Consider the following 227,659-nt stretch of genomic DNA (forward strand, 5'->3'; position numbering starts at 1 on the left):
CGCAGAAAACCGCCAGACCACACCCACAGAAACCCCCATAAGCCACTTACCCACAGACTCACCAAACATATCCACACCCCAGAACACCCAAAACCCGTGAATCACACCTAACACCGTCAAACTCAGACGGTCTCAGGAGGACCCGAGGCAAAATCCAGAAGAAGGGATGATGCGCCGCTCGATGACGGTACATGGCCGCGCGGGGTAAGTCCGCCGCGCAGATGAGGGTCGGACATATCGAGCCACCTGGATAGACTTCCCCCTGCCTATCGGTGCCTGCCGCAGCCCGTTCGTCATATGTGTCTACTATATGCGTCATGTGTGTGAGCCACGCAGCCGGGTCGAAAGGCACAGTCCTTGCAGTCCAGCGGAACACGGACAGCACAATATGCTGTCCCCTCAATATGCGCACGCCGCGCCCCCGGCAGGGGACGCGGCGCTTGGCCCAACGGAATTGGGAGCTCTTTCCAATTCGGGCGGGAGGCCTCTGCGAGGCGGCAGGCATAACCCGCCGACAGCATCCGCCGATTATTGCAGTTGAGCCCAGAACAGCTCGAGATGACGTGAAACGATTTCTTGGAAGCGGCCATCCGCCTTGAGCGCCTTCAGCCCCGCATTGATGCGGTACAGATGGGAGGTGCCACGCCAATGGCGTTTCGAGATCACCACATGCAGCCCTTCTTCTGACAGTGGACGCTCCAGCGGGATCACCTGATCGCGCAGCCCTTCGGCAATCAGCGTATTGGCCCCGAGGAACAGGTTCAGCGAGACGGCATCCACCTCGCGCGCCATCAGTTTGCGGAAACAGGCACCAGGATCAGCCGCCTGCACAAGAGTGACCTGACCGCTGCTCAACCACTTGCGGTCGCTGCGTTCCAGATCATGAGTGTAGTAGCCTTCGGGGCGGCAGAGCCTCTTGCCAAGCATGTCGGCGTCGCTGTCGAAGGCAAAGGGTGCATCCGCCCGCACAAAGACCATGATCGGAATGGTCATCAGCGGTTCCGAAAAATGAAAGTTCACACACCGCTTGTCGTCAGGCGTCGCCGAACAATCCGGTTTCAGCCAGGGAAAACCCATGTCGAACTGCTTTTCATCCAGCATCGGGAACAGATGCTTTGACCAGTCCTGCTCCCAGGTGATGGAATAGGAGACCGGTGCCGGGGTCAGCTCCAGCGCCGCGTTCACCAGTTCGGTGACCATGCCCTGTCCGGGCAGCGCCTGATCGGTGAAAGGCGCAAAACCGCCACCGGTCAGAAGCTTCATTTCGGCATCATCCTTACGCAGAGGTGTGGCATCGGGTTCTGAGGCCTGCTGCGCGCAAGGGATATGCAGGGTCTTGCCCGGGATGACGCTGGGTCCTGCGAGCACATGCTGGTTGCTGTAATAAATCAGCGTCCAGCGGCTGCGGTCATTATAGTGGGTTTCGGCAATCGAGAAGAGCGTATCGCCGGGCTGAACCCGGTAATCGACGTTGCAGATGGCATGGGCAGCGCCGGGCGCAAGCCCTGTGGCCATCACCAATGCGACCGCCAGTGTTGAAAGATGTCTCAGCATGGCGCCCTCCCTCAGAAGCCGGCCCAGATCCTGGCCATGTGGTCTTCGATGATGGCCTGATACTGACCATTGCCGCGAATATTGCGCAGGCCTGTGTTGATCATCGACAGCATATCGTCAGCTTGCGGGTGGGTTTTGTGAACCACCACATGGATCCCCAGCACGGACAGGGGCAGCGGCAGCACATCGAACTGGTCTAGCAGGTCATTTTCCTTCATCACGCTGCGCCCGGTGAATTCGTTGATCGCGACGGCGTCGGCCTCTCCCCGGGCGACCATCTCGAAGCAGTCGGCCACCTTATGCGGCTGCTTCAGAGTGATTTTCTTGTCTTCCATCCAGCGGCGACCATAGCCATCCAGATCGAAGGTCAGATAACCAGCCGGGCGGCACAGGGTCTTGCCCTCGATATCGGCGTCACTCTCAAAGGTGAAGGGGCGTGACTTATCCACGAACAGCAGCATCAGTGTTTCGAACATCGGGTCCGAGAACAGGAAGTTCACGCAGCGATAGCTCTCCGGCATGGTATCGCAATCCGGGCGGTACCAGGGAAAGCCGAGGTCCAGCAGCGCGTTCGACAGCAGTGGGTCGAAATGGGACGCCCAGTCATCCACCCAGTGGATCGCAAACCCCTGCGCAGGTGCCGCATCGGTCATCGCTGCATTCACCACCTCGGTGATCAACCCGCCGTTATGTGCCGTCTTGGAGGTAAAAGGCGCATAGTCGTCGCCGGTCAGCAGGTTGATCTTGCTGCGCACGGCGGCGGTACCGGGCTTCACCCTGACCGGCGCCGCGACGACGGGCTGTGCATCCGCCACCGCTTTGCCGCCGGGCAATCCGGTCGGCAGCCCGTTCAGGCAGGCCATGGTCAATTCCATCCCGACGCGGATCGCGTCTGGGCGCGGGCCGATGGCGTCGATATTGCGGCTATGGATTGCGCTCCACATGCCCACATCCTTGTAAAGCCGGTCGGCAATCAGCGACAGGCTATCGCCGGGGCGCACCTTATATGTGCCGCCGCAGGTTTCCGCCGCCACGGGTTTGGCCAGCAGGCCTGCGACGCAACACAGCGCCGCGATCAGGTGTTTTCTCATCTTGTCCCTCTTGGGTTTAACTGGGCGTCCCGCGCCACTGATGGGCGCCGCCTCTTTGTCTCGTGATTTGTGGAAAGCAGGCATCTCTGCAAAGCATCCGTTGCGGCCAATGCAGAAAACCGGGAATCGCGGGCGCCTTGCGCCGGTATTACTGGCCGACGAACAGCGCCAGGATGGTTGCCGTGTCAACGCGCCCATCGGCCCCTATCAAAGCTGCGGGGACCGTGATCGACTGGCTGCGATAGGCATCATTCACCATCTGGTCGATATAGGCGGGCGATTGGCCCTGCCCAACGGCACGCAGTACCATACTATAAAGGGCCGTGTGCGCCTGTGATGCGGCGGGAGCCGGGGCCGCCGGCTGTGCGGCAGCGGCGATCTGGCTGCCACGGCGCAGCGCCGCCAATGTCCCGGCAGTCATCTGCGCAACCAACGCATCCTCGGCGCTGAGGGGGGCAGCCGTTTCAACAGCTGCTGTCAGCAGCTCTTCGGCGGCGGCACGTTCGGCAGATGTCGCAGTGGGATCAAGCCCAGCCAATGCCTGCGGAGTCAGCAGCTGGGCGACACGCGGCTTGGCAGCCGCAGGCTCTGTCACGTCATCAGATCCGAACTGCAACACGGCGAGGCCAACGGCAAAAAGCGCCAGAACAGCCGCAGCGGCGCCAAGTTTCGCAATCGGGGACATCCCGGTGCCAAGCCCTCTTACCTTTGGCTTTGCCGCATGGTTTCCGTGCGTGCCCGGTTTGGCGGTCGAGCTGGCAGCACCGCCTGATCGGGCCTGACCCGTGGCGACCGAGGACACTGCGGCAATATTTGCCGTGTTGCGGGTTTTTCCCGTCTGGGGCGAGCGAAGCGCACTGTTGCTAGAGGTAATCACACCATCAATCCTGACCGTGCGGGCAGACCGATCACCGGCCTCTGCGGCCTCGGAACTTGTTACACTGTCTTTCTTTAAGCTCAACATCGGCTCAAACTACCCCCGGCTGCTCCGAAAATCGCGGTCCAGCCGCGTTTTGTTAACCGATTCTTAACCTTCGAGCGATTCTGCGTCAACATTCTGCGGTAGAATGGTAAACTTCCACAGAACTTGCGATGAACCCGCCCATATAGAGAGTAAAGCGCATCGCTTCCGCTACATGCTGCCCCGAGCGATAGGCAGACCTCTGACCGCAGGAAAGGCGTCGGCGCGGAGGTGTTGCGATGATCGCAGCCTCTCAGATATGCAATCATAAGATGAACGCCCCTGCGGCTTGCGCCTGTCGAAAGCAAACCTGAATGGCTAGGTGCGAACTGCCTGCACTCAATATCCGCAACAATGACTCCTCGGTCAGGGTGGACCTGAGGGTGCAAAGGGCACTCCTGTCGGCGCTGAACCGCGCGGCCCGAGCATCCAGCCTGTCAACAGGAAGATGCCCCGCAGTGACCTGCGGGGCATCAAAGTCCGAAGGATGGAACGCGCGTCGAGGGTAAACCCGCCGCGCTATCGGATCTCTAAATGCGATCAGAAATCCAGGTTTTCCACGCTGAGCGCGTTTTTCTGGATAAATTCGCGGCGAGGTTCCACGACGTCGCCCATCAGCTTGGTAAAGAGATCATCCGCTTCGACCATATCCTCAACCCGCACCTGCAACAGGGTGCGCGCGTCGGGGTCCAGCGTGGTTTCCCACAGCTGATCCGGGTTCATTTCTCCCAGGCCTTTGTAACGCTGTAGCGCCAGACCTTTTTCACCCTCATCGAGGATCGCCTTCAGCAGACCGAGCGGGCCGTGGATGGCCTGGCTGCGGTCACGCCGCACAAGCGTGGCAGTTGAGCCGTAGATCTCTTGCAGGCTGTTGGTAAAGCTCCCTGTTTTCCGAGCCTCACCAGAGCGCAGCATCGGACCGTCCAGTGTCCTGAGCTCTTCGACGCCGCGCAGGATACGCGACAGGCGAATACCGTTATCCTGAGTGATACGGCCACGCCAGCCGCGTTCATATTCCAGCGCAATCAGGTCAAGACGCTGCGCAACCTTGTCGGCGACTCCCTGAAGATCGGCATCAACGGCGCCGGGTACAAAGGCACCGGCGACTGCCGCCTGCTCAAGGATATGGCGCGGATAATGCGTCGGGAAGGCATCCAGAACGCGCTTCAGCTGGCGCGCCTCATCAACCACACGGGCCAGATCCTGACCCACCAGCTCCTCGCCGCTGCCCAGTTTCAGAACCGCGCCGTCGACACCCTGATTGATCAGATATTCATCCAGCGCAGCCTGATCCTTGAGATAGACCTCGGATTTGCCGCGCGACACCTTATAGAGCGGCGGTTGGGCGATATAGAGATACCCGCCCTCGATCAGCTCGGGCATCTGACGATAGAAGAAGGTGAGCAGCAGCGTGCGGATGTGGGCGCCGTCAACGTCAGCATCCGTCATGATGACGATCTTGTGGTAACGCAGTTTCTCGATGTTGAATTCATCGCGCCCGATGCCGGTACCAAGCGCCATAACGAGGTTGCCGATTTCCTGACTGCCCAGCATCCGGTCAAACCGTGCGCGTTCGACGTTCAGGATCTTGCCGCGGAGGGGTAGAATTGCCTGTGTCATCCGGTCCCGGCCAGTCTGGGCGGAACCGCCGGCCGAGTCACCCTCGACCAGGAAGACTTCGCTTTTGGCGGGATCTTTCTCTGAGCAGTCCTTGAGCTTGCCTGCAAGATAATTGACATCCATCGCGGTCTTGCGGCGGGTCAGTTCACGGGCCTTTCGGGCAGCCTCCCGCGCGAGGGCGGCTTCGATGATCTTGCCGACGATCTGCTTGGCCTGATTTGGGTTTTCTTCGAACCATTCGGCAAGCTTCTCATTGACGAGGCTTTCAACCACGGGCCGCACTTCTGAGGAGACCAGCTTGTCCTTGGTCTGGCTGGAGAATTTCGGATCCGGCACCTTGACCGACAAGACGCAGGTCAGCCCTTCGCGGGCATCATCGCCGGTAAAGGAGACCTTTTCCTTTTTGGCGATGCCGGAGGACTGCGCATAGTTGTTGATGGTCCGGGTCAAGGCGCCACGGAAACCCGCAACATGGGTCCCGCCATCGCGCTGTGGAATGTTGTTGGTAAACGGCAGCACGGTTTCGTGGTAGCTGTCGTTCCACCACATGGCGACCTCGACCCCGATATCATCCCGGTCACCGGTGATATAGATCGGCGCCTCCATAACAGGGGATTTTGACCGATCGAGATATTTGACGAATTCCTTGACGCCCCCCTCATAGAACAGCTCCACTTCCAGCCGTTCGGCCGGACGCTCGTCAATCAGGACGATCCGCACGCCAGAGTTCAAGAAGGCCAGTTCGCGCAGGCGCTTTTCCAGCGTTTCAAAGGAGTATTCCAGGTTGGAGAAGGTATCTGTCGAGGCCAGAAAACGGACCTCGGTCCCGGTCTGACCCCCGCAGTCGCCGACCACCTTAAGATGTTCGGCGGTATCGCCACGCTCAAACCGGGCGACATGCTCCTTGCCGTTGCGCCAGATACGCAGCTCCAGCCAATCGGAGAGCGCATTCACCACAGACACGCCCACACCGTGCAAGCCTCCAGACACCTTGTAGGAGTTGCTGTCAAACTTACCACCGGCATGTAGCTGCGTCATGATGACTTCAGCGGCTGAGACGCCTTCCTCGGCATGAATATCGACCGGGATACCGCGCCCGTTGTCGTGCACCGAAACACTGGAATCGGCGTGAATTTTCACAACCACCCGGTCCGCGTGACCGGCCAGGGCTTCATCGATGCCGTTGTCGACGACCTCATACACCATATGGTGCAACCCAGAGCCATCATCGGTGTCCCCGATATACATGCCGGGACGTTTGCGAACCGCCTCCAACCCTTTGAGAACCTTGATGGAATCCGCGCCATATTCTGCGGGGGCCTGCTCGTTTCCGGACATTCACATCTTCCTGTCTTTGCTTCAGGATTTTATACGAAGTCTGGCCGGGAATGTCACGCGCAAGCCCCTTTTTTTCTTGGTTGAATCAAGCCGCTCTGGCGCCCAGGGACGCAACCTTGCGCAGCCAGGAATTTACGGTCCCCTCAGAAGCGTCCGTGGCCGGGGCAAAGGAAGAGAACCGGGTCGGCTTGATGCCCACAAACCCCAGGATCTGACTGCTGATAATCCGCTTGATGGCATTGCCGTAGATCAGCCTCAGCCATAGACCGGGCGTATCCGAAGTGAGCAGCACCCGCGCGGTTTTGCCGGTCAACATCGGAGCAGGTACGCCCATGAAGTTGACGTTTCGCGTGTCAAAGGCCCGCCCTGGCAATAGCGCCCGGTCAAAAACGCCCTTCAGCTTTGCCGGAACGGCCCCCCACCACATCGGGGTCGCCATCACAACGTGATCGGCCCATTCGAGATCGGTCAGAAATGCTGCCAGATCCGGCTCCAGAGGTTTCACATTCTGATACCCCGCCTGGCCATAGTCCATGTCGAAGCGCATCGCGGACAGATCGTGATACCGGACCGCGTGCCCCTCTCCCTCAGCTGCGGCCTGATAGGCCTGGCAGAGCGATTGCGACAGTGAGCTGGGCGCCGGGTGACCATTGAGGATGATGATTTTTCGCGTGGACATGAGAACCTCTGAATCCTAAAACTGACTAAGGTCAATTTATTCAAAAACTGACCGTGGTCAATATATAAAATGACCATGGTCAAATTCTATGAAAGGTCGCCATGTCCCGCCCTCCGCAGCAACGTCGATTGGAAACCCGCGCCCGCCTGTTGGAGGTCGCCGACGCGCAGATCCTCACCGCTGGCTACAGCGGGCTGAGGGTCGAGGATGTCGTGGCTGAGGCCGGCGTTGCAAAGGGCACGCTGTTTTCGCATTTCGGCGACAAGAACGGTCTGCTCGCCGCATTGATCGGCCCGCGCATAATGGCCGTGCTCGACGAAACCGAAGCCCTCCCTACCCCCGACACTCTGGACGCGCTGATTGATCGTCTGTTGCCGGTGGTTCAGTTCGTGGCGCAGGATCGGGTGATTTTCGATCTGCTGCTGCGCTACTCAGGCACCACCGGCACCGAAACCGATGCGGTGATCACCCAGAGTTTCTTCCGCCAGATCTCTTTGTGGTCGGGATGGGTGGCAGAGCTGCAAGCCAGCGGCGCCCTGCGCCAGGATCAGCCCGCAAATGTCCTGGCCGAGGGGATGCAGGCGTTCCTCAACCATGTGCTCGCCCTGTCATTCTGTGCAGCGCATGATACGCCCAGCAGCTTCCGCGAGGATCTGCTGCTGTATCTCACACCCTGGCTGGCCCCACAGCAGTGAGCAACGCAGGGCGGAACTGATCAGACAAAGGGAATAAGACAGCCGACACCGATCAGCAGGCAGCCCGACACGATATTGATCCGGCGCAGCGTCGGCGGGGATGTGATGTGCCAGCGCACCCGGTGCACCAGAGCGGCCACACATAGATTCCCCACCAATGGCACCAGAAACGACAGCACCACAATGGCAAGGATATCGAGCCATGTCACAGCGCGCAGGTCAAAGAACCCCGGCAGGACACCCATGTAGAACAGGATCGCCTTTGGGTTGCCCAGAATGACGGCGATGCCGGCGATAAATCCGGCCCAGAGCCCCGGACGGGTCAGGGCGCTGTCGCTTTCGATCCGGGCATCTGCATGTCGCAACAACATACCCCCCATAACCAGAAACATCGCGCTTGCGACCCAGCGCAGCAGCTCCATCAGCCCGGCAATCTCAGACACAATCCATGACACGCCCGCCACCGCAACCAGCGGCCACAGAATATCGCCGCAGGCCACGCCTAGGGCCAGCGGCCAGACCGCCTGGAACCCGCCCGACATGGCCCGTGCAATCACTGCCAGCCAAACCGGACCCGGCGTCAGGAACAGAACGAATAGCCCACCCGCATAAAGCATCAGATCCCAGACAGAGATGCTCATCCCGCCACCACCTCGGAGCCCATGGCGCCCTCCTCTACGGCAAGCATCTGCGCCTTCCCCTCAAATTCTTCAAACAATTCAGGGCCGGTGCCAGTCATCCAGGCCTGCGCCCCGAGCAGGACGATTTCCTGATAGAGCGCCGCGCGGCGTCCCACATCCAGATGCGCCGAAACCTCATCCAGCAGCAGAATAGGAGGCGCGCCGCCTTCCGCAATAAGCGCGCGTGCGTTGGCGAGGATCAGCGATACCAGCAACGCCTTCTGCTCGCCCGTCGAACATTCGCGCGCGGGCAGCGCCTTCGCCTCATAGGTGCCCAGCAGATCGGTGCGATGAGGTCCGAGCAAGGTCCGCCCCGCTGCCAGATCACGGAACCGCCCTTCCTCAAACGCCTCGCGCAGATCCGACGCATTGTCCGGCAAACCGCCGTCGGACTGGATCAACTCCAGTTCCGCCGCAGGAAAAGCCGTCTCTGCAGCCTGTTGCGCCATACGTAGCCGATCGACCGCCGCGGTACGCGCTGCATGTATGCGATGCCCGCTCTCAGCCATCTGCGTTTCCAGAACCCGGTACCAGGCGGGGTCGCGGATCTGTTCCTTCAGCAAGCGGTTGCGTTCACGCATCGCCTTTTCATAGAGCAGCGTCGCCTCGGCGTGGCCGGGATCAAAGCTGAGCACGATCCGGTCCAGAAACCGGCGGCGCCCTTCGGCGGCCTCGATCCACAACCGGTCCATCGCAGGAATCAGCCAGACCACCCGGCAGATCTGGCCGAGGTCAATCTGGCTTGCGGATTTGTTGTCGATCTTGACCTGTCGCGCCTTCCCGCCCTCGGACCAGGTCTCGACCTCGTAGCTCCGGCGCGCAACGGTCAGCTGCCCTTTCAGCTTCCATCCCAGCTCCTCCGGCCGCCGCGCCATATCGGCGGCACTGGCCCGCCGCAGGCCCCGTCCCGGCGAAAACAGCGAGACAGCCTCAAGAATATTGGTCTTACCGGCACCATTGGCACCATGGATGGCAACCGGGCGCCCGTCCAAATGCAAATCCGCCCGCAGATGCGAGCGGAAGTGCGACAGTGTCAGCTCAGTCAGCGCCAGCATGGGGCGGGATCCGATGTCATCTTTCCAAAAATACTCAAATCGCCCGTTGCGGCGGGCGGCTCAGCCGCCAGGAAAGCAGGCCGTGCCATCGGCCACGTCAAACACGCATCGGCATCACGACATAAACGGCGCTTTCGTCGCTGCCTTCGCGCATCAGGGTCGGATCGCCGGAGGAGTTGAACATGAACACCGCATTTTCACGATCAACCTGATTGGCGATCTCCAGCAGGTATTTGGCGTTGAACCCGATTTCCAGCCGTTCATCGCGATAGGCCACGGCCAGTTCTTCCTCGGCAGCGCCGCTGTCCGGTGCGTTGACGGACAGGATCAGCCGATCCTCATCCAGTTGCAGCTTCACCGCACGCGACCGCTCGGAGGAAACCGTGGCAACCCGGTCAACAGCGCGGGCAAATTCCGCCGCGTCCACTTCCAGACGGCGCGTATTGCCTGCCGGAATGACGCGTGTGTAATCGGGGAAAGTTCCGTCGATCACCTTTGATGTCAGGGTAATGCTGGGCGTGGCAAACCGGACCTTGGTCTCGGACACCGAAACCGCGATATCCATTTCGTCGTCATCCAGCAGCTTGCGCAGCTCGCCCACCGTCTTGCGCGGTACGATCACGCCGGGCATATCCTCTGCCCCCATCGGCAGATTGGCGTCGATACGCGCCAGGCGGTGGCCATCGGTAGCCACACAGCGCAGCGCCTTGCCGCCTTCGACCCCATCCGCCACATGCATATAGACGCCGTTCAGATAATAGCGGGTTTCCTCGGTGGAGATGGCGAATTTCGACTTGTCGAACAGCCGACGCAACACTGCGGCGTTGGCCGTGAAATTGGAATGATATTCCGAAGAAGCCATGACCGGGAAATCTTCACGCGGCAGCGTCGCCAGCGAGAAATTTGATCGGCCTGCCTCAACCGTGAGACGGCCGCTTGCGGCATCGGCTGTGAGTGTGACCAGAGCCCCATCCGGTAGTTTGCGCACGATTTCATGCAGCGTGGTGGCGGCCACGGTGGTGGCGCCTGCCCGCTCGACCTGGGCCGGGGCCTTGTCGACCACCTCGATATCCAGATCGGTCGCACGGAACTGAACGATGTCCCCTTCCGCTTCAATCAGCACATTTGCCAGGATCGGAATGGTATTGCGACGCTCAACCACAGACTGGGCCTGAGCCACAGCTTTCAACAGGGTGCCGCGTTCGATGCTGATCTTCATGTCCCTAAGTCCTCTAACGTCTGGCCGGGAGAAGCAACGTAACGCTTTACCCCTTCGGCACAAGGCTTTTTATGGATTTGTCCAAGGGATTGCCCGCAGCGTCAAGGGCGGATGACCGCAGGCTCGATTTATCCCCGATAAACGTGGCGCTCTGGCATGGTTTGCCGGTTTCACCCGCCGCCGCGCGCGCCCAGCTGTCCTGACCCGGAGGGCAAAAGACCCCGGACGGGCCGGGGTCATTGCGGGACTATTGGGTTTACCGCCTGGGGCGATGATCAACGCGCGATCTGCCAGAACAACAGGAGTGTCTTACGCCTCCAGAGAGCGGCGCAGCATTTCGACATCTTCGGCGATCTGGCCGTCGATTGTCTTCAGCTCTTCGATGCGGCGCACACCGTGCATGACCGTGGTGTGATCGCGACCACCAAAGCGCCGACCGATTTCCGGCAGGCTGCGACTGGTCAGCTGCTTGCACAGATACATCGCCACCTGACGCGGGCGCGCATAGGAACGCAGACGCTTGGGGCCGATGATATCGGACATGCGGATGTTGTAATACTCGGAGACCTTGCGCTGGATCTCTTCGACCGTGATTTTGCGCTCGGAGGCGCGCAGAACATCGGCCAGACAATCCTGGGTGAGCTCCATGTCGATCTCGCGACCGACGAGGGAGGCAAAAGCGAAAAGACGTGTCAGCGCACCTTCGAGAACACGCACGTTGGTCGAGATACGATGCGCCAGGAACTCCAGCACGCCGTCCGCGATGCGCAGATCCGGATAGGTCTGCATCTGCTGCGCCACTTTGGACTGCAGAATGCCCAGACGCAGCTCGTAGTCGGTCGGATGCAGGTCAACGACCAGACCACATTGCAGACGCGACCGGACACGATCCTCAAGATCCTTGATCTCACCCGGGGCGCGGTCGGCGGAAATGATGATTTGCTTGTTCTGGTCAACCAGCGCGTTGAACGTGTGGAAGAATTCTTCCTGCGTGCTGTCCTTGCCGGCGATGAACTGGACGTCATCGACCATCAGCACGTCCACCGAGCGGAACAGATGTTTAAAGTCCATCATCTTGCGTTCGCGCAGGGCCTGCACGAAACGATACATGAACTGTTCTGCCGACAAATAGAGCACATTCAACTCTGGATTTCGCGCTGTCAGCTCCCATGCAATCGCGTGCATCAGGTGCGTCTTACCCAGACCAACGCCACCATAAAGCACCAGCGGGTTGAACGTAACAGGACCGCCATCGGCGACGCGGCGAGCGGCGGCATGGGCCAGCTCGTTCGGCTTGCCGACGACAAAGCTGTCGAAGGTAAAGCGCGGATCCAAAGGCGCAGCCTGCAGCGTGTCGCCCTGATCCTTGGCAGCGTAACCTGTGGCAGCACGGGCGCGCGGCAGTTCGGTCAGCGCCTCGTCATCCAGGTCCAGCGGCAGATCATCGGCAGCGCCCTTGGTCGCAGTGGCAGCCGGTCGCGCCGTCGTATTGGCCGCAACCTTGAAAGCCAGGCGCTGGACCGGTTCACCCGACATATTCAGCTCATGCAGAATCAGGTCAGCAAAGTTCTGGCTGACGTAGTTGCCCATGAAGTTCGTCGGCACGTTGAAGATGGCAACGCCATTATCAACACGGGTAAACTCCAGAGGTTCGATCCAAGTTGTAAAGTTGTTTTGCCCCACGGTTTTCAACAAACGCTGTCTCAACCGTCCCCAGTTATCTTCCGTCATTCTGCGCCTCACGCGTCCCAATAGCATCGGCCCTTATTTGGCCTCTTGTTTCATCCCCAGTCTGGCCCAATCCCAGACGACGTTCACGCACAACGGATGTGTGTACTGACCCATAGTTTGGGCAGCACTGCCTTGCAGAAGGCAAAGTTCAGGATCGCGTCTAAATCAACCGGCAAGTCGCTTTGCAGCGGTCGAATGGTCGAACCAAATACATACACAATTGGAACAGGCCCGCCGTCTGGATAGATCCAGAAACACAGCAGGAGCGTGGTGCACGGTGTATCGAAATACCTGTGTACCAGCACAATCAGCCTCCTTGAGTCCCATCAAGGATACCGCGAGCAGCCTGTCCCCCCAGCGAGTGAATCGCTGTAACAGTGGTAGCAATTCGGGAGGGGTGGCAGCAACGAAACTATGATGTTGACTCAGGGATTGGGGACAAAGAATCCCCTGCGCCCACAACCACCGCACCAGCTGTGACCAAAATGCAAAAGGCGCCGCTGAACGCGACGCCTTTGTGTTTTTTCCGGCTTGTCGAGGGGCAGCTGAACGCGGGTGCGATGGAATCAGCAGGCGCCTACGAAAGACCCGATTAGCCCAGCGCTTTGACGCGCGCTGTCAGGCGGGAGATTTTCCGCGCTGCTGTGTTCTTGTGGTAGACGCCTTTGGTCACGCCACGCATCAGCTCGGGCTGAGCTGCGCGCACGGCTGCGGCGGCTGCCTCTTTGTCGCCGGATGCGATAGCTTCTTCAGCTTTGCGAAGGAAGGTACGGATGCGCGAACGACGGGCTTTGTTGACAGCAAAGCGTTTCTCGTTCTGACGGGCGCGCTTTTTTGCCTGAGGCGAATTTGCCATGGTGTAGGACCTAACTTTGGTTTCGTGTTTTCAATAGGCGCAATGCCAGCCGAACCCGGATCCGATCCACCGGTGTGATTCTAGCCAAGCGGGCTGCACGCGCATGTATGGCGGCGGGTAGTAGCGTCAAAACCGACGGAATGCAAGCCACCTCGTCCGCGCTGGTGAGTGGCTGTCGGAATATCCGCATCTGCACGGACACGCGCAGTCATTCTGCATAAGGTTAAGCAAGAAAAAGGCAGGCCCAGGGCCTGCCGTTTTCATTCATTCGATGCTGTCGGTCACTTGTCGCGGAACTGGGCTTCGCGTTTTTCAAGAAAGGCAGCCATGCCCTCTTTCTGATCTTCGGTGGCAAACATCGAGTGGAACACACGACGTTCGAACAGCAGGCCTTCGTTCAGCGGCAGCTCGTAGCTGCGGTTCACCGCTTCTTTCACGGCCATCGCCGTCAGCAGGGATTTCTCCGCAATCTTGTGGGCAGCGGCCGTCGCCTCATCCAGCAGTTTCTTGGCGGGCACCACGCGAGAGACAAGCCCGGCGCGCTCTGCCTCCTCGGCGGTCATGAAACGACCGGTCAGGTTCATATCCATGGATTTGGATTTGCCCACAAAACGAGTCAGGCGCTGGGTGCCACCAATGCCGGCGATCACGCCCAGATTGATCTCGGGCTGACCGAATTTGGCAGTATCTGCCGCAATGATGAAATCGCAGAGCATGGCCAGCTCACAGCCGCCGCCCAGTGCGTAGCCGGCCACAGCTGCGATGATCGGCTTGCGGATCGCGCTGATACGGTCGTTCACATCGGCAAACAGATTGTTCGAGAAAACCTCGGTAAAGCTCTGTTCCGACATCTCCTTGATATCGGCGCCGGCGGCAAAGGCCTTTTCCGACCCGGTCAGGATAATGCAGCGCACCTTGTCGCTGGCATCGGCCTCTTCCAGGGCGGTGCAAAGTTCACTCAAAAGCTCGGAGTTGAGCGCGTTCAACGCTTCGGGCCGGTTCAGTTTAATTTGGCAAACGTGGTCCTGCACTTCGACGTTGATCGTCTCATAGGCCATGGTATTCGCTTTCGATTGTTCCGTTCAGGGAAGAGTCATTATCACGCGACACCTCGCGATCAAGCTATCTTTGGCATTTGCCGCAGTAGAAGGATGATCGCCCGGACTGGACTAGCCGCGCAATGCTCCCGTCACATCCGGCGCGTCGGCAGGGCTCTCCCTCGCGGCCGTATACATCAAAGCTGTGCTGAAAATATCCAAGTTCTCCATCAGCTTGTCGGAAATCCTTGAGCGATGATCCGCCCGCTTTGATGGCGTCTGCCAGGACCTCCTTGATGATCGGGACCAGGGTGGCAACCCGCTGCGCGGCGATCTGCCCGGCCTTGCGCCGCGGCGATATTCCCGCGCGGAAAAGCGCCTCGCAGACATAGATATTGCCGAGACCCGCGATGATTCCCTGATCCAGCAGCGCCGATTTCACCGGCGTATTGCGCCCCCTGAAGGCAGAAATCAGGTGATCCTCGTGAAAGGCATTGCCCAGCGGTTCCGGTCCCAGAACTGCCAGCAGCTTGTGCTCATCCGCCGTGGCCGTATCCAGCAGGTCCATGGCGCCAAACCGGCGCGGATCGTTGAAGGTGATGCGCGCCCCATTATCCATATCGAAGACCACATGATCATGTTTCTGCGCCTGCGGATGATCATGAAAAAACTGTCCCAAGGGATCCCCAGATACCGTCATGCGGCCCGACATGCCCAGATGCACCAGCAATGTCTCGCCACTGTCGAGGTCGGCCAGGATGTATTTTGACCGCCGCCGAAGCGCATTGACGCGGCGGCCTGTCAGCCGTTCCGCCATACGCTCCGGGAAGGGCCAGCGCAGATCCGGGCGATTTACAGTGGCCTTTTCGATCAGCGCGCCCTCCATCGCGGGGGACAATCCGCGGCGCACCGTCTCGACCTCGGGCAATTCTGGCATTACATCCCTCCTGACACATTGCACCAACATGGGGCCGAAGGGCCGCATTGTACCGCCCTTCCAGCGCCCTATAACTGGGGCGACACACAACAAACGGCAAGCCGCATGACTCAGAGATCTGAAGATACCACCCATTTCGGGTTCGAAACCGTGCCCGAGTCGGAGAAGGCAGGGCGCGTGCAGGGCGTGTTCAACTCGGTCGCCTCAAAATATGACGTTATGAACGATATCATGAGCATGGGAATTCATCGTATCTGGAAAGATGCGATGATGGACTGGCTGTCGCCGCGCCCCGGCCAGCGACTGCTGGATGTTGCCGGCGGGACCGGTGACATTTCCTTCCGGTTTCTGAAGCGCGCAGGCTATGGCCACTCTACGGTGCTCGATCTGACAGCCCCGATGCTGGAAGAGGGACGCAAACGCGCTGAAGCCGCGCAGATGGCCGATAGCCTGGATTGGGTCACCGGCGATGCCATGGCGCTGCCGTTCAAGGACAATAGCTTTGATGTCTACACCATCTCCTTTGGCATTCGGAACGTCACCCGCCCTCAGGAAGCCCTGAATGAAGCCTACCGTGTCTTGAAGCCGGGAGGGCGCCTGATGGTGCTTGAGTTCAGCCAGCTGCCGAACCCGGCCATGCAAAAGGCCTATGACCTCTATTCCTTCAACGTGATTCCCCGCATGGGGCAGATGATCGCGAACGATTATGACAGCTACCAGTATCTGGTCGAATCGATCCGCAACTTCCCCGATCAGGAGACCTTTCTGTCGATGGTGCGCGCGGCTGGTTTTGCCAATGCCAAATACCGCAACCTGTCGTTGGGAATCGCTGCGCTGCACTCCGGCTGGAAGATCTGATCCATGCGTGGACCCCACAATATTATCCGCCTGATCCGCACAGGCGCCACTTTTGAGCGCACTGGCGCCATGAACGTGGTGCTTGATGCTTTCGAGGCGCCGAAACCGCTGCGTATTCTGGCCCGCACCCTTGGCTGGCCGTTCAAATGGCTCGGCTACAAGGGCGATCCCTCGATGCCGCCCGCCACCCGAGCGCTGACCGCGCTGGGGCCTGCCTACATTAAGTTCGGTCAGGTGCTATCGACCCGACCCGATGTGGTCGGTGACGATCTGGCGCTACAGCTGCGCGTTCTACAGGACAAGCTGCCGCCGTTTTCCCGCGCCGAAGCCATGGCACAGGTCGAACACGAGTTGGGCCAGCCGGTCGAGCATATCTATTCCGAATTCAGCGAACCGATTGCGGCTGCCTCCATCGCGCAGGTCCATCGCGCAAGGCTCGTCGAGAGCGGTCGCGAAGTGGCGGTGAAGGTTCTGCGCCCCGGCATCGAACGCGCCTTCCGCAAGGATGTGGACGCATTCTATTTTGCCGCACGGATCGCCGATTTGTTTGCGCCCGGCGCGCGGCGGCTCAAGCCGATGGATGTGATCAAGCATTTCGACGGCGTGGTGCAGGGTGAGCTGGACCTGCGACTGGAAAGCGCGGCAGCCTCGGAGTTTGCCGCCAATACCAAGGATGACGACGGATTTCAGCTGCCGGGAATCCTGTGGAATCACTCGGCCCGCCGCGTCATGACACTGGGCTGGGCCGATGGGCTCCCACTTGGCGACAATGCCGCGCTGGATGCCGCTGGCCACGATCGCCGGGTGTTGGCGGAGCGCGTGCTATCGCTGTTTCTGCGCCATGCGTTGCGCGACGGCTATTTCCATGCCGACATGCACCAGGGCAACCTGAAGGTCGCCGCCAATGGCGATATCATCGCCTATGATTTTGGCATCATGGGTCACATCGACGAATACACCCGCCGCGTCTACGCCGAGATCCTCTTTGGCTTCATCAAGCGTGATTACAAGCGGGTGGCCGAGGTGCATTTCGAGGCCGGTTATGTACCGGCCGACCGCGATGTCGATGAGTTTGCCCGTGCGTTGCGCGCCGTGGGCGAGCCGATTTTTGGCATGGATGCCACCCATATCTCAATGGGTCGCTTGCTCAACTACCTGTTTGAGGTGACCGAACGTTTTGGCATGGAGACCCGCACCGAGCTGATTCTGCTGCAACGCACCATGGTGGTGGTGGAAGGCGTGGCGCGGTCGCTGGATCCGCATATCAATATCTGGAATTCAGCGCGCCCCGTGGTTGAGGATTACATCAAAAAATCCATCGGCCCGCGCGCGGTGGTCGGCGATCTGATGAGCACCGCCAAGGTGATGGCGCGCTTCGGCCCCCGCCTGCCCGCGCTGGTCGAACAGGCGCTGATCGCGCAGACCCATGAAAACGACGACCGAAGCCGACGCCGCCAAGGGGCGTCCGGCTGGGTTGTGCCCGGTCTTTGCGGATTGGGGCTGGGACTGGCCATTGCCTTTGCTACGGCTGCGCTCGGCTAGGGCCGTCAGCGCAGCCGATTCAATACCGTGAGCGAGGGGTGACCATCGGGTGTCAGACCCATCGCCAGTTGATAGGCGCGCAGGGCGGCGCGGGTTTTTGGCCCGATCCGCCCGTCCGCGCCGCCGGTGCCATATCCCGCCCCTGTCAGCCGCTGCTGGAGTTCGCGCCGCTCCTTGTAGGTCAGGGGGCGGCTGTCCTGCGGCCAGCTGGCCAGAATCGGACCACCGCCCCGCAGCCGGTCGCTCAGATGACCCACGCCGATAACATAGGCATCGGCTGCATTGTAACGTTCGATGGCCGCGAAATTTCGATAGACCATGAAGGCTGCGCCCTGCGCGCCTGCGGGCAGCAGCAGCGCTCCCTCGCCATGGTCGGGCAAGGGGCTGCCATCTGCAAGGGTAACGCCCAGCCTGCGCCAGCTCTCTGCGGATTTGGCGATCTTCCGATCCGCCTGCGCATAGTCGAAACCGACTGGCAGTCGGACCTCCAGCCCCCATGGCTGACCTTTTACCCAGCCAAACCGCTTGAGATAGGCTGCGGTTGAGGCCAGCGCGTCTGTGGGATCATCCGACCAGATATCGCGTTTGCCATCCCCGGTGAAATCCACGGCATAGGCCAGATAAGATGTCGGCATGAACTGCGTATGCCCCATGGCCCCTGCCCAGCTGCCCGTCATGGCACGCGGGGAGACATCGCCAGCCTGAAGAATCTTCAAGGCGGCGATCAGCTGGCTCTCAAAGAAGGCCCCGCGCCGCCCGTCAAAAGCCAATGTGGCGAGCGAACGGATGATTTCACGCTCCCCACGAAACCGGCCATAGTTGCTTTCCATGCCCCAAACAGCCGTAACGACTTCCTTGTCGACGCCATAGCGGGCCTCGATTCGTGCCAGCGTCTGCGCATGGTCGCGCAGCGCCGCCTTGCCGTTGTCGATCCGCGCCTCGGAAACCGCGCGCTCAAGGTAGGTCCAGATAGGAGTGACAAACTCTGACTGATTGCCATCCCGCTGCACAATATCCGGGTCAAAACTCACATCAGCAAACGCACGGTCCAAAGTGGCCTGTGACAGCCCCTCGGCCCGTGCCCGGGGATGAAAGGCCGTTATCCAGCCCTGAAAAGCGCGCTGCTTGGCGGCCGAAACGCTGGGCTGTTCCGCTGCCGTTGTCTGCTGTAGCGGGCGCGTCCGAGGTCGCAATCGCGGCTCCGTCACAGCCGAAACAGCCACCGGGCGGGCAATCGGTCGTAGGGAGACCTGCGGCGGCTGCGACGTCGCCCCCTCCACCACCTGTCGTCCGGTTGCAGCCGGCGGGCTGGATTGGGCGCCAACAGCGGTCATCATCAATGCCGCAACCATCGCCGTTTTCAGGAGTATCTGCCTTCGGGCGCCAAGATCGTATCGCATCTTACACCTCATTTTTTTCTGCTCGCTGCCAGTCTACCCGCATCGCAGGTTCCCACAAAGCGCCGCTGAAGGGATGTGCGGAGGTTTGCCGATCTGCCGGGATCAAGCCTCGGGCGGATCCGGGGCTGCGGTTTGGACTGGCCCGCAGGGGACACGATCGGCCCGCATCTGGGCCAGCGCATCCCGCAGCATCGGGACGCGTTGCGGGCGAAAGCTGATGTTTGTCGCCTCGAACCCGGCAATCCGATCCACCCGAAACACCCGCACATCATCGCGCAGCCCGCACCAGGCGATCAGCACCGTGGAGCGATCGAAATAGACCAGACCGAGCGGTTTCACCTGCCGCTTGGTGACCGCGCCTTTGGCATCGCAGTAGTCCAGCAGGACCTCGACCTCGTCCCATGTGGCACGGCGCAGATCCGCCAGCGCAATACCCGGCGGCTCCGGTCTCTGAAAGCGATAGGCTGACAGGACAGCATGGCGCAGCCTGTGGGCCTGCCGGTCCGGCAATCTGGCCTGCAACTTTCGCAAGGCCTCGGCGGCGGCATCCGCCAGTTCCGGATCGCCGATCTGCTGAACTTCGCGCAGTCCCAGAACCAGCGCTTCCAATTCAGTGTCGCGAAACCCCATGGGCGGCAATGCGTTGTCTTCGATCAGGGTGAAGCCATAGCCTGCCTCTCCGTCGATAATCGCCCCCATCTCGCGCAGGGTTGCGATGTCCCGGTGCACGCTGCGGGCCGAAATTCCCAGATCCTGCGCCAGTCCGGCGGCGGTATGAGGACCGGCACCCTGGCGCAGCAACTGCATAAGCTGAAAGAGACGATGAGATCGAGACATGTCTCATACTCTCTAACTCTAATGACAGTTTCTGTCATCACGCGCCGCTAAAACCGAGAGACCATTCATCAAGGAGCCAAACGGATATGATACGCCCCTTTGCCAGCGCCGAAGTTGCTGCCGTCTTTGATCAAGCCCCCCCGGACGCGCGCGAAGGCCTGTTGCGTCTGCGGGAGCTGATCTTTGAGGTTGCAGAGAATGCCCCGGAGGTCGGGGCGGTGGCCGAGACATTGAAATGGGGTCAACCGTCATATGCGGCTGCGCGCTCCGGGCTTGGAACACCGCTGCGGCTGGGACCATCGAAGCACGCGCGATTCGCCCTGCTCGTTCACTGCCAGAGCAGAGTGATCGACAATTTTGCCAGTCGCTATCCAGCCTGGGACAAATTCGACGGGACCCGCGGCGTATTGTTCGACCGGGTCGAAGATGTGGAGCCATTGCGCCACGGCTGGTTGATCCGTCACGCCCTGACCTATCATGCCTCCACGACCGCAGCCGGTGAGACCCGGGTTGACCCGGACCGTTTCAACTAGAGCCCAACAAGGGGCGCGCCGCTGTCAGCTGCGGCGCTTTCTCTCCACCTTGCGCTTGATCTTGCTGCGCTTGGCCTTTGCTTTGGCGGATTTGCGTTTCACCGAGCGCCCGGCCGGGCTGCGGCGTCCGCTGCCGCCCCCCGCAGGCATCGGCTTGTCGTCGATAGACAGAAGTTCAAGCTCCAACCCACCGGTCACCGGGGTCGCCTGTGCCAATCGCACCTTCACCCGCTGGCCGATGGCGATGATCAACCCGGTATCGGAGCCCATCAAGGTTCCCGCCTCGGCATCAAAGTGAAAGAACTCCCGGCCGATGGACCGGACGGGCACCAGGCCATCAGCCCCGGTTTCGTCCAGTTTCACAAAAGCGCCAAAGCGCGCGATGCCGCTGATCCGGCCTTCGAATTCATTGCCGACCCGTTCGGCCAGATAGGCCGCCAGATAACGATCGGTGGTGTCCCGTTCCGCCATCATCGACCGCCGCTCAGTCTCGGAGATATGGGTGGCGATCTGCTCCAGCCGCTCAATTTCGGAGGTCGCCAAACCGTCGTCGCCCCAGCCATGGGCTGAAATCAGCGCCCGGTGCACGATAAGGTCGGCGTAACGGCGGATCGGTGAGGTAAAATGCGCATAGTTGCGCAGGGCGAGGCCGAAATGCCCAAAGTTCTCAGGCGCATAATAGGCCTGCTGCATGGAGCGAAGAGTCGAGATGTTGATCAACTCAGCGTCATCGGTCCCCGCAGCCCCATGCAGCAGTGCATTCAGATGACGGGTCTGCAACACCTGCCCTTTGGCCAGCGAAAGCCCGGCCGCGCGGGCGGTTTCGCGGAGCGCTTCCAGCTTCTCTGGTGCCGGCTCCTCATGCACGCGGAACAACAGCGGGGTGCGCTTCTTGATCAGGGTCTCGGCGGCCGCCACATTGGCAAGCACCATGAACTCCTCAATCAGCTTGTGCGCATCCAGCCGGTCGCGGAAATTAACCGAGACGACCGTGCCCTTCTCGTCCAGAACAATCTTGCGTTCGGGTAGATCGAGATCAAGCGGCTGACGGTCTGCGCGCGCTTTGACCAAGGCTGCGTAGGCAGCATAAAGCGGCTTGATAACAGGCTCTAAGAAGGGGCCCGTGCGATCATTCGGCGTCCCATCCATGGCCTCCTGCACTTCCCCGTAGTGCAGCGATGCCGCAGACCGCATCAACCCGCGCACAAAGCGATGGCCGATCTTGTTTCCATGCGCATCAATCTGCATCCGAACGGCGATACAGGCGCGCGGCACCCCTTCGTGGAGGCTGCAGAGATCGCCGGACAGACGGTCAGGCAACATCGGCACGACCCGATCCGGGAAATAGCTGGAATTGCCGCGTTTACGGGCCTCGCGATCCAGCATCGACTCGGGGCGCACATAGGCCGCGACATCGGCAATCGCGACCCAGATGACATGGCCACCGGGATTCTTCGGGTCGTCATCCGCATGGGCATAGCAGGCGTCGTCATGGTCCCGTGCATCCGCCGGGTCGATGGTGATCAACGGCAGATCGCGCAGATCCTCGCGCCCCTTCAGCCCCATGGGTTTGGCCGCATCGGCCTCCGCAATTACCTCATCGGGGAAATGGTCGGGGATGCCGTGCTGATGGATGGCGATCAACGAGACCGCCTTGGGCGCTGACGGATCACCAAGACGGTCGACAACGCGGGCCCGCGGCAGGCCAAGACGCGATTTCGGTCCGGCCTGCTCAGCTTCAACCAGTTCGCCGTCGCGCGCACCATGGGTGGCGCTTTCCGCGACCGCCCATTCCGTCGATGCCGATTTGTCGATAGGCACGATACGACCGCCTTCATCACCCTTGCGGAAGATCCCGATGACCCGGCGCGGGTTCGTGCCAATACGGCGGATCAGCCGTGCCTCATAGTGATATTCGGCGTCCTGAACCAGGGTTAGCCGTGCCAGGATCCGATCCCCCTCGCCCAGCGCAGGGTCGGACGCGCGCGGCATCACCAGCACGATGGGTTCTACGCCTTCGCCGTGCCATTCCAGCGGACGCGCAAAAAGATCGCCATCGCTGTCCGGTGCCTTAACCTGAAGGACACTGACCGGCGGCAGGCGCTCCGGGTCGCGGTAGGTTTTCTTGCGCTTCTCCAGATGGCCTTCTGCCTCGAGCTCCTTGAGGATCCTTTTCAGGTCGATCCTGTCGGAGCCTTTGATGCCGAAAGCCTTGGCGATGTCGCGTTTGGAGTTATGGGTCGGATGGGCTGAGATCCACTCGAGGATTTCTGCCTTGGAAGGAATACGGGTCATAGGTCTGAGCTACCACGCCCGCTCTCCAAGGTCATCGTGAAAAGCGCGCGCCGGATGTCATTGTCCGACGCGCGCGCTCTTCATGTGCCAGATCACCTGCCGGTCACTTCCCGGCGAAGTAATCCCGCAGGATACGGCCATAAATCGATTTCAACTGATGGATCTGGGCGATCTCCACACGTTCATCAACCTGGTGCATCGTCTTGCCAACCAGCCCGATCTCGACAACCGGGCAATGGTGTTTCACAAAACGTGCATCAGAGGTGCCGCCCGTCGTGGACAGCTCTGGTCTGCGCCCGGTCTCGGCCTCAACCGCTGTGCTCACCAGATCCGACAGCGGGCCGGGCGGAGTGATGAAGCTCTCGCCCGAAATCTTGATCTCCAAACCGATCTCAACACCGAACTCCTCCGCGATGCGATCCGCTTCTGCCCGCAGCCAGTCGCTGAGACCGGCACCGGAATGGGCGTCGTTGAACCGGATGTTCACCGTCGAACGGGCCGTTGCCGGAATCACATTGGTCGCAGGATTACCGGTATCGATCGTGACCACGGCGAGGGTGGAGGCGTCGAAATGTTCGGTTCCCTGATCCAGCTCATGACTGGCAAGACGATCCATAAGGCGCGCCATTGCACTCAACGGGTTTTTGGCACGATGCGGATAGGCCGAATGCCCCTGCACACCGGTCACCGTGAACCACGCTGACAGCGAGCCGCGACGACCGATCTTGATCATTTCGCCCATTTCATTAGGGCAGGTCGGCTCCCCCACGAGGCAAACCGACATCTGCTCACCCGCCCGGCCCATGTAATCCAGCAACGCGGTGGTGCCATCGACTGCGTCACCCTCTTCATCGCCGGTGATGGTCAGGACAATGGCTCCCTCGGGTGGCGCGGTCTGAACCAGATCGACGGCAGCCGCTACAAATGCCGCCACACCAGACTTCATGTCGGTCGCCCCCCGCCCGTACATGAAACCATCTTTCTCCTCTGCGCCAAAGGGATCGACGGTCCAGGCGGCGGTATCGCCAACCGGCACCACATCAGTATGGCCGTTGAAGCCAATGGTGCGCGGGTGCCCCTTTTGCCCCCAGCGGGCAAACAGATTGCTGACCTCGCCGCGATCAACCCGGCTGCAGGAAAACCCCGCTGCAGTCAGGATTTTCTCGAGAAGGACAAGCGCGCCGCCCTCCTCCGGTGTCACCGAGGCACAGCGGATCAGGTCAGCGGTGAGCTGTTGCGGGTCAAGCGGCGAATGCGCGGGCGGCTGCGTCATTTGGGTCCTCCGGTTCTCGGGCCGGACATGGCTGGCCCCCTTCCATGACCTCTGGCTACCTCGGTTCTGTCGGCGGTGCAAATCTCCTGCTGCCGGAGAGGGAGAAGACTGCGGATCCACGTCCCCTGCCACACAGCGGCTAAATCCAAACGCCGGTTTGTGGCGCAAATGCCGCGCAGATCAGCATTATTTCCAACGCCCGTCTGCGCCAACCGGACAAGCGGGAGGTGAGAGTGTTAATAAATCCTTAAAATACGACTCGAGGCAGAGCATCAATCGCCGTGGATCCACCGTAACAGCGGGGCCACAGAGCAGATCGGACATCGCGTCGCCCTTTGGCGGCGCAGGGGCACCCCTTGCAAAGGTGTCATGTTCCAGACCATGCGCTGCCTCATCGTGAAGAGGTGGGACAAGACAATGGTTGCAGCATCCGAGCTGACATATGACATAAACGCCACTGCGGTGCAGATGGCCGAAACCATCTTTGGCGATGGCGTGCAAGTGATCAGCGCAAGCTACACCGGTGACACCCGCGCGTCGGCTATTTATTCCAACGGTGACTCTATTGCGCCCGGTGCGACGCCGTCGGACACCGGAATCATCCTCTCCACCGGGCAGGCCAGCGCCTATACCAACTCAACCGGAGAGGCCAACCAGTCCACCAATCAGACCACCGCAAGCGACGGCCCCAACGGAGATCCCACGTTCAATGCCGCCGCTGGCACGCAGACCTTCGACGCCTCCTATCTGGATGTGACATTTGTGCCCGATGGCTCGGTGATGACGATTCAATTTGTCTTCGCCTCAGAGGAATACCCGGAATACCAGGATTCTGTCTTTCAGGATTTTGTGGGCGTCTGGGTCAACGGCGAGATGGTCAACCTGGAGTTCGGTAACGGCGATACCGATCCCGGCAACGTGAACTCCAATACGAACTCCAATATCTATCTCGACAACGCCAACGACGACTACAACACCGAAATGGATGGTCTGACCGTCACGATGACGCTGACCATGCAGGTTGATCCGGGCGTGGAAAACACCATCCGGATCGGCATCGCCGATGTGTCGGATGGCAGCTACGACAGCAATCTTCTGATCGCTGCCGATTCGGCACAAACCGATGTGATCGCGCAGACCGATTTCGCCCGTGTTGATGCCAATGGATCCCGGGTGGTCAATGTGCTGGCCAATGACACCAACACCTCCACAAGCACGCTGACGATCACCCATATCAATGGGGTCGCGGTTGTCGCCGGGGACGTTGTTACCCTTGGCACCGGCCAGCAGGTTCAGCTGAATGCAAACGGCACGCTGACCCTGATCGGCGATGGTGACGTCGAGGACTTCGCCTTTACCTATACAGCCAGCAACGGCACCAACAGTGACGTTGGCTATGTCGAGGCCACCAGCATCCCCTGCTTTGTGACCGGCAGTCGCCTGCTGACCGACAAAGGGCTGCAACCTGTCGAGACCCTGCGGCCCGGCGATCTGGTCATGACGCGCGACAACGGCTTGCAGCCGCTACGTTGGATCGGCTCAAGGCAGGTTCAGGCCGAGGGGCGGTTTGCTCCGATCTGTATCAAGGCGGGTGCGCTTGGAGATCATGAAGAACTCTGGGTTTCGCCACAGCACCGCATCTTGCTCAGCGACGGGATGGCAGAGATGCTCTTTGGCGCCCATGAGGTACTGATCGCAGCAAAAGATCTGATCAACGATCAGTCGATTACCCGCCGCCCGGGAGGTCGGGTGACCTATGTGCATGTGATGTTCGATGAGCATCAGCTGGTCATCAGTGAAGGCCTGTTGACCGAGAGTTTCCTGCCGGGACCACAGACCAGCCGACATTTCGACGCTGACGTTCTGGCCGAGTTGCAAGCGCTGTTCCCGGAGCTGGATCCGCTCACCGGAAAAGGGTACGGCCCCGCGGCGCGTCCCAGCCTGCGCAGCTATGAAGCGCGGCTTCTGCGTGCCACGCTTGCAGCGCGCTGATCGGATGAGCTGGCTGGCAACACGCAGCATCGAACGGGCGTCCATCGCGGTTGCGGTGACTGAACGCGAGACCTGCCTCAACGCTCCCGACGACGTTTTGATGACACGGGGCAGCCTGTGTCTGGATCTGTCGCTGGACGAGGCCAGGCCGAGCGGCGACCTGCTGCTGCTGGACCGTTCAGTGGATGATTGCGAAGGTTGGCCGCTGCTGTTGCGGCTCAGACGCAACCTGGGCCGCGGCGTCACCCTGACGCTCAGCCAGCCCGGCTGCCATCTGGACCAACGCATCCTCGCCCCGAACCCTTCGGGCAGCGAAAGCAACGCGGCACGTCTGATCTATTCCTGGGATAGTCTGGCACGCTGGGGGCGACTTGCGCTGATGACCGCCTCGGGGAGCACTATCGCAACGGCCGACCTGCAGGCGCCGCCACCGCTGCGCATCGGCGATGCAAGAACGCTTCTCGCAGCGCTGCCCGCCTCAGCCGAGGCCTGCGGCCTGCTTTCCGCCTCTCTCAGCAGCGAAATCGTACAGATGGCACCACTGGGCGGGCTGGAGCCACACACCAAGGTTGCCACGCCGGACGGCAATATACCCTTGGGGCAGCTGCAACGCGGAGATCTGGTTCTGACACCCGAAGGAGAAGCTGTTCCGGTCCTGCATCGGCTAGATCGCCGCGTCCCCGCGATTGGCCATGATACGCCCCTGCGACTGCGCGCACCGTTCTTCGGGCTGACAGATGACCTGCTGCTGGCGCCGCAGCAGCCACTGGTGGTCTCGGGAACCGATGTCGACTACCTTTTTGGTCGTCCAGACGTCCGTCTGACTGCGGCGATGATGCTGGGGACTGCGCTGGTAACGCAAGCTGATACCGATCCTACCGATGACCCTCAGGCTCCCTGCCCGCTGGTCGATCTGGCGCAGCTCATCCTGCCACGCCATGAGCGTTTCATAGCGGCAGGCACCGCGGTCGAGAGCCTTTATCTGGGGCGTTTGCGCCGCAACCGCGCCGCCTATGACGCCAGCGCACTGGCGCATCTGGACCGCAATACGATTCCCGAACATGCGGCGGACCCGGCCCCGTTACTGCGCAGCTTTGATGCCGCAGTTCTGGCAGAACGACGCATCGCCTGACCACGACGCTTGCCTGAGCCTGTGGGACATTCTAAGGACAAAACGAATGATGTCTCATAGGGTCCTATCGTTCAGTTGCGCCGTTTTCTTGCTCCATTTTTCCTGATCTATCTGCTGTGGGGGCTGGCAGCGGCCGCCGAGACTCTGACTGTCAGCACGGTCACGCGCCCGCCGTTTTCGATGACAGAGGGTGATCGCGACACCGGGTTTTCCATTGATCTGGTGCGCAGCCTGAGCGACCGGCTGGGCTGGGATTATCAGCTGGTTCGGACAGATACATTCGGCGAAATGCTGGATCTGGTGCGCAGCGGCCAGGTGGATATGGCAGCGGCCAATATTTCGATCACCTCGGCACGCGAAACCGAAATGGACTTCAGCCACCCGATCTTCGAAAGCGGTCTGCGGATCATGGTAGCGGCCGCCGATGTCCGTGCGCCCTCATTGATCCGGGTGCTGTTTTCCGCCGACCTGATGATTGCAATTGCAGTCGCTGTGGTCCTGCTGATGGGGGGCGGGATGCTGATGTGGGGCCTGGAGCGACGTGCCCAGCCCTATTTCGACCGCCCACTGAAAGAGGCCTGGTTCCCCTCCTTCTGGTGGGCGCTGAACCTCGTGGTCAACGGCGGCTTTGAGGAACGCGTCCCACGCACCCCGATTGGGCGCATATTTGGCGTTATCCTCGTCGTCTCATCCCTGTTCGTAGTGTCGCTTTTCGTGGCCAAGATCACAGCTGTCATGACGGTCGAGGCGATCAGCGGGTCGATCAACTCAGTGAATGACCTCTATGACAAGGACGTCGGCACACTCGACGGCTCTACGGCGGCGCGGTTTCTCGAACGCCGTGACATCAGCTATCGCGGATATTCGGATCTGGCGTCCTTGCTGAAGGATTTCGAAAGCGGTGAGACCAGGGTTGTCGTCTTCGACGCCCCGGTTCTGGACCACTACATGGAAGGCGAAGGTCGTCTGCATGGCCGCGCCGTCGGACAGGTATTCCTGCGCGAGGACTACGGCCTGCTGCTCCCCGATAGCTCCGAGCATCTGGAAGATATCAACCGCGCGCTGCTGGCCCTACGCGAAAACGGCGAATACGACGATATCTATCGAAAGTGGTTCGGCAAGGCGCCCTGACCTGACAGCCTGGCACCCCGTCGCCGTTTAGGCGGCAGTCTGGTCGGCTGACGCGAGGCCTGCGTGCTAGTGCAGGGTTGCAGGCCCGTCGTCAAAAAAGGGCGTCATCTGCGCAACGATCACCGAATTCTCATCCAGTGCACGTTGCATCAGCTCACGTTCCTCATCCGAGATGTCGTGATCCTCGGCCTCGCGATCGGCCAATGTGCCATAGCCGGTGACATCCAGCGGCGCGGTATCGGCCTGCTTCAGAATTGCAACGGTTTCACGCACGGCTTCAGCCTCATCCACGCCAGAGGCATAGATCATCAGGGCGGCACCAGTGGCCCCTTCGGGCAGACCATCACCTTCCTTGCGACCGATCTGAACCACAAGCGTGTAGACCTGCTGACGGGAGATTTTCTTTTTTTCCATGCGCTCGCCATATCCCTGCGGCATGGGTTTGGTCAATACGGATCGCCGCTTGGTCGGCCGATCTAATAGCGGCTGCGCATCTGGTAGCCGGGATGGAAACTCATCCGAACAAAGGTGACCGGCTGGGCCTGAAACCAGGTCGACCGCTCCATCTGGAACAGTGGCGCGCCAACCGGACAGGCAAGATACTCGGCCAATTCAGCATCCGCAGCAATGGCACCAAAGCTCAGCTCGGCGGTGGAAAACGGCACCTCGGCGAGCAGCCATTCATTTGGTCCGACCGCACTAAAATCGGCCTCTGTCACCTTTGGCACCGCGGCGATATTGATCCAGCGATCTTCATATTGGAACGGCTGGTTGTCGCCATAGTGCATGGCGCGCACGTGCAAAACGGGCGACGCTGGTGCCAGTTGCAATTGCGATGCCAGCCAGCCCGGCGCCGGACCCTCTCTCCGGTGGACCAATGCGTAACGGTAGGTGGCATTTCGGTCCTCGACCAGCTGCCGCGTTAGCGTGATCTCCAGCTTGGCTTGTTTCACGGGTAACATTGCCACCCGCGTTCCGCTTTTACGCTTGCGGTCGATGATACCTCGCTCCGCCAGCTCACGCAGCGCACGGTTCACAGTGGCGCGGGCACATCCGAACTCCTCAGCCAGTTCCTGCTCTGTCGGCAACAGGTCGCCCTGCGCCCAGACCCGGTCCTGAATGCGTTTCAGCACGTTGTCACGGACATCCTGAAAACCCATTTTTGTCCGTTCTACCATACCTGTCCCCCAGTCTGCTCGACCACTACTCCAGCAGCCAGCGCGCAGCAGTGTCTTCTGTTAAAGCGCGTCAAGGAGCGCAGCAACCGCTGAGGCATAAGCCGCGATGATCTGATCCCGCTTTGCATGGCGCCCGCCGCTGACGACATGACGCCCTGCAGACCAGACATCGCTGACCACGGAATCATCGGAAGCAAAGCAAAGACCATCAAGGAACTGGTCCGGGCGCAGCGCACATAGTGAGACATGCGTCGTATCAAAAGCCATCAGATCCGCCAGAGCACCGACTTCCAGACGACCGGCCTCGCGGCCAAGCGCCTGCGCACCACCCTCGGCCGCACCCAGATATAGGGTCGTTCCGACGGACCCCTCTTGCGGTACCATCACATTACGCGCCAGATCCCGCAGCCGCTGCGAATATTCAAGCATGCGCAGCTCTTCCGACAGGGAAATCCGCACGTTGGAATCTGATCCGACACCGAAATGCCCTCGGTGGCTCAGAAACGCCGCACCGTTGAAGGGACCGTCGCCCAGGTTGGCTTCGGTAATCGGGCAGAGGCCGGCCACGGCACCGCTCTGCGCCAGATCGCGGGTTTCCTGCGCTGTCATATGGGTCGCATGGATAAGGCACCAATCTGCGCCGACACCGCAATTCTCCAGCAACCACTCTACCGGTCTCGCTCCCAGCCAAGTGCTGATATCGGTCACTTCCTGCGGTTGCTCTGCAATATGTATATGCACCGGCGCGCCCGACCGCAGCGACAGGACCTCTTTCAGATCCTGTGGTGCGGTTGCCCGCAGCGAATGCGGCGCAATGCCGACACGCGCATCTGACGGCAGGCTCTTCGTCACCATCGAACGACAATCGGACAGAAGGTCCGCATAGCGCGCCACATCATTGCCAAACCGCTGCTGACCCCCGGAAAGAGGCACCTGCCCTGCCCCGCCATAGCTGTATAAAACCGGCAGATGGGTCAGTCCGATCCCGGTCAGGTCCGCCGCCGCAAAGACGCGATTGCTCAACTCGCCCAGCGCGGCATAGGGCCGTCCCCCGGATTGGTGGTGCACATAGTGGAACTCCCCAACCGAGGCATAACCCGCCTCCAGCATTTCCATGAAGACCAGTCCAGCAATCGCCTCATAGTGTTCGGGTGTCAGGTGATCGACAAATTGATACATCAGCTTGCGCCATGACCAGAAACTCTCTTTCCCCGAGACGCGCGTTTCGGTCATGCCCGCCATGGCCCGCTGGAAACTGTGAGAATGCAGATTGGCGAGGGCCGGGACCAGCGCCATGACACAATGATCCTGAGGCTGTGCAACCGCGCCGGGTTCAAGCATGACGATCCGGCCATCCGCAACCGTAAATCGCAGATCAGTGACCCACCCCTGAGGCAGGCGCGCGTGGTGTGCAAATATTGACTGCATTTGCCCCTCTTATGTATAGACATAATAATGTTATATACATACATTCATATCATCAAGCTTTTTGCGAGGATGCCATGAACAGCCCCCGTTCCTATCTGATCTGCGACGCTACGCTAGCCACGATGGCCGATAGGGACGCCCCCTACGGTCTGATCAGAGACGGTATCGTCGCAGTGAAAGACGGCAGCATCCAGTGGGTCGGCCCAGAGGATCAGCTGCCAGAAGACTATGAAAACTGGGACCGTGTCTCGATGGGCGGGCGCCTGATCACACCGGGTCTGGTCGACTGTCACACCCATATCGTCTTTGGCGGCAACCGGGCGCTGGAGTTTGAAATGCGCCTAAATGGGGCCTCTTATGAAGAGGTCGCACGCGCTGGGGGTGGCATCGTTTCGACCGTTTCAGCCACCCGCGAGGCGTCGCTGGAGCAGCTGGTACAGGGCGCGCTTCCGCGTCTGAATACGCTGATTGCTGAGGGTGTCACGGTGGTGGAGGTGAAATCCGGCTACGGGCTGGACCTGACCACCGAACTCAATATGCTGCGCGCCGCCCGCCGTCTGGGCGAACTGCGGGATGTGACGGTGAAAACCACCTTCCTCGGTGCCCATGCCACCCCGGGCGAGTACAAGGGCCGCGATGACGACTACATCGATCAGGTCTGCATCCCCGCCCTGCGCGCCGCCCATGCGGAGGGGCTGGTGGATGCGGTTGACGGCTTCTGCGAAAACATCGCGTTTTCTCCTGCGCAGATCGAACGCGTGTTCAAGGTCGCGCAGGAGCTGGGGCTGCCGGTAAAATTGCACGCCGAACAACTGAGCCATCAGGGCGGCACCGCGCTGGCCGCGCGCTACGGCGCGTTGTCAGTCGATCACGTGGAATACGCCACCGAGGACGATGCCAAGGCGATGGCCGCCGCGGGCTCCGTCGCGGTGATCCTGCCGGGCGCGTTCTATACCATCCGCGAAACCCAAGCGCCGCCGATTGAACATTTCCGCACCCACGGCGTGCCGATGGCGCTGGCGACCGACTGCAACCCCGGCTCCTCGCCGCTGACCTCGCTCCTGCTGACGATGAACATGGGCTGCACCCTGTTCCGGATGACCCCGGAGGAGGCGCTGGCAGGCGTCACCCGCAACGCCGCCCGCGCGCTGGGGCTCACGGATCGCGGCCAGATTACCGCTGGTATGCGCGCCGATCTGGCGGTCTGGGACGTGGAGACGCCCGCAGAGCTGGCCTACCGCATCGGCTTCAACCCGCTTTACACCCGTATCTATGAGGGCACCCTATGATCGAGATGATTCAGATGGTTCCGGGCACAGTGACCCTGGCCACGCTGGAAGATATCTACCGCAACCTGACCCCGGCCAAGCTGGATGCCTCCGCCCGCGAACCGGTGGAGGCTGCCGCGAAAATGGTGGCAGACGCCGCAGCGGGGGAGGAGGCCGTCTATGGCATCAACACCGGTTTCGGCAAGCTCGCCTCGACCAAGATCGCACCGGCCGATACCGCCACCCTGCAGCGCAACCTGATCCTCAGCCATTGCTGCGGGGTAGGGGAGGCGCTGCCGGAGGACAAGACCCGGCTGATGATGACGCTGAAACTGCTGTCCATGGGCCGTGGTGCGTCTGGCGTGCGCTGGCTGGTGATCGAGCAGATCGAGCAGATGCTGGAACGCGGCGTGGTGCCGGTGATCCCGTCGCAGGGCTCCGTCGGCGCCTCCGGCGACCTGGCCCCGCTGGCGCATATGGCGGCGGCGATGATCGGGGCAGGGGAGGCCACATTTGAGGGCACCCGCATGTCCAGCGCGGAAGCGCTGAAAAAGGCCAGGTTAGAGCCTATTGTGCTCGGCCCCAAGGAAGGCCTGGGGCTGATCAACGGCACCCAGTTCTCCACCGCCTGCGCGCTGGCCGGGCTGTTTGACGCCTGGCGCATGGCTGAGGCCTCGATGGCGATTGCATCACTGACCACCGACGCCATCATGGGCTCCACCGCGCCGCTGGTGGCCGACATTCACACCCTGCGCGGCCATGCCGGGCAGATCGACGTGGCCCGCGAAATGCGCGCGATCATGGACGGATCGGAAATCCGCGAAAGCCACCGCGAGGATGACACCCGGGTGCAGGATCCCTATTGCATCCGCTGCCAGCCGCAGGTGGTGGGCGCGGCGCTGGACGTGCTGCGGATGGCCGCCAAGACGCTGGAGATCGAAGCCAACGCGGTCACCGACAACCCGCTGGTTCTGGTGAATGAGGGGCGGATCGTTTCGGGCGGCAACTTCCATGCGGAATACGTGGGCTTTGCGGCTGACCAGATCGCGCTGGCGGTGGCGGAAATCGGCGCCATCGCGCAGCGCCGGGTGGCCTTGATGGTGGACCCGACGCTGAGCCACGACCTGCCGCCGTTCCTGACGCCGGACCCGGGTCTCAACTCCGGCTTCATGATTGCCGAAGTGACCACCGCCGCGCTGATGAGCGAGAACAAGCACCTGGCCAACCCCTGCGTGACCGACTCGACGCCCACATCGGCCAACCAGGAGGACCACGTGTCGATGGCGGCCCATGGCGCGCTGCGTCTGGGACGGATGAACGCCAACCTGTCGGTGATCCTGGGCGTCGAAATGCTCTGTGCTGCGCAAGGGGTGGAGGCGCGTGCGCCGCTGCAGACCTCCGCACGGTTGCAGGACGTGCTGGCGATGCTGCGGGCCGATATCCCCGCGCTGGCAGAGGACCGCTATCTGGCGCCGGATATTGAATCCGCCAGCGCCATGGTCCGCGCAGGCCGGGTTGCTGAGGCCGCTGGCGTGAAGGTGGCGGCATGATCGACGTGACCCAAGGCAGCTCGCCGCTGGTACTAGGCTTGCCCCACACCGGCACCGATGTGCCAGCGGAAATCTGGGAGTGTCTGAACGAGACGGGCAAGGCGCTAGCGGACACAGACTGGCATATCCATGACCTCTATTCCGGGCTGGCAGAGGACATCACAACCGTCCGTACGCCAAGCCACCGCTATGTGATCGACGTGAACCGCGATCCGGGTGGTATCAGTCTCTATCCCTGGCAAAACACCACCACTCTGGTGCCGCTCACGGATTTTGACGGGCTGCCGATCTGGCGCGAGGGCAAGGCGCCGGGTGAGGCGGAAATCGCGCGCCGCCGCGATGCCTACCACGCCCCCTATCACGCGGCGCTGATGGCGGAGCTGGAGCGGGTGAAGGCGAGCCACGATTTTGCGATCCTTTATGACTGCCACTCGATCCGCGGCGACATCCCGTTCCTGTTCGAGGGCCGCCTGCCGGATTTCAACGTGGGCTCCAACATGGGACAGACCTGCGACCCTGAAATCGAGGCGCTGACCGTGGCCCATTGCGTGGCGGCGGAGGGTTATACCTCCACCCTCAACGGGCGCTTCAAAGGCGGCTGGACCACCCGCCATTACGGGCGGCCCGCGGACGGGCTGCACGCGATCCAGATGGAACTGGCGCAGGCCACATACTGCCAAGAAAGCCCGCCCTGGACCTATCTGCCGGAGCGCGCGGAACAGCTGCGCGCCCATCTCACCCGAATTCTGACTGATCTCAAAAACTGGAGGCCCTCGGCATGAGCGATCCCCGCAAGAACACCCGCGACATCTTCCCGCCCACCGGCCCGGAAATCACCGCCAAGTCCTGGATGACCGAGGCGCCGATGCGGATGATGATGAACAACCTGCACCCCGACGTCGCCGAAAACCCGCATGAGCTGGTGGTTTACGGCGGCATCGGCCGCGCCGCGCGCACCTGGAAGGATTTCGACCTGATCGTCGAGACCCTGAAGAACCTGGAAGAAGACCAGACCCTGATGGTGCAGTCTGGCAAGCCGGTTGGCGTGTTCCAGACCCACAAGGATGCGCCGCGGGTGCTGATCGCCAACTCCAACCTGGTGCCGCATTGGGCCAATTGGGACCACTTCAACGAGCTCGATAAGAAGGGCCTGATGATGTACGGCCAGATGACCGCTGGTTCGTGGATCTATATCGGCACGCAAGGGATCGTGCAGGGCACCTATGAAACCTTTGCCGAGGCCGGCCGCCAGCATTATGGCGGCGACCTCAAGGGCAAATGGATCCTGACCGGCGGCCTGGGCGGCATGGGCGGCGCGCAGCCGCTGGCAGCCGTGTTTGCCGGTGCCTGCTGCCTGGCGGTGGAGTGCAACCCCGACAGCATCGACTTCCGCCTGCGCACCAAATACCTGGACGAGAAGGCCGAAACCCTGGACGAAGCGCTGGAGATGATCGAGCGCTGGACCGCGGCGGGCGAAGCGAAATCCGTGGGCCTTCTGGGCAACGCGGCAGAGATCTTCCCCGAACTGGTCGAGCGCGCCAAGGCGGGCGGCATCCGCCCCGATATCGTGACCGACCAGACCTCTGCCCATGACCCGGTCAACGGCTACCTGCCGCTGGGCTGGACCATGGGCGAGTGGAAGGAGCGCCGGGTATCGGAGCCGAAAGCGGTGGAAATGGCCGCCCGTGCCAGCATGCGCGTGCAGGTGAAGGCGATGTGCGATTTCCACGCGATGGGCGTGCCGACGGTGGATTACGGCAACAACATCCGCCAGATGGCGCTGGAGGAGGGGCTGGAGAACGCCTTTGACTTCCCCGGCTTCGTGCCCGCCTACATCCGCCCGCTGTTCTGCAAGGGCATCGGCCCGTTCCGCTGGTGCGCGCTGTCGGGCGATCCGGAGGACATCCGCAAGACAGACGCCAAGATGAAGGAGCTGTTCCCGGAGAACGAGGGCCTGCACCGCTGGCTCGATATGGCGCAGGAACGCATCGCGTTCCAGGGGCTGCCGGCGCGGATCTGCTGGATCGGCCTCGGCGACCGCCACAAGGCGGGCCTTGCCTTCAACGAGATGGTCCGCAACGGCGAGCTGAAGGCGCCGGTGGTCATTGGCCGCGACCATCTGGATTCGGGTTCCGTGGCCTCCCCGAACCGCGAGACCGAGGCGATGATGGACGGCTCCGACGCGGTGTCCGACTGGCCGCTCTTGAACGCTCTGTTGAACACCGCCTCCGGCGCCACCTGGGTGTCGCTGCACCACGGCGGCGGCGTTGGCATGGGCTTCTCGCAGCATTCCGGCGTGGTGATCTGCTGCGACGGCACCGAGGACGCCGACCGCCGCATCGGCCGCGTGCTGTGGAACGACCCGGCCACCGGCGTCATGCGCCATGCGGATGCAGGCTATGACATTGCCAAGGACTGCGCGCGCGAACACGGGCTGAACCTGCCCGGTATCCTCTAACGCCAATGGGGCTCTGCCCCTCGGCCTAACGGCCTCACCCCGGAGTATTTGGAGAAAAGTGACAGCTCGGCCTACCTGTCATCTTTCCAAAAATACTCTGGGATCCGAGCCAAGGCCCCGGCGATTAGCACAAATAAAAACGCGCCCTGTGGGGCGCGTTCCATGAGCTCGAACTGCAGGGATGGGATCAGTCGCGCAGCAGCTCGTTGATCCCGGTCTTGGATCGGGTTCTTTCGTCTACGCGTTTCACGATCACTGCACAGTAGAGGTTGACGCCATTTTTTGAGGGCATGGAGCCCGCGACCACCACCGAATAAGGCGGCACTTCGCCATACATGACTTCACCGGTCTCGCGGTCCACGATCTTGGTTGATTGGCCGATGAACACACCCATTCCAAGGACAGATCCTTCACGCACGATGCAGCCTTCAACCACTTCGGAGCGCGCGCCAATAAAGCAATTGTCTTCAATGATGGTCGGGCCTGCCTGCATCGGCTCCAAGACACCGCCAATACCGACACCACCGGAAAGATGAACATTCTTGCCGATCTGAGCGCAGGAGCCAACGGTTGCCCAAGTGTCGACCATCGTGCCTTCGTCGACATAGGCACCAAGGTTCACGAAGGATGGCATCAGGACCACGCCGGGGGCGATATAGGCCGATTTGCGAACAACGCAGTTGGGAACGGCCCGGAATCCCGCCTCTTTCCATTCGGATGCGCGCCACCCTTTGAACTTGCTATCGACCTTGTCCCACCACCCAGAACCCTGGGGGCCGCCGGATTGCTCTTCCATATCCTTGATGCGGAAGCCCAGAAGAACGGCTTTCTTGGCCCATTGATTGACATGCCAATCCCCGTTGTCCTGGCGCTCGGCCACGCGCAGTTTACCCGAATCCAGGGCGTTCAACGTGTCTTCGATAGCCTCGCGCTGCTCACCTGTGGTGGCGGATGTGATGGTGTCACGGGCCTCCCAAGCGGCCTCGATTGCGGTTTCCAGCTGGGCGTTGGACATCTGGGGTTTCTCCGGCGTGTGGTTGGTTTCGCCGCTACATAACCTCATTTTACTCCGGGGTCATGTGCGGATTGCGTCAATATCCCCACCCGCAGCGGCCAATCGTGGCGGCAGCGGCGTGGTTCTAGCGGACCCGCCGCAGATGGCGGCGTAGAATATCGCAGGCGGTGGTTACATCCCGACGTCGCATGGCCTGCACGATCAGCGCATGATCGGTGTCGACACGTTGGCTCCAGCGGTGTTTCCAATTGGCAAAAAGATGACGAGCCGAGGCAATATGCAGGTCGTCAATTGTCGCCAACAAACGCGGCATTGCACAGGGCGACAAGATGACCCGGTGAAAGGCGCGGTTCTTTTGCTCCCAATCGGCCATGTCTGTTGCGGCATCGCAGGCGAGTCTTGCGGCGTCTGCCGCTTCCAGCTCCGAGGGTCCCAGATGGGCAAAGGCGTTTTGCAAGGCCAGCAGCTCGAGCGAGACGCGCATTTCGATGACTTCGCGTATTTCCGAAGGGTCCAATGCTGTCACCCGCATGCCACGCCGTGGAATCGACTGGGCAAGTCCGTGCGCCTCCAGTCGCAACAGGGCCTCGCGCACCGGAACGTGGCTGGCGTTGAACTCGCGTGCAATATGGTCCTGACGCAGCTTTTCGCCGGCAGGCAGAGCGCCGGTCACGATCCGTTCGCTCAGCGCGTGGTAAATTCGGTCGGAGATCGTAGCGCTCATGCAGCGTCGCTCCGACGTCGGGGCTCGATCACAGATCCCGGCCCAGCGCTATGCAGGATCATGAGGTGCCTCCAACTGGATCATTGGCGATATTGCCACCGCAGAGCAGCACCGCAACCCGCTCACCTGCTGCCGGCTGGTAGATGCCGCTGGTCAGAGCAGCCAATGCGGTTGCCCCTGCCGGCTCCACCAGCAGGCGGCGTTCCTGCCACAGCGCCGTCTGGGCCGCGGTGATTGCATCGTCGGGCACCGTCACCGAGGTCACCGCATGTGATTGAGTCTCAGCCAGCTCGTAGCAGATATTGCCGATCCGCCGCGCGCCGAGAGCGTTTGCAGCCACGCCTGAAACCTCAACATCGACGGGCTTGCCTGCGGCAAGCGCGCTATTTAAGGCCGAACTGGTTTCCGGCTCAACCGCCACGATCTTCTTCGATCCGCCGTACCAGGCCATGGCGCCCGCTATCAGCCCGCCTCCGCCCACCGCAATCAATAGCGTGTCAGCCACGAGCCCCTGTGCGTCCCATTCCGCAAAGCAGGTACCCTGCCCGATAACCGTTGCCGGTGCGTCATAGGCATGGACCTGCATTGCACCAGTCCGCTGCTCGTAGGCCTGCGCTTTCTCAAGGGCATTGGCATAGGCGCCCGGAACAACCTCGAGATCCGCGCCGCAGGCTCTGATCAATGCGATCTTTGCCGGGCCAGCCATTTCCGGAACATATACACGCGCGCGAAAGCCGAGCCTCTTGGCAGCGTAGGCGACCGCCGCGCCATGATTGCCGCCGGATGCAGCCACCAGCCCAGCCTCCGGCACCGATCCGCCCAAAAGCGTGTTGAAGGCACCACGCGCCTTGAAGCTGCCGGTGTGCTGCATATGCTCCAGCTTCATCATGATCGGATGGTCGAAGCCGAAGCCGACGGTTTCCAATATCGGTGTGCGCTGAATATAAGGGCGGATCCGCGTTTCAGCGGCGCCAATATCTTGTGTCCAATGCATGAGCAGTCCTCTTGTCCCGTCGGCGCGCTGACCGTAAGCCCTGTGCCAGCTTGTGCAAGCCCTCCTTGCATCTTCGATGGGCTTCACCCCGGATCACCTTCATATCAAGGCGATGGATCCGGGCTAGCGTCACGCCCGCCAAAGCGGTAGAAATAGAACTCCGTATTTTTTGAAATAACATAGCAGGTTTGCAATGAATGACGATCGCCATAGCCGATTCCGGGATGCACATTCTGACAGGGATCGCGCCGAGCATATGCCATCGACACCGCAGACCGAATCTCCGGCATACCGGCTGGCCTTTGCAGACGAAGATTTTCTCTGTCGCGAGGAGCTGCGCCCGGTTCGGTTGCAGCTTGAGCTGCTGAAACCGCAGTTGATGCTGGATGAGCATGGTATCGAAAGCACCATCGTCATGTTCGGCGGTGCACGTATCCCGGCGCCAAAAGACAAGGCGCAAGCGCGCACGCAGACGCTTCGGGACCTGTCCCATTTCTATGATGAAGCTCGCAAGTTCGCCAAGCTCATGACCGAGAAATCAATGACCACAGGTGGCAGGAAAGATGTCATCGTGACCGGCGGCGGACCTGGGGTGATGGAAGCAGGCAATCGCGGCGCAGTTGACGCCGGCGGCGCCTCTGTCGGGCTGAATATCGTGCTGCCCCATGAGCAGGCACCAAATGAATTCGTCACGCCGGAACTCTGCTTTAACTTCCACTATTTTGCAATCCGGAAGATGCATTTCCTGATGCGCGCCCGGGCCATTACCGTGTTTCCCGGCGGCTTTGGCACGCTGGACGAGATGTTCGAAAGCCTGACGCTGATCCAGACCGGCCGTATGGAACGCGTACCGTTCCTGCTGTTTGGCCGTGAGTTCTGGGAAAAAATCATCAACTGGGACGCTCTGGCGGATGCCGGAACCATCTCGGAGGAAGATCTTGACCTGTTCCGGTTCGTGGAAACCGCCGAGGAGGCGATTCACATCATCGACAATTGGGAGCCGGCACCGCCCCGTGACAGCTTGCCCGGTCGTAACGGCTGATCACCCAGGAATCCCCGTCGCGCCGCCAAGCGCGCGTGGCGGGGCCTGCCGAAGGGAACCGTCCCTTGAAAGGGATGGCTCAGGCGAATTCAGGCGGCAGAACACCCAGAGGCTTGCCGTGGGGCAGACGTGTCAGAACTTGCGCGCCTTCTATATCCTTGATCGCATAACCATAGCCACGCAGGCGAAACTTCCATTCACGCGGGCTCAACGCCTTGCCACGTTCCTCGCGAACCAGATCCAATACGGTGGGCTCAATCGGCGCAGCGGCCGCTGTATGACTTGCCATGATCTCTTTCCCTTCCATCGACTGTCTACAATCTGGAAACTGTTCTGTTGGAATGGCGGAAATGTACCCGGATTGTGGAAATTTCTGGGCAGCACCGCTATTCTTGATGCGCGCAGCAGTAAATACGCGCCGACAACGCAAGATCAGACCAGCTGGCGACGATGCAATCGATGACCGCTCCTGTTCCCCGGTCGCGACAGTTCTCAATCATCAGAATCGGTCAAATTTAATGCTATTGTTCACAATGTGAGGCTTTGGCGCCGAAACGCCATTTTTCGCAGCCCCGAGGAGCGACATCCGAGAGGGAGCCAGGGCGATCAGGTTAAGCCTCTGAATAAACAGAAATATCAAGCGCATCACAGAACTGAAACTTGGGGTACCGACCGGCCCAGTTCGTGCCCTTTCTATCTGTAGCGGCGTCGAGCGCCCCAAAAATTCCCCAAGAATCGGCCCATCAGCGCCACATTCATTGACCAGATTGACGACAACCCAAGTGGAGTTGTCGCATGCCCCGAGTTTCGGATTATTCAGCCCTTCTATACTACCTCGACGGCGACCACTTCCGTTGGAATGCCCCGGCGGATCTGGGAACGCAGGCCATCATCACCTACAGCTTTACCGAAACAGGTAGCCTCGCGGATCCGGCTGAGAGCGACCCCTATGGCGCGACCGAATATTGGGCCTTTGATGACGATCAACGCGATCTGTTTCGCGAAAGCCTGTCTCAATACGAAGATATTTCGGGGGTGCGTTTCATCGAAGTCGAAGGCCGAGGCATGATCAATGCCTTTGGCTCAACCGGTAGCACGGCGGGCGGCTGGGCCAATATTGCGATGTCCGGGGATGGCTTCACCGGTCGCGGTGACCTGACCATCGACACAGCCATCATGACCAAGGGTACCTATGGTTATGTTACGCTTTTGCATGAGGTCGGCCATGCCCTTGGCCTGCAGCATTCGCATGATGGCGGGCTGACGCTGGACCACCACGCCGACACGCCTGAAAACACGGTAATGACATACAATCACAGCCCTACATATGTAACGGAGCTGGGTTCGTTCGACATTCAGGCGATGCAGCACGTTTATGGAAGCAGCGACAGCTTCGCAGGTTGGCAGATCCTCGGCGGTGGCAGTGATCCCATTATCATCCGAAGCACAAACGCGGCGGAAACGGTGATCGGCACCGACCAGAACACCACGATCAACGCCAGAGGTGGTAATGACCATGTTCAGGGGCGCGAGGCAGATGATACCCTGCGCGGTGCCGGTGGTAGCGATACTATAATCGGGGGCTTGGGCGAAGACCGGCTGTTCGGCGGCAGTGGTGCAGATCTCTTGATAGGCGGCACCACTGATGATGCCTATTCCGGCGGTAGCGATAGCGACATCCTCCACGGCAAGCGTGGGCACGACCTGCTCCATGGCGGATCCGGCGACGATCAACTGCTGGGCGGGGTCGGGCGTGACACGCTGGTCGGCGGCGATGGCAGCGATACGCTGACCGGCGGCTCCGGTGCGGATACTTTTGTCTTTGATCAGGCAGATGCCTATGACGTCAACCGGATCACCGACTTTGGCCGTGGCGCAGATGTGATTGACGTGTCTGGCCTCTGGATCGGCAGTCTCGACCAGCTCGACATCGTCGAAGATAACGGCAGCACCACCATCTCCTATTCCAATTGGTTCGAAGTGGAATTGACCAACTACACCGACACCCTCACGGGAGCGGATTTCATATTCAGTTGAGGCAGCCGGGGACCTGCCTGGAGGTCGAGGTCAGGGGTTTAGCCCCGCCTCGGCCTCAATCTGTTTACGGCTCTTGCGCGCACGCTCGGTAGCCGATTTCAACTGACCACAGGCCGCCAGAATGTCCTCACCCCGTGGTGTACGGATCGGAGAGGCATAGCCGGCCTGATAAATGATGTTGGCAAAGGCGTGAATCCGGTTGTTTGACGAACGCGTATAGGGCGAACCTGGCCATTCATTGAACGGGATCAGATTGACCTTCGCCGGGATCCCATCAATCAGCTCAACCAGACGATGGGCGTCTTCGTCGCTGTCATTCACGCCGTTCAACATCACATATTCAAAAGTGATCCGCTCCGAATTGGTCAGGCGCGGATAGGCGCGGAGCGCGTCCAGAAGTGCTTCGATATTCCAGCGTTTGTTGATCGGTACCAGTTTGTCGCGCACCTCATCGGTGGTCGCATGAAAGGACACAGCCAGCAGGCAGCCGATTTCCTCGGCCGTGCGCGCGATTTCTGGCACCACACCGGAAGTTGACAGGGTAATGCGACGCCGCGACAGGCTGATCCCCTCGGGGTCCATCGCGATCTTCATCGCGTCGCGCACGTTGTCAAAGTTGTAGAGCGGCTCTCCCATCCCCATCAGCACGATATTCGACAGCAAGCGTGTCTCATCCTTGGGCGCACCGGGAACTGGCCATTCGTCCAGATCGTCACGCGCCATCATGATTTGGCCAACGATCTCGGCCGCCGTCAGGTTACGGACCAGTTTTTGCGTGCCGGTATGGCAGAACGAACAGGTCAGGGTGCAGCCCACCTGCGAGGAAATACACAGTGTACCGCGCCCTTCCTCAGGGATGTAGACCACCTCGACCTCATGGCCGCCAGCGATACGCACCAGATACTTGCGCGTGCCATCGGTAGAGACCTGTTTGCTCACCACCTCAGGAATCGCGATTTCAAAATGCTCGTCCAGCTGCGCGCGATAAGCCTTTGCGAGATTCGTCATCTCCGCAAAGTCGCGCTTGCCCCATTGATAGATCCACTGCCAGATCTGCCCGACCCGCATTTTGGCCTGCTTTTCCGACGTACCATGTGCGATCAGTGTTTCCCGCAACTGGTCGCGGGTCAGACCTACTAGATTGATCTTGCCGCCCTCAGGCATCTTGCGAGGCAGGGTCAGGACGTCCTGGGTGATCGGCGCATTGGCGGTCATGGCAAAAAGACTCGGTCTGTTTGGGTGGATGCGGCTCTATATAGGATTCTTGCCAAAGATCAAAAGGAATCCTCCCGATTTTCCTTCGGCACTCTCTTACCGGGCGTAATCCATCAGCGCGTCGACCCGATCCCGTGTCAGGCCAATACGACAGGATAGAACCGCGATACCGGTTCCCGAACCGCCGGCAAAGGTCTCCCCGACAAACGCGCAATGATCGTCACGGAATGTCTCCCAGGATGCCTGCCCCGCCTCCAGTGCAGGGATTGCGGCAGGTCGTCCGGTGGTATCATCAAGTTCGGCCATCGTATTGCGGGCATAATCAAACGCCTGTGAAAGAGCCATATTGGCGCGGTTTTCATCCGCCTCAAGGCAGCTGCGCAGGTCAACCTGAGAAACAGCACCGCTGCATTCCATTGCAGGATCCGCCAGAACCGGCAACGGCAATGCCAGGGCGAGTGTGACGATGTGGCGCCGCATGATGTGGAACTCCTAGGGTGTCATGACAGATGTTATCGGGCCGGGCAAAACACCTCCGACCCGTTCGACAGCTCAAAACCCGGATGCAGGCCGGGTCTCCTCGCACGTGCGCGACGCTCTGGGGGCGACCGCCGAGCGCAATCAGTTACAGCGTTTTTCGGCGTCCTCGACCGCGGCGGTAAAGCCAAGGAGCGAGAACGTGTCCTTGGTCTGTGTCCCACGTGCGGACCGGGCTGTCAGAACAGCCTGCGCGCCACGTTTCATCGCGGTGATGATCTTGGCGTCATCCGCAGCCGTTGCAGGCCAGGCCCACTCACCCTCTGTGAACAGCTCAAATTCGGTATCGCCCACTGCGAGATTCACGGTTGAGCCCGGCGCAAAGGGATAGCCGCCGGTGAAAGTCACCTGCCCCTTGTCGCCGGTTTCTGGCCGATAGAAAACGAACAGTTGGATCTTGCCACGACGCACGGCTTTCACGCGGCCGTCACGGGTGTTTACGGTCTCTTTCGGAGCGGAGACACCCCAGCATTCCTTGGGACTTTCGCCTTGAAACACGCTCCAGTCGACATTGCTCGCGACGCGATTGTCAGATTCTGCCTGCTGTGCGGATGCGCTGGTGGCCATTGCGGCCAGACACAGGCCCGCGACGCAGCGGACGAGTTTTGATGCCATTTTTCCCAACTCCAAAGACTGTCGTTACCTCAAATAAGCCAGGGTACATGCGGCGTTACCTTCGCCGTCTGGTCCCGATCCCCTCGCTTGTGTACTCATACACACTATCGTAACTATCGCCACGTGTGAAAGCCCGTTTTGGCGGGAAATTGCCAACAGGAAAGGCGTTTTGTGATGACCAAACCCGTACCGATGACTGAAGTGTGGCGCGGTCCGCTCTTGGAAAGCCTGCATCTGGGCCATGCCGTTGTCTGTAACGCCAAGGGAGAGATCGTGCGCAGCTGGGGCGATCCCGACGCGATTATTTACCCGCGCAGTTCCGCCAAGATGATCCAGGCGCTGCCTCTGATCACATCGGGCGCAGCGGCAAAATACGGGCTGACCTCTGAGCAGCTCGCCCTCGCCTGTGCTTCGCACAATGGCGCCGAGATCCACACCAGCCGCGTCAACGCCTGGCTGGATCAGCTGTCGATGACCGATCATGATTTCCGCTGTGGCCCGCAGCTGCCAGACGATATTCCGGCGCGAAACGCGCTGATCAAAACCGATACAAGCCCGTGTCAGGTTCACAATAACTGCTCCGGCAAGCATGCAGGCTTTCTGACGCTGTCCCAGCACCTGGGGGCCGGACCCGAATATGTAGAGATTGACCATCCGGTACAGCAGGCCTGCCGCAGCGCCTTTGAGCAGGTGACCGACGAATCCAGCCCTGGCTATGGCATTGACGGGTGTTCAGCGCCGAATTTCGCAACCTCCGTGAAGGGTCTGGCACGGGCGATGGCCTGGTTTGCCTCCGCCTCTGACCGTTCGGACCGCGATGCCGATGCCGCGCAGCAGCTGGTGGCCGCGATGACAGCGCATCCCGAACTGGTCGCTGGCGAAACCCGCGCCTGCACCAACCTTATGCGTGCGATGGGTGGCAAGGTCGCGATCAAAACCGGCGCTGAAGCCGTCTTCATCGCCATCCTGCCCGAACAGAAACTGGGTGTGGCGCTGAAGATCACCGACGGTGCCACCCGCGCCAGCGAATGCGCAATTGCAAGTATTCTGGTGGGGCTGGGCGTTCTGGATGCCGACCATCCGGCAACACTGAAATATCGCAACGCCCCCCTGATCAATCGCCGAGGCATCGACTGTGGTTCGATCCGGCCCTCAGCTGAAATGCAGTTCTGACCAAAGATTGCCCCGGCACGCAGAACGCGGACCGGGGCAATCAAAAGGCGTGTTCCAAGACAGCTATATGTGGTCACATTTCGATGATTTCGGCGACCTCAACAGAACCATCACCGCTGGTCACCATCGGGCAGCCATTGGCCATTTTACAGGCGGCATCTATGTCGACCGCTTCGACCACGGAATAGCCGGAGAGCGGATTGGCACCACCGTTGTCCGCGACGCCAGACTTCTGAACCGTCTTTGACATGCCGACAGGATTCCCCGGCACGACAAGCGCGTCTCCCATCCCGCCCATCCAGGTTTTCCAGGCATCCATGACCTTGGCGCCCTCTTCCGGTGTCTCCGGTGTCTTGCCGCCGTGATATGCAAAAATGAACTGTGGCATTGGGTACTCCTCCCCTGTTTAGGTCTTGGTTAAAACAGCTTCTCATTGTCGCAAGCCCGCAATCACGGGAGCTTGGACACCAGTTTTCGCAGAGACGATTCCCATCCGACCCGGTGGTTTTCGGCCATCTCCGAGCTGTCCAGATCCCGATGATCAACAATCAGCCGAGCACCCGTCTCAATAGCTTCAACGGTGAGGGTGACATGGCTTTCGTGCCCGCGCGCGCCTGCTTCGTCGTGCCACGCCCAGGTAAATCCGATCGACTGCGGCGGACGCACATGGGTGACCACACCTGAGACATGATAACGGTCTCCATCGGCATTCATCATGACCGTGGACCACGGCCCCTCCTGATGGAAATTCAGCGTATGCTCAGGCACGGTCAGCCCCTCTGGTCCCCACCATTGCAGGAGCTTCTCGGTATCGCTGATCCAGGCAAACAGCCGGTCCGGCGACACCTGGAATTCGCGTTCCAAGCGCAAATCCGTCATTCCATTTCCTCCCTTAGTGCTGCTTCCAGCCGATCGAGGCTGCTTTGCCAGAACGATTGCCGCGACAGGGTCCAGTCTGCGATCAGCTTCAGTCCCTCAGGCCGCGCTGAATACAATCGGCGTGTCCCATCGGCGCGCTGCGCCACCAATCCAGCCTCACGCAATACCTTGAGATGGCGCGAGATCGCCGGCGCAGTGATGCCCGATCCCCGCACCAGATCGCCGGCTGGCAGTTCTCCGTGTTCCATCAGCTGTTCGATGATGGCCATACGCGTGCCGTCAGAGAGGGCGGAGAATGATTTGAGTAATGGAGTCATACCCAATATTAACACATGGGTTAATTAATGGATAGGTTAAATTTTATCGCAGCAGTGTTGTGATCCGTCTTGCCGCGTTGACGCCGACGTCCAGAAGATCACAGCATGTCCCACAGCAGCCGCAGCGCCAGAACAACTGAGGTCAGAACCAGCAATGGCTTGATCATGCGAGCGCCCTGCTTCTGCGCCAACCCGGCACCGACCCGGGCACCGGCGATCTGCGCGATACCCATCGCCAATCCAACGCCCCACCATGGCGTCGCAACAAAAGCAAAGGCCAGCAGTGCTCCGGCATTGGACGCGAAATTCAGTAGTTTCGTATGTGCCGTCGCACGCAGGATGCCAAGCCCGGCCAGAGACACAAAACCAAGCATGTAGAAGCTGCCAGCACCCGGCCCCAGCAACCCGTCGTAGAAACCGCAGAGCGGCACGATGATGGCAGCAAATATCGCTGGCGACAGGCGCCGCGCCCGATCGCTGTCATCAAGCCCCTTCTTGGTGGCAAAGAACACGGCAATTCCGATCAGCAACAGCGGTAGGATCCACCGGATCCACGTCGTCGGCAGCACCGAAATCAACAGCGCGCCGCAGATTGACGCAATACCTGCAATCAGCGCAGATCCAGCCTGCCCGCGCAAATCGACGTGACCGCCGCGCGCATAGCTGAGGGCAGCGGTGGCCGCCCCGAACAATCCCTGAATCTTGTTGGTGGCAAGGGCGGTGATTGGGTTGGCCCCAGCCAAGAGCAAAACTGGCACCGTGATCAACCCGCCGCCACCGGCTATTGCATCAATGAACCCAGCCGCAAACCCTGCTGCAAGCAACAGCAGCAGGACTTCAAACCCTACCTCGAACATAATGTCAGCCTTTGAAATCGCTCAGGGCATAGCCCTGAATATAAAGAAGCGCCGTCAGGTCACCGTGGTTGATACGAATGTCGCATTCTGCGGCAACCGATGGTTTGGCATGGAGTGCTACACCTGCACCGGCGCGCCCCAACATGCCAAGATCATTCGCACCATCGCCAACCGCCATGACATCCGCCTCGGTCAATCCCAGACGCGCAGTGATCTGCTCTAGCGCGTCGACCTTGGCGGCCCGCCCTAGGATCGGCATACCGACCTCACCGCTGAGGACGCCATCCGCCACAAGCAGCGTGTTTGCCCGGTTCTCATCAAACCCCAACCGATCCGAAACGCATTCGGTAAAGGCGGTAAAACCACCAGACACCAGGGCGGCATAGGCTCCATCGGCTTTCATCGTTGCCAGCAGCGTGGGGCCGCCCGGCATCAGCGTGATACGGCGATCCAGAACCTGATCAATCACCGCGACGGGCAAACCTTTCAGCAGCGCGACACGCTCCCGCAGGGCACCGTCGAAATCCAGCTCACCGTTCATGGCCCGCGCCGTGATCTCCTTCACCTGCGCACCCACACCGGCCTCTTCGGCCAGTTCGTCAATGCACTCCTGCTGGATCATGGTGGAGTCCATATCCGCCAGCAGCATTTTCTTCCGGCGCCCCGCTGTCGGCTGGATCACCAGATCCACGCCGAGATCCTGCAGATCCGCCCAAACGTCCCAGTGATTATCCGGCCGCACCTGCAGAGAGAATTCAGCCGCAATATCCGGTGCCAGCCACTGCACATCACCTCCCCCCCAGGCATTGCGCAGCGATTCGGTTAGCGCGGGTGCAAGGCAGGGGGTTTGCGGATTGCAAAGCAGGGTGGCGACAAACATGGCAAGCTCCATCGGGCAAGGATGCGCCCGTCATACGCCCGCAAGCCATCCATCGCCAAGCCCCCGATTCCACCCTGCCCTCACAACTGTGCCGCAGGTGTCTCACATTGCCATCGCCCGCCGCCCAGCGTGCCATCTGTTTCCGAAAGGCGTCAGATTGCGTCGCTATTGATTCCGATATAGCCGCTATTTGTCATTTTCCCTGTTGCCCAGCCGGATTTCAGCCAGTAGCCCTATCAGCGGGACACCTCTCCCCAACGAGAGGCGCTTATCTGGAAGGATAGCATTATGGCTATTGAAGAACCGGCGTTGCACGCAACCGTGCACGAACCTACCGCGCGACCTGCCAATCCGCGTTTCTCCTCCGGCCCCTGTGCCAAACCCCCCGCATTTGATCTGACCAAGCTTGCTGGCGCTCCTCTGGGACGCAGCCACCGTGCCGCTGTCGGCAAGGACAAGCTGCTGGCCGCGATCGAAGGCACGCGCGAAATTCTCGGCGTACCGGCGGATTATAAGATCGGGATCGTTCCTGCTTCTGACACCGGTGCGGTCGAGATGGCAATGTGGAACCTGCTGGGTGCCCGCGGAACCGAAATGCTGGCCTGGGAGAGCTTTGGCGCAGGATGGGTGACCGATGTGGTGAAACAGCTGAAGCTGGACGCCACCGTCAAGACCGCTGACTATGGTGAGCTGGTTGATCTGGCCACAGTCGATTTCACCAAGGACGTCGTTTTCACCTGGAATGGCACCACCTCCGGTGTGCGCGTACCAAACGGCGACTGGATCCCCGCTGATCGCGAGGGCCTCACAATCTGTGACGCCACCTCCGCCGCCTTCGCGCAGGATCTGCCTTGGGACAAACTGGATGTGACAACCTTCTCCTGGCAGAAGGTGCTGGGCGGCGAAGCGGCGCACGGCATGATCATCCTCAGCCCCCGCGCGGTTGAACGACTGGAAAGCTACACTCCCGCCTGGCCTCTGCCGAAGATTTTCCGCCTGACCAAGGGCGGCAAGCTGATTGACGGTATTTTCAAAGGCGCGACCATCAACACTCCCTCGATGCTCGCCGTTGAGGATTATCTTCTCGCGCTAGACTGGGCGCGGTCCGTCGGCGGCCTTGACGGGCTAAAGGCCCGCGCAAACGCCAATGCACAGGCAATCTTCAATTTCTGCGCCGCCAAGCCATGGCTTGCGAATCTGGCAGCCGACCCTGCCACCCGCTCCAATACATCGGTTTGCCTGAAGTTCACCGATGCGCGCATTGCAGATGGTGCTGCCTTCGCCAAGGCTGTTGCCAAACGTCTCGAAGCCGAAGATGTCGCCTTGGACATAGGCGCCTATCGGGATGCCCCTGCCGGTCTGCGCATCTGGTGCGGCGGCACCGTCGAAACCTCTGATATCGAGGCCATGCTGCCCTGGCTTGAATGGGCGTTTGAGGCTGAAATCGCGGCTCAATCCGCCGCAGCCTGACCCCCAAGCGCCTGCCCCGCACCAGCTGGGCAGGCATCAGACGACTTGCCGCCGACACAGGCGTTTCACCCAGACATTCGGCCCGACCGGCCCCCGCATGAAGGACCCCACTCATGGCTCCCAAAGTTCTCATCTCCGACAAACTCTCTGAAGCTGCCGTTCAGATCTTTCGTGATCGCGGCATCGATGTTGATTTTCAGCCGGACCTTGGCAAAGACAAGGACAAGCTGGCCGCGATCATCGGCGATTACGACGGTCTCGCGATCCGCTCCGCGACGAAAGTCACCCAGAAAATCCTCGACAATGCCACCAATCTCAAGGTGATCGCACGCGCTGGCATCGGGACGGACAATATTGACAAGGATGCCGCCTCTCAGAAGGGCGTGATCGTGATGAACACGCCCTTTGGCAACATGATCACCACCGCGGAGCACGCCATCGCAATGATGTTCGCCGTCGCCCGGCAGATCCCCGAGGCCTCGGCCTCCACGCATGCCGGCAAATGGGAAAAATCCAAATTCATGGGCGTTGAGCTGACCAACAAGACCCTCGGCGTGATCGGGGCCGGCAACATCGGCGGTATCGTCTGCGACCGCGCCCGCGGCCTGAAGATGAAAGTGGTCGCCTATGATCCGTTTCTCAGCCAGGAGAAAGCTGACAAGATGGGTGTTGAGAAGGTTGACCTGGACGAGCTGCTCGCCCGCGCCGATTTCATCACCCTGCACGTGCCGCTGACCGACCAGACCCGGAATATCCTGTCCAAGGAGAACCTGGCCAAAACCAAGAAAGGCGTGCGTATCATCAACTGCGCCCGTGGCGGTCTGGTGGATGAAGCGGCGCTGGCGGAGCTGCTGACCTCAGGCCATGTCGCCGGTGCTGCTTTTGATGTCTTCTCCGAAGAACCGGCCATGACCAACCCGTTGTTTGGCCTGCCAAATGTAGTCTGTACCCCCCATCTCGGTGCAGCCACCAGCGAAGCCCAGGAAAACGTTGCCCTTCAGGTTGCCGAACAGATGTCGAATTACCTGCTCGACGGCGCGGTTGAGAACGCATTGAACATGCCTTCGATGACCGCCAAGGAGGCGCGCGTGATGGGCCCATGGGTCGCGCTTTCCGGGCATCTCGGTGGCTTCATCGGTCAGATGACGGATGAACCCATTCAGGCCATCAACATCCTCTATGATGGCGTGGCCGCCGAAATGAACCTAGCGGCACTGAACTGCTCGGTGGTCGCGGGCATCATGAAGAAGCTCAATCCCGATGTGAACATGGTCTCCGCGCCCGTGGTGGCCCGCGAACGTGGCATTCAGATTTCCACCACCAATCAGGACAAATCCGGCGCCTTCGACGGCTATATCAAGGTCACGGTTGTGACCAGCAAGCGTGAGCGTTCGGTGGCCGGGACGGTGTTCTCGGATGGCAAACCTCGTTTCATCCAGATCAAGGGCATCAATATCGACGCAGAGGTGGGCGCGCATATGCTCTATACCACCAACGAGGATGTGCCCGGGATCATCGGTACCCTCGGTCGCATTCTGGGCGATATGGGCGTGAATATCGCCAACTTCACGCTTGGCCGTTCGCAGGCCGGCGGTGAGGCGATCGCACTGCTCTACGTTGATGAACCGGTACCGGCTGCGGCTCGCGCGGCCTTGGCGGAAACCGAGTTTTTCAACCAGATCAAGCCGCTGCAGTTTGATGTCAGCTGATCCCTAGCCTATCAGAGATTTCAATGAATGCGCCGCCGAGCTATGAAGGCGGCGCATTTCTCGTTTGGCACCATGAATATCCCGCAGGAGAGTCCCATGACCGCCCCAATATATGCAATCGGCGATATCCACGGCCAGCTTGGGATGCTGGAAGAGGCTCTGGACCTGATCGAGGCAGATGGCGGGCGCGATGCGTCGGTGGTCTTCCTGGGCGACTTCATTGATCGCGGCCCCGACAGCCGGGGGGTGATCGATCACCTGATCACCGGGCAAAAGGACGGTCGCAACTGGATAACCCTATTGGGCAATCACGACCGCATGTTCGCCTGGTTCATGGAGGATACGCCGCGCCACGACCCGCATATGCTGGTGGGCTATCACTGGTTGCACGACCGTATCGGTGGTCTCGAAACGCTCGAAAGCTACGGAGTGACCTTCCCAGAGCGAACCCGTCTTGCCGACGTCCATGCCGAGGCGAGAGCCGCGGTCCCCGACAGCCATGTCGCCTTTCTGAAACGTTTGACGACCATGCATCAAACCAGCGATCTCGCTTTCGTCCACGCAGGAATCCGGCCTGGCGTTGCGCTGGAAAACCAGATCGAAAATGATCTGGTCTGGATACGCCAGTCCTTTCATCAGGAACGCGCCCCCCACCCCAAGCTTATCGTTCACGGTCACACTCCGGTGGAGCGCGCTACACATTATGGCAATCGCGTGAACCTCGACAGCGGCGCCGGTTTCGGCAAACCGCTCAGCACAGCCGTTTTCGAATCCGGCCTGGTCTGGTTGCTCACCAGCAAAGGCCGACAGGCCCTCACCCCATAAGCCCATCTTCTGGCTTCAAATATCCTGGGGGTGAGCGCCAGGGGCGCGAGGGGGCAAAGCCCCCTCTTCCCGACATCACGTCCAGTCCAGCACCACCTTGCCGCTGGAGCCGGATTTCATTGCCGCAAAGCCGTCGGCGAAATCATCGACGCCGAACCGGTGGGTGATGACCCGGCTCACATCCAGCCCGTTCTGTAGCATTGCGATCATCTTGTACCAGGTCTCGAACATCTCGCGCCCGTAGACGCCTTTGATGGTGATCGCCTTGAACACGATCCGTGACCAGTCGACCGGCGATTTGCCCGGCGGAATGCCCAGGAGTGCAATCTTGCCGCCCATTACCAGCGCCTCCACCATTTGGTCGAGTGCCGCCTGGCTGCCGGACATCTCCAGCCCAACGTCGAACCCCTGTTTCAACCCCAGCTCCCGCACCACGTCGTGCAGGTCTTCCTGTGCCACGTTCACCGCGCGCACGGTCGGCACCACATGTTCTGCCAGCGCCAGCCGGTCCGGGTTGATATCGGTGATCACCACATGCCGCGCGCCGGCATGTTTCGCCACCGCCGCCGCCATGATGCCGATGGGGCCCGCACCGGTAATCAGCACATCCTCCCCCAAGAGGTCAAAGCTCAGCGCGGTATGCACCGCATTCCCGAGCGGATCGAGAATGGCGCCGATCTCATCCGGGATGCCCTCCGGCAGCGGCACCACGTTAAAGGCCGGCAGCTTCAGATACTGCGCAAAGGCCCCCTGCTCGTTCACTCCGATGCCGCGGGTGCCCGGGTCCAGGTGAAACTTGCCGGCCCGGCTCTGGCGCGAGTCGGTCTTGATCAGATGTCCCTCGCCGGAGCAGCGCTGCCCCACCGTCAGATCGGTGACATTGCGGCCGATCTCGACAATCTCGCCCGCGAACTCATGGCCGGTGATCATCGGCACCGGCACGGTGTGCGCGGCCCATTCATCCCAGTTCCAGATGTGGATGTCGGTGCCGCAGATGCCGGTCTTCTTCACCTTGATCAGCACCTCGTCCGGGCCGATCTCGGGCACCGGCGCCTGCACCATCCACAGACCCTCCTGCGGATGGCTCTTTTCCAGCGCCTTCATCGTGTTCGGACGGCTCATGACAGGATCCCCAATTCCTTGCCCACCTTGCCAAAGGCGGCCAATGCACGGTCCAGCTCATCCCGTGTCAGCGCCGCATTCATCTGAGTGCGGATCCGCGCCTGGCCGCGCGGCACCACAGGGAAGAAGAAGCCGGAGACATAGACGCCCTCGTCAAACAGCCTTGCCGCCATGTCCTGCGCCAGCTGCGCCTCGCCCAGCATCACCGGGATGATCGGATGCTCACCCGGCAGCAGGTCAAAGCCCAGTTTCTCCAGCCCCGCGCGCCAGTATTTCGCATTCTCGAACAGCTGCGCCCGCAGCCCGTCCCCTTCCTCCACCAGCCGGATCGCTTCCAGCCCGGCAGCAACAATTGATGGCGGCAGCGAATTGGAGAACAGATAGGGCCGCGCCCGCTGCCGCAGCAGGTCGATCACTGGCTGCGGCCCGGCGATGTAACCGCCGATGGCCCCCCCAAGTGCTTTGCCCAATGTCCCGGTGACGATATCCACGTCCACTCCGAAATGCTCCGGCGTGCCGGCGCCTGTTGCGCCCATAAAGCCGGTGGCATGGCAGTCATCGACCATCACGATGGCATCGTATTTGTTCGCCAGCGCCCGGATCTCCGGCAGCTTCGCCAGATAACCGTCCATTGAGAACACGCCGTCGGTGGCGATCATGATATGCCGCGCGCCGTCCTCCCGGGCCTGTTTCAGCCAGGCCTCCAGATCGTTCATATCGCTGTTCAGGTAGCGGTAGCGCTTGGCCTTGCACAGCCGGATACCGTCGATGATCGAGGCATGGTTCAGGCTGTCGGAAATGATCGCATCCTCCGGCCCCAAGAGCGGCTCGAACAGCCCGCCATTGGCGTCGAAACAGGCAGCAAACAGGATTGCATCATCTTTCCCGAGGAACTTCGCAAGCCGCTGCTCCAGCTCCCGGTGAATGTCCTGGGTGCCGCAGATGAAGCGGACAGAAGCCATGCCGAACCCTTTGTCATCCATTGCGCCGCGCGCAGCAGCGATGAGGTCGGGGTGATCTGCAAGGCCAAGGTAATTGTTGGCACACAGGTTGATGACCGCCGCATCCCCAACCCTGATCTCGCCCCCCTGAGGGGAGGTGATCATTCGTTCCCGCTTGTAAAGACCATCAGCTTTGATCTCTTCCAGGGTCTTGGAGATGTCGGTCAGAAAATCAGTAGACATGCGGAAACTCCTTCTCGTTCGAGTCGGAGTTCTAGCATAGCGGAAAAATTTCCGGAATAGGGGATTTCAAGATAGTGGACAAAAATCCGTCAAAATGGAAGGCACGCCTATTCTGGCCAATCACGCATTCTTCACGATCAGGAACAGACGTGCCGGACCGTCCTGTGCAGCGATGGAATGCGTCACATCTGCAGCATAGCGGGCGGTATCCCCTGCGTGCAGCCGTTCGGTCGCACTGCCCGAACAGAGCGCAACAGTCCCGTCGAGAACCGTCAGGTGTTCGACCGTTCCGCGCCCATGAGGCTGGCTGTTCAATGCGCCCCCTTCTTTGAGCCGGATATCGTAGACCTCGTGGCCGCCGGCGTCTTCAGGTGGAGAAAGAATGCGGATCAGACAGCCCTCCCCCATGTTTTCAATGGAAGGGACATCGCCATCGCGCAGGACTTCGATCCGGTCCTGTGCCTCTTGACTGTCCAGCAGCCCCGCAAAATCCACCTGTAACGCACGCGTCAGGTTCCACAGGGTCGCAATCGTTGGTGAGCTCTCGCCGCGTTCAATCTGGCTCACCATGGAGCGGCTGACACCGGAGAGATTGGCCACAGCCTCCAGGCTGAGGCCCTGGGCACGACGCGCCTCTTTCAGGCGGGCGGGCAGAAGCGTCAGGATATCGTCTACATTTTCCGTCATGGCGGAATCTCTGCGCCTTTGAAATCCATTTGTCAAACAGGAGCGGCATCAGGGCTAAACTATTATGACGGCACGTTTCGCAGGACAGGCCATGCTGCATCTGCATAATCGGCGCGAAACTCATGAGGAGAGAGACCATGACCGATATCGTGATCCTGGATGGCGCCCGTACCGCCATCGGCACCTTTGGTGGATCGCTGGCGGGCACCACCCCAATTGATCTGGCAACCGTGGCATCCAAAGCCGCTATGGAACGTTCCGGCGTTGAGCCGGGGCAGATCGGCAATGTGGTCTTTGGCCATGTGATCAATACCGAACCGCGCGACATGTACCTGAGCCGTGTCGCTGCGATGCAGGCCGGCATTCCGAACGGTACGCCTGCGATGAACGTGAACCGCCTCTGCGGCTCAGGCGCACAGGCGATTGTCTCCGGCATCCAGTCGCTGATGCTGGGCGACGCGGAATTTGCCCTCACCGGTGGCGCCGAAAACATGTCGCGCAGCCCCTTCATCGTACCAAGCGCCCGCTGGGGGCAGAAAATGGGCGATGCCCGCGCGCTCGACATGATGCTGGGCGCCTTGAACTGCCCCTTTGGGACCGGTCACATGGGGGTGACCGCAGAAAACGTCGCGGATGAGCATGACATCACGCGCGCCCAGATGGATGAGTTTGCGCTGACCAGCCAGACGCGCGCCGCTGCGGCAATCGAGGCCGGGCATTTTGCCAGCCAGATCACGCCGGTCGAGGTCAAGGTGAAGCGTGACATGGTGGCCTTTGAGGTGGATGAACACCCCAAGGCCAGCACAATGGAAACACTTGGCGGCCTGAAACCGGTGTTCAAGAAGGACGGCCGTGTCACTGCTGGCAACGCAAGCGGCATCAACGATGGTGCCGCCGCAATCGTCATGGCCACAGCTGAGGTTGCCCAGAAAGCTGGCCTGAAGCCCAAGGCCCGTATTCTGGGCTACGCCCATGCAGGTGTCCGCCCTGAAGTGATGGGAATCGGTCCGGTGCCTGCTGTGCAGAACCTGCTGAAGAAAACCGGGCTCTCCGCCAGCGACTTTGACGTGATCGAATCGAACGAAGCCTTTGCCGCGCAGGCGCTGGCCGTGAACAAGGAATTGGGACTGGATCCGGCCAAGGTAAACCCGAATGGCGGCGCGATTGCGCTTGGCCATCCGGTGGGCGCAACTGGCGCGATCATCACGCTGAAGACACTTTACGAGCTGGAGCGGATCGGCGGCTCCAAGGGGCTCATCACCATGTGCATTGGTGGCGGCCAAGGTATCGCCCTCGCAATCGAACGCCTCTGATCCCCGCATCCGCTGAAAAGCAAAAGGCCCCGGTTCTCACCGGGGCCTTTTTGTTGGATGACGCGGATATCAGCTCGGGCTCATGCCGCGCAGACGCTCCGACCGGCGACGCAGCATCTCGACCACCGTCAGCAGGCAGATCGACACCACGACCAGAATGGTCGCAACCGCCAGAATGGTCGGCGAAATCTGTTCGCGCAGGCCGGTGAACATCTGCCAGGGCAGGGTTTTCTGCCCGGCAGACCCGACAAAGAGCACAACGACAACTTCATCAAAGGAGGTGATGAAGGCAAACAGACCACCAGAAATCACGCCGGGCAGGATCAGCGGCATCTGCACGCGGAAGAAGGTGGTGACCGGACCGGCCCCCATATTTGCAGCCGCACGCGTCAGAGACCGGTCGAAACCAACCAGAGTGGCGGTCACGGTAATGATCACAAACGGAATACCAAGGGCTGCATGCGCCAGAACCACACCGAAGTATGTCCCCTGCAGACCAATCCGGCTGTAGAAGAAATACATCCCGGCAGCCGAGATGATCAGCGGCACGATCATCGGCGAAATCAGGATCGCCATAATGGCCCGACGGAAGGGCACATGCGGCTGGCTGAGGCCAATGGCGGCCAGCGTACCGAAACCCACCGACAGAATGGTCGCCATCGGCGCGATCTTGATGGAGTTCCACATCGCCTGCTGCCAGTCGGCATTGGTAAAGAAGTCACGATAGTGCTTCAGCGAATAGCCTTCGGGATCGAATTGCAGCATCTCCGGCGTGAAGGTGAAGAAATCCTGAGCGTTGAACGACAGTGGCATCACCACAAGGATCGGCGTGATCAGAAAAACGAAGACCGCCCCGCAGATCACCCGAAACGTATAGTGCCAAAGCACCTGGCCAGGTGTGAGATATGGCGCCAGATGCACACGGTAGCGTGACGTCGAGAGCCAGAAGATGAACCAGCCGACAAAGGCACCGAACAGTATACCGATGACGGCCGAGGGCAGCCCGCCCATCACAAAGCCTGCGATGGCAAAGGCTGCGATCAGGATCCATCGGATCAGCCGCTCCTGATCGCGAAGCCCCGCCAAGACAAAGCCCAGCCCGCCAACAAGAGCAGCGCCGATCAGTACCCCCAGAAGGCCAGAGCCCTGCGCAGTGCCGACAAACAGGCCGAAGAAGGCGCCGGCCGCCGCAGCGACCATCGCCACGAAACCAGGAGTTTGGTTTTCAACAGGTGTCAAAGCCATGTGTCTTATCCCAGTTTCACGTTGTCGATACCGACAATCTTGTCATAGGCCCAGTAGAGCGCGAGCACGACGACCAGCAGAATAGTGCCAAGCGCGGCCGCAAGGCCCCAGTTGAGCGACTGCGAGATGTGGAAGGCGATCCGGTTCGAGATGAAGACACCTTTGGTGCCGCCGACCAGCTCCGGCGTGATGTAGTAGCCAATCGCCAGAATGAAGACGAGGATCGAACCCGCACCGATACCCGGCACAGACTGCGGGAAGTAGACCCGCCAGAACGCCGTCCAGTTGGTGGCGCCAAGAGACTTGGCAGCGCGCAGATAGGACGGATTGATCGTCTGCATCACCGAATACATCGGCAGGATCATGAACGGCAGCAGAATGTGGGTCATCGCCACGATCGTGCCGAACTGGTTATTGATCATCACAAGGCGCGCATCATCTGCGACCAGTCCCAGCCAGACCAGCGTGTCATTGATGACGCCCTGCTGCTGCAGCATGACCTTCCAGGCCGATGTTCGTACCAGAAGCGACGTCCAGAACGGCAGCAACACCAGGATCATCAGCAGGTTTGCGGATCTGGACGGCAAATTCGCCAGGATCCAGGCCACCGGATATCCAAGTATGATGCAGCTCACCGTAATCGCCAACGACATGATCAGTGTCCGCAGGAACAATGTTCCATAGATCCGCTCGTTCTCGGGTCGCAGCTCTGCCCCTTCTGCGCCTTTCTGGAAATCGGCCGCATTCAGAAAATAACCGTTGGTGTAGGCCCCAGAGTAGGTCTGGATAGTGCGCCAGACCTCCGGGTCGGTCCAGTCCTTGTCAATCTTGAAGAACTGCTCCTTGAACGGACCATCCTGAGCCAGATCCCAACGCTTGACCTTGCGCCCGGCCTTGCGGAACAGCGAGGAAATGCCGGGGTTTTCGTAGTTCAGGCGCGAGCCGACGCGCGTATGGGTCTTCTCTTCGGCGGCGACCTGAAGGTCGGCAGCCAATGCGGCAAACACGGCCTCATCCGGGGCCTGCCCGGAGTTTGCATCCCAATCCTGAAGCGCGACAACGGTCTTGGGCAGGGTGTCAGAGACGATCCTATTCTCAACCGAGCGGAACAGCATGTCGGCAATCGGGAGAATGAAGGTCAGAAGAACAAACAGCAGAAGCGGCGCGATCAGCATCAGGGCGCGAATTTTCTGCATCCGGAGAGCTCGGGCCAGGCTACGCTTCAGCGGCGTGCCATCGGCGGCCAAGACCGGTCCGGTGTGGGTGGTATCGCTCATGGGTAGGAGCCCCCGTCGGAATTTTTTGTTGGTGGAGAAAGGGCTGCGCGCCAGGCACACAGCCCCTTCCCGATAATGTCAGTATCTGTTCGCGGACAGATTACTTGGCGAGCCACGCCTGGAATTTAGCGTCCAGATCGTCGCGGTTGTCTGCCCACCATTCGTAGTCATAGACATGAACGTTGCCGGAGTTCGCCGGATCGGTCGGCATATGCGGTGCCATGTCGATACCCAGAATGGCGTGTTTGCCAACCAGCGGCGCAGAGGAGGCGCGCGCCGGACCATAGGAGATGAACTTGGCCTGATCTGCCAGACGCTGGGTGTCGGTTGCGAACTTCAGGAAGTCCATCACGCGAGCCTTGCGGTCTTCGGGCAGGTCAGCCGGAACGATCCAGCCATCCAGGTCGAAAGACTGCATATCCCAGAGCATTTCGATCGGCTGGTTCTGCTCAGCAATTGCCGAGAACAGACGACCGTTAAAGGTCGAGCCCATCACCACTTCGCCATCTGCCAGAAGCTGCGGCGTTTCCGCACCAGCAGTCCACCAGACGACCTGATCCTTGATTGTGTCGAGCTTGGCCAGGGCACGCTCCACACCTTCGTCGGTGCTCAGCACGTCGTAGATCTCATCCTTGGCAACGCCGTCGCAGTAGAGGGCCCACTCGACGTTGTCGATCGGACGCTTCTGAAGGGCGCGCTTGCCCGGATATTTCGCAGTGTCGAAGACATCGCAGATGGAGCTCGGCGGCGTGTCACCAACCTTGTCCATGCGGTACCCGAAGGTGGTCGAATAAACGATCTGCGGCACGAAGCAGTCGCTGACGATCAGATCGCCGAAGTCTTCGGTTGCGGGTGTGCCATCGGGCGCCGCAGCCAAATCTTCGTCGTGGTTCAGCTCGGCGGCGAGACCTTCGTCACACATACGCATCGCATCAGAAGCAACAACGTCGACCAGATCCCAGGTGACATTGCCCGCTTCGGTCATGGCGCGCATTTTTGCGGTCGCCTCGGCCGAGCTTTCATCCCAGATCACTTTCAGATCGGGGTGCATTTCCTGATAAGGAACCACATAGGCCTTCAGCTGGCTTTCCTGATAGGCGCCGCCCCAGGACACGATGGTCATCTCGTTGGCCATATCAGCAGCCATCGCCATCGGCGCACACAGTGCCGTGGTGGCTGCCAGGGCAGTCAGTTTGGTGAGTTTCATAGACACTCTACTCCTTGTTGAAATCGTTATTTATCTGGATTGTCCGCCGGTCGTTCGCTGCCGGAGGTTCGGGCGCGCGCGGACGTCAGGCGTCCAGCGCGCGGCAATCTTCAGGCAACCAGCCGATTTCGATCTGCTGGCCGGGCTTCAACCGTACCTGATCGGGTGCGTTGCGGGTCTTGATGATGAACTCATCATTTCCGGCGACGCGCAGACGGGTGCGGAAGATGTCGCCCATGTAGATAAACTCAAGCACTTCAGCCTTGAGCGTATGGGCGCCTTCCTGCATCCGGTCCTTGTTGTATTCAACACGTTCGGGCCGGATCGACACGCGGGTCCGCTCACCGGGTTTGGAAACGTTGATCGGCTTGCAGTCAATCAATTCGCCATCGTCCAGTTGTACCAGCGCGATGCCATTGTTGACCTCTTTGACCGTGCCTTCCAGCGTGTTGTTCTCACCAATGAACTGGGCAACGAAACTGTTGGCCGGCTCTTCGTACAGCTCATCCGGCGGCGCCAGCTGCTGAATACGACCATCGTTGAACACTGCCACGCGATCCGACATGGTCAGCGCTTCGGTCTGGTCGTGGGTCACGTAAACGGTGGTGATGCCCAACTGATGTGCAAGATGGGTGATCTCGAACTGCATCTTCTCGCGCAGCTGCTTGTCCAGCGCGCCCAGAGGTTCGTCCATCAGCACCAGTTCGGGTTCAAACACAAGCGCACGCGCCAAGGCAACACGCTGCTGCTGACCACCGGACAACTGGGCCGGACGGCGACCGCCAAAGGCGCCCATCTCGACCATGTCAAGCGCGCGCTTCACCTTCTGCTCACGCTCGGACTTGCCCATGTTGCGGACTTCCAGCGGGAAGCTCAGATTTTCGGCAATGGTCATGTGAGGGAACAGCGCGTAGTTCTGGAATACCATTCCGATGCCGCGTTTATGAGGCGGAATGTTGTTGATCGAGACGCCGCCAAGCCGAATATCACCATGGGTCGCTGTCTCAAAACCCGCCAACATCATCAAGCAGGTCGTTTTGCCCGAACCGGACGGGCCCAACATGGTCAGAAATTCGCCTTTCGGCATGGTGAGGTTCAGATCTTTGACAACGAGGTTCTCGCCGTCATAACTCTTCTGCACGCGTTCGAATTCAACGAACGCGCTCGTGTTTGACGCATCAGCCAAGTGAGGCTCCCTGGTTTGGTTCGGCAGATTAGCTCTGCACTTCTGTCGTGATGTAAGCACACACGAGTGTTGGTGTGCAACCGGATCGTCCGGATCATCTCTGTAGTTTACCTTAGGGCCGATAACGTCGACAACGGTACGTATTGCGACGAACAAGGATCGAAAAGCGACAGGATTTCGATTGCCAATCAGATAAAAACTCTATGTGTACACGCCTTGATTGATCGCAAACGTCCGTTACCGGAAACACTCAAATAACCGAATTTGACCGAGCAGCTTTTACCGAGCCACAAAGATTCGCGGAAATAGCAAAGGCGCCGACTCCCGACAGGAACCGACGCCTTGGTCAAACAGCTTCAGCCCGCGTCACGCGCTGTGCAGCAAGTCTCGCTCTTTCAGCGCTGCATAACATTCATCGAGCGACTGGCGCGCCCGCGCGATGAGCGTATCAATCTCTTCGGGTGTGATGATCAGCGGCGGCGAGATGATCATCCGATCACCAACGTGGCGCATCACCAGATTATTGGCAAAGCACCGCTCCCGGCAGATGTAGCCGACAGTTCCGGTTTCAGCGGCAAAGGCCGCGCGCGTCGCCTTGTTCGGGGTCAGTGCAATCGATCCCATCATGCCGACAATCTTGGCTTCGCCCACCAGCGGATGATCGACGAGCGCCTCCCATTGCTCCTTGAGATAAGGCGCCACAACATCACGCACATTGTCGATGATGTTCTCCTCCTCGAGAATGCGCAGGTTCTCCAGGGCCACCGCGGCGGCAACCGGATGGCCCGAATAGGTGTAGCCGTGATTGAATTCACCGGATCCAATCACCGCTGCAATCTCGTCGCTGACAATAGATCCGCCAATCGGCGCATAGCCGGACGATAGCCCCTTGGCGATGGTCATGATATCGGGGCGAATGCCCATGGTCTGGCTTCCGAACCAATTGCCGGTACGCCCGAAGCCGCAGATCACCTCATCAGCGATCAGCAGGATTTCATATTTGTCGCAGATCCGCTGGATCTCGGGCCAGTAGGTTGCAGGCGGAACAATGACACCGCCGGCGCCCTGAACCGGTTCGGCAATAAAGGCCGCAACCCGGTCTTCGCCCAACTCAAGAATCGCCTGTTCCAGCTCCTGAGCGCGCGCGAGACCAAACTCCTCTACCGCCATATCGCCGCCTTCGGCCCACCAGTTGGGCTGATTGATATGATGGATATCCGGGATCGGCAGGCCGCCCTGTTCGTGCATCGCAGTCATACCGCCCAGGCTGCCGCTGCCAACGGAGGAGCCATGATACCCGTTCTTGCGGCTGATGATCACCGATTTTGTCGGCTTGCCCTTCATCGCCCAATAATGGCGGACCATGCGAATATTGGTGTCATTGGCTTCTGAACCGGACCCGGCGAAGAACACATGGTTCAGCCCCTCGGGCGCCAGTTCGGCGATTTTCGCCGCCAGCGCGATCGCGGGCGTGTGTGTGGTCTGAAAGAATGTGTTGTAATACGGCAGCTCGCGCATCTGGCGGGCGGCGACATCTGCCAATTCGTCCCGTCCATAGCCAATGTTGACACACCACAGGCCGGCCATGGCATCCAGTATCTGGTTGCCCTCGCTGTCTGTCAGCGTGACGCCGGTGGCGCGCGTGATGATCCGCGCGCCTTTTTCCGCCAGCTCACCGTTTGCGGTGAAGGGGTGCATGTGATGGGCCGCATCCAGAGCCTGAAGCTCGGCCGTGGGCAGGTGATTTGTAATCGCAGTCATGGGGCAGACTCCTGAAGGAAGAGATTGCGCCCAGAATATGATCAAATTCTAGCGTGTCAATCGAATCAGCTCGACTGATTCAGCCCCTGACTTACCTGATCCATCCCCTGAGCGACGTCCCGCTCCATGGCCAGCGCCGCCAGATCTGCGTCCTTGCGATGCAGGGCCTCGAGGATGTCCTTGTGTCGGTCGGGAAAGCTCTGCGTACCAAGCCGTCCACAGACCACGCGCAAGGATGGACCGAAGCGCAGCCAAAGCCGATCCGCCAGATCTGTCAGGATAGGCGCATCGGCATACGCATAAAGCCGCGTGTGGAACCGGTAGTTCTGCACCAGATAGCCAGTGACGTCTCCTGCCGAAATAGCCTGATCCAGAGCTGTGTCGATGGCCTCCAGCGCGGTGATATCATCCGCCGATACACGCGTGGTTGCCAACCGAGCAAGTTGACACTCTATTGTTTTTCTTGCATAAATCAGCTCATTCAGGTCACTTTCACGTAACATCGGCACAGACACACGGCGATTTCCCTGAAACACCAGCGCGCCATCAGAGATCAGTCGGCGGATGGCTTCACGTACCGGGGTCATCCCGGCCCCCAACGACTCGACCAGACCCTGGATGGTGACCGCCTGCCCCGGCGCCAGATCGCCAAACAGAATTTGCCCGCGCAAGGTCTGGTAGACGGTTTCATGGGCGGGCAGTTTGGCAGTGGGCTGACTGCCGGATGATGCGGCTGGTTGGCTCAGGTTCACCTTCTGAATTCCTCCTAAATTTTGGGCAGCTTGCACCAAGTTTCCCCAAGTGAAAACATAAACAGTATTGCCGAATGAGGCAAAACTTGATCAAATCCTTATCAGCCGGGCACGGAAACCGGCACGCACAGGGAGATACTCATGACACTCAAGACGATGACATTGACAGCCATCGTGGCGCTGAGCAGTGCGGCCGCCGTCGCCGAAGAAGTTCGCGTTTACAACTGGTCCGACTATATTGACGAAGCCTTGCTTGAGAAATTCGAAGCCGAGACCGGCATCGAACTGATCTACGACGTCTTCGACAGCAACGAGTTGCTGGAAACCAAGATGCTGGCCGGCGGCTCCGGTTACGATGTAGTCGTTCCGACCGGCTCGTTCCTGGCGCGTCAGATTCAGGCTGGCGCGTTCCAGAAACTGGATACCGACAAGCTGTCGAACGCAGGCAACATGTGGGACGTGATCAAGGAGCGTACAGCACGCTATGATCCGGACAACCTCTATTCCATCAACTACATGTGGGGCACGACTGGGATCGGTGCAAACACCGCAAAGGTCGAAGAGGCTCTGGGCGCGGATGCACCGATCGACTCGCTCGATCTGGTGTTCAACCCTGCCAACATGGAAAAGCTGGCCGAATGTGGCGTGTACATTCTGGATGCCCCGGACGAGATGATCCCGGCCGCCCTGCAATATATCGGTGAAGATCCCAATAGCATGGACCCCGATGTGGTTGCCAAGGCCGAACCCGTGCTGATGGCGATCCGCCCCTATGTGAAGAAATTCCACAGCTCAGAGTACATCAACGCACTGGCAAATGGTGACATCTGCGTGGCCTTTGGCTGGTCCGGCGATATCCTGCAGGCGCGCGATCGTGCCGACGAGGCCGAAAACGGTGTCGAAATCGTCTTCAACGCGCCCAAGGAAGGCGCACTGATGTGGTTCGACCAGATGGCGATCCCGGTGGACGCCCCTAACCCCGACGGGGCCCACAAGTTCCTGAACTTCATTATGGAAGCCGAGAACATGGCTGCGGCATCCAACTACGTCTATTATGCCAATGGCAACAAGGCGAGCCAGGAGTTCCTCGAAGAGGATGTGATCAACGACCCCGCGATCTATCCGAACGATGACACCCTGAAAAACCTCTACATCAAAGAAGCCTATCCGCCCAAATTGCAGCGTACGGCGACGCGTATGTGGACCAAGATCAAATCTGGGACCTGACCCGAGATTGATTGACGCGCGGGGCATCGGATATGCCCCGCGCTTTTTCCTGCGGGAACGTCGGCAGCTGTTCCATGCCCGTTCCGCCACTTGCGTCATACATTGGGGGCCAGCGTGACTATTCCTGTTTTTGAACCCTGGAACGATCCAGAGGCTAAGCCCCTGATCCAATTCCAGAATGTTACCAAGCGCTTTGGTGAGTTCACCGCGATCGACGATCTGACGCTTGGGATCTACGAGAAAGAGTTCTTTGCCTTGCTTGGCCCCTCGGGCTGCGGCAAGACCACGATGATGCGGATGCTGGCAGGGTTTGAAACGCCAACCGAAGGCAAAATTTTCCTGTCGGGTCAGGATATTGCACCGGTCCCGCCGAACAAGCGTCTGGTCAACATGATGTTCCAGTCCTATGCGCTATTCCCGCATCTGAGCGTCTGGGACAATATCGCCTTTGGACTGAAGCGCGAGAACAAGCCCAAACATGATATCGCCGAGCGGGTACAGGAAATGCTGCGCCTGACCCGGCTGGAGAAATTCGCGCGCCGCAAGCCGCACCAGATCTCCGGCGGTCAACGGCAGCGGGTGGCCTTGGCAAGATCGCTGGCCAAAGCACCCAAACTTCTCTTGCTGGATGAACCTCTCGGCGCGCTCGACAAGAAGCTGCGCCAGGACACCCAGTTCGAACTGATGGACATTCAGGAAAAGACTGGCACCACCTTTGTTATTGTCACCCACGATCAGGAAGAGGCGATGACGGTCGCCTCCCGCGTTGCGGTGATGGACAATGGCCAGATAGTCCAGGTTGCCACTCCTGATCGTATCTACGAAACGCCAAATTCGCTTTACGTGGCTGATTTCATTGGCGATGTGAACATCATCGACGGCACCGCTTCGCCCACGGGCCCCGATGAATATGCGGTCAGCTGGAAAGATGGCGCCGCCCCGCTGACGGTGAAAAGCCAGGCGACATTCTCTGATGGCCAAGCCTGCCATCTGGCGATCCGCCCGGAGAAGGTCACGATCAGTGCGGATCGTCCCGCCGAGGCCGACAATAGCGTGCAGGGCCGTATTCTCGATATAGCATATCTCGGCAATATCTCGACATACCATGTCGAACTGCCATCTGGTGCGGTGATCAAAGCTCAGACCGCAAATACCCGCCGTATCGCCCGGCGCGCCTTTACCTGGGAAGACCCGGTCTGGCTGTCCTGGACAGCCACTGCCGGTGTCCTACTGGCAAACTGATGCGCCGCTTTATCCTGATTGCCATCCCTTACGCCTGGCTTCTGGCGCTGTTCCTTGTGCCCTTTGCCATCGTGTTCAAGATCGCCCTGTCGGACGCCGCCGTGGCGCGCCCGCCTTATATGCCGCAGTTCGACTGGGTCACTGGTATCGGCGCCTTTATTGCGGATCTGGATTTTGAGAATTTCGTCTGGCTGACAGAGGACGACCTCTATTGGAAAGCCTATCTCAGCTCGCTTCGGATCGCTGTGATCTCAACTCTGCTGACCCTGCTGGTCGGCTACCCCATGGCCTATGGCATGGCCCGCGCCCCCTCTGAATGGCGTCCGACGCTGATGATGTTGGTGATCCTGCCCTTCTGGACCAGCTTCCTGATCCGCGTTTATGCCTGGATGGGCATCCTGTCGAATGAGGGGCTGTTGAACCAGTTTCTGATCTGGCTTGGGATCATCGACACGCCGCTCACCATTTTGAACACCAATACCGCGGTCTATATCGGCATCGTCTACACCTACCTGCCGTTCATGATTTTGCCGATATACTCGGCACTGGAGCGGCTGGACGGATCGCTCATCGAGGCTGCCGAGGATCTGGGCTGCTCACGTACGCAGGCCTTCTGGTTGGTCACCATCCCGCTGTCGCGCGCCGGCATCATTGCGGGCTGCTTCCTCGTCTTTATTCCGACGCTAGGCGAATTCGTGATCCCGTCACTGCTGGGGGGGTCGGACACGCTGATGATCGGCAAGGTTCTGTGGGAAGAGTTCTTCTCCAACCGTGACTGGCCAGTGGCCTCTGCGGTGGCAGTTGTGCTGCTATTGATCCTGATCGTGCCGATCGTGCTGTTCCAGCGTAACCAGCAGAAACAACAGGAGGCGGAACAATGACCCGAATGAGCTGGTTCAACACCGTTTCGCTGACGCTGGGATTTGCGTTTCTGTATATCCCGATGGTCATCCTGATCGCCTACAGCTTCAACGAAAGCAAGCTGGTTACCGTCTGGGCCGGGTTCTCTGTCAAATGGTATGGTGAACTGCTGCACAACGAGGCATTCCTCAGTGCGGCATTGGTCACGCTGAAGGTAGCCGTTATCTCCTCCAGCATCGCGACGGTCCTTGGCACCATGGCCGCCTACGTGCTGGTGCGCGGCGGGCGGTTCCTGGGGCGTACGCTGTTTTCCGGCATGATCTACGCGCCATTGGTGATGCCAGAGGTAATCACAGGCCTTTCGCTGCTGCTCCTGTTCATCGGGATCGGGCTGGATCGCGGGATTATGACCATCGTGCTCGCGCATACGACCTTTGCCATGTGCTATGTCTCGGTCGTGGTCTCTTCGCGGTTGGTAACCTTTGATCGATCGCTGGAGGAAGCCGCGCTGGATCTGGGCTGTTCGCAGGCAGAGGCGTTCCGCCTAGTGACGTTACCGATCATCGCGCCCGCAGTGATTTCAGGCTGGCTTCTGGCCTTTACCCTGTCGCTGGACGACCTGGTGATTGCCTCCTTCACCGCAGGCCCTGCGGCAACAACCCTGCCCATCAAGATCTTCTCTGCGGTGCGGCTCGGTGTCAGCCCGGAGATCAACGCGCTCTCGACGATCATGATCGGCATTGTCACCGTCGGCGTTGTCACAGCCTCGCTGGTCACCAAACATCAGTTGGTACGCCAGCGTCGTGACGAGCAGAACGCCGAACGCAGCTAAGCCGCGGCTCAGTCCGCGTCCCAATCAGGGGCGCGGGCCAGCCCCAATGCCTCCAACTGATCCGGTCCCTGATATCGGATCGCGTCGCTGTGCCAGAGATCCGGTGCCGCAGCCAATTGGTTGTAATAGCCGTCGAACAATTCCGGCGCGCTGAAATGCTGGCCACGCCGCTTTTCGATCTCTGCCTTCTTGGTGATTTCGGGCAAGAATTTGCTGTGCAGCAGAACCCCGGACGGACCTGCCCCACCTGGCCCATCGTATAGTGCATTCAACCGCCTGGGCAGCATTGCATGGGTAGAATTCGTATAGGCGAAGCTGCGGTGCCATTTGACCAGCGGCACCTTGTTCAGCGTAGGTCCCCGCTGCGGCTCATCAGGAAAAAACACCCGCTCCCTGAGGCCGCCCTGTACCCACAGGTTGCCGCGCGGCGCCTGTCGAACCCGGCGATATGGCCCGGTATCAAACCACGGCAATACTCGGCGGGGATCATCACCTGGGACGTAACTCACCTCTCCCACTGACCCCTTCGGAAAAAGATCCAGCATCAAGGCACCGAAGCCAGCCCTGCCATGACGGTCCAGCCAATCTGTCAATCCGCGCAGACCGTGCCGGGCATCACCGCCAAACACCAGCAATTCATCTGCATCAACACTAAGACACCAGCGCCGGTGACCATAACGGATCTGAAGCCATGTCGCCCAGTCGAGACCAAACCGAGCATCGCGATAGCTGGCGCCTGTATGCCAGAGCGAGACATCAGGCTGACCGGCAAGATAGGCGGCGCTGCCATCATCGCTGCCATTGTCGACGATCAGAAAATGGTCGACACCCAGATCGCGATAAAAGGCCAGGAAAAACGGAAGCCGGGTCGCTTCATTGCGCAGCACTGTGATGGCAAGAATTGCATCCCGTTGCAAAATGCGAGTGCGGTCCGTCAGCGTCGTCAGCTGATGCCGGGACCGGAAAGAGCGCCAAAGCAGCCGACGTCGCTGCCACCTCAGCCGATAGGCCGCCGCCAGGGAGATTTCCGGCAGCGGTACAGTACCTGGAGCCCGCTCTGGCCCCGTCACCCTAGCGCTCGTAAGCGCCGGCTTTGTGCCAGCCCCAGGCATCCGCGATCATAGTTTCAAGATCCGATCGCTTCGGTTCCCACCCAAGCAGGGTAGCCGCCCGCACCGAACCCGACACCAGCTTGGTGCAATCGCCGGCACGACGAGGACCAATTGAGTGAGGCACCGATTGACCGGTTGTCGCCTCCGCCTTGTCCATGACTTCCCGTACGGAGAACCCGGTGCCGGTCCCCAGGTTGAAGACCTGGCTCCCTTTGCCGTCTTTCAGCCATTTCAGGCCCAGCACATGGGCGTCGACCAGATCGCAGACGTGAACATAGTCACGCACGCAGGTGCCATCCGGGGTGTCATAGTCGGTTCCAAAAATGGTCAGCGCGTCACGTTTGCCCTCAATCGCATCCAGCACAAGCGGCACCAGATGAGTCTCAGGGCGGTGGAACTCGCCCACCTCGGCCTCGGGGTCGGCACCCGCCACGTTGAAGTAACGGAAGATCACCGACCGCAGCCCATGCGAGGCGCCAAAATCGCGCAGGATGTCTTCTACCGCCCGTTTGGACGCGCCATAGGCATTAAGGGGAAGCTGCGGCGTGCTTTCGTCCAGCACCACATTGTCATGCTCCCCATAGGTGGCGCAGGTTGATGAGAAAACGAAATCAAGGCAGCCGGCTGCCACCGCGGCTTCAATCAGCGTGAGAGACCCGCCGACATTGTTGGCCCAGTAGCGCCCGGGTTCGCTCATGGCTTCACCAACCTGGCTCAACGCGGCGAAGTGCATCACGGCGGCCGGTTGATATTTGGCAAAAACCTCGTCCAGTCGCAGACGATCAGCCAGATCCCCCTTTTCAAAGGGTCCGAACTTCACGGCGTCCTGCCAGCCAGTCACCAGATTATCGTAGGTTACGGGGGTAAAACCGGCAGCCTTTAGTGCCTTGCAGGCATGAGAGCCAATATAACCCGCTCCACCAGTCACCAGAATATATGTCAAAGCAGCGTCTTCCTGATCAAAAGGCCGGACAGTGCTGTCCGGCCACCCAATTTCCAGATGTTCACAATCTCCGCCACTCTCGGCGAAGTGATCGGCTTACTGCGCCGCCTTGTCGACCTGCGCAATCTCATTGATGTAGCACATCAGATCATCGCGCAGCTCTTCACGTGCCAGCGCAAAGGCGACGGTTGCCTGCAGGAAACCAGCCTTGGATCCGCAATCAAAGCGCTGACCACGGAAACGATAGCCGTAGACCGGTACATCGTCGGCGATATCTTCGGCAATGGCATCGGTCAGCTGGATCTCACCACCGGCGCCCTGTTTCTTTTTATTGAGATTGCGCAAGACCGACGGCGCCAGGATATAGCGACCAATTACCGCCAGATTAGACGGGGCATCTTCGGCTTTGGGCTTTTCAACCATGCCATTTACCGACACCACCGAGCCCATGTCGTCGCGCACATCCAGCACACCGTAGGACGATGTCTGTTCTGGCGGAACCTCCATGGCCGCGACCATATTGCCGCCGGTTTCCTCGTATGCTTCCACCATCTGCTTCAGGCAGGGGGTTTCCGCCGCGATGACATCATCAGGCAGGATCACCGCAAAGGGTTCATTGGCGATCAGGCGACGCGCGCACCAGACCGCGTGACCAAGGCCCAGCGCCTGATGCTGGCGAATATAGGCAATCGCGCCCGAGTCCATATTGGTCGCTTTCAGGATTTCCAGCAGATCATCCTTACCCTTCTTGCGCAGCTCCTGCTCGAGCATGGGCGAATGGTCGAAATAATCCTCTAGCGCTCCTTTGCCGCGCGAGGTGACAAAGATGAACTCCTTGATGCCGGCCTCTCGGGCCTCATCAATGGCATATTGGACCAGCGGGCGGTCAACCAGCGTCATGATTTCTTTGGGAACCGATTTGGTTGCCGGCAGGAATCTGGTTCCAAGCCCGGCCACCGGAAAAATTGCCTTCGTTACTTTTCTACGCATCTCGCACTCTCGTTTCTATTTCTCAAACCGTTCTGATGCGGTTCGTCAGTGGGGCCGTTTAGGTGGCAAAACCTGCCTCGAAAGGCCGGTCAGAGTATTCCGTAGGCAATTCAGAAAATATACCCCCAGTCACATTTCGCTCACGGCATCCCGTATCATGTTTCATATTATCGACAATTCAGGCCTATTTGTGACCCATTTTTTTCATCATCGCCTCAATCCGGGGAACATCCTCGGGATTGTTCAGCTCCCAGAACTCGCGTCCACGTGCTTCAACCTCCACGCAGAGAATCTTGCGCCCGTTCTCAAGAAAGCGCAGCTGCTCCAGCCCTTCGAGGGTTTCCAATGGCCCGACAGGCCAGCCAGGATAGGCGCTCAGCGCATCCGGGCGATAGGCATAGACACCGACGTGGTGAAACACCGGCGTCTCCTGATCTGAACCATAGGTTTCGGACGTAAAGGGCACCACCTCCTTGGAGAAGTAGAGCGCATTATGGTCGCTACCGAACACCGCCGTGGTGCCGCCAACACGACCGGCCTTACGGTCTGCCAGCAGACTGTTCAGCGTCGCGCCGTCGCAGCGCAGCACCGGCGTTGCCAACCCTTTGTCAGGCGCGCCGCGCAGGCCGACAATCAGATCCTCGATAAACCAATGCGGCGTCAGCGGCGCGTCCCCTTGCAGGTTCACCACGATATCATAACCGCCGCCAAGTTTATCCAGCGCTTCGGCGCAACGCTCCGTCCCGTTGGCGCAGCTTTCGGAGGTCATAACAACCTCGGCACCAAACCCGGTGGCAGCATCGCGAATTCGGTCGTCGTCGGTTGCGACAACCACACGATCTACGCCATTGACGGCCATGGCCGCACGCCAGGAGCGTTCGATCAGCGTTTGGCTCTCGCCGCTGGCCCCGGTCAAAGCAACAAGCGGCTTACCTGGATAGCGGGTCGAAGCATAGCGGGCGGGAATGACGATAAGGACGGACATCAGGCTTTCTTAAGCTCCACACCCGGCGCATAGGCTATAAAGAAAGGATTCGCATAGCCTTCCTTGCCGTAGGTCAGTGGCGAATGATCATCAAAACGTACCACTTGACCACCGGCACCGCAGAGGACCGCATGACCAGCGGCGGTATCCCATTCCATGGTCCGCCCCACCCGCGGATATAGATCGGCTTCGCCTGTTGCGACCAGACAGAACTTCAGCGAAGACCCCGCGCTCTTGCTGTCCTTCACGGCGTATTTGTTGATGTAATCATCGGTGGCCTGATCACGGTGCGATTTCGACGCAACCACCATCAGCGCATCATTATCACTGTCTGCAACACGAATGGGTTTGATCTCTCCCATGGCTGAGGGATCAAAAGCGCCGGTTTCCTCAACCGCTGATCCGTCCGCCAAGGTGAAGAACATCCGAGACCGCGCCGGCGCATAGACAACGCCGCGCGTCGGCACACCGTTTTCGACCAATGCGATATTGACGGTAAAATCACCGCGGCGGTGGATGAACTCCTTGGTTCCGTCCAGCGGATCCACAATCAGAAAGGTGTGCCCGCTCTTGCTGTGCGATTCCGCCTGTTCCTCGGTCACCAGCATCACGTCGGGAAAGGCTGCGCGCAACCCGGCAGAAATCAACGCATCGGCGGCCTCGTCAGCGGCGGTTACCGGGCTTTCATCCGATTTCACCTTCACCTCGAATTCATCCGAATTATAGATCTCCATGATCTTCTCTCCGGCTTCGATCGCCAATCGGCGGATTACCGGAATAAGCTCATCATATGTCACAAACACTCTCCCTGACCGGGTTTGGTTGATTACAGCAGTTGTCCCCCTTATGGTCGGGGTGAAACGGAACAGCAAGATTTCCGTGGTAACGATAAGCAGAGTTTCACCTAAAGCAGGTCCGGCTAAGCGACATCATGTTCGAGCAACGCCACAAACGGTCACGTCTCAGCAGCCTCATCGCCATGGGTGAGGTTGTCTTTCATTCCGTGGCCCGCAGCGTTCGCTCCAAACATAATAATGCTTTCATGGCTCTGGCGACCAATCTCACGCAGGCGGTGATGTTTGTCATCGTGTTCTACGTGATGTTTTCCCTGCTCGGCCTGCGCGGTTCGGCCATTCGCGGCGATTTCCTGCTCTATGTGATGTCGGGTGTGTTTTTGTTCCTGACCCACACCAAGGCCGTTTCCGCTGTCGCCGGAGCAGAGGGGCCAAGCAGCCCTATGATGCAGCACGCCCCGATGAACACGATCGTCGCCATTCTGTCGGCGGCACTGGGATCACTGTATATTCAGGTGCTGTCGATGCTGATCATCCTGTTCGTCTATCACGTGGCGTTCACCCCGATTGAAATAGAGGAACCGATTGCGGCCTTTGGCATGGTGCTGCTCTCCTGGATAACCGGTGCTGCGGTAGGTTTGATCCTGCTGGTCATGAAACCTTGGTCGCCCGGGACTGTTGGCATCATCTCCACGATCTACCAAAGGGCCAATATGATCGCCTCGGGCAAGATGTTCCTGGCGAACACTCTGCCCAGCTTCATGCTGTCGATGTTCGACTGGAACCCGCTGTTTCATTGCATAGATCAGGCGCGTGGGTTTGTGTTCATCAACTACAACCCCCATTTCAGCAACTGGCAATACGCAGGTTGGGTGGCGCTCGTCCTGATCATGATCGGACTAATGGGGGAGTTTTACACCCGTCGCCGTGCCTCGATCAGTTGGGGTGCCAAACGCTGATCGACGGATTGACGCAATGGCTCAGGTCACCACGCGAAGTGTCAGGTTTATGCGACCACCCTTTGGCAGCAAACGCGAGGATTTGAAGCGGATGCGGTCAACCCCATGATAGGTCAGCCGCGCCTCGCCCCCCATCACGACGACATCGCCTGAGTTCAGCCAGACGGTCTCCGTCTTACCGCCACGGAATTGATTGCCGATCCGCAGAAGGCCGTCATCGCCCAGAGAGACGGACACCACCGGGTAAGAGAAATCCGCCTCATCCTTGTCCTGATGCAGACCCATGCGGGCGCCCTCGCCATAGTAGTTGATCAAACAACAGTCCGGTTGTCGCTCCAGCCCTGTGCTGGCCCGCCAGATATCCAGGATTTCTGCCGGGATTTTCGGCCAGCCCTGGCCGGAGGGATGCCGATCCTGATAACGATACCCGCCCCTGTCACTCACCCAGCCGCATACCCCGGCCGAGGTCATTCGCACCGACATCTTGCCGCCACCGGGCACCTCGGGCGAGAACAGAGGAGCGGCGCGCAGAACGGGACGCAGACAGTCAATCAGCTGTCGCTGCCGTTCCGTATCCAACAGGGGTTTTGTCAGCTCAAATCCCCGCAACCGCAACTTCATCATCACCGTTAGCCTGTTCTTAACCGCTCCCCTGTCAAAAACCGCAGTAATTCGCGAAACAGGACACGATCTGGCGGTTGCAGGGGGCATTTGCGCTCCCTATATACGCCGGGAAGCGGGGAGGTGCAGACCAAACCGCAACTGAATCGGGGCCGGAATGCCAAAATGGGTTCAGACCTCGGGTAATCGCCTTAGAAAGTGAAAAGGGATCGAAAATGAGCAAAGTTATCGGAATCGACCTCGGGACCACCAACTCCTGTGTGGCCATCATGGACGGATCGCAGCCTCGCGTTATCGAAAACGCTGAGGGCGCCCGTACCACGCCGTCGATCGTAGCCTTCACCGACGATGAGCGTCTGGTGGGCCAGCCTGCCAAACGTCAGGCCGTCACCAACCCGGACAACACCGTATTCGGCGTAAAGCGCCTGATTGGTCGCCGGTTCGATGACAGCGATCTGGCCAAAGACAAGAAAAACCTGCCTTTCGCTGTAATCAACGGCGGCAATGGTGACGCATGGGTCGAAGCCAAGGGTGAGAAATACTCCCCGTCGCAGATCTCTGCTTTCATCCTGGGCAAGATGAAAGAAACCGCCGAGTCCTACCTCGGTGAAGAAGTGACCCAGGCCGTCATCACCGTGCCTGCGTATTTCAACGACGCCCAGCGTCAGGCCACCAAAGACGCCGGCAAGATTGCCGGTCTCGAAGTGCTGCGCATCATCAACGAACCAACAGCAGCGGCCCTGGCCTATGGTCTGGACAAGGAAGAAACCCAAACCATCGCGGTCTATGACCTTGGTGGCGGTACCTTCGACGTGACCATTCTTGAAATCGACGACGGCCTGTTTGAGGTGAAATCCACCAATGGCGACACGTTCCTTGGTGGTGAAGACTTTGACATGCGCATCGTCAACTACCTGGCAGACCAATTCAAGAAAGAGCACGGCGTCGACCTGACCAAGGACAAAATGGCTCTGCAGCGTCTGAAAGAAGCCGCTGAAAAAGCCAAGATTGAGCTGTCCTCCTCCAGCCAGACCGAAATCAACCAGCCGTTCATCTCGATGGATCCGTCCTCGGGCCAGCCGCTGCACCTAGTCATGAAACTGACCCGTGCCAAGCTGGAGAGCCTGGTTGGCGATCTGATCAAGGCGTCGATGAAGCCCTGCGCCGCTGCGCTGAAAGATGCCGGTCTCTCGGCATCTGACGTCGACGAAGTTGTTCTGGTCGGCGGTATGACCCGCATGCCCAAGGTGATCGAGGAAGTCAGCAAATTCTTCGGCAAAGACCCCCACAAGGGTGTGAACCCGGATGAGGTTGTTGCGATGGGCGCCGCCATTCAGGCCGGTGTTCTGCAAGGCGACGTGAAAGACGTTGTTCTGCTCGACGTGACACCGCTGTCCCTGGGTATCGAAACCCTCGGTGGCGTCTTCACCCGACTGATCGACCGCAACACCACCATCCCGACCAAGAAGAGCCAAGTGTTCTCTACCGCCGAAGACAACCAGAACGCCGTGACCATTCGTGTGTTCCAGGGTGAGCGCGAGATGGCGGCCGACAACAAGATGCTCGGCCAGTTCAACCTTGAGGACATCCCGCCCGCACCGCGCGGCATGCCGCAGATCGAAGTGACCTTCGACATCGACGCAAACGGCATCGTGTCCGTTGGCGCCAAGGATAAGGCGACTGGTAAAGAGCAGAATATCACCATCCAGGCCTCCGGTGGTCTGTCCGATGAGGATATCGAAAAAATGGTCAAGGATGCCGAGGACAATGCCGAGGCAGACAAGGAACGTCGCGAGCTGATCGAAGCGAAGAACCAGGCCGAAAGCCTGATTCACTCCACCGAGAAATCGATGGAAGAGCATGCGGACAAGGTGGACCCGACCACCATCGAAGCAATCGAACTGGCCATTGCCGCGCTGAAGGATGACCTCGAAAACGAGAAATCCACCGCCGACAAGATCAAGTCTGGCGTTCAGAACGTCACCGAAGCCGCCATGAAGCTAGGCGAAGCGATCTACAAGTCGAGCCAGGAAGAGGCCGCGGATGAACCCGCCGCCGCGGATGAGGCTTCAGGCCCCGGTGATGATGACATTGTCGATGCCGAATTCGAAGATCTGGACGACAACAAGCGTTAAGGTCTGATTTTGGCCAAAGCGGGCCGGTCCGAACCCCGGGCCGGCCCGCTTTCGTTGCGGCAAGAAGGGTATTCCGATGTCCAAACGAGATTACTATGACGTTCTCGGGGTGTCCAAAGGGGCCACCGCCGATGAAATCAAGAAAGGCTTTCGCAAGAAGGCCAAAGAGCTGCACCCCGACCGGAACAAGGACAATCCCGAAGCCGAGGGGAAGTTCAAGGAGGCCAATGAGGCCTACGATGTCCTGAAGGACCCTGAGAAGAAGGCCGCTTATGATCGTTACGGTCACGCCGCCTTTGAAAACGGCATGGGCGGCGGCCAACGCGGCGGTCAAGGCGGCCAGGGCTTTGGCGGCGGCGACTTTTCGTCTGCCTTCTCAGATGTCTTCGACGATCTGTTCGGCGACTTCATGGGTGGACGCGGCGGCCAGGGTGGCGGACGGCAACGAGCCGCGCGCGGCTCGGATCTGCGCTACAACCTGCGCATCTCGCTTGAGGATGCTTTTGCGGGGATGCACAAAACGATCAACGTACCGACCGCTGTCGCCTGTGGATCCTGCGAAGGCACTGGCGCTGAGGGCGGAGTGGAACCAACGACATGCCCGACCTGTTCCGGTATGGGCAAGGTTCGCGCGCAGCAGGGTTTCTTCACGGTGGAGCGCACCTGCCCCACCTGCTCCGGCCTTGGCCAGATCATCAAGAACCCCTGCAAATCCTGCCAGGGCCATGGTCGTGTAGAGAAAGATCGCTCCCTGTCGGTGAACATCCCGGCAGGCGTGGAAACCGGCACCCGCATTCGCCTTGCCGGCGAGGGTGAGGCCGGTATGCGCGGTGGTCCTCCCGGTGATCTCTATATTTTTGTTGAAGTCTCCGCACATGACCTGTTTGAGCGGGATGGAAACAACCTATACTGCCGGGTACCGGTATCCATGGCAAAGGCCGCATTGGGCGGCGCCATAGAAGTTCCGACCATTGATGGTGGCCGTGGCCGTGTGCAGATCCCGGAAGGCAGCCAGTCCGGCCGCCAGATGCGCCTGCGTGGCAAGGGCATGCCTGCCCTGCGCGGCGGTGCAACCGGTGACATGTTCATAGAACTGGCGGTGGAAACCCCGGTGAACCTCACCGCCCGGCAGAAGGAACTGCTGCGTGAATTCGAGGATCTTTCCGAGGACAACACCAACCCGGAAAGCCGGAGTTTCTTCTCCTCCGTGAAAAGTTTCTGGGACGGGATGAAGGGCTGACCCCCTCCCCATTCTAAACCAATATTAAGCGCCCCAATGGGGCGCTTTTTTCGTTGGTTTTGCGGCTGGCCGCATGGTGATCCATTTGCATTAACCCTTCCTCAACCACGATGGCCACAGCATAGCCTATGGCCAAGGATCCCGCGTTTCAGGATGTCTCTCTCCCGCTGTTCCCCAACAGCGCAGAGATGGGGCCTGCCTCCCCGCCAGAGCGGCGCCTGCCCTCCTATATCAGGGATCACCGCGCGCGGTTGCGCGAGCGTTTTATGGACGGGGGCGCGGCTGCGATGCCGGACTATGAGTTGCTGGAACTTCTGCTCTTTCGATCCATTCCGCGCCGCGATGTCAAACCTCTGGCCCGGCTCCTGCTTGAGACCTTCGGAGATTTCAACCGGGTTATCACCGCGCCCCCTGAACGTCTCTCGAAGGTGAATGGCATCGGCGAGGCTGTCGTCGCGGATCTTAAGATCCTGGAGGCTGCCGCCCATCGAATGGCCCGCGCCAAAATCATGCAGCGACCGGTCTTGTCCTCTTGGGACGCGCTTCTGGACTATTGCCATACCGTCATGGCCCATCGTGAGACCGAACAGTTCCGTGTCCTCTACCTGGATCGCAAGAACACTCTGGTCGCGGATGAGGAGCAGGCCAGGGGCACCGTCGATCATGTGCCGGTCTACCCGCGAGAGATCGCCAAGCGGGCCCTTGAAATAAGCGCCAGCGCCCTGATCCTGGTACATAATCACCCGTCGGGCGACCCGACCCCATCGCAGAGCGACATCGAGATGACCGACCGGGTTGCGCGGGCACTCGCCACTCTGGATATCATTCTGCATGATCATCTGATCATCGGAAAATCTCGCGAACTGAGCTTTCGCTCCGAAGGATATCTCTAGCGGTCTAAAGCTCTTTTATCGAACCCAGACTTCGACCCGTCGATTGACCTGTCGGCCCCATCGCTGGTCTTCACAGGCCATCGGCAGCGCCTCACCAAAGGCCTCCACCGCTATTTCGGTCCGCTCGAGATTCGCGGTTTCAGCTGCCGCGATGACCGCATCTCGCACCGCCTCCGCTCGTTTCAACGCAATGGATTTATTACCGCTCGCCGGGCCATCGCCATCTGAGAAGCCGACAAAAACCAGCTCCCGCGCATCATAGGCCCCAGCCTCCAGGGACCGGGCGAGCTGATTGATATTGCTTCGCGATTGCGCATCGGGGCGGGTCGATCCCGGTTCAAAGCGAAACGACGTGGTCAACCGCTGCAGACCGTCCAGGCGACTGACCAATCTCTGCAACTCCGCAAGGGAGACCTCCGGCCCGGCTGCGCTGATGGCATTGGCCAGACGGTCGCCCTGAACATTCATCGAAATTCTCTCTGGTGCCTGATCAACGAACCCGGCTCTGCGGATCACAATCTGCGCCGCGGGGCCGCGAACATAACTCAGAAAATCCCGCGCAAGCTTGGGCAACCGTCGTGACGGGAGATATAGAAACATCGGCGCAGTCAGCGGATAGTCTTCTGTCTTGATTGACCGGCGATTGGCCCGCAGCGAGAAGCCACACGCGCCGCGCAGGGTCAGGACGCGTGCGGTCGATGTTTCGGCAAAGTTCGCCAGCCCAAGGGCAAAGGGATCTGTCGCAACGACTCGCACCAAGGTGCTGCCACGGTCGTGGCGCCGCAGACGACTGCCAAGCGCCGCAATATTTGGCGGCTCAAGCCGGTCAGAAATCGCCTGAGCCAAGCCAGAGCCCGCGACGGGCAAATGAAGAGAGATCGGCGCGTCAGCCCCACCCAGCTCAGACCAGTTTTTCAGATCCCCGGATAGAACGCGCGCGAGATTCGACACCGAAATCGAGCGCACAGGGTTCCCCGGTGCCACCACCGGAACCATGGCGTCCAGCGCCAGAACGCGACTGCGTTGTGACCCTGTCATATCCCCCATTCCAGCCTCACGCGCGCGCTCACGCTCCGCGCTGCGGATTTCGCGCAGGGCCATCACGATATCGGCTTCATTGGCCAGAAGATCGGCAAACCCTTCGTCGGTATTGCTGACAAAAAAGCTGAACCTGGCGGCGACTCGACCTGTGTCGCGCAGTAACACATAGTCAAAGTTATTGTCGGGCATCGGATCTCGCCGGGTCTGGAAACCGTTTCTGAGTGCGAACCCTTCGATCAGCGCCGGTAACAGAACCTCTGCCATGGTGGAAGAACCCGACAGGGTAATCTCCGCAACATAATCAGACAGGCTCGGGCAGCCGGGCCCCTCACAGCTGACGCCAGACCCATCAACCGTCAGTTCACCGAACTTCGTATCAACGCGATAGAATTCACCATCAAAACCCAGAATATTCCCGGTGATCTCAACGGCGCCGTCAGGTGAGGAAAGGGTCACATCCTGCGCATTGAGCGGCAAGATTCCAGCGACAAGAAAGAGTGCGGCGCCTACCGCCGCACGAAGCAAAGCCATGAGAAATCCTGAATAAACCGCTAGTTAATTTGCGGCGATTTTCAGTGTTTCTAGCAAATTATTCAACACAAGAAAATCACCCGTAGCGGCACAATCAGGCATCGCCAGTGTCAGATCACGGGTGCGCAGGTTTCCATCGCGCAGTTCAAGCGTCTGCGCCGAAACGTCACGACCGCAATTGATCGCGGTCACCTCGGCCTCGACTGTCAGGTCGATCACACCACTACGGTCGCCGCCAAGCCGTGGAACGCTGTAGATCTCTGCCAAACGCGGCGCCAGCTGCGAGGCATCGCCAAGCTGCACGACCGACCCCCGGCCAGCTGTAAGATCAGCACCGCGCCAGACATGACCAGCGCTGCCGTACCCCGCGCCAAACTCGCGCGCGTGCAGTTCAAAACCGCTATTGCCAGCCCATTGCAGGACCACCCGGCTGACCAGATTTAGATCAGGCACCGAAGTTGTCGCCACTGCACCACGGCCTGTTTTCGGCTCGACGATAAAAACTGCGGTAGAAGAAAGTGCCGGCACCTGAACGGTCAGCGCGCCGGTATCGTCCAGGCGGCTGGAGAACATCATTCCATTGTGATGAATGGTCAACCGCTCTCCGGGACGGCAAAGGGACAAGATCGTCAAACGCACCTCTGCCATCGGGCTGGCGACGGCTTCTGCTGTCATATCGCAGGTGGTCTCTGGGTCATGACGCCCGGCCTGACGGGCTTCGCCCTCGCCGCCGGAAGCAGGTGTGGCCGCAGTGAGGCTGATCGCCTCAATCTGAAGGGCACCATCGGTCGAGAGGTCTGGCAGGTTGTCTACGGCCGCAACCGCAAGCCCCTTCGCAGGAACCGCGGCTTCTGCAGTCGCCTGCGGACCGCCATCGGCATGTTGCATAACAAGACCGATCGCGAGTGCGCTACAGAGGGTGGCCGCGCTCATCAAGGCTGTACGTTTGCTGATCATTACCGACTCCTTACCCAAAAAGGTTAAGGAACCGTGACGCAGAAAGGCGACCAATTGATGGCCGCCCCTTGCTGAGAATCTGGCGAAAGCATGCAATTTTCACTGTTTTCGCCAGACTATGTCACCTGTCCGGCGCCTCAGCTGAGGCTGCCATGGCAGTGTTTGAACTTCTTGCCAGACCCACAAGGGCATTTGTCATTGCGAGATGGATTGCCCCATGTCGAGGGATCGTCTTCAACAAACCCATCGGCTGGTGCCTCCGGCAACGCAGCGCCAGCAGCGGCCCTTTGCAGTTCCGCCTGCTGGGCGGCCAGCTGCATCATCATCTGGCGCTGCTCTTCTTCGCTGATGGGGCGCACATGTGCGAGCTGCTGAGTGACGGTTTCACGCAGCGTATCGAGCATGGTTTCAAACAGCTGGAAACTCTCATTCTTATATTCATTGAGCGGATCACGCTGCGCGTAGCCACGGAAGCCCACCACAGAACGCAGATGTTCCAGCGTCAGAAGATGTTCGCGCCATTTTGCGTCGATGGTCTGAAGCAGAACCTGCTTTTCGATATTGCGCATGGTTTCAGCACCAAACGCTTCGGTCTTTTCTGCCATCTTGGCATCGCTGGCGGCGACCAGACGTTCGCGGATCTGCTCGTCATCGACGCCTTCTTCGGCAGCCCAGTCGACCACGGGGACATCAAGCCCGAGTTTCTCGCGGACCTGCGCCTGCAGGCCCTCGCTGTCCCATTGGTCGGCATAGGTCTTGGCCGGCATATGCACATCGAGAAGATCGTCGATCACCTCATGACGCATATCACCGACAATTTCGGACAGATCTTCAGCAGCCATGATTTCGCGGCGCTGGTTAAAGATTACCTTGCGCTGATCATTCATCACGTCGTCGAATTTCAGAACGTTCTTACGCATGTCAAAGTTGCGGCCTTCGACCTTTGCCTGGGCGCGTTCCAGCGACTTGTTCACCCAAGGGTGAATGATCGCCTCGCCCTCTTTCATGCCAAGGGTCGACAACAGCTTGTCCAGCCGCTCTGACCCGAAGATGCGCATCAGATCATCTTCAAGGCTGAGGTAGAACACGGTGCGACCCGGATCGCCCTGGCGACCGGAGCGACCGCGCAGCTGGTTGTCGATCCGGCGGCTCTCGTGGCGTTCGGAAGCCATCACGAACAGGCCACCTGCGTCCAGAACACTCTGCTTTTCCGCGGCATGTTTGGCCTCTTCCTCGGTGCGCAGGGCAACCGGGTCGGCATCGGGCTGGGCGTCCAGCGCATCCAGCACCTTCAGCTCCACATTACCGCCCAACTGAATGTCAGTACCGCGGCCGGCCATGTTGGTAGCGATGGTCACAGCGCCCAGACGACCGGCCTCCGCCACGATCTTGGCTTCCTGTTCGTGGTGACGAGCGTTCAGCACGTTGTGCTTGATGCCCTCTTTCTCCAGCATCTGGCTGAGCAGCTCGGATTTTTCGATCGAGGTCGTGCCCAAAAGAACAGGCTGGCCCTTTTCATGGGCCTTCTTGGTCTCTTCAATCATCGCACGGTATTTCTCGACAGCCGTGCGGTAGACCTGATCGTCCTCATCCTTACGAGCGATTGGTCGGTTGGTTGGAACCTCGACCACACCCAGACCGTAGATCTCGGCAAATTCCTCGGCCTCGGTCATCGCTGTGCCGGTCATCCCGGACAGCTTGCTGTAGAGGCGGAAGTAGTTCTGAAAGGTCACGGAGGCCAGCGTTGTGTTCTCGGGCTGAATCTTAACCTCTTCCTTGGCTTCGATGGCCTGATGCAGACCCTCGGAAAGGCGGCGACCGGCCATCATCCGACCGGTGAATTCATCGATCAGCACCACCTCGCCATCGCGCACGATGTAGTCCTTGTCGCGCTGGAACAGCTTATGCGCCCGCAGCGCCTGGTTGACGTGATGTACTACCGTAGTGCTCTCAGGATCATACAGTGACGCTCCCTCTTCCAGCAGGCCATGGGCGATCAACTGCTGCTCGAGGTATTCGTTGCCATCCTCGGTGAAGGTCACGCCGCGGGTTTTTTCGTCCAGCTCATAGTGATCATCACTCAGGAGCGGGATCATCTTGTCGATGGTCGAGTAGAGTTCCGAGCGATCTTCCGCCGGACCTGAGATGATCAGCGGCGTACGCGCCTCGTCGATCAGGATCGAGTCGACCTCATCCACAATCGCGAAATTATGGTGTTTCTGGAAAACCTGATCGAGGCTCGGCTTCATGTTGTCGCGCAGGTAGTCAAAGCCCAGCTCGTTGTTGGTCGCATAAGTGACATCGCTCTGATAGGCAGCCATCTTCTCTGCATCAGGCTGGCCGGACCAGATCACGCCGGTGGTCATGCCGAGTTGCGCAAAGACCTTGCCCATCCACTCGCTGTCGCGCTTGGCGAGGTATTCGTTCACCGTCACCACATGCACGCCCTTGCCGGTCAGCGCATTGAGATAGGCCGGGAAGGTCGCAACGAGGGTTTTACCCTCACCGGTCTTCATCTCGGAAATATTGCCCTGGTGCAGAAAGATGCCACCCATGAGCTGCGTATCAAAGGCCCGCAGCCCCAGCGCACGCCGCGCCGCCTCGCGTACGTTGGCAAAAGCCTCGGGCAGAAGGTCATCCAGGCTCTCTCCGTCACCGGCGCGCTTGCGCAGCTCGGCGGTTTTGTCCTGCAACTCCTGATCGCTGAGTTTCTCGAACTCGGGCTCCAGCGCGTTGATCTTGGCAATCAGCGGCCGTGTCGCCTTGATTTTGCGGTCATTCGGCGTGCCGAAAACCTTTTTGGCGAGTGTTCCGATACCCAGCATGTGTTCTCCAACCGTCCTGTCATTGGCCCCTGGCGTTGGCAGGCTTGCCCGCCCCGCTTGCAACTCATAAACAATGATGGAACAGCGGTCCTGTCAAAGGCCTCATGGCGATGTAAGGTCCCGCAAATACGGTGTCAACGCTACGCCCAGCCGTGGCCAGAGAATAGGAAGAATTCAATGCGCAAAGGTCTCACTTATTTGTCGGGGCTGGCCCTGACGGCCGCCTTGACACTGCCCATACCCGCTGTGGCCGAACCACATGCCAATACAGTGGTTGCAAAGGTGAATGGCGAAGAGATCACGATTGGTCACATGATCATCGCCCGCGCGACGCTGCCGCAGCAGTATCAGCAGCTGCCGGATGATGTTCTCTATGACGCAATTCTGGACCAGCTGATTCAGCAAACCAGCCTGAAACAGGAACTGAATGGCGAGGTTCCGAAATACGTCGAACTCTCCCTCGAGAACGAAGCCCGTTCGCTGCTGGCCGCTGATGTCATCGAAAAGGTGATGGAGGGTGCCGCCTCCGAACAGGACCTTCGCGCCGCCTACGACGAGAAATACACCGACGGAACCGGCGGTGATGAATTCAACGCCTCGCATATTCTGGTCGAGAGCAAGGAGGATGCAGCCGAAATTCGCGCCGAGCTGGAGGCTGGTGCTGATTTTGCCACTCTAGCGCGCGAACGGTCGACCGGTCCCTCCGGCCCGAACGGTGGGGAGCTCGGCTGGTTTGGCAAGGGGCGCATGGTCCCGGAATTTGAAGAAGCCGTCCTCGCGATGCGTACCGGTGACGTCTCCGAACCGGTTCAAACCCAGTTCGGCTGGCATGTGATCAAGCTCAACGAACGGCGCACCTCTGCTGCGCCTACCTTTGACGAGGTCCGCGAAGAGCTTGCAGCGCAGATGCGCCAGGACGCGGTAGAAGAGCGCGTACTCTCCCTGACCACCTCGGCAACGATTGAACGCCCTGAGATCGAAGATCTAGACCCCGCAATCCTGAAAAACCTTGACCTGGTTAGGAACTGAAAATGGCACTGCCCCGCTCTCCGCTTGCACCAGACCATTTCCCCGAGCTGCCGGAAATCACCGGTGTTAGATTCGCATCGGCAGCCGCCGGCGTGAGATACAAGGATCGTACGGACGTTATGCTCGCGGTGATGGCACCCGGAACGGCCGTCGCCGGCGTCTTTACCCGCTCCGCGACCCGCTCCGCCCCCGTTCTGGACTGTCAGGCAAAACTTGCTTCGGCAGAAAACGACACCGCGCACGGCGCGGCAATCCTCGTGAACTCCGGCAATTCAAACGCCTTTACCGGGCACTATGGTCAAACCTCGGTTGCCGAGATCACCCGCAGTGTAGCAGAATGCACGGGAGTTCCGGCTGCACGGGTGTTCACCGCATCAACCGGAGTCATCGGCGAACCACTGCCGCACGACCGCATCGTCGCCCAGATCGCGGCGCTGAAGGATGGGTTGGACGCCACCGCCATCGAAGCTGCTGCCGGCGCGATCATGACAACGGACACCTTTGCCAAAGGGGCCAGCGCGAAAATCGAGATCGACGGAAAAACAGTCTCTATCGCGGGGATTGCCAAGGGGTCAGGTATGATCGCCCCCGACATGGCGACCATGCTTGTCTATATCTTCACAGATGCGAAGATGCCGCAGTCGGCGTTGCAGGAGCTTCTGTCGCAAACCTGTGACCGGACCTTCAACTGCATCACGGTGGACAGCGACACATCGACCTCGGACAGTCTGATGCTCTGTGCCACTGGCGCCTCTGGCGTTGATGTAACCGGACATTCTGAATTCGCCGAGGCGCTGGAATCAGTCATGCTGGACCTGTCGCATCAAGTTGTGCGCGATGGTGAGGGCGCGACCAAATTCGTCGAGATCCAGGTGACCGGCGCGATGAATGACCACGACGCCAAGGTTCATGGCCTGTCGATTGCCAATTCGCCGCTGGTCAAAACGGCCATTGCCGGGGAGGATCCAAACTGGGGCCGCGTCGTGATGGCAATCGGCAAATCCGGGGCAGCCGCCGATCGGGACAAGCTGTCCATCTCCTTTGGCGATGTACTGGTCGCCGAAAAAGGCTGGGTGTCGCCAAGCTATCGCGAAGCAGCCGGCGCCACCGAAATGAAGAAGTCGGAGATCGTCATCAAGGTTGATCTGGGATTGGCAGAGGGGCAGAGCACTGTTTGGACCTGTGACCTTACGCACCAATATATCACCATTAACGCGGACTACCGGTCATGAAGACCGTACTGGTATCTGCGGTTGCGTTGATTGATATCGAGGGGCGCGTGCTGCTTGCTCAGCGCCCCGAGGGAAAGTCGATGGCGGGTCTGTGGGAATTTCCCGGCGGCAAGGTCGAGCCCGGTGAAACGCCCGAGGCGGCGCTGATCCGCGAACTGGAAGAGGAGCTCGGCATCAACACCTGGGCGTCCTGTCTGGCACCGCTGACCTTTGCAAGCCACAGCTATGAAGATTTTCACCTGCTGATGCCGCTATTTGCCTGTCGTAAATGGGAGGGTATCCCGCAGGCGAAAGAAGGGCAGACACTGAAATGGGTCCGCGCGCAGAACCTGCGTGATTACCCCATGCCGGCGGCCGATGTGCCGCTGATCCCGATCCTGCGGGACTGGCTCTAGTTCCGGTCTGCCCGGTTTCCCGCACAGAACGGCTTAGCCGCCGCCGCGTCCTGCGGCGGTATCCTTTACGTGCATCAATCAATCATTAACTTTTTTCGTTAACCCTGAGAGCCAACAGGCAGCGTAATGTCGGTATTTCTGACGGCAAGAGGCGGTAGCGATCATGATCAGAACGATTAAGCAGGGTGCATTTATCTTCATCCAAGGCACATTCGTGCGCAGCTTGCCCGATGGCAAGATTTCGGTGCGCGTCGGTAGCAAAACCTACGAAGGTGAACCGGTCGGCCGCGCCGCCTGATCCCCCACACTCTCCTTAGCAGACTGGTTTCTCCTCCCTGAACCAGCCACGAAAAAACCCCGACCTGGTTTGGCCGGGGTTTTTTTATTCATGCTATGATCGTGGATCAGTCGAGTGTGCGGGTCACTTCTTCACGTTCGAAGATCTCGATCACATCACCCTTGCGGACATCATCGTAATTCTCAAACGCCATGCCGCATTCCTGACCGGACTGAACCTCTGCCACTTCATCCTTGAAGCGTTTGAGAGTTTTCAGCGTACCTTCGTGAATCACAACGTTGTCACGCAGCAGGCGGACGCCAGCGGAGCGGCGTGCCACACCTTCGGTCACGAGACAGCCCGCAACCTTGCCAACGTTGGATACCTTGAAGACATCCTTGATCTCTGCATAGCCGATGAAGTTCTCGCGGATCTCAGCTGACAGCAGGCCGGACGCCGCCGCCTTCACATCGTCGACGAGGTCATAGATGACCGAGTAGTAGCGGATCTCGACGCCCTTCTGGTTTGCCGAGTTCCGTGCCGATGTGTTGGCACGCACGTTGAAGCCCATGACAGGAGCACCAGAGGCCTCTGCCAGACCGATATCGCTCTCGGTGATGGCGCCAACGCCGGAGTGCAGCACGCGAACACGCACTTCGTCATTGCCGATCTTCTCCATCGCCTGAACGATGGCTTCGGCAGAGCCTTGCACGTCAGCTTTAACCAGGATCGGCAGCTCGGAGACATTTTCGTCCTCCTTGGCCTTCTGCATCAGCTGTTCCAGCGTGGTCGCGGCACCGGCCGCTGCGCGCTTGTCCTTGGCGGCCTGGGCGCGGTACTCGGCGATCTCGCGGGCCTGCGCTTCGGTTTCGGTGACGTTCAGAACGTCGCCTGCTTCGGGTGTACCATTGAGACCCAGCACTTCGACCGGAACCGAGGGGCCAGCTTCCTGAACCCGCTCACCCTTGTCGTTGATCAGCGCACGGACCTTACCGTACTGCTCACCGACAACAAAGATATCACCCTGACGCAGGGTGCCGTTCTGAACCAGCACCGTGGCCACAGGTCCGCGACCCACGTCCAGCTGTGCCTCGATCACGGCACCTTGAGCCGCGCGATCCGGATTGGCCTTCAGTTCGAGGATTTCCGCCTGCAGCGCAATGGCTTCCAGCAGCTCGTCCAGACCCTGACCAGTTACGGCAGAGACTTCCACATCCTGTACTTCACCAGACATCGCTTCCACGACAACTTCATGCTGCAGCAGATCGGTGCGGACTTTCATCGGGTCTGCGGCCGGCTTGTCGATCTTGTTGATCGCCACGATCATGGGAACACCCGCCGCCTTGGCGTGGTTGATTGCTTCGACGGTCTGCGGCATCACAGCGTCATCTGCAGCCACAACAAGGACCACGATATCCGTGACCTGCGCACCGCGCGAACGCATAGAGGTAAAGGCCGCGTGGCCCGGCGTGTCGAGGAAGCTCAACACAGCCCCGCCTTCGGTTTTCACCTGATAGGCACCGATGTGCTGGGTAATGCCACCCGCCTCGCCTGCAACAACCCGCGCGTCGCGGATCGCATCCAGCAGAGACGTCTTACCGTGGTCAACGTGACCCATGATGGTGATCACAGGAGGACGCGGCTGAAGGTCATCTTCCTTGTCCTTGACCTCTTTGATGACGTCTTCAACATCCGAATCAGAAACACGCACCACGTTGTGGCCGAATTCTTCGATGATCAGCTCGGCAGTATCCGCGTCGATGGTCTGGTTCTGAGTGACCATCATGCCCATGTTCATCAGCGATTTGACAACCTCGCCGACGCGCTCGGCCATCCGGTTTGCCAGCTCCGAGACGACAATCGCCTCGGGCAGCTGGACGTCACGAATAACCTTTTCACGCTCGACCGAGCCCATGGCCTTCTGGCGTGCGCGCTCTTGCTTACGCTTCATCGACGCCATGGAGCGCTGACGACCACCTTCACCACCGGTCGCCTGACCAAGTGTCAGCTTACCGGAGCGACGGCCACCGCCTTCGTTGCGGCCTTTGGCATTGCGGTTCTGCCGGTCATCACGTTCGCGATCCCCCTTACGAGGCTGCGAAGATGGGCCCGGCTCGGGACGGGCCGCAGCCGGTTCCGACTTTTTCTTTTCGGCATCAGTAGCCGCACGCTGCGCAGCAGCCTCAGCTTCGACACGCTTGCGCTCTTCTTCTTCAGCCTTCTGGCGGGCACGCTCTTCAGCTTCGCGCTGTTCACGTTCCTTGGCTTCCTGTTCAGCCCGGCGGCGCTCACGCTCTTCGGCACGGGCCTTTTCCTCGGCTTCGCGCTGCTGCGCTTCTTCTACTTCGCGGGCCTTGGCGGCCTGCAACGCCTTCAGGCGGCGCGCCATCTCTGCATCGCTGATGCCAGCCGGACGCCGCGATGCGTCACCGGACGGCGTCGCACCTGAGCCCCCCTTGGCCGCGGTCGGCTTGGGGACCACAACGCGTTTGCGCTTGGTTTCCACCACGACATTCTTGGTCCGACCGTGGCTGAAGCTCTGTTTCACATTCCCGGGCCGGGACCCACCACGAAGACCCAACGTCTTTTTGCCGTCACTATCGCTCATAAAGCTCTTTATCCTTCCGTGCGGCCCTTGCCGCCCACCGTTTCGCGCAAACCTTGTAGTCGTTGCGCTTCCTCTACAACACGTTTGCCGAGTCCACCAGAGGCCAGCGCCGCATGTATCACAGTTTGGCGCCCAAAGGCCATGCCCAGCTCATCCGCAGTGAGGCATCCGATGAATTTCCCACGGTGCGGCGTGCTCAATTTTGATTTGCCCCGTCCTGATCCATCCGAAGCCTGGATCAATACGCGGGCGTGTTCCTTGGCCAGCCAGTCTTTAACCTTCTCATAGCCAGAGACCGCATCACCCGACTTGCGCGCCAGGCTGATCAGCTCGATCAGGCGCCGCAGCACCTGACCTTTGATTTCATCCACCAGCCCTTCAGGCACCGTCACCGGCGCCTTGAAACCGCGGGCAAAGAGTTTCTTCTTTACCGCAGTTTGGAGCGCTGCCTCGGTCGAGGTCACATAGACCCCGCGCCCCGGCAGCTTTCCCATCACATCAGGAACAACCTGACCTTCGGGGCCAACAACAAAGCGGATCAGCCCTTCTTTGGGCTGGATCTCGCCTGTTGCCAGACATTTTCGCTCCGGTCCGTCGGACCGGTCTTTGTCACTGCCACCGCGTGTCATTGCTATCCTCGCTGCGAGGCCTGAGTTCAGGCCTCGCCCTCTTCTGCTTCGCCGTCTTCGATGTCGGCATCGTCTTCAGCATCCGCTTCCAGTTCGGTGGGATCCACCCAACCCAGCAGAACGCGGGCGGTCATGACAAGAGTCTGAGCATCTTCCAGCGACACATCAAATGGTTCCAGAATGCCGTCATCCTTGACGCGCTCACCCTTGTTGGTGGTCCAACCGCCGGCCAGCTCCCAGTCAGCGCAGGTAGCAAAATCTTCAAGCGTCTTGATGCCATCCTTGGCCAGTGCCTCAATCATTTGGGGCGTCAGACCATCAAAGTCAATCAGGCTGTCCTCGGCACCCAATGCGCGGGCTGCATCAATCGCCGCTTTCGCCTGCGCTTCCAGGTAGTCAGCCGCACGCGCCTGAAGCTCCTGAGCGGTGCCCTCATCGACACCGTCAATAACCAGCAGTTCATCCAGCTCGACATAGGCAACTTCTTCGAGGTTGGTAAAGCCTTCGGAGACCAGCAGCTGGGCAAAGAATTCGTCCAGATCCAGGGTTTCCATGAACAGCTTGGTGCGCGCCTCGAATTCCTTCTGGCGGCGGGCCGATTCCTCTTCCTCGGTCATGATGTCGATATCAAGCGCGGTCAGCTGCGATGCCAGACGCACGTTCTGACCACGACGGCCGATTGCCAGCGACAGCTGCTCTTCGGGGACCACGACCTCGATCTTGCCCGCTTCTTCGTCCAGAACAACCTTGGACACTTCCGCAGGCTGCAGCGCGTTCACGAGGAAGGTCGGCTGATCTTCGTTCCACGGGATGATGTCGATCTTTTCACCCTGCAGTTCGTTGACCACGGCCTGAACGCGCGAACCGCGCATACCGACACAGGCGCCAACCGGATCGATGGAGCCATCATAGCTGATCACAGCAATCTTTGCGCGCGAACCCGGATCACGGGCAACCGCCTTGATCTCAATAACGCCATCATAGATTTCAGGCACTTCCATCTTGAACAGCTCAGCCATGAACTCCGGCGCGGTCCGCGACAGGAAGATTTGAGGGCCACGCGGCTCGCGGCGCACATCCTTGATATAGCAGCGAATCCGGTCATTCGGGCGGTAGCTCTCGCGGCCGATTTTCTCGTTCCGGCGCAGGATCGCCTCACCCGCACCCACGTCAACGATGACGTTGCCGTATTCTTCACGTTTGACCAGGCCGTTGATGATGGTGCCGGCACGATCCTTGAACTCTTCGTACTGACGATCACGCTCAGCTTCGCGCACCTTCTGCAGGATCACCTGCTTGGCGGACTGGGCAGCGATCCGGCCCATCTCGACAGGAGGCACTTCCTCGACGAAGACATCGCCAACCGAAGGATCGGCCATATACTGCTTGGCCTGCTCAACAGTCATTTCCGCCTGGTAGTTTTCCAGCGCGTCATCTTCGACCACGGTCCGCACGCGGGTAAAGGTCGCACGGCCAGTCTTGCGGTCAATGGACACACGAATGTCCATCTCGCTGCCGTAGCGGCTCTTGGCAGCCCGCGCCAGGCTCTCTTCCATCGCATCGACAACCAAGCCGGGGTCGATCATCTTTTCGCGCGCCACGGCTTCTGCGGTCTGCAGAAGCTCCAACTGGTTTGCTGATGTGATAGCCATTACTTTTTCTCCTCTTCGGACCCATCGGCCTCGATTTCGTCGAATGCGTCTTCGTTCAGGGTGCCGGCAGCCTTGCGCTGACGCAGCATTTCTTTGATCAGATCATCGGTAAGAACCAGTTTGGCATCGCTCAACCAGTCGAATTTCAAGCCGATGGTAACAGTCTCGCCATGTTCTTCGATATTGATCAGAACCTCGTCATCCTCAACACCGGCCAGCTCGCCCTTGAAACGGCGGCGGCCGTCGATCAGCTCGCTGGTCTCGATCTTGGCCTCATAGCCCTCGAACATATCGAAGTCTTTGAGACGGGTCAGCGGCCGGTCGATACCGGGGCTGGAGACCTCAAGCGCGTAGCTGTCAAGGATCGGATCCTCCACGTCCAGCGTCGCACTGACCGCGTTGGAGATCTCAGCGCAGCCATCCACCTCGATGCCGCCTTCAGGCTTGTCGGCCATGATCTGCAGGGTGGTCGTCTTGCCAGACATCAGCCGAATACGCACCAGCTCAAAACCGAGATCTTCAATCACCGGGGTGATGATCTCGGCAAGCCGACGGTCGATGGCTGCCTTGGCTATCAGGTCATTGGTCATACGAATTCCAGATCTGTGATTCGGGCACAAAAAAACGGGCGCGCGGCCCGTTGAACTTTCCGGTGGAGCTGAGGGTCAAACCCGACGCGCCGCTGTTACGAAAGGCATATACGCCGGATCAGGCCAAACTGCAAGAGGCAGTTCCCCTGACCCATGTTCTGTGCGGACCCAGGCTTGCAAATCGTGCAGATCAGAGGCGCCACCAGCGTTCCGCAATTCGACCATCGTCCAAAGCCGACCGAGTGCCTATCGTCCGAGGCATACCAACATCCCGCCGGGCTGCCAGCGCCATGTCATCAACGGATGGATGGTAGTGAAAACTGCCGCGCGACACGAGACCTTCGGGTGCTGGCAGGGCTGCGACATCGACATATCCATCCCGCAGCGCCTCAGCCCGCACGGCGGCATCGGGAATCACGATCAACTCAACCGTATCGACCCAACCGGCCTGACCGGATTTGTAGTGCCCCCGCACCCGCGCCGCGCGGAAGTCGCGCCCTGAGCGCGCGCGCTCCACCCTGTAGCACCCGGTCCCGTTTGCCGCTGAGAGGTCGCCTGAGTTTTCCCCGCCGGCGGCAATCGCAAACCGGCCATCGGCCAATAAATAAGGGAGATGCGGATTGGATGCGCCCAGCACAATCTGGATGCTACCGGGCGAGAGTATGTCGATTTGAGCAGCGCCATCGCCGATATCGCTGCCCAGCAGGCTTGCCGCCACATCCGCCGCCCGCACCGGTGTTCCATCGTGAAACGTCACATCAGCGCGAATATCGAACTGCCAGACCCGCGCATCGGGGCTGCTGCTCCAGCGACTGGCCAGCTCAGGCCGCAAGGAGCCGTCAGGGCCAATTTCCATCAAGGTGTCAAACACGGCCCCACGAGCAACCTGATCCATCAGCCCACCGTCTCGCGGTACCGCGAGACGAAGGATCCCGCCCTGCCGCGGCGTATCAGCCAGCGCGGCCCCGGTTGCAGCCAGCAGGGCAGCCGCGGCGCCAGATGTGAACAGCGCACGCCTGTCGATCCGTGTCATGGCTCCTGCTCCTCTGCAATCTGGTCCATTGCGCGCACCAGCTCGGCGCTGATTCCCGGTTCGGACAGAGCATGGCCCGCATTGCGCACCATCTTCAACTCGGCATTTGGCCACAGCTCTTTCAATCGCCAGGCGGAGGTCGGCGGACAAATCATATCATACCGCCCCTGCACGATGATGCCGGGAATATGCGATATGCGCCCCATATTGGCAAAGATCTGACCATCGTAGTCGAGAAACCCGCCATTGATGAAATAGTGATTCTCCAGTCGTGCAAAGGCGCGCGCGTAGTCGCCCGGGCTTTCGCCCGATGTGCCGTTGGAATGGATCGAGGCCAACGCGTTCTCCCATGCCGACCAAGCCCGGCCGAACAGGATCTCCTCAGCCATATCGCCGGAAAACAGCCGTCTGTTATAGGCGGCGATCAGATCGCCCCGCTCACCATCGGGGATCATCGAGACAAAACGCGACCAGGTCTCCGGCCAGAAACGGCCAGCACCACCACCGTAGAACCAGTCCAGCTCTGACTTGGTCATCAGGAAGACGCCGCGCAGGATCAGATGGCGCACCCGCTCGGGATGGGTCTGGGCATAGATCAGCGACAAAGTTGCCCCCCAGCTCCCGCCGAACACCATCCACCGCGACAGCCCCAGAAGTCGGCGGATGATTTCCATATCCGCGACCAGATGCCAGGTAGTATTGTCAGCGCAGGAGGCATGCGGCCGCGACCGTCCGCAACCGCGCTGATCGAATAATACAATCCGGTAGTGGTCAGGGTCGAAATACCGCCGCATGGCCGGGCTGCTCCCGCCACCCGGGCCTCCGTGACAGACCACCACAGGGATACCGTCCGGATTACCGCTCTGCTCCATATAGATATGGTGGCCCTGCCCCACATCGACCATCCGCTGATCAAAGGGTTCAATGGGCGGGTACAAATACTGCACTGCGCGCTTTTGATACGGGTATTTGTCCATTACTGACCTAACTTAGTCCTGAATGATAAAAGAACACACGGAGACAGGAATGCAAGCGCCTCAATCCACGGTAGACCCGTCCGAGATCGCAAAATTTGAGGCCATGGCCGCCGAATGGTGGGATCCCACTGGAAAATTCAAACCATTGCACATGCTGAACCCCTGTCGGCTGGACTACATCACCAGGCAAATTGCTGGTGAATTTGATCGCAACCTATCCGATCAGGCGCCCTTTTCCGGACTGCGCATTCTGGACATCGGCTGCGGTGGCGGGCTTCTCAGCGAACCAATGGCCCGTCTGGGTGCCGATGTCGTCGGCGCCGACGCCGCAGCGGGCAATATTCCGGTCGCTCAGGTTCACGCCCAGCAATCCGGTCTGGACATCGACTATCGCCACACCACGGCCGAGGCGCTGGCAGAGGCGGGCGAGCAGTTCGACGTGGTTCTCAACATGGAGGTGGTCGAACATGTTGCCGATCCGCTCAGCTATCTAACTGCCACGCGGCAGCTGCTCAGGCCCGGTGGTCTGCAAATCTGTTCAACCATCAACCGCAATCCCAAAAGCTACGCGATGGCCATTTTAGGCGCCGAGGTTGTCATGCGATGGCTGCCGCGCGGGACACATGAATGGTCGAAGTTCATTACACCAGACGAGCTGTTCGAGCTGCTCTCAAAGGCGGGGCTGACGCCTGTCGATCGGAAGGGTTTTGTGTTCAATCCGATCTTCTGGAGCTGGTCGCTCTCGGACCGTGATTTGAGCGTAAATTACGTGACAGCCAGCACAAAGCCTCGCTAAGCGCGGAGGCAAAAGCCCTGCCCCTATACTTTAGGATAGGCAATCATCCTTCTGCGTCGTTGGGCCGCTACCTTCTACGTGGTAGACCATGGATAGGGTCAGATGTTGCTGACCTGTCACCGAGTGAATGCACAGAGGCCCTTGTTCCGGGCCGCCCTGTCGTTAAGCCTACCACTCACGGACCAGCCTGACGGGGGGCACCAAGGACGTCTGTTCGCAGACGTCCTTTTCCGTTTTGCAGGATTGGGGCCCTGCGCCCGTAGTCGCCAATCAGTCGCGACTTCCCAGCTTAATGCGGAACTCTCGCAGGATCGGCAGCGCGGATTTGACCCGGTCACCCCCCAGTTCCTCAACCACTTCTCGGATCATCGGAACAATGCTGGCCAATGCGGCGTCGCGCGCCTGTCGTCCCGCCGGGCTGATGGCGACCATTTTGCGTCGCGCATCATCCCAGTCTGGGCGGATATGAACGTAGCCCGCCGCTTCCAGCTTGCTCAATGTATTGGTCATCGCCCCACGGGTCACGTGAAACGCCTTGGCCAGCTGAGCGGGCGACCGCTCAACTCCGGTACGTGCGAGATGGTTCAATACCGAGAAATGCGACAGTTCCATTCCCTTAGGCAGCACTTGTCCCAGCCGGGTCCGCGCCAGCTGATCTGCCATCAGAATTTCGCTGAACAGCGAAACCGCAAGGGAATTGGTATCGTCCATCAGGGGCCGTCGAATTCTCGGTCATGAAACAGGGAAGGAACCTGTCGACGCGCTTGTGCCACTTTTTCAAGGTCAAGATCAATGTAGGTTACCCCTGGCTCAACGCCGCCATCGGCCAGAATTTCCCCCCAGGGTGACACCACCAGAGAATGGCCATAGGTGCGTCGCGACTTTCCCTTGGTTGCCGGATGGGTGCCCGTCTGAGCAGCCGCAAGCACATAGCAGCCCGTCTCGATTGCACGCGCCTGAAGCAATGCGTGCCAATGGGCCGAACCGGTAACAGGCGAAAAGGCAGCTGGCGCCAGCAGCACCTGAGCCCCTGCTTTGGCCAGACGCCGATGCAGATAGGGGAAGCGTACGTCGTAACAGATGGTCATTCCCAGGGCTGCAAATGGAGTCTGTGCAACCACAGCCTGACGGCCCGGGCGGTATCCATCCGACTCGCGGTAAGTTTCTTCAGGCGTGACATCCACATCGAACATGTGGATCTTGTCATAGCGCGCAACAATCTCACCGGCTGGATCGATCAGAAACTGGCGATTGGCAAACCGTCCATCGGCATCCGTCGTCTTCAACGCGAGGGATCCGAGAGACAGCCAGAGACCACGCTCCTCGGCAGTTCTGCGCAGGGCCGCCAACGTCGGATCATCCGCTTCATGATGGAGGACCGACGTCTGGTGGCTGCGACTTCCAGAAAGGCAGTTTGTCACTTCTGGTGTCAGTACAAAACCGGCGCCAGCGGCAGCGGCCTCGGCAATCATCTCCTGCACCATCACCAGATTTTCAGCTGGCTGGTCGCTTGATGTCAGTTGAAGCAAGGCCGCACGCATCTCTTATACCCTCCGATGGTCACCGATCTTAATCACCGCGCCTCAGGTTGCCAGCAGCGGATCCAGCTTGCCGGACCGATCCAGTGCATAAAGATCATCGCATCCACCGACATGGGTCTCGCCGACAAAAATCTGTGGAACGGTACGCCCACCATTGGCACGCTCGATCATTTCGGCCTTGCGATCAGGATTAGCCAAGACGTCGATTTCGTCGAAGCTTACGCCTTTCTGGGTCAGCAGGCGTTTTGCGGCATGGCAAAACCCGCAGAGCGGGGAAGTGTAGATTTCGACCGGTTTCATTCGGGTCTCCGTTTGAAAATATTCAGTGGCTTGGCCCTGAACTTGGGCAGTCCATGATAGAATTGCCAGCCCCAGCGCGTTCAGATCACGACTGCGTGACCCTTGCAAGCACGGCGATACGGACCGCGCTTGCGCCTGCATCAAGGCAAGCCTCGCTACAGGCCGCAAGCGTGGCACCACTGGTCATCACATCATCGACCAGCAGGACGATACGCCCGTCAATCTGTGCGGCATGTTTCGGATGCGCCGAAATCGACCGCGCCAACGTTGCGTAGCGCTCGCAGCGGCCCTGCCCTTCAAGCGAAGGCGTACGGCGAACGCGCCGCAACAGGTCCGGGCAGTAGTCCAAGCCAGCGTCTCGGGACATTTGTCGGGCTAGCAGATCAGATTGATTATAGCGGCGGCGCAGAAACCGCGACCAGTGTAGCGGCACTGGCGCCACCAAGGGATCATCCACAAGCAAACTGGCAGCCGCCCGCCCCAACCAGCGCCCTGCAGGCCGGGCGATTTCAGTTCGATCCCCGTGTTTCAGGGCCAGTACCAGCCGCCGGGCCGTGCCCTCATAGGTCAGCGCGGCGCGTCCTTCCTGCCAGGGCCATGGGTGATCCATACACTCATCACATTCGAGGCGAAACCCATCCTCCTCCCCGATCAAAGGGACTCCACATCCATGGCAACAAGTTCCATGTATGAACGGTGTCTCGCGCCAGCAGGGGCCACAAAGTCCGAAATCGCTGTCGACCCACTCACCGCAGGCCAGACAGCGCGGCGGGTAGATCAGCGAAACAGCCGTTTGTATCCGCGCCTTCAACATCCTAAATAGCCCTCATGACCAAAGCCACGACGCCCCGCCCGCAGCTCTTTGACCGCAGCGCACTCGCCGCCCATCGCAGCCGCCTGACCCCCGAAGCCCTGTTCCTGCACGACATCGCACGCGATGAGATTGAGGATCGGCTCTCTATGGTTAACAGGAGCTTTACGCGCCCAGCGCTGGTGGCGCCTTTTGCGCAAGGCTGGGACAGTTGTCTGCCCGATGCCAAACATGTCGCGGATGACGAAACATTGGATCTGGCGGTTGGTGCCCATGATCTTGTGGTCCATGCCATGTCACTGCACTGGGCCAATGATCCGGTCGGACAATTGATCCAATGTCACCGGGCCCTGACCGAAGACGGCTTGCTGCTGGTCGTGATGCTGGGCGGCCAGACCCTGCATGAATTGCGCAGCGCCCTGGCCACCGCCGAAACCCGCCTTTCCGGCGGGCTGTCGCCCCGCGTGGCCCCGATGGGCGAAGTGCGCGATCTGGGTGCGCTGTTGCAACGGGCCGGATTTGCGCTTCCGGTGGCGGATGTTGTGCCGCTGACCGCAAAGTACCGCGACCTGTGGCACCTGATGCACGAACTGCGCGGCATGGGCGAAACCAATGCCATGACACAGAGGCAAAAGACCGCAACCACGCGCAAATTGTTCGCTGACACTGCGGATATCTACCGGTCCACCTACGCAACGGAGGACGGTCTTTTGCCTGCAACCTTTGAACTGATTTGCCTGACCGGCTGGTCCCCGTCCGACACCCAGCAAAAACCGCTGCGCCCCGGATCGGCAAAGGCGCGACTGGCGGATGCGCTGAAGGTGCCGGAAACACCGCTGCCAAAGTAGACAGAACCAGCCATAGGTCTATCCTATGGCTCTGGTGGAATGATCCAATTGGTCATTTCCGCCGTATCTTCATATAGCTAGGGCGGACCAACGATCCGCTGACCGTTTACCGCACAGGACCCTGATAGATGCTGGACGCCACTGCCCCCGCCACCTGCCCCGCTCATGCGCCGGCAGACCACCCCAAGATCGCCCCGGCGAAGGTCGGCGTACTGTTGGCCAATCTGGGCACCCCCGATGACTACAGCTACTGGCCGATGCGCCGGTATCTGAGCGAGTTTCTCTCGGACAAGCGTGTGATCGACTATCCTGCCTGGAAATGGCAGCCGCTGTTGCAACTGATCATTTTGGCCAAACGGCCGTTTTCCTCGGGAGCGGCGTATAAGTCCATCTGGAACCATGACAAGGGCGAAAGCCCCCTGATGACCATCACCAAGGAGCAGACCGCCGCGATGTCGGAAGCGCTGCAGGAGCGGTATGGCAAAGAGGTCATGGTGGATTTCTGTATGCGCTACGGCAATCCCTCAACTAAATCCAAAGTGCGGGCAATGGTTGAGGCCGGCTGTCAGAAAATCCTCTTCGTCCCGCTTTATCCGCAATATGCCGGGGCCACCTCGGCCACCGCCAACGACCAGTTTTTCCGCGCCCTGATGGAAGAAACCTGGCAGCCCGCCGCACGCACCGTCGCACCCTATTTTGACGATCCGGCATATATCGACGCCCTCGCGCGTTCGGTGGAGAAAGCTTATGCCACCGCCGAGAAAAAACCCGAAATTCTGGTTGTATCCTATCACGGGATGCCCAAGCGCTATCTGATGCAGGGCGATCCCTACCATTGTCAGTGCCAGAAAACGACGCGCCTCCTGAAAGAACGTCTGGGGTGGACCGATACCGAAATCACCACCACGTTTCAGTCGGTGTTTGGCCCCGAAGAATGGCTGAAGCCCTATACCGTGGATCACGTCGCCACCCTCGCCAAAGAAGGCAAGAAAAACATCGCGGTGATCGCCCCCGCCTTCTCGGCAGACTGCATTGAGACGCTTGAGGAAATCAACGAGGAAATTCGCGAAAGCTTTGAGCACGCGGGCGGAGAAGATTTTCTCTATATCCCTTGCCTGAACGATGACGCCGAGCACATTGACGCGCTGTCCGGCGTTATCCAACGCAATCTGAAAGGGTGGCTGGACTAATCGCCACTCCCCGGTCCAAATAGCCAAAACGCCCCGACCAACGGGGCTGAGGATATTTGAACAGGGACCTCTCATGACCGCATTGAACCTGGCCGAATTGCATTGGGCCGATGCCCTGAATAATCACTGGGGCATCACCGCTGACCTGTCACGGTTGGACGGGGAATATGACCTGAACTTTCGTGCAATCGCCGAGGATGGGCAGGGCTATATTTTAAAGGTCATGCGCCCCGGTTGCGCCCCTGATCTCGTCGAGATGCAAATCGCTGCGCTGGCGCATCTCCATCAAACTGACCCGGATCTGCCATGTCCACGCGCCGTGGCAGCCGCCGATGGTGCGCTCTGCCTCGATCTTGCAGACGAAACCGGGGTTGAGCGCCTGGTCTGGCTGCAAACTCAGCTGCCGGGCCGCTGCTATGCCAAAAGCGCGCCGAAATCATCCGTTCTCATCAGGGAAATCGGTGCCGCGCTTGGAAGCATCACCCGCGCGCTCAAAACCTTTGACCATCCCGCGCTGCTACGTGATTTCAAATGGGATCTGATGTCTGCCGACTGGGTGGCAAGCGATCTCGACTGCATCGCAGACAGCAAACGCCGGAGCCTGATTGCTGCGATCTGCGCCGATTTCATAGAGCTGAAGCCGGTGCTTGGCTCCCTTCCGAAACAGGCGATTCATAATGACGCCAATGACTACAACATTCTCGTTACTGGCACGCTATGCCAACCACGCCATGTCGGCGGTCTGATCGACCTTGGCGACATGTGTGCTGCGCCGCGAATCTGTGATCTGGCCATTGCAGCTGCGTATATCGTGCTGGATAATCCCCGACCGCAGGCTGCCCTGTCCGCGCTGATAGAAGGCTACCACGCCGTCAATCCGTTGACCGAGACCGAACTAGATCTTCTCTGGCCTCTGCTGCGGATGCGTCTGGCCGTCAGCGTCGTCAATTCCACACTGGTGGCCAAAGACAATCCCGATGACCCCTATGTGACCATATCGCAGGGTCCTGCATGGCGTTTTCTGGAGCAGCCAAGTGAGCATCCGGCCCTGATTTCGTCCCGGCTGAGAGCGACCTGCGGCCTTTCGGTGGTCGATGGTGCCGACCGGGTTATTGCCTATCTAGAGAAATATTCCGGTGAGTTCGCTCCTCTGATGGGACGCGATTTGACGGGTCTGCCGATGGGGTCTCTCTCGGTCGAGACATCAACCTGGCCGCAGAACCCTTTTGATATGCCGCTGGCCGAGGCTGCCGAAGTCGGGCGAGAGTTTTCCGGCGAAAACGGTGCCGACTGGTGGCTTGGATATTACAACGAACCACGGCTGATCTATACTGCCCCAGCCTTCCGCAAAGGCGCGTATAAAGCCAGCGACCGGCGTACCGTCCATCTCGCAGTGGATGTTTTTGCCCCGGCCGGTCAGACGCTCTACGCCCCCCTGGAGGGTGAGGTCGTGGCGGTGGAGAACCGCGATGCTCATCTGGACTACGGCGGTGTTGTCATCCTGAAACACCATACCGACACCGGAGAAGAATTTTATACGCTCTACGGTCATCTTGACCCTGACTGCTGTACTCAGCTTTCGGTTGGCGACCGGGTCGCCAAGGGCGCGCCGTTCTGCCAGCTCGGCGATGCAACTGAAAACGGCGGCTGGGCTCCACATGTGCATTTCCAACTGGCGCTATCGACCAAGGGAATTGAGGCAGACTGGCCCGGAGTGGCGGATCCTGACGACCTCTTGCTGTGGAACGCACTTTGCCCAAACCCTGCACCGTTACTGAACCTGCCTGCGGAGAAAACCGGATATGAACCGACTGACAAGCGCCGGGTTTTGGCGGATCGAAAGGCACATTTCGGCAGCAATCTCAGCCTGACCTACAGCGATCCGGTCATGCTGCTGCGTGGGTGGAAACATCATCTGTTTGACGAAATGGGCCGCCCCTATCTCGATGCCTATAACAACGTGCCGCATGTAGGCCACGCGCATCCCCGCGTTCAGGCGGTTGCTGCCGATCAGTTGAAACGCATGAACTCCAACACCCGGTATCTGCACCCGGCACAAACCGCCTTTGCAGAAAAGGTGCTATCAAAGATGCCCGACCATCTGGAGGTCTGCTTCTTCGTCAATTCCGGCACCGAAGCGAATGAGCTGGCCCTGCGCCTCGCACGGGCGCACACAGGTGCCAAGGGGATGGTAACGCCCGATCATGGCTATCACGGCAACACCACTGGCGTGATTGACGTTTCCGCCTATAAGTTCAATGCAAAGGGTGGCGTGGGCCCGTCTGACTGGGTGCAGTTGGTCGAAGTTGCCGATGACTATCGCGGATCTTACCGGCGTGATGACGCAGACCGCGCGCAGAAATACGCGGACCTAGTGGATCCGGCCATCGAAAAGCTGCGTGCTAGCGGTCATGGGGTGGCCGGCTTCATTGCCGAGACCTTCCCTTCTGTCGGCGGTCAGATCATTCCGCCAAAGGGCTATCTGCCCGCCGTCTATGACAAGATCCGCGCCGCAGGTGGCATCTGTATCGCCGATGAGGTTCAAACCGGTCTAGGACGCCTTGGTGACTACTACTTTGGCTTTGAACACCAAGAGGCCAGCCCCGATATCGTGGTACTCGGTAAACCAATCGGCAACGGCCATCCCCTGGGTGTGCTGGTAACAACCCGCGCCATCGCGGACAGCTTTGCACAGGGGCCTGAGTTCTTCTCGACCTTTGGCGGTTCCACCCTGTCGTGCCGCATCGGTACCGAAGTGCTGAATATCGTCGATGAGGAAGGGTTACAGGAGAATGCGCGGGTGCGTGGGGCCGAACTGATCGAAGGCCTGCGCGAACTGAAATCCCGTTATCAGTCGATCGGGGATGTGCGCGGCATGGGATTATTTATCGGTGTCGAACTGATCCGCAACGACGGATCAGAAGCGACGGATATCTGCGCCTATGTGAAGAACCGCATGCGCGATCATCGCATCCTGATCGGTAGCGAAGGGCCAAAGGACAACATTCTGAAAATCCGCCCCCCGCTGACGATTGATGCAGAGGGAATCGAGATGATTCTCGCATCGATGAACAGCATTCTGTCCGAAGTTCACGACGGTTGAGCCGCCCTGAACCAAAATTGCATTCCCCGGCCCATGTCAGGTCGGGAGACATGAAAAAAGGCGGTGGAAAATCCACCGCCTTTCTTACCGTTCTGAGACAAGCAATTAGTTGCTTGCAACAGCTGCGCCAACCAGAACCAGCAGCAGCAGCGGCAGAAGGATGCCGCTGGAGGAGCTTTCGGTCTGCTCAACAATAACCGGCGCCTCAACAATCGGCTCAGCCAGGTTGCCCGCGGAAGCGGTCGAAGCAGCAGCAGTCAGAGCAGCAGCGATAACGAGTTTTTTCATGTTAACCTCCAAAAATATGCGCAGTTCAGTCCACCCGAACCACGCGCCCAAGACTTACCTCGTGATATTTTTCTAATCAGCAAAATCGCGACATTGCAATTGCTTGTTGCATGATTCGGCCTCTGGAATGGGCCGATGTCGTCAAATTAGCAACACTTGAGTGCCCACTTTCGTTAGCGCAAACAGCTGCGAAATATGCTCGTTATAAAGGCCGATACAGCCGTTTGAAGACCTGCGCCCGATCTTGCGCGTGTCATGCGTGCCGTGGATTCGGTAATACTTCCAGCTGAGATACAAAGCATGGGTTCCAAGCGGATTGTCCGGCCCCGGCGGGATATAGGCAGGCCACTCAGGATTGCGCTTGCGCATGTTCGGAGTCGGCGCCCAGCCAGGCCCATCGACCTTGCGGATAATCTGGGTCCGGCCGCGGCGCGTCAGATCATCGGAGAGCGGCACGGACGAGGGATATAGCTTGTAGGTGCTCTGGTCTTCCGACCAGAAATGCAGGGCGCGGCTGTCGATATCCACCAGCACGGCTCCGTTGCGCAGATTGTCGAAATAGGGCCGCCAGTCCTTGGACCGGAACGCCGAGATGTTACGCTGAACCGGCGCCTCCGGCTCCGGCGGCGGGCGCAGCGGGTCAAAACCCTCCGCGGTCGTGTCCGTGGCATCCTGTGCCCAGACGTCGCTGGCAAGACCGCCGCCAACCAGCGATGCGCCGACAGAAACGGAACCGGCGAGAAATTGCCGTCTAGAGAAGGATTCGAAGGGGCTGCGGGTCATGACTTTTCCAAACTGCGGAGATATGCATTCGTTATGCCGTATCTTATGGCGCGAATGCCTCAGTCGCAAATCAAACAATCCCGCGACGGTCAATTCACCGCTGACATGTTTGCGCCTATGTCACAGCCGGGCTATTGCAGCCCCAGTCAACGAAGCAAGGTGTAGTATGACACGTGTATTTCTGATCCTTATCGCCGGGCTGATGACCCTTGTCGCAGCCTGTGCCCCTGCACCTGATGGCAGCACAGGCGGCAGCGTGTACCGGATCCGTAACGCCGACAAAGTACAGCTGCGGATGCTCGACTCGGTCAACGCCCTTCGCGAAGCGGCAGGCAAGCCGATTGTCCAGCTGAACCCCCAGCTGACCGCTGCGGCCGCAACCCATTCGCGCGACATGTCGGTCCAGAACCGTCCGTGGCATTTTGGCTCCGACGGCTCTTCCCCGCTCGACCGCGTTGCCCGCACTGGTTTCACCGGCACAATGATCGGCGAGACGATTTCGGAAACATATGAGACCGAGTTGCAGACGCTTACAGCCTGGATGGAACAACCGGCCACCCGTTCGGTCATCATGGACGCCAAAGCGCGCACCATGGGCTTCTCCTGGTTCCAGGAATCCAATGGCAAGATCTGGTGGACCCTGGTCATGGGTAGCTAAGCGCGCCGATCCAATCTTTACCTGAACGAAGAAGGCCCGATCGCTGCATGGCAATTGGGCCTTTTCTATCACGAGACGATCAGCGCTGGCACGGTTACAGTGCAGACGATCAGGGACGCAGGGTAATCAACGTACCGTCGCGCACCATCGCATAGATCTCTTCGATCTCATCGTTGCTGACCGCAATGCAGCCCGCAGTCCAGTCATCCACCCGCGCAGCGCGTTTGCGTTCCTTGGGGTTATTTGGCTCACCGTGAATGAAAATCTCGCCACCCGGTTTCTTGCCCATCGCGGCCGCCTTTGCCCGGTCCTGTGCGTTGGGGTAAGAGATCCCGATGGAGAGGTGATAACGACTGTTGGGATTGCGCCGGTCGATCAGATAGGTGCCTTCGGGAGTTTTGCCATCGCCCTCGATCTGCTTGTGGCCCTGCGGTGCGAAACCCAGCTCCATTTCATATTCGCGCAGAATATCCTCATTGTGCAGAAGATAGACCTTGCGGGCGCCTTTATTGACAACAACCGAGGTTACCTCGGGGCCATTGTAACTGCGGAATTTGCTGGGGCCGGAGCTGCAGCCCGCCAGCCCAAGGGTCGCCGCGGCGCCCAATCCGAATGTACGTCTATCCATTATTCTAGGTCTCTGCCTGATTTGCCTCATTTTCCAACTACTATCTTCGGTGGAAAATTCAAAATCACTTCTTCTCGTGCGGCGGTTGCAGCGTCGCGATTTGCTGCTCGATTGCCTCCAGCCGAGCCAGAACCAGATCCCGATAAGCGTCCGTGCGTTCGCCCTCTTCCTCGTGATGGGCATCCTGCATCGAATTCACGATCAGGCCGACCAAGAGGTTCACAACCGCAAAGGTGGTGACCATGATAAACGGCACAAAGAACGCCCAGGCATAGGGGTAGATCTCCATGACAGGGCGTACGATGCCCATGGACCAGCTTTCCAAAGTCATGATCTGGAACAGGGAATATGCGCTCAGCGCGAGATTACCGAACCATTCCGGGAAACTGTCCGCGAAGAGTTTCGTCGCGATGACGGAGCCGATGTAGAAGATGATAGCCATCAGCAGGAAGACTGAGCCCATGCCCGGTAGCGCAGTAATGAAACCCTCAACCACCCGTCGCAGCCGCGGCGCAACGGAGATGACGCGCAACACCCGCAATATGCGCAGCGCCCGCAGGACGGACATCCCCTGCGCCCCAGGAAGAAAGGCGATGCTGACGATCACAAAGTCAAAGATGTTCCAGCCGCGCAGGAAAAACCGCAGCCGCTGTACCCAGAGTTTTGCCAGCAGTTCAACGACAAAAATCCCCAGGCACAGCTGATCGACAAACAGAACGATCGTCCCGAATCGGGACATGATCGTATCAGATGTCTCCATTCCCAGCGTCACGGCATTGATCAGAATCACCACAGTGATGAAGTTGCCAAAACGATCACTGGCGATAAGATCGCCCAGCCGCTGGTTCAGGGTTTGTTTTGCACTGATGCTCACCGGTTCTACCCCACGTAGGAAAAGCTGGCCGCGAGTTCCGTATGCGAGGACCAGCGGAATTGATCGACCACCTGTACCCAATCCAGCCGATAGCCGCCATCGGTCAAAATCTTCGCATCACGGGCAAAGGTGACTGGATTGCAGGAAACATAGGCAACCCGTTTCGTACGTGCTGCAACCAGCTGAGTGGCCTGGGCCTCAGCACCAGCGCGCGGCGGGTCAATCACTGCAGCGTCAAACTCCGTTCCAAACGGATTCAGATCCTCCGGCAGCAACGGGTTGCGAAACAGATCGCGGGTCTCGGTGGTGACTTTCTTCAAGCCTTTGGCCTGCCGCCAACCGGCATCCAATGCGCGCAACATGGCGCTTTCACCCTCGACAGCGTGGACCTCAGCGTTTTTCGCCAGTGGCAGCGAAAAAGTCCCGCAGCCGGCAAATAGGTCGACGAGACGTTTTGCCCCCGCGACAACCTCCTCGACCGCCGCGAGCAGGGCCGCCTCGCCATCACGGGTAGCCTGTAGAAAGGCACCTGGCGGCGGGCAGACATGTGCCGGACCAAAGGGTTGAGTTGGCGGCTGTTCCATACCGATCAGCTCATCCTCCCAGGTCAGCCTTGCAATACGATGCGCGTCGACCACCTGCGCCAACGCGATCCGAAGCGCGCCATCCAGCGGCTTGCCGTTGGTCACCAGTACATCAACGCCAACCTCCGAGAGGGTCACCGTCACCGAAAGCGGTGCCTTGCGGCTGGCGCCAGCCATGGCCAGTGCCTCCGCCATCGGCACAGCAGCCAGAAGCTGTGGTGCCAGCAACTGGCAATCGGGTATCTCTGTAATTACCCCGGACGCGCGGCCATGGAATCCAGCCATCGCCCCTTTCTTGGTGCGGCGCACTGACAGGGTGGCGCGACGGCGAGATTGTGGCGGTGAGGTGTGGATCGGGCGAAACGCCGTCTCAATCCCCTGGGCAGCCAGCGCATTGCGCACAATATCGACCTTCCAGCCCGCGACAAAATCATCTGTCGCATGTTGCAGCTGACAGCCACCACAGGATTTATAATGCCGACAAGGCGCCTGGACGCGTGCCTCTGACGGGTTCTCGATGCGGATATCCGTGAGCTGGTGCCCGTCGCGAATACCGCTGACGGTCTCTCCGGGCAGGGTGCGTGGCGCAAAAAGCGGGCCCTCGGCGACTCCGTCCCCCTGATGGCCAAGACGAATGATTGTGGCTGTGGTTCTAGCTGCATGTGTCATGGGCGCTGCATACCCTGCGACTGGCCCGCGCAAAAGAAAAATGCGCAGTCTCCGTGTGAACGACCTTTGTGCGGGCGCCCAGTACTTCCTATTCCGCCGCATCCCACGATCGTCGAGTGATCGGATCGACCTCATCATCATCGCCTTCGGTCCGAATGAAGCCGCCGGATTGCCGCGACCAGAACTTCGCGTAAAGACCGCCTTGCTTCAGCAGTGCATCATGGGTGCCCACCTCCGCAATCCGACCTTGATCCATGACGATGATCCGATCCATTTCACTCAGCGTCGACAGGCGGTGTGCGATGGCCAGAACCGTCTTGCCCTGCATGACCCGCTCCAGCGCCGACTGAATCGCCGCCTCCACCTCGGAGTCGAGCGCCGAGGTCGCCTCATCCAGAACCAGAATGGGTGCATCCTTCAGGATGGCTCGGGCCAGCGCGATCCGCTGACGTTGGCCGCCGGACAGTTTCACACCCCGTTCGCCGAGATGGGCATCATAGCCGCTGCGGCCCTGTGCATCCTCCAGGTCAAGAATGAATTCATGAGCCTCCGCCTTTTTTGCGGCGGCAATAAGCTCCAGTTCGCTGGCCTCCGGCCGACCGTAAAGGATATTGTCGCGCGCCGAGCGATTGAACATTGCGGTTTCCTGCGTGACCATGCCGATCTGGCTGCGCAGCGAGTTCTGCGTCACCTCTGAAACGTTTGTCCCATCGATCAGGATTTGGCCTTTTTCCCCATCGTAGAGCCGCAACAGAAGCGACACGAGCGTGGATTTCCCCGCGCCGGAAGCCCCGACAATCCCCAGTTTTTCACCCGGTTCAATTGTCAGGGAAACATCCTGAATACCGCCGACATCGCGCCCATAGGCAAAGCCGACATTTCGGAATTCAATGCGTCCACCTTTGGTCCGCAGCGTCTTGGCGGTGTCTTGATCCTCAACCCGGTCAGGACGCGTTAGCGTCTTCATGCCGTTTTCGATTTCGCCAATGTTGGAGTAGATCGCCATCAGCGTAAAGCTGACCCAGCCCGTCATCTGCGCGATCCTCACCGACACCGCGCCCGCCGCAACGATATCACCTTCGGTCGCCATCCCGTCCCGCCACAACACAAGCGTAGCACCAATCAGCAGGACAGGCAGCACTCCTGCCAGAGTCATCAGACAGAACCGGAAGGTCGCCGACAGATAGCCGAAATGAAGCGCCTTGTTACGGAAATCGGCCATCGAATCCTGTGCCGTCCGTTCTTCAAAATCGGCATGGGCGAACAACTTCACCGTTTTGATGTTGGTGATCGTATCGACCACCTGCCCGGTAACCATAGCCCGCGCGCCAGCCCGCGCCGCAGACCGCTTTCTGATGCGCGGCAGAAACCAACGGATTGTGGCAAAATACCCGACCAGCCAAACCACGAACAATCCAGTGATCCGCCAGTCAATCGCCCCTAGCAATGCCAGCGCGCCAAGCAGTGATGCCAGCGCGAAGGCGACGACATTGATCACCTCAACCGCCACCGACGTCACCGCATTAGCAGTCTGCATCTGCTTCTGTGCGATGCGACCTGCAAAATCATCATCGAAGAAACGCACCGATTGCCCCATTGTCCAACGATTGAGACGGGACAGCACCAGCGGATTGACGTTCGGCTGCACAATAATTGCGTTGGACGCCGCAGAGAGGCCAAAAAGGATCGGCCGCAACAACAGGAAGAAACCCAACGCACCGGCAAGTATCACCAGATTACCTGCCGAGAAGAACCGGTCCGGCCCGCTGGCTATCGCCGTATCTATCACCAGACCCAGAATATAAGCCGTGACCGCCTCCATTCCACCGGCGAGCGCCGAAAAGACCGCAGCCACCGTGAGCATTGGCCAGGCGCCGGACAGACACCATCGCAAAAAGCGCCCCAACTGATCTGGTGGGGCGCCGTCGGCCGGTTGAAATGCGTCGATCAAATTGCCCAGTTTCATTCTGCTGCCTCAATGTTCAGGAAGCCGCCGGATTGCCGCGCCCAGAACTGGGCATATAGGCCCTCTGACCGCAAAAGCACGCCATGGGTGCCCTCCTCGACGATACGACCGTCATCCATAACCAGAATACGGTCCATCTGGGCGATGGTGGACAGACGGTGGGCAATCGCTATCACCGTCTTGCCTTGCATCATCCCGTATAGCGTTTGCTGGATTTCGGCCTCAACCTCTGAGTCCAGCGCCGATGTCGCCTCATCCAGAATCAAGATAGGTGCATCCTTCAGGATTACCCGAGCCAGTGTCACTCGCTGACGTTGCCCGCCTGAGAGCTTCACGCCCCGTTCACCGACATGCGCATCGTAGCCCCTGCGGCCTTCGGGATCCTCTAGGTCAAGGATGAACTCATGCGCCCGCGCTTGCTTTGCGGCCTCGATCATCTCGGCCTCGCTGGCGTCAGGCCGACCATAGAGCAGGTTGTCTCGCACCGATCGGTGCAATAGGGCACTGTCCTGCTGCACCATCCCAATCTGGGCGCGCAGACTGTCCTGTGTGACGGTACGGATATCTTGCCCGTCGATCAGGATCTGCCCGCCCTCGGGATCGTAGAACCGCAACAGCAGTTTCACCAAGGTCGATTTCCCGGCACCAGACCGCCCGATCAGGCCGATTTTCTCTCCTGGACGAATGGTCAGACTGACCTGATCCAGACCGCCAGAGCCGCGCCCGTAATGATGGGACAGCTGCCGGAGCTCCATCTCCCCATCGCGTAAATCAAGCGGCTTGGCATCAGCTGCATCCACCAGTTCAATCGGCTGGGCAATGGTTTCCATCCCCTCGGCCACGACACCAAGCTGCCGGAAAAACGTGGTCAGCGCCCACATGATCCACCCGGTCATAGCATTGAGACGCAGGGTCAGCGCCGTAGCAGAGGCGACAACCCCGACCGAAGCCTGCCCCTGCATCCACAGCAGGATCGCCCAACCGACCACCCCAACGATCAGCAGGCCATTCAGCGTCACCAATGCGGCATCCATGATTGTATAGAGCCGCATCTCCGCCTGGAACGTCTTGCGCGTACGCTCAATCGCCTCTTTGGCATAGGTCAGTTCGGTATCGTGATGGGCGAACATCTTGACCGAATGAATGTTGGAATAGCTGTCAACAACCCGACCGGTCACCGTGGATCGGGCGTCGGAGGCGGCTTGGCTGGCTGGCCCGACCCGGCGCACTGTCCAGCGGATCAGCATCGCATAAAGCGCAAACCACACCAACAGTGGCATCATCAGCCGCATGTCCGCCAACCACAGCAACAGAGCCGCGCCAGCCAGATAGGCCAATGCGAATGTGATCGCATCAAAGACCTGAAACACCACCTCACCAGCGGCAGGCGGTGTCTGCATTATCCGGTTTGCGATCCGCCCGGCAAAATCATTCTCAAACCAGCCAACCGATTGCCGCAATACATGCTTATGTGAACGCCAGCGGATCAAAGTCCCGAAGTTTGGAAGGATAGCGTTATTCAGCAACAGCACATCCAGTAGCTGCAGCAGCGGCCGAATGGTCAGGATAAATACAGCCAGCAGGATCAACTCTGTCCCGTGAGCCTGCCAGACATCGGCCGGTTCACCGGACAACAGGTCCACAACCCGTCCCATGTAATGGATCAGACCGATTTCAACGGCTGCGACGATGACCGACATAAACGCGGTGGCCGCAAAGACCTTTTTGAAGGGCTGCGAATAATCTTTCAGGAACGGCCACAGTCGCCGTGGCGGAGTGTCGGTTTCCGGGTAATCACAATAGGGGTCGATAAGGTTTTCGAAGAAACGAAACATGCGGGTGCTCCAATAATTGAGCATATGGAATAGTCATGCGAACAAAGGCCATCGCCGTGGCCCCTCCGACAGACGTCGGACAGGTCAGGCGTTAATTGCGCCAGATCCCGTGATACATGCGTATTCCTCCCGTCATAAGATGGTCCCATATGGGTAGGAAAAAAATTCCACTCTGTCACCCCTTTTGACGCGGTGGGCGACGCACGACAATCAGCACGTGCGCTTCAGGCCAGTCCCAGCAGCTCTTTCCGCGTCAGGGCAAACCCGGATCTGATCCATTTATCACGCAAGGAGTTGAGCTCCGCGCCAAGAGCAGGCCCCTGGAGTTCAGGCATCAGATCCTGCGCCGACACGGGGAATACGGCGGACGCGCCAAGATTGATTTCAGTCTCTAAGTCAGGCGAAATCGGCATCTCAAGCAGTGCAGATCGCAACAGGATCACGCTGCGGGCGATGGCCGCCCCATGATAATAGGCAAGGGCAGCCGGACTTTGGCTTCCTTCAACCTCTTTGCGAAGCAAGCGTATCTCGGCGGCCTGAGATTTGCTCAACCTCAGAACCTCGCCCGGAGCGCTACCGCCGAGCGCTGCAAGACGGCGAATGGGATCGGGGGCGGACCCCTCTTCCAGATGGATCAACGGTGCCAGGGCGCGATCATCGCTGCCCGGCAGAATCAATGCGAGCAATCCGATTTGCCGCATAATCGCAATCGCCGGCGCCGGATCGGGGGCTGCAAGAAGCTTCAGGATCTCACTCCCGACGCGCTCACGCGATAGGGTTGCGATGCCATTCAGGTTGCTCGCGATCGCCGACAGTGCGTCCGGATCAAACCCAGCATCCAAATCTCCGTACCAGGCGTGGAATCTGAAATACCGAAGCGAGCGCAGATAGTCCTCGCGAATGCGGTGTTCGGCAATGCCGATGAACCGCACAATCCCCGCGCGCAGATCCGGAAGACCGTTCAGGGGATCAACCAGTTCCCCATCCGGGCGAGCGTAAAGCGCATTCATGGTAAAGTCGCGTCGCGCCGCATCCTCCTCGATACGATCCGCAAATGCGACGACAGCGCGACGCCCGTCGGTAGCAACGTCACGACGAAAGGTGGTGATCTCATAGGGCGTGCCGCGATGCACCAGTGTTACAGTGCCGTGATCAATGCCTGTTGGTATGGCTTTGATGCCGGCCTTGTCGGCCAGTTCGATAACCTGTTGCGGCAGCGCGTTGGTGGACAGGTCGAGATCTGAAACCGGCGCGCCCAATAGCGCATTACGCACACATCCTCCGACGAAATAGACCTCCGCACCGCCCTCGGTCAGCACCTCGCAGACGCGCTGGACAGCCGGATCATCGAGCCAGGGCGCGGTCAGATATCTCATGACTGCATCCGGTCGGCGAGGCCGCGCAGCATTCGCGCGGTTGCGCCCCAAATGTAATAGGGACCGTATGGAACAGCGAAGTAGTTCCGCCGCACCCCACGCCAGCGACGCGACTGGATCTGATAGCGAGACGGATCGCTGAGATGTGAGAGTGGGACACTGAAAACCTCGGCAACCTCGCCAGCTTCGGCCTTGATATCAAAGGTCTGATCAATCAGGGCCACCACCGGCGTCACCATGAACCCGGTCACAGTTTCATGCGCAGGTAGCTGACCGACAATTTGCGGAAGATCACGCGGCAGCCCGATCTCTTCCCATGCTTCACGCAGGGCGGCATCGGTCACGTTTGCATCACCTGCGTCCTGCTTCCCACCGGCAAAAGCGATCTGGCCGGGATGATGTTTCAACGCCGATGAGCGTTTTGTCAGGATGACCTGCGGCACGCCCTCAGCGATGCTGATCGCCACCAGAACGCCTGCCGGTCGCAATTTACGATCAACAGGTAGAACGACGTCGGGGTTCAGATCAAAATCGGATGACCCTCCCCCCTCAGCGCCCAGCGCAGCGGTCAGCTTTTCTCGCAGATCAGGCACTATCGCCCTCTGCCTCATCCGTTTTATCGGCCTCAAACCCCAGCGTCGCCGGATCAAGATCATAATGGGCGCCACAGAACTGGCAATCGGCTGTCACGCGGCCTTCGTCAGTGGTCATCGTTGCGATGTCCTTGGCGGAGTAGATCGACAGGCTTGCGCGTACCCGCTCGGTGGAACAGGTACATCCGAATTTGACTTGTTGGGCATCGAAAACCCGCGGTTGTTCCTCGTGAAACAATCGCAGGAGCAGATCTGTCGGCGTTACCGATGGGCCGATCAGCTCCATGTCTTCGACGGTCGCAAGCAGGTGCATCACACGGTTCCAGTTCTCGCCCTCTTCGCCGTTCACCAGATCTTCAGCCACCAGCGTATCGCCAGAGCCGGTACCGTCAGCAACAAAGGGAGACGCCTTTGGCATCTGCTGCAGCATAATCCCCCCGGCCCGCCAGTGCTCCGGCACACCCGGCTCGGCGGAACGGCCAAAGCTAAGCGAGAACCGCGTTGGCAGCTGCTCGGACTGGGCGAAATAGGCTTCGGCACAGGTGGCCAGCGATCCGCCCGCCAGAGGGGTGATCCCCTGATAGGGTTTCATCCCTTCACCCTGATCGACAAGAATCGCAAAATACCCTTCTCCCACCTGATCAAAGGGGGCGCCATCCGTCAGCCGTGTTTCATCATAGCTGGCATAGGCGCGGATACGGGCCGGCTCGCCTTCTGCCTGGGGGGCATAGTAGTCGGTCGCGATCATCCTCACCGCACCTTTGGACTGCACCTGCAAGGACAGTTTCCATTGCAATTTGACTGTCTGACCAATCAAAGCCGTCAGCAATGCCATCTCGGCCACCAGCGCCTCGACGACAGGTGGGTAATTATGCTGCTTCAGAATACCATCCAACACACCGTCCAGCCGCGCAACGCGGCCGCGCATGTCCGATACGTCAAGCTGGAAGGGCAGGACGGTATCGTCCCACGCGATTTTCGATACAAGTGTCATGGGGTTTCCTTACGCGCCGTGGATTGGCATATCGGGCCTATATAGGGTTTACACCATCAGAGTGAAGAGGTCAGCGCCGTGATCAGACGTTTTGGCGATACGCCGGATAAATCGAAAAGATACCGGCGCAGGCCCGGCGTCTACGCTCTCTTGCCGCGAAATGGCAAGCTTCTGGTGACTTGTCAGCAGGATCCAGGCCCGGATATTCAGCTGCCCGGAGGAGGCATAGATCCGGGCGAATCACCTATTCTTGCATTGCACCGGGAGGTGATGGAGGAGACCGGCTGGACCATTTCCTCCCCCCGCAAGCTGGGGGCATTCCGCCGATTTGCCTATATGCCGGAGTATGGTCTATGGGCTGAGAAACTCTGCCATATCTATATTGCGCGCCCGGCCCGGCAGATCTCAGACCCGAGCGAACCACTGCATGAAGCGCTCTGGATGCGAGCGGATGTCGCGCAGGAGATGCTCGGCAATGCCGGTGATCGCCACTTTGCCAGATATATCGCGCGATGGATGGGACAAAGCTAGAAATCGGCCGAAGATTGGCGAGCGACCCGGTGAAGGCTCAGCTTACGGGCCTTCATATTCGAATAGGGTGGCGGATACATCATCCTCCAAACCGTATTGCGACGACATCACCTGTGTCAGGTTCCAGTAGAGATCGTCGAGGAATTCTTGGCCGGTCTGATCCGAGTTGCACTTGCCGATCAGATCCACCAATCCCTCGGCCTCGAGCATCTCGCCATTCTCCAAACGCGCCTCAGTAAAACCGTCCGAATACAGCAGCAGCCTGTCGCCCTTCTCCATCACCACATCTTCTTGGGAATAGGTGATATCTGGCACCAGCCCCACAGGAACGCCGCCCTTCCCGATGAACTCTGTGCTGCCATCCTTGCGGATCAGCAATGGGTGCGGATGGCCGGCCTGCACCATCTTCAACACGCCGCTGCGCAGATCGACGATGCAATAGGCCATAGTAAAATACTCTTCGATCCCGGTGTCGGCGATCAGCCGGGCATTCAGCAGGCTTGCAACTTCTTCAGGTTGGCGAAGGGCGTAAAAGCGGTTGAATCGCTTCTCCATGCCGACGTTCTGATCGAAATAGGTCGACGACAAATAGCCGCCAAGTCGCGCCGTCATCATTGCGGACGTAATGCCATGACCGGAGACATCGACCGAGTAAAAGCCGATCCGGTTCACCCCGGGTGAAAACATGCCAACCAGATCACCACCGATATGACCGCAGGGTTTCAAGAGCAGGCTGACAGTGGATGACCCGAATTTTCGCGACAGTTCTGGAACCAGCGATTCCTGAATTTTGCGCGCCTGAATCAGATCCTTGTCGATAGCATCATAGACCCGCTGCAATTCATCAAGCGTATCCGAGACGATCCGGTTCTTCTCTGAGAGTTCTCGCTGCATCCGCAGGATACGCTCACCCGCAGAGATTCTGGCGCGCAGTTCGTCCGAACTGACAGGTTTGGTCAGAAAATCATCCGCGCCGGCATCCAGCCCCTGCGCCACCTCGTTCTTTTCACTCTTGGAGGTCAGCAGGATGAAATAGCTGTAGTTATCCTGCGATTTGGCCCGGAACGCCCGGCAGAACTCCAGCCCATTCATTCCCGGCATCATCCAGTCGCTGAGGATCAGATCTGGCGGATCACTCTCGCAGATCTCCATCGCGACCTCGCCGCTTTCAGCTTCGACGACGTCGAATCCCCATTTCTTCAGTGATGCCACCAGGATTCGTCGCTGCAGACGGCTGTCATCGACCACCAGGACACGGCGGATCGAATTGGTCGTAACCTCTTGGTTTATTTCGATCGAACTGTCTGGCAACACCGAGTGAACCCCACAAAAAACGGCGCAAGATACCTTAAACGCAAGTCACTATCGCGCTCTTCGCTTAACAGGAAGTGAAGTTTGCGAAATATGGATCTAGCCTCGCGTTAAACGGTGATTTACGAGTTTATAAGTAAAGCAATCGTAAAATGCGATATCAAAACAAGGATTGCAAAGATGATTGATTGGTCACGCGCGAAGGAGCTGCACGAGGAAGTCGGCGCTGAGGACTTCTCTGAAGTTGTCGAGATCTTCCTCGAAGAGGTCGAAGGCGTCATCGAAAAGCTGAGATCCCCGGATCTGACCACCTTGGAACAGGACTTGCACTTCCTGAAAGGCAGCGCCCTTAATTTGGGCTTCTCTCAATTCTCCCGCCTCTGTCAGGAAGGCGAGCGCCGTTCGGCACAGGGCGAGGCAAAGGATGTGGACACAGCCACGATCATCGCCAGCTATGAGGCGTCAAAAGAAGAGTTCCTGCGCGACATGAGCAGCAAGCTCTGAGCCAGCACCTGCTCAGATCACGAATTGCGCCAGGGTTTCATCGCTAGTGATGTCGGTATAGGCAAAGCCGGCAGCATCCAACCGGACGTAGAGATCAGCGAAATTCTCAGGTCGCTTGGTTTCTATACCAATCAAAACAGAACCGAAGTTGCGCGCTGATTTCTTCATATATTCGAACCGGGCGATATCATCCTCTGGCCCCAGAATACCCAGGAACTCCTTCAGTGCCCCGGGTCGCTGTGGCAAGCGCAGAAGGAAATACTTTTTCAATCCCATATAGCGCTGCGCTCGTTCCTTCACTTCTGGCAACCGCTCGAAGTCAAAGTTGCCGCCCGACGTGAGACAGACCACCGTCTTGCCACGGATCCAGGAGCGTACATCGCGCAAGGCTTCGATCGCCAGCGCGCCAGCCGGTTCCAGAACCACACCTTCGACGTTCAACATCTCAAGGATGGTCGTGCAGATCCGATCTTCGGCAATCGACAGGACGTCCGGCAGGGGCACATGTTTCAGCACCTCGAACGGCCGCTCACCGATGCGGCCAACTGCGGCGCCATCGACGAATGTGTCGACATGGTCCAGTGCTACGGGGTGTCCAGCAGTTAGCGCCGCCCTCAGACATGCGCCGCCAGAGGGTTCTGCAAAAAGACAATGCACCTTGTCGCCGAACCAGCGGGCCACGCCCGACGACATGCCACCACCGCCCACCGGCAGGATCACATGATCGGGAACGGCGCCCAGCTGAGCCTCGATTTCGACCGCGATGGAGCTCTGGCCTTCGATGACATCATCATCATCAAATGGTGACAGAAAATGCCCGCCTTCCGTTGCACACCAAGTCTGAGCTGCCGACAGTGTGTCGTCAAAATAGTCGCCAACCAGATGGATTTCGACGTTGTCGCCGCCAAACATGCGGGTCTTCTGGATCTTCTGCTGAGGGGTGGTCACCGGCATAAAGATCACCCCGCGCTTGTCCAGCTCGCGGCACATAAAGGCAACGCCCTGCGCATGATTTCCAGCTGACGCACAGACAAACAGCGACTGGTCCAGCTGCTTACGCATTGCATTAAACGCACCGCGGATCTTGTAGGACCGCACCGGGCTCAGATCTTCTCGTTTCAGGTAGATATCCGCATCGAACCGTTCCGACAGCAGCGTGCTGCGCTGCAGCGGCGTGGCAGGGAAAATCGCGCGCATGGCCTGTTCGGCGGCCCGGGCCTGGGTCTGAAAATCACTCATGTCACTTGAGTGACCCAACCCCGCCCCCATGACAAGGGGGCAGGATCAAAGCATACTGAAGAATACCGCAGATCAGATCGCACGTTTCTCGACGTAGTAGCCGTATAGTGTAGTGAGAGCACTGATATTCAATACTGCAAGTCCAACCGAGAATATCAGCTGCAGAACAATAGCAATCAACACGGCATCGGCCAGCAGATACAGGATCAGTTCGGACAGCAATTGCAGACCAAAAAGGCAAAGCGCGAGGACAAACAGCGTTCCAAAAGCTCCTACCGTCAACTCAAACGACTCACCTATCCCAAGTGGTTTGCCCAGCGCTGCCGCAGGTAGGATCAGAACAATCCGATACATGAAGACGGCAATCAATATGGCGATGACGAGCAGGAAAGCGAGGCCAACCATCCCCATTCCGCTAATCAGGGCAATGCCGATAAACATCATCACGCCAATGACAACGGTACCGATAACGATCAGCTTGATCAGACCAATGATGTAGTTGCCGACCTCAGCTTTGTAGAAAGATGGCAGCCAGCCGTTGGGGTGTTCCTCCAACAAGACATAGCGATGCCAGACGACCGCGGTCCATGCCCCGATCACACCAACCACTATCCACATCCCTACAATGCGCCACAGAACTGCAAATAATTGCGGGCCCTCCCCCCTCTGCTCCTGCATCCAGCCGCCACCAAAAAGACCGCCAAGAAGCAAATAGGCAATCCCCATGGCAATCAGCGAGGGAACAAGGAAGATCTTCAGAAGCTGCGGCAAATTCCGCTGCACCATGCTTACCGAGTGTAGAAATAGCTTCCAGCCAATCATTTATTCAGACTCCAATACTGCTCAATCGTCGCACGCGACCACTATGCGGACACTCCGGTTCCGATATGGGGAAAACCTTGCTCTTCTGTCAAAAACCGGATAGGCCGCTGGCGTTCTGATCAAGAGGAAATCCCATGTCCGCGCCCAAGAAAGTTGTCCTCGCCTACTCCGGCGGCCTTGATACGTCAATCATTCTGAAATGGCTGCAGACCGAATACGGTTGTGAGGTTGTGACCTTCACCGCCGATCTCGGCCAGGGTGAGGAACTGGAACCTGCCCGCCAGAAGGCAGAGCTGCTGGGCATCAAACCAGAGAACATCTATATCGAAGACGTGCGGGAAGAATTCGTGCGGGACTTCGTCTTCCCGATGTTCCGCGCCAATGCCGTCTATGAAGGCCTCTACCTGCTGGGCACCTCCATCGCGCGTCCGCTGATCTCCAAGCGTCTGGTCGAGATCGCCGAGGCAACCGGCGCCGATGCGGTTGCTCATGGCGCCACCGGCAAGGGCAACGATCAGGTCCGGTTCGAACTGGCGGCCTATGCGCTGAACCCCGATATCAAGGTGATCGCCCCCTGGCGCGAATGGGATCTGACCTCGCGCACCCGTCTGCTCGAATTCGCAGAGGCGCACCAGATCCCTGTGGCCAAGGACAAACGTGGCGAAGCCCCCTTCTCCGTGGATGCGAACCTTCTGCACACCTCCTCCGAAGGCAAGGTGCTGGAAGACCCCGCCGTTGCAGCGCCTGACTATGTCTATCAGCGCACCGTCCACCCGGAGGATGCTCCGAATGAAGCTGAATTCATCGAGATCGGCTTTGAAAAAGGTGACGCCGTCAGCATCAACGGCGAGGCAATGTCACCCGCGACCATTCTCACCAAACTGAACGAATACGGCGGCAAGCACGGCATCGGTCGTCTCGATCTGGTCGAAGGCCGGTTTGTTGGCATGAAATCCCGCGGCATCTATGAGACTCCGGGCGGCACCATCCTCCTCGAAGCCCACCGCGGCATTGAATCCATCACGATGGACCGGGGCGCAATGCACCTGAAAGACCAGCTGATGCCGCAATATGCCGAGCTGATCTATAATGGTTTCTGGTACTCGCCCGAGCGCGAAATGCTGCAAGCCGCCATCGACCGCAGCCAGGAACATGTCACCGGCACCGTACGTGTTAAACTGTACAAAGGTTCCGTATCCACCGTAGGCCGCTGGTCAGATCACTCGCTCTACTCCGAAGCACATGTCACCTTCGAGGAAGACGCAGGTGCCTATGATCAGAAGGACGCAGCGGGCTTCATCCAGCTCAACGCGCTGCGGCTGAAACTTCTCGCCGCTCGCGAGCGCCGGTTGAAGAAATGAGCGACCGCGTCGATATCGAAGATGATATAGACGACGATCTGACCGAAGAGATGGAGATGTTCGTCGAGGCGCAGGACACCGTTTGGAACGATGTCCGCGCCGAACTCTCCGCCGGTAAAAAGACGAGCCACTGGATGTGGTTCGTCTTTCCCCAGCTTGCTGACCTTGGCCAGTCCCATATGGCGCAGCTCTACGGGATCGAGGATCTGACGGAGGCCACCGCGTATCTGGCCCATCCGGTCCTGAACGCGCGGTTGACCGAGGCGAGCGAGCTGCTGCTCACCCACAAAGACCGCAGCGCCGCGTCCATCCTCGGCGAAACTGACGCCAGGAAACTCTGCTCATCAATGACGCTCTTTGCTGCCGTTCCTGGCGCACCAGATGTGTTTTCACAAGTATTAGAGACGTTTTTCGACGGAACCCCCTGCCCGGTCACCCGTAGCAGCCTGTCTTGAAAGCTGACGTAACCTCCCCTTTGGTCACCCTTGCCTGCTGACAGACGGATGCCTAACCCTTAGCGCAAAGATACCGAGGGGGAGACGATGGCACTTCAACCGCTGGCGGATGGTATCCGCGCCGGGCTGACCGGGAAAAACTTTGACGGTTCGTTGAAATTCGATTGCGGCGACGATGGCGTCATCGTTCTCGCAGATGGCGATGCCACGACAGAAAACCGTGACACCGACTGCACCATCCGCATCAGTACCGAAAACCTGAAGAAGCTGCTCACCGGAAAACTGAACCCGATGACTGGCGTGATGATGGGCAAACTGAAGATTTCAGGTGATATGGGGGTGGCAATGAAACTGGGCAAGCTGATCGGCTGATCACGGCGCAGCCCTGCGGCCTGTCATCTTTCCAAAAAATACTCCGGGGGTGAAGCGCCGCAGGCGCGAGGGGGCAGCGCCCCCCTGGTTCCCTTCCGTCAGATCTTTGTCGTTTGCAGCTGCTCGTAATAGGGCAATGCCGCTTGCAGAACCGGTTGCAGTTCATCCGGAACCTCGGGCAACGGTCCTTCTGGTCCTGCGAATTTCGTCGACTGCCAGACAGATCCATACCAATGTGCTGCCCAGATGCCGTCGTCCTTGTGTCCGCCCATGGGCCATGACAGCATCTTCGGGGAAAACGGCATCTCGATCCTGTCACAGAGCCGTTCCAGCATCTGCGCGGGATCTCTGCGAATATCGTTGCTGTCCAGAACCACCGGACTCTGACCCCAACTCTGGACCAGATCGAGCAATTCCGCCTGCTGGCGAAACCCTATGTCATCCAACGTCGGATTTTCCCGTTTCTCCGCGTAGGAGGCAATGACCCGCGCCGGATGGCGGATCAGAAACACATTTGTGACCTCACGCATCCAGTCACGGGGTATGCCCTCGATCATATGCTGCGTCATGTGCTTCTGATAGAAAAACGGTTTTGCAGCCGGGACCGGCCCCAGCAACAAATCCACGACCGCTGCCGGCTCCTGTGGCTGGCTCTCCAGGATCTCGGCGCGCATTGGGTGCTCCAGTCCCGTTTTCGCCAGATACGCCGCATAAAAAGGTTCATCCACCACAGCGCAATCGCCGCGATTGCCAAAGGCATACATCATTGCCGTCGACAGATTGCGCGGCCCTGACCACATCGCGATCCGCATCAGGCGCACTCCCGCGCGATGAGATCCTTGTAGAGCGAGCGGATCCGCTCGGTCACAGGCCCCATGGCACCCTCACCGATCTGGCGACCATCAATCTCGCCCACGGGCGTCTGCGCACCAAAGGTTCCGGTCAGGAAAGCCTCATCCGCGCCGTAGGTATCCACCAGTGAATAGTTGCGCTCAAAGACAGGGATGTCGTTGGCGCGACACAGGTCGATCACTTTCTGTCGGGTGATCCCGTTCATGCAGTAGTCACCGGTCGAGGTCCAAACTTCACCTTTGCGCACGATAAAGAAATTGCAGGCGTTCGTCGTGTTCACAAAGCCGTTCACGTCCAGCATCAGCCCTTCGTCGGCGCCCGCCTTCTCGGCTGCGATACAGGCCAAGATGCAGTTGAGCTTGGAATGCGAATTCAGCTTCGGATCCTGCGTCATCGGCAGTCCGCGCAGATGTGGCACGGTTGCCAGCCGGATCGGGCGCGGCAGGTGAGGGCGCGAATGCTCCATGATGATGGTGAAGGTCGGTCCCTGCTGCGACAGCGAGGGATGTTGAAAAGGCCGAGTTTTCACGCCGCGTGTCACCATCAGCCGCGCATGGGCATCTGTGGTCATACCATTGGCTTTCTGCGTGTCCAGCACGACCTGTTTGACCTGATCAGGGGACATGCCGATATCCAGATCAATCGCCTTTGCGGCCTCGAACAGGCGGTCCAGATGCTCATCTATGAAGGCCCAGGTCCCATCATAGAGGCGCAGCCCCTCCCAAACGCCGTCACCCAGCATGAAACCGCTATCATAGACGCTGACCTTGGCGTCAGCTTTCGGAACAATCTCGCCGTTCAGATAGATCAGGATCTCTTCGTTGCGCTGATCTTCTTCCGCTTGGTGCGTACTCATTTTCTTGGTCATCTGCTCCTCCTGCGAGGCGCACGCTAGAAGCATTGGATCCCATTTCCAAGCGGTAACTTCCCGTCACCAAGCCGTGACAAACCATGTCATGTGATTGAGCCCGAAAGAGCCCCGAGCCACAGTAGAGCAACGATGGAGGCCATGATGCGTTCGACCAAATCCCTTAGACCAATCGTACTGACCTTGTTCATGGTGCTGGCCGTGGCCTTGAAAGGTCATCAGGCCCATGCCCAGAACGTCGAAACCCTGACCGTGGCGGGTGGCTGCTTCTGGTGCGTGGAAAGCGATTTTGAAAGCGTTCCAGGTGTTCTCTCGGCAGTATCCGGCTTCACGGGCGGCAGCGTGCCATCACCTACGTACAAACAGGTCACCGCCGGCGGCACCGGTCACTACGAAGCGGTTCAAATCCGGTTTGACCCCCAAAAAGTTACGCGCCAGCAGTTGCTGTCCATGTTCCTGAGGTCAGTTGATCCGACAGATGCCGGTGGTCAGTTCTGCGACCGCGGCGACAGCTACAGAACGGCCATATTCGTCTCTGGATCGGATCAGAAATCTGCCGCAGAGGCTGCCAAGGCCAAGGCGCAAGCAGAACTCGGTCAGGCCATCGTCACACCGATCCTTCCCGCAACGGCATTCTATCCCGCCGATGCCTACCATCAGGATTATTACAAAGGGAACCGGCTGGTGCTCACGCGATTTGGTCCCAAACGTCAATCGGAGGCGTATAAGCGATATCGGCAGGCCTGTGGTCGCGATGCAAGGGTCTTGCAGCTATGGGGGGCCGCAGCGCCTTTTGCCAAGCAGCACTAGGTGCGGCACCATGGATAACTGCACGAAAAAGGCGCGGTGGAACCCGCGCCTTTTTCATGTTGACTGATTACTGTCGTCAGAAACTTGCGTCTTGCACCTCTTTCAGGTCGGGGATCACATCGGCGGTGCCTTTGCGGGTGACCATCAATGCAGCTGCGCGACTGGCCTGCGCCAAGGCCTGCGCCATCGGCATGCCACGGTCCAATCCCGAGAGCACATACCCCGTGAAGGTATCTCCGGCACCCGTTGTGTCGACCGGAACAACCGAATGCGCTGCAACATCGTGGGTTTCACCACTCTCGCACGCATAATGGCGCGCGCCCTTGGACCCCAGAGTAACGATAACATCTGACACGCCCAGCGCTTCGGGCGTCTTGCCGGTCGCTTCACGCAGCTGTTCAGCTTCGACCTCGTTCAGGAACAGATAGTCGAGATACGGCAGGACCGCCTGGACTGCCTCTGCATCAAAAGGCGCGGCGGCATAGGCAACCTTCAGGCCAAGATCGCGACCCATTCGTGCAGCCTCGGCCTGCATGTTGGTCTCGTTCTGCATCACCAAAATGTCGCCCGCACTCGCCTCTGACAACGCAGAGCCGACCTGATCTTCGCCGATCTGACGGTTGGCCCCGGGAAACAGGATAATCTGGTTCTCGCCCGACGGATCAACCGCGATGATTGCATGGCCGGTCGGCACCTCCAGCTGCGCAATATGGCGCGTGTCGACGCCATATTCCAACAACCGCGTGACGGCCCAGGCCCCGTCCGGTCCGACCGCGCCAAGATGGCAGACATGACTGCCTGCGCGCGCGGCGGCCACAGACATATTTGCTCCCTTTCCGCCCAGGAACTGCTCCAGCCCCTCCGCCGCAAGAGTTTCCCCCGCAGCTGGCATGTGAGGCAGCGCATAGATCATGTCGGCGTTGATTGAGCCCAAATTCCAGATCGCCATGAAATCACCCGATGTTGCAGGCAGCCAGAACCGCCATGTTCAGAATGTCGTTTGCAGTCGACGTGGTGGAGCAGATCTGGATCGGTTTATCAACACCGGACAGGATTGGACCAACAACTGTAGCGCCCCCCATTTCCTGCATCAACTTGACCGAGATCGACGCAGAGTGCCGCGCAGGCACGATCAGGATATTGGCCGGACCAGTGAGACGCTGGAACGGATATGCCTCCTGTGCCTTGGCGTTCAGCGCCACGTCGACCGTCATTTCGCCTTCGTACTCAAAATCAACGCCGCGCTTGTCCAGAACTGCCGGCGCGATGTGCATTTTCTCGGCCCGTTCGGAGACCGGATAGCCAAAGGTCGAGAAGCTCACAAACGCAACCCGTGGCTCCAGGCCCATATGACGGGCCACCCCGGCCGCATGTTCGGCGATATTGGCGAGATCATTCTCATCCGGCCATTCATGCACCAATGTATCACCGATCAGAACGATACGACCCTTGTGCAGCAGTGCGGTCACACCAGCCGATCCATTTGTCGCATCCGCATCAAACACATGGTTGATCTGGTCCAGCACATGCGCCGACTTCCGCGTCGCCCCGGTGACCAAGCCGTCACCATGCCCATGCGCAAGCATCAGGGCCGAGAACACATGGCGATCACGGCCAACCAGCCGGTGAACATCCTTACGGTCAAATCCCTTGCGATTCAGCCGCTCATAAAGAAAGTCCTTATAGGTTTCGAAATGCTGAGTATTGGCCGCGTTCACGATTTCCAACTCACGAACCGCATCCCCCAGCCCGGCTGTTTCCAGCTTGCTACGCACATCATCGGGGCGTCCAACAACCAGCGCCTTACCAAAGCCGGAGCGTTGATACATCACCGCCGCACGCAAGACGCGGGGATCGTCACCTTCGGCAAAGATCATCCGCGATTGCGCTGCGCGTGCACGCGCGTTCAATCCGCGAAGGATCGACTGAGTCGGATCCATCCGACCACGCAGGCCGTGCTCATAGGCATCCATATCTATGATCGGCCGACGCGCGACACCAGTGTCCATACCAGCCTTGGCAACTGCTGGCGGAATGCGATGGATCAAACGCGGATCAAAGGGAGTCGGGATGATGTAGTCACGGCCAAAGGACAGCGATTTCCCATAGGCCAGCGCCACCTCATCCGGCACATCCTCACGCGCAAGACCTGCCAGAGCATGGGCGCAGGCAATTTTCATCTCGTCGTTGATGGCGCGCGCATGAATATCCAGTGCGCCGCGGAACAGATATGGGAACCCCAGCACGTTGTTCACCTGATTGGGGTAGTCTGATCGGCCTGTGGCGACGATAGCATCAACGCGCACTTCATGGGCTTCTTCCGGTGTAATCTCCGGATCCGGGTTTGCCATCGCAAAAATCACCGGATTGTCGGCCATGGATTTTACCATGTCCTGTGTCACCGCCCCTTTGACAGAAACGCCAAGGAACACATCCGCGTCCTTCATGGCCTCTTCCAGGGAGCGCAGTTCCGTCTTGACGGCGTGGGCTGACTTCCACTGGTTCATACCTTCGGTGCGCCCCTGATAAATCACGCCCTTGGTATCACAGACGATACAGTTCTCATGCCGCGCGCCCATAGCTTTCAGGAGCTCGATACAGGCAATGCCGGCAGCTCCGGCACCATTGAGGACGATCTTCACATCCTCGATTTTCTTGCCAGAGATATGCAGTGCATTGATCAGGCCGGCCGCGCAGATCACAGCGGTGCCGTGCTGATCATCATGGAAGACCGGGATATCCATCTCTTCCTTGAGCTTCTGCTCGATAATGAAACACTCCGGCGCCTTGATATCCTCAAGATTGATCCCGCCAAACGTCGGCCCCATCAGGCGCACCGCCTTGATGAACTCATCCGGATCCTCGGTGTCCAACTCGATGTCGATGGAATTCACATCCGCAAATCGTTTGAACAGGACCGACTTGCCCTCCATTACCGGTTTGGATCCAAGCGCACCCAGATTTCCCAAACCCAGCACCGCGGTCCCGTTGGAGATCACGGCCACAAGGTTGCCCTTGTTCGTATAATCATAAGCCGTCTCCGGGTTCGCCGCGATCGCCTCGCAGGGCACAGCTACACCGGGCGAGTAAGCCAGCGACAAATCGCGCTGCGTGGTCATCGGGACAGTTGCGTTGATCTCCCATTTTCCGGGTGTCGGTTCCAGATGGAAGGCAAGCGCCTCTTCGTTGGTAATCTTGGCTTTGGGCATTGGCTTTGGGTGTCCTCTCACTGTCCCAAGCGTCATAGCTCAGCACGCGCATCATCTCAACGAAGTTGCGTTTTCACCTTTCGTCGCAGTCGCCTGATTTGTAAGGTCGCGCCAACCAAATCCCCCATTTTATGGAGCCGAACTTTGTCCACAGTCACGCCGATGATGGCCCAATACCTCGACATCAAGGCGCAGTACCCGGATGCCCTCCTGTTCTACCGCATGGGTGATTTCTACGAGATGTTCTTCGACGATGCCGTAAACGCTGCCGAAGCGCTCGACATTGCGCTGACCAAACGCGGTAAACACGAAGGCGAGGATATCCCGATGTGCGGCGTGCCCGTCCATGCGGCGGAGGGATACCTGTTGACGCTGATCCGCAAAGGCTTTCGCGTGGCGGTCGGTGAACAGCTCGAAAGCCCCGCAGAGGCCAAGAAACGCGGGTCCAAATCCGTTGTGAAACGCGATGTGGTGCGACTGGTCACACCCGGCACCATCACCGAGGATTCCCTGCTGGAGGCGCGTCGTCATAACTTTCTGACCGCCTATTGCGAATTGCGCGACCAGGCGGCGCTTGCCTGGGCCGATATCTCGACGGGTGCATTTCACGTGATGCCGGTCGCGGCCGTGCGACTATCGCCCGAACTGGCGCGTCTGGCCCCTTCCGAACTGATTGTGGCTGATGGCCCAGCGCTGGATCATCTGCGTCCCATAGCTGACGACCACCAGATCCCCGTGACCCCATTGGCCAAGTCCAGCTTCGACAGCAGCGCCGCTGAGAAACGTATCTGTGATCTGTTCAAGGTCTCGACGCTCGAGGCATACGGCACCTTCAGCCGCGCCGAGATTTCGGCGATGGGCGCGGTGATCGACTATCTTGATATCACCCAGAAGGGCAAATTGCCCCTCCTTCAGCCACCGGTACAGGAAGCCGAAGACCGCGTCGTGCAGATTGACGCCGCAACCCGCCGCAGCCTGGAACTCACCCGCTCGATGACCGGGGGGCGAAGCGGCTCGTTGCTTTCAGTGGTTGATCGCACGGTGACGCCCGCCGGTGGGCGTCTGCTCGAACAACGGCTGTCCAGCCCCTCCCGCAATCTCGATGTGATCAGAGCGCGGTTGGCGTCTCTGGACTTCATCGTCGAGCAAACGCAGCTGGCCCAATCTCTGAGGGCCACCCTGCGCAAGACACCTGATCTTGATCGGGCACTCTCCCGCCTTGCGCTTGAGCGTGGCGGCCCCCGAGACCTCGCCGCCGTACGCAATACGCTGATCCAGGCGGAGGCGATTTCCAATCTCTGCGCGACGATGGAGATGCCTGAGCTGTTGCAGCACGCACTCGCTGGCCTGACCGGGTTTGATGATCTCCTCCCCCTCCTTGACGCAGCGCTGATCGCAGAACCGCCACTTTTGGCGCGCGACGGCGGTTTCATTGCCGAAGGCTACGACAGCGATCTGGACGAAGCCCGCACGCTGCGCGACGAAGGGCGCTCCGTCATTGCGGCCATGCAAAAGAAATACTCGGACCACACCGGTATCACCTCGTTGAAGATCAAGCACAATAATGTGCTGGGCTACTTCATTGAAACCACGGCAACCCATGCCGAGAAAATGCTCTCTGCCGCATTGTCAGAGACATATATTCATCGCCAGACCACCGCCAATCAGGTGCGTTTCACCACTGTCGAACTCAGTGAGATCGAAACACGCATCCTGAACGCGGGCAACCTCGCCTTGGAAATAGAGAAACGGCTCTATACAAGGCTTTCCTGCGCTATTCTCGACCATGCCGCGAGATTGAATGCTGCCGCGCGCGGGTTGGCGGAACTGGATCTTGTTACAGCGCTTGCCGATCTGGCCCTAGGTGAGAACTGGCAACGACCATCGGTTGATAACTCCCGAGCCTTTGACATCACCGGTGGACGGCACCCAGTTGTGGAACAGGCCCTGCGCCAGCAGGGTGGGACTTCATTTGTGGCAAATGACTGTGCACTCACGGCCAACGGTGGTGCCGCGATCTGGTTGCTGACCGGCCCGAATATGGCCGGCAAATCAACCTTTCTGCGCCAGAATGCCTTGATCGCCATACTCGCGCAAATCGGCAGCTATGTACCCGCCGACAGCGCTCATATCGGACTGATCAGCCAATTGTTCAGCCGTGTCGGTGCCTCAGACGATCTCGCACGGGGCCGGTCAACCTTTATGGTGGAAATGGTCGAAACCGCAGCAATCCTCAATCAGGCGGATGACCGGGCGCTGGTGATCCTCGATGAAATCGGACGCGGCACCGCAACCTATGACGGCCTCTCGATTGCCTGGGCAACACTGGAACACCTGCATGAGGTCAACCGAGCCCGGGCGCTGTTTGCCACCCATTATCACGAGCTGACCCAGCTCGCCGGCAAATTGCCTGGCGTCGAGAATGCCACGGTTTCAGTCAAGGAATGGGAAGGCGATGTAATCTTCCTTCACGAAGTGAAGAAAGGCGCAGCAGATCGCTCCTACGGGGTACAGGTGGCCCAGCTCGCAGGGCTCCCGGCAAGCGTTGTCACCCGGGCCCGCGATGTGCTCGACATGCTGGAGGAAGGCAGCCGCAGTGGCGCCGGCAAAATTCAGATCGACGATTTGCCGCTGTTTGCAGCCGCCCCGCCTCCGCAACCGAAAGCTCCGGCAGGCCCGTCACAATTGGAACAGCTCCTGGGTGACATCCACCCCGACGATCTCTCACCAAGAGAGGCGCTGGAGGCACTCTACCGCCTGAAGGAGGCCGCGAGCTGACATCGAAAAGCGGCCAGCTTGGATCACCAAGGGCCGCTTGTCATCTTTCCAAAAATACTCGCGCCGCAGGCACGGGCCATAGGCCCGCCTACGACCGCCGGTATCAACCTGCCGGTGTCGAAGACACGCCAACCTGCGCGGGGCGCAGAAGACGGTCGTGCAACATGAACCCTTCGGCAGATACCTGAATGATATCGCCGGCTTTGGTTCCCGGAACCGGAGCTTCGAACATGGCTTCATGCACCTGCGGGTCAAATCTATCGCCCACTTCCGGCGCGATCACCTGCATACCATGTTTTTCAAACACGCCGAGCAGCGCCCGCATGGTGAGTTCGACGCCTTCGATCAGCGCTGCAGAAACTTCACGCTGCTCATCGGTCGCCGCTTCAATCGCGCGTTTCATGTTATCGTATACCGGCAGCATGTCACGTGCCAGTTTGGACCCACCGTATTGCTCAGCTTCGCGACGCGCCTTGTCGCCGCGCTTGCGGGCGTTTTCCGCATCCGCCAGCGCGCGCATGAAACGGTCTTTCAGTTCATCCCGTTCGGCACGCAGGCTGTCCAATTCCAGTGCAGCATCATCATATTCTTCAGTCTGCGCAGAGAGCTCTTCCGCTTCGGCTTCTGTGATGTCGTCCAAAAAATCGTCGTTCTTGGGCTCTGCCATATTTCACCTCTAAGTCCGGTCGGAAAGAAGCTTCCCGACCAGTTGCGCCGTATAGTCCACAATCGGCACGATCCGGCCGTAATTCAGGCGGGTCGGGCCAATGACACCCACCGCACCAATGATCTTTCGATCCGCGTTCATATAGGGAGACACCACCAAAGAGGAACCCGAAAGTGAAAAAAGTTTGTTCTCCGAACCGATAAAAATGCGCACACCTTCGCCATCCTCGGTCAGCTGGAGAAACTCCTCGATATCGCGCTTCCGTTCGAGGTCATCAAACAGGTTTCGGATCCGGTCCAGCTCCTCAGCCGCCCCCCCTTCCGACAGCAGATTCGCCCGGCCGCGCACAATCAGTCGCGCCGTATCGCTGCCCTCATCCTCCCAGGCCGCCAGACCGCTTTCGATCATTTCACGGGCCAGAACGTCGATCTGCTGCTGACGGGCCTTGATCTCTTCCTGTATCGCACCGCGCACATCGCCCAATGTGCGCCCTTCGATCAAAGCGTTCAGAAAATTCGCCGCCTCCCGCATCGAACTTGGCGTTTGCCCCGGCGGTGGCGTGAACAGACGATTTTCCACGTGGCCGTCTGAGAACACCAGCACGACCAGAGCGCGATCATGGGCCAGGGTGACGAATTCGATGTGCCGGATCTCCGCCTCGTGCTTGGGCGTCAGCACTAGAGATGCTCCCCGTGTCACGCCTGACAGCGCGGAGCCTACACGATCCAACATACCTGCAAGGCCTGCGGACCCGGTCCCGGAATTCGTGCCCATGGTTTCATCAATTTTTTGACGATCCTGATTATTGAGATCACCGACCTCCAACAGACCATCAACAAACATCCGCAAACCGACCTGTGTTGGCACCCGCCCGGCACTGGTGTGCGGACTGTTCAGCAACCCCAGATGCTCCAGATCCTGCATCACGTTACGCACCGTGGCGGCGCTTACCTTCTCGTTCAGGGAGCGCGTCAGGGTACGGCTGCCAACCGGATCTCCCGTCTCAAGATAGGATTCCACAACAGCGCGGAACACGTCCCGCGACCGGTCGTTCATATCCTTCAGAATGTCACTACTGCTGTTCATCGCACTCTATGTGTGGTCGCTGCCGTTTCTGCGCAAGGCTTTGCCCGCCCCTACCCTTGTCATTAAAGAGCGCAGCATCAAAAGGTCAATCATGCTTGCATCGTCAACCCTGCGGGCGCTATCCCGATTGGTAAGCAAACAAAGGATGACCCATGCGACCCTCTGGACGAGACTTGAACCAAATGCGCGCCGTTTCCATCGAAACAGGCTTCACCAAACACGCCGAAGGGTCCTGCCTGATCAAAATGGGCGACACCCATGTGCTGTGTACCGCAACCATCGAGGACCGCGTTCCGCCCTTTATCAAAGGCACCGGGTTGGGCTGGGTCACCGCAGAATATGGGATGCTGCCCCGCGCCACGAACACCCGTATGCGCCGTGAAGCCGCAATGGGCAAACAGGGTGGCCGCACTGTCGAAATCCAGCGCCTCATCGGTCGTGCACTGCGCGCAGGTGTTGACCGCGTCGCGCTTGGCGAACGGCAGATCAGCATCGACTGCGATGTCCTCCAGGCAGACGGCGGCACGCGCTGTGCGTCGATCACCGGTGGTTGGGTGGCATTGCGGCTTGCAGTGAACAAACTGATGAAGACAGGTGAGGTCAAGATAGACCCGCTTGTTGATCCCGTCGCGGCCGTTTCCTGCGGTATCTATGCAGGCCAGCCTGTCCTGGATCTCGACTACCCGGAGGATTCCGAAGCCGGCGTCGATGGCAATTTCATCATGACTGGATCGGGCCAGTTGATCGAAGTCCAGATGTCCGCCGAAGGATCAATGTTCAGCCGTGAGCAATTGAACACCCTGATGGATTTGGCGACCAAAGGCACCGCTGAACTGGCCGAGATGCAAAAGGCAGCCTGCGCATGACACGCAAGTTTGCCGGCGACCGCCTGCTTGTCGCCACACACAACAAAGGCAAGCTGGAGGAGATGAAGCATCTCCTCCAGCCGTTTGGCGTCACGGTAATTGGTGCCGGCGAAATGGACCTGCCCGAGCCGGCCGAGACAGAAGATACCTTTGTCGGAAATGCGCGGATCAAGGCCCATGCCGCCGCAAAGGCGACCGGCCTACCCGCCCTGTCCGATGACTCGGGTATCACCATTGATGCGCTCGACGGCGCCCCCGGAGTGTATACTGCCGACTGGGCAGAAACCGGTGACGGACGCGATTTCATGATGGCAATGACGCGTGCCCATAACGAACTGGAATCGAAACAAGCCCCCCACCCGCGGCTCGCCCAATTCCGCTGCACTTTGGTTCTGGCCTGGCCAGATGGTCATGATGAGGTATTCGAAGGTGTGATGCCCGGACAACTCGTCTGGCCCATTCGGGGCAAGGACGGCTTTGGCTACGACCCAATGTTCCAACCTGATGGTCATGATCAGACCTGCGCCGAAATGGATCGCTGGGCAAAGAACAAGATCAGCCACCGCGGCCAGGCCGTTGCTAAATTCGTCGAGGCTTGTTTCGGTGGATGATTGGCGCAACGGGGGTTTTGGGCTTTATATCCACTGGCCGTTCTGCCAGGCCAAATGCCCCTACTGCGATTTCAACAGCCATGTCACGGCGCAGATTGACCAAACCAGATGGGCCGCCGCCTATCGCGCAGAGATGCTGCGCGCTGCTCCAGAGCTTTCTGGTCGTGTCTTGAACACTATCTTCTTCGGAGGCGGTACGCCGTCGCTGATGCATCCGGATACTGTCGCCTCCATCATCGAAACGGCGCGTGAAATATGGCCGTTTTCCAATGACATAGAGATATCGCTTGAAGCAAATCCGACCTCGGTCGAAGCCGGTCGCTTTGCTGGCTACCGAGATGCCGGGGTCAATCGGATTTCTATGGGTATTCAGTCACTTAACGACGATGACCTACGCCGCTTGGGGCGTTTGCACAACGTCGCCGAGGCGCAGAAGGCGTTTGATGTGGCTCGAAACTGCTTTGACAGAGTCAGTTTCGATCTGATCTATGCCCGACAGGGCCAAACGCTCACCGACTGGCGACAGGAGCTTGATCAGGCCCTGTCGATGGCCATTGATCATCTTTCCCTGTACCAGCTGACAATTGAGGAAGGTACCGCCTTTGGGGATCGCTATGCCAAGGGCAAGCTGCGGGATCTTCCCAGTGATGACAACGCAGCAGACATGTATCTAGCGACACAAGATATCTGCGACAGTCATGGCTTGCCCGCTTATGAAATCTCCAATCATGCACGCCCCGGTGCGGAGTCCCGACACAATCTGATCTATTGGCGGTATGGTGATTACCTTGGTATTGGTCCGGGCGCCCATGGACGCCTCACCATTGGAGGTCAGCGATATGCTACTGAAACCTATCTTCAACCCGGTGCCTGGCTCAATGCCGCCGAACGCACAACTGGTGAGACCAGCCGCACGCAATTGACATCAGAAGAGTCTAGCGCCGAATACATGATGATGGGCATGCGGCTTGTCGAGGGGCTAGATAGTGATCGTTTTCAGGAAATCTCCGGCCGATCACTTCCTGCTGAACGTATCTCAGACTTGGCAGATATCGGTATGATCGAGATTTCGGGCAACCGTCTGCGGGCAACCGATTCCGGTCGTGCAGTCTTGAATGCGGTCCTCCGCGAACTGTTGGTGGAGTGATCGAATGAGGGTTCTATACGCCACGCTCGGAATGCTCTGTGTTGGCCTGGCGCTACTGGGTGTTGCCCTCCCACTTCTGCCCACAGTCCCCTTCCTTCTTCTTGCAAGCTTCTTCTTTGCCAACTCTTCCGAGCGCCTGCATGACTGGATCATCAGTCACCGCTTATTCGGCCCCATGATTCAGGACTGGCACGAAAGAGGAGCGATTCGCCCGGCCGCAAAAAAAGCGGCAACCCTATCGGTTGCCGCCGTTTTCAGCCTATCCATTCTGCTGTCTGCCCCTTCACATGTCCTGATCATCCAGGCCATTGTCCTAAGCGCAGTGATGGTCTTTATTTGGACGCGCCCTAACGGCTGAGACGTCCGCAAAGATCATCCAACTCATCCAGAGACGCGTAGCTGATAGACACAACCCCGCTCTCGCCACCAGTACGATGGTCAATCGACACCTTCATACGCAAGGCAGCTGATAGATCAGCTTCCAACGCACGGGTATCGGCATCCTTCTCTGCAGACTTCTTCGCCGAGCGAGAGGTCGCAGCCTGAAGACCCGCTGCATCCTTCTTCACCAGAGCCTCAGTTGCGCGAACCGACAGACCGCCCTTGACGATTTTCTTGGCGAGCTCTGACGCGTTGTCTGAGGTGATCAGAGCACGAGCATGACCGGCCGACAGGCGGCGCTCCTGAACCAAGGTCTGAACATCATCCGGCAAATGCAACAGCCGGACGAGATTTGCAATGTGACTACGGCTCTTCCCTAATGCCTCGGCCATTTTCTCCTGGGTATGGCCAAATTTATCCATAAGCTGTTTATAGCTCTGCGCCTCTTCCATCGCATTTAGGTCGGACCGCTGAATGTTTTCGATAATGGCGACTTCCATCATCTCGACATCCGAGTAATCCCGAATAATAACTGGGACCTCGTGCAGCTGAGCGCCTTGCGCGGCACGCCAACGACGTTCGCCGGCAACAATCTCGTATTGACTGCCTGGGCGCGGGCGCACGATCAGCGGCTGCAGTACGCCCTTTTCCCTGATTGACGCCGTCAGATCGTCCAAATCCTCCTGCAGGAACTGGCGACGCGGCTGATCCGGGTTCGCGATTACTTTTTCGATCGGCACCATGACTTCGGTGCTTCTGACTGCCTGTTTTTCTGTGCTAACAGGTTCCGGGTTCACATCCGCCATTAGAGCTGACAAGCCTCTTCCCAATCCTCTGGGTTTGTTTTTCTTTTCTGACATTACTGCGCCTCCAGCTGTGGTCAGGCTGCGAGTTTCTGATGTCTCGCAATCAGTTCTTCTGCAAGGGCGCGATACGCATTCGCCCCAAGCGAGTTTGTGTCGTAGTTCAGCACCGGCAGCGCATAAGACGGCGCCTCACTGACACGTACGTTACGAGGGATCTTCGTTTCGAATACCAACTCCCCCAAATGACCGCGAGCGTCTTGCTCAACCTGCTGAGACAGATTATTCCGGCGATCAAACATGGTAAGGACAATTCCCTCAATACGAAGATTGGGATTGGCGGTTTGACGCACCTCACGGATGGTCAACATCAGCTGAGACACCCCTTCCAGAGCAAAGAACTCACTCTGCAAAGGAACGAGAACCGAATCCGAAGCCACCATAGCATTGACCGTCAATAGGTTCAGCGATGGTGGGCAGTCGATCAGGATATAATCCCAGTCGTATTCATCCATTGCCGGCTGACGAAGTGCATCGTGCAGCAGGAAGCTGCGCTTCTCATTGGTGAAAAGCTCGATATCAGCCGAACTCAGATCGACGGTAGCAGGAATAATGCAAAGATCTTCGATCTCAGTCTCTCGAATGACATCGCTCAATGCGACATCATCAACGAGAAGATCATATGTCGTATGGGTTCGGTCGGCTGCTTCGATACCTAAACCTGTAGACGCGTTTCCTTGCGGATCAAGATCGACCACCAAAACCCTGTAGCCGGTTTCTACCAAGGCCGCCGCCAAATTGATTGCTGTCGTGGTTTTTCCAACTCCGCCCTTTTGGTTGGCGACTGCAATAATACGAGGCCCAGCCGGCCGGGACAAATCAGACACGCGTCACTCCCCTGATTTCTAGTATAACCGCCTCGGGTTCAGTCCAACTACTAGTAGATTTCAGGTCGAATTGCCATTGGCTCCTCGCGTTATCCACTTCTTTTTTCCATTGCACTCCTTTGGAAAGCAAAGCAATTCCACCGGGATGAAGATGATGTTCGGCAAAACCAAGAAGAGTCGTCAGATCAGCCAGAGCGCGGGCAGACATGACATCGGCGCCGATTGAGGGAACCTTTTCAATTCTCTCAGAAACCACTTTTGCCGTCGCGCCGCATTCCCTAATAGCCGTGCGTAGAAAGGCGCATTTCCTTTGATCGCTTTCAATCAGCGTGATCGAACAATCAGGCGCCCGCTCCGCTGCAATGATCGCCACAACCACCCCAGGAAAGCCGCCGCCGCTGCCGATATCGACCCAGGTCTTCGGAAACTCAGTCAGCTCACAAATCTGGATAGAGTCGACGATATGCCTGTCCCAAACACTGTCCAGAGTGGATTTTGCTACGAGATTGATCTTGGGAGACCACTTCTTTACCAAACTTTCATAATGCTTAAGGCGATCATATGTTTCACGTGAAACATATGACTTTCCAATTTGCATTTCAGTCATCTCAGGCGGTCCTACCCTGGGTCACAGTACTGCCACGCCGGAGCCTGGCAAGGATCAAAGCGAGCGCAGCTGGTGTCATACCATCCACACGACCAGCTTGCGCGAGGGTTTCAGGTCTTGATCGCTCCAACTTTCCGCGCAACTCGTTCGAAAGCCCTTCGAAATCATAGGTAAAGTCAGCGGGAATAAGATATCCTTCATCTCGCTTCATCGCCTCGATCTCTCGCTTCTGACGGAGGATATAATTCGCATAGAGAGCGTCCCGCTCGATCTGTCGGCGAATAGGCTCCTCGCACTGCTCCAACTCGGGAAGCAAGCGCAGGATATCTTCAAAAACGACATTCGGGAACGCCAGCACATCCGTGGCAGTTCGCCGGTTCCCGTCCTGGTTCACAGTTACGCCGGCCTCGTTGATCTCCTTTGGCGTGAATTGACGGCTATCCATCACATCCCGCGCAGCCTCAAGCTTCTCCATTTTTTTGGAGAAGGCAGCGTGACGGCGTTCTCCCACGCAACCCAACTCGATGCCAATACCTGTCAGCCGTTGATCAGCATTATCGGCGCGAAGTGAAAGACGAAACTCAGCCCGCGATGTGAACATGCGATAGGGCTCAGTTACGCCATTGGTTGTCAGATCATCGATCATCACGCCTATATAGCTTTCAGAGCGACTGAATGTGACCGGATCGTTTCCTTTTGCATAGCGCGCCGCGTTCAGACCAGCCACTAACCCTTGAGCTGCAGCTTCCTCATAACCCGTCGTGCCATTGATCTGGCCGGCTAGATACAAGCCTTGATGCGATTTCAGCGCCAGATCCAACCCAAGCGCGCGAGGATCGACATAGTCATACTCAATTGCATATCCTGGCTGGAGTATTTCGGTTTCTTCCAATCCGACTATCGAGCGCACGTAGCGCTCTTGGACATCCACCGGCAGGCTCGTTGAGATGCCGTTTGGATAAACGGTATGATCATCCGCACCTTCCGGCTCAAGAAAGATCTGATGGCTTGTCTTATCGGCAAAGCGCACAATTTTATCTTCGATGGATGGGCAATATCTGGGCCCTACCCCTTCAATATGCCCACCATACATCGCAGATCTGGCAAGATTATCCCGGATGATATCATGTGTGTTTTCATTGGTGTGTGTGATCCCACACACCACTTGAGGCGCTGAAATTGACTTACTCAGGAAGCTGAACAGAGTGGGATCTTCATCTCCAGGTTGGCCTTCAAGTCTATCCCAAGCGATTGTCCGACCATCCAGTCGCGGCGGAGTGCCGGTTTTCAATCTTCCCAGGCGAAGATCAAAACTGTCCAGCCGCTCTGCAAGCCGCACTGAGGGCTTATCACCCATTCGGCCGCCGGGCCTGGAGACGTCCCCGATATGAATGACGCCTCTTAAAAACGTGCCTGAAGTCAGGATCACGGCCTGGCTGAATATTTCACTATCATCGGCGAGACGCACACCCTGAATGCGGTCACCGGTCATAAGAAAGTCGATAACTTCACCGATGACGATATCCAGATTGGACTGTGCCTGAGTTTCGGCGAGCATTTGCAGGCGGTAGATTTTACGATCGGATTGCGCTCTCGGCCCCTGAACCGCAGGGCCTTTACGTCTGTTCAGCAGTCGAAACTGGATACCTGCCTTATCCGCAACGCGCCCCATGACGCCATCAAGGGCGTCTATCTCGCGGACAAGATGCCCCTTCCCCAATCCGCCGATGGCGGGATTACAGGACATCACACCGATGCCGTCCTCGGTCAGGGTCACGAGTGCGGTCCTCACACCCATGCGGGCTGCTGCATGTGCAGCCTCCGTGCCGGCATGACCACCGCCAACAACAATCACATCATAATCTGGATGTTTCACGTGAAACACTCCTCATTTCCCCAAGCAGAAACTTGAGAATATTTCGTCCAGTAGGTTCTCAACACCCACCCGTCCCACAAGCATCTCCAAAGCACGGATAGCAGACCGGATATCCTCCGCTGCGACATCATAGTATTCAGGTCCACCAGCTAAGATCATCTGCGCCGAGTTTAGACGATCAGATGCGGTTCGCATCGCTTCCTTGTGACGCGCACGCGTTGCAATGCCAGCTTTTCCGGCCCTGCTCTGTAGGATATCGGTGATAGCCACTATCAAAGCCTCGACGCCCTGCCCGGTTTTTCCAGATATCGCCAGCATATCCTGATGTTCTTCGGCCAGGTCGGCTTTTGGAACCACCACAATATCGTCAGGCTCGATGTCGATATCAATAGCAGCAGGATCGTCGGTCAGAAATACGCGAAGGTCTGCTTCTTGAGCGCGCTTCTTTGCAAGTTTGATACCGATCCCTTCAACATGGTCGTCAGTCTCCCGTAAGCCGGCGGTGTCGAGTAGCGTCACAGGGAGACCCGCCAGATCCATCCGGACCTCGATCACATCACGCGTCGTACCCGCATATTCAGAAGTAATAGCCGCCTCACGGCCGGCGAGCGCATTGAGCAAAGTCGATTTTCCGACATTCGGCGCGCCGACAATAGCAACTTCGAATCCATTCCGAATACGTTCAGCAATCTGAACACCTGAAATCTGCGGCTGCAAATCAGCAGCTACACCGGCGAGCAGCCCCGCAACCTCGGCGGTTACATCGACAGGGACATCTTCATCAGCGAAATCAATGGTCACTTCAATAAGTGAGGCCGCGCGAATGAGATCCTTGCGCCACCGCTCGGCCAGGTCTGCCAAGCCGCCGGCGAGAACGGCTTGCGCCTGGACACGCTGAGCATCCGTCTCAGCCTCGATAAGATCCGCCAGCGCTTCAACTTGAGAAAGGTCCAGCTTACCATTTTCGAGCGCACGCCGAGTGAATTCGCCCGGATCCGCAAGGCGCACATCATCGAACCTACCCAGAAGCTCAAGCATCGCGGTTACAACAGCTGTACTTCCATGAACCTGGAATTCAACCGTATCCTCACCGGTAAAGCTGTTGGGGCCGGCAAATGTCAGGATCAATGCCTCATCAATCCGAGCGCCAGCCTGATCGGAAATCACCCGCAGACTACGCCCAGGACACGGCAAAGCACCGCCACTGATAACAGAAGCGGTGTTGATCGCCTGAGGACCTGACAATCGAATAACCGAAACGCCGGCCTTCCCCTGAGCGGAGGCCAGCGCAAAGATCGTGTCCATCGGAACCTTCCTTTCGTGCCGGCCCGGGTATTAGGTGTTCATTGAGTCGAAGAATTCAGAATTTGTCTTTGTTTGCTTCAACTTAGACAACAGAAACTCGATTGCGTCAGTGGTCCCCATCGGGTTGAGGATACGGCGAAGGACAAATGTCTTGGCCAGGTCACCCTTATCAACGAGGAGGTCTTCTTTCCGAGTACCCGACTTGAGAATATCAATTGCCGGGAAGACGCGTTTGTCCGCAATCTTACGATCAAGGACGATTTCCGAGTTACCGGTACCTTTGAATTCTTCAAAGATCACCTCGTCCATACGGCTGCCGGTGTCAATCAATGCGGTGGCGATGATGGTAAGCGAACCGCCTTCTTCGATATTCCGCGCCGCACCAAAGAATCGTTTCGGGCGCTGCAGGGCGTTTGCATCGACACCACCTGTCAGAACCTTACCAGACGATGGCACCACAGTGTTAAAGGCCCTACCAAGTCTTGTGATGGAGTCGAGAAGAATCACAACATCTCGTTTATGCTCAACAAGACGCTTCGCTTTTTCAATCACCATCTCGGATACGGCAACATGCCGGGTCGCTGGTTCGTCGAAGGTTGAGGAGACAACCTCACCTTTCACCGACCGCTGCATATCTGTGACTTCTTCCGGACGTTCGTCGATCAGCAGAACTATCAGGTAACACTCAGGATGATTCTTCGCGATGGAATGCGCGATGTTCTGCAGGATCACCGTTTTACCGGTCCGCGGCGGTGCCACGATAAGAGAACGCTGACCTTTACCGATCGGCGAAACCAGATCGATCACACGGGCAGACCGGTCCTTGATGGTTGGGTCTTCGATCTCCATCTTCAGCCGTTCATCAGGATAGAGCGGCGTCAGGTTGTCAAAGGCGATCTTGTGGCGCGCTTTTTCGGGATCTTCAAAGTTGATCTTGGTAACATTTGTCAGCGCAAAATAGCGCTCGTTTTCCAGCGGCGACTTAATCTGACCCTCAACGGTATCGCCCGTCCGCAACGCATACTGACGGATCATGTCAGGCGAGACATAAATGTCATCAGGACCCGGCAGGTAATTCGCTTCAGGAGAGCGCAGAAAACCAAAGCCGTCTTGCAGTACCTCAAGCACGCCATCGCCGGCGATTTCCCAGCCTTCATCTGCGCGTTCACGCAGGATCTGGAACATCATCTCGCCCTTGCGCATCGTGGAGGCGTTTTCGATCTCAAGCTCTTCAGCCATGGACAGAAGATCCTTGGGGCTTTTTGCCTTCAGATCGGAAAGGTTCAGGGATTGAACGGTCATATATATACGGCCTTTATTCTCCCCCTGTTAACTGGGGAGCGGTGTCATAGGTATAAGGAAGACACGAGTGCCCGGACGGGCCCGTTAGGGCGCATACATAAGGGGTGTTCCCGTTTGAGTCAAACCCCCGCTCAGAACTTGAAAATGACTGATATGACGATGACCACCATCAGCAGCGTCGGGACCTCATTCATCATTCTATAGCTGCGACCGGTTCGGGTGTTCTGCCCGTTTGCGAAGTCCCGGTGACGGAACAACAGCCAGTGATGGAACCAGGTCATCCCCAGAACGCTCAGGCCCTTGCTCCAGGGCCAGATAGCGTTCCAGTCCACCAACCCCGGCGTAAACACCATTACGAGGCCTGCTGCCCAGCTGACGTACATGGCGGGCCGCATGATGATACGAAGCAGCTTCTCCTCCATCATGACAAAAATCGGAAGGCTCTCTGGCACCTTCTCCGCCTGTTCCACGTGATAGACAAAAAGACGCGGTAGATAGAAGAGACCAGCCATCCAGCTGATCACGGCCATGATGTGCAGCGATTTGGCGTAGGGGTAAATTTCAAACAGTAGATCGCTCAGATCCATGGTCGGCCTCTCGGTTCCCTCTCTCCCCTTAAAATATAAGTATTTTAAAAGGATGATGTTTTAGTAGTGCACCTGAAATACGGTGGATAACTGACTCATCCACTGGCTTATCCCTGCTCTGGATAACTTACCAGCTTTACCCCCAGCGACATGATGACTCTTGCCGGCAGGCCATAAAAACAACAGGAATACTGTGCCGGTAAGCTAAGTTTGACGTGGGGATAAGCTTGGGGTGAAACCGGAGCAACTGAGATATCCACGATTTGGAAGTTATCCCTATCCTCTCAGGGCGAATCTGCCGGCAAGCAAATGGGGATTTTGAGGTTCTCCACGGCTTGCGAAATGGCCGAAATTTCATACAAACCGTCCAAGGCCCACCACACTCTTGCCCACGGGGTTTTCCACATGTCTACCCACATCGTTCTGGCCTCTGGGTCACAAATTCGCGCCCAGCTCCTGCGACAGGCCGGCGTTCCTTTCGAGGTTGCCGCCGCCCGCATCGACGAGGAGGCCATCAAATCCGCGCTCCTGGCCGAGGAGGCCAAGCCGCGGGACATCGCCGATACGCTGGCAGAAGCGAAGGCGCGCAAAGTCAGTGCCAAGTATCCCGGGGCCCTTGTATTGGGCTGTGATCAGGTGCTCGAGTTTGATGGAAAATTGTTATCAAAACCAAAAGATTCGGATGAAGCTTTTGCGCAGCTGAAAATAATGCGGGGTCAGCGACATATGTTACTGTCCGCTGCGGTCATCTACCGCGATGGTCAACCGATGTGGCGGCATGTTGGGCAGGTGCGATTGCGGATGCGGTCCAGCTCGGATGCCTATCTTCGCGGTTATGTGGCGCGTAACTGGGACAGTATCCGCCATGCTGTTGGCGGATATAAACTTGAGGAAGAAGGGGTGCGGTTGTTCAGCACGATCGAAGGGGACTACTTCAATGTTCTTGGGTTACCCCTCCTCGAGCTGCTCAACTATTTGGCCCTGCAGGGAGTGATAGAACAATGAGCGACGCACGCATCCCTCTGGCTGGTGTGATTGGCAATCCAGTGGCGCATTCGCGGTCGCCACTGGTCCATGGCCATTGGCTTAGAACGCATGGCATTGCCGGTCACTATGTTCCGCTGCATGTTGAAGCCGATCAGCTGGAAACTGTTGTGCGCAGCCTGCCAATGATGGGATTTGTTGGGGCCAACGTCACAATTCCTCATAAAGAGAAGATCATGGATATCGCCGATCAGGTGACGGATCGTGCGACATTGATCGGCGCGGCCAATACGTTGATCTTCCGACCTGATGGGTCAATCCTGGCAGATAATACAGACGGATATGGCTTCATTACCAATCTGCATCAATCCGCTCCTGACTGGGATCCAGCATCAGGTCCGGCGGTCGTCTTTGGCGCTGGCGGCGCCAGCCGTGCCGTGATTGCCTCCCTGTTGGAAGCTGGCGTCCCCGAGATCCTGCTCAGCAATCGAACGCGGGAGCGGGCAGACCAGTTTCGCAGTGAGTTCGGATCGCGGATCCAGGTGGTGGATTGGGTGCAGGTTGGCAACGTCGTCGAACAGGCCGCGCTGCTCGTGAATACGACCTCACTGGGAATGATCGGAAAGCCGCGCCTGCGAGTGCCGCTGGATGGCCTGCGCCCCGGCACGGTTGTGACCGATCTGGTCTATACTCCGCTGAAGACGGAAATGCTGAAATGGGCTGAGGATATCGGCTGTACCACGGTAGATGGTTTGGGGATGCTGTTGCATCAGGCTGTACCAGGGTTCGAACGGTGGTTTGGCAAACGACCGGAGGTCGATGAAGCCACACGTGAGGCCGCGTTGGCATGAGCTTTGCACTGGGGCTAACCGGATCCATCGGAATGGGAAAGAGCGCAACCGCGCAGATTTTTGCCGATGAAGGATGTGCGGTCTGGGATGCCGACGCAGCCGTTCATCGCCTATACGATGCAGATGGAGTTGCGGTTGCGCCGATTGGCGCGCTGTTCCCGACGGCCATCACCGGCGGGCGGGTCGACCGGGCACGTCTGCGTGAGATCATCGCCGGCGATGCAAGCGCCCTGCCCCGCATCGAAGCAATCGTGCATCCGCTTGTCGCCGCTGACCGCGAGGCTTTCAGAGCATCGTCGTCGCATGATGTTCTGGTCTTCGATATTCCCCTGCTGTTTGAAACCGGGGGTGACGCAGGTATGGATGCGGTGGCCTGCGTGTGGATCGACGCTCAGACGCAGCGCAGCCGGGTCATGGAGCGCGGCACAATGTCGGTTGAGCAATTTGAACAGATCCTTCAGAAACAAATGCCGATAGAGGAAAAGAAAGCGCGGTCGGATTTTCTGATCCAGACCGATACGCCCGACCATGCGCGCGATCAGGTGCGCGCCATCCTCGCCCAGATCAGAAAGCAGGTTGCAGATGCGTGAAATCGTCCTTGATACCGAGACAACAGGATTTGATCCGTTTTCTGGCGACCGCATCGTCGAGATCGGTGCGGTTGAGTTGCTCAATCACATGCCAACGGGCGAAACCTTTCATGTCTATATCAACCCCGAACGTTCCATGCCGCAGGACGCGTTCAAGGTGCACGGCATCGGGCCGGATCTTCTTGAACCGCCACAACAACCCGGCCCCGGTGCGGTGACATTGCGCGACAAACCGGTATTTTCGAAAGTCGGGCAGAAATTTCTGGATTTCGTGCGGGATTCCAAAATGGTCATCCACAACGCCGCATTCGACATGAAATTCCTGAATGCCGAGCTGGACTGGATGGGCCTGCCAAAACTGCCGATGGATCAGGCAATTGACACGCTTGCCATAGCGCGCAAGCGCTTTCCTGGGTCGCCGGCGACACTGGATGCGCTCTGCCGTCGGTTCAATATCGACAACAGCAATCGTACGTTGCATGGCGCGCTGCTCGACTCCGAGATTCTGGCAGATGTCTATCTTGAACTGATTGGTGGTCGGCAGCCCGATTTCGGCCTTTCAGCATCAAGCGATAAGGCGCGCAGCGGGACTGTGATAACAGAGGACTGGCGCCCTACGGCAAGGCCGACACCCCTGCCCGCACGACTTACCGCAGAAGAACAGGAGGCGCATGACGCGTTTGTTGCGAAGATGGGTGACGGAGCACTGTGGAACAGCTCCGGCAGCTGACCCCCCGCGCCCGCGCGACTGCCAGCCAAAAAACGCCGCGGTTTCCCAGCGGCGTTTTTTGTCAGCGGGCCAAGGACGCCGCTGTATGATGCTTACTGCGGTTTGTCGGCGGCAGCTGCGTCGGCCTGACGACGTGCCAACTCGTTGCGATAGATCGCGACGAAGTCGATATTGTCGAGGTTCAGCGGCGGGAAACCACCGTCGCGGGTCACGTCAGAGACGATGCGGCGCAGAAACGGGAACAACATGCGGGGGCATTCGATCAGCAGGAACGGATGCAGCTGGTCTTCCGGCACGCCGACAATGTTGAAGATGCCGACATATTCCAGTTCCAGAACGAACAGGACAGCATTGCCCTCCTTGTCCTTGGATTCGATGTTCAGCTTGGTCATGACTTCATACTGATTTTCGGCCTGACGCTTCTTTGCATCAAGCGCAACCTGTACGCTCACATCGGGCTTAGCGTCGGCGCCGACGCCTTTTTGCGCCATGACGTTTTCAAACGACATATCGCGGATGAATTGACCCAGGATATTCATCTGGACTTGCGGCTGCTGCACGCCTTCTGTTGCGCCGTTTTCGGCCATGAAGCTACTCCTAAACTATGTTTCGCCTGTGCTTAGCAGCTTGGCGCACGTATCTCAACGGGGTGTCACGCGAGCCGCTTACCTCTTGTCATCGACCCAACCGGACGGGCCATTGCGCGGTCTATCCCGAGTGACGTCCTCGTAGTCGCCGTCAATGATATCGCCGGGCCTACCGGAGGAGTGACCGCCGGGGTAATCGCGCCCCTGCATGCTCCCAGGACCCATTTGGAACCGTGCAACCGTCACTTTGGAACGCAGGTATCGGTAGACGGCCATACGGATCTGCGGGACAAGCAATGCAAAGCCGACTGCATCAGTGAAAAATCCAGGTGTCAGCAACAGCGCGCCGGCAACGAGGATCATCGCACCATGCGCGAGAGGTTCCGTGGGGTCATTCAACCGTTCAAAAGACGTGCGCAATTGGCCCAATGCCAGCCTACCCTGCGTTCGCACCAGCCAGGTTCCCAAAACCGCTGTCAGGACCACAATGGCCAGCGTGGGCCACAGGCCAATCGCGCCACCGACCTGAATAAAAAGTGCGATTTCGATGATCGGAACCATCAGGAAGGCCAGAAAAAGATACATGCGGGGTTTCCTCAGAACTTGCGCGGGACGGTGGACTTGCGCCGACCCGTCACCTACATAAGGTTGGAACGCTTTAGTTTCAAACGAAGCATGAACATCTACCGTAGAGGTTGTTATGGAGTCGCCCGTGATTCAGCTGTTGGTTTTGGCCGGTATTGCCGTGTTTTTGATCCTGCGCCTGAAGAGCGTTCTTGGCACCCGTGAAGGGTTCGAAAAGCCGGCCCTGCCTCAATCAGATCGCCAGAGCCGCCGTCCTGAGCTCGAGGTAATCGAAGGTGGGCCGGACCATGACATCATTGACTATGTCCCTGAGGATAGTTCGCAGGCCAAAGACCTTGCCGCAATGAAGAAAGCCGAACCCTCCTTTGAGGTACGGGATTTTGTGCAGGGCGCTCGCGGTGCCTACGAGATGATCCTGATGGCGTTTGAACGAGGGGATCTGGACGAAATCGAACCGTTCCTCGCGCCCGATGTCTTTGAGAGCTTTGTCACCGCTGTTTCGCACCGCGAAGATCAGGGGCTGACCATCGAGGCGGAATTTGTCGGCGTGCGTGAAACGACCTTGACCGATACCAGCTTTGATCCGGCTACAGGCAATGCAGAAATCACCATGAGGTTTGTCGCGGAACTGACCTCCGTCGTGCGGGACCGTGGCGGTGATATCGTCGAGGGCGATCCCAAGGCGCTGAAACGCCAGAAGGACACCTGGGTCTTTGGCCGCACCATGGGCAGTGCGGATCCGAACTGGCATCTGGTCGCCACGGACGCATGATGCACGGGCTCCGGCGGGCACTCTGTGCGCTGGCCCTTGGGGCTGGCGCATATTTGTTCCCGCAGGGCGGGCAGGCAGAAACGACCTATACAATGTTGTCCTTTGCTCAGCTTGAAGGCTGGGCGGAGGACGATCATGAGGAGGCGCTCGGCGCCTTCCTGCAGACCTGCCGCGATTTGGACGATCCGGATTGGCGCGCGCTTTGTGCGCTTGCGCGTGAACAGGATCCGCAATCTGCGCGCGGGTTCTTCCAGCTGCTTTTCCGCCCTGTCCTGATCGAGGATGGCACGCCGGCGTTGTTTACCGGTTACTTCGAACCTGAGCTGTCAGGCGCGCGCAGGCCCAGCTCCCGGTATCGGTATCCGGTCTACCGGCAGCCGCCGGAGGCGCGCAACTCCAGCCAATGGCTGACACGGCGCGAACTTCTGACAAGCGGCATCATGGAAGGGCGCGGGCTGGAGATCGCCTGGGTCGATGATCCGGTCGAGCTGTTTTTTCTTCAAATCCAAGGATCCGGCCGAATTCGCCTGTCGGATGGCTCCTCGATCCGGGTTGGCTATGGCGGCGCCAATGGTCATGAATATCGATCCATTGGCACCGAATTGGTTCGCCGTGGGATTTATAATATCCATCAGGTCAGCGCTGCGGTGATCAAACGCTGGGTGCGGCGCAATCCGCTCGCCGGCGAGGATTTGCTGATGCACAACCCCTCCTATGTGTTCTTCCGTGAGGTGAGCCGTATTCCAGCCTCTGCCGGCCCGCTGGGCGCGATGAACCGGTCGGTGACCACATTGCGCAGCCTGGCTGTTGATCCGAAATATACGCCACTGGGGGCACCGGTCTGGCTGGAAAAGGATGGTGCTAAACCTATGCGGCGCTTGATGATTGCGCAGGACACCGGCTCCGCCATAAAGGGCGCGCAGCGGGCCGATGTGTTCTTTGGCAGCGGAGATGAGGCGGGGATCGAAGCTGGCAAGCTACGTGATCCCGGTCGCATGGTGGTGCTGCTTCCGATCCAGCGAGCCTATGCGCTATTGCCGGGGGATTTCTGATGAGCCGCCGCAAACTGACCTCCGAAGAAATAGACCTCTGGCACCGGGTGGCGCGTCAGGCCGAGCGGCTGCACCCTAAAACACGTACTGCGCCAGCCACCGCTCCCCTGCCCAAGCCCAGGCCGAGCAAATCGCCTCTGCCACCGCAGGAGAGGTTCACGCCAGAGCTGTTTGAACTGGGTTCCAAAGCCATATCCCAGCCGACCAGACATGATCTTAAGCCCAGTGTGACAAGGGGGCTGATTTCTGCGCCGATGCAGATGGATGGCAAAGCCTACCGCAAGATGAAACGTGGCAAGCTGAAACCGGAGGGGAAGCTGGACTTGCATGGAATGCGGGTCGATGCAGCCCACCCTGCGCTGGTTCGGTTTGTCTTGTCAGCCCATTCTGCGGGCAAGCGGCTGGTTCTGGTGATCACCGGAAAAGGCAAAGATCGAGATGAACCCGGACCGATGCCTGTTCCGCGTGGCGTCCTGCGTCATCAGGTACCGCAGTGGCTGTCACTGCCGCCACTGTCGCAGGTCGTACTTCAGGTGACCCCGGCCCATGTCAGCCATGGTGGTGGCGGTGCCTATTACATCTATCTTCGGCGACATCGCTGATTGGTGGACTGCCTCAGCGATCTTCACCGCGATACACATTGGCCTGATAGTTTTCCGAAAGCGTGATTTCGACCGCGTTGTCTTCCTTTTCGACAACCAAACGACCGGGGAACAGCCGCTGAATCGACACGGCGTCACGGTCAAAGGCTGCTGCGGTCTGGCGGGCTGAATTCAAGATCGACAGCACTGCCGGCGAGGTCGCGGCTACGAAATGCCCGGATTCCGCCGTATCGGCATAGGCGGTGGTGTCGACCACTTCGATCGGCAACTCAGAGACATCGTCCAGTGATTTCAGATTGCCAAGCCGACCGCGGTTATGTGTTCCGCGCAGTCGCTGCGACAGGTTCAATACGTTATCCTTGCGCGAAACCATGACGACGAAGGGCTGTGGAACCGGGTCAATGCGGCGCATCTGACTGCGGAAAACCTCAACGTCGAGATCCGGGGACATCAGGATCACCGCGCCGAGGTTCTTGCTGCTCCAGCCTGGTGTTTTAATTTCCATCTGGCGCATGGTTTCCATCACCAGCTGCGATCCCATGGAATGGGCGACCAGAACGACGCGGTTTGACGCGCCAGGCTCCAGATTGCGCAGGAGCTGCTCCAACCCGTCACGTGCAAACAATACGCTATCGCCATCATAGGCGTAGCCCAGCGGGTTTCCTTGGCTGGGCCAGGAATAGATGATCGTGGCGCCGGGGATATTGATATCGTTGCTCAGCTGAGCAGCCCGGAACGCCGTTTCAGCCTGGGTGGAGTTGAACCCATGCACAAATACGGTGATATCACGCTCCCCAACCGGGTAGTTATCCAGCTCCCGCGCGACGCGATTGTTCAGTTCCGCCATATCGGCAACCTCTTCCCGGCCCGCCATGGTGAATTGCGTTTCGGGATCGGGTTCAGCATAGGCAAAATCCAGCTGTCCCGGTGAATGGTTCGGTGGGATTGAGACCGTCAGTTCCAGTAGGCGCAGCGTATCGGATCGCTCCGCGCCATAGGTTCCATTTGGAAGGGGCCGACGTGTCGTTGCGCCAAAAATGGTCTTGGCTTTGCCGATTTCCAAGGCTTCCGGCACAGTTGGGGTAAAGGATCTGTCGGTGCAGCCTGCTGCCACGATCAGAACCATGCTGATGCTGAACAGGACTCGTGAAAAATTCATGCGAGGGGCCATCTATTAACAATAGCGGCAGGCTACTGGCGGCCTGCCGCTATGTCCACAGATCGGGCAGATGCCCTGACGACCGTTAAAGCACATAGCGGCTGACATCAGCCGATTTGGTCAATTCACCGAGGTTCTTGCGGACAAAAGCAGCATCTACAACGACCGTTTCACCCGACCGATCCGGCGCGCTGAAAGACAGCTCCTCAAAGACACGTTCGATCACGGTATAGAGTCGCCGCGCCCCGATGTTCTCGACCGTCTGATTCACCTCGGCCGCGATCTTGGCGAGTGATGCGATGCCATCGTCGGTGAAGCTCACGTTGACATCCTCTGTCCCCAGAAGCGCCGTATATTGCAGAGTGAGCGCATTGTCGGTTTCGGTCAGAATGCGGACGAAGTCTTTCTCGCTCAGGGCACGCAGGTTCACGCGGATTGGCAGTCGGCCCTGCAATTCTGGCAGCAGGTCGGAGGGTTTCGCGATGTGAAACGCACCGGAGGCAATGAACAGGATATGGTCGGTCTTCACCGGGCCATGTTTGGTCGAAACGGTCGTTCCCTCGATCAGCGGCAGCAGGTCACGTTGCACACCTTCTCGGCTGACATCGCCGCCCCTCGCATCCTGACGTGCGCAGACCTTGTCGATCTCATCCAGGAAGACGATCCCGTTCTGTTCAACGGACTCCAGCGCCGCCTTGGTGAGGGTTTCGTCGTCAAGCAGCTTGTCCGCTTCCTCACCAATCAGGATGTCGTAGCTGTCTGCGACGGTCATTTTCTTGCGGGTCGTCCGACCACCCATAGCTTTGCCGAACAGATCGCCAAGGTTCATCATCCCCATGTTGCCACCGGGCTGACCGGGTATTTCGAACATGGAACCCATCGGGTTCGAGCTGTCGGCGACATCCAGTTCGATGACAGTATCGTCCAGCTCGCCGGCTTTAAGCTTTTTACGGAACATCTCGCGGGTGGCGTCGCGGGCATCCTCGCCGGCGATGGCCTGGATGACTCGCTCCTCCGCCGCTTGGCGGGCCTTGGCCTTGACGTCCTCACGCATGTGTTCGCGGGTCTGAACAATGGCGATATCCACCAGATCACGGATGATCTGCTCTACGTCGCGGCCGACGTAACCGACCTCGGTGAACTTTGTCGCCTCGACCTTGATAAACGGCGCGCGGGCCAGTTTGGCCAGACGACGGGAAATCTCTGTTTTGCCGACGCCGGTGGGCCCGATCATCAGGATGTTCTTGGGATAGACTTCATCCCGAAGATCATCGCCCAGCTGCTTGCGACGCCAGCGATTGCGCAGCGCGACGGCAACGGCACGCTTTGCATCGGTCTGGCCGATGATAAAGCGATCAAGTTCGGAAACGATTTCGCGAGGGGTGAGATCAGTCATGAGGGGTCCGTTTCAGTGGGCGGGCGGCAGCCGGTCAAGCGGCAGCACCCGTGAGAGGGGGGAAATCAGCAGGGCCCGGATCCGCGCCCAGAACGCGCCGAGGATCACCAGGAACAGGCCCAGCACGAGAATGGTGGTCGCAGCGCCATCGCCGTCAAACACTGTCGCCGCGAGGGTGACGCTATAGCCGATGGCCGCAATCAGAAATGAGCGCCGGTCAATGATGATCGCGACCACGGCAAATGCAAACAGCACTGCCATCAGCGCCAGATTGGCCTCGGAGGTGCCGCTGTTAAGCAGGCTGAGCGCGATCGTATTAACCAGCGCCGGCGCCGCAACAACATGCAGCCAGAAGCCCTGCGCAGAGCGTCGTGTGACCCGATGCGGGTCGCTCAGGTCAAACATCATTGCGACGGCAAACACAGCGAGACCAACCAGCAATGTCACCCAGGCAAACGGGCCCGACGCAGAAAGCAGGAAGAGATCGCCAATGCCCGTCAGGCTGCCCGACTGATTTGCGGCCAGCATCAGGGCCAGCGCAAAGACACCAAGAGCGATCAGAGCCATGGCAAAAGGGACCCGAAAGCGCAGCCAGTAGACCGCGATGGCAACCGTTGTCAGCCCGAGGGGCAAGGGCAGGCTGCCATAGTCACCTTGCATGACCATGAACACCTGCGAAAATTCAGCCGTAAGTCCGACGCCTGCATTCAGCGTCCAGAGGATCGACAGTGCAATCGCCGGCGCCACCATGCGACGACGACGGATGAAATATTCGCTCAGCAGCCAAAGCACGACCGCGCCGATGATGGAGGACATGGTGGCTTTCTCAACCAGCCCGCCCAACCCTTCGGCCATGGAAATACCGGTAGCAGCGGCCCAGCCCGTCGACAGAATGATCAAACCGATCACGATGAAGATCTCATTGAACCCTTTGAACAGCTCAAACGGCTCATCACCCGGTGCCAGATTTTCACGCGCACCGCGTCTGCTGTGGGCCAGCGCCATAAGCGAGGCGGCCTGCGCCTCGCTCAGAAGGCCGGCACCAACCGCAGCCCGAATGTCGTTTTGATCGATATGGCTCATATCAGTCCTTCTGGCTGATCCGTTCGACTGTCAGACGTCCATTGGTGTAAACGCAGATATCAGCCGCGATGGCCATTGCGTCACGGGCCACGGCTTCGGCGTTGCGGTCACTGTCCATCATGCCGCGGGCAGCGGCCAGCGCGAAATTTCCACCCGATCCGATGGCGGCAACATCATGTTCTGGCTCCAGCACATCCCCGGCGCCGGTGATCACAAACATATCTGTCCCGTCGGTCACGATCAGCATCGCTTCCAGTTTCTGGAGATATTTGTCGGTGCGCCAGTCCTTGGCCAATTCCACGCTGGCACGTGCGAGTTGACCGGGGGTGGCCTCAAGCTTGGCTTCAAGCCGCTCAAGCAAGGTGAAGGCATCGGCAGTGGAGCCGGCAAAACCCGCGACGACATCGAAACCTCCGGGCGACAGGCGGCGGACCTTGCGCGCCGTTCCCTTGATCACGGTCTGCCCAAGGGAAACTTGCCCGTCGCCGGCAATGACGACCTCGCCATCCTTCTTCACGCCGATGATTGTCGTACCGTGCCAGCCCGGGAATTGATCGTCTGCCATCGTGTTCTCCTTGTTTCCAGGCCTATATGGGCACTGGTCTTTTGTACCTCAACCGGGTGCTATCCGCTGCGGGTGCCGGGGATCAAGCGAATAGGCGCCCTGCCCACGCCCTGGCTATGATCTTCTTGCAACGACCGACCGGACGGTTTTCACAAGTGGTCATCTGATGATCATCGCAGAGCCGACAATTTGCGCCCTGATGCGGGTATTCTGTTCAGGTGAAATGGAACAGGTGTTCGTCACGACTGGAACGCGCTGGGAGAGTTGCCTTTATCTGGGCAAAGTGCCCGAAATTCATGCTATGCAAAAACTGCAATTCGGAGCTGTCGAACCGGCAATTGTGGGACTCGGCAGGCCACCCTACATGAGGCTCACAACCGACATGGTGTCGGCTGGTTCTCATAAGGAATGCGCAAATGGCTACCACCGCAAACATCCATGCGCCGCTCGGAGCAGTCACCGTACTCCGCCTGGTGGACGCAGTCTACAACGCCAAGTCTTCGATCGTGGCTTGGAAAGAAGCACGTGACACCCGCAAGGCTCTGTCCGCGCTGACCGATACGCAGCTGGAAGACATCGGTCTGACCCGCGCGGATATCGCAAAGATCTGAGGACGCTCATCCTCAGTCACAAAGATGATTTGGCCGCTCCTTCCAAGGCGGCTTTTTCTTTTGCGTAGGATCACTAGGCCATCAGGAGCGTAGCCGGTAGCGCCCTGCCTGATCCGGGAGCCAAGCCTCAATAGCGGCGGTTGCAATAACATGTTTGCCGCCATCGGCATCATCAACCACATCCAGCCCTCCGTGTACGGCGCGCACTGTCGCACGCCCGCGGGGCAGATCGCCTGCCACCAGATCGCAATCTACCTTATCCGGTTCCTGAACGCCGATGGTAACCTCGACACGCATTTCGGCATGATCAATGCCCAATTTAGCAAATAGCGTGATTGATGAGTGGTGCAGCGCGTCCTGCACGGCGCGCCGGGCGGCTTTGGTGTAGTCCTGCCCGTAGAGATCGTTGCCGGTTCCCATCTCCAGAATAATGCGTTTCTCAGTCATGCAATCGGCTCCATATCAAATGAAACGATGATGGCGGCGTTGGCGATGACGGTCTTGCCGCCGCCCGGCTTGTCAATATCAAGCCCTCCCTCGCTCACGTGGATGTCTGGTGTACCATAAGGAAAGATCTCACAAAGCGCCGCCCGATCTACGGCCTCAGGGTTCTGCACGCCGATTTCAGCGCGGATTCGCATTGCTTCCTTGGGGAAATCGAATAGCTCCGCAACATTGACGGAGTTATGCCAGAGCGCGTCTCTGATTGCTCGTTTGGCGGCCTCGGTATAGTCATTTCGCCGCAGCGACGTGCCCATGCCAAATTCGACCAGTACCCGTGTTTCAGCCATGATGCGGCTCCTGTCCATTGGGTTGAAACCTAACCATAAAAAAGGCGCCCCGATGGGACGCCTCTGATCTCTTCGGCCTACCGGCGGTCTTAGATCGACTCGTCGATCCAGCTCTGCAAAGCAGCCTTGGGGGCCGCACCTGAGCGGTTGGACACGACCTGACCGTCCTTGAAGATGAACAGCGCAGGAATACCGCGCACGCCCATGGCCGCTGCGGAGTTCGGGTTGCTGTCTACATCGACCTTGGCGATCTTCACCTTGTCGCCATACTCAGCGGCCAGCTCTTCCAGAGCGGGGCCGATTTGTTTGCAGGGACCGCACCATTCGGCCCAGAAATCCACCACAACGGGGACTTCGGAATTTTTCACTTCGGCGTCAAAAGTGGCATCGGTTACGGCGACGGTGGACATGGGCATGTCTCCCTAAGAGTGTGGCAGTTCGGCTGTGAACCTATGAACGGCTTAACGGATCGTCAAGGTATCTCGCGGCGCTTAAGGGCGGATGACACAATATCGTGTGGCAAGGCCATCAGCGACGCAGTGCGGGTCCAGAGCAAAGCCGTCTCGATCTGCCGATCCGGATAGAGCGTGGCCAGAGCATGGGCGTAGGCCCCCATCTGCCGCAACAGCCCCTCCGGGCAGGTCTCAGGACGGCTCGGCACAGTGGCATTCGATTTGAAATCAATTGCCAGCACACGTTTTGGGGTGACAATCAGCCGATCAATCACGCCGTGGATCCTGCGACCATCCAGATCCGCTGATACGGCGACCTCTGCCAGGGTATCCGGGGCAAAGATCTCCTGCAATTCCGGTGTGGTCAGGACCCGCGTCGCCTCAGCCAATAGTTCAGCGGTGTCTTCGTGACCTGCCAGCAGCGTCTCAGCCAGTTGCGGCCACATCTCCTTGCCGGTGCCGGGCAGATGTTCCAGCAATCTGTGGAGTCGGCTGCCGCGCGCCTTGGCCGCTTCTTCATCCTGGCCCAGATCGCCCGGTAAGGCCTTCGCTCCGCCGAGATCCGATGGGCTTAGCGTTGGCACGGGCGGCGTGTAGGGGGGTGGTGCATGTCGGAACACATCCGGCAGCTGCGGCTGGAGAGGGACGACCGGCGCTGCAGAATGAAACGGCAGCCCGTCCCAATCGCCGTGTTGCAGGCGCAGCCCCTCACCATAGCTGGTCTGGTAAGGGCTGGCACCTGCTTCTCTCAACGCGCGCTCAACCATCTGGTACCAGCTGTCACCGTCTTTGGACAGCTCGCCGGCAGCGGCGACGATCAGCCATTTTTCGGCCCGTGTCAGCGCCACATAGAGCAGTCGCAGCCGTTCGTTTCTGGCCTTGTCCTGCGCCGCTTCACGGGCGCCGTGCATCACTTGCGGCATCAGGGCGCTGGGCAGTTTCCACATCGGCCCGGCCTCGGCGCGCATGATTTCATCGTCGCGTGGCGGCTTGCGTTTGGCTGTGTCGGGCAGGATCACGATCGGCGCTTCCAGCCCCTTGGATCCATGCACTGACATCACCCGGATCATATTGCCCGCCGCCCCCATCTGGCGTTTGATTTCCAGATCATCGGCCTGCATCCAAACCAGAAACCCGGTGAGGCTCGGGATATCGGTGCGCTCGTAGGCGAGCGCCTGGCTGAGCAGGGCGTTGATGCCATCCTCCGCCGCGGGCCCCAATCGGCCGAGCAGGCGCTGACGACCACCGTGGCGCGTCAGGATACGTTCGATCAGGTCATAAGGGCGCAGAAAATCGGTCTGGCCGCGCAGGTCGTCCAAAATTGCCATCGTGTCTGGATATTCCGCCGCCCGGTCGCGCAGAGCGGTCCAGAGGTAGCTGCCGCCCTCACGACGGTGAGCCAGATCGAACAGGGCCTGTTCGTTCCAACCAAACAAAGGTGATTTGAGGGCGGCGGCCAGTGACAGCGAATCCTCTGGCGTGGCGAGAAATGACAGCAAAGCGGCCAGATCCTTTACCGCCAGCTCGGCCCCGATTTTCAGTCGGTCCGCACCGGCAATAGGCAGTTCAGCCTTTTTGCAGGCACGGATGATCTCCGAAAATAATTCGGACCGGCGCTGCACCAGAATGAGAAAGTCACCTGCTTGTACCGGGCGGCGCTGAAAGCTGCCGCGCTCAGGGCCATCCTCGGGTAGCGTGACCTTGTTGTCGATCATCTCCTTGATGGTATTGGCGATCTGCTCGGCCAGAATGACCGTGTGGTGGCGGGCGCCGGGGCGATCTACCGGATCGGTCCAGTCACGCTCTTCTTCTGTGTCGATCTTGTCGACGACGGGCCAGAGGTCGACCCGTCCTGGCAGTTCTGATTTGAACGCGCGGTGCAGCGCGTCACGGTGAAAACCTGCGCCAGGGCTGTCCTTGAACACCAGATCGACCAGCCCCAGGATCGCTGCGGAGGAGCGAAAGGAGAACTCCAGCGCTGCATTCTGCAATGCGCTGCCTGTTTCCGCTAGCCGGTCGGCAAACTCAGCCTGCATTCGGTCGAAGGCGTCAGGATCGGCCCCCTGGAATGAGTAGATTGATTGTTTCTTGTCACCGACAACAAAAATGGTTCGCTCGACGTCGGATCGTGCGCCCTCGCCGGCGGTGAACTCTTGGGCCAGTTTTTCGATGACATCCCATTGCACCGGGCTGGTGTCCTGAGCCTCATCGACGAGGATGTGGTCAATCCCGCCGTCCAATCGGTAAAGAACCCAGGCCGCAACAGCCGGATCATTCAACAGCTGCCGGGCCTTCAGGATCAGATCGTCAAAATCCAGCCAGCCGCGCAGCTGTTTGCGGCGATCATATTCAGGCAGGAATACCGCAGCAAAATCGTGCAAAACCAGCGATTTATCGACCGCAGCCAAGGCAAGACGCTGGGCGCGTGCGGCCTCGACACGTCGCATCAGCGGTTCCAGCTGGTCCATCAGCGCAACGTTGTTTTCGCGCAGCTTCTTAGTGGGAAAGGCGTCGATCTTGGCACTGAAGGGTGCTTTGGCTGCCGCCCCCGTCAGAAAAACTGACTCAAGAATCGGCAGGTCCGCACAGGTTGGCTCCGTTATCTTGCGCAGCTTGGCTGCTGCCTTGATATCCGTGCTGCTGCCTTGCTCCAGCATGGTGCAGGTTCGCGCCAGAAGATCCCCTTCACCCCCGAGAAACACGCCGTCTTCCAACGCACCAGTGTCAAATCCTTCAGGCAGATCAAACAGCGTCAAAAGCCCTGCTCGATCGAGTGGCGCATCAAAATCAGACCGGCGTTGACATATGGCAGCGGTCAGAGTCTCGAAATCGCTGTCTGTCACTTGCCGGGCCAGCTTACCAATCAGATCAGCCTCAAACCGATCGGCGCTTTCTGCGATCGCCTCCACAACCTCGGCCCGCAGCAGTACTGCCGCGCGGTCATCCATCTCTGAAAACTGCGGACTGACGCCTGCCTCCAGCGGAAAACGCCGCAGCAATGAGGCGCAGAAGGAGTGGATTGTCTGGATCTTCAGTCCACCGGGTGTCTCGATTGCGCGCGCGAACAGGGTGCGGGCCTGCGCCATTCCCTCCGCAGAGATTACATCCTGCGCACCCAGCTCCGTAAGCGCCGTGGTCAACGCCTCATCGCCGAGCATGGCCCATTCACCAAGCCGCTTGAACAGCCGGTTCTGCATCTCGCTGGCGGCGGCTTTGGTATAGGTCAGACAGAGGATATGCTGGGGTTGCACGCCGCGCAGCAACAGGCGCGCCACCCGGTCGGTCAGCACCTTGGTCTTGCCTGACCCGGCGTTTGCAGCCAGCCAGGTTGAGGCGTCCGGGCGGGCGGCCCGGAACTGCGCTTCGGAGGCGGCATCGCGGGCGGTCATGTCAGAATCTCCGGTTCCGGCGTTGCGCTTCGGTCCCATTCGCCGTAGCGCGCCAGATGGTCATAATCGCCGGTCTGAGTGTCCTGAAACACCATGCGACGGCTGCTATATCCTTGATCAGGCTCAAAATATGCACCGATCAACTTGCTCAGTTCCTCCCAAACCTTGCCGGGAGGCTCGTCCAGAAGCGGGGCTGCGACCTCTTTCAGAGGGCTTTTGAGACCAAGGAATATGGCGCGCTCCACCCTGCCCTCACCATAGCGATCAAAGGCGCCGCGTTCCGCCATCGCAGCTTCAATCAGCAGCTGTTTCTCGAACGCTTTCTGTTGGTTCTCGGATGGTGGATCGCCGGTCTTATAGTCAAAAAGATGCAGGCCTCCACGTTCATCCACATCAATCCGATCTGCTGTGCCAGCAATTTCAAAATCAAACGGTGCCACCCGTACCGCACCAGAGACCTCGAACCCGGAGGGGCGTGCGTTGGCCTGCCGCTGGCGCTCACCATTAATGAAATCGTCAGCGATACGTTCCAGCCGGGCCAGCCAGAGGCTGCGCGCGATGGCCCAGGGCACCTTGGCTTCCAGATGAGAGGCGGCGATTGCGAGAAAATTTGGCACCGTCAGCTGGCTTGGGTCGGCAACAGTGGCCTTGATGAAATCTTCCAGGATCTTGTGCAGAACGATGCCGCGCAGCAGGGCGTCGGGTTCCTGTACCAATTGATCGAGTGGGCGCAGCTTCAGCACATGCTTGGCATATATCGCGTATGGATCGCGGATCAGCCGAGGGATTTCAGTGATGGTCAGGCGCCGCGGGCGGGCAGCAACGGGTGGGCGCGGTGCTGGACGTTTTGCGGGATCTGTCGGTACCGGTGCCTCAAGCGCGTCGGCCCAGCCGAGCCATTCCTGACCGCGTGCCCGCATCTCCGCCAGTGCCGCCGGGCCGCCCTGCCCCGGCAGCCCGGACAACAGATTGGTCATTCGGTTGAGCCAGCGCGACGGCACCGTATCCGCCTCATCCGACCGTTCGGCGCGGGTCATCCAGACCTGAGGGGCGGCGACCGCCTGTTGAAAATCATGGGCTGACAGTCCGATACGCCGCTCAGGAAGCAGCAGGCCCGCCTGATGGCGAAGCTGGCGGTTGAGCCAAGGATCGGGGGTGGCTGCCTCTGGCCAGCTGCCTTCATTGAGGCCACCGAGGATCACCAGATCGGCGCCCTGCACCCGTGCCTCCAGCGTGCCCCAGATCAGGATGGAGCCATAGGGTGCATCCCGGTCGCGGACCTCACCTTGCGACAGCAGCGCCCGCAGGAGATCGGCAAAGTCCCGAGCTGTCATTTCGCCGCCATATCCAGCCTCGGCGCGCAGGTTGTCCATGATTTCCAGCGCCTTGCGGCCGGCTTTCTTGTCCCACAGGCCACCGCTTGCAGCGTCCTGACTGCCCAGACTTATCGCCTCTGCCAGCTGCCGCAGGGTATCGACCCACCGGGACAGTGGCTGCGTTCCGCTGATGGGTTTGTCGGCAAAGCACTGGGACAGCCAACCGGTCCATCCCGGCATCAGGTCGCGCCCGACTTCAAATGCGGCAAAGCTGTCGGCATCCGGGAAGGGAGGTCCGTAGCGGCGCAAGCGCAGTTCCAACTCGCGGGTGTGGCGCAGGTGATCGCCGCGCCCTGCCCCATCGTGGCAGAGAGGATGCTTCAGCAGGGTCAGCAGCGCATCGCAGGTAAGCGGTTTACAGAACAGCTCGGCAATATGGCGCAGAAAACGGCCCGGCGGTGACAGTTGCAAGGGCTGACCGGCGGAATCATCCGGCAGAATATCCCAGCGATCCAGCGCTGCGGCCACCTGTCTAGTCAACATACGATCCGGTGTGATGAGGGCGGCGGTCTGACCATCCTCGGCGGCTTGGCGCAGGCGCAGCGCGATCGCCAGTGCCTCCGCACGCGGGTTGGGCGCTTCGACCAGGGTCATCTCGGCGGTGGCCCGGTCGATGTCGCGCAGTTCCGGTCCTTCGCGCATCCAGGCATCGGTGACCGGCGCTGGGCGCAACGCCAAGGATACCAATCTGTTACGGGCAACGGCGGCTGGTGATGTTGCAACCCATGGGAGAACGTCATCCGCAGTCATGTCCAGATCGCGCATGATCTTGAAGGACCGATATTGCGGATGATCCTCGGACATCAGCGGGTCATCAAGATGCTCCCAGACATGCCGGGGCTGCTGGTCATCAAATCCTGGCAGGATCACGGCGCCCTGCGGCAGCCGCGCAATGGCCTCCATCAGCATCAGTGTGGTGCCGCGCGATCCGGTGGAACCTGCGAGGATGACAGGGTGTTCGGGCGGCTGCTCCTGCCAGTCTTCGATCAGATCCAGCACAACCTGCCGCTGGCGGGCCTGCGCGTCCATCGCGTTTGCATGGGTTTCTGCGAATTCATCTGCGATAGCGATGAACTGCTGCGCACGCGCCCAATGGCCCGACATATCGGAGACATCGAGTGATCGAATGGTGTCAGGGCTGACCCCTTCGCCCTGCATTTCGTCGAACAGTGCTGCCAGACTGTCGGAGAGATCGTAAAGCGAGGATCGCGCAGCCAGATCCGGCTGGGCATCCAGCAATTTGGCGATGAGCTGCGACAGCTCAAGTCGCCGCCGCAGCGGCGGCAATGCTGGCGGCAGACCACGCAGCGTCGCGCGCATATCAAGATCCGTGAGCAGAGAAATCTTGGGCAGCAACAGCGCTGGCCCTTGGTCAAACAGATCCCGCACCCGGCGCGCCATACGGGAGGTGTTGACGATCAGCTCCACCTTCGCCAGCGCTTCCGGTGGTGCGGCTCGGCTGCGTGTGATTAGCCCCTCAACAAGGGCGCGCGGGAAATCGACGCCGCAGGGAACGGCAAAGAGGCGTGGCGTGTCTTGCGGCTCAAATCTCATCTTGGGCTATCAGTTCCTCGGCCAGGGGGATCCCCTCGGGGGTGCCGACATCGCACCAATGACCGGGATATTCCAGCGCAAACAGGCGGTCCTCCTGTGCCATCAGATCCCAAAGTGTGTTCAGTGAGAAGACGGTTTCTTCGATCTCTGCCAATCGGTTGGTGCGCAGAAGTTGTACGCCGCCATAGACCAGATCGCCGCCCCGCTGCAGGCGCCCGTCACCATCGGTATGAAAGTCGCCACCACCGCTGCGCCCTATGGTACGAGCAATGGGAATACAGGCCAGCAGCGCGTCCATGCGTTCCGGATCCCAGGCAGCTCTTAGCAGGCGCAACGGGTTTGGCCCGCGCCAGACCACATCGGGATTCACGGTATAGACCGGCCCGTCTGGTGCGCCGAGCAGCGGCAAGGCCTGTCGCAGTCCACCCCCGGTATCAAGGATTTGTGGCTGTTCGGGGCTGATCACCACTTCACTGTCGGCAAGGTGGCGGGCCAGAATGTCGCCCTTATAGTGGCTGTTGGCCACTATCACAGTCGGTGCAACCTCTCGTGCCATGTCCAGAGCGCGATCGATCAAAGGACGGCCAGCGACCGGGATCATCGGTTTTGGCTGATCTGCGGTCAGATGGCGCATCCGGGTGCCAAAGCCCGCGGCGAAGATCATGACGGGATATCTGGGGTCTGCCATCAGCCGCGCAACCGGTCGAGGACCTCAGGGGTGGGCACCGGCATTTCACGATGCAGGAACTCCGCAAGCGGTGCCATTGCCGGGTGGTCGAGGCCCCGATGAAAATGATCCCACACACGCGGGATCAGATCGACGTATTGCGGTTTGCCATAATCCCTGCCCAAACGCGCAAAAACACCCAGAATGCGCATATTTCGCTGCACACCCAGCACGGTATACGCCGCGCGAAAGCTGCCTTCGTCGACACCGGTCGCGGTGACGTAGCGATCCATCATCTGCATCTCGATGGCGGCAGGCACATCCCTGCGGGCGTCCTGTAACAGAGACACGAGATCATAGGCCCGATGACCCGCACGGGCGGCCTGGAAATCCAGCAATCCGACTTTTGCGACGCCGGTGCGCTCGGGCAGCCAGATCAGGTTTTCCGCGTGATAGTCCCGCTGAACCAAAACAACGTCACCTTTGATCGTGCGGCGCAGGATATCCTCGAACTGGTCGGTGAAGCGGGCAAGATGCTCAGCCGACGTCTCCTCACGGATCACATCCCAGTATTTTTCAAATGCGAGGCCGGATAGTTCTGCCATCAGTCTGGGTCCCAGCGGCTCCAGCTCTGGCATCGGGGCGTCATGCAGGGCGATCAGAACATCGGTAGCGGCCTCATATAGCGCGCGTTCCTGTGCCGGATCATCGCGCATCACACGCGCAAAGAGAGCATCGCCCAGATCTTCGATGATCAGGAACCCGTTTGTGCGGTCTTCGGCCAGAATCTCCGGTGCGCTCAGTCCCTGGTCGCGCAGGTAGGTCGCAATCTCCACAAATGGAGCAACATCCTCGCCCTGATCAGGCGGGGCATCCATCAGCACAACAGAGGTGCCATCGTGATGGCGCAGCCGTTCATAGCGCCGGTTGGACGCGTCGCCGGCCAGCGGCTCGCGCGTCCAGTCTTGCCAGGGGGTATCACTCAGAAAGGTTGAGATGAGATGGTTTCGGTCGGTCATGTGGAAATCTGCTTCATCAGGGTGTCCCAGCGCGGATCGCTCCATCGCAGGGTGGCGGTGCGGGCATCGTCATGGTCTGGGTCCAGCGCCAACGAGACATGCAGCGCGTCGCTTGGCGTGAGTTCCTCTAGGCGGTCCGGCCATTCAATCAGGCAAATAGCTGTTTCAAAAGCCGCAATGAGACCCAGCTCTTCGATTTCATCGAGGGCTGACAGACGGTAGAGATCGGCATGCCACAGCTCTCCGCCGGGCAGCTCATAGGTCTGAACCAGAGTGAATGTGGGCGAGGGGACATCCTCGGGCACGGTCATCTGAGATTGGATCAGGCTGCGGGCAAAATGGGTTTTACCGGCGCCGATGACGCCTTCCAGCAGCAGGCAATCGCCACCCTGCAGCTGGGCACCAATACGGGCGGCAAGCACGGCGGTGTGGTCGGGTGAGGGGAGAGGGATTACGAGCGTCTGGGTTGTCATGGGGCGACAATGCCGCCACGCGCGCAAGGCTGCAAGCCGGATCGAAAAAGCCCGGTATCGAACCGGGCTTTCCTGCTGATCGAACGGCTGCCTACAGCGCTATTTTTCCTGCTTGGTAATCGCAAACCGCTGTTGGTCCACCGGCGCCGGCGCCGGGTCGGGGGAGCGGAAGCTGACCATGGTTGCCCCGTTCTGGATGGCGGTCACCTTGCAGATCAGCGGGGTGCCGTTGCGCAGCTGCACGTTTGCCCACCAGGGGGTGCGGCTGTCGCTACCTGCAACGAAATCGCGAACTTCTCCCCAGGCCGGTGTTGCGGCGCACATGTCCTGCCATACCCGACTGGAGTCCATGATGGTGATTTTGGCAAAGCTGCCGTCGGGATCCATCTGCCACAGATCGTGATAGGCGGCGTTGGAGAAGGTCATGGTACCGTCATTTGCAAAAACGGCGATGGCTTCGTCCATCTGGTCCATGATCGACTGACCCATTTCAAGCTCGGAACGGAACTGGCGGGTCAGGGTGATCTCGGCGGTGATATCCTCAAACAGGAAGGCAATCGCCCCATCCGGGTGCGGGCGGCCAGAGACGGAGTAGACTGACCCCGATGGCAGCGACCATGTTTCCTGATAGCGGCCCTCGGCTGCGGCTTCCAGAAGGTCGGCCATCTGATGGCGCCAGCTGGAGTAATTCTTGGGTTCCGGCATCATGCGTTGATCGCGCAGCCGGTCAAAGAAGGTCAGCAGGTTCGGCCGCGAGCTGAGGAAATTGGCGGGCAGGGCGGTCAGGTCGATCAGCACCGGATTGAACAGTACCAGCTGACGATTCCGGTCAAAAATCGCAAGACCGATAGAAAGCTGGGCAAACGTCTTTGCCAATGTCTGGACGAAGTTGCGCTGGGCGATTTCGGCGTCAACAACCGCATTCACATCCACCGCGTGGCACAACCAGCCGGCTTCGGTTTCGGTGGTCGAGATATTGTACCAGAGCTTCTTCTTGCTCTCGGGCATGGGGATCGAAATCCGTTCAGGTTTGCCGCTGGCCATCGGGTCATCAAGATTGGTGAACAGCGGTTCCGAGAAATCGACGTTGCGACCACGGAGCTTCTGGCTGAGATCGTCATAGGCAAGATTGGACCAGGTAACCGCACCGTCATCGGATTGCAGCCAGACAGGATAGGGCGCCTGATGCACCGCTGAACGCAGGGTCGTAAGCTCCTGGTCGATGCTGTGATTATGCTCCTCGGATGTCGTGCTGCGAAGCTGTACCCGGGTGACACCATCAATCCACTCGCAGAGCGCCTCGCGGCTTTCGGCATTTGCTGTACCCGAGAGCACCAGCGGTCCGACATCCTTCAGAAAGCCCGGAGACTGCGGCAGGCCCGGGTAGCTGCGGGCCAATTGTTCTCGCAGGTTGGCCCAGCTGAAGCTCTCCGCCTGTTCGCCCACGAACCGGCGCGCGCCGGAGGACCAGCCGATCAGCGTCGTGTCATCAAAGAGAAACACCGCATCAGAGCGCCCATCGCCCTGCAGCAGATCCTGCTCAAAGCCCTTGGGTTTGGGGTTCGGAGACAGCCACCAGACAGCTGCTGCGGCCGTAGCCGCACAAAGCGTTGCCAATACAAGCCAGTCGGTCGATAGGATCTGCTGCATGATGTCCGTTACCCACAAGTGTTTTACTCTCCCGACCGATGTTTCCCGATAATGGTTAAATGAAGTTTAATTGGTTGCCTAAAAGTGAATAGTTAAATTTCTATACGTTTATTTTCCCCGATGGGAACGGCATTTTCGCCCGTCAGAGCGTCAATCTTGCTTCGGGGCCAGCTGACCTGCACCAATGCGCCACAACGTTCCGGATCACGGGTCAAGGTCTGATTGGGATCGGATCCATTTGCGAAAATCAGCTGAGCGCCGCTGCGTTCCAGCAATGTCTTGGCGATGAACAGTCCCAAACCCATGCCCTCATACTCGGGACGCTGGCGCCGGTCGCTGTCGCTACGACGCCGCCGCACGAAGGGGTCGCCGATCCGGCCCAGCAGATGTGACGGGTAGCCCCGACCATCGTCGCTGATGCGCAGTGTAATCGTCTCATCATTCCAGCTGGCATCGATCCAGACTGTTGTTCGGGCAAAATCCACCGCGTTCTGCACGAGATTGCGCAGGCCGTGAATGATTTCCGGCTGGCGCAGGATGGTCGGATGCTGGGGATCGCCATCGCTTTCCGGGGCTTCCTCGAAGATCACGGTTTTGCCCCGGTACATATGCGGTTCTGCCGCCTCGTTTATCACGGTGGAAAGCGGGGCCTGGCGCAGATGCAGATCATCCTTGCCCGCGCGCCCCATGCCTCTGAGAATATCGCGACACCGGTCCGCCTGTTCACGGATCAGGGCGGCATCTTCGCGCAGGTCGGGCCGGTCATCCAATTCGTCGATCAACTCTGCGCTGGCCAGTTTGATCGTGGCCAGCGGTGTGCCCAACTCATGGGCCGCAGCGGCCACAACGCCGCCCAGATCGGTAAGCTTCTGTTCGCGCGACAGGGCCATCTGGGTCGCGGCCAGCGCATCCGACATCGAGCGGATCTCGGCGCTAATCCGGTAGGAATAGGCGCCAATGAACAAGACCGCGATCACGATGGCAGTCCAGTTGCCAAAGACAAAGATATCCGGCACCCGCAGCACAAACCCCTGCGGCGTGCGCAGCGGCAGATGAAATTCCGCAAGCAGTGTTACCAGGATGATCGCGGTGGCACCGATAATCAGGGTCGAGCGCAGCCGCATCATCGAGGCGGAAATCGTCACCGGCCCCAGCACCAACAGCGCGAAGGGGTTGTTCAATCCACCGGTCAGATAGAGCAGGAAGTTCAGCTGCAGGAGGTCAAAGAGAACCATCAGGAAGTTCTCGAATTCCGAGAGGCGTTTGTTCTGCGGGAACAGAATGATCGCAATGAGGTTGCCCAGAACCGAAACACCAATCGCGATATAGCAAAGCACGAGCTCCAGCTGCAGATTATAGAGCTGCTGTGCCACGGTAATGGCAGAGACCTGACCAGCTATCGCCACCCAGCGCAGCAGGATCAACGTGCGCAGGCGAATCCAGTGGCTCCGTTCCTGCCCGCTCAGCAGGTCAATATTTGTCGCGCTCATACCGCACTCCGTGCCGAGGGGATGGGGCCATTTTGTTTGGCTCCGGTCGGGATCTGGCTGACATATGGCCTGCTCTGGAACAAGACGAAACCAGACTGTCGCAGTATCCTCGCATTCCTGGCGCAGACAGACAATTGATCTGCTTTGGCGATGGCCTCCTTATACGGTGACTGTCGCCGGGATCGCCCGCGGCTGCGCTGATTTGTCCGTCTGGTCATTGGGGTAAGGCCTGCGATAGGTCGACCCCCGTGCAGGATCGCTGGACCACTTCTGGCCGATGCGCGGCGGCTGCTTCGCTCCGCCCGTTGCATCGCCCGAGATTCTTGGTAGGTCTGGCGCAGCCTGATGACCCATCTAATTCTTGCGCAAAGTGTGATCTCATGACCCGTCTCTATTCCATCCTTGCTGCCGTTGTTGTTGCTGCCCTGGTAGGGGGAGCCTGGTTTGCCACACGCGGAGGCGGCGCGGGTGATGACTTCGCCGAATGCCGCGCTAGTCAGATTGCCGGAGGGTCCGATACAATCGGCGGACCGTTTGAGCTAGTGAACGCCAAGGGTGAGACGGTGACGGATAAGGATGTGATCACCAAGCCTTCGCTGGTCTATTTCGGCTATACGTTCTGCCCTGATGTCTGCCCTCTGGATGTTGCCCGCAATGCCGAGGTCATCGATCTGCTGGATGAGCGTGGACAGGATGTGACACCGGTGTTCATCTCCATCGACCCGGATCGCGACACACCTGAGGTGGTGGGTGATTTTGCCGCCAATCTGCATGAACGGATGATTGGTCTGACGGGATCACACGAACAGGTTAAGGCCGCCAGCCGCGCCTACAAGACCTACTACAAGAAACATGACGGCGACGAAGACTACTATCTTGTTGATCACTCGACCTTTTCCTATCTGGTTTTGCCCGAGCAGGGATTTGTGGAGTTCTTTCGCCGTGACGAGACACCGGAACAGGTTGCTGACAAGGTCGGCTGCTTTCTGGAAAACCTGTAATCCTGATGAAGGTTTGACGTTTCGGAGGCGAGACGTAATATCAAGCCTCACGACCTGATAACATTGCGGGGGAGACCGACAGCATGGGCGAAGCTGCTATGCAGGAAATAGGACCGGACAAGACGCTCTTGCTGGTCGATGATGACGAACCCTTTCTGCGGCGCTTGGCCAAGGCCATGGAAAAACGTGGCTTTGAGGTGGAGACAGCAGGATCTGTCGCAGCAGGCAGCGCCATAGCCACAGCCCGCCCTCCAGCCTTTGCGGTGGTCGATCTGCGGCTAGAGGACGGCAACGGGCTTGATGTGGTGGAGATCCTGCGAGAGCGCCGCCCCGACAGCCGAGTGGTTGTTCTGACTGGATATGGTGCCATTGCGACAGCCGTTGCAGCGGTGAAGATTGGTGCGACGGATTACCTGTCAAAACCTGCTGATGCGTCGGACATCATGAACGCGCTGCTCGCCAATGAAGAAGAGCTGCCGCCGCCGCCGGAAAATCCAATGAGTGCGGATCGTGTGCGGTGGGAGCATATTCAGCGGGTCTATGAACTATGCGACCGGAATGTATCGGAAACCGCGCGACGGCTGAACATGCACCGGCGCACGCTGCAGCGCATTCTCGCCAAACGCAGCCCCAAGTGAAGCGAAAGCCTCTCCAGATCGGGAGAGGTTTTTTTCTTGGGATCAGAGCAGTGCCAAGAGATCGGCGTGCCGGGTGATGTAATCTTTGCGGACCTCGACCGGTGGTCGCAGGCGGATGGAAAGCCCTTCCATAAGCGTTTGATCCGGCTTTCCAAACAGGCGGTCGGCTTCGCTGCGGGAAAACCCGGCGATCTCGATTGCTTCCATCCAGGCGCTGATCCGATCTGCTTTCTTGATCTGGGCCTTGACCGTTTTAGGTAATACGGCAGGCAGACCAAAGCGGATATGAATCGCAGTCGTCAACCGCTGGTCCAATTCGCCGTAACTTGGGCCAACGGCATTCTTTACCGGCGAAATCATGTCTCCGATGACATATTCCGGCGCGTCGTGCAGCAGGGCCGCCAGCTTCCATCGCACCGGCGCCTTCGTGTTCAGGCGACCGTAGATCGTCTCCACCAGAAGCGAATGCTCTGCCACGGAATAGGCAAAATCACCACTGGTCTGGCCATTCCAGCGCGCCACAAAGGCCAGCCCATGGGCAATATCCTCGATTTCGACATCGACCGGAGTCGGATCAAGCAGGTCAAGGCGGCGACCGGAGAGCATCCTTTGCCAAGCGCGCGGAGGTTTGGGGGGCATGGTCAGTCTCTTCCTTTGGCGGTGGGTTCTGACTAGCCGGTGAGTGCGTGCAGCGCAATTGCCGACACGGCGCCTAAGGCAGGCCGCCAACGGTGTTCTCGAGCCTATGTGGTGGCAGGATCACCTGCTGAGCACACATGGACACCACGAACAGTTGACCGGCCGGGATTTGATACCGGCCGGTTCTGGCCCCATATTTATAGGTACGACAGGGGCTCTTGCCCCCTTGGCAAGCCTCTTTCGTCGCTTAGGCACATGCGAAAGGAGATTGTCATGTTTAAACGTCTTGCCTGCACCTCGCTTATCTTTGGGATGCTTGCGACTGCGCCGCCGGTGCTTGCCGCTGGCTGCAGTCCCCGCGATCACCTGGTGGATCGTTTGCAATCCTCATACGCCGAGCGGTTGACTGCTGGCGGGCTGCAAGCCAGCCAGCCCGTTTCCACCGTGATCGAATTCTGGGCTTCAGCAACAACCGGCACTTTCACCGTGCTGGTTTCCCATCCCAACGGGTTGAGCTGTGTGGTGGCCTCCGGAACCGGATTTTTCCAATTGATGGAAGACCCCAGGCCGCAAGGCACCCCCAGCTGACCTGTCCCCCCGGACCGTTGGGAAGGTCGGGGCGCACGACCTCCGGTCGCTGCGCCCCGGCGCTTTCGGGCATCTTCGTTGCTTATAAACCATTGCGGTGTTACCTGCTGCGGTAGACAAAATGTAACCGGAATGGAGCACGCAATGGCCGGGGATTATATCGTCAAGGACATCGCGCTGGCCGAGTTTGGCCGCAAGGAACTCGACATCGCTGAGACCGAAATGCCGGGGCTGATGGCCCTGCGTGACGAATATGGCGACAGCAAGCCGCTGAAAGGGGCCCGGATTGTCGGGTCGCTTCACATGACCATCCAGACTGCGGTTCTGATCGAAACGCTGGTGGCGCTGGGCGCGGATGTGCGCTGGGCCTCCTGCAACATCTTCTCGACCCAGGACCACGCTGCGGCCGCAATCGCGGCAGGCGGCACGCCTGTCTTTGCGATCAAGGGCCAGACCCTTGTAGAACATTGGGATTATCTGGATCGCTCGTTCCAGTTCCCTGAAGGCGCAAACCTCATTCTGGATGATGGTGGCGATGCAACGCTTTACGTGCTGCTTGGCGCGCGCGTAGAGGCTGGCGAAACCAATCTGATCGAAGTTCCGACCTCCGAAGAGGAAGAAGCGATCTTCAACCAGATCAAAAAGCGTATGGCCGAAAGCCCGGGCTGGTTCACCAAAACCCGTGAGGCGATCAAAGGTGTTTCCGAGGAAACCACCACCGGCGTTCACCGTCTTTATGAGCTGGTGAAAGAAGGGCAGCTGCCCTTCCCGGCGATCAACGTGAACGATTCGGTCACCAAGTCGAAGTTCGACAACAAATACGGCTGCAAGGAATCGCTGGTCGATGGTATCCGTCGCGCCACCGATACGATGATGGCAGGCAAGGTCGCCGTAGTTTGCGGTTACGGCGATGTGGGCAAGGGCTCAGCTGCCTCCCTGCGCGGCGCCGGTGCCCGGGTCAAGGTCACCGAAGTGGACCCGATCTGCGCCCTGCAGGCCGCGATGGACGGTTTCGAGGTGGTCCTGCTGGAAGATGTAGTGGCCAGCGCCGACATCTTCATCACCACCACCGGCAACAAGGATGTCATCCGCATCGAGCATATGCGCGAGATGAAGGATATGGCGATTGTTGGCAATATTGGCCACTTCGACAACGAGATCCAGGTCGCCAACCTCAAAAACCACAAGTGGACCAACATCAAGGAACAGGTCGACATGATCGAGATGCCCTCGGGCAACCGTCTGATCCTGCTCTCCGAAGGCCGCCTCTTGAACCTTGGCAACGCGACGGGCCACCCGTCTTTCGTGATGTCGGCCTCCTTCACCAACCAGGTGCTGGCGCAGATCGAGCTGTGGACCCGTGGTGAGGCCTACAAGAACGATGTCTACATCCTGCCCAAGCACCTGGACGAAAAAGTTGCTCGTCTGCACCTGGACCGGATCGGTGTGAAACTGTCGAAACTGGCCCCCGAACAAGCGGCCTATATCGGCGTCAAACCCGAGGGCCCGTTCAAGCCTGAGCACTATCGCTACTGATCCTATCTTCCTTCTGATTTTCGGAATGAAGTAAACGTACAGAACACCCCGCCATCGGTGGGGTGTTTTCTTTTATGTGACTGATTTTTATTTGCCTTTTAATAGGACTGACCTAGCACGCACCGCGCGCGACAACGTTGTTTCGCGCTCAAAAGTTCCAATAATTTAATGTCGAGATTCCGGAAAAATCCGGGAACGTATTCGAGCGGCATGACGTTTGATTTCCGTACTTCAAACGAAGGAGAAAACGACATGACCGAACTGAAAACCAAAACCCGTATTCTTGCTGGTGTGACTGCTGCTGCCCTGATGGCTGGCGCTGGTATTGCGCAGGCTGGCACCTCGGTGCCGCGTGGCGAAAGCAAGGCTGACACCCAGATCGAAACCGTTGGTGGCCAGGAAACAACCGGCAGCGTTTCGCTCGACACCACCGAAGGCACCACCGTTCCGCGTGGTGAATACAAGGTAGATAGCGGCGTTGAGACCGTGAACGGCCAAACTCCGGCGGATGGCGATGAAAACGTCAATGTAAGCTCTGACGCTTCCACCACCATCCCGCGCGGCGAATATGATGCCTCGGATGCCGCTGGTGAACCTCTGCCGCCACTGGATGAGATGACCGTCGCTGATCTGGTCGGCAAAAACGTCTTCTCCGCGACCGGCGAGAATGTCGGTGAGATCGACTATGTGATCGAACAGGACGGTAAGATCGCCGGTGTGATCGGCGTCGGCGGTTTCCTTGGCCTGAATGAATACACCGTTGCCGTGCCGTTGTCCGACATGGATTTCACCCGCAACGGTCAGCTGAAGCTGAGCACACGTACCGAGGCGGCTCTGCGCTCGATGCCGGAGATCGACGAAAACATGATCAAGCCGCTGCAGGATGATCGTCTCATCGGTGACCGCGTATAACGCGACTCTGCCACATTGAATCGGCACCTGATTGAGGTGTTGTGAGATGGCTTTGGCGCCCCTCATCCGAGGGGCGCCATTTCTGTCGTGTTCGGCGATTGTTCGTCGTTTCGCACAGAAATGAGAGGTTACCGCCGAAATTCCCGGTTGCCCTGTTCCGTTCTGCGACTAAGCTGCTGGAATAAGAACTGATCAGGCGCAGTGCCTGGCGATACCAGTAGTTCCGCTGAGTAACATGGGAGAGAGAGTTTTGGGAAAACGCGACGATCTGATCGAGCAATATGCAAGTGATCTGAAAACCAAATGTGGCATGGATCCGGATATGGACCTGCTCACCAAGGTCACCATCGGCTGTGGTCCGGCCATCTATGACGCCGACGCATCCACCGTAGCCTCCAGCCAGCCGGCAGAGCTGGAGACCGTCAAAAATAACTTCCTGATCAAGAAATTGGGCCTGTCCGATGGGCCCGAGCTGATGTCTGCAATCGATAGCGTGATCGAGACCTACGGGAAGTCTGAGCGGAACAAATACCGCGCAGTCGTCTACTATATGCTGACCAAGCACTTCGGGAAAGAATCCGTCTACGGCTGATCAGATTGCCTGAAGACCGCTGAGGATCGCCCGTCGGACCCCCCCGGCGGGCGCTTTTGGTATGTCATGATGTACGGTGGGGCGGCTTCTTCTAAGTCGTTGTGTCATTGGTTCGTGGAGACACCGGGATTAACCGACATCACGGCGACACGGAACATGCCCCGGTTGTACATGTATTGCATTTTACCTGTATTGCCTTTGCGGAATCACCGCTGGTCGGCCTATCTTCTAGATACCGGTCAGGATGGCCAGGATCACAGATTTACGAACACGTGTGGTGGAATTGGAGCACGTGGGGTGAAAGGGAAGATCCTGTCATATGATCGGATCTTCCCTTTTTTGTGCATAGCGTTTCGCCAGCGAAGGGCGTCAGAACAACGTCAGCACGATACCAATCGCACCGCAGGCCAGCGTAGCGTAGCCGCCATCAATCATTGACAGGCGCAGCGGTCTGACAGCGTAGAGGTTATTGATCATGATCCATGGGGTGATGAAAAACAGCCCTACGCCCAGCCCGCCGACGAGGCCACCGCCCACGGTATCAATCCCCGACAGGGCAAAGACATGGCGCATCATGCCCGCAACAATGAGCTGAAGCACAAAGGTAGCCGCGAAAACCGCTGGTGTTTGCCCACCTGTCGGTTTGCCGTTTTCATCGCGAGGCACCTTTGCCGCCTGCATCCAAGGCTCAGCCAGCACGCCATACCAGACCGCGCCCAGAACAAAGCCGGCAATCGCGGCTGCGATAACATTCAGTATTTCCATTGCACTCTCCCTGATACCAGCGCCAGCCTGAGAATTCTGTCAGATCAACCGGGATCTGTCTCCCCCAATGCGCAGATATGGGCCCATTCTTCAGCGGTGACAGGTTGTACCGAGAGGCGGGAGTTCTTGACCAGAACCATGTTTTCAAGCCGCGGATCGGCTTTTATCTGATCAAGTGTCACCGGTTTGGAAAAGCTGCGCACCGCTTTGATATTGACGCATTCCCAGCGCGGGTCATCCGTGGTGCTGTCTGGGTGGGCCTCGGCACAGATTTCGACGATCCCGACCACAGATTTCTCCTTCATCGAGTGATAAAAGAACCCGAGGTCGCCGATTTCCATGTCGCGCATGAAGTTGCGCGCCTGGTAGTTGCGGACGCCGTCCCACTCTTCACCCGCGTCACCTTTGGCTAGCTGATCAGCCCAGCCCCAGGTGGAGGGTTCGGATTTGAACAGCCAATAGGCCATCAGCCGACGACCTTTTTCCAGGTGATCAGCTCAACCGCTTCAAACAGTCCGGCCTTTGCATAGGGGTCGCTATCCGCCCAAGCCTGGCCCGCAGCCATGTCCTCGACATCAAGGATGATCAGCGAGCCGACCATGCCGCCGTCTTGATCCAGTAGCGGTCCCGCCTGCGCAACAACGCCGGTCTCCTCGATATAGGCCAGATGCGCGGCACGGTTGTCCATCCGGGTCTGCAAATGATCAGGTTTATCGCGCGCGATCAGGGCAATCAGCATGTCATTCCTCTTTTAGTGGTCTTGAAAGCAGTTGAGCGGTGGCATCGGCAATCGTCAAGCGCTGATCGAGCAGGGCGACGACGATAGCGGTGATAGGCATGTCCAGTTGCCGCGCCGTGGCCGCAGCATGAACCGCGCGTGCCGTGGCGGCACCTTCGACTGTGATATTTGGATCGAAAGCCTCGCCGCGGCCAATGGCAAGCCCCAGGCGGTAGTTTCGCGACAGATCAGAGCTGCATGTGAGCGTCAGATCGCCAAAACCGGAGAGACCGGCCAGTGTCTCGGGGCGGGCCCCTGTGGCCAGTGCCATACGCTGCATCTCGGCATATCCCCGGGTCATCAGCGCGGCGCGGGCGCTATCGCCCAGACCGGCACCAATCACGGCGCCGCAGGCAATTGCGATAACATTTTTCAGCGCACCGCCAATCTCTGCGCCAATCGTATCTGTGGTGCGATAGAGCCGTAGAGTCTTGGTGGTCAGCTGTTGTTGTAATTCCCTGCCGGTCTCTGCGTTACCACAGGCCAGCGTAAGGGCCGTTGGTAGGCCCCGTGCGATGTCAGCGGCAAAACTGGGGCCGGTCAGCAGCGCCGTTCGGGCCTCGGGCAGGCAGTCACGGATCACCGCCAATGGACCAAGCCCGGTTTTGAGCTCCATCCCTTTGCAGCAGGCCACAAGCCTGCGGTCGCGCAGCAAAGCGGCGTGAGCGGTTATGAACCCGCGCAGCGTCTGCATTGGCACCGCAAGCAGCACCGTTTCGGCCTGTGCGGCGCGTTCCAGATCGTCTGTCACCGTCAGCTTGTCCGGCAGCGCAGCATCTGGCAGGCGCCGACTGTTGCGGCGGGTTTCCTGCATCTGCAGCGCCTGGTCGGCGTCGCGCGCCCAGAGGGTGACCGGCCCGTTGGCTGCCAGCGATATCGCCAGAGCAGTGCCAAAGGCACCGGATCCGAGCACGGAAACACTCATGCCTTTGCTCCTTTCTTGCCGCTGCCCAACATGGCAGGGCTGCTTTGGTCCAGTGGCCAGCGTGGTCGCGCGGCAAGGTCCATGCCGTCGCGCTCGCCATTGCGAAACCGTTCCAGTCCGGCATAGGCAATCATCGCGGCATTGTCGGTACAAAGTGCCAGCGGCGGGGCAACGAACCGGGCGTCGAACTCGGCACAAACTGTCTCTAACGCGGCTCGAATGGAGGTATTGGCCGCGACACCTCCGGCAACGGCAACCGTGCGCGTGTTGGGGCTCTCCTCGAGGTAGAGCCGGATCGCCCGGCGCGTCTTCTCGGCCAGAACATCGGTGACAGCTGCCTGAAATCCGGCGCAGAGATCGGCCCGGTCCTGACGTGTCAGACCGCCTTTTTCGGCCATAACCTGATCGCGCATCCGCATCAGCGCTGTCTTGAGGCCGGAGAAGGACAGGTTACAATCTGGACGATCCAGCAAAGGGCGGGGGAAGCGGAAACGACGAGGATCACCGGTCTCCGCCTCAGCCTGTACGGATGGGCCACCCGGTTGCGGCAGACCCAGAAGGCGAGCGGTTTTATCGAAAGCCTCACCCGGAGCGTCGTCAATGGTGCCGCCAAGCCGTCTGAAATCGGCAGGCCCACGAACGATCAGGTACTGACAATGGCCGCCGGACACCAGAAGCATCAGATAGGGGTAGGGGACCGCATCGGTCAGCCGTGGAGTCAGCGCATGACCGGCAAGATGGTTCACGCCAATCAAGGGCAGCCCGCTCGCGGCGGCCAACCCCTTTGCGCACATGACCCCGGAGATGACGCCGCCAATCAGCCCGGGACCTGCGGTGACCGCGATAGCATCCATATCCGATAATCTCAGGTCGGCGGCAGCCAGCGCATCCCGAACGCAATGATCAAGTTTTTCAGCATGAGCGCGGGCCGCGATCTCCGGTACAACGCCTCCAAAGGCACTGTGAAGCTCGGTCTGGCCGAAAACGATGGAAGACAGCACCTCCGCCGGGCCGTGTCCCGGATGGCGCACTACCGCTGCCGCCGTATCATCGCAGCTGCTTTCCAATCCCAGCAGGGTGAGGTCTCGTGTCATGGCGTTACCGTTGCATCATATCCCCGCTGGGGCTACCACCTATGGCAATGGCGAACAATCCCGAGGGGCGTGTGATGGTCGGCCTATTGATGACACGCCCCCGGGCGGCGGCGGAACGGTTCGTTGCGGATCTTCCGGCATCCACCCGCTCGACGATGCAGGTGATCTACGCACCATTGCTTGATGCGCGGCCCGTTGATGTGCAACTGACTTCGCCCGCAACCAATCTCTATACTAGGGATGTGGTTTTTTCTTCCGCCAATGCAGTCCGGTTTGCCCCTAAGCCTCAGTCAGGTCAGCGGGCCTATTGTATCGGAGACCGCACGACCGACGTCGCCAGAGCAAAAGGGTGGCAGGCGAAATGCTGCGGGCAGGATGCCGATCAGCTGGTCCGGACGGTGACAGAGTTATCACCTGAAACCCCACTCGTTCATCTTCGCGGTGTCCACAGTCGCGGTGATATCGCAAAGCGGCTTTGTCAGGCCGGTATCAACTGCCAGGAACATGTAATCTACGATCAGGTTCTGCTGCGCTACGACGATCAGTCCCGTGCGGCGCTGGATGCGCAAGCCTCGCTGATCGTGCCGCTTTTTTCACCGCGCACTGCGCTGCAATTCGTCAAATTGGCACCATATCGCGCAGAACTCCATCTGATCGCCTTCAGCAAAGCAGTGGCCGAGCCTTTGAACGTATTGAAATGCAAAGACTTACAGATATGTAACTCTCCAACGGCGAAGGATATGTGCGCATTGGTGCGTGATGCCGCAGCTGGTCTGGCGCGGGTTGAGGGTGGACCATCGGCACAGTAAGTTTATTGCCGAGTTGATGTTATGAGATTTTTAGAATCGAGGGGGATGTCGGCGTGGCTGACAAGAAAACATCCGATGAGATGCGGGCCGAGAGGGGCCAGACGTCTGTCTCCAAGCTGGACATCGACGAAACCGCAGCTGGCGACGATCCGTCCGAGCTGGTCGAAGCGACGCAAGCTGAGGACACCAAATCCGAGGTGGATTCAGAGGTCGAAGACGTGCAGCCAAGCGAGCCGGTAAATGCTGAAACCGGCGCTGTCTCTGATGATCAGCGCGATCAACTTGACCCGCAGCAGGCAGAAACTGCCGAACTGGCCGAAGCCTCGACTGCGGAGACCGCCGCTACGGAGCGCAGTGCAGATGATCTGCCCCCCTTCACCCCACCGGCGCCCGAGGTTGAGCGTATTGTAGAGAGACGCGGCGGTTTTGGCGCAGCGGTTCTGGGAGGGGTCGTGGCGGCTGGGCTTGGGTTTGTGGCCGGGCAGTCGAATGTGCTGGACGGCTTCCTGCCCCCGTCGTGGCGCACCGCCCCTTCGGTTGATGCCACGGCTCTGGAGGAGCTTCAGGAGCGTCTGAACACAAGGATTTCCGAGCTGGAAGACCGGATTGCCGCCACCGCTGCCGATCTGAATATTGCACCGCTGGCGGAACAGCTGGATACGCTGAAGCAGGAGGTGGCCGCGCTGCAATCCGGAGCGACCGCCGCAGGTGATACCGGTCTCGCGGACGCGCTGGATAGTCTGGCGATCCGCGTTGATGCGCTGGAAAGCCGTCCGATCACGGACGCGGCTAGCCCAGAGGCTGTTGCTGCCTTTGAGGCGGAACTGAACAAGCTTCAGGACAGCTTGGCTGCACAGCGGGCCGAGGTCGAAAAAATGGTCGATGAGGCGCGTGCAATGGATGCAGCCAGCGCCGAGGCCGCCCGAATCGCCAGTGCGCAAACAATTGTCGCGCGGCTGCGCTCGGCGCTTGATGCGGGGACAAGCTTCAGCGGTCTGCTGGATGAGCTGCGGGCGGTTGGTGTGACGCCGCCAGAGGCGCTGGCAGGCTCTGCAGAGGCTGGCGTCAGTACCCGCTCCAGCCTGCGCGATGGGTTTGCCCCGGCTGCACGTGAGGCGCTGGCTGCGGCACGTCAGGAAGCCAAGGGAACCGGTGGTATCGCCGCATATATGCGGCGTCAGCTTGGGGCACGTTCGGTCGCACCGCGCGAAGGGGATGATCCTGATGCCGTTCTGTCCCGTGCCGAGGCGGCCGTCCAGAATGGCAATCTGCAGGACGCACTGATGGAACTTGAGGCCCTGCCCGAAACCGCGCTTGCGCCGCTCGCTGATTGGCAGGCTGCTGCACGCGCGCGCCTCTCGGCGGTTGCTGCCGTGAATGAACTGGCCCAAAGCCTGAACGCCAAATAAGGAAGCTGCCATGCTCTGGTCATTGTTGAAGATTCTCGTTTTCGTCGCCATCGTGGCGGTGCTCGCCTTTGGTGCCGCATTGCTGACGGAAACCGCTGGCGGCGTTCAGATCACGGTTGCCGGCACCGAATACACCCTGAGCGCATTGCAGTCGGTCATTGCGCTTGCAGTTCTGGTTTTTGCCGTTTGGGTTGCATTCAAACTTCTCTCACTTCTTCTGGCGACGCTACGGTTCCTTAATGGCGATGAAACCGCGATTTCGCGCTATTTCGACAAGGGGCGCGAGCGCAAGGGCTATCAGGCGCTATCAGACGGGTTGATGGCGCTGGCTTCTGGCGAAGGGCGGTTGGCAATGGCCAAGGCTGCGCGCGCGGAGAAATATCTTGAAAAGCCGGAGCTGACGGACCTGCTGACAGCGCAGGCTGCGGAACTGGCAGGCGACACCAAGAAGGCAGCGGAGGCCTATAAGCGGCTGGTGAGCAACCAGTCCACTCGCTTTGTCGGGGTGCGCGGCATCATGAAACAGAAGCTCTCCGAAGGGGATACCGATACGGCGCGTCAACTGGCCGAGAAGGCGCTTGCTCTGCGGCCCAAACATGAAGAGGTGCAGGACACGCTGCTGACACTTCAGGCGCGGGCGCAGGATTGGGCTGGTGCGCGCAAGACGCTAACGACGAAGTTGAAGACCGGCACCCTGCCGCGTGACGTCTACAAGCGCCGCGATGCGGTGCTGGCCCTGTCCGCCTCTCGCGCGATTGTCGAAGACGGGGCGACCGTCGAACAGCAGGAACAGGCGATCGAGGCCAACCGGCTTTCGCCGGATCTGGTCCCCGCGGCGGCCATGGCGGCCCGTGCCTATCTGGCGCGCGACAAGAAGCGCTACGCCATCCGGGTTCTCAAAAAAGCCTGGGAAGCGCAGCCGCACCCGGATCTGGCACATGCCTTTGCCGAGGTCGAGCCGAATGAAACCGCCGCGGAGCGGGTCAAACGCTTTGCTCAACTGTCGCGGCTGGCGCCGCAGCATGATGAAACCCGGCTGGTGATGGCCGAGCTGCATATCGTCGCGGAGGATTTTCCAGAGGCCCGTCGTGCGCTGGGCGATTTGGTCGAACGAAATCCCGATGCACGGGCGCTGACCTTGATGGCGGCCATCGAGAAGGGCGAGGGTGCCTCGGACGCGGTAATCCAGGGCTGGCTGGCACGGGCGTTGAATGCGCCACGCGGACCACAGTGGGTCTGCGATACCTGCAATCATATCCACGCGGAATGGGCGCCGGTCTGTGAAAACTGTTCTAGCTTCGACACACTCAGCTGGCGCCGCCCCGAGGCCCCCGAGATTGTCGGCGCCACTGGTGCGCAGGTGCTGCCCTTGATCACAGGCACGCCGGAAGGGGCCGCCGGACCTGATACAAGTGACATCCCCGAGGTCGAATTGCTGGAAAGTGACGATCCGGCGGCGGTACCGGATCCAGACAGCCCAGCATCCGACGCTTCCGAAGAACCCAAGGGGAAATTCCAAGGCGCGAAATAGATCTTTTCCAAGCGGCGCGCCAATGCTAAAGCGCGCCGCACAGACCGCTGCGGGCCCTGACCCGCGCTGGTCGCCGCTGTAGCTCAGATGGTAGAGCACGTCATTCGTAATGATGGGGTCGGGGGTTCGAGTCCCTTCAGCGGCACCATACCACCACCGGCAAAAGATCATCGCGGCAGGATCGTCCGACTTAATATCGGTGGCCGATCTATAGCCGCGATCAATCAAAAGACCGCAGATATCTGCGAGACCCCCTGTTGCATTGGGCCTGCTCCACGCCAAAGCGGAGCCAATTGCCGGTGCCAGAGTTGAGTTTGCCTGCCGAAACCCCTATCTCGGGGCCAAACCCGTTGTACCTGCCAGACAAAGGATCGCGTCTCTTGGCCAATCACCTTTACCAGAACGACCTGCCCGACGGGCTTGATCTCGGGCCAGTCGTTGCGATCGACTGCGAGACGATGGGTCTCAACCCGCATCGGGACCGGCTTTGCGTTATTCAGATGTCAGGCGGTGACGGCAACGCGCATATCTTGCAGGTCTCCAAGGGGCAGTCCGAAGCCCCCAATCTCTGCCGGATGCTCAAGGATCCCAACGTGCTGAAACTGTTCCATTTCGGCCGCTTTGATATTGCGGCCATGTATCACGCGTTTGGAGCGCTGGCGGCACCGGTGTATTGCACCAAGATTGCCAGCCGCCTGGTCCGCACTTACACGGATCGCCACGGGTTGAAGAACCTGACTCAGGACCTGATCGGTGTCGATATTTCCAAGCAACAGCAGATGAGCGACTGGGGGGCGCCGCAACTGACCGATGCGCAGCTCGACTATGCCGCGTCCGATGTCCTGTATCTGCACCGGCTGCGCGCGGCGCTGGACAAGCGTCTGGATCGGGAAGGTCGCAGCGAAATGGCGCAGGCCTGTTTCGATTTTCTGCCGATGCGTGCCAAGCTGGATCTCGACGGCTGGCCCGAAACCGATATCTTTGCACACTCATGAGCAGCGCAGAGACATTCCTCGCCACCGCGCGACAGGTGATCACCGACGAAGCCCGTGCTCTGGATGCGCTGGCGGACAGTCTGGATGAACGTTTTGCCGAGGCCGTAGACCTCGTGCTTCAGGCCGAAGGGCGGATCATCGTCAGCGGTATCGGTAAATCCGGTCATATCGGGCACAAGATCGCCGCGACCCTGGCATCTACCGGGACGCCCGCTTATTTCGTCCACCCCGCCGAAGCCAGCCACGGCGACCTCGGCATGCTGTCCAAAGGTGATGTGGTGCTGGCGATTTCCAACTCTGGTGAAGCGCCTGAGCTGGCAAATCTGCTTTCGTTCACGCGTCGCTTTGGCATCCCGCTGATCGGACTGTCCAGCCGGATGGACAGCACCCTGATGAAAGAGGCCGATGTGCATCTGCAAATCCCCGCCATGGGCGAGGCCTGCGGTTTTGGCATGGTGCCCTCGATTTCGACGACGCTCACTCTGGCGATGGGCGATGCGCTGGCCATCGCCCTGATGAAGCACAGGGATTTCCGACCTGAAAATTTCCGCGCCTTCCACCCCGGTGGCAAGCTGGGCGCACGGCTGTCGAAGGTTGACGACCTGATGCACGACGGGGCGGCCTTGCCGCTGGTCAGCACCGAAACCCCAATGCCCGACGCGCTGATCGAAATCAGCCAGAAAGGATTTGGCGTTGCTGGTGTCACTGATGCGGGCGGTGTGCTGCAGGGCATCATAACCGATGGCGATTTGCGGCGGCATATGGACGGGCTGCTGGGAAAATCCGCCGCCGATGTCATGACACACAACCCGACCACCATTGCTCCCGGCTCGCTTGCGGAAGAAGCCGTCGCAATCATGAATGACCGCAAGATTACCTGCCTGTTTGTCGTCGATCCCGATGCAGAGACGGCAAAGGCTGTCGGACTGCTGCATATCCACGATTGCCTGCGCGTCGGGCTTGGCTGAGGGGGGACGCGGCGAACCATGGATGGCTATTCCCGCCTTGTGGCCTATCTGAAGGTCTTGCTGCCGCTGATGGCCCTGGCGCTGATGTCGACCATGTTCCTGATTTCGCGCGGCGTCGAAACAGATGCGGTGATCCCCTTCGCCCAAGAAGATCTGAAGGATCGCACCCGCGGACAGCAGATCACTGCGCCGTTCTTTTCGGGAACCACCGCGCAGGGTGATGAAATCATGGTAACCGCCGCCCTGGCTCGCCCGGGTGGCCCAGACGCGCCAGCAACCGCAGTGAACCTCGAAGCCGAGATCAGGATGACCAGTGGCGGTCGCTTCTTGCTGAGTTCGGACACAGGCGCCTTGCGCCCGGATAAGAATATGGCAAACTTTCGCGGCGATGTTGAAATCCTGTCGAGCGACGGTTTGCGGGTCATCACGCAGGAATTAAACGCCGCTCTCAATGGTGTGCAGGCGGACAGCCCAGGACCCGTTCAGGCCAGTGGTGCGATGGGCGATCTGACCGCAGGCGCTATGCAGATCGACACAAAAACCGAGGGCGGGCCGGTACATATGGTTTTCAACAAAGGGGTCAAGCTGCTATATGACCCGCAACAATCAGAAAGATAACCTGTGTTGTATCTGCGTGTATTGATGTTCTGCCTGCCGGTCGCCCTGTTCTCAACGGGGGGGGCGGCGCAGTCCGCGTCCATCGCATTCGGCTCGATCAAGGCTGATCCGTCGCAACCGGTGGAAGTCACCGCAGAGACATTGGACGTGAATCAGGCTGACGGGTCAGCTCGGTTTGTCGGCGACGTTGTGATCGTTCAGGGTGTTATGCGGTTGTCGGCCGACAACGTTCTGGTGATCTACAAGCAGGACGAAACTGGCAAAACAGGCGTCGAACGGCTGGAAGCCACCGGCAATGTCATTCTTGTAAACGGTCCCGACGCGGCAGAGGCGGAGAGAGCCGAATACACCATCGACTCCGGAACCGTGGTGATGACGGGCAATGTATTGCTCAGTCAGTCCACCGGGACGCTGACGTCCAATCGCCTTGTTGTGAATCTGACTACTGGCACCGCCAGCCTGTCTGGCCGGGTGAAAACCATTCTGAATGGCGGCGGCGACTGATGGCCGCGCCCGCATTGACAGTCACCGACGGCAGCTCAGGTCTGCGCATCGAAAAGCTGCGTAAATCCTACAGCAAGAAGGTCGTCATCCGCGACGTCTCCATGTCATTGGACCGGGGTGAGGTCGTTGCACTGCTTGGGCCGAACGGCTCAGGTAAAACCACCAGCTTCTACGCGATTGCTGGTCTGGTGTTCCCTGAGGCTGGCTCGGTTACCATCGATGGGCAGAATGCAACCACGCTGCCGATGTACCGTCGTGCGCGCATGGGCATTGGCTACCTGCCGCAGGAAATGTCGATCTTTCGCGGCCTGTCGGTGGAAGATAATATCTCCTCCGTGCTCGATATTGCGGTGAAACACGCCCACAAACGCCGCGAGCGTCTGGAAGAACTGCTGTCTGACTTCTCGATTGAGCATCTGCGCCGGGCGCCGGCGCTGGCGCTGTCTGGTGGTGAGCGTCGCCGCGTCGAAATCGCCCGCTGTCTGGCTGCGGATCCGAAATATCTGCTTCTTGATGAACCTTTTGCCGGGGTCGACCCGATCTCGGTCGGGGATATTCGCCATCTGGTTGGTGATCTGAAAAAACGCGGTATCGGCGTGCTGATCACCGACCACAATGTCCGCGAAACACTGGAGATTGTGGACCGCGCCTATATCCTGCATGATGGCAAGGTGCTGATGTCCGGCACACCGTCCGAAGTAGTCGAAAACGAAAATGTGCGCCGCGTCTATCTCGGGGACAATTTTCGGATCTCTTGATCCCTACGGACACGGTCCAGCTGCACAGTGACATGCCGGGTCTGCGCCTTGCCGCCCACCGTTGACAGCAGCGCGTCGTCAACCATTTGAGAACAGGTGGAAACCCGCCGCCTGCTCATAAATGGGTAACCGTTTGACGCCGATTTGCATTGACTCTCTCGCCTGGTTGTCATCGAATTGACTCATGGCAAACCCGCAGTCCGATGCTGTCCTCGCTCCAGCCTTGTTAACAAGGCCCAGACGAATGCAATCGACTGTCTTGCCTAAATCCCACTTTCAGAACTGAAGCGAGAGCAGCCGGGCTGGGCCCGAGCTGGGTTTTGAGGGTCTATTTGTGAAGGAGATCACATGCGTTACCAAATCAGCGGAAAACAGATCGACATTGGCGAAGCGTTGCAGTCCCATGTGCAATCGGAGCTTGGCGTGGCGGTCGCGAAATATGCTGAACGCCCGACGGACGCTAATGTCGTCTTCTCGCGGTCTGCGCATGAATATGTTTGTGAAACGACCGTGCACCTGTCCACTGGTCTGACCGCGCAAGCAAAAGCGCATGCCACTGAAATCTATGCCGCATTTGAGGATTGCTGCGAAAAGATGGAGAAGCAGCTGCGTCGCTACAAGCGTCGGCTGAAGGACCATCACCGTGATCGGAGCGAGCCGGTTGAACTCTTCGGCGCAAGCTCTTATATCCTCGCCTCTGAAGACGCCGGCACCGAGTCTGAACCAGAATCATTGCAGCCTATCATCGTCGCCGAGATGGAAACACAAATTCCATCCCTTTCGGTTGGTGAGGCCGTGATGCAAATGGAACTGGCAGGCGCCCCGGTTCTGGTGTTTCGCAAAGAAGGCAAGGACGGCCTGAACGTCGTCTATCGTCGTGAAGATGGGAATATCGGGTGGATCGATCCGTAACCTGTCACGGCGTTTTACGTGAGTTGAGCGGAGCTATTGAAGTATGCAGATCTCTAACATCCTGAAGCCTGAGGCCGTACGTGTCTTTGGCGCTGCATCCAGCAAGAAGCGTCTGTTTCAAGAAATTTCAGATGTTGCTCAACTCGCCTACGGGCTCCCGGCGCAACCAACGGTCGAGGCTTTGCTGGATCGCGAAAGCCTTGGCCCCACCGGTGTGGGGCACGGTGTTGCCCTGCCACACGCGCGCCTTGATGGTCTGGACAAGGTTGTCAGTGTATTCCTGCTGCTGGAGACACCGCTGGAATTTGGTGCGGTGGATCGCCAGCCGATTGATATCGCCTTCGCGCTCTTTGCACCGGAGGATGCCGGCGTTGAACATCTCAAAGCGCTGGCACTGGTATCGCGCACGCTTCGTGAACAGAGCTTTTGCACCAAGCTGAGGGCCAACCCTGACCCGGCGACGCTTCATACCATCCTGACCGAGGATCAGTCGGTTCAGGCGGCCTGACGTCGCACACGCGCGGGCGGGCGTGTCAGCGCGCCCAGGCGTCAAACCCGAACAATATGTAATCGCGCTGGTAGACAGTTGCGATCTGTGCCTCCAGCGTGTCGTCATAAATATCCTGAAGACTATACGGCTGGTCGACCCCGGGTGCGTCCGGGGCGCTGGCTTTGGATTGGCCAAGCCACCGGGCAAGATCAGGCAAAGTCGTGGCCAGATCCTCTTCTCGTAGGATCAGATCTGGCGATTGAACAGCTGAAAACCCCGCAATTGTCTGCGCCTGAGTGGCCCAGCAGGCATCGGTGCGAAACCCGGTCTGCCCTGAAAGATTGGCACCAATCACCTCGACAAAACCTGCAAAAGCCGTTCGATGCTGTTCGCGGGTATAGGATCCATGTGCAGGGTCCTTGGGCAGCGGAACCTTGAACTGTTTGCGCAGCAGATTACGGATCTGGCGCAATGTTCCTGTCTCTGACCCGAGAATACGCGTGCAAAAGACATGATGCAGCCGGGCCGCCGGATGACGCAGAACGGTGAGGCTGCGGAACCCGGGATGGCCGCGCTTCCATTGCCGCAGCTGCTTTTGGTTCATCCCCTCAATCAAGGCGTCATCGCCGTCTGGTTCCTGCCCGGCCATCCAGCTGCGTATGACATCCGTCGGACCACCGCTGATCGGCAGATACAATAGCGGCAGCTGCTGCCCCGCGATGTAATCAGGCACTGCCGGGCCGCGCCGCGGTTCGAAATTCGGGGTCCGAGAGAGGTTGAAACGATCCAGCCGCGCCATCGCGCGGTCAAGCTCCGAAGGATTGGCGACCTTCTCTTCCAGCGCAGCGGGGTTTTGCGGTTTGAGACTATCGTCAAGCTGCGCCAGCCGGGCATCGACACCCAGCCACTTTGCCAGACCGTTGATCACCTCCAGATCCTGAAGATCCTCATAGGCCAGATAGAAGGCTGTCTGGCCAGACCTTTGCAGCCGGTTCAGCAATGTAAGCTGAAAACCCTGCAGCTCGGCAACGTGATGGGCAAATTCCTCCGCATCGACCGTCGCCAGCCCGTCCTTGCGGCGTTTCACGTTTGTCAATTTCCACTGGCCGGTACTGCGCGCGATCTTATGCGAGACATAGCTGTCTGCCGGGTTCCGAGTCAGGATGATTTTGGCACAACGTGGATCGTCAAGCAGCGCGTCCAGAACGCGCGGGTCATGGTCGTGGAAGTAGCGAAAACCGTTCAACGCGCCCTCGGCGTCGCGGATCTGCGACAGAAATCCCAGAACGTCACTGTCGCGCTGTGCTTGTGTCCAGCCCAGCGTCGTCTCGCGGTTGGGATAGCCGATAAAATAGGGGTTAAAGGCCTCGCCGTGACAGGTGACGCCCTCAAGCGCGTTCAGATTGGCTTCGAGAAAATTGGACCCGGTCCGCATCTCCGCAAACACAACAAAGTAGTCAAAGTCTTGGGTCATGGTTCGCTATTGCACCAAATAGGGTTTGCGCGGCGTCTTCGGCATGTTCAACGGCCCCTGTTCCGCCGGGAAATCGCCCATCAGATAAGGGTGCATCCCCTGGTTCTTTAGATTTTGCAGAAACTGACCAAATCCCGCCAGATCCACCATCCTTGGCGCCGTCGTCAGATGGCGCTGCGCCTGTGCACCGAATTCATCCAGAATGGTTTGTAGGGGCTCCATCGGAGATTCGACAAATTCGGCCATCGACCAGATCCGCACACGCGCCTTTACGTATTTGGAGCGGAGAATTTCGATATGTTTCGCCTCGATCTGCTGCAATCGTGCCGCTTCACGTCGCAGGTCGGAGAAATTCCTGTTGGACCGGAACAGGGGCACCGCCCAGGCACCGGAAATCACCGAAACCTGTGCATTGGGGTCGCGCGCTACCAGCCAATTGATACTCTGATTGTCCTGCGGTCCAAACTGAAAACATTGCCGTTCGCCACGGGTGTTCCAGATCAGATTGGTCAGAAACCCCTTGGGATGATAATCCCGTAGCTTGGCACTGTCGCTCAGACCGCCGTTCATCAGCGTCTGGCGGTCAGCAAATTCCACCCGCTCGGGGGCAAAAAGATGCCCATGAACCTTTGCGCCGGTGACCTGGGTCAACCACTCCTCAAAATTCTCGAACAGCTCTGTAAAACCCTGAAACATCGAGTAGGGGTTGCAGGTGATGCCATTCTCCAGCCCGTTGGCCGGAAGGCGGCTTTGCATATAAAGGCCGGGACGACCGCGGGTGCGCCGCTCAACCGCCTTGGAGAAAATCCGGTCTATCTTGCCCGGATTGGGTTCCGAGGTTTTCATCAGATCCGGCTGATCGCCCAAAAACGTCGAATAGAGCCGATCCGCATGAGGCCAGATTTTCCGCGCGACAAAGCAGTCGGACCGACGCAGCAGTTGCAGATGGTCGTCGTAGAAATTATGCGGCTTGCCCTGAAAATCGAACTTGGACAGGGTCAGGGACCGGCTTTCGATATTGCTGGAATAGAGTCGAACGAGGGTTTGGTAATAACTCTCATCCGGGATCCAGACCTTGCGAAAATACCGGTCGTAGCGCGGCCGGTCTGGGTCTTCCAGAATCGCTGAGAGTGTCTGCCGCGTCAGGCACCACCACTGACTGCCCATATGAGGCACCAGCCCGTCGGGGATCCTGCGCTTGATGCCCAGCTTGCGCTGAAGCGAGACATATTTGTCAAAAAGGTATCGGCGTTTCTTCCACGAGAAGGGAAAGCGCAGCGTGAACCGTTCCACATCTAGCCCGCCGACAATCCATGGCACATCGGCAGTGGTTGCGCTTTCGATGAAGTCGGTGCGGGGCCGGGCGGCAAGATAGTCCACCAGGTCAGACACCGGGCGCAGCGGCAGGCAGGACCCCGAAGCAAGAAACACATGCCGCACCGAGGGATATTTTGCCAGCATCAGCCCGGATGCGGATTGAGAGGCTGCGACGATGCCCCAGGTCCCCCATTCGCAGCGATGCCGCCGCGAAAACCGCACCATTGGATCACCTGCAAATGCGGCCTTGAAGGCAGAAAATGTTGCCTGAGGGACCTTCTTATCAACGTGCAGAACAACGGGGCACCCGCCTGCGACCCAATGGCGCGCGACCTGTTCGGCCCGGTCCAGTGCCGTATGGACCAGCAAGACGATGCCAACCGTGTTCATGCCCAGTTGCCCTTGGACATCAGGCCAAGGATCTCCAGCTGGCGCCAGTTGATGTATTTCTCACTCCACTTGCACCAGAGTTCTGGCTGATCCTCTACGGCCTTGGCGTAGGCTTTGTATTCGGCCGATCCCGCATAATGCTGTTCACGCAACATCTCTTCTTCGGCCTTGGTCACAAACGTGTGGAGGAATTTTGTGTGCAGCAAGGCGCCGCTGGCCTTTTCACCACCATCCGTTTCATAGACCTGATTGAGGCCGCGTGGCAGCAGGGCATGGGTCGAGCTGACATAGGTATAGCGGCGATCCCATTTCACCAGCGGGATCTTGTTCAGCGCCGGTGCTTTCTTTGGTTGATCGGCAAAAAAAACACGCGCCCGCGGCCCTCCCTGAATCCACAGGTTGCCATAGATCGGATTGCGCTTGATCGAGTAGTTGCCGCTGTCGAACCAATTGGCGATTTCGAGCGGATCCTGTCCGGCGCGATAGGGAACGGCATCCAGTTTCCCTTTTGGATAGACGTCAATCAGCATGGCCGAGAAACTACGGATCGCAGAATTGTCGAGCCAGTCGGTCAGTGCCCGTAGCGGACGACTGTCGCAGAACGGGTAGATGAACAGCTCATCCGGGTCGACGACCAGCACCCAGTGACCATGGGCGTAGCGACGTTTCAGATGGTTCATCCAATCAATGCCGAAACCGGCACGTTTGTAACTGGCCACTGTGTGCCAGACCGAGACATCGGGCTGGCCTTGCAGATATTCGCGCGTGCCGTCGACCGATCCATTGTCTACGACGAGGAAATGATTGACGCCCAGTTTGCGATAGTAATCGAGGAAATATGGCAGCCGGATCTGTTCATTGCGCAGGGTTGTCACCAGCAGTATGTCACCGGGCCGGATCTGATCGGTCTGATCCTGAACCGCTGACAATTCGCGGGACTTGCGCATGGCACGCAGGATCCGGCGTTTCCGCCGCAGCCGCATGCGATAAGACTCCCAAAGGCTCAAGACTGCTTCCATCCCCGGTTGCAAAGGTGCCGTGTCGGACTGTCGTCAACTCGACCGCATCACCGCCAGCGACATTCCGCACAATATGCCATGTAAGCTATTTGGAAACAATGAATTTGGGATTGACGGTGTTGTTGCGAAATGGCTCCCGCAAAGCCCCTCAGGCGGCTGCGAGGCACGCGTCCAGAGCCGCCCGTTCCAGCCGATAGGCGCGGCTGTCCGCCTCACCGTCGCGTTCGTCGCGCCACCGGCAATAGGCCACCATACGCCAGTGGAACCAAGGTTTCAGCTCCAGGTAGCGCGCCACGACCTGCGGATCAGGGTAGGCCGCCAGGAATGCCGCCTCCTCAACTGCCGATAACGGCGCACCGCGATAGACCTGCTGCATTGCCGGAGACAGGAATAGCGCGATGTCCTCCGCCGGATCCCCGATCTGTGGGCATTGCCAGTCGATCAATGTCAGCTGCCCATCGCAGGTCACTATGTTGCCAGGAACCGGATCCCCGTGGATGAGGCTAGGGACGCCAAGCGGTGCGACAGGTCTCGTGGGTGCAATTCGCAACAGGTCATTGCCCATGCGACAATGGCCCAGAATGGTGCGGGTCTGGGCGGCAATCTCTGCGCTGCCGGATATGCCGTTTGGTAGATCTGGAATGACAGGCTGTGTGTGCAGACGTCCCAGCAGTTCTGCCACATGGGTGGTACCGGATGACCAGGTCACCCCGGGCGAGTGTTGATAGGCCAGCCAGTCGCGCCCTTCGAACTGACCCGCGGCCAGCGGAGACGGCACCATGCCAGTGCGGTAAAGCGCGCTGAGTGCCGCCTGCTCGCGTGAGGGATCATTGGCAAACAGCGGGTTGGCATTGCCTCTGCCATAGAGCTTCACAACAATACCGCCCAACCGCCAGACCCGGTTGGAGCGACCGCCCAGCAGCGGACATGGCGCAGCGTCGCTCAGGCCGAGGCCAGCGAGATGCGCAAGAAAACGTGTTTCGAACTGTGTCCGATGGTGTTGCAGGTCAGGCTCCGTCGCTATGGTCTGTGTTACCACACAGTCCAGGTCTTCGGTGCCATTATGCGTCAGACTGCAGGTGCCGTAGGTTCACGCAATGCTGTCACCGATGACGCCAAAATCGCCGAGCCGCCCTCAAGGATCAAGGCCACTTCGTTGCCCCGCATCTGAGTTTCTTTCACCCTTGTATAGGTCTCAGCAGTATCGGAGAGAACGATTTCACCGTTTTTCTGGCTTTCCAGCGTGAAACTATAGCTGCCAGCATCAAACGCGTACCCGTCATCGTCAATACCCTGCCACTGATACGGCTCGGCAGTGACCGGTAGGCTGATCCGCTGAACTTCCTTTCCGCTATCATCCTTGACCACCAGGTGAACAGTGTCCGCGATCTTGGCTGGATTGGGCGACACGGTGACAGGATTGGTCCCGTCAAAATAGGCAGGCGCCGCAGACCGGGTTTCCATACCGACCCAGCCCGACATAGCTGCCATATTGGCGAGACCCAATTGGGCCTGGATACCTTCCAGAACCTCATTGCCCTGAACCTGCTGCTCGACCATGGAAAACTGTGCCAGCTGCGCAGAGTACTCTGTCGAATCAATGGGTTCCAATGGGTCCTGATATCGCGCCTGCGCCGTGAGCATCTTCAGAAACGTCTCAAAGTCAGAGGCAATTCCGGTGGCTTTTTTCGGTTCCGGCACGGCGGTCGCTGCCTGTTGCTGTTGCGGTGCCGCAGCACCCGATACAGTTGTCATCGTCTTACATCCTCATATCAAGCCCAACCTCACCGAGGTTGAGTGATTGTGTCATCGGTTCTACGGGGAGATCGGCCATCTCTTCCTCGCCACGCCCTGCGGATCGACCCGCTGGGGTATGGGAGGCGTCATGGCCACCGCCCTGATTGGAGGTCTCACCGCCTGAGAACTGGAACGAGATATCCTCAAATCCCATGCGCCGGAATTCATCCGCCAGTTCGTTGATATGGCGGCGCATCAGATCGCCGGTTTCGGCGCGTTCGGTCTGGATCATGACGCTGACGCCGGTATCCGTGACTGAAACACGCATATTCACATGCCCCAGCTCCTTGGGATTTAGAGCAACGTCAACGTTGCGATCCCCTTTCATCGCGAGGGCTTCGGCCATCTGATTCGCAATCAGACGAGGGGTTTCCGGCTTGTGAACGGTTCCCGGGCTCACGGTTGCCTCGGTCAGCAATTGCGCCAGGCCTGGTAGTTCCATTCCTGTGCTGCCGCCTGTGACCTTGGCCCCTCCGGCCTCTGCTGAGGTCAGCGAATCAAGCGCTAGCGCCGAAGTGGCGTTGGCGCTAGGCATCGCGGCAGTCAGGGCCCCGGCACCAAGGCCGAAGCGGGCCGTCGAATAGGTGCCCTGCGGGATATGTGCAGCGGTCTGAGCGGCTGTGTTCTGCTGTACCTGCTCAGACGCGGCGCGCCGGGCTTCAAATTTCTCTCGTACGGGCGGCGGTGCTGCCTCTACCGGGATCGGTGTAGCCGTCCGCTGTTGCTCGACGGGCTGGGTCTGCTGCGCCGAAGGGGGTTTAACCGCCTCCTTTGCCGCTTCAGACTGCGGTGCAGTTGCAGCCAGCGACTGCGCGGTTTTTTGCTCCGCCTGAGTACGTGCTGTGGTCTGCGCAAGGGCGTCAGTGCCTGCAGGCTGGCGGTTCAATCCTGCACCGGTGCCAGGCACCTCGGGCGTCGCTGTGCGGTGATCACCGGTCAATTGTCGATCCGCCTTGGCTTCGGCGCTTGTCGGATCGCCCTTCAGCGCAAGCTTTTGATTAGCCTCTGCCGCGGCGCGTTCCGGCGTGCTGGCTGTCTCAGACTGCGCCCCTTGAAGCCCTCCGTTGCGGGGATCACCCACCGCCTGTTCCCCGGCTTCAGATTGTTGGATCATCGCAGCGGACCCGGCAGTTTTTGCAGCATCCGAGGCTGCTTTAAGGTTAGCAGCCTGATCATCCGACGCGCCGTCAACCGTTCTCTCGGATTGCATCACCTGCTTTCCGCTTTCGGCATCGGGATCAGATGATCCATCGGTCTGACTGCCGCTCTGGCCGATCGCCACTGGCGCAGGATGCGCGCTGGGCACCTCATGCTGTTCAGCTGTCGTTTCCGGCTGAACCATCACGATTTTGGGGTCTTCAGAAATCTGTTCTTCGCTCGACGTATCTTGCCGGGCTTCGTCGATGGGCGCCTCAGCGTCACCATCCTGTACGGTTTGATTCGCTTTTTCCGAAGCGCCGGACGCTGAGGTCTGCTGTTCTGCGAGTTCCTCAACCTCGGTCACCGCGGTTTCTGCGCTATCCGAAGATTTTGCAGTCTCTGCCATAACCGCGTCAAAGCTTGCGCCTTTACGCGATTTTGCCGATTCGCCTTGCTGGATCTTCTCCGATCCCTGCGCTCCACCAGAGGTGGGAGTCGTAAGTGCGTTGATAAACATTGGCTTCCAGACATTCTATCTCGATCCATGCACCTTAACGCCAATCGGTTACGGCAATTTTAACCGATCATCCGCCAAAATAGAAAAAATCGAAGCAATTTCGACGTCTCAGAATGAGGTACATCATGGAACAGATTGCTCAACTACCGGCGCTACAGCGTCCCCAAGTGATCAAACCGCCACAAGACCCGCTGCGCAAAGCAGCTCAGGAACTTGAGGCGACCTTTCTTACAGAAATGTTGAAATCCGCAGGCCTTGGCGAAAGCCGCGAAACCATGGGCGGCGGCGCGGGCGAAGATCAGTTTTCCAGTTTTCTTGTGCGCGCACAGGCGGAGCAGATCTCCAAAGCAGGCGGTATCGGCCTGGCAGAATCACTTTATCACGCATTGAAAGAGGCACAGACCAATGACTGATCAGACACCGCAACAACTGATTGAGGAACTCGATTCCCTTCTTGATGCCGAACGCGCGGCATTGGTCAGTGGCAATCTGCAGGCGCTGGAGCCGCTGCTTGCAAAAAAAGAGGCAATCATCACGACGCTGAATATGACAGCCGATCTGGAGCGCGAGGCTCTGGAGCATGTCCAGGGCAAGGTTTCGCGCAATCAGGTACTGCTTGATAGCGCGATGGAAGGTATTCGGGCGGTGGCTGCCCGGATGGCCGAACTGCGTCGTGTGCGCAAGGGGCTGGATGTCTACGATCAGTCGGGGCGGAAAACCCGCTTTGCGACCGGGGGCACACCCAGCTTGGAAAAACGGGCATAACCAGCCCAATTTAGGGAAAATTCTAGCAATGGAATTTCCGGCATTAGCACTCCTTTAGCACATAGTAGGCCAATGTCACTTTGCACCTTCCAAAGAGGGTGGCGCGGAAGCCGGACGGCGGAACGCATAGTCAGAAAGACGTCAGAGAGCGCCCTTCGGGGCAGGGAAACCAGAGGTCAAAACGCCTCTAATCAAAGGAATACATGCTATGTCCAGCATTCTGACTAACAACGGCGCAATGGTTGCACTGCAGACCCTGCAGTCCGTGAACAACAGCCTTGACGAAACGCAGAGCCAGATTTCGACCGGTAAACGTATCGGTTCGGCCAAAGACAACGCGGCCGTTTGGGCGATCTCCAAAACCATGGACTCCGACATCGCCGCCTATAAGTCGGTTCAGGAATCCCTGGGCGTTGGTGAGGCAACTGTTGCTGTTGCTCTGTCCGGCGCGGAGCAGATCGTTGAAACTCTGACCGAGATGCGGCAGCTGGCGGTTTCCGCGAACTCGGAAAACGTTGACCATGCTAAGATTCAGGACAGCATTGCCAAGAAGGCGGCGCAGATCGAGTCGATCATCGACTCTGCTGAATTCAACGGCGCGAACCTGCTCGATGATACGGTCACCACTGCACTGACTGTTCTGGGTGGACTGGATCCGGCCGCAGATACAATCACTGTGACCTCGATCGACTCGGCAGCAAACATCAGCACAGCGGGTATCACCAGCATCACCGACGTTGCCACCGCGTCTACTGCTCTGACCGAGATCGAAACCATGCTGGGCAACGCAATTGATGCGGCAGCTCAGCTGGGTGCGGACTCCAACCGTCTGTCCGACCAGGGCATGTTTGTGTCGAAACTGTCCGACTCCCTGACAATGGGCGTCAGCACCATGACCGACACAAATATGGAGGAATCCTCTGCAAGGCTGAAGGCGCTGCAAACCCAGCAGCAGCTGGCGGTGCAATCATTGTCGATTGCAAACCAGGCGCCACAGACCCTGATGCAGCTGTTCCGTTAATGACAGCTTGATCTGGGGCGCTGTTGCGCGCCCCAGATCCCCTATCGCAGAGAATCTGTAGATTACATGTTAGGATAACACGTGAATGCCCTTCTAAAGGCGAAGAGCGCCTATTCGGCGGCGAAGGCCCCGACCCGAACTGCAAAGAACCTCGAATATGAAGTCATTGCCCGAGTAACACGTCGCATGGTTGCGGCCGCACAGAAAGGTAAGCCTGGGTTTACCGAACTTGCCGCAGCGCTCACCGACAACCGTAAACTCTGGTCGATCTTTTCAATCGAAGTTGCAAGTCCAGGGAACCCACTCCCGGATGAACTGAAAGCTCAGTTGCTCTCGCTTGGGGAATTTACCCATCAACACACCAGTAAAGTCTTGGCCCGCAAAGCGGACGTGCGGCTGCTGGTCGAAATCAACACGGCCATTATGCGTGGCCTTCGCAGCGGAGCGTCCTGAATATGAGCGGATTGGTCCTGAAACTTGCCCCGAAAGAGCGGGTATTGGTGAATGGTGCAGTAATTGAAAACGGGGATCGGCGCAGCCGGTTGTCGATCGTAACTCCGGATGCAAACATCCTGCGCCTGCGCGATGCCATCCATCCCGAAGAAGCCAACACGCCGGTACGTCGCGTCTGCTACGCCGCGCAGCTGGTCCTGTCTGGCGATGTTAACGGCGAGGAAGATCGTTTGCAGATGTTGCGCCGGATTGAAGAGCTGAGCCAGGTCTTCACCGATCCGGACAGTCGCGCCTCGCTGGCAGAGGCCACTGATGCGGTTCTTTCCGACAACCATTACCGGTGCTTGAAAGCGTTGCGCACCCTCTTGCCACGCGAAGACCGGTTGATGGCAGTGCGCCCATCATGAGTTCTCAGCCGATTATGCCGGAAACGGCATCGTCGGCTGGAATTGTCATTACAGAGAATGATCAGGCCGCCTTGGGCCTGTGAAGCACAATCCAGGTGTGGGCGTGAAAGCAGGCGTCTCACACAGAGCTTGAGTTCGAATATTCTGCCTCGCCTCATGTACATATGGTGATAACGGCAGACACCCCAGTCAAACGGCGGACATCCCGATCAGATCCGCTGGCTCAGAGCGAATTGCTCGTCCCTCGGATCGATTGGCAGACGCAGCATCTAACGGCATCAGCATCAATTAGATCACTTGCGTGGTGCAGCGGCCCGCCCAGACCACCTCAATGTCGCCATTCTTATCTGTAGCGGCGGGGCGGATTTTTCCAAATGCTTGATCGATATGGCAGATGTCGGCGGCCTTTCATCTGCGACAGATTGCTGTGATGCTGATCACTTCGCCCTGGATAGATCTCTGGTTGGAGCGCGTGCACACAGGAGAGCTATGCGCCCTGTTCTGGACCGTGCGCGGCGTCTGAAGCAGGTTCGATATCCTTGACATGAGGCATTGGCGCAGTTTTCAACCAGCTGGAGAAGCTGCTGCTCCGTCCCGTCAGAACCCTGCGCGGCCTGTGCGGATCACAAACCTCTCCATATGTCAGTCTGCTCACAATCTGCATCTGCTCGCAGGACGTCGTCTTGACTATGCGGATGTACTGCTGGCGTCCGTCGATAGAAAACGGGGTACAAGATTGCCCTATCGGATCGCCACGGCGCGTCGCATCATCAGCATCAAGCGGTTGAAACTGCTCTGTATCCCTTCCGGGTCTGCTCTACCGAAGAAGGAATCCAACTCAGGCCAGAGCTTTACGGCCTGATCAAGCGTGACATCGTTGCCCTCGGAGTAAAGGCCTGCGCGAATCATAACCTCGGATTGCTCATAGGCGCCCAGGTATTTGCGAACATCCAGAATCGCTGCATTCTCGTCAGGCGATGCAGCGGCCGGCAGGCTACGGGAGACGGAACGCGAAACGTCGACAGCCGGAAACCGCCCCCGCTCCGCGATTTCGCGGTTGAGCACGATGTGACCATCAAGGACGCCTCGCAGAATATCGGCAATCGGCTCATCCATATCGGAGCCTGCAACCAGAACACTGAAAATAGCTGTGATATCCCCCTGATTCTCGTTCCCGGGACCGGCTCGTTCGCAGAGGCCGGTGATCAGCGGAGTGACCGAAGGCGGGTATCCACGCAGTGCCGGAGCCTCGCCGGATGAAACGGCAATTTCTCTATGTGCCTCGGCAAACCGGGTCACCGAATCTGCCAGGAACAAGACATTTTTCCCCTGGTCGCGAAAGTGTTCAGCAACCGCCATAGCCGACCAGGCGCAGCGACGGCGAACCAGCGCCGACTGATCCGATGTGGCCGCGACGACCACCGCACGCTTCATCCCCTCGGCACCCAGCACGTCCTTGACGAAGTGGTTGACCTCGCGTCCGCGCTCGCCAATGAGCGCAATGACAACCACATCAGCTTCCATATTCTGCGCCAATGTTGACAGCAGCGTGGATTTCCCCACACCGGATCCGGCAAAAAGTCCGACACGCTGACCTTTGACAATCGGCAGAATCGTATTGAACACCGCCAGCCCAGTGGCGAGTCGTTCTCCCATCGGGCGACGTGAGGCGGCTTTGGGCGGCGAAGCCATCAGATCCCGCGTGGCTTCGCCGCGCATGAGAGGACGTCCGTCCAATGCTGCACCAAAGGGATCAATCACCCGGCCGATCCAGCTGTCAGAGGGCGCAAAATCCGGCGTCGGATGCAGAAGTACAGCATCGCCAATCGCCACGCGATCTGGCGCTGTATCAGGTAACATGCTGACTTCACTACCTGAAATTCTCATGACTTCGCCCTGCAACGGGTCGCTTCCGGCTCTGCGCAGAATCAGGCGGTCACCGATACGTGCCTGGCCGTTCAACCCCGATACCGTGATTGCACCACCTGATATTTCCGACACCCGACCCACCGCCGAAGACAGTCTTTTGTTCGCCAAATCCTGAGTCAATGCGTTGATGGCTGAGATCATGTTCTGGTGTCTCCAACTGTTCCTGAAAACAATTTCTAAAGGAATTGGGGTTAAGCCTTGATTGAAATTGATCGAGGGAGAAGCCCCGGTGTTTAAAGAACTGAACGTCTTTAAGATTGCCTACTCAATGGCGACCCACGCAGGGAAGCGCCAGGCATTGGTGTCACAGAACATCGCCAATGCCGATACGCCAGGCTACCATGCCAAGGATATCAAGCCTTTCAAAGAGGTATACGCTCAGGGTTCGCGCCCCGGCGACATGATCGCCAGCCGCTCCAACCATCTGAACGGTGCCTCAGGCAATGGGATGGACTGGGCTGTGACCCAGACCAACAACAGCACTGACCCCAACGATAATTCCGTCTCGATCGAAACCGAAATCCTGAAAGGGGTCGAGGTGAAGCGGCAGCATGATCGTGCTTTGGCGATATACAAATCGTCGATGAACGTTTTGCGCAGCAGCCTTGGCCGGAACTGAGGAGGTTAGATCATGAGCGAGTTTTCCAAGTCCCTTTCCGTTTCCGCAAGCGCACTGAAGGCACAGGCAAGCCGTCTGCGCCACGTGTCGGAGAATATTTCCAATGCGGACACGCCCGGTTATCGCCGGAAGACCGTCCCGTTCGAAGCGGTGCGCGATCTGCGCACGGATGTCGAGAAGGTCGAAGTTGGTCCGGTGCGTCTGGACCGGTCAGACCTGGAGCAGATCTTCGATCCCTCGCATCCGCTGGCTGACGACAGCGGTCATTACGAAGGGTCCAACGTCGATCTGATGATCGAGATTGCCGACGCCCGTGAAGCTCAGCGCAGCTACGAGGCCAACCTCAAGATGTTCGAACAGGGGCGGCAGATGTCGTCCTCGCTGATGGAACTGCTGCGCAGATAACATCGAAATTTTCTGAAACACACTGACATACTTGGAGATCCAGAATGGATATTCGCAGTCTTTCCGCCACAAACGGCTATGCCGCAGCGCGTCCCGCAACCAAAGTTGACCCCGAGCACGCGCCAACAAGCGCCGAAGCCCGGATCAAGGCCAGCTTTGAGGAATTTGCCGGCACGCTCCAACAAAGCGAGCAGGTCTCGGTCACCGCCATGACCGGCAACGGCGATCCGCATGCCCTGGTACAGGCACTGGCACAGACGGAGCTTGCCGTGGAAACCGCAGTGACCGTGCGCAACAAGGTCGTCGAAGCCTATCAGGAAATCCTGCGGATGCCGGTGTAAGCCGATGATGAGCGAAGGGCTTTTCTACGACACTCTGCGCCAGGCTCTCTGGGCTGCGGTCATGATGTCGACGCCGGTTCTGCTGGTCGCGCTGGTTGTTGGCCTCGCGATCGGCCTGTTTCAGGCTCTGACATCGGTGCAGGAAATGACCCTGACCTTTGTCCCGAAGCTTACCGCCATTCTTGTCGTTTTCTGGATGACCATGGGGTTCATGACGCAAACCCTGGTCGCCTTTTTTGATGGGCACGTTGTGCCGCTGATTTCAGGAGGTCTGTAATGGGAGACACCGGTTACACCACCTTGTCCCGCCAATCCGGTCTGATGCGCGAAATGCGTGTTGTGGCAAACAATATCGCCAATTCCGCCACCACCGGCTACCGGGCTGAAGGCTTGATCTTCTCGGAGTTCATCCAGTCTGCCCCCGGCCAGGAATCCCTGTCGATGGGGCGGGCCAACATCCGTAACACCTCCATGGCACAGGGGGCGCTGACCCAATCCGGCGGTGACCTCGATCTCGCTATTGAAGGCGACGGTTACTTCATGGTCGAAACTCCGATGGGTGAGCGCCTGACCCGGTCGGGGGCGTTTTCAACCAACGCCGAAGGCGATCTCGTCACTATGGATGGGCATCGGGTTCTGGATGCGGGCCGGGCGCCGGTCTTCATTCCGGGGGATGCCAAGTCGATCAAATTCGGCGCCGATGGCACGCTGAGCGCGGACGGTCGCGCCCTTGGGCAGATCGGCATTTTCAAGCCGGAAGAGAATTACCAGATGGTCCGTGAAGACGGGGTCATGTTCCGTGTTGATGGAGAAATCGAAGTGGCCGGAGAAGCGCGCGTGCTTCAGGGCTTTCTCGAAGGCTCCAACGTCAATGCCATCTCTCAGCTGGCCCGCATGGTCGAGATTCAGCGTGCCTATGAAATGGGCCAGAGCTTTCTTGAGACCGAACACGAACGTGTCCGCAACGCCATCAAAAACCTGACTAAGTCGTAGGAGTACCCCCATGCGCGCCCTCAAGATCGCCGCAACCGGAATGACCGCGCAGCAACTGCGTGTAGAGACGATTTCGAACAACCTCGCCAATATGAATACCACTGGTTACAACGCACGGCGTGCGGAGTTTGCGGACCTGCACTATCAGCAGGTGACGCGGGCCGGCACGGTAAATGCCTCTGATGGAACCGTGCTGCCAACCGGTGTGCAGGTCGGTCTTGGTGTGCGTGCCTCGGCGATTTCCATTCACCTGGCCCAGGGTGCCCTGACCCAGACCGGCAACGATCTGGACGTCGCAATTGACGGGAAGGGCTATCTGGAGGTTACCCTGCCGTCCGGCCAATCCGCCTACACCCGTGATGGCGCGCTCAAACGGTCGGCCGAAGGGTTGATTGTCACCTCCGACGGGTTCACCGTGTCGCCGGATATCACCATCCCGACCGATGCACGCAATGTGTCGATCAATGCCGAGGGCGAGGTCTACGCCTATTTCGACGAGGCCGCCGAAGGCCAGTTGATGGGACAGCTGACACTTGCCGGCTTCTCCAATCCCAAGGGTCTCGAAGCGCTGGGCAGCAACCTCTTTGTCGAAACCGAAGCCTCCGGCGCAGCCAGCGTGGCGACGCCCGGCGAGAATGGTCTTGGTACTCTGCGCCAGGGCTACCTGGAGGCCAGTTCCGTCGATGCCGTGCGCGAGGTCACCGAGCTGATCGAAGCGCAGCGCGGCTATGAAATGAATGCCAAGGTCATCTCTGCCGTCGATCAGATGATGGGCGCAACCACACAGGTCCGCTGATGAAACCGATCCTCGCCATTATGATGCTGCTCTGCGCCGAGCCTGTCTGGGCCGATATACTGGTCCCCGTGCGCACCATCCGCGCCAAGGAAATCGTGACGGCCGAGGATCTGGTTCTGAAACAGGCCGAGGTGCTGGGCGCGATCTCAGATCCTGCTCTCGTGATCGGGCAGGAGGCGCGCGTGGCACTCTATGCGGGGCGGCCGATGCGTCCCGGTGATGTCGGCCCTCCGGCCATCGTCGATCGCAATGATCTGGTCACCATTCGTTTCAAACGTGGTGGACTTACCATCCTCGCCGAGGGCCGCTCGCTTGGCCGTGGCGCAGATGGAGAGGCCATACGTGTCATGAATTTGTCGTCACGCACAACCATCAGCGGGCGGATCGCCGCAGATGGAACAGTTGAGGTAAACTGATGAAAAATAGAATTTATTTGGCAAAATCCGCCCTTGCTGGTGTGATCATGCTCAGCGCCTGCGGACGGCTCGACCATGTTGGCAAGCCTCCCACGTTCAGCCCGGCAAATGAATCGCCCGAGCATGTCGCCATGCTGTTTCAGGGGCTGCCGGTCGATACCCAGACACAGCGTCCGGTCGACCAGGCCTCGCTCTGGAGCGGCTCGCGTCAGTCGCTGCTTGGGGATCGGCGGGCAACCAAACGGGGCGATATCCTGACGGTCGTCATCGAGATTGACGAAGAGGCCGAAATTTCAAACGACACCAAACGGTCCCGCTCCGGGTCCGAGAGCCTGGCGCTGCCGCAGCTGCTGGGCCTGCCGCAGCGGATTGACCGGAAATTGCCGGACGGTGCCACGATGGCTGATGTCGTCGATATCGGCAGCAGCAGCAGCTCGGGTGGCAAAGGGTCCGTGAAACGGAGCGAGAAACTGGAACTGCGGGTTGCCGCGACTGTGGTCGATGTCCTGCCGAACGGTGTTCTCTCCATCAACGGTACGCAGGAGCTGCGCGTCAACTTTGAGATGCGCGAATTGCTGGTGACCGGTTATGTCCGCCCCGACGATATCAGCCGTCAAAATGAGATCACCTACGACAAGATCGCGTCCGCGCGGGTCTCATATGGTGGCCGCGGCCAGATCACTGATGTCCAACAACCGCGTTACGGCCAGCAGGTGCTGGACGTGATCCTGCCATTCTGAGGCCTGCACATGCTGTCAAAACTACTGCCTGTCATTCTACTGCTGGTCGGAACTGCCGGAGGTATCGGCGCCGGGATCATGATGGCTCCGGCACCGGCCCCAGAAGACCACGCTGAGGATAGCGGCGAACATGCCGAGGAGATCACTCCGGAGCTGCCGGGTGATGAGGAAGAGCAGCGCGAATACATCAAGATGGCGAACCAGTTCGTGGTTCCCGTTGTCGAGCGCGAACAGCTGTCCTCGCTGGTGGTGGTGTCGCTCAGCCTGGAAACCAAGGCTGGCATGAACGAGAAGATCCACGCTTATGAACCCAAGTTGCGGGATATCTTTCTGCAGGTTCTGTTCGATCATGCCAATATGGGTGGCTTTCGCGGGGCCTTCACCCGATCCGACATGTTGACACCGCTGCGGACCGCGCTGCGTGAGGCCGCGCAGAAACAACTGGGCAAAGATATCTATGACGTCCTGATTGTAGAGATGTCGCGACAAGACGTCTGACCAATGCACTACCGAAAAGAGAAAGGCCGGTTCATTCGAACCGGCCTTTCTCTTGGATGCCATCCTGTGTCAGGTGGCTCAGTCCATATTCATCAGGCGATTGTGCAGTTTTTGCGCCTTGTCTTTCTTGACCCTCAGGCGCTCTTCGATCGCCATTGTCTCCACCGCGTGTTTGCGACCGAATGCCTTGCGCAGATTGTCCATTGCCCGCAGTTTCTGTGCCGTGATCTGCGCCAGTTCCATATTCAACTCTCGACGGGCGCGGGTATGCCAGCCTTGCCACAGAAGATCGGCACCAAGCGCTTTCATTGCATGGTCGGAGCTGGCCAGATCGCGGCTGTCTTTGATCTGCTGGTCCAGCTTAGCCAGCTGGCCGCGCACGCGGGCTTCCGCATCCAGAACCGGCTTTACCTTGGCATGTTCCTGCAGATACAGGGCTTCGGTCACATCGGCCATCTGATCGAGCATTTTCTGCTTCATCACACCATCCCCTTGGCCCGTTGGCGCATGTTCTCCGCAAAGCGGATCGCGGCGGCAACCGGCGCATAATGCTCTTCGTGAATTTCCTCACCGATCTGAACCGCGGCATGCAGGGCGCGCGCGGTCGGCGGATCGCTATGGATCGGGACACCATTCTCATTGGCAACTTCGCGAATGATAGCAGCGACTTCATCCACCCCCTTGGCCACACAGACAGGCGCCTGTCCTGGTGCGCGGTCCCATTTCAATGCGACAGCGTAATGAGTCGGGTTGACGATAACGACATCTGCCTTTGCCACATCTGCGACGCCTTGGCCCATGGCAATCTGATGGGCCTTTTGTCGGCGGGCGCCCTTTAGATGCGGGTCGCCTTCGGACTCTTTGCTTTCGTCCATGATTTCCTGGCGGGACATCATGTTTTTCCGATTGTGCTCTGCCTGCTGAAACGCGGCATCGATGACACCAATACCCAGCGCGATGATCAGCGCGAGGATGAGAAACTCCAATGCCAGCTGCGCCATCATCATCACGACGACAAAAGCACCGGTGGCAGAAGACGCGATCATATCCGGCAGCCGATAGTTCAGGTAGACACCCATGCAGACCGAGTAGAGGATCAGCTTTACGGTGCTCTTGAAGAACTCAAAAAGGCCCGAACGCCCGAATTTATTCTTGGCGTTGGAAATGATCGAGATCTTTGAGAGTTTTGGCTCCAGCTTGCTGGGAGCAAAAACCAGGGCCCGCTGGGCGACAATGGACAGGAAAACAGCGGCCATAGGGACGATAAAGATCGGCAGACTTGAGGTCCCGACAGCCATCATGATCCCGCCAACCGGCACGGTGCCGGCGCCGTTGAAGAATAATTCTGCCAGCCGGTCGGGTTGATCGAGAAACGACATCAATATCGTGCCGATTTCGGCGACAACGTCTGCCCCCGACACGTAAATCGCGATGATCAGCCCGAGATAGGACGCCGCCACCGACAGGTCGGTAGATTTTGGAACTTCACCTTTTTTCCGTGCTTTCTCAAGCTTCTGCGGTGTTGGTTCATATGACTTGTCTGAGTCGTCGTCGCTCATGGCATCCCCTCACCCGGATTGGCAAAGAAGCTCATAAGCGCGGTGCTCCAGATATCCAAGATCATTGGGCTGGCAACCATCAGGATTGCGAGACCTCCGAAGGTAACCACCGGCGCACCGACAAAGGCCACCATCAGCGCGGGCATGGCGCGGTTGATGACACCCAGTGTCAGATTGTAGACCATCGAGCCGATCAGGAACGGTGCAGCGAGAGAGAACCCCATCGCAAAGGCGCGCGAAACACGGTGTACACCCCAATCCGACAGGCCGGATGCCGCCGGGAATTCACCCACCGGGAACATCATGTAGCTGTAGATTATGAATTCAGCCACACGGATATGAAGACCCAACATGACCGCCAGCGCCAATCCCGAGATCAACAGGACGGCGCCAATAGCGGGCATTGGCTCGGCACCGATACCGCCCAGAACCTGTGCGAGAGACGTCGACTGCGCGGCAATTGTTCCGGCGATCTGGATTGCATGAACAAACATGCGGATCGCGACCCCGAGGGCCAGACCAACAACGGCTTCACTCAGCGCGAGACTGGCGTAATGCAGCGGGCTGGCCGGTTCCGGCAGCAACGGCAAGGCCGGCGCCACGATAAATGTGAACGCCAGCGAAATGGCCAGTTTGATCCGCACCGGGACATATTTTTCGCCAAAGGCGGGTAGTACGGACACCATGGCCGCAACCCGCAGAAAGACGATGGCCCCATGCCAAAAGCCGGCGCCCAGAAGGGCGACCAGCTCAGGCGGCAGAAAGCCAATGCTCATGCCGGAACCATGCCTACCAAGGCAGGTCTGGCCTCAAGTCCGATTTCCTCGAAAGACAAAACCGGATTGAGGATGCCGCGTGATTTCAGGATTGTCCGCAGGTATCGACGACGCCGGGTCGAGGTAACAACCGCTGCAAAAACACCCTGTTCTGTCGTGCTGTTCAGTCGGTCGCTCAGCCCCTCGGCCAGTCGGTTGAACTGATCCGGCGGCAGCGCGATATCGACGGCGCCACCCTGAGCGTCGATCTGGTAGGTAGAGAAGGTCTCTTCCCATTCCGGGGCCAGCTGGATCAGCGGAATGGTCCCATCCTCGCGCTTCATCTCACCAACCAGCTGGAAACCGAGACGTTGGCGCACATGCTCACAAATGATCTCGGGCTGGTTGGTATGGAGGCGTGCCTCGGCAATCGATTCGAGAATGAGAGGCATGTTGCGGATGGACACCCGCTCCTCCAGAAGCAGACGCAAGACGCTGTGCAACGTGTCCATCGGCACCTTGTCCGGCACCAGTTCGTCCAGCAGTTTGCGATTTGCCTCGGCGCGGAAATCATCTGTCAGCTCGGTCATTTCGTTCAGCAGACGGCGCAGGGATTTCAGCGTCAGCAGACGCGGGAAGTTCTGCTTGATCACTTCCAGCAAATGGGTGGCCAGAATTTCCGGTGCGGTGACGATTGTGGCGCCTGAGAGCGCTGCATCTTCCTGGCTCTTCGAAGATATCCAACGCGCAGGTGCACCATAGACAGGTTCTGTCACATCGGTGCCGGGCGGCAGGGCTGCGTGATTGTCGGGCATCAACGCGAGCACCATTTCGGGATGCAGAATGCCGCGCACCTGTTCCACCCCTTGCACTTTGATCACATAGGTGCCGGTCATCAGCTCAGGCTCATCCGTCAGGCGGATCTCCGGCAGGATAAGCCCAAAGGTGGTTGCCACATGCGTCCGCATATTGGCAATGCGGGCATCCAGCCCGGTCCCGGCATCCAGAACCATGCTCACCAGATCCGGTGCGAATTCCAGGTGCAGGTCGTCCAGATCGAGGATGTCACCCAGCGCCCGGTTTTCCTTCGGCTCCATGACTTCTTCGATCCGCTCGTCCATATCCGCTTCTTCGCGGTCCTTCATGTTCTTGCTCATCTTATAGGCGGTGTATCCCAGTACAGCGCCCCCCACCATGAAGGGGATAAACGGCAGACCCGGAACCAGCGCAAACAGCGACATGAGCACGGCAACGGTCGCCAGAGCGGCCGGATGTTTGCCCAGCTGATCGGCCAGCGCGATATCGGTCGAGCCCGTCGCACCGCCGCGGGCCAGCAAGAGAGCTGCCGCAATCGAGATGATGACCGAGGGGATCTGAGAGACCAGACCATCGCCAACCGTCAGGATCGCATAGGTTTCAAATGCGGAAACAACCGGCATGTCGTGAACAAGCACGCCCATGATCAGGCCCATGATCAGGTTCAACAGGGTGATCAGCAGGCCGGCGATTGCGTCGCCTTTTACAAATTTGGACGCACCGTCCAGAGAGCCGAAGAATGTTGTTTCGCGTTGTTCCACCTCGCGACGCTCGCGCGCTGTGGCGTGGTCAATGGCGCCGGCCGACATGTCGCTGTCGATTGCCAGCTGCTTGCCTGGCATCCCGTCCAGTGCAAAGCGGGCGCCGACCTCGGCCATCCGCGCTGCACCTTTGGTAATGACCATGAAGTTCACGATCAACAGCACCCCAAAGACAACGAGGCCAAGGAATACACTGCCCCCCATGACGAACTGAGCGAATCCCTCGATCACCCCGCCTGCGGCATCGGTGCCGGTATGGCCCTGACCGATAATCAGTTTTGTCGAGGACACATTCAGCGACAACCGCAGCATCAGAGAGGCCAGCAGGATCGTCGGGAATGATGAGAAATCCAGAGGCCGCTCGATAAACAAGGTGATTGTGAAAATCAGGATCGCAAGCCCGAAGGAAGCCGCGAGACCGATATCCAGAACCCAGGCTGGCATCGGCAGAATCATCATCACGATAATCGCCATCAGCGCGAGTGCGAGCAGCACGGTGGGGCTGAACAGTTTTTGTATATCAATATTTGGCACGGAAATTCAGCCCTTATTTCAGTACGATGAGAGCCTGCGCGGATGCGCCGCTGCCCGTTAATGGGACCAGTGAGCCCAATCGAGCTGCGCCGGAGGGCGCTGCGCCTTGGGTGATCAGCGGTGAGGGATTGTGAAGCATGGCGAGCGGTTGCGGGGCAGAGAAGGTGGCCCGTTTGCGCTCCACCGGCAGCGCGGCAACGGTCTCGACTGGCTTCAGATCAGCCCGAACGCGATCGAAACGTGCTGTATAGCGATTTGCATAGGTCGGCGTGCGCGAGTGATAGGCGCCGGCCGCCTGGGACCAATCGCCGAATTCATCATGCAGTTCGCGCAGGAAGCGCGCCGCATATTGCGCATTGGCAAGTGGATCGAACATTTGGTCAATCGAGTCGAACGCCTGACCATGCCATTTGAAGTTGATCTGGAAACACCCGACATCAAAGCTGCGCGCGCCGCGCTTGAAGTGCGAGAAGACATAGGCTCTCGCCTCATCTTCAGTCTGAAACCACTTACCGGCGCCTTCCATATTGACCGTCCACGGCCATGGCTGAAGCCCTTGTTTGCCGCCACGACCGGTTTCCGTTCTGGTAATCGCGCGCAGAACGTCCAGTGGCACGCCCTGATCACGTGCCGCGCGCCGTGCGGCGAGATCACATAACGCCGAAACCTGCGGCGAGGACGCATGTCCGGTCTGCGGTTTCAAAAACACCAATAGCCCCAGCGCCGCACAAAAAAGCGCAGACCATACTGGCAAACTGACTGTGCAGCGGGCACATCGCCGCTGTTGTCTGAAAAGAAAGCTCAATTTCGGCATTCTGCCTGTCCAAATGAGGATTCACCCTAAGTCCGAGCCTAAGACCAGAGCATTGACAAACCGTTATCATCAGATGCGCCAAGACCGCCGGTGAGGCGGTCCTGGTATCTGTAAGCGTGGCAGAAAAGATCGTTGTCAGCTATGATCCGTCTTCGGAAAGCTCTGGCTGCCGCGTCACCTTCTGCAGCAGATCGGCAATACCGCCGCGTGTTCCCTCGCTGCTTTCGACCAGGGCCCTCGCATGAGCTAGGGGCGGCAAACCACTTGGTTCTTTTGCAGTTTCTTCGATCTGTGTCGTCACCCGCGCGACTCCGCCAAACTGCTGCGCAACATCAGCATCAATGGTTGCAAGATTCTCGCGATCTTCCGAGTGCCAGAAACCGCGCGCCGCCGCATCCTCTTCGTCTTCTTCAAGAAGATATTCGCCCGCTCTTGCATATTCACCGTTTCGCCACAGCGCTTCGGCGCGCAGCTTATTTGCTTCAGACCCGGACAGCCCCATCAGCTCCACCAGCGCGGAGTGCGGTTTGTCCATCGCGAGTGCTGCCTTGGCCAGAAGCAGGCGTCGTTTGGCGTTGCCGGGTTCCATGGCGAGCTTCTTCAGGATCGACTGTGCCTGCTGTGCAAACCCGAGGTCAAGCAGCCGCTGAGCCACGATATCGGCAATCGGAGCTACCTCGGCCGGGGTACCATTGGCCGCAATGACCAGCGCATACTGCAGGAATGTCACATCATCTGCGCGTTCCGTCAGCAATGTCAGAAGCGGTTCCAGCGCGGCAGTGCGCGCCGCAGGACCATCACGTCTGCTCAAGGCATCCAATTCATTGAAGCTGTCATGGAACTGGCCGGTCAGGGCCAATGCCGAGACCACGGCGCGGCGCAAGTCCATGCCCAGTGGGCTATCGCGATTCTCGACCTCATAGGACGCGGCAAGATCCGGGACATCCGGCGACAGCGCAGAGCGCTCGGCAAAGCTGAGATCAATCAGCTCAATCAAGGCACGGGGGGCGTTTTCCGTCCGCTCCGCGACCTCCTCCGTCAGCTCCTGAGCCACGGTTTCGACGTCACCTTCCAATTTGGCGATTTCGGCTTCGGCCAGATTGATTTCGGGCACGTGGTCGACGCCGGTACGATCAACCGAACGCAGCGTGGCGCCCGCCAGATGAGGGTCACCGGCCTTTGCAAAAAGTGTGCTGACCCGCGGACCGACCTGGACCCGCAAATGTGGTGGCAGCTTGGCAAAGGCCTGCTGGATTGCATCCGTCTTTGCGTTTTTCTTGATCGTGCCATCGGCCAGCGCTGCCCAGAGCGCCACTTCGCTGTCGCAGACCTGTTGCCCGGCGAAGGCGTGGTTTACGCCAAGGTCCTGACCGTCCAGCACAGCCCCCATCGCGGTCAGCGCGACGGCATCATCATGTTCCGCTGCGCCAGACGGCATCATACGCAAGATCGCCTGTGCTTCAGCACCGAACCCAAAAAAGAGATAGGCCCGCGCCAGGGTTAGGACGGCAGCCGGATCGACATCGTCGAATTCACGCACCAGTTCAGCCCGAAGCGGTGATATCTGGTCAGAGAATGGCTCATCAGTGCCCCATTCATGGATGGCAAGCTGTGTGCTCGACAAGCAGTGTGTCGGCTGATTGGAATCGCCCGAGCGGCGCGCAACCAGGCCGGTTTCGCGATCCACGGAGGACGTGACAGAGATCTGGTCCAGCGGATTAAGAGGGCGATCACGGCTGCTCAGCGGGTCAAGGATATGTCCGGCGGGACCATCGTGAACTTCTACACCAACAAGCTCCAGCAGGCCCTGATTGGTTGCCCGGCTGATCTGTTGCAACAGCCGCTGTTCAGATTCGTTGACTGTGGCTGCGCGCTCCGTTTCTGACAGGTCGAGCAGCATATCGGTATCAACCTCTACCGGGACCGGTGTTGGTTCCGGGGCTGGCGCGGCGGCAACACTTGTGCCCCCGGCAGAATTTGCTTCAATGTTTGTGCGGGGTGTCCGGTTCAGATTGAGGGGCAGCACCACGGCTGATGGGGCGTCCGCCACAGCTACGGGGAGGCGCTGTACCGGATTGGGCCGGTCGGAGCTGTCGGACGTGACGCCGGCTAGATCGAGTGCGGCGCGTGCATCAGCAGCCGCGCGCGCGGCTAGATTGAAGCGATAGCCTGCGCTGTTGAACGTGCCGGGCAACAGAGGCAAGGGCGAGCCTGCGATGACACGCCGCTCGGCCCCGGCGGGGCCATCGGCGATATCGATCACCAGATACCCGTCCTTCTGCACGAAGGAGGTCACCTCACATGCGCAACCAAGCTGTAGGTTTAGCGGTTGTCCGGGGCCGGCCTGCGACACAGATTGCAGGCGCGTCCGCGGAATAAGATCGAAGATTCGGGATGTATCAAACACCACTGTTGGCGTTTCAATGACCACCTGCGCCGATTGACCTGACTGACGCAGCGACCATGGCGCGCCATTTGGAAGCCGCATGACCAGTCGGGAAAACCCGTCATGCTCTCCCGAACGGGCGACCACCGTCTGGGCATCCACAGATGCCGCAGCCAGGGTAAATGCTGCAAGGGTCAGCGCGCGCCACATCATGCTGCGTCCTGTTTCACCGACTTCAACGCGTCTTCCAGCTCAGAGAAGCCGGGGCGAATATGCGACGGGGTGTTCTGACGTCCGACTTCGATGCAGATCGCTGCGGCATGATTGTGCAGATTTGCCACCAGAACTTCTCGGATGAGGGAGTAGAAATGCGCATCTTCCTCGGTTACCGACTTCACCTTGCCGGCGAAGGGGCCAACCAGACCGTAGGCCAGGAAAACGCCAAGGAATGTCCCGACAAGCGCGCCACCAATCAGCTTACCCAGGACTTCCGGGGGCTGGTCGATCGAGCCCATCGTCTTGATGATCCCGAGAACCGCCGCAACAATCCCAAGCGCGGGCAGCCCGTCTGCAAGTGTCTGAAGCGCATGGCTGGAATGCAGCGCGTGATGAAGATTTGCCTCGATGCGCTTTTCCAGAACCTCTTCCACCTGATGGGGGTCGTCATAGTTCATCGAGGCGGACCGCATGGTATCACTGATCAGGTTCACCGCCTCTTTGTCGGCGAGAATCTTGGGATACCGGTTGAAGACCGATGAGTTCTCGGGATCCTCGATATGTTGTTCGACCTCAACGGGATTGGCCCGCGCGATCCGGATCAGAGAGAACAAGAGACACAGAAGATCGCGATAGTCGTCGGCCTTCCACTTGGGACCCTTGAACACTTTGCCCATGTCCTTCAGCGTGTGTTTTACGCCGCCGATGTCATTGCTGATCAGAAAGGCCCCGATACCGGCGCCGCCGATCATCATGAATTCAAACGGCAGGGCCTTGATGATGATTGTCATCTTACCACCGGCCAGGAGATATCCCCCGAACACCATGACAAAGATAACCACGATGCCTACAATACCGAGCATTAGGTCCACTCCGAATTTCGTTTGTTTCTACAAGTTTAGGCGATTCACGTTAAAAAAGCCTGAGGAGCAGCGCTTGCTTACTCCTTTGGAACAGACCCGTTGCGACCCGCCAGGACCACGCTGATTGTATAGGCTGCCTGCGGGCTGAGCCCGGCCATGATGCCTGCGGCTGCCTCAGGGCGCATGCGCGCGAGGAAACCAGCTGCAAATGCCGGATCCATCTCCTCAAACAGCGCTGCTGATTCCTTGGGTTTCATCTGCTCGTAGACCGCAGTCAGACGCGTCAGATCCCCTTCTGTTGCACCATCGGCGAGAGCCAGTGTCGATTTCAGCTCTTCCTCCGCCTGTTCCAGCGCAACAAGCTTCTGTTCGATTGCATCATCTGCGATCTCGAGCGCCTTCATGCGATCTTCAATCTCGGCCTCGCGCGCAGACAGTGCAGCTTCGCGCTCCTGAAAGGCCGCCAGCATGTTCTGGAGCTCTGCCGATGACGGCATCGACTTACCGTTCAAGGTGCCTTTCGGCTCATCCTTCAGAGTCGATTCGTCCTGTAGGTTTGCAACTTCCCGGGCGATCGCCGGTCCTGCCTCCAGCCCGAGGCGCACAATAGCGGATCCCATCAGCAAGAAGGCCAGCATCATGAGCGCACCGCTGCGTGTCCGCTTCATGCGCGTTGCTTTTTTTGGTTTTGCCTTCGGGGCTTTGGTCTGTGCTGTCTTGGCCATTATGCTACCCGGCCCTGCGAACGGTTGTGGCGGACAAACATCAGCCCTGCAGGTTTTGCAGGCTCAGGTTCCGGTGCCGCTTCTGGCTCGGCGTCGGCTTGATAAGCGGCGGCGAGCGCGTCGTTTTCTTCGGCAGCTGCGGGTTCGGGTGCCTGTGCCTTAGGCTCAGGCGCCGCAACTTCGGGCATGTCGTGCATGGATGCCATCATCAGCTCCAGGCGTTGTGCAACCGATTCGGCCCGGCCGGTCAGCTGGTCCAGAGCCTTGCTCGATCCATCCGATACATGGCGTGCTGCCAGCAGTGATTTATTCAGGTCATCGACCTGGGCGGAGAGCACGGCAACCGCTCCTCCCACACCTTTCTCCAGGTCGTTGAAACGCTTCAGCCGTCGCGAGAGCACCAGGCAATAAAAGCCTGCCCCCATGGCCCCGGCCGCAAGCAGGATATCTGCAATCAGTTCCATCCCGTTCTCCTAGTTCAATACGAAGTCCATAATCAGCAGATCACGCACCCGGCCCTGGCCGGTTGCGATATTGATCCGCCGCAGCATCTGTGCGCGCAGTTTCGGCAAGGCCATCGGATCGGTCAGATCCTCCAGTTCCAGTGCCCTGAGATAGCTGTTGAGAACATCGACAACACGCGGGAGGATTTTTTCGACCTCGGCCCGATGGGCGAGATCAACCTCCAGCTGAGAGCGGAATCGAAGGTGTTTTAGCCCACTTGCCTTGCGCAAGGTGATCACAATCGGTTCCATTTCGATAAAGGCGAGATTGGCGATATCCTCCGCCGTCTCACCGTTGTCCACGCCTTCTGGCGCCACTTCGGTCGCATCCACCCCTTCTGGGGCTGCGCTCTGACCAAAGGGAAGAAGGCCTGACTGGACAGCGAAGAATCCCCCACCGGCACCAGCAAGCGCAAGAACAACCCCAATGATAAGGGGCAGCTTGCTCTTCTTGGCCGGGGCGTCCTGTTCTGTGTCTACTACAGCGTCTGTCATGACTATCCCTAATACGTCGTGCCTCATCTTCTTAGCTTGCGGACACTAACCGAATGTTAAGGGCAATCCGGCAAAAGGGTTGCACATCGGACAGAATGCCGGTGCTACGGAGGTTAATGTGCAGCAGATCAAGAATGTCTGGGCAGGTTTGGACACGCGAAAGCGCCTGATTGCCGTGGGGGCCACGGTGATCGTGATTCTCAGCGTCCTGGCGATGTCCCGTGTGGCGAATACGCCCACGATGCAATTATTGTACGCCGGGCTGGAAAGCGGCTCGGCTGGGGATGTGGTGCGCGCGCTTGAACAGCGCGGCACAGAATATGAAGTTCGCGGGGGGTCAATTTACGTTGCGGCCTCTGCGCGCGACGAACTTCGCATGACACTGGCAAGCGAAGGCCTGCCGGCAAACGGCGGACGCGGATATGAGCTGCTCGATTCGCTCAGCGGCTTCGGAACAACATCACAGATGTTTGACGCCGCCTATTGGCGCGCAAAAGAAGGGGAATTGGCCCGTACTATTGTGGCCAGCCCGCATGTGACCCAGGCAAGGGTGCATATTGCCAATACGGGCTCGAACCCGTTCCAGCGCACGGCCGAACCGACTGCCTCTGTGTCGGTTGTCCCGATGGGCTCGCCCATCACGCCGGCCCAGGCGAATGCGATTCGGTTTCTGATTTCCTCTGCCGTGACAGGTCTCGCGGTGGAGAATGTTGCGGTGATCGATGCCAATGGCGCCCTGATCGGCTCGCCCGAGGCCGCCGCAGCTGTTGGCGCGGGTACGGATGATCGCTCGCAGTCGATTCGCGAACGGGTCATGCGCCTGGTCGAAGCGCGCGTTGGTCATGGTAATGCTGTGGTCGAAGTCAGCGTCGAAACGGTAACAGATACCGAATCCATCCGGGAAAAGCGCATTGATCCCGAAAGCCGTGTCGCAATCAGCACCGACGTGGAAGAACGCGCGGATTCGTCTCAGAACCAATCTGGTGAAGTGACGGTTGCGTCAAATATCCCGGACGGAGACGGGGCCTCTGGCGACGGGTCGAAAGCCAGCACCAGTGCCACTCGTGAACGGGTCAACTATGAAATCTCTGAGACAGAAAAAGAGATTCTGCGTGGACCGGGTGCGATTAAACGACTGACCGTTGCTGTATTGCTGAATGGCGTCCAGACAACCACGGCAACCGGCGAAACAGTGATGGAACCCCGCCCGGAAGAAGAGCTTGGCGCGCTGCGCGAGCTGATCTCTGCCGCGGTTGGCTTCAGCGAGGAGCGCGGGGATGTCATCACGCTGAAATCGATGGAAATGCCTACGGTAGAGCCGCAAGGCACCGTTGTCAGCGCCTCCATCTTTGACAACATCTATCTGGATGCAATGTCGCTTATCCAGATGGCTGCCTTGGCACTGGTGACGCTGATCCTTGGTCTATTTGTCATCCGTCCGATCCTGTCGAACCAGGCCAGCGTTCCGGCCCTTGGGGCACCGACAGGCGACGCCATGGACGAATTGCCGGCACTCGGCGGAGGCGGTTTCATGTCCAATCCGAACCTCGGCGCCGATCTCGCGCTGGATGGTGAGATCGAGAACAACGAAACCGGCCAGTTCGAACCCATGGGTGGCATGGGCATGGGCAGCGGCATGGGCATGGGTGACATGAGCGGATTGGGCGATATGGGTGGCCTGCCTGCCCTTGGCGGTGGCAGCGACAACCCCGTTGATCGCCTGCGCTCGATGATTGGCGAACGCCAGGAGGAAACTGTTCAGATTCTGCGCGGCTGGCTGGAAGAAAATGAGGAGAGAGCCTGATGACCATTGCCCATCTTCTTGAAGATTTTGCCATGGATACACCGGCGGTGCCGGTTGTCGAAGTCAACGAGGAATTGTTGGAAGAACAGCGTCTGGAATCCTACGAAAAGGGCTACAGCGCCGGTTGGGATGATGCGGTGACAGCGAAGGACAAGGAGAGCAAGCATGTCTCCTCGGAACTGGCCAGTTCGCTCGAAGATCTCAGCTTCACCTTCCACGAGGCGCAGACGCAACTGCTCGAATCGCTGGATCCGATGTTCAAGGTTCTGACCAGCGCTGTCCTGCCCGACGCAATGGCTGCGAGCTTTGGACATCACATAGTTGATCAGCTCACCGACATGGCCAAGAGTCAGGCGGATCAAGCGATCAATATTGTCGTCTCCCCCGGCGAGGGGGCGACGGTGCGTGCGCTTCTGACCAAGAGTTTCGCTGTACCAGTTCAGGTGCGCGAGGATGTCATCCTGAGCCCGGGTCAAGCCTATCTCAAGGTCGGCGGCATTGAGCGGGAAATCAACAGCTCGGCCCTGATCGACTCTATCCAGGATTCGATCGAGGCCTTCTCCTTTCACATAACAGAGGACAGCAAATATGGATAAGTCTGCTGAAATGAACCGGAAATCTGGCGATGCAGGCAATCCGTTTGTGTCGGTACCCGTTGAGGTCGTCGTATCGGTCGGCAAGGCGCGGCCGTTGATCCGTGATCTTGTCAACCTGGGCGAGAACGCGATTCTGACGCTCGACAAACGGGTGGAGGATCCCGTGGATCTCTATGTCGGCGACCGCCTGGTCGCCAGAGGCCAATTGGAAGAGCTGGAAGGCGAGCAAGCAGGTCAACTGGCTGTGCGCCTGACGGAAATCGCGGATTTGCAAAGCGGCCTGGGATGACACGCACTGCCCTTTTTGCCGTCGCGCTGGCGGCTATGCTGGCCCTCGGTCTGCCGGACCCTGCAAGCGCGCAGGATCTCAGCCTGTCATTGGGCGATGGTCAATCAATCTCCGCCCGTTCGATCCAGCTGATCCTGCTGATCACCGTCCTCAGCCTCGCGCCGGGGCTGCTGATCATGATCACATGCTTTCCGTTTCTTGTGACGGTCTTGTCGATCCTGCGGCAGGCCATCGGTTTGCAGCAGGCGCCGCCGAATATGTTGATGATCAGCCTCGCGCTGTTTCTCACCTATTTCGTCATGGAGCCTGTCTTTACCGAGGCCTGGACCACCGGGATCAATCCGCTGATCGAGGAACGGCTGGATGTTGAAACCGCGCTTGAACGTGCTTTGCAGCCGTTCCGTGTCTTCATGGCGGCGCGCCTTGATCCCGATACATTCTACGCGATAGCGGATCTACGCCCGGCCACTGCGGGTATTGACCCAACCGCCGATGCGCCGCTGTCGACCTTGGTGTCCAGCTTCATGCTGTCAGAAATCGCCCGCGCGTTTCAGGTCGGCTTTCTTGTCTTTCTGCCATTTCTCGTGATCGACCTGGTGGTCGCGGCGGTTCTGATGTCGATGGGTATGATGATGGTCCCACCGGCCGTTGTGTCCATGCCGTTCAAACTCGCGTTCTTTGTCGTTGCCGACGGCTGGAGCCTTATCGCGAGTGCTTTGGTGCGCAGCTACTTCCCGTAGTTGGATATCGCCTTCCTAATCCTCCGGTCGCCATTGCGGCCGGGGGTTTTTCTGTGCCATCACCCTGAGCGCTGCCATATACTGCGGTCGCCCTCATCCTTCAGCACATCCTTGAGGGTTGATGACCGGGCTTTCCTCCCCCTCTCCCTCAGATTTAGTGATCTGGACCTCGGGCCCCGCTGATGTAACGCGCGGAGAGCGAGCCGTGCTGTCATCTCGGGCAATGTGCTGAAATGTCCAGGACCGCATCTCCCAGACCTCCAGGTTGTGACAATCACGAAGGTAGAGTTCAGTGACAGCGCATCTGCAAATCGCGGATCCGCAACAGCTCCCTTACGACGAAGCACCCCCCGAAGCCACGTGGCTTCAGGGGGTGCTGGTCTTGTCTATCTTGGGGCCTCGCTGCTACCGAACTACAAATTCGGCATGCAGGGCACCGGCCGCCTTCAGGCTCTTGAGGATATCGATCATGTCCCGCGGCGATACGCCCAGGGCGTTTAGCCCGGCGACCACTTCGGACAAGGAGGTTGTTTCCGGAACTTCCGCCAGCTGTATGCCCTCCTCCTCTTCAATGGCGGCACCGGTGCGTGGGACGACAACCGTTTCGCCATCTGCAAATGGATTGGGCTGAACCACGAGGGGTGTTTCCTCGATCCGCAGGGTCAGATTGCCTTGCGCAACCGCGACACGTGAAATACGGACATCGCTGCCCATTACAATGGTGCCGGAGCGTTGATCCACAACCACACGCGCCTTGCGCTGCGGTTCGACCAGGATATTCTCGATCCGACCAACTGCATGGGCCGTTGACCGGCTATTGGTGCGCTGCACGTCAATTTCCACGGTCCCGGAATCCCGCATCAGAGCGACGTTTCGACCAAATTCTGCATTGATCGCCCGCTCGATACGGCCAGCGGTGGTGAAATCTGGCTCCCGCAGGGCAAGGCGCATGGACGTCAGTGACGAGAGATCAAAGTCGATCTCGCGCTCGACCCTGGCCCCAGATGGAATAACACCGGCGGTCGGCACCCCCTGGGTGACAGAGGCACCTTCACCCTCCGCGACCGCGCCACCAGCCAGAATGGTCCCTTGGGCAACGGCATAGATCTGACCATCGGCGGCATTCAGCGGCGTCATGACCAGCGTCCCGCCCAGTAGGCTTTTCGAGTCGCCAATTGCGGACACCGTCACATCGACGGTGCCGCCAACACGGGCAAAAGGCGGCAAAGTCGCGGTGACAAACACCGCCGCAACATTCTTGGGCCGAAACTGCTCACCGGTGACATTGACGCCCAGCCTTTCGAGGATGTTCGACATGATCTCTTCGGTAAACGGTGAGTTGCGCAGACCGTCGCCGGTCCCGTTCAGACCAACCACAAGACCGTAGCCGACCAGATCATTGCCACGAACGCCGTCAAACTCGACCAGGTCCTTCAGCCGGATGGCATTGGCTTGTGCCATCGCAGGCAGCATCAGCACCGTCAGCAGAAGTCGAATGAGCTGCATCATGACAGGAACCTCATCAGAGACAGCTGTGATGTTCGCGCGGTGACAGTAAACAGGCTTTCCAGTTGGAACTGCGCCTCGTCGAGACGGGTTGCGGTCTCATATGGGTCGGCTTGGACGAGTTCATTGAACACCAGGCTCAGGCTGGTCTGCGCCGCGCCATTGCGTGTTGCCGTCTGCTCGATGCGCCCTTCAACAAAACCAAGATCCGATTGCATCTGCGTCAGTTGAACCTGGCTTTCACGCAGCTCTACCCCGGTGCTACGCAACAGTTCGAATTTCACGTCCGAGCTGAGGCTCAGGCCGGGTTCATTTACCAGTGTCGCAATCGCGAGGCTCTGCAATGTCTGTTTGAACGCAGCATCATTGGCCTTCAGAGAGACCGTGACCTCTTCGTTGGGCCCGATTCTCACCGGGTCCATCAAATCCGAAGAGCCCTGGTACATCACTGCATCAAATCCCAGAGGATCGGCAAACCAGTCCTTGACGGCCTGGACGATATCCGGGGCGGTGCTCAGCAGGGATACCTCGGTCACCAGTGCGGACATCAAGGTGTTGAGGTCGGCGAGAGGCTTGGCTTCGGTATCATTGCCGGCGAACAGGCTGCGGCCGGCCGCTTCTCCGTTCAGCGACCGGATGGCTTCCGTCAGGAACACCTCTGCCTGGTTGGACAATTGCTTCGACGTTTCGTCATTCGGCGAGGTGGTGACGGAGAAGATGTCACCGGTCAGCGTGATGACGTTATCGGAGATCAGCTCAATATTGTTCTGCATCGAGGATGCGAACAGCGCGGCCTCGGTATTTGCCACCTGAAAGGACTTGAGCCGGTCAAGGCTTCGTTCGACGTCGGACAGATAGGTGAGATCGCCACCTAGTTTCTGTGTCAGCTGCGAGGTTTTACCCGAACTCAATTCCTGCGTCAGGGTCGAGATGTCGTTCTTCAGACCCACCGACCGATTGCGCAGGAACAGATGTTGAGCCATGTCCCCATATGAGTTCATAATCATTCGTTAAATCCTCAGAAGCGTTTCCATCAGCTCATCAACGACGGAGATCATTCTGGCGTTGGCCTGATAGACTTTTTCAATCACGATAAGGTTTTGCAGTTCAGCATCACTGTCGACGCCCTGCGCCAATTCGCGCTGATACATTTCGGTATAGGTTGCCGCCGCGAAGGCGACATTCTGTTCTGCGGAATTTTCACTCTGTGCAAAACGCGACAGCAGATTCGCGCTCAGCGTGCTGGCATCCAGATTTGCGGTGCCGAGGCCGACGGACGATACCAAGCGCTTGGCGTCGAGCGCATCGGCATATCCGCGCAGAAGCGTTGCATCGCCGGCATTCCCGGGCGCCGCTGCATTGAGACCATCCCGCAACCGCCAGGTTTCAGCCTGTCCCTGCATCGCGATCTTGTCGTTCAGTTCAATACGGTTGGCGATGCCAACAGTATTGGCAGGGTCAAAGAACGCACCTTGATCGGTGAAAATCCCGGGATCGGTGGCGCCCAAAGTCGGATCCAAGGTTGGATCCTGGAAGCGTTCGACGAGATCTTTTGCCATCGCATCGAGATCTTCCTGAGCTTCCACGGTCAGAACGTCGCGCACCTCGAAATGGGCCGCCAGAGTCCCGCCGCGAATTGGCCCGCCGGGGCCGGTTGCAACGTCGATACCGTTGATTTGCAGACCGGAGAGCAACCCGTTGCCGAGGGTCATGTAAGGCAGGGTATCGGCCTTGCCATCGAAACTCAGCTCAGCGGCCTGACCATCCAGAAGCACGGCGCCGCCTTCTGAGAACAGGGCGACCTGCCCACGGTCACGGTTCACAACCTTGACCGGGATAATCTGGTTCACCTCGTCGATCAACAGATCACGCTGATCGAGAAGCGATGCGGAATCGGATCCGGTGGACTGACTGACTGCAATTTTTGCGTTCAGTCTTTGCAGCTTTTCCAGCGATTGATTGACGGTATCAACTTGCACGTCGATGGCCCTGTCGGCGGCTGTGCGCCGATTGCGCAGCCCTTCGGCCGCATCGGAAATCGACCGCACCAATTCTTCAGCCTGGATCGCAAGATCGTTCAAGCGCGGCCCTGAATCCGGACGGGAAATCACCTCGATCAGACCGGAGTCAAAGTCGGTCAGCCGCTGTGTGATGGAATAGGGGTCGTCGGCGCTGCCAACCAGCTCGGTCATACGACCAAAGAAGGCGGATTTCACCTCGGCAACGCCGACCTCTGAATTGGCGGATCGCACGCTGGACTGCAACGCCGGATCGTTGATCCGCTGGACGTTGCCGACCTTCACCCCGCTGAAACCGTCGCCGGCGCTGGTAAGCGCCAGACTCCGGCGCGAATATCCTGGTGTCAGGACATTCGACAGGTTTTCGGAAACAACCGAGGTTGAGCGGCCAGCCGCCGTCAGCCCGGTCATTGCGGAATTGAGAGCACTTGTAATGGACATGGATCATCCAGCCTTTGCGCGAATGTGGATCAAAGGAGAAGGCGCTTATCAGCGCTTGATGTTGGTGGTTTCCTGCAACATCTCATCCACGGTCTGAATGACCTTTGCGTTCGACGAATAGGCGCGCTGGGTCTGGATCATGTTGGTTAGTTCCCCCGCAACATCGGTTGCGGATTCTTCACGCGCATAGCCCAGGATATCGCCTGTCGGACCCTCACCAGCATTCCACAGGAAATAGGAGCCGCTTTCGCTGGATGGCATATAGGTCTGGCGATCCATCGCGATCATACCGTTGGGATTGGGCAGATCGACAAGAGGTACCTGATAGACCACTCGGCTGACGCCGGTGTCATAATTGGCATGCACATATCCGGCTTCGTCGATTTCCACGCCGGTGAAGTTACCGACCGGGGCGCCGTCCTTTGAAATGGAGGCGGGTGCGAAGGTATCCGACAATTGGGTAAGCCCGTTGTCATCCCCCAAGGTGCCGATATTGATCTCCATCGGGCCGCCTGCAACAGACACGATGATCGAGCCGGTTGCCGGGTCATAGGCCCCACCTGTCGTGGCCGTGACAGCATTGAGAGCGCCGCCGGAGGTCCGGTTGTCATCAAAGGTCAGCGTATATTCACCGATCACAGTGGCGCCGATAGCAGTATCGGTAATGATCATCGTCCACTCGTTCGACTCGCCTGTTGCGGGAACGGTGGGAACAAATTCGATCTGCAGACTCTCCGACTTTCCGAGGTTGTCATAATACTCGATCGACAGGTTTTCGCTGGTACCAGCCGACGTGGATTCGGTTGCGGTCGCAGGCAGGTTGACACCCAGAGACATCTCGGTTGTCGGCTCACCAGACAGTTTGTTTACATTGAAACGAACCGGCTCCAGCGCATCGGAGGTATCGCGCGGGTAGGGTGGGATCGTACCATCGGACTGTGCGGGCCAGCCCATCAGGACGAGACCGGATTCAGTGGCCAGCAGGCCATCGGCGTTGGTCCGGAACGATGCAGTGGTGGTCAGCATCATCTGCGGGTTCGCAGCGCCTGTCTCGACCTCGTTCATGGATGTCACCGGCAGCATACCGCGGCCTCGGACCGCGAGGTCAGTCGCATTGCTGGTCGACACCAGCGGGCCCCGCTCATCAATCAGGCGGACGTTGGTTGTCCGCACGCCCCCGGCCGAATAGGTGCCGCCAGACGAGCTCATGACCATCGAGTGGAAATCGGTCTGGACCCGCTTGTAGCCGGCGGTTGAGGAGTTTGCGATGTTGTCGGAAATGGAGGCCAGTCGGCTGGCATTCGCGGTAAGCCCGGCAACACCGGCATTAAGCGAGGAAGAAATCGTCATGGATACGCCTTTCTGCTGCATCGAATCTTTCTTGATGCAACAGCTAGCCGATTGCCCATTAACGGGCGGCTAACAGATAAAATTGTCTGATCTGTTCGCCGCCCGTTTTTGGGGATCCATGGGTTATTTGCGCAGAAGGATGATTTCGACCCGATTGTTTCGCGCTGCCATCGGATTGCTATCCGCCAGTTTGCGATCGGCATGTCCCGTCACCCGGTGCATCCGCTTGGACTTCGTTCCACCTGATTCGAGCATCACCCGGGTTGCGTCAGCCCGTGCATGGGACAGTTCCCAGACCGGATTATTGGCGACAACGACCGCATGTGATCTGATGTGGCCGCCGATTGCGATGTTGTTTTCAACAACGCCGGTGACGCGTGAAACCATCTTCACGATGTCGCGGAAAAGGAGGGTCGGTTCGGCTGTACCATCTTTGAACAGCGGCGAATCCTCGGTGTCGAAGAGTTCGACTACAAGGCCTTCGTCGGTGACGCGGGTAATGATGTGCTGCGCCATCTCGATCGAGACCATGCTTTCGCCGCCACGCCCCTTCAGCTGCTCTTCCAGGGCTCGGAACTGCTCATCGGCAGCCTCGCGGTCCTTGTCCTGTTCGACGCCGGAGTCACCCTTGGCCTGCTGGGCGTCTGCGGGGTTCACATCGGTCGCACCGGTACCGTTCTGGGGCTGGATTTCCTCGGTGAACATGCTGTCCCCGCTGAACGCCCCGTTGCCGCCGCCGGAGACCCGGCTCAGCGGAATGGATGGCGAGAAATAATCCGCCAACCCTTTGCGTTGTTTCTCAGTCGTTGCATTGAGCAGCCACATCAACATGAAGAACGCCATCATAGCCGTCACGAAGTCCGCATAGGCGACCTTCCAGGCTCCACCGTGGTGACCATGGGCACCACCTGACTTTTTCTTCTTGATGATAATGGGCGCCACATTTCCTTGTGCGCTCATAATCCACCACCTATTTTCACCCACTACCGGGATATCAGGCGGTGTCTTAAGTGAGGCTTAACAGATAAATTTGCCGGCAGTTATGGCCGCCAAAGCCCCTGTTTTACCCGTAATTCGGACGGATTCTGTGCCCATTTCGTGAAATGGGCCCCGCCACCAGATGCCATATTGGCGGCGGTGCAGTGCATCAGGCCTCCAGCAGAATCGCGTCGTAAGAGTCGCGGAGCTTGTTTTTCAGCACCTTTCCGGTGCCACCTAGCGGCAGCGCATCGACAAAGATGACACGGTCGGGGATCTGCCAGCTTGCTACCTTGCCCTGATAATATTCGCGCAGATCGTCCTCGGTCACGTCGGGGGAGCGTTTTACAGCGATCACCACCGGACGTTCGTCCCATTTGGGGTGTCTGGCTGCGATTGCCGCTGCCTGAGCGATACCGGGATGGGACATCGCGATATCCTCCAGCTCGACGGTCGAGATCCATTCGCCGCCAGACTTGATGATGTCCTTGGAGCGATCACGAATGATCATATAGCCATCGGCATCAATTGTGGCGACGTCACCGGTATCGAACCATCCATCTGCCGTCAGCGCTGTATCCTCGGCGCGGAAATAGCTGTCGATCACCCAATGACCGCAGATCTGCAAATTGCCCTGCGTCTGTCCGTCATGAGGCAGAACAGTGCCGCTGTCGTCTACGATGCGCAGATCGACACCATACATGGGGCGGCCCTGTCCTTCGCGCAGCTTCGCCTGCTGCTCGGCGTCCAGCTCATTGTGTTTCTGAAGCAGCTGGTTCAGCGTCCCGATTGGGCTTGTTTCCGTCATGCCCCAGGCATGCACCAGATCAACGCCGTATCTGTCACGAAATGTGGGGATCATGACCGTTGGCAGGGCAGAGCCGCCGACAATGGTGCGTTCCAGGCTCTCGGCGGTGCATCCGGTCTCCTCCAGCCCTTTCAGCAAACCCATCCAGATGGTGGGAACACCCAGTGCCACGGTGACCTTTTCCGCATCAATCAGCTTGGCGAGGCTCGCCCCATCCAGATGCGGCCCGGGCAGTACCAGCTTTGCCCCAACCGCCGCGGTCATGTAGGGCGTCCCCCAGGCATTCACGTGGAACATCGGAACAACTGCCAGAACGGTGTCCCGCGCCCGCAGGGCGATACCGTCGGGCTGGTTGCCGCCAAGCGTATGCAGAACGCTGGTGCGATGGGTGTATTCAACCCCCTTGGGATTGCCGGTCGTGCCGGAGGTGTAACACAGGCTCGATGGCAGGTTTTCATCCAGATCAGGCCAGGAATACGGGGTCGTTTCCATGTCCAGAAGCGCATCGTAGAACAGCACGTCTTCGATCTGGGCTGCGATCTCGGCGTCCGGCGGCCCCATCACCACGATATTCTGCACGGTGGTCAGATGCGCGCGCAGCTGTGCCACAGCCCGAACAAAGGTGGTGTCGATGAACAGGACCTGATCCTCTGCGTGGTTTATGATGTAGATCAGCTGCTCTGGTGTCAGTCGCGGGTTGATCGTGTGGCAGACAAACCCACCCCCGGAGACGCCGAAATAGATTTCGAGGTGGCGACGATTGTTCCAGGCGATGGTGCCGCAACGGGCGCCCTGCGCGATGCCCAGCCGCCCCAGGGCGGCCGCCAGCTTGCGAGCGTTGGCGTCGATGTCTCCCCAGGTGACATGCACGGTTTCGCCCGAAGTCTCGACAGATGTGACCGTTGTCCCGCTATGGAACCGCCCTGCATGTTCTATCAGCGAGCCTATGGTCAGCTGTTTGTGCATCATCTTGCCAAGCATCTTCGTCTTCTCCGAATTGAAATGTCAGGCGCGGGCCAGGGCACCGCGTATAATATCTGCCGCTTTCTCCGCGATCATGATGGTTGGCGCATTGGTGTTGCCGCCAATCAGGCGCGGCATGATCGACGCATCAACCACCCGCAGCCCCTCCAAACCATGGACCCGGAGCGCGGGATCCACCACCGCAAGCGGGTCGGTTCCCATTTTGCAGGTGCCAACCGGATGATAAATCGTATCTGCCCGCGCGCGTATATGCTGTTCCAATGCGGCGTCATCGACCTCGCCGTCGATAAACAGCTCCTTGTGAATATAGCCCGCCAGCGGTTCTGCCGCCATGATTTGCCGGGTTTTGCGCACCCCCCTGATAAGCACGGCCAGATCATCGGGATCAGCGAGAAACTGCGGATCAATCCGCGGCGGTGATGTGGGGTCGGCACTGGTCAGGCCGACCGTGCCGCGCGATTTTGGCCTCAGCACGCAGATATGGCAGCTGAACCCATGCCCCATGTGCAGCTTCCGGGCGTGATCATCCACGATGGAAATCACAAAATGCAGCTGCACATCGGCACGCTCTTCGGATGGGTCCGTTTTCAGGAACGCGGCCCCTTCCGCAAAGGGAGTCGCAATCATACCACGCCCGGTTTTCCGCCAGTTCCATATGTGGCGCAACAGTGAGATACTGCCGGGCAGGGAAATGCCGAAATTGTCGCGATCCTTGGATTTATAAGCCAGTGTAAAGTCCAGATGATCCTGCAGATTCTGCCCCACCCCGGGCAGCTCATGGACCATGTCGATCCCGTGCGGGCGGATATCCTCGGGTCGACCAACGCCGGAGAGTTGCAGCAGCTGCGGCGAGTTGAACGCTCCACCGCAGAGCACCACCTCGCGGCGGGCGCGGACACTATGCTCAGTGCCGCGCAGCCGGTAGCTGACGCCAACCGCACGTTTGCCGTCGAATATGATCCGGGATGCCTGCGCCCGCGTGATCACCTTTAGATTCGCGCGGTCCATCACCGGGTGTAGATAGGCCGCCGCCGCCGAGCAGCGCTCCCCATTGCGGTCAGCTCTGTGGAATTGCGTCACCTGATAAAGGCCGATGCCCTCGTTGTCGCCTGTGTTGAAATCCTCGCGGTGTCGGATCTGCAGGGATTGGCCAGCCTTGATAAAGGCATCGGTGATCGGGCGGGGCGATTTCTGGTTGCTGACCTGCAAGGGGCCGGCTGCACCATGCAGATCATCGCCGCCGCGTTCGTTGTTTTCGGCTTTTCGGAAATAGGGCAGCACCGAGTTCCAATCCCAACCGGGACATCCCAATGCGGCCCATTCATCGTAATCGCTGGCATGGCCGCGAATATAAAGCATGGCATTGATCGCACTGGAGCCGCCCAGGCCTTTACCGCGCGGCTGATATCCGCGTCGCCCGTTCAACCCCGGTTGCGGCACGGTTTCATAGGCCCAATTGTTGATTTTGGGGCGTCCCGGTAGCATCGCGACCACAGCGGCAGGAGCGCGAACCAAAAGCCCGTCACCGCGCCCGCCGGCTTCCAGCAGGCAGACCGTGACGGTTGGATCTTCGCTTAGTCGGGCAGCCAGCGTCGATCCCGCAGAGCCTCCGCCGACGATCACATAATCCGCCTCCATCACGCTCTCCCCCATGTCCAGCACGAACAGCTCTCCCCAGCTGCCAGAGGATGAGCGCTGTTTTTACGGGGGCTGTCTACTCTGACGGTACGTCATCGCGCAGGCGCAATAACACGCCAAAGGCGTGATCAAGTATCGAGAAAAATAGGGAATATGGTGCCCAGGAGAGGACTCGAACCTCCACGTCCATACGGACACTAGCACCTGAAGCTAGCGCGTCTACCAATTCCGCCACCTGGGCAGGTGTCGTGAGGGGCGTATAAGCAGAAGCGGCGGGGCCGTCAAACGGAAAATTCACGTGCTTACGGCTGGCGGTTTTTCGGGTCTGGCGCGTGGTGTATGAAACCGGTCGGCAGCCGACAATCGACATATCGCGCCTGGAGTGTGGCTCCCTATGGGGGCCTTGTTTTATTCACTGTCGGGGATATGGTGCCCAGGAGAGGACTCGAACCTCCACGTCCATACGGACACTAGCACCTGAAGCTAGCGCGTCTACCAATTCCGCCACCTGGGCAGGTGTCGTGAGGGGCGTATAAGCAGAAGCGACGGGGCCGTCAAACGGAAAATTCACTGCTGCGATATGTTCTGTTCTGACGATGGTATTCACAGAATACAGCTACCTGTGCAGAGCTTCTGTGTCGTCATGATCTGCGCTCTCCGATCTGATTTGGAAATCACCGATACGATCCGCTGGCGTCGCCAAAGCATCATAGCAAGGGAGATCAAATCGGGCGTTAAGCAACCATATCTTGCAGCGTTGCACCTATTGCCTCGACTTTGGTCGATTTGCGCCTTGTTCCAAAGGGCGCGGGGCGGTAAATCGAAGCAGCAGCTAAGGTAGGAGCCAAAAGATGTCCAAACTGGTCACGATCTATGGCGGGTCCGGTTTTGTCGGCCGTTACATTGCGCGCCGCATGGCCAAGGAAGGTTGGCGTGTGCGGGTGGCCGTGCGTCGGCCGAACGAAGCCATGTATGTCAAACCCTACGGTGTCCCGGGGCAGGTAGAGCCTGTGTTGTGCAATATTCGCGACGATGCGTCTGTTGCGGCGGTGATGCAGGGGGCAGATGCAGTGGTGAACTGCGTTGGCATCCTGAACGAACTGGGCAAGAACACCTTTGATGCGGTTCAGGCCGATGGCGCTGGTCGAATTGCGCGAATCGCTGCTGCACAGGGCGTCGGAGCCATGGTGCATGTCTCGGCCATCGGTGCCGATGAAGGTAGCGACAGCGATTATGCCCAGTCCAAAGCGGCCGGGGAGCGGGCTGTTCTGGAGCATATGCCCGAGGCCGTGATTTTGCGGCCGTCGATCATCTTCGGGGCTGAGGATCAGTTCTTCAACCGTTTTGCCGCGATGGCACGCCTGTCGCCGGTGCTGCCGATTGCCCATGCCGACACAGAATTCCAGCCGGTGTACGTCGACGATGTTGCCAAGGCTGCCGTAGCCGCGGTTGTCGGGAAGGCAAAGCCTGGCGTGTATGAGCTTGGCGGCCCCGAGGTGAAGAGCTTCGGCGCACTGATGCAGCAGATGCTCGATGTGATTGACCGTCGGCGCCTTGTGCTGTCGCTGCCGGGCCCGATTGCGAAGCTGGTCGCGCTTGGCTTTGATATTCTGCAGTTCGTCAGCTTTCAGCTGTTCGAGAACAAGATGCTGACCCGTGACCAGCTGAAGAACCTCGAGAACGACAATGTGGTTGCCGAGGGCGCAAACGGGTTCGAGGCGCTGGGCATCCACCCGGTTTCATTGGCGTCTGTGCTGCCGGACTACCTGTGGAAGTTCCGCCCGGCTGGTCAGTACAGTGAGTTGATGGATTCAGCCCGCAACCTGCGCAACGACCTCTGAATTCGCTTAGAGGTCAAGGTCGGCTAAGATTTGAAAGGCGCGGGTTTGACCCGCGCTTTTTTGGTTCTGATGGCCGGATCCGGTCGATCAGGCCTGATAGGCGATCATCAGGAGAATCGCGCCCAGAACGACGCGATAGATCACATAGGGTGTGAAGCTGACCGAGCGCAGCAGGCGCATCATCAGCGACAGGGCAGCAAGGGCGGCCAGCATTGAGAGCGCCGCAGCGATAGCTGCATCGCGAATGAGTGCCGGATTTGCCTCGACGGCGACTTCG

At 59.0% G+C, this 227,659-nt stretch carries 221 protein-coding genes and 3 tRNA genes (1 of these 224 cut by a window edge); 90 read left to right on the plus strand and 134 right to left on the minus strand.

The window, feature by feature from the left end:
* Nucleotides 1–528 precede the first annotated feature (528 nt).
* The 5 genes from VWZ87_RS13015 to VWZ87_RS13035 form a co-directional block, all read right to left on the minus strand.
* Nucleotides 529–1,554, minus strand: coding sequence for a transporter substrate-binding domain-containing protein (locus tag VWZ87_RS13015; protein WP_416534280.1), 1,026 nt, complete (start codon nt 1,552–1,554; stop codon nt 529–531).
* A gap of 11 nt (nt 1,555–1,565) precedes the next feature.
* Complete coding sequence (locus VWZ87_RS13020) at nt 1,566–2,645, minus strand: transporter substrate-binding domain-containing protein (RefSeq protein WP_340547241.1); 1,080 nt, start codon at nt 2,643–2,645, stop codon at nt 1,566–1,568.
* A 148-nt stretch (nt 2,646–2,793) separates the two neighbouring features.
* Complete coding sequence (locus VWZ87_RS13025; RefSeq protein WP_416534281.1) at nt 2,794–3,522, minus strand: hypothetical protein; 729 nt, start codon at nt 3,520–3,522, stop codon at nt 2,794–2,796.
* Between the two features lie 624 nt (nt 3,523–4,146).
* On the minus strand, nt 4,147–6,564 hold the full coding sequence (gyrB, locus tag VWZ87_RS13030) for a DNA topoisomerase (ATP-hydrolyzing) subunit B (RefSeq protein ID WP_416534282.1): 2,418 nt from the start codon (nt 6,562–6,564) through the stop codon (nt 4,147–4,149).
* Between the two features lie 85 nt (nt 6,565–6,649).
* Nucleotides 6,650–7,243 (minus strand): NAD(P)H-dependent oxidoreductase, encoded by a 594-nt coding sequence (locus VWZ87_RS13035; protein ID WP_416534283.1) that lies wholly within the window; start codon nt 7,241–7,243, stop codon nt 6,650–6,652.
* A gap of 101 nt (nt 7,244–7,344) precedes the next feature.
* On the opposite strand from VWZ87_RS13035, the gene VWZ87_RS13040 reads away from it, so the two are divergent.
* Nucleotides 7,345–7,938 (plus strand): TetR/AcrR family transcriptional regulator, encoded by a 594-nt coding sequence (locus tag VWZ87_RS13040; RefSeq protein ID WP_340547237.1) that lies wholly within the window; start codon nt 7,345–7,347, stop codon nt 7,936–7,938.
* Nucleotides 7,939–7,958: 20 nt separating this feature from the next.
* On the opposite strand, the gene VWZ87_RS13045 is transcribed toward VWZ87_RS13040, so the two are convergent.
* From VWZ87_RS13045 to mutM, 7 genes are all read right to left on the minus strand, one after another.
* Nucleotides 7,959–8,579, minus strand: a complete 621-nt coding sequence (locus tag VWZ87_RS13045) for a LysE family translocator (RefSeq protein WP_340547236.1) — start codon at nt 8,577–8,579, stop codon at nt 7,959–7,961.
* Nucleotides 8,576–9,673, minus strand: coding sequence for a DNA replication/repair protein RecF (gene recF, locus VWZ87_RS13050; protein ID WP_416534284.1), 1,098 nt, complete (start codon nt 9,671–9,673; stop codon nt 8,576–8,578). Before recF ends, VWZ87_RS13045 begins: the two co-directional genes overlap by 4 nt.
* Nucleotides 9,674–9,770: 97 nt before the next feature.
* A complete protein-coding gene (gene dnaN / locus VWZ87_RS13055) occupies nt 9,771–10,892 on the minus strand; it encodes a DNA polymerase III subunit beta (protein WP_340547234.1) in 1,122 nt (373 codons plus the stop codon).
* A gap of 309 nt (nt 10,893–11,201) precedes the next feature.
* The gene (gene dnaA / locus VWZ87_RS13060; protein WP_340547233.1) at nt 11,202–12,623 is read right to left on the minus strand and encodes a chromosomal replication initiator protein DnaA; all 1,422 of its coding nucleotides are present in this window, start codon (nt 12,621–12,623) and stop codon (nt 11,202–11,204) included.
* A gap of 592 nt (nt 12,624–13,215) precedes the next feature.
* The gene (gene rpsT, locus VWZ87_RS13065; RefSeq protein ID WP_340547232.1) at nt 13,216–13,479 is read right to left on the minus strand and encodes a 30S ribosomal protein S20; all 264 of its coding nucleotides are present in this window, start codon (nt 13,477–13,479) and stop codon (nt 13,216–13,218) included.
* Between the two features lie 281 nt (nt 13,480–13,760).
* Nucleotides 13,761–14,537, minus strand: a complete 777-nt coding sequence (locus tag VWZ87_RS13070) for an enoyl-CoA hydratase (RefSeq protein WP_340547231.1) — start codon at nt 14,535–14,537, stop codon at nt 13,761–13,763.
* A 64-nt stretch (nt 14,538–14,601) separates the two neighbouring features.
* Complete coding sequence (mutM, locus tag VWZ87_RS13075; RefSeq protein ID WP_416534285.1) at nt 14,602–15,453, minus strand: bifunctional DNA-formamidopyrimidine glycosylase/DNA-(apurinic or apyrimidinic site) lyase; 852 nt, start codon at nt 15,451–15,453, stop codon at nt 14,602–14,604.
* A gap of 105 nt (nt 15,454–15,558) precedes the next feature.
* On the opposite strand from mutM, the gene ubiE reads away from it, so the two are divergent.
* Together ubiE and ubiB are read left to right on the plus strand one after the other, a co-directional pair.
* Nucleotides 15,559–16,311 carry a bifunctional demethylmenaquinone methyltransferase/2-methoxy-6-polyprenyl-1,4-benzoquinol methylase UbiE gene (gene ubiE / locus VWZ87_RS13080; RefSeq protein ID WP_416534286.1) on the plus strand — a complete coding sequence of 251 codons (753 nt, stop codon included), beginning with the start codon at nt 15,559–15,561 and terminating at the stop codon, nt 16,309–16,311.
* Between the two features lie 3 nt (nt 16,312–16,314).
* Entirely contained in the window at nt 16,315–17,853 is a 1,539-nt protein-coding gene (gene ubiB, locus VWZ87_RS13085) for a 2-polyprenylphenol 6-hydroxylase (RefSeq protein ID WP_416534287.1), read from the plus strand.
* Nucleotides 17,854–17,858: 5 nt separating this feature from the next.
* On the opposite strand, the gene VWZ87_RS13090 is transcribed toward ubiB, so the two are convergent.
* Nucleotides 17,859–19,253, minus strand: a complete 1,395-nt coding sequence (locus VWZ87_RS13090) for a lytic murein transglycosylase (RefSeq protein ID WP_340547227.1) — start codon at nt 19,251–19,253, stop codon at nt 17,859–17,861.
* 102 nt (nt 19,254–19,355) lie between these two features.
* Nucleotides 19,356–20,090, minus strand: coding sequence for a helix-turn-helix transcriptional regulator (locus VWZ87_RS13095; protein ID WP_340547226.1), 735 nt, complete (start codon nt 20,088–20,090; stop codon nt 19,356–19,358).
* An 86-nt stretch (nt 20,091–20,176) separates the two neighbouring features.
* On the opposite strand from VWZ87_RS13095, the gene VWZ87_RS13100 reads away from it, so the two are divergent.
* Nucleotides 20,177–20,623, plus strand: a complete 447-nt coding sequence (locus tag VWZ87_RS13100; RefSeq protein WP_416534288.1) for a DUF1801 domain-containing protein — start codon at nt 20,177–20,179, stop codon at nt 20,621–20,623.
* A 24-nt stretch (nt 20,624–20,647) separates the two neighbouring features.
* Here VWZ87_RS13100 and rnr read toward each other — a convergent pair whose 3' ends face one another.
* Nucleotides 20,648–22,918: a ribonuclease R gene (gene rnr, locus VWZ87_RS13105; RefSeq protein WP_416534289.1), complete on the minus strand. Its 2,271-nt coding sequence runs from the start codon at nt 22,916–22,918 to the stop codon at nt 20,648–20,650.
* Nucleotides 22,919–23,021: 103 nt separating this feature from the next.
* Nucleotides 23,022–24,191 carry a succinyl-diaminopimelate desuccinylase gene (gene dapE / locus VWZ87_RS13110; protein WP_416534290.1) on the minus strand — a complete coding sequence of 390 codons (1,170 nt, stop codon included), beginning with the start codon at nt 24,189–24,191 and terminating at the stop codon, nt 23,022–23,024.
* A 417-nt stretch (nt 24,192–24,608) separates the two neighbouring features.
* Here dapE and VWZ87_RS13115 point away from each other — a divergent pair, with 417 nt between their 5' ends.
* The 3 genes from VWZ87_RS13115 to VWZ87_RS13125 all read left to right on the plus strand — a co-directional run bounded on the left by VWZ87_RS13115 (nt 24,609) and on the right by VWZ87_RS13125 (nt 28,446).
* The gene (locus VWZ87_RS13115) at nt 24,609–26,183 is read left to right on the plus strand and encodes a Hint domain-containing protein (protein WP_340547222.1); all 1,575 of its coding nucleotides are present in this window, start codon (nt 24,609–24,611) and stop codon (nt 26,181–26,183) included.
* A gap of 4 nt (nt 26,184–26,187) precedes the next feature.
* Nucleotides 26,188–27,315 (plus strand): Hint domain-containing protein, encoded by a 1,128-nt coding sequence (locus VWZ87_RS13120; RefSeq protein WP_416534291.1) that lies wholly within the window; start codon nt 26,188–26,190, stop codon nt 27,313–27,315.
* Nucleotides 27,316–27,390: 75 nt separating this feature from the next.
* Complete coding sequence (locus VWZ87_RS13125) at nt 27,391–28,446, plus strand: transporter substrate-binding domain-containing protein (protein ID WP_416534292.1); 1,056 nt, start codon at nt 27,391–27,393, stop codon at nt 28,444–28,446.
* 66 nt (nt 28,447–28,512) lie between these two features.
* On the opposite strand, the gene VWZ87_RS13130 is transcribed toward VWZ87_RS13125, so the two are convergent.
* The 3 genes from VWZ87_RS13130 to VWZ87_RS13140 form a co-directional block, all read right to left on the minus strand.
* On the minus strand, nt 28,513–28,860 hold the full coding sequence (locus VWZ87_RS13130; protein ID WP_340547219.1) for a hypothetical protein: 348 nt from the start codon (nt 28,858–28,860) through the stop codon (nt 28,513–28,515).
* Nucleotides 28,861–28,922: 62 nt separating this feature from the next.
* The gene (locus VWZ87_RS13135) at nt 28,923–29,624 is read right to left on the minus strand and encodes a GntR family transcriptional regulator (protein ID WP_340547218.1); all 702 of its coding nucleotides are present in this window, start codon (nt 29,622–29,624) and stop codon (nt 28,923–28,925) included.
* 60 nt (nt 29,625–29,684) lie between these two features.
* Nucleotides 29,685–31,052, minus strand: a complete 1,368-nt coding sequence (locus VWZ87_RS13140) for a formimidoylglutamate deiminase (RefSeq protein WP_416534293.1) — start codon at nt 31,050–31,052, stop codon at nt 29,685–29,687.
* A 74-nt stretch (nt 31,053–31,126) separates the two neighbouring features.
* Here VWZ87_RS13140 and hutI point away from each other — a divergent pair, with 74 nt between their 5' ends.
* From hutI to hutU, 4 genes are read left to right on the plus strand one after another with little or no spacing between them, the layout of a single operon-like run.
* Nucleotides 31,127–32,341, plus strand: coding sequence for an imidazolonepropionase (gene hutI, locus VWZ87_RS13145; RefSeq protein ID WP_416534294.1), 1,215 nt, complete (start codon nt 31,127–31,129; stop codon nt 32,339–32,341).
* 5 nt (nt 32,342–32,346) lie between these two features.
* Nucleotides 32,347–33,870 (plus strand): histidine ammonia-lyase, encoded by a 1,524-nt coding sequence (gene hutH, locus VWZ87_RS13150; RefSeq protein WP_416534499.1) that lies wholly within the window; start codon nt 32,347–32,349, stop codon nt 33,868–33,870.
* Nucleotides 33,867–34,652, plus strand: coding sequence for an N-formylglutamate deformylase (gene hutG / locus VWZ87_RS13155; protein WP_416534295.1), 786 nt, complete (start codon nt 33,867–33,869; stop codon nt 34,650–34,652). Before hutH ends, hutG begins: the two co-directional genes overlap by 4 nt.
* Entirely contained in the window at nt 34,649–36,328 is a 1,680-nt protein-coding gene (gene hutU / locus VWZ87_RS13160; protein WP_416534296.1) for a urocanate hydratase, read from the plus strand. The genes hutG and hutU overlap by 4 nt, the downstream gene beginning before the upstream one ends.
* A gap of 187 nt (nt 36,329–36,515) precedes the next feature.
* Here the strand turns inward: hutU and dapD are convergent, their stop codons facing one another.
* The 3 genes from dapD to VWZ87_RS13175 all read right to left on the minus strand — a co-directional run bounded on the left by dapD (nt 36,516) and on the right by VWZ87_RS13175 (nt 39,061).
* Nucleotides 36,516–37,343, minus strand: coding sequence for a 2,3,4,5-tetrahydropyridine-2,6-dicarboxylate N-succinyltransferase (dapD, locus tag VWZ87_RS13165; RefSeq protein ID WP_340547212.1), 828 nt, complete (start codon nt 37,341–37,343; stop codon nt 36,516–36,518).
* Between the two features lie 124 nt (nt 37,344–37,467).
* On the minus strand, nt 37,468–38,067 hold the full coding sequence (locus VWZ87_RS13170; RefSeq protein WP_416534297.1) for a GntR family transcriptional regulator: 600 nt from the start codon (nt 38,065–38,067) through the stop codon (nt 37,468–37,470).
* A gap of 58 nt (nt 38,068–38,125) precedes the next feature.
* Nucleotides 38,126–39,061, minus strand: a complete 936-nt coding sequence (locus tag VWZ87_RS13175; protein ID WP_416534298.1) for a threonine/serine dehydratase — start codon at nt 39,059–39,061, stop codon at nt 38,126–38,128.
* A gap of 193 nt (nt 39,062–39,254) precedes the next feature.
* Here VWZ87_RS13175 and VWZ87_RS13180 point away from each other — a divergent pair, with 193 nt between their 5' ends.
* Nucleotides 39,255–40,103: an LOG family protein gene (locus tag VWZ87_RS13180; protein WP_340547209.1), complete on the plus strand. Its 849-nt coding sequence runs from the start codon at nt 39,255–39,257 to the stop codon at nt 40,101–40,103.
* 79 nt (nt 40,104–40,182) lie between these two features.
* Here the strand turns inward: VWZ87_RS13180 and VWZ87_RS13185 are convergent, their stop codons facing one another.
* A complete protein-coding gene (locus tag VWZ87_RS13185) occupies nt 40,183–40,392 on the minus strand; it encodes a hypothetical protein (protein ID WP_340547208.1) in 210 nt (69 codons plus the stop codon).
* Between the two features lie 506 nt (nt 40,393–40,898).
* Here VWZ87_RS13185 and VWZ87_RS13190 point away from each other — a divergent pair.
* On the plus strand, nt 40,899–42,140 hold the full coding sequence (locus VWZ87_RS13190; RefSeq protein ID WP_340547207.1) for a metallopeptidase: 1,242 nt from the start codon (nt 40,899–40,901) through the stop codon (nt 42,138–42,140).
* A gap of 30 nt (nt 42,141–42,170) precedes the next feature.
* Here VWZ87_RS13190 and rlmN read toward each other — a convergent pair whose 3' ends face one another.
* From rlmN to VWZ87_RS13205, 3 genes are all read right to left on the minus strand, one after another.
* Nucleotides 42,171–43,355 (minus strand): 23S rRNA (adenine(2503)-C(2))-methyltransferase RlmN, encoded by a 1,185-nt coding sequence (rlmN, locus tag VWZ87_RS13195; protein ID WP_416534299.1) that lies wholly within the window; start codon nt 43,353–43,355, stop codon nt 42,171–42,173.
* A 96-nt stretch (nt 43,356–43,451) separates the two neighbouring features.
* Nucleotides 43,452–43,835, minus strand: coding sequence for a lysozyme inhibitor LprI family protein (locus VWZ87_RS13200; protein WP_416534300.1), 384 nt, complete (start codon nt 43,833–43,835; stop codon nt 43,452–43,454).
* Between the two features lie 141 nt (nt 43,836–43,976).
* Entirely contained in the window at nt 43,977–44,507 is a 531-nt protein-coding gene (locus VWZ87_RS13205; protein WP_340547204.1) for an invasion associated locus B family protein, read from the minus strand.
* A gap of 174 nt (nt 44,508–44,681) precedes the next feature.
* Here VWZ87_RS13205 and VWZ87_RS13210 point away from each other — a divergent pair, with 174 nt between their 5' ends.
* On the plus strand, nt 44,682–45,680 hold the full coding sequence (locus VWZ87_RS13210; protein WP_416534301.1) for an asparaginase: 999 nt from the start codon (nt 44,682–44,684) through the stop codon (nt 45,678–45,680).
* 73 nt (nt 45,681–45,753) lie between these two features.
* On the opposite strand, the gene VWZ87_RS13215 is transcribed toward VWZ87_RS13210, so the two are convergent.
* The 5 genes from VWZ87_RS13215 to serB form a co-directional block, all read right to left on the minus strand.
* Nucleotides 45,754–46,068: a hypothetical protein gene (locus tag VWZ87_RS13215; RefSeq protein WP_340547202.1), complete on the minus strand. Its 315-nt coding sequence runs from the start codon at nt 46,066–46,068 to the stop codon at nt 45,754–45,756.
* Between the two features lie 62 nt (nt 46,069–46,130).
* A complete protein-coding gene (locus VWZ87_RS13220; RefSeq protein ID WP_416534302.1) occupies nt 46,131–46,559 on the minus strand; it encodes an SRPBCC family protein in 429 nt (142 codons plus the stop codon).
* Entirely contained in the window at nt 46,556–46,876 is a 321-nt protein-coding gene (locus VWZ87_RS13225; protein ID WP_340547200.1) for an ArsR/SmtB family transcription factor, read from the minus strand. The genes VWZ87_RS13220 and VWZ87_RS13225 overlap by 4 nt, the downstream gene beginning before the upstream one ends.
* Nucleotides 46,877–46,974: 98 nt before the next feature.
* Nucleotides 46,975–47,733, minus strand: coding sequence for a TSUP family transporter (locus tag VWZ87_RS13230; protein ID WP_416534303.1), 759 nt, complete (start codon nt 47,731–47,733; stop codon nt 46,975–46,977).
* Nucleotides 47,734–47,737: 4 nt separating this feature from the next.
* On the minus strand, nt 47,738–48,613 hold the full coding sequence (gene serB / locus VWZ87_RS13235) for a phosphoserine phosphatase SerB (RefSeq protein WP_340547198.1): 876 nt from the start codon (nt 48,611–48,613) through the stop codon (nt 47,738–47,740).
* 288 nt (nt 48,614–48,901) lie between these two features.
* Between serB and VWZ87_RS13240 the strand changes: the two genes are divergently transcribed.
* The 3 genes from VWZ87_RS13240 (at nt 48,902) to VWZ87_RS13250 (ending at nt 52,617) form a co-directional block, all read left to right on the plus strand.
* Complete coding sequence (locus VWZ87_RS13240) at nt 48,902–50,083, plus strand: phosphoserine transaminase (protein WP_416534304.1); 1,182 nt, start codon at nt 48,902–48,904, stop codon at nt 50,081–50,083.
* 113 nt (nt 50,084–50,196) lie between these two features.
* Nucleotides 50,197–51,792, plus strand: coding sequence for a phosphoglycerate dehydrogenase (gene serA, locus VWZ87_RS13245; RefSeq protein ID WP_416534305.1), 1,596 nt, complete (start codon nt 50,197–50,199; stop codon nt 51,790–51,792).
* Nucleotides 51,793–51,888: 96 nt separating this feature from the next.
* Nucleotides 51,889–52,617 (plus strand): metallophosphoesterase family protein, encoded by a 729-nt coding sequence (locus tag VWZ87_RS13250; RefSeq protein WP_416534306.1) that lies wholly within the window; start codon nt 51,889–51,891, stop codon nt 52,615–52,617.
* Nucleotides 52,618–52,692: 75 nt separating this feature from the next.
* Here VWZ87_RS13250 and tdh read toward each other — a convergent pair whose 3' ends face one another.
* The 3 genes from tdh to VWZ87_RS13265 form a co-directional block, all read right to left on the minus strand.
* Nucleotides 52,693–53,721, minus strand: a complete 1,029-nt coding sequence (gene tdh / locus VWZ87_RS13255) for an L-threonine 3-dehydrogenase (protein WP_416534500.1) — start codon at nt 53,719–53,721, stop codon at nt 52,693–52,695.
* 14 nt (nt 53,722–53,735) lie between these two features.
* Nucleotides 53,736–54,923 (minus strand): glycine C-acetyltransferase, encoded by a 1,188-nt coding sequence (locus tag VWZ87_RS13260; RefSeq protein ID WP_416534307.1) that lies wholly within the window; start codon nt 54,921–54,923, stop codon nt 53,736–53,738.
* Between the two features lie 120 nt (nt 54,924–55,043).
* On the minus strand, nt 55,044–55,610 hold the full coding sequence (locus tag VWZ87_RS13265) for a helix-turn-helix domain-containing protein (protein WP_340547193.1): 567 nt from the start codon (nt 55,608–55,610) through the stop codon (nt 55,044–55,046).
* Nucleotides 55,611–55,747: 137 nt separating this feature from the next.
* Between VWZ87_RS13265 and VWZ87_RS13270 the strand changes: the two genes are divergently transcribed.
* A complete protein-coding gene (locus VWZ87_RS13270; protein ID WP_416534308.1) occupies nt 55,748–56,923 on the plus strand; it encodes an acetyl-CoA C-acyltransferase family protein in 1,176 nt (391 codons plus the stop codon).
* Between the two features lie 69 nt (nt 56,924–56,992).
* Here VWZ87_RS13270 and VWZ87_RS13275 read toward each other — a convergent pair whose 3' ends face one another.
* The 6 genes from VWZ87_RS13275 to VWZ87_RS13300 form a co-directional block, all read right to left on the minus strand.
* Nucleotides 56,993–58,168: an ABC transporter permease gene (locus VWZ87_RS13275; protein WP_340547191.1), complete on the minus strand. Its 1,176-nt coding sequence runs from the start codon at nt 58,166–58,168 to the stop codon at nt 56,993–56,995.
* 5 nt (nt 58,169–58,173) lie between these two features.
* The gene (locus tag VWZ87_RS13280; protein ID WP_340547190.1) at nt 58,174–59,445 is read right to left on the minus strand and encodes an ABC transporter permease; all 1,272 of its coding nucleotides are present in this window, start codon (nt 59,443–59,445) and stop codon (nt 58,174–58,176) included.
* A 100-nt stretch (nt 59,446–59,545) separates the two neighbouring features.
* A complete protein-coding gene (locus VWZ87_RS13285) occupies nt 59,546–60,652 on the minus strand; it encodes an extracellular solute-binding protein (protein WP_340547189.1) in 1,107 nt (368 codons plus the stop codon).
* 85 nt (nt 60,653–60,737) lie between these two features.
* Nucleotides 60,738–61,838, minus strand: coding sequence for an ABC transporter ATP-binding protein (locus VWZ87_RS13290; RefSeq protein ID WP_416534309.1), 1,101 nt, complete (start codon nt 61,836–61,838; stop codon nt 60,738–60,740).
* Nucleotides 61,839–62,204: 366 nt separating this feature from the next.
* Nucleotides 62,205–63,599, minus strand: coding sequence for an aspartate aminotransferase family protein (locus VWZ87_RS13295; RefSeq protein ID WP_340547187.1), 1,395 nt, complete (start codon nt 63,597–63,599; stop codon nt 62,205–62,207).
* A gap of 65 nt (nt 63,600–63,664) precedes the next feature.
* Nucleotides 63,665–64,351: a GntR family transcriptional regulator gene (locus VWZ87_RS13300; RefSeq protein WP_340547186.1), complete on the minus strand. Its 687-nt coding sequence runs from the start codon at nt 64,349–64,351 to the stop codon at nt 63,665–63,667.
* Nucleotides 64,352–64,492: 141 nt separating this feature from the next.
* On the opposite strand from VWZ87_RS13300, the gene VWZ87_RS13305 reads away from it, so the two are divergent.
* From VWZ87_RS13305 to VWZ87_RS13320, 4 genes are all read left to right on the plus strand, one after another.
* The gene (locus VWZ87_RS13305; RefSeq protein WP_340547185.1) at nt 64,493–65,578 is read left to right on the plus strand and encodes a polyamine ABC transporter substrate-binding protein; all 1,086 of its coding nucleotides are present in this window, start codon (nt 64,493–64,495) and stop codon (nt 65,576–65,578) included.
* Between the two features lie 114 nt (nt 65,579–65,692).
* Nucleotides 65,693–66,820: an ABC transporter ATP-binding protein gene (locus tag VWZ87_RS13310; RefSeq protein WP_340547184.1), complete on the plus strand. Its 1,128-nt coding sequence runs from the start codon at nt 65,693–65,695 to the stop codon at nt 66,818–66,820.
* Nucleotides 66,820–67,701: an ABC transporter permease subunit gene (locus VWZ87_RS13315; protein WP_416534310.1), complete on the plus strand. Its 882-nt coding sequence runs from the start codon at nt 66,820–66,822 to the stop codon at nt 67,699–67,701. Before VWZ87_RS13310 ends, VWZ87_RS13315 begins: the two co-directional genes overlap by 1 nt.
* Complete coding sequence (locus tag VWZ87_RS13320; RefSeq protein ID WP_340547182.1) at nt 67,698–68,513, plus strand: ABC transporter permease; 816 nt, start codon at nt 67,698–67,700, stop codon at nt 68,511–68,513. The genes VWZ87_RS13315 and VWZ87_RS13320 overlap by 4 nt, the downstream gene beginning before the upstream one ends.
* An 8-nt stretch (nt 68,514–68,521) precedes the next feature.
* Here the strand turns inward: VWZ87_RS13320 and VWZ87_RS13325 are convergent, their stop codons facing one another.
* From VWZ87_RS13325 to cysQ, 5 genes are all read right to left on the minus strand, one after another.
* Nucleotides 68,522–69,583 (minus strand): glycosyltransferase family 2 protein, encoded by a 1,062-nt coding sequence (locus tag VWZ87_RS13325; RefSeq protein WP_340547181.1) that lies wholly within the window; start codon nt 69,581–69,583, stop codon nt 68,522–68,524.
* 1 nt (nt 69,584) lies between these two features.
* A complete protein-coding gene (gene galE / locus VWZ87_RS13330; protein WP_340547180.1) occupies nt 69,585–70,568 on the minus strand; it encodes a UDP-glucose 4-epimerase GalE in 984 nt (327 codons plus the stop codon).
* A 96-nt stretch (nt 70,569–70,664) separates the two neighbouring features.
* The gene (galU, locus tag VWZ87_RS13335) at nt 70,665–71,558 is read right to left on the minus strand and encodes a UTP--glucose-1-phosphate uridylyltransferase GalU (protein ID WP_416534311.1); all 894 of its coding nucleotides are present in this window, start codon (nt 71,556–71,558) and stop codon (nt 70,665–70,667) included.
* Between the two features lie 184 nt (nt 71,559–71,742).
* Nucleotides 71,743–72,543: a 3-deoxy-manno-octulosonate cytidylyltransferase gene (locus VWZ87_RS13340; protein WP_416534312.1), complete on the minus strand. Its 801-nt coding sequence runs from the start codon at nt 72,541–72,543 to the stop codon at nt 71,743–71,745.
* The gene (gene cysQ / locus VWZ87_RS13345; protein ID WP_340547177.1) at nt 72,543–73,340 is read right to left on the minus strand and encodes a 3'(2'),5'-bisphosphate nucleotidase CysQ; all 798 of its coding nucleotides are present in this window, start codon (nt 73,338–73,340) and stop codon (nt 72,543–72,545) included. Before cysQ ends, VWZ87_RS13340 begins: the two co-directional genes overlap by 1 nt.
* 134 nt (nt 73,341–73,474) lie before the next feature.
* Between cysQ and VWZ87_RS13350 the strand changes: the two genes are divergently transcribed.
* Nucleotides 73,475–74,296, plus strand: a complete 822-nt coding sequence (locus tag VWZ87_RS13350; protein ID WP_340547176.1) for an ABC transporter permease — start codon at nt 73,475–73,477, stop codon at nt 74,294–74,296.
* Nucleotides 74,297–74,317: 21 nt separating this feature from the next.
* Here the strand turns inward: VWZ87_RS13350 and VWZ87_RS13355 are convergent, their stop codons facing one another.
* Complete coding sequence (locus tag VWZ87_RS13355; protein ID WP_416534313.1) at nt 74,318–74,920, minus strand: alpha-ketoglutarate-dependent dioxygenase AlkB family protein; 603 nt, start codon at nt 74,918–74,920, stop codon at nt 74,318–74,320.
* Nucleotides 74,921–75,132: 212 nt separating this feature from the next.
* Here VWZ87_RS13355 and dnaK point away from each other — a divergent pair, with 212 nt between their 5' ends.
* From dnaK to radC, 3 genes are all read left to right on the plus strand, one after another.
* Nucleotides 75,133–77,052 (plus strand): molecular chaperone DnaK, encoded by a 1,920-nt coding sequence (gene dnaK, locus VWZ87_RS13360; RefSeq protein WP_340547174.1) that lies wholly within the window; start codon nt 75,133–75,135, stop codon nt 77,050–77,052.
* Between the two features lie 76 nt (nt 77,053–77,128).
* On the plus strand, nt 77,129–78,292 hold the full coding sequence (gene dnaJ, locus VWZ87_RS13365; RefSeq protein ID WP_340547173.1) for a molecular chaperone DnaJ: 1,164 nt from the start codon (nt 77,129–77,131) through the stop codon (nt 78,290–78,292).
* A 128-nt stretch (nt 78,293–78,420) separates the two neighbouring features.
* A complete protein-coding gene (gene radC / locus VWZ87_RS13370) occupies nt 78,421–79,185 on the plus strand; it encodes a RadC family protein (RefSeq protein ID WP_416534314.1) in 765 nt (254 codons plus the stop codon).
* A gap of 15 nt (nt 79,186–79,200) precedes the next feature.
* On the opposite strand, the gene VWZ87_RS13375 is transcribed toward radC, so the two are convergent.
* From VWZ87_RS13375 to secA, 3 genes are all read right to left on the minus strand, one after another.
* Entirely contained in the window at nt 79,201–80,757 is a 1,557-nt protein-coding gene (locus VWZ87_RS13375; RefSeq protein ID WP_416534315.1) for a substrate-binding domain-containing protein, read from the minus strand.
* Nucleotides 80,758–80,781: 24 nt separating this feature from the next.
* A complete protein-coding gene (locus VWZ87_RS13380; protein WP_416534316.1) occupies nt 80,782–81,714 on the minus strand; it encodes a hypothetical protein in 933 nt (310 codons plus the stop codon).
* A gap of 137 nt (nt 81,715–81,851) precedes the next feature.
* Nucleotides 81,852–84,539 carry a preprotein translocase subunit SecA gene (gene secA, locus VWZ87_RS13385; protein ID WP_340547169.1) on the minus strand — a complete coding sequence of 896 codons (2,688 nt, stop codon included), beginning with the start codon at nt 84,537–84,539 and terminating at the stop codon, nt 81,852–81,854.
* A gap of 177 nt (nt 84,540–84,716) precedes the next feature.
* Here secA and VWZ87_RS13390 point away from each other — a divergent pair, with 177 nt between their 5' ends.
* The 4 genes from VWZ87_RS13390 (at nt 84,717) to VWZ87_RS13405 (ending at nt 87,493) form a co-directional block, all read left to right on the plus strand.
* Nucleotides 84,717–85,568 (plus strand): peptidylprolyl isomerase, encoded by an 852-nt coding sequence (locus tag VWZ87_RS13390; protein WP_416534317.1) that lies wholly within the window; start codon nt 84,717–84,719, stop codon nt 85,566–85,568.
* Between the two features lie 2 nt (nt 85,569–85,570).
* Nucleotides 85,571–86,800 carry a bifunctional glutamate N-acetyltransferase/amino-acid acetyltransferase ArgJ gene (gene argJ, locus VWZ87_RS13395; protein WP_416534318.1) on the plus strand — a complete coding sequence of 410 codons (1,230 nt, stop codon included), beginning with the start codon at nt 85,571–85,573 and terminating at the stop codon, nt 86,798–86,800.
* Nucleotides 86,797–87,195, plus strand: coding sequence for an 8-oxo-dGTP diphosphatase MutT (gene mutT, locus VWZ87_RS13400; protein WP_340547166.1), 399 nt, complete (start codon nt 86,797–86,799; stop codon nt 87,193–87,195). Before argJ ends, mutT begins: the two co-directional genes overlap by 4 nt.
* A gap of 163 nt (nt 87,196–87,358) precedes the next feature.
* A complete protein-coding gene (locus tag VWZ87_RS13405) occupies nt 87,359–87,493 on the plus strand; it encodes a hypothetical protein (protein WP_340547165.1) in 135 nt (44 codons plus the stop codon).
* A gap of 106 nt (nt 87,494–87,599) precedes the next feature.
* Here the strand turns inward: VWZ87_RS13405 and infB are convergent, their stop codons facing one another.
* From infB to pip, 6 genes are all read right to left on the minus strand, one after another.
* A complete protein-coding gene (gene infB / locus VWZ87_RS13410) occupies nt 87,600–90,080 on the minus strand; it encodes a translation initiation factor IF-2 (protein WP_416534319.1) in 2,481 nt (826 codons plus the stop codon).
* 8 nt (nt 90,081–90,088) lie between these two features.
* Nucleotides 90,089–90,709, minus strand: coding sequence for an RNA-binding protein (locus VWZ87_RS13415; protein WP_416534320.1), 621 nt, complete (start codon nt 90,707–90,709; stop codon nt 90,089–90,091).
* A 26-nt stretch (nt 90,710–90,735) separates the two neighbouring features.
* Nucleotides 90,736–92,361, minus strand: a complete 1,626-nt coding sequence (nusA, locus tag VWZ87_RS13420; RefSeq protein ID WP_340547162.1) for a transcription termination factor NusA — start codon at nt 92,359–92,361, stop codon at nt 90,736–90,738.
* The gene (gene rimP, locus VWZ87_RS13425) at nt 92,361–92,951 is read right to left on the minus strand and encodes a ribosome maturation factor RimP (RefSeq protein WP_340547161.1); all 591 of its coding nucleotides are present in this window, start codon (nt 92,949–92,951) and stop codon (nt 92,361–92,363) included. Before rimP ends, nusA begins: the two co-directional genes overlap by 1 nt.
* Before the next feature lie 190 nt (nt 92,952–93,141).
* Nucleotides 93,142–93,984 carry an ABC transporter substrate-binding protein gene (locus VWZ87_RS13430; protein ID WP_416534321.1) on the minus strand — a complete coding sequence of 281 codons (843 nt, stop codon included), beginning with the start codon at nt 93,982–93,984 and terminating at the stop codon, nt 93,142–93,144.
* A complete protein-coding gene (pip, locus tag VWZ87_RS13435) occupies nt 93,981–94,961 on the minus strand; it encodes a prolyl aminopeptidase (protein WP_340547159.1) in 981 nt (326 codons plus the stop codon). The genes VWZ87_RS13430 and pip overlap by 4 nt, the downstream gene beginning before the upstream one ends.
* 49 nt (nt 94,962–95,010) lie before the next feature.
* Between pip and ubiG the strand changes: the two genes are divergently transcribed.
* Nucleotides 95,011–95,757: a bifunctional 2-polyprenyl-6-hydroxyphenol methylase/3-demethylubiquinol 3-O-methyltransferase UbiG gene (gene ubiG / locus VWZ87_RS13440; protein ID WP_416534322.1), complete on the plus strand. Its 747-nt coding sequence runs from the start codon at nt 95,011–95,013 to the stop codon at nt 95,755–95,757.
* Between the two features lie 270 nt (nt 95,758–96,027).
* On the opposite strand, the gene VWZ87_RS13445 is transcribed toward ubiG, so the two are convergent.
* The 4 genes from VWZ87_RS13445 to VWZ87_RS13460 all read right to left on the minus strand — a co-directional run bounded on the left by VWZ87_RS13445 (nt 96,028) and on the right by VWZ87_RS13460 (nt 98,412).
* A complete protein-coding gene (locus VWZ87_RS13445; protein ID WP_340547157.1) occupies nt 96,028–96,468 on the minus strand; it encodes a MarR family winged helix-turn-helix transcriptional regulator in 441 nt (146 codons plus the stop codon).
* A complete protein-coding gene (locus VWZ87_RS13450) occupies nt 96,468–97,298 on the minus strand; it encodes a carbon-nitrogen hydrolase family protein (RefSeq protein WP_416534323.1) in 831 nt (276 codons plus the stop codon). Before VWZ87_RS13450 ends, VWZ87_RS13445 begins: the two co-directional genes overlap by 1 nt.
* Before the next feature lie 42 nt (nt 97,299–97,340).
* A complete protein-coding gene (grxC, locus tag VWZ87_RS13455) occupies nt 97,341–97,598 on the minus strand; it encodes a glutaredoxin 3 (protein WP_340547155.1) in 258 nt (85 codons plus the stop codon).
* Nucleotides 97,599–97,683: 85 nt separating this feature from the next.
* Nucleotides 97,684–98,412: a double zinc ribbon domain-containing protein gene (locus tag VWZ87_RS13460; RefSeq protein ID WP_416534324.1), complete on the minus strand. Its 729-nt coding sequence runs from the start codon at nt 98,410–98,412 to the stop codon at nt 97,684–97,686.
* A gap of 14 nt (nt 98,413–98,426) precedes the next feature.
* Between VWZ87_RS13460 and VWZ87_RS13465 the strand changes: the two genes are divergently transcribed.
* The 3 genes from VWZ87_RS13465 (at nt 98,427) to VWZ87_RS13475 (ending at nt 103,550) form a co-directional block, all read left to right on the plus strand.
* The gene (locus VWZ87_RS13465; protein ID WP_340547153.1) at nt 98,427–99,257 is read left to right on the plus strand and encodes a methyltransferase domain-containing protein; all 831 of its coding nucleotides are present in this window, start codon (nt 98,427–98,429) and stop codon (nt 99,255–99,257) included.
* Between the two features lie 128 nt (nt 99,258–99,385).
* Complete coding sequence (gene hemH, locus VWZ87_RS13470; RefSeq protein ID WP_416534325.1) at nt 99,386–100,447, plus strand: ferrochelatase; 1,062 nt, start codon at nt 99,386–99,388, stop codon at nt 100,445–100,447.
* 73 nt (nt 100,448–100,520) lie between these two features.
* Complete coding sequence (locus VWZ87_RS13475; protein WP_416534326.1) at nt 100,521–103,550, plus strand: aminotransferase class III-fold pyridoxal phosphate-dependent enzyme; 3,030 nt, start codon at nt 100,521–100,523, stop codon at nt 103,548–103,550.
* A 105-nt stretch (nt 103,551–103,655) separates the two neighbouring features.
* On the opposite strand, the gene VWZ87_RS13480 is transcribed toward VWZ87_RS13475, so the two are convergent.
* Both VWZ87_RS13480 and VWZ87_RS13485 read right to left on the minus strand, forming a co-directional pair.
* Nucleotides 103,656–103,838: a hypothetical protein gene (locus VWZ87_RS13480; protein WP_340547150.1), complete on the minus strand. Its 183-nt coding sequence runs from the start codon at nt 103,836–103,838 to the stop codon at nt 103,656–103,658.
* A gap of 141 nt (nt 103,839–103,979) precedes the next feature.
* Nucleotides 103,980–104,621: a L,D-transpeptidase gene (locus VWZ87_RS13485; RefSeq protein WP_340547149.1), complete on the minus strand. Its 642-nt coding sequence runs from the start codon at nt 104,619–104,621 to the stop codon at nt 103,980–103,982.
* 166 nt (nt 104,622–104,787) lie between these two features.
* On the opposite strand from VWZ87_RS13485, the gene VWZ87_RS13490 reads away from it, so the two are divergent.
* Nucleotides 104,788–105,279, plus strand: a complete 492-nt coding sequence (locus VWZ87_RS13490; RefSeq protein WP_340547148.1) for a CAP domain-containing protein — start codon at nt 104,788–104,790, stop codon at nt 105,277–105,279.
* Between the two features lie 109 nt (nt 105,280–105,388).
* Here VWZ87_RS13490 and VWZ87_RS13495 read toward each other — a convergent pair whose 3' ends face one another.
* The 8 genes from VWZ87_RS13495 to VWZ87_RS13530 form a co-directional block, all read right to left on the minus strand.
* A complete protein-coding gene (locus VWZ87_RS13495) occupies nt 105,389–105,907 on the minus strand; it encodes a L,D-transpeptidase family protein (protein ID WP_340547147.1) in 519 nt (172 codons plus the stop codon).
* Nucleotides 105,908–105,971: 64 nt separating this feature from the next.
* A complete protein-coding gene (locus VWZ87_RS13500; RefSeq protein ID WP_340547146.1) occupies nt 105,972–106,781 on the minus strand; it encodes an ion transporter in 810 nt (269 codons plus the stop codon).
* 5 nt (nt 106,782–106,786) lie between these two features.
* On the minus strand, nt 106,787–108,034 hold the full coding sequence (locus VWZ87_RS13505; RefSeq protein WP_416534327.1) for a class I SAM-dependent RNA methyltransferase: 1,248 nt from the start codon (nt 108,032–108,034) through the stop codon (nt 106,787–106,789).
* Nucleotides 108,035–108,122: 88 nt separating this feature from the next.
* The gene (locus VWZ87_RS13510; protein WP_416534328.1) at nt 108,123–110,000 is read right to left on the minus strand and encodes an ABC transporter ATP-binding protein; all 1,878 of its coding nucleotides are present in this window, start codon (nt 109,998–110,000) and stop codon (nt 108,123–108,125) included.
* On the minus strand, nt 109,997–111,835 hold the full coding sequence (locus tag VWZ87_RS13515; RefSeq protein WP_416534329.1) for an ABC transporter ATP-binding protein: 1,839 nt from the start codon (nt 111,833–111,835) through the stop codon (nt 109,997–109,999). Before VWZ87_RS13515 ends, VWZ87_RS13510 begins: the two co-directional genes overlap by 4 nt.
* Nucleotides 111,836–112,059: 224 nt before the next feature.
* A complete protein-coding gene (locus VWZ87_RS13520; RefSeq protein ID WP_416534330.1) occupies nt 112,060–113,211 on the minus strand; it encodes a CCA tRNA nucleotidyltransferase in 1,152 nt (383 codons plus the stop codon).
* A complete protein-coding gene (locus VWZ87_RS13525) occupies nt 113,208–113,804 on the minus strand; it encodes a CoA pyrophosphatase (protein ID WP_416534331.1) in 597 nt (198 codons plus the stop codon). The genes VWZ87_RS13520 and VWZ87_RS13525 overlap by 4 nt, the downstream gene beginning before the upstream one ends.
* On the minus strand, nt 113,797–114,798 hold the full coding sequence (locus VWZ87_RS13530; protein WP_416534332.1) for an Hsp33 family molecular chaperone HslO: 1,002 nt from the start codon (nt 114,796–114,798) through the stop codon (nt 113,797–113,799). Before VWZ87_RS13530 ends, VWZ87_RS13525 begins: the two co-directional genes overlap by 8 nt.
* A gap of 78 nt (nt 114,799–114,876) precedes the next feature.
* Here VWZ87_RS13530 and VWZ87_RS13535 point away from each other — a divergent pair, with 78 nt between their 5' ends.
* Nucleotides 114,877–115,329 carry an NUDIX hydrolase gene (locus tag VWZ87_RS13535; RefSeq protein ID WP_416534333.1) on the plus strand — a complete coding sequence of 151 codons (453 nt, stop codon included), beginning with the start codon at nt 114,877–114,879 and terminating at the stop codon, nt 115,327–115,329.
* A 42-nt stretch (nt 115,330–115,371) separates the two neighbouring features.
* On the opposite strand, the gene VWZ87_RS13540 is transcribed toward VWZ87_RS13535, so the two are convergent.
* The gene (locus VWZ87_RS13540; RefSeq protein ID WP_340547138.1) at nt 115,372–116,643 is read right to left on the minus strand and encodes a fused response regulator/phosphatase; all 1,272 of its coding nucleotides are present in this window, start codon (nt 116,641–116,643) and stop codon (nt 115,372–115,374) included.
* Nucleotides 116,644–116,820: 177 nt separating this feature from the next.
* On the opposite strand from VWZ87_RS13540, the gene VWZ87_RS13545 reads away from it, so the two are divergent.
* On the plus strand, nt 116,821–117,144 hold the full coding sequence (locus VWZ87_RS13545) for an Hpt domain-containing protein (RefSeq protein WP_340547137.1): 324 nt from the start codon (nt 116,821–116,823) through the stop codon (nt 117,142–117,144).
* Between the two features lie 12 nt (nt 117,145–117,156).
* On the opposite strand, the gene ilvA is transcribed toward VWZ87_RS13545, so the two are convergent.
* Nucleotides 117,157–118,383 (minus strand): threonine ammonia-lyase IlvA, encoded by a 1,227-nt coding sequence (gene ilvA / locus VWZ87_RS13550; protein WP_340547136.1) that lies wholly within the window; start codon nt 118,381–118,383, stop codon nt 117,157–117,159.
* A gap of 72 nt (nt 118,384–118,455) precedes the next feature.
* Nucleotides 118,456–119,205, minus strand: coding sequence for a hypothetical protein (locus VWZ87_RS13555; protein WP_416534334.1), 750 nt, complete (start codon nt 119,203–119,205; stop codon nt 118,456–118,458).
* Nucleotides 119,206–119,339: 134 nt separating this feature from the next.
* Between VWZ87_RS13555 and VWZ87_RS13560 the strand changes: the two genes are divergently transcribed.
* The 3 genes from VWZ87_RS13560 to VWZ87_RS13570 all read left to right on the plus strand — a co-directional run bounded on the left by VWZ87_RS13560 (nt 119,340) and on the right by VWZ87_RS13570 (nt 121,393).
* Complete coding sequence (locus tag VWZ87_RS13560) at nt 119,340–120,566, plus strand: argininosuccinate synthase (RefSeq protein ID WP_340547134.1); 1,227 nt, start codon at nt 119,340–119,342, stop codon at nt 120,564–120,566.
* Nucleotides 120,563–121,021, plus strand: coding sequence for a DUF1810 domain-containing protein (locus VWZ87_RS13565; protein WP_340547133.1), 459 nt, complete (start codon nt 120,563–120,565; stop codon nt 121,019–121,021). Before VWZ87_RS13560 ends, VWZ87_RS13565 begins: the two co-directional genes overlap by 4 nt.
* Before the next feature lie 87 nt (nt 121,022–121,108).
* Entirely contained in the window at nt 121,109–121,393 is a 285-nt protein-coding gene (locus VWZ87_RS13570) for an SCP2 sterol-binding domain-containing protein (protein WP_416534335.1), read from the plus strand.
* Between the two features lie 98 nt (nt 121,394–121,491).
* Here VWZ87_RS13570 and VWZ87_RS13575 read toward each other — a convergent pair whose 3' ends face one another.
* Entirely contained in the window at nt 121,492–122,205 is a 714-nt protein-coding gene (locus tag VWZ87_RS13575; RefSeq protein ID WP_340547131.1) for an HAD family hydrolase, read from the minus strand.
* Entirely contained in the window at nt 122,205–123,113 is a 909-nt protein-coding gene (locus VWZ87_RS13580; protein WP_416534336.1) for a D-amino acid aminotransferase, read from the minus strand. The genes VWZ87_RS13575 and VWZ87_RS13580 overlap by 1 nt, the downstream gene beginning before the upstream one ends.
* Before the next feature lie 144 nt (nt 123,114–123,257).
* Here VWZ87_RS13580 and msrA point away from each other — a divergent pair, with 144 nt between their 5' ends.
* Entirely contained in the window at nt 123,258–123,923 is a 666-nt protein-coding gene (msrA, locus tag VWZ87_RS13585; protein ID WP_416534337.1) for a peptide-methionine (S)-S-oxide reductase MsrA, read from the plus strand.
* A gap of 76 nt (nt 123,924–123,999) precedes the next feature.
* Here the strand turns inward: msrA and VWZ87_RS13590 are convergent, their stop codons facing one another.
* Together VWZ87_RS13590 and VWZ87_RS13595 are read right to left on the minus strand one after the other, a co-directional pair.
* Nucleotides 124,000–124,872 carry a ribokinase gene (locus VWZ87_RS13590; RefSeq protein ID WP_416534338.1) on the minus strand — a complete coding sequence of 291 codons (873 nt, stop codon included), beginning with the start codon at nt 124,870–124,872 and terminating at the stop codon, nt 124,000–124,002.
* A 4-nt stretch (nt 124,873–124,876) separates the two neighbouring features.
* The gene (locus tag VWZ87_RS13595) at nt 124,877–127,132 is read right to left on the minus strand and encodes an NADP-dependent malic enzyme (protein WP_340547128.1); all 2,256 of its coding nucleotides are present in this window, start codon (nt 127,130–127,132) and stop codon (nt 124,877–124,879) included.
* Nucleotides 127,133–127,294: 162 nt separating this feature from the next.
* Between VWZ87_RS13595 and mutS the strand changes: the two genes are divergently transcribed.
* Nucleotides 127,295–129,910: a DNA mismatch repair protein MutS gene (gene mutS, locus VWZ87_RS13600; protein WP_416536887.1), complete on the plus strand. Its 2,616-nt coding sequence runs from the start codon at nt 127,295–127,297 to the stop codon at nt 129,908–129,910.
* Between the two features lie 103 nt (nt 129,911–130,013).
* Here mutS and VWZ87_RS13605 read toward each other — a convergent pair whose 3' ends face one another.
* A complete protein-coding gene (locus VWZ87_RS13605) occupies nt 130,014–130,577 on the minus strand; it encodes a nucleotide exchange factor GrpE (protein WP_340547127.1) in 564 nt (187 codons plus the stop codon).
* Nucleotides 130,578–130,586: 9 nt separating this feature from the next.
* Nucleotides 130,587–131,663 carry a heat-inducible transcriptional repressor HrcA gene (gene hrcA, locus VWZ87_RS13610; RefSeq protein WP_340547126.1) on the minus strand — a complete coding sequence of 359 codons (1,077 nt, stop codon included), beginning with the start codon at nt 131,661–131,663 and terminating at the stop codon, nt 130,587–130,589.
* A 152-nt stretch (nt 131,664–131,815) separates the two neighbouring features.
* On the opposite strand from hrcA, the gene rph reads away from it, so the two are divergent.
* From rph to VWZ87_RS13630, 4 genes are read left to right on the plus strand one after another with little or no spacing between them, the layout of a single operon-like run.
* Entirely contained in the window at nt 131,816–132,529 is a 714-nt protein-coding gene (rph, locus tag VWZ87_RS13615) for a ribonuclease PH (RefSeq protein WP_102855693.1), read from the plus strand.
* Nucleotides 132,526–133,140: an RdgB/HAM1 family non-canonical purine NTP pyrophosphatase gene (gene rdgB / locus VWZ87_RS13620; protein ID WP_416534339.1), complete on the plus strand. Its 615-nt coding sequence runs from the start codon at nt 132,526–132,528 to the stop codon at nt 133,138–133,140. Before rph ends, rdgB begins: the two co-directional genes overlap by 4 nt.
* Nucleotides 133,133–134,287, plus strand: coding sequence for a radical SAM family heme chaperone HemW (gene hemW, locus VWZ87_RS13625; protein WP_416534340.1), 1,155 nt, complete (start codon nt 133,133–133,135; stop codon nt 134,285–134,287). Before rdgB ends, hemW begins: the two co-directional genes overlap by 8 nt.
* Before the next feature lie 4 nt (nt 134,288–134,291).
* The gene (locus VWZ87_RS13630) at nt 134,292–134,645 is read left to right on the plus strand and encodes a YbaN family protein (protein ID WP_340547123.1); all 354 of its coding nucleotides are present in this window, start codon (nt 134,292–134,294) and stop codon (nt 134,643–134,645) included.
* Here VWZ87_RS13630 and VWZ87_RS13635 read toward each other — a convergent pair.
* The 7 genes from VWZ87_RS13635 to VWZ87_RS13665 form a co-directional block, all read right to left on the minus strand.
* Nucleotides 134,635–135,528, minus strand: a complete 894-nt coding sequence (locus VWZ87_RS13635; protein ID WP_416534341.1) for a ParB/RepB/Spo0J family partition protein — start codon at nt 135,526–135,528, stop codon at nt 134,635–134,637. The genes VWZ87_RS13630 and VWZ87_RS13635 overlap by 11 nt on opposite strands.
* A 20-nt stretch (nt 135,529–135,548) precedes the next feature.
* Entirely contained in the window at nt 135,549–136,358 is an 810-nt protein-coding gene (locus tag VWZ87_RS13640) for a ParA family protein (RefSeq protein WP_340547121.1), read from the minus strand.
* Nucleotides 136,351–136,965 (minus strand): 16S rRNA (guanine(527)-N(7))-methyltransferase RsmG, encoded by a 615-nt coding sequence (rsmG, locus tag VWZ87_RS13645; protein ID WP_416534342.1) that lies wholly within the window; start codon nt 136,963–136,965, stop codon nt 136,351–136,353. Before rsmG ends, VWZ87_RS13640 begins: the two co-directional genes overlap by 8 nt.
* 1 nt (nt 136,966) lies before the next feature.
* The gene (gene mnmG, locus VWZ87_RS13650) at nt 136,967–138,841 is read right to left on the minus strand and encodes a tRNA uridine-5-carboxymethylaminomethyl(34) synthesis enzyme MnmG (RefSeq protein WP_416534343.1); all 1,875 of its coding nucleotides are present in this window, start codon (nt 138,839–138,841) and stop codon (nt 136,967–136,969) included.
* 12 nt (nt 138,842–138,853) lie between these two features.
* Nucleotides 138,854–140,146 carry a tRNA uridine-5-carboxymethylaminomethyl(34) synthesis GTPase MnmE gene (gene mnmE, locus VWZ87_RS13655; RefSeq protein ID WP_416534344.1) on the minus strand — a complete coding sequence of 431 codons (1,293 nt, stop codon included), beginning with the start codon at nt 140,144–140,146 and terminating at the stop codon, nt 138,854–138,856.
* Nucleotides 140,147–140,176: 30 nt separating this feature from the next.
* Nucleotides 140,177–141,448, minus strand: a complete 1,272-nt coding sequence (rho, locus tag VWZ87_RS13660) for a transcription termination factor Rho (protein WP_416534345.1) — start codon at nt 141,446–141,448, stop codon at nt 140,177–140,179.
* 131 nt (nt 141,449–141,579) lie between these two features.
* A complete protein-coding gene (locus VWZ87_RS13665; RefSeq protein ID WP_416534346.1) occupies nt 141,580–142,035 on the minus strand; it encodes a CopD family protein in 456 nt (151 codons plus the stop codon).
* 405 nt (nt 142,036–142,440) lie between these two features.
* Here VWZ87_RS13665 and VWZ87_RS13670 point away from each other — a divergent pair, with 405 nt between their 5' ends.
* From VWZ87_RS13670 to dnaQ, 4 genes are read left to right on the plus strand one after another with little or no spacing between them, the layout of a single operon-like run.
* Entirely contained in the window at nt 142,441–143,040 is a 600-nt protein-coding gene (locus tag VWZ87_RS13670; RefSeq protein ID WP_340547115.1) for a Maf family protein, read from the plus strand.
* Nucleotides 143,037–143,870: a shikimate dehydrogenase gene (locus VWZ87_RS13675; protein WP_416534347.1), complete on the plus strand. Its 834-nt coding sequence runs from the start codon at nt 143,037–143,039 to the stop codon at nt 143,868–143,870. The genes VWZ87_RS13670 and VWZ87_RS13675 overlap by 4 nt, the downstream gene beginning before the upstream one ends.
* Nucleotides 143,867–144,460: a dephospho-CoA kinase gene (gene coaE, locus VWZ87_RS13680; RefSeq protein WP_416534348.1), complete on the plus strand. Its 594-nt coding sequence runs from the start codon at nt 143,867–143,869 to the stop codon at nt 144,458–144,460. The genes VWZ87_RS13675 and coaE overlap by 4 nt, the downstream gene beginning before the upstream one ends.
* Nucleotides 144,453–145,190 carry a DNA polymerase III subunit epsilon gene (gene dnaQ, locus VWZ87_RS13685; RefSeq protein WP_340547112.1) on the plus strand — a complete coding sequence of 246 codons (738 nt, stop codon included), beginning with the start codon at nt 144,453–144,455 and terminating at the stop codon, nt 145,188–145,190. Before coaE ends, dnaQ begins: the two co-directional genes overlap by 8 nt.
* A gap of 92 nt (nt 145,191–145,282) precedes the next feature.
* Here dnaQ and secB read toward each other — a convergent pair whose 3' ends face one another.
* Nucleotides 145,283–145,777: a protein-export chaperone SecB gene (gene secB, locus VWZ87_RS13690; RefSeq protein WP_340547111.1), complete on the minus strand. Its 495-nt coding sequence runs from the start codon at nt 145,775–145,777 to the stop codon at nt 145,283–145,285.
* A 78-nt stretch (nt 145,778–145,855) separates the two neighbouring features.
* Nucleotides 145,856–146,362 carry an FxsA family protein gene (locus tag VWZ87_RS13695; protein ID WP_416534349.1) on the minus strand — a complete coding sequence of 169 codons (507 nt, stop codon included), beginning with the start codon at nt 146,360–146,362 and terminating at the stop codon, nt 145,856–145,858.
* A gap of 115 nt (nt 146,363–146,477) precedes the next feature.
* Here VWZ87_RS13695 and VWZ87_RS13700 point away from each other — a divergent pair, with 115 nt between their 5' ends.
* From VWZ87_RS13700 to VWZ87_RS13710, 3 genes are read left to right on the plus strand one after another with little or no spacing between them, the layout of a single operon-like run.
* A complete protein-coding gene (locus tag VWZ87_RS13700) occupies nt 146,478–147,134 on the plus strand; it encodes a Tim44/TimA family putative adaptor protein (protein WP_416534350.1) in 657 nt (218 codons plus the stop codon).
* Nucleotides 147,131–148,186: a murein transglycosylase A gene (locus tag VWZ87_RS13705; RefSeq protein ID WP_416534351.1), complete on the plus strand. Its 1,056-nt coding sequence runs from the start codon at nt 147,131–147,133 to the stop codon at nt 148,184–148,186. The genes VWZ87_RS13700 and VWZ87_RS13705 overlap by 4 nt, the downstream gene beginning before the upstream one ends.
* Nucleotides 148,186–148,788: a Smr/MutS family protein gene (locus VWZ87_RS13710; protein WP_416534352.1), complete on the plus strand. Its 603-nt coding sequence runs from the start codon at nt 148,186–148,188 to the stop codon at nt 148,786–148,788. Before VWZ87_RS13705 ends, VWZ87_RS13710 begins: the two co-directional genes overlap by 1 nt.
* 13 nt (nt 148,789–148,801) lie before the next feature.
* On the opposite strand, the gene VWZ87_RS13715 is transcribed toward VWZ87_RS13710, so the two are convergent.
* The 4 genes from VWZ87_RS13715 to hslV all read right to left on the minus strand — a co-directional run bounded on the left by VWZ87_RS13715 (nt 148,802) and on the right by hslV (nt 152,991).
* Nucleotides 148,802–149,947 carry an alpha/beta hydrolase gene (locus VWZ87_RS13715; RefSeq protein WP_416534353.1) on the minus strand — a complete coding sequence of 382 codons (1,146 nt, stop codon included), beginning with the start codon at nt 149,945–149,947 and terminating at the stop codon, nt 148,802–148,804.
* 85 nt (nt 149,948–150,032) lie between these two features.
* Nucleotides 150,033–151,343 (minus strand): ATP-dependent protease ATPase subunit HslU, encoded by a 1,311-nt coding sequence (hslU, locus tag VWZ87_RS13720; protein ID WP_416534354.1) that lies wholly within the window; start codon nt 151,341–151,343, stop codon nt 150,033–150,035.
* A gap of 12 nt (nt 151,344–151,355) precedes the next feature.
* Nucleotides 151,356–152,426 (minus strand): hypothetical protein, encoded by a 1,071-nt coding sequence (locus tag VWZ87_RS13725; RefSeq protein WP_416534355.1) that lies wholly within the window; start codon nt 152,424–152,426, stop codon nt 151,356–151,358.
* Nucleotide 152,427: 1 nt separating this feature from the next.
* Complete coding sequence (gene hslV / locus VWZ87_RS13730; protein ID WP_416534356.1) at nt 152,428–152,991, minus strand: ATP-dependent protease subunit HslV; 564 nt, start codon at nt 152,989–152,991, stop codon at nt 152,428–152,430.
* A gap of 416 nt (nt 152,992–153,407) precedes the next feature.
* Between hslV and VWZ87_RS13735 the strand changes: the two genes are divergently transcribed.
* Nucleotides 153,408–153,602: a DUF1127 domain-containing protein gene (locus tag VWZ87_RS13735; RefSeq protein ID WP_340547102.1), complete on the plus strand. Its 195-nt coding sequence runs from the start codon at nt 153,408–153,410 to the stop codon at nt 153,600–153,602.
* A gap of 81 nt (nt 153,603–153,683) precedes the next feature.
* Here VWZ87_RS13735 and VWZ87_RS13740 read toward each other — a convergent pair whose 3' ends face one another.
* From VWZ87_RS13740 to regB, 10 genes are all read right to left on the minus strand, one after another.
* Nucleotides 153,684–154,049: a Lin0512 family protein gene (locus VWZ87_RS13740; RefSeq protein ID WP_340547101.1), complete on the minus strand. Its 366-nt coding sequence runs from the start codon at nt 154,047–154,049 to the stop codon at nt 153,684–153,686.
* Entirely contained in the window at nt 154,046–154,393 is a 348-nt protein-coding gene (locus tag VWZ87_RS13745; RefSeq protein WP_416534357.1) for a Lin0512 family protein, read from the minus strand. Before VWZ87_RS13745 ends, VWZ87_RS13740 begins: the two co-directional genes overlap by 4 nt.
* An 89-nt stretch (nt 154,394–154,482) precedes the next feature.
* Nucleotides 154,483–154,803: a thioredoxin gene (gene trxA, locus VWZ87_RS13750; protein WP_340547099.1), complete on the minus strand. Its 321-nt coding sequence runs from the start codon at nt 154,801–154,803 to the stop codon at nt 154,483–154,485.
* Nucleotides 154,804–154,865: 62 nt separating this feature from the next.
* A complete protein-coding gene (gene addA / locus VWZ87_RS13755) occupies nt 154,866–158,234 on the minus strand; it encodes a double-strand break repair helicase AddA (RefSeq protein ID WP_416534358.1) in 3,369 nt (1,122 codons plus the stop codon).
* Entirely contained in the window at nt 158,231–161,164 is a 2,934-nt protein-coding gene (gene addB, locus VWZ87_RS13760) for a double-strand break repair protein AddB (RefSeq protein WP_416534359.1), read from the minus strand. The genes addA and addB overlap by 4 nt, the downstream gene beginning before the upstream one ends.
* Complete coding sequence (locus VWZ87_RS13765) at nt 161,154–161,828, minus strand: nucleotidyltransferase family protein (protein ID WP_416534360.1); 675 nt, start codon at nt 161,826–161,828, stop codon at nt 161,154–161,156. The genes addB and VWZ87_RS13765 overlap by 11 nt, the downstream gene beginning before the upstream one ends.
* A 23-nt stretch (nt 161,829–161,851) precedes the next feature.
* Entirely contained in the window at nt 161,852–162,850 is a 999-nt protein-coding gene (locus VWZ87_RS13770; protein WP_416534361.1) for an aminoglycoside phosphotransferase family protein, read from the minus strand.
* Nucleotides 162,847–163,323, minus strand: a complete 477-nt coding sequence (gene tsaE / locus VWZ87_RS13775; RefSeq protein WP_340547095.1) for a tRNA (adenosine(37)-N6)-threonylcarbamoyltransferase complex ATPase subunit type 1 TsaE — start codon at nt 163,321–163,323, stop codon at nt 162,847–162,849. The genes VWZ87_RS13770 and tsaE overlap by 4 nt, the downstream gene beginning before the upstream one ends.
* Before the next feature lie 99 nt (nt 163,324–163,422).
* Nucleotides 163,423–164,973, minus strand: coding sequence for a PAS-domain containing protein (locus tag VWZ87_RS13780; protein WP_340547094.1), 1,551 nt, complete (start codon nt 164,971–164,973; stop codon nt 163,423–163,425).
* Between the two features lie 92 nt (nt 164,974–165,065).
* Nucleotides 165,066–166,463 carry a sensor histidine kinase RegB gene (gene regB, locus VWZ87_RS13785; protein ID WP_340547093.1) on the minus strand — a complete coding sequence of 466 codons (1,398 nt, stop codon included), beginning with the start codon at nt 166,461–166,463 and terminating at the stop codon, nt 165,066–165,068.
* Between the two features lie 380 nt (nt 166,464–166,843).
* Between regB and VWZ87_RS13790 the strand changes: the two genes are divergently transcribed.
* Together VWZ87_RS13790 and VWZ87_RS13795 are read left to right on the plus strand one after the other, a co-directional pair.
* Nucleotides 166,844–167,464 (plus strand): SCO family protein, encoded by a 621-nt coding sequence (locus VWZ87_RS13790; RefSeq protein ID WP_416534362.1) that lies wholly within the window; start codon nt 166,844–166,846, stop codon nt 167,462–167,464.
* Between the two features lie 83 nt (nt 167,465–167,547).
* Nucleotides 167,548–168,102: an ActR/PrrA/RegA family redox response regulator transcription factor gene (locus VWZ87_RS13795; RefSeq protein WP_014876423.1), complete on the plus strand. Its 555-nt coding sequence runs from the start codon at nt 167,548–167,550 to the stop codon at nt 168,100–168,102.
* Between the two features lie 42 nt (nt 168,103–168,144).
* Here VWZ87_RS13795 and VWZ87_RS13800 read toward each other — a convergent pair whose 3' ends face one another.
* Nucleotides 168,145–168,741, minus strand: a complete 597-nt coding sequence (locus VWZ87_RS13800) for a hypothetical protein (protein WP_416534363.1) — start codon at nt 168,739–168,741, stop codon at nt 168,145–168,147.
* Between the two features lie 273 nt (nt 168,742–169,014).
* On the opposite strand from VWZ87_RS13800, the gene VWZ87_RS13805 reads away from it, so the two are divergent.
* The 4 genes from VWZ87_RS13805 to VWZ87_RS13820 all read left to right on the plus strand — a co-directional run bounded on the left by VWZ87_RS13805 (nt 169,015) and on the right by VWZ87_RS13820 (nt 172,369).
* The gene (locus VWZ87_RS13805; protein WP_416534364.1) at nt 169,015–169,329 is read left to right on the plus strand and encodes a hypothetical protein; all 315 of its coding nucleotides are present in this window, start codon (nt 169,015–169,017) and stop codon (nt 169,327–169,329) included.
* Nucleotides 169,330–169,473: 144 nt separating this feature from the next.
* Nucleotides 169,474–170,865 carry an adenosylhomocysteinase gene (ahcY, locus tag VWZ87_RS13810; protein WP_416534365.1) on the plus strand — a complete coding sequence of 464 codons (1,392 nt, stop codon included), beginning with the start codon at nt 169,474–169,476 and terminating at the stop codon, nt 170,863–170,865.
* Between the two features lie 252 nt (nt 170,866–171,117).
* Entirely contained in the window at nt 171,118–171,777 is a 660-nt protein-coding gene (locus tag VWZ87_RS13815; protein WP_416534366.1) for a PRC-barrel domain-containing protein, read from the plus strand.
* A gap of 250 nt (nt 171,778–172,027) precedes the next feature.
* Nucleotides 172,028–172,369, plus strand: coding sequence for a DUF2853 family protein (locus VWZ87_RS13820; protein WP_340547087.1), 342 nt, complete (start codon nt 172,028–172,030; stop codon nt 172,367–172,369).
* Between the two features lie 369 nt (nt 172,370–172,738).
* Here the strand turns inward: VWZ87_RS13820 and VWZ87_RS13825 are convergent, their stop codons facing one another.
* The 5 genes from VWZ87_RS13825 to tsaD are packed head-to-tail and all read right to left on the minus strand — an operon-like array spanning nt 172,739 to nt 175,931.
* Nucleotides 172,739–173,134, minus strand: a complete 396-nt coding sequence (locus VWZ87_RS13825) for a DUF1761 domain-containing protein (protein ID WP_416534367.1) — start codon at nt 173,132–173,134, stop codon at nt 172,739–172,741.
* A 44-nt stretch (nt 173,135–173,178) separates the two neighbouring features.
* The gene (locus VWZ87_RS13830) at nt 173,179–173,601 is read right to left on the minus strand and encodes an EVE domain-containing protein (protein ID WP_340547085.1); all 423 of its coding nucleotides are present in this window, start codon (nt 173,599–173,601) and stop codon (nt 173,179–173,181) included.
* Nucleotides 173,601–173,873: a YciI family protein gene (locus tag VWZ87_RS13835; RefSeq protein ID WP_340547084.1), complete on the minus strand. Its 273-nt coding sequence runs from the start codon at nt 173,871–173,873 to the stop codon at nt 173,601–173,603. The genes VWZ87_RS13830 and VWZ87_RS13835 overlap by 1 nt, the downstream gene beginning before the upstream one ends.
* 1 nt (nt 173,874) lies before the next feature.
* Nucleotides 173,875–174,837 carry an NAD(P)H-dependent glycerol-3-phosphate dehydrogenase gene (locus VWZ87_RS13840; protein ID WP_416534368.1) on the minus strand — a complete coding sequence of 321 codons (963 nt, stop codon included), beginning with the start codon at nt 174,835–174,837 and terminating at the stop codon, nt 173,875–173,877.
* Nucleotides 174,834–175,931 (minus strand): tRNA (adenosine(37)-N6)-threonylcarbamoyltransferase complex transferase subunit TsaD, encoded by a 1,098-nt coding sequence (gene tsaD / locus VWZ87_RS13845; protein WP_340547082.1) that lies wholly within the window; start codon nt 175,929–175,931, stop codon nt 174,834–174,836. The genes VWZ87_RS13840 and tsaD overlap by 4 nt, the downstream gene beginning before the upstream one ends.
* 155 nt (nt 175,932–176,086) lie before the next feature.
* Here tsaD and VWZ87_RS13850 point away from each other — a divergent pair, with 155 nt between their 5' ends.
* The 11 genes from VWZ87_RS13850 (at nt 176,087) to VWZ87_RS13900 (ending at nt 184,943) form a co-directional block, all read left to right on the plus strand.
* A complete protein-coding gene (locus VWZ87_RS13850) occupies nt 176,087–176,740 on the plus strand; it encodes a uroporphyrinogen-III synthase (RefSeq protein ID WP_416534369.1) in 654 nt (217 codons plus the stop codon).
* A gap of 53 nt (nt 176,741–176,793) precedes the next feature.
* Nucleotides 176,794–178,149: a COG4223 family protein gene (locus VWZ87_RS13855; protein WP_416534370.1), complete on the plus strand. Its 1,356-nt coding sequence runs from the start codon at nt 176,794–176,796 to the stop codon at nt 178,147–178,149.
* Nucleotides 178,150–178,159: 10 nt separating this feature from the next.
* Nucleotides 178,160–179,680, plus strand: a complete 1,521-nt coding sequence (locus VWZ87_RS13860; protein WP_416534371.1) for a heme biosynthesis protein HemY — start codon at nt 178,160–178,162, stop codon at nt 179,678–179,680.
* Nucleotides 179,681–179,752: 72 nt separating this feature from the next.
* Nucleotides 179,753–179,828 (plus strand) — tRNA-Thr (locus VWZ87_RS13865).
* A gap of 232 nt (nt 179,829–180,060) precedes the next feature.
* Nucleotides 180,061–180,675 carry a ribonuclease D gene (locus VWZ87_RS13870; protein WP_416534372.1) on the plus strand — a complete coding sequence of 205 codons (615 nt, stop codon included), beginning with the start codon at nt 180,061–180,063 and terminating at the stop codon, nt 180,673–180,675.
* Nucleotides 180,672–181,643, plus strand: a complete 972-nt coding sequence (locus tag VWZ87_RS13875) for a KpsF/GutQ family sugar-phosphate isomerase (RefSeq protein WP_416534373.1) — start codon at nt 180,672–180,674, stop codon at nt 181,641–181,643. The genes VWZ87_RS13870 and VWZ87_RS13875 overlap by 4 nt, the downstream gene beginning before the upstream one ends.
* An 18-nt stretch (nt 181,644–181,661) precedes the next feature.
* Complete coding sequence (lptC, locus tag VWZ87_RS13880; RefSeq protein WP_340547076.1) at nt 181,662–182,261, plus strand: LPS export ABC transporter periplasmic protein LptC; 600 nt, start codon at nt 181,662–181,664, stop codon at nt 182,259–182,261.
* Between the two features lie 24 nt (nt 182,262–182,285).
* Complete coding sequence (locus VWZ87_RS13885; RefSeq protein ID WP_416534502.1) at nt 182,286–182,765, plus strand: LptA/OstA family protein; 480 nt, start codon at nt 182,286–182,288, stop codon at nt 182,763–182,765.
* Nucleotides 182,765–183,523 (plus strand): LPS export ABC transporter ATP-binding protein, encoded by a 759-nt coding sequence (lptB, locus tag VWZ87_RS13890; RefSeq protein ID WP_340547075.1) that lies wholly within the window; start codon nt 182,765–182,767, stop codon nt 183,521–183,523. The genes VWZ87_RS13885 and lptB overlap by 1 nt, the downstream gene beginning before the upstream one ends.
* 348 nt (nt 183,524–183,871) lie before the next feature.
* Nucleotides 183,872–184,435 (plus strand): ribosome hibernation-promoting factor, HPF/YfiA family, encoded by a 564-nt coding sequence (gene hpf / locus VWZ87_RS13895; protein ID WP_340547074.1) that lies wholly within the window; start codon nt 183,872–183,874, stop codon nt 184,433–184,435.
* A 43-nt stretch (nt 184,436–184,478) separates the two neighbouring features.
* Nucleotides 184,479–184,943, plus strand: a complete 465-nt coding sequence (locus tag VWZ87_RS13900) for a PTS sugar transporter subunit IIA (RefSeq protein WP_416534374.1) — start codon at nt 184,479–184,481, stop codon at nt 184,941–184,943.
* A gap of 25 nt (nt 184,944–184,968) precedes the next feature.
* Here the strand turns inward: VWZ87_RS13900 and VWZ87_RS13905 are convergent, their stop codons facing one another.
* The 6 genes from VWZ87_RS13905 to VWZ87_RS13930 form a co-directional block, all read right to left on the minus strand.
* On the minus strand, nt 184,969–186,399 hold the full coding sequence (locus tag VWZ87_RS13905; protein ID WP_416534375.1) for a nodulation protein NodH: 1,431 nt from the start codon (nt 186,397–186,399) through the stop codon (nt 184,969–184,971).
* A gap of 6 nt (nt 186,400–186,405) precedes the next feature.
* A complete protein-coding gene (locus tag VWZ87_RS13910) occupies nt 186,406–188,106 on the minus strand; it encodes a beta-1,6-N-acetylglucosaminyltransferase (RefSeq protein ID WP_416534376.1) in 1,701 nt (566 codons plus the stop codon).
* Nucleotides 188,103–189,089 (minus strand): glycosyltransferase family 2 protein, encoded by a 987-nt coding sequence (locus tag VWZ87_RS13915; RefSeq protein WP_416534503.1) that lies wholly within the window; start codon nt 189,087–189,089, stop codon nt 188,103–188,105. The genes VWZ87_RS13910 and VWZ87_RS13915 overlap by 4 nt, the downstream gene beginning before the upstream one ends.
* A gap of 184 nt (nt 189,090–189,273) precedes the next feature.
* Nucleotides 189,274–190,164, minus strand: coding sequence for a phosphotransferase (locus tag VWZ87_RS13920; RefSeq protein ID WP_374015437.1), 891 nt, complete (start codon nt 190,162–190,164; stop codon nt 189,274–189,276).
* Between the two features lie 29 nt (nt 190,165–190,193).
* On the minus strand, nt 190,194–190,880 hold the full coding sequence (locus VWZ87_RS13925) for a flagellar hook capping FlgD N-terminal domain-containing protein (protein WP_416534377.1): 687 nt from the start codon (nt 190,878–190,880) through the stop codon (nt 190,194–190,196).
* A 4-nt stretch (nt 190,881–190,884) separates the two neighbouring features.
* Nucleotides 190,885–192,468: a flagellar hook-length control protein FliK gene (locus tag VWZ87_RS13930; protein ID WP_416534378.1), complete on the minus strand. Its 1,584-nt coding sequence runs from the start codon at nt 192,466–192,468 to the stop codon at nt 190,885–190,887.
* Nucleotides 192,469–192,704: 236 nt separating this feature from the next.
* Between VWZ87_RS13930 and VWZ87_RS13935 the strand changes: the two genes are divergently transcribed.
* The 5 genes from VWZ87_RS13935 to flbT all read left to right on the plus strand — a co-directional run bounded on the left by VWZ87_RS13935 (nt 192,705) and on the right by flbT (nt 195,225).
* The gene (locus tag VWZ87_RS13935) at nt 192,705–192,992 is read left to right on the plus strand and encodes a rod-binding protein (protein ID WP_416534379.1); all 288 of its coding nucleotides are present in this window, start codon (nt 192,705–192,707) and stop codon (nt 192,990–192,992) included.
* Complete coding sequence (flgN, locus tag VWZ87_RS13940) at nt 192,985–193,344, plus strand: flagellar export chaperone FlgN (protein WP_340547066.1); 360 nt, start codon at nt 192,985–192,987, stop codon at nt 193,342–193,344. Before VWZ87_RS13935 ends, flgN begins: the two co-directional genes overlap by 8 nt.
* A gap of 208 nt (nt 193,345–193,552) precedes the next feature.
* Nucleotides 193,553–194,365, plus strand: coding sequence for a flagellin (locus tag VWZ87_RS13945; protein ID WP_416534380.1), 813 nt, complete (start codon nt 193,553–193,555; stop codon nt 194,363–194,365).
* An 81-nt stretch (nt 194,366–194,446) separates the two neighbouring features.
* On the plus strand, nt 194,447–194,818 hold the full coding sequence (flaF, locus tag VWZ87_RS13950) for a flagellar biosynthesis regulator FlaF (RefSeq protein ID WP_340547064.1): 372 nt from the start codon (nt 194,447–194,449) through the stop codon (nt 194,816–194,818).
* A gap of 2 nt (nt 194,819–194,820) precedes the next feature.
* Complete coding sequence (gene flbT / locus VWZ87_RS13955) at nt 194,821–195,225, plus strand: flagellar biosynthesis repressor FlbT (protein ID WP_416534381.1); 405 nt, start codon at nt 194,821–194,823, stop codon at nt 195,223–195,225.
* Between the two features lie 741 nt (nt 195,226–195,966).
* Here the strand turns inward: flbT and VWZ87_RS13960 are convergent.
* A complete protein-coding gene (locus tag VWZ87_RS13960) occupies nt 195,967–197,295 on the minus strand; it encodes a FliI/YscN family ATPase (protein WP_340547063.1) in 1,329 nt (442 codons plus the stop codon).
* An 88-nt stretch (nt 197,296–197,383) separates the two neighbouring features.
* On the opposite strand from VWZ87_RS13960, the gene VWZ87_RS13965 reads away from it, so the two are divergent.
* From VWZ87_RS13965 to VWZ87_RS14005, 9 genes are read left to right on the plus strand one after another with little or no spacing between them, the layout of a single operon-like run.
* On the plus strand, nt 197,384–197,773 hold the full coding sequence (locus VWZ87_RS13965) for a FlgB family protein (protein WP_340547062.1): 390 nt from the start codon (nt 197,384–197,386) through the stop codon (nt 197,771–197,773).
* Between the two features lie 12 nt (nt 197,774–197,785).
* The gene (gene flgC, locus VWZ87_RS13970) at nt 197,786–198,178 is read left to right on the plus strand and encodes a flagellar basal body rod protein FlgC (protein ID WP_340547061.1); all 393 of its coding nucleotides are present in this window, start codon (nt 197,786–197,788) and stop codon (nt 198,176–198,178) included.
* A 44-nt stretch (nt 198,179–198,222) separates the two neighbouring features.
* On the plus strand, nt 198,223–198,519 hold the full coding sequence (gene fliE, locus VWZ87_RS13975) for a flagellar hook-basal body complex protein FliE (protein WP_340547060.1): 297 nt from the start codon (nt 198,223–198,225) through the stop codon (nt 198,517–198,519).
* A 4-nt stretch (nt 198,520–198,523) separates the two neighbouring features.
* Nucleotides 198,524–198,796, plus strand: coding sequence for a flagellar biosynthetic protein FliQ (locus VWZ87_RS13980; RefSeq protein WP_340547059.1), 273 nt, complete (start codon nt 198,524–198,526; stop codon nt 198,794–198,796).
* Nucleotides 198,796–199,512, plus strand: a complete 717-nt coding sequence (locus VWZ87_RS13985; RefSeq protein ID WP_340547058.1) for a flagellar hook-basal body complex protein — start codon at nt 198,796–198,798, stop codon at nt 199,510–199,512. Before VWZ87_RS13980 ends, VWZ87_RS13985 begins: the two co-directional genes overlap by 1 nt.
* A gap of 10 nt (nt 199,513–199,522) precedes the next feature.
* Nucleotides 199,523–200,308 carry a flagellar basal-body rod protein FlgG gene (gene flgG, locus VWZ87_RS13990; RefSeq protein WP_340547057.1) on the plus strand — a complete coding sequence of 262 codons (786 nt, stop codon included), beginning with the start codon at nt 199,523–199,525 and terminating at the stop codon, nt 200,306–200,308.
* Entirely contained in the window at nt 200,308–200,724 is a 417-nt protein-coding gene (flgA, locus tag VWZ87_RS13995) for a flagellar basal body P-ring formation chaperone FlgA (RefSeq protein ID WP_416534382.1), read from the plus strand. Before flgG ends, flgA begins: the two co-directional genes overlap by 1 nt.
* The gene (flgH, locus tag VWZ87_RS14000; protein WP_416534383.1) at nt 200,724–201,464 is read left to right on the plus strand and encodes a flagellar basal body L-ring protein FlgH; all 741 of its coding nucleotides are present in this window, start codon (nt 200,724–200,726) and stop codon (nt 201,462–201,464) included. The genes flgA and flgH overlap by 1 nt, the downstream gene beginning before the upstream one ends.
* Nucleotides 201,465–201,473: 9 nt before the next feature.
* Nucleotides 201,474–201,962, plus strand: a complete 489-nt coding sequence (locus tag VWZ87_RS14005) for a flagellar basal body-associated FliL family protein (RefSeq protein WP_340547054.1) — start codon at nt 201,474–201,476, stop codon at nt 201,960–201,962.
* Between the two features lie 78 nt (nt 201,963–202,040).
* Here VWZ87_RS14005 and VWZ87_RS14010 read toward each other — a convergent pair whose 3' ends face one another.
* From VWZ87_RS14010 to VWZ87_RS14055, 10 genes are all read right to left on the minus strand, one after another.
* A complete protein-coding gene (locus VWZ87_RS14010; protein WP_416534384.1) occupies nt 202,041–202,442 on the minus strand; it encodes a hypothetical protein in 402 nt (133 codons plus the stop codon).
* Nucleotides 202,442–203,521 carry a flagellar type III secretion system protein FlhB gene (gene flhB, locus VWZ87_RS14015; protein ID WP_416534385.1) on the minus strand — a complete coding sequence of 360 codons (1,080 nt, stop codon included), beginning with the start codon at nt 203,519–203,521 and terminating at the stop codon, nt 202,442–202,444. Before flhB ends, VWZ87_RS14010 begins: the two co-directional genes overlap by 1 nt.
* Nucleotides 203,518–204,297 carry a flagellar biosynthetic protein FliR gene (locus VWZ87_RS14020; protein WP_416534386.1) on the minus strand — a complete coding sequence of 260 codons (780 nt, stop codon included), beginning with the start codon at nt 204,295–204,297 and terminating at the stop codon, nt 203,518–203,520. The genes flhB and VWZ87_RS14020 overlap by 4 nt, the downstream gene beginning before the upstream one ends.
* Entirely contained in the window at nt 204,294–206,387 is a 2,094-nt protein-coding gene (flhA, locus tag VWZ87_RS14025; RefSeq protein ID WP_416534387.1) for a flagellar biosynthesis protein FlhA, read from the minus strand. The genes VWZ87_RS14020 and flhA overlap by 4 nt, the downstream gene beginning before the upstream one ends.
* 13 nt (nt 206,388–206,400) lie before the next feature.
* Nucleotides 206,401–207,201: a transglycosylase SLT domain-containing protein gene (locus tag VWZ87_RS14030; protein WP_416534388.1), complete on the minus strand. Its 801-nt coding sequence runs from the start codon at nt 207,199–207,201 to the stop codon at nt 206,401–206,403.
* Between the two features lie 139 nt (nt 207,202–207,340).
* Entirely contained in the window at nt 207,341–209,797 is a 2,457-nt protein-coding gene (locus VWZ87_RS14035; protein WP_416534504.1) for a hypothetical protein, read from the minus strand.
* On the minus strand, nt 209,797–210,666 hold the full coding sequence (gene motA, locus VWZ87_RS14040) for a flagellar motor stator protein MotA (protein WP_340547048.1): 870 nt from the start codon (nt 210,664–210,666) through the stop codon (nt 209,797–209,799). The genes VWZ87_RS14035 and motA overlap by 1 nt, the downstream gene beginning before the upstream one ends.
* 77 nt (nt 210,667–210,743) lie before the next feature.
* Complete coding sequence (locus VWZ87_RS14045) at nt 210,744–211,391, minus strand: hypothetical protein (RefSeq protein ID WP_340547047.1); 648 nt, start codon at nt 211,389–211,391, stop codon at nt 210,744–210,746.
* Nucleotides 211,391–211,855 (minus strand): hypothetical protein, encoded by a 465-nt coding sequence (locus VWZ87_RS14050; RefSeq protein WP_416534389.1) that lies wholly within the window; start codon nt 211,853–211,855, stop codon nt 211,391–211,393. Before VWZ87_RS14050 ends, VWZ87_RS14045 begins: the two co-directional genes overlap by 1 nt.
* Before the next feature lie 9 nt (nt 211,856–211,864).
* Nucleotides 211,865–212,389, minus strand: coding sequence for a flagellar basal body-associated FliL family protein (locus VWZ87_RS14055; RefSeq protein ID WP_340547045.1), 525 nt, complete (start codon nt 212,387–212,389; stop codon nt 211,865–211,867).
* Between the two features lie 118 nt (nt 212,390–212,507).
* Between VWZ87_RS14055 and fliF the strand changes: the two genes are divergently transcribed.
* Genes fliF through fliP form a run of 4 tightly spaced genes read left to right on the plus strand, consistent with a single transcriptional unit; the run spans nt 212,508 to nt 215,818 of the window.
* Nucleotides 212,508–214,193: a flagellar basal-body MS-ring/collar protein FliF gene (gene fliF / locus VWZ87_RS14060; protein ID WP_416534390.1), complete on the plus strand. Its 1,686-nt coding sequence runs from the start codon at nt 212,508–212,510 to the stop codon at nt 214,191–214,193.
* Nucleotides 214,193–214,789 (plus strand): ABC transporter ATP-binding protein, encoded by a 597-nt coding sequence (locus tag VWZ87_RS14065; RefSeq protein WP_340547043.1) that lies wholly within the window; start codon nt 214,193–214,195, stop codon nt 214,787–214,789. Before fliF ends, VWZ87_RS14065 begins: the two co-directional genes overlap by 1 nt.
* Nucleotides 214,782–215,078, plus strand: a complete 297-nt coding sequence (locus tag VWZ87_RS14070) for a FliM/FliN family flagellar motor switch protein (RefSeq protein ID WP_040175044.1) — start codon at nt 214,782–214,784, stop codon at nt 215,076–215,078. The genes VWZ87_RS14065 and VWZ87_RS14070 overlap by 8 nt, the downstream gene beginning before the upstream one ends.
* Nucleotides 215,075–215,818 (plus strand): flagellar type III secretion system pore protein FliP, encoded by a 744-nt coding sequence (fliP, locus tag VWZ87_RS14075; RefSeq protein WP_340547042.1) that lies wholly within the window; start codon nt 215,075–215,077, stop codon nt 215,816–215,818. The genes VWZ87_RS14070 and fliP overlap by 4 nt, the downstream gene beginning before the upstream one ends.
* A gap of 405 nt (nt 215,819–216,223) precedes the next feature.
* On the opposite strand, the gene VWZ87_RS14080 is transcribed toward fliP, so the two are convergent.
* The 9 genes from VWZ87_RS14080 to VWZ87_RS14120 all read right to left on the minus strand — a co-directional run bounded on the left by VWZ87_RS14080 (nt 216,224) and on the right by VWZ87_RS14120 (nt 226,055).
* On the minus strand, nt 216,224–217,327 hold the full coding sequence (locus VWZ87_RS14080; RefSeq protein WP_340547041.1) for a flagellar basal body P-ring protein FlgI: 1,104 nt from the start codon (nt 217,325–217,327) through the stop codon (nt 216,224–216,226).
* Nucleotides 217,324–218,331 carry a flagellin gene (locus VWZ87_RS14085; protein WP_340547040.1) on the minus strand — a complete coding sequence of 336 codons (1,008 nt, stop codon included), beginning with the start codon at nt 218,329–218,331 and terminating at the stop codon, nt 217,324–217,326. The genes VWZ87_RS14080 and VWZ87_RS14085 overlap by 4 nt, the downstream gene beginning before the upstream one ends.
* A gap of 3 nt (nt 218,332–218,334) precedes the next feature.
* Nucleotides 218,335–219,783, minus strand: coding sequence for a flagellar hook-associated protein FlgK (flgK, locus tag VWZ87_RS14090; RefSeq protein WP_340547039.1), 1,449 nt, complete (start codon nt 219,781–219,783; stop codon nt 218,335–218,337).
* Nucleotides 219,784–219,831: 48 nt separating this feature from the next.
* The gene (locus tag VWZ87_RS14095; RefSeq protein WP_340547038.1) at nt 219,832–221,154 is read right to left on the minus strand and encodes a flagellar hook protein FlgE; all 1,323 of its coding nucleotides are present in this window, start codon (nt 221,152–221,154) and stop codon (nt 219,832–219,834) included.
* 102 nt (nt 221,155–221,256) lie between these two features.
* Entirely contained in the window at nt 221,257–222,093 is an 837-nt protein-coding gene (locus VWZ87_RS14100) for a flagellar motor protein MotB (protein ID WP_416534391.1), read from the minus strand.
* A 187-nt stretch (nt 222,094–222,280) separates the two neighbouring features.
* Nucleotides 222,281–223,900, minus strand: a complete 1,620-nt coding sequence (locus VWZ87_RS14105; RefSeq protein ID WP_416534392.1) for a long-chain fatty acid--CoA ligase — start codon at nt 223,898–223,900, stop codon at nt 222,281–222,283.
* 24 nt (nt 223,901–223,924) lie between these two features.
* Nucleotides 223,925–225,541, minus strand: coding sequence for a GMC family oxidoreductase (locus tag VWZ87_RS14110; RefSeq protein WP_416534505.1), 1,617 nt, complete (start codon nt 225,539–225,541; stop codon nt 223,925–223,927).
* A 154-nt stretch (nt 225,542–225,695) separates the two neighbouring features.
* A tRNA-Leu gene (locus VWZ87_RS14115) sits at nt 225,696–225,782 on the minus strand.
* A gap of 186 nt (nt 225,783–225,968) precedes the next feature.
* Nucleotides 225,969–226,055: transfer RNA gene (locus VWZ87_RS14120), tRNA-Leu, on the minus strand.
* Between the two features lie 337 nt (nt 226,056–226,392).
* Between VWZ87_RS14120 and VWZ87_RS14125 the strand changes: the two genes are divergently transcribed.
* Complete coding sequence (locus tag VWZ87_RS14125) at nt 226,393–227,382, plus strand: complex I NDUFA9 subunit family protein (protein WP_416534393.1); 990 nt, start codon at nt 226,393–226,395, stop codon at nt 227,380–227,382.
* Between the two features lie 87 nt (nt 227,383–227,469).
* Here VWZ87_RS14125 and VWZ87_RS14130 read toward each other — a convergent pair whose 3' ends face one another.
* Nucleotides 227,470–227,659 carry the 3' portion of an undecaprenyl-diphosphate phosphatase gene (locus VWZ87_RS14130; protein ID WP_416534394.1) on the minus strand. The gene runs 617 nt beyond the window's last position, so the window shows 190 of its 807 coding nt (coding positions 618–807); its start codon lies beyond the right edge, outside the window; the stop codon is at nt 227,470–227,472.

Source organism: Phaeobacter sp. JH20_37 (assembly GCF_048056015.1).
GTDB lineage: Bacteria > Pseudomonadota > Alphaproteobacteria > Rhodobacterales > Rhodobacteraceae > Phaeobacter > Phaeobacter bryozoorum.

Coding starts and splice junctions, on each gene's coding strand:
- VWZ87_RS14125 (WP_416534393.1), top strand. CDS start 226,393: ATGTCCAAACTGGTCACGATCTATGGCGGGTCCGGTTTTGTCGGCCGT.
- hutG (WP_416534295.1), top strand. CDS start 33,867: ATGATCGACGTGACCCAAGGCAGCTCGCCGCTGGTACTAGGCTTGCCC.
- VWZ87_RS13850 (WP_416534369.1), top strand. CDS start 176,087: ATGCAGGTGATCTACGCACCATTGCTTGATGCGCGGCCCGTTGATGTG.
- VWZ87_RS14045 (WP_340547047.1), bottom strand. CDS start 211,391: ATGGCCAAGACAGCACAGACCAAAGCCCCGAAGGCAAAACCAAAAAAA.
- radC (WP_416534314.1), top strand. CDS start 78,421: ATGGCCAAGGATCCCGCGTTTCAGGATGTCTCTCTCCCGCTGTTCCCC.
- ubiE (WP_416534286.1), top strand. CDS start 15,559: ATGACTCAGAGATCTGAAGATACCACCCATTTCGGGTTCGAAACCGTG.
- VWZ87_RS13035 (WP_416534283.1), bottom strand. CDS start 7,243: ATGTCCACGCGAAAAATCATCATCCTCAATGGTCACCCGGCGCCCAGC.
- trxA (WP_340547099.1), bottom strand. CDS start 154,803: ATGTCCACCGTCGCCGTAACCGATGCCACTTTTGACGCCGAAGTGAAA.
- VWZ87_RS13445 (WP_340547157.1), bottom strand. CDS start 96,468: ATGGACGATACCAATTCCCTTGCGGTTTCGCTGTTCAGCGAAATTCTG.
- VWZ87_RS13715 (WP_416534353.1), bottom strand. CDS start 149,947: ATGAATTTTTCACGAGTCCTGTTCAGCATCAGCATGGTTCTGATCGTG.
- VWZ87_RS13475 (WP_416534326.1), top strand. CDS start 100,521: ATGACCGCATTGAACCTGGCCGAATTGCATTGGGCCGATGCCCTGAAT.
- VWZ87_RS13200 (WP_416534300.1), bottom strand. CDS start 43,835: ATGCGGCGCCACATCGTCACACTCGCCCTGGCATTGCCGTTGCCGGTT.
- VWZ87_RS14080 (WP_340547041.1), bottom strand. CDS start 217,327: ATGATGCAGCTCATTCGACTTCTGCTGACGGTGCTGATGCTGCCTGCG.
- VWZ87_RS13090 (WP_340547227.1), bottom strand. CDS start 19,253: ATGCGATACGATCTTGGCGCCCGAAGGCAGATACTCCTGAAAACGGCG.
- ahcY (WP_416534365.1), top strand. CDS start 169,474: ATGGCCGGGGATTATATCGTCAAGGACATCGCGCTGGCCGAGTTTGGC.
- mutT (WP_340547166.1), top strand. CDS start 86,797: ATGAAGACCGTACTGGTATCTGCGGTTGCGTTGATTGATATCGAGGGG.
- VWZ87_RS13925 (WP_416534377.1), bottom strand. CDS start 190,880: ATGACAACTGTATCGGGTGCTGCGGCACCGCAACAGCAACAGGCAGCG.
- flgN (WP_340547066.1), top strand. CDS start 192,985: ATGACTGATCAGACACCGCAACAACTGATTGAGGAACTCGATTCCCTT.
- VWZ87_RS13630 (WP_340547123.1), top strand. CDS start 134,292: ATGAGGGTTCTATACGCCACGCTCGGAATGCTCTGTGTTGGCCTGGCG.
- VWZ87_RS13305 (WP_340547185.1), top strand. CDS start 64,493: ATGACACTCAAGACGATGACATTGACAGCCATCGTGGCGCTGAGCAGT.
- tsaE (WP_340547095.1), bottom strand. CDS start 163,323: ATGACAACCCAGACGCTCGTAATCCCTCTCCCCTCACCCGACCACACC.
- rsmG (WP_416534342.1), bottom strand. CDS start 136,965: ATGACTGAAATGCAAATTGGAAAGTCATATGTTTCACGTGAAACATAT.
- VWZ87_RS13545 (WP_340547137.1), top strand. CDS start 116,821: ATGATTGATTGGTCACGCGCGAAGGAGCTGCACGAGGAAGTCGGCGCT.
- VWZ87_RS13095 (WP_340547226.1), bottom strand. CDS start 20,090: ATGTCTCGATCTCATCGTCTCTTTCAGCTTATGCAGTTGCTGCGCCAG.
- secB (WP_340547111.1), bottom strand. CDS start 145,777: ATGGCCGAAAACGGCGCAACAGAAGGCGTGCAGCAGCCGCAAGTCCAG.
- fliP (WP_340547042.1), top strand. CDS start 215,075: ATGACACGCACTGCCCTTTTTGCCGTCGCGCTGGCGGCTATGCTGGCC.
- infB (WP_416534319.1), bottom strand. CDS start 90,080: ATGAGCGATAGTGACGGCAAAAAGACGTTGGGTCTTCGTGGTGGGTCC.
- VWZ87_RS14050 (WP_416534389.1), bottom strand. CDS start 211,855: ATGGAACTGATTGCAGATATCCTGCTTGCGGCCGGGGCCATGGGGGCA.
- dnaN (WP_340547234.1), bottom strand. CDS start 10,892: ATGAAGATCAGCATCGAACGCGGCACCCTGTTGAAAGCTGTGGCTCAG.
- VWZ87_RS13825 (WP_416534367.1), bottom strand. CDS start 173,134: ATGGAAATACTGAATGTTATCGCAGCCGCGATTGCCGGCTTTGTTCTG.
- fliE (WP_340547060.1), top strand. CDS start 198,223: ATGGATATTCGCAGTCTTTCCGCCACAAACGGCTATGCCGCAGCGCGT.
- VWZ87_RS13595 (WP_340547128.1), bottom strand. CDS start 127,132: ATGCCCAAAGCCAAGATTACCAACGAAGAGGCGCTTGCCTTCCATCTG.
- VWZ87_RS14030 (WP_416534388.1), bottom strand. CDS start 207,201: ATGCCGAAATTGAGCTTTCTTTTCAGACAACAGCGGCGATGTGCCCGC.
- VWZ87_RS13100 (WP_416534288.1), top strand. CDS start 20,177: ATGATACGCCCCTTTGCCAGCGCCGAAGTTGCTGCCGTCTTTGATCAA.
- VWZ87_RS13380 (WP_416534316.1), bottom strand. CDS start 81,714: ATGATCAGCAAACGTACAGCCTTGATGAGCGCGGCCACCCTCTGTAGC.
- hemH (WP_416534325.1), top strand. CDS start 99,386: ATGCTGGACGCCACTGCCCCCGCCACCTGCCCCGCTCATGCGCCGGCA.
- VWZ87_RS13205 (WP_340547204.1), bottom strand. CDS start 44,507: ATGGCATCAAAACTCGTCCGCTGCGTCGCGGGCCTGTGTCTGGCCGCA.
- flgK (WP_340547039.1), bottom strand. CDS start 219,783: ATGTCCATTACAAGTGCTCTCAATTCCGCAATGACCGGGCTGACGGCG.
- dnaJ (WP_340547173.1), top strand. CDS start 77,129: ATGTCCAAACGAGATTACTATGACGTTCTCGGGGTGTCCAAAGGGGCC.
- flgG (WP_340547057.1), top strand. CDS start 199,523: ATGCGCGCCCTCAAGATCGCCGCAACCGGAATGACCGCGCAGCAACTG.
- VWZ87_RS13115 (WP_340547222.1), top strand. CDS start 24,609: ATGGTTGCAGCATCCGAGCTGACATATGACATAAACGCCACTGCGGTG.
- VWZ87_RS13555 (WP_416534334.1), bottom strand. CDS start 119,205: ATGATTGGCTGGAAGCTATTTCTACACTCGGTAAGCATGGTGCAGCGG.
- VWZ87_RS13875 (WP_416534373.1), top strand. CDS start 180,672: ATGAGCAGCGCAGAGACATTCCTCGCCACCGCGCGACAGGTGATCACC.
- VWZ87_RS13280 (WP_340547190.1), bottom strand. CDS start 59,445: ATGAGCGATACCACCCACACCGGACCGGTCTTGGCCGCCGATGGCACG.
- VWZ87_RS13210 (WP_416534301.1), top strand. CDS start 44,682: ATGACCAAACCCGTACCGATGACTGAAGTGTGGCGCGGTCCGCTCTTG.
- VWZ87_RS13805 (WP_416534364.1), top strand. CDS start 169,015: ATGTTTAAACGTCTTGCCTGCACCTCGCTTATCTTTGGGATGCTTGCG.
- nusA (WP_340547162.1), bottom strand. CDS start 92,361: ATGGCTATCACATCAGCAAACCAGTTGGAGCTTCTGCAGACCGCAGAA.
- VWZ87_RS13265 (WP_340547193.1), bottom strand. CDS start 55,610: ATGACGGAAAATGTAGACGATATCCTGACGCTTCTGCCCGCCCGCCTG.
- VWZ87_RS13450 (WP_416534323.1), bottom strand. CDS start 97,298: ATGCGTGCGGCCTTGCTTCAACTGACATCAAGCGACCAGCCAGCTGAA.
- serB (WP_340547198.1), bottom strand. CDS start 48,613: ATGTTTGTCGCCACCCTGCTTTGCAATCCGCAAACCCCCTGCCTTGCA.
- rpsT (WP_340547232.1), bottom strand. CDS start 13,479: ATGGCAAATTCGCCTCAGGCAAAAAAGCGCGCCCGTCAGAACGAGAAA.
- VWZ87_RS13960 (WP_340547063.1), bottom strand. CDS start 197,295: ATGATCTCAGCCATCAACGCATTGACTCAGGATTTGGCGAACAAAAGA.
- VWZ87_RS13070 (WP_340547231.1), bottom strand. CDS start 14,537: ATGGCCTATGAGACGATCAACGTCGAAGTGCAGGACCACGTTTGCCAA.
- VWZ87_RS13020 (WP_340547241.1), bottom strand. CDS start 2,645: ATGAGAAAACACCTGATCGCGGCGCTGTGTTGCGTCGCAGGCCTGCTG.
- coaE (WP_416534348.1), top strand. CDS start 143,867: ATGAGCTTTGCACTGGGGCTAACCGGATCCATCGGAATGGGAAAGAGC.
- VWZ87_RS13840 (WP_416534368.1), bottom strand. CDS start 174,837: ATGAGTGTTTCCGTGCTCGGATCCGGTGCCTTTGGCACTGCTCTGGCG.
- addA (WP_416534358.1), bottom strand. CDS start 158,234: ATGACCGCCCGCGATGCCGCCTCCGAAGCGCAGTTCCGGGCCGCCCGC.
- hslU (WP_416534354.1), bottom strand. CDS start 151,343: ATGACTGATCTCACCCCTCGCGAAATCGTTTCCGAACTTGATCGCTTT.
- grxC (WP_340547155.1), bottom strand. CDS start 97,598: ATGAAACCGGTCGAAATCTACACTTCCCCGCTCTGCGGGTTTTGCCAT.
- VWZ87_RS13130 (WP_340547219.1), bottom strand. CDS start 28,860: ATGGAAAAAAAGAAAATCTCCCGTCAGCAGGTCTACACGCTTGTGGTT.
- VWZ87_RS13915 (WP_416534503.1), bottom strand. CDS start 189,089: ATGCGGCTGCGGCGGAAACGCCGGATCCTGCGTGCCATGCGCAAGTCC.
- tdh (WP_416534500.1), bottom strand. CDS start 53,721: ATGAAGGCGCTGGAAAAGAGCCATCCGCAGGAGGGTCTGTGGATGGTG.
- VWZ87_RS14095 (WP_340547038.1), bottom strand. CDS start 221,154: ATGCAGCAGAAAGGCGTATCCATGACGATTTCTTCCTCGCTTAATGCC.
- VWZ87_RS13430 (WP_416534321.1), bottom strand. CDS start 93,984: ATGACACGGATCGACAGGCGTGCGCTGTTCACATCTGGCGCCGCGGCT.
- VWZ87_RS13780 (WP_340547094.1), bottom strand. CDS start 164,973: ATGCAGCAGATCCTATCGACCGACTGGCTTGTATTGGCAACGCTTTGT.
- gyrB (WP_416534282.1), bottom strand. CDS start 6,564: ATGTCCGGAAACGAGCAGGCCCCCGCAGAATATGGCGCGGATTCCATC.
- VWZ87_RS13530 (WP_416534332.1), bottom strand. CDS start 114,798: ATGACACTTGTATCGAAAATCGCGTGGGACGATACCGTCCTGCCCTTC.
- VWZ87_RS13175 (WP_416534298.1), bottom strand. CDS start 39,061: ATGCATTGGACACAAGATATTGGCGCCGCTGAAACGCGGATCCGCCCT.
- VWZ87_RS14105 (WP_416534392.1), bottom strand. CDS start 223,900: ATGCTTGGCAAGATGATGCACAAACAGCTGACCATAGGCTCGCTGATA.
- addB (WP_416534359.1), bottom strand. CDS start 161,164: ATGAGATTTGAGCCGCAAGACACGCCACGCCTCTTTGCCGTTCCCTGC.
- VWZ87_RS14005 (WP_340547054.1), top strand. CDS start 201,474: ATGCTGTCAAAACTACTGCCTGTCATTCTACTGCTGGTCGGAACTGCC.
- galU (WP_416534311.1), bottom strand. CDS start 71,558: ATGCGTAGAAAAGTAACGAAGGCAATTTTTCCGGTGGCCGGGCTTGGA.
- ubiB (WP_416534287.1), top strand. CDS start 16,315: ATGCGTGGACCCCACAATATTATCCGCCTGATCCGCACAGGCGCCACT.
- VWZ87_RS13015 (WP_416534280.1), bottom strand. CDS start 1,554: ATGCTGAGACATCTTTCAACACTGGCGGTCGCATTGGTGATGGCCACA.
- VWZ87_RS13040 (WP_340547237.1), top strand. CDS start 7,345: ATGTCCCGCCCTCCGCAGCAACGTCGATTGGAAACCCGCGCCCGCCTG.
- VWZ87_RS14010 (WP_416534384.1), bottom strand. CDS start 202,442: ATGAAGCAGAAAATGCTCGATCAGATGGCCGATGTGACCGAAGCCCTG.
- VWZ87_RS13565 (WP_340547133.1), top strand. CDS start 120,563: ATGAGCGACCGCGTCGATATCGAAGATGATATAGACGACGATCTGACC.
- VWZ87_RS13515 (WP_416534329.1), bottom strand. CDS start 111,835: ATGTTTCGTTTCTTCGAAAACCTTATCGACCCCTATTGTGATTACCCG.
- VWZ87_RS13520 (WP_416534330.1), bottom strand. CDS start 113,211: ATGAGATATCTGACCGCGCCCTGGCTCGATGATCCGGCTGTCCAGCGC.
- VWZ87_RS13295 (WP_340547187.1), bottom strand. CDS start 63,599: ATGACTGCGATTACAAATCACCTGCCCACGGCCGAGCTTCAGGCTCTG.
- hutU (WP_416534296.1), top strand. CDS start 34,649: ATGAGCGATCCCCGCAAGAACACCCGCGACATCTTCCCGCCCACCGGC.
- VWZ87_RS13355 (WP_416534313.1), bottom strand. CDS start 74,920: ATGATGAAGTTGCGGTTGCGGGGATTTGAGCTGACAAAACCCCTGTTG.
- ilvA (WP_340547136.1), bottom strand. CDS start 118,383: ATGAGTGATTTTCAGACCCAGGCCCGGGCCGCCGAACAGGCCATGCGC.
- VWZ87_RS14035 (WP_416534504.1), bottom strand. CDS start 209,797: ATGTGGCGCGCGCTGACCCTTGCAGCATTTACCCTGGCTGCGGCATCT.
- VWZ87_RS13240 (WP_416534304.1), top strand. CDS start 48,902: ATGGCTATTGAAGAACCGGCGTTGCACGCAACCGTGCACGAACCTACC.
- VWZ87_RS13670 (WP_340547115.1), top strand. CDS start 142,441: ATGTCTACCCACATCGTTCTGGCCTCTGGGTCACAAATTCGCGCCCAG.
- dnaK (WP_340547174.1), top strand. CDS start 75,133: ATGAGCAAAGTTATCGGAATCGACCTCGGGACCACCAACTCCTGTGTG.
- VWZ87_RS13575 (WP_340547131.1), bottom strand. CDS start 122,205: ATGCGGATCGCGATGTGGTCAGGGCCGCGCAATCTGTCGACGGCAATG.
- VWZ87_RS14085 (WP_340547040.1), bottom strand. CDS start 218,331: ATGATTATGAACTCATATGGGGACATGGCTCAACATCTGTTCCTGCGC.
- rlmN (WP_416534299.1), bottom strand. CDS start 43,355: ATGACCGCCAATGCGCCGATCACCCAGGACGTCCTGACCCTGCCTCGC.
- VWZ87_RS13580 (WP_416534336.1), bottom strand. CDS start 123,113: ATGACCAAGAAAATGAGTACGCACCAAGCGGAAGAAGATCAGCGCAAC.
- VWZ87_RS13930 (WP_416534378.1), bottom strand. CDS start 192,468: ATGGCAGAGACTGCAAAATCTTCGGATAGCGCAGAAACCGCGGTGACC.
- dnaQ (WP_340547112.1), top strand. CDS start 144,453: ATGCGTGAAATCGTCCTTGATACCGAGACAACAGGATTTGATCCGTTT.
- VWZ87_RS14110 (WP_416534505.1), bottom strand. CDS start 225,541: ATGGAGGCGGATTATGTGATCGTCGGCGGAGGCTCTGCGGGATCGACG.
- VWZ87_RS13765 (WP_416534360.1), bottom strand. CDS start 161,828: ATGATCTTCGCCGCGGGCTTTGGCACCCGGATGCGCCATCTGACCGCA.
- recF (WP_416534284.1), bottom strand. CDS start 9,673: ATGCTGGCGCTGACTGAGCTGACACTGTCGCACTTCCGCTCGCATCTG.
- mutS (WP_416536887.1), top strand. CDS start 127,295: ATGATGGCCCAATACCTCGACATCAAGGCGCAGTACCCGGATGCCCTC.
- VWZ87_RS13985 (WP_340547058.1), top strand. CDS start 198,796: ATGGGAGACACCGGTTACACCACCTTGTCCCGCCAATCCGGTCTGATG.
- VWZ87_RS13415 (WP_416534320.1), bottom strand. CDS start 90,709: ATGACACGCGGTGGCAGTGACAAAGACCGGTCCGACGGACCGGAGCGA.
- hslV (WP_416534356.1), bottom strand. CDS start 152,991: ATGGCAGACGATCAATTCCCGGGCTGGCACGGTACGACAATCATCGGC.
- hutI (WP_416534294.1), top strand. CDS start 31,127: ATGAACAGCCCCCGTTCCTATCTGATCTGCGACGCTACGCTAGCCACG.
- VWZ87_RS13320 (WP_340547182.1), top strand. CDS start 67,698: ATGACCCGAATGAGCTGGTTCAACACCGTTTCGCTGACGCTGGGATTT.
- VWZ87_RS13560 (WP_340547134.1), top strand. CDS start 119,340: ATGTCCGCGCCCAAGAAAGTTGTCCTCGCCTACTCCGGCGGCCTTGAT.
- secA (WP_340547169.1), bottom strand. CDS start 84,539: ATGCTGGGTATCGGAACACTCGCCAAAAAGGTTTTCGGCACGCCGAAT.
- VWZ87_RS13340 (WP_416534312.1), bottom strand. CDS start 72,543: ATGTCCGTCCTTATCGTCATTCCCGCCCGCTATGCTTCGACCCGCTAT.
- VWZ87_RS13675 (WP_416534347.1), top strand. CDS start 143,037: ATGAGCGACGCACGCATCCCTCTGGCTGGTGTGATTGGCAATCCAGTG.
- VWZ87_RS13800 (WP_416534363.1), bottom strand. CDS start 168,741: ATGCCCCCCAAACCTCCGCGCGCTTGGCAAAGGATGCTCTCCGGTCGC.
- regB (WP_340547093.1), bottom strand. CDS start 166,463: ATGAGCGCGACAAATATTGACCTGCTGAGCGGGCAGGAACGGAGCCAC.
- VWZ87_RS13635 (WP_416534341.1), bottom strand. CDS start 135,528: ATGTCAGAAAAGAAAAACAAACCCAGAGGATTGGGAAGAGGCTTGTCA.
- VWZ87_RS13170 (WP_416534297.1), bottom strand. CDS start 38,067: ATGAGCGCTACGATCTCCGACCGAATTTACCACGCGCTGAGCGAACGG.
- VWZ87_RS13710 (WP_416534352.1), top strand. CDS start 148,186: ATGAGCCGCCGCAAACTGACCTCCGAAGAAATAGACCTCTGGCACCGG.
- VWZ87_RS13605 (WP_340547127.1), bottom strand. CDS start 130,577: ATGGCAGAGCCCAAGAACGACGATTTTTTGGACGACATCACAGAAGCC.
- VWZ87_RS13725 (WP_416534355.1), bottom strand. CDS start 152,426: ATGAGCCATATCGATCAAAACGACATTCGGGCTGCGGTTGGTGCCGGC.
- flhB (WP_416534385.1), bottom strand. CDS start 203,521: ATGAGCGACGACGACTCAGACAAGTCATATGAACCAACACCGCAGAAG.
- VWZ87_RS13135 (WP_340547218.1), bottom strand. CDS start 29,624: ATGGTAGAACGGACAAAAATGGGTTTTCAGGATGTCCGTGACAACGTG.
- VWZ87_RS13935 (WP_416534379.1), top strand. CDS start 192,705: ATGGAACAGATTGCTCAACTACCGGCGCTACAGCGTCCCCAAGTGATC.
- VWZ87_RS13260 (WP_416534307.1), bottom strand. CDS start 54,923: ATGTCTACTGATTTTCTGACCGACATCTCCAAGACCCTGGAAGAGATC.
- VWZ87_RS13465 (WP_340547153.1), top strand. CDS start 98,427: ATGACCAAAGCCACGACGCCCCGCCCGCAGCTCTTTGACCGCAGCGCA.
- rph (WP_102855693.1), top strand. CDS start 131,816: ATGCGACCCTCTGGACGAGACTTGAACCAAATGCGCGCCGTTTCCATC.
- VWZ87_RS13830 (WP_340547085.1), bottom strand. CDS start 173,601: ATGGCCTATTGGCTGTTCAAATCCGAACCCTCCACCTGGGGCTGGGCT.
- lptC (WP_340547076.1), top strand. CDS start 181,662: ATGGATGGCTATTCCCGCCTTGTGGCCTATCTGAAGGTCTTGCTGCCG.
- VWZ87_RS14020 (WP_416534386.1), bottom strand. CDS start 204,297: ATGAGCATTGGCTTTCTGCCGCCTGAGCTGGTCGCCCTTCTGGGCGCC.
- VWZ87_RS13795 (WP_014876423.1), top strand. CDS start 167,548: ATGGGCGAAGCTGCTATGCAGGAAATAGGACCGGACAAGACGCTCTTG.
- dapD (WP_340547212.1), bottom strand. CDS start 37,343: ATGTCCAACGCCCAGCTGGAAACCGCAATCGAGGCCGCTTGGGAGGCC.
- VWZ87_RS13460 (WP_416534324.1), bottom strand. CDS start 98,412: ATGTTGAAGGCGCGGATACAAACGGCTGTTTCGCTGATCTACCCGCCG.
- VWZ87_RS14100 (WP_416534391.1), bottom strand. CDS start 222,093: ATGAGCGCACAAGGAAATGTGGCGCCCATTATCATCAAGAAGAAAAAG.
- VWZ87_RS13120 (WP_416534291.1), top strand. CDS start 26,188: ATGAGCTGGCTGGCAACACGCAGCATCGAACGGGCGTCCATCGCGGTT.
- VWZ87_RS13220 (WP_416534302.1), bottom strand. CDS start 46,559: ATGACGGATTTGCGCTTGGAACGCGAATTCCAGGTGTCGCCGGACCGG.
- VWZ87_RS13705 (WP_416534351.1), top strand. CDS start 147,131: ATGATGCACGGGCTCCGGCGGGCACTCTGTGCGCTGGCCCTTGGGGCT.
- flgH (WP_416534383.1), top strand. CDS start 200,724: ATGAAAAATAGAATTTATTTGGCAAAATCCGCCCTTGCTGGTGTGATC.
- pip (WP_340547159.1), bottom strand. CDS start 94,961: ATGGACAAATACCCGTATCAAAAGCGCGCAGTGCAGTATTTGTACCCG.
- mnmE (WP_416534344.1), bottom strand. CDS start 140,146: ATGGACACGATCTTTGCGCTGGCCTCCGCTCAGGGGAAGGCCGGCGTT.
- VWZ87_RS13910 (WP_416534376.1), bottom strand. CDS start 188,106: ATGAACACGGTTGGCATCGTCTTGCTGGTCCATACGGCACTGGACCGG.
- VWZ87_RS13945 (WP_416534380.1), top strand. CDS start 193,553: ATGTCCAGCATTCTGACTAACAACGGCGCAATGGTTGCACTGCAGACC.
- VWZ87_RS14070 (WP_040175044.1), top strand. CDS start 214,782: ATGGATAAGTCTGCTGAAATGAACCGGAAATCTGGCGATGCAGGCAAT.
- dnaA (WP_340547233.1), bottom strand. CDS start 12,623: ATGACGGAAGATAACTGGGGACGGTTGAGACAGCGTTTGTTGAAAACC.
- VWZ87_RS13375 (WP_416534315.1), bottom strand. CDS start 80,757: ATGGCTTTGCTTCGTGCGGCGGTAGGCGCCGCACTCTTTCTTGTCGCT.
- VWZ87_RS13405 (WP_340547165.1), top strand. CDS start 87,359: ATGATCAGAACGATTAAGCAGGGTGCATTTATCTTCATCCAAGGCACA.
- VWZ87_RS13180 (WP_340547209.1), top strand. CDS start 39,255: ATGAATGACGATCGCCATAGCCGATTCCGGGATGCACATTCTGACAGG.
- VWZ87_RS13185 (WP_340547208.1), bottom strand. CDS start 40,392: ATGGCAAGTCATACAGCGGCCGCTGCGCCGATTGAGCCCACCGTATTG.
- dapE (WP_416534290.1), bottom strand. CDS start 24,191: ATGACGCAGCCGCCCGCGCATTCGCCGCTTGACCCGCAACAGCTCACC.
- rimP (WP_340547161.1), bottom strand. CDS start 92,951: ATGACCAATGACCTGATAGCCAAGGCAGCCATCGACCGTCGGCTTGCC.
- VWZ87_RS13900 (WP_416534374.1), top strand. CDS start 184,479: ATGCAGATCTCTAACATCCTGAAGCCTGAGGCCGTACGTGTCTTTGGC.
- VWZ87_RS13570 (WP_416534335.1), top strand. CDS start 121,109: ATGGCACTTCAACCGCTGGCGGATGGTATCCGCGCCGGGCTGACCGGG.
- ubiG (WP_416534322.1), top strand. CDS start 95,011: ATGCAAGCGCCTCAATCCACGGTAGACCCGTCCGAGATCGCAAAATTT.
- VWZ87_RS13490 (WP_340547148.1), top strand. CDS start 104,788: ATGACACGTGTATTTCTGATCCTTATCGCCGGGCTGATGACCCTTGTC.
- VWZ87_RS13885 (WP_416534502.1), top strand. CDS start 182,286: ATGTTCTGCCTGCCGGTCGCCCTGTTCTCAACGGGGGGGGCGGCGCAG.
- VWZ87_RS13315 (WP_416534310.1), top strand. CDS start 66,820: ATGCGCCGCTTTATCCTGATTGCCATCCCTTACGCCTGGCTTCTGGCG.
- VWZ87_RS13835 (WP_340547084.1), bottom strand. CDS start 173,873: ATGCTGATTGCCCTGATCGCGCGCGATAAACCTGATCATTTGCAGACC.
- VWZ87_RS13140 (WP_416534293.1), bottom strand. CDS start 31,052: ATGCAGTCAATATTTGCACACCACGCGCGCCTGCCTCAGGGGTGGGTC.
- VWZ87_RS13480 (WP_340547150.1), bottom strand. CDS start 103,838: ATGAAAAAACTCGTTATCGCTGCTGCTCTGACTGCTGCTGCTTCGACC.
- flgA (WP_416534382.1), top strand. CDS start 200,308: ATGAAACCGATCCTCGCCATTATGATGCTGCTCTGCGCCGAGCCTGTC.
- VWZ87_RS13790 (WP_416534362.1), top strand. CDS start 166,844: ATGACCCGTCTCTATTCCATCCTTGCTGCCGTTGTTGTTGCTGCCCTG.
- VWZ87_RS13190 (WP_340547207.1), top strand. CDS start 40,899: ATGCCCCGAGTTTCGGATTATTCAGCCCTTCTATACTACCTCGACGGC.
- VWZ87_RS13590 (WP_416534338.1), bottom strand. CDS start 124,872: ATGGCGATCTGGAATTTGGGCTCAATCAACGCCGACATGATCTATGCG.
- VWZ87_RS13905 (WP_416534375.1), bottom strand. CDS start 186,399: ATGACCCAAGACTTTGACTACTTTGTTGTGTTTGCGGAGATGCGGACC.
- VWZ87_RS13350 (WP_340547176.1), top strand. CDS start 73,475: ATGTTCGAGCAACGCCACAAACGGTCACGTCTCAGCAGCCTCATCGCC.
- VWZ87_RS13735 (WP_340547102.1), top strand. CDS start 153,408: ATGGCTACCACCGCAAACATCCATGCGCCGCTCGGAGCAGTCACCGTA.
- VWZ87_RS13695 (WP_416534349.1), bottom strand. CDS start 146,362: ATGTATCTTTTTCTGGCCTTCCTGATGGTTCCGATCATCGAAATCGCA.
- VWZ87_RS13860 (WP_416534371.1), top strand. CDS start 178,160: ATGCTCTGGTCATTGTTGAAGATTCTCGTTTTCGTCGCCATCGTGGCG.
- VWZ87_RS14055 (WP_340547045.1), bottom strand. CDS start 212,389: ATGACAGACGCTGTAGTAGACACAGAACAGGACGCCCCGGCCAAGAAG.
- VWZ87_RS13045 (WP_340547236.1), bottom strand. CDS start 8,579: ATGAGCATCTCTGTCTGGGATCTGATGCTTTATGCGGGTGGGCTATTC.
- hutH (WP_416534499.1), top strand. CDS start 32,347: ATGATTCAGATGGTTCCGGGCACAGTGACCCTGGCCACGCTGGAAGAT.
- flbT (WP_416534381.1), top strand. CDS start 194,821: ATGAGCGGATTGGTCCTGAAACTTGCCCCGAAAGAGCGGGTATTGGTG.
- VWZ87_RS13815 (WP_416534366.1), top strand. CDS start 171,118: ATGACCGAACTGAAAACCAAAACCCGTATTCTTGCTGGTGTGACTGCT.
- lptB (WP_340547075.1), top strand. CDS start 182,765: ATGGCCGCGCCCGCATTGACAGTCACCGACGGCAGCTCAGGTCTGCGC.
- hpf (WP_340547074.1), top strand. CDS start 183,872: ATGCGTTACCAAATCAGCGGAAAACAGATCGACATTGGCGAAGCGTTG.
- VWZ87_RS13275 (WP_340547191.1), bottom strand. CDS start 58,168: ATGGCTTTGACACCTGTTGAAAACCAAACTCCTGGTTTCGTGGCGATG.
- VWZ87_RS13485 (WP_340547149.1), bottom strand. CDS start 104,621: ATGACCCGCAGCCCCTTCGAATCCTTCTCTAGACGGCAATTTCTCGCC.
- msrA (WP_416534337.1), top strand. CDS start 123,258: ATGCGTTCGACCAAATCCCTTAGACCAATCGTACTGACCTTGTTCATG.
- VWZ87_RS13230 (WP_416534303.1), bottom strand. CDS start 47,733: ATGTTCGAGGTAGGGTTTGAAGTCCTGCTGCTGTTGCTTGCAGCAGGG.
- motA (WP_340547048.1), bottom strand. CDS start 210,666: ATGCTCGGTATTGTAGGCATCGTGGTTATCTTTGTCATGGTGTTCGGG.
- VWZ87_RS13225 (WP_340547200.1), bottom strand. CDS start 46,876: ATGACTCCATTACTCAAATCATTCTCCGCCCTCTCTGACGGCACGCGT.
- VWZ87_RS13740 (WP_340547101.1), bottom strand. CDS start 154,049: ATGACTGAGAAACGCATTATTCTGGAGATGGGAACCGGCAACGATCTC.
- VWZ87_RS13495 (WP_340547147.1), bottom strand. CDS start 105,907: ATGGATAGACGTACATTCGGATTGGGCGCCGCGGCGACCCTTGGGCTG.
- rdgB (WP_416534339.1), top strand. CDS start 132,526: ATGACACGCAAGTTTGCCGGCGACCGCCTGCTTGTCGCCACACACAAC.
- flgC (WP_340547061.1), top strand. CDS start 197,786: ATGAGCGAGTTTTCCAAGTCCCTTTCCGTTTCCGCAAGCGCACTGAAG.
- VWZ87_RS13505 (WP_416534327.1), bottom strand. CDS start 108,034: ATGACACATGCAGCTAGAACCACAGCCACAATCATTCGTCTTGGCCAT.
- VWZ87_RS13665 (WP_416534346.1), bottom strand. CDS start 142,035: ATGGATCTGAGCGATCTACTGTTTGAAATTTACCCCTACGCCAAATCG.
- VWZ87_RS13745 (WP_416534357.1), bottom strand. CDS start 154,393: ATGGCTGAAACACGGGTACTGGTCGAATTTGGCATGGGCACGTCGCTG.
- VWZ87_RS13250 (WP_416534306.1), top strand. CDS start 51,889: ATGACCGCCCCAATATATGCAATCGGCGATATCCACGGCCAGCTTGGG.
- VWZ87_RS13390 (WP_416534317.1), top strand. CDS start 84,717: ATGCGCAAAGGTCTCACTTATTTGTCGGGGCTGGCCCTGACGGCCGCC.
- VWZ87_RS13510 (WP_416534328.1), bottom strand. CDS start 110,000: ATGAAACTGGGCAATTTGATCGACGCATTTCAACCGGCCGACGGCGCC.
- VWZ87_RS14065 (WP_340547043.1), top strand. CDS start 214,193: ATGACCATTGCCCATCTTCTTGAAGATTTTGCCATGGATACACCGGCG.
- serA (WP_416534305.1), top strand. CDS start 50,197: ATGGCTCCCAAAGTTCTCATCTCCGACAAACTCTCTGAAGCTGCCGTT.
- VWZ87_RS13700 (WP_416534350.1), top strand. CDS start 146,478: ATGGAGTCGCCCGTGATTCAGCTGTTGGTTTTGGCCGGTATTGCCGTG.
- VWZ87_RS13770 (WP_416534361.1), bottom strand. CDS start 162,850: ATGACCGACCGAAACCATCTCATCTCAACCTTTCTGAGTGATACCCCC.
- argJ (WP_416534318.1), top strand. CDS start 85,571: ATGGCACTGCCCCGCTCTCCGCTTGCACCAGACCATTTCCCCGAGCTG.
- hrcA (WP_340547126.1), bottom strand. CDS start 131,663: ATGAACAGCAGTAGTGACATTCTGAAGGATATGAACGACCGGTCGCGG.
- VWZ87_RS13270 (WP_416534308.1), top strand. CDS start 55,748: ATGACCGATATCGTGATCCTGGATGGCGCCCGTACCGCCATCGGCACC.
- VWZ87_RS13285 (WP_340547189.1), bottom strand. CDS start 60,652: ATGAAACTCACCAAACTGACTGCCCTGGCAGCCACCACGGCACTGTGT.
- mutM (WP_416534285.1), bottom strand. CDS start 15,453: ATGCCAGAATTGCCCGAGGTCGAGACGGTGCGCCGCGGATTGTCCCCC.
- rho (WP_416534345.1), bottom strand. CDS start 141,448: ATGACCGTTCAATCCCTGAACCTTTCCGATCTGAAGGCAAAAAGCCCC.
- rnr (WP_416534289.1), bottom strand. CDS start 22,918: ATGACCCGTATTCCTTCCAAGGCAGAAATCCTCGAGTGGATCTCAGCC.
- VWZ87_RS13980 (WP_340547059.1), top strand. CDS start 198,524: ATGATGAGCGAAGGGCTTTTCTACGACACTCTGCGCCAGGCTCTCTGG.
- tsaD (WP_340547082.1), bottom strand. CDS start 175,931: ATGACACGAGACCTCACCCTGCTGGGATTGGAAAGCAGCTGCGATGAT.
- VWZ87_RS13215 (WP_340547202.1), bottom strand. CDS start 46,068: ATGCCACAGTTCATTTTTGCATATCACGGCGGCAAGACACCGGAGACA.